At 38.8% G+C, this 230,686-nt stretch carries 204 protein-coding genes and 1 tRNA gene (1 of these 205 cut by a window edge); 131 read left to right on the top strand and 74 right to left on the bottom strand.

What is annotated here, in order from left to right; all coding sequences use genetic code 11:
* The 11 genes from fabD to H5089_RS02270 form a co-directional block, all read left to right on the top strand.
* Window positions 1-467: the 3' portion of an ACP S-malonyltransferase gene (gene fabD, locus H5089_RS02320; protein WP_182711384.1), read on the top strand. The gene continues 460 nt to the left of window position 1, outside the view; the window shows 467 of its 927 coding nt (coding positions 461-927); the start codon falls outside the window, past its left edge; its stop codon occupies window positions 465-467.
* 11 nt (window positions 468-478) lie between these two features.
* On the top strand, window positions 479-1,225 hold the full coding sequence (gene fabG / locus H5089_RS02315; protein WP_002962378.1) for a 3-oxoacyl-ACP reductase FabG: 747 nt from the start codon (window positions 479-481) through the stop codon (window positions 1,223-1,225).
* Between the two features lie 250 nt (window positions 1,226-1,475).
* The gene (acpP, locus tag H5089_RS02310) at window positions 1,476-1,712 is read left to right on the top strand and encodes an acyl carrier protein (protein WP_002962377.1); all 237 of its coding nucleotides are present in this window, start codon (window positions 1,476-1,478) and stop codon (window positions 1,710-1,712) included.
* Window positions 1,713-1,927: 215 nt separating this feature from the next.
* On the top strand, window positions 1,928-3,166 hold the full coding sequence (fabF, locus tag H5089_RS02305) for a beta-ketoacyl-ACP synthase II (protein ID WP_002962376.1): 1,239 nt from the start codon (window positions 1,928-1,930) through the stop codon (window positions 3,164-3,166).
* A 59-nt stretch (window positions 3,167-3,225) separates the two neighbouring features.
* Window positions 3,226-4,041 (top strand): aminodeoxychorismate lyase, encoded by an 816-nt coding sequence (gene pabC, locus H5089_RS02300; protein WP_182672284.1) that lies wholly within the window; start codon window positions 3,226-3,228, stop codon window positions 4,039-4,041.
* Entirely contained in the window at window positions 4,035-5,021 is a 987-nt protein-coding gene (gene mltG / locus H5089_RS02295) for an endolytic transglycosylase MltG (protein ID WP_182711383.1), read from the top strand. The genes pabC and mltG overlap by 7 nt, the downstream gene beginning before the upstream one ends.
* A 6-nt stretch (window positions 5,022-5,027) precedes the next feature.
* Window positions 5,028-5,654, top strand: a complete 627-nt coding sequence (gene tmk, locus H5089_RS02290; protein ID WP_007585737.1) for a dTMP kinase — start codon at window positions 5,028-5,030, stop codon at window positions 5,652-5,654.
* 1 nt (window position 5,655) lies between these two features.
* Complete coding sequence (locus H5089_RS02285; protein WP_182711382.1) at window positions 5,656-6,570, top strand: DNA polymerase III subunit delta'; 915 nt, start codon at window positions 5,656-5,658, stop codon at window positions 6,568-6,570.
* Between the two features lie 11 nt (window positions 6,571-6,581).
* The gene (locus tag H5089_RS02280) at window positions 6,582-6,908 is read left to right on the top strand and encodes a PilZ domain-containing protein (protein ID WP_002962367.1); all 327 of its coding nucleotides are present in this window, start codon (window positions 6,582-6,584) and stop codon (window positions 6,906-6,908) included.
* Window positions 6,909-7,023: 115 nt separating this feature from the next.
* A complete protein-coding gene (locus H5089_RS02275; RefSeq protein ID WP_024594691.1) occupies window positions 7,024-7,803 on the top strand; it encodes a TatD family hydrolase in 780 nt (259 codons plus the stop codon).
* A gap of 4 nt (window positions 7,804-7,807) precedes the next feature.
* Window positions 7,808-9,667: an alkaline phosphatase D family protein gene (locus tag H5089_RS02270; RefSeq protein ID WP_182711381.1), complete on the top strand. Its 1,860-nt coding sequence runs from the start codon at window positions 7,808-7,810 to the stop codon at window positions 9,665-9,667.
* A 652-nt stretch (window positions 9,668-10,319) separates the two neighbouring features.
* Here the strand turns inward: H5089_RS02270 and H5089_RS02265 are convergent.
* The 4 genes from H5089_RS02265 to H5089_RS02250 all read right to left on the bottom strand — a co-directional run bounded on the left by H5089_RS02265 (window position 10,320) and on the right by H5089_RS02250 (window position 14,950).
* Window positions 10,320-11,636 carry an O-antigen ligase gene (locus H5089_RS02265; RefSeq protein ID WP_182711380.1) on the bottom strand — a complete coding sequence of 439 codons (1,317 nt, stop codon included), beginning with the start codon at window positions 11,634-11,636 and terminating at the stop codon, window positions 10,320-10,322.
* A gap of 100 nt (window positions 11,637-11,736) precedes the next feature.
* Window positions 11,737-12,246, bottom strand: a complete 510-nt coding sequence (locus H5089_RS02260; RefSeq protein ID WP_182711379.1) for a hypothetical protein — start codon at window positions 12,244-12,246, stop codon at window positions 11,737-11,739.
* Between the two features lie 21 nt (window positions 12,247-12,267).
* Entirely contained in the window at window positions 12,268-14,271 is a 2,004-nt protein-coding gene (locus H5089_RS02255; protein ID WP_182711378.1) for an EAL domain-containing protein, read from the bottom strand.
* Window positions 14,255-14,950: a transglutaminase-like cysteine peptidase gene (locus H5089_RS02250; protein ID WP_182711377.1), complete on the bottom strand. Its 696-nt coding sequence runs from the start codon at window positions 14,948-14,950 to the stop codon at window positions 14,255-14,257. Before H5089_RS02250 ends, H5089_RS02255 begins: the two co-directional genes overlap by 17 nt.
* A gap of 295 nt (window positions 14,951-15,245) precedes the next feature.
* Between H5089_RS02250 and galU the strand changes: the two genes are divergently transcribed.
* The 19 genes from galU to H5089_RS02155 all read left to right on the top strand — a co-directional run bounded on the left by galU (window position 15,246) and on the right by H5089_RS02155 (window position 35,719).
* The gene (gene galU / locus H5089_RS02245) at window positions 15,246-16,136 is read left to right on the top strand and encodes a UTP--glucose-1-phosphate uridylyltransferase GalU (protein ID WP_182711376.1); all 891 of its coding nucleotides are present in this window, start codon (window positions 15,246-15,248) and stop codon (window positions 16,134-16,136) included.
* 49 nt (window positions 16,137-16,185) lie between these two features.
* On the top strand, window positions 16,186-17,208 hold the full coding sequence (locus H5089_RS02240; protein WP_182711375.1) for an acyltransferase: 1,023 nt from the start codon (window positions 16,186-16,188) through the stop codon (window positions 17,206-17,208).
* Window positions 17,209-17,320: 112 nt separating this feature from the next.
* Window positions 17,321-18,547: an O-antigen ligase gene (locus H5089_RS02235; RefSeq protein WP_182711374.1), complete on the top strand. Its 1,227-nt coding sequence runs from the start codon at window positions 17,321-17,323 to the stop codon at window positions 18,545-18,547.
* The gene (locus tag H5089_RS02230) at window positions 18,487-19,506 is read left to right on the top strand and encodes an NAD(P)-dependent oxidoreductase (protein WP_259396027.1); all 1,020 of its coding nucleotides are present in this window, start codon (window positions 18,487-18,489) and stop codon (window positions 19,504-19,506) included. The genes H5089_RS02235 and H5089_RS02230 overlap by 61 nt, the downstream gene beginning before the upstream one ends.
* A complete protein-coding gene (locus H5089_RS02225; protein ID WP_182711373.1) occupies window positions 19,503-20,483 on the top strand; it encodes a glycosyltransferase family 2 protein in 981 nt (326 codons plus the stop codon). The genes H5089_RS02230 and H5089_RS02225 overlap by 4 nt, the downstream gene beginning before the upstream one ends.
* A complete protein-coding gene (locus H5089_RS02220; protein ID WP_182711372.1) occupies window positions 20,483-21,379 on the top strand; it encodes a glycosyltransferase in 897 nt (298 codons plus the stop codon). Before H5089_RS02225 ends, H5089_RS02220 begins: the two co-directional genes overlap by 1 nt.
* Window positions 21,380-21,424: 45 nt before the next feature.
* Entirely contained in the window at window positions 21,425-22,207 is a 783-nt protein-coding gene (locus H5089_RS02215; RefSeq protein WP_182711371.1) for a family 16 glycosylhydrolase, read from the top strand.
* A 351-nt stretch (window positions 22,208-22,558) separates the two neighbouring features.
* On the top strand, window positions 22,559-23,470 hold the full coding sequence (locus tag H5089_RS02210) for a glycosyltransferase family 2 protein (protein ID WP_182711370.1): 912 nt from the start codon (window positions 22,559-22,561) through the stop codon (window positions 23,468-23,470).
* Between the two features lie 328 nt (window positions 23,471-23,798).
* The gene (locus H5089_RS02205) at window positions 23,799-25,097 is read left to right on the top strand and encodes a lipopolysaccharide biosynthesis protein (protein ID WP_182711369.1); all 1,299 of its coding nucleotides are present in this window, start codon (window positions 23,799-23,801) and stop codon (window positions 25,095-25,097) included.
* On the top strand, window positions 25,090-26,226 hold the full coding sequence (locus tag H5089_RS02200; RefSeq protein WP_182711368.1) for a CapA family protein: 1,137 nt from the start codon (window positions 25,090-25,092) through the stop codon (window positions 26,224-26,226). Before H5089_RS02205 ends, H5089_RS02200 begins: the two co-directional genes overlap by 8 nt.
* Entirely contained in the window at window positions 26,223-27,092 is an 870-nt protein-coding gene (locus H5089_RS02195) for an ATP-grasp fold amidoligase family protein (RefSeq protein ID WP_182711367.1), read from the top strand. The genes H5089_RS02200 and H5089_RS02195 overlap by 4 nt, the downstream gene beginning before the upstream one ends.
* A 137-nt stretch (window positions 27,093-27,229) precedes the next feature.
* Entirely contained in the window at window positions 27,230-28,189 is a 960-nt protein-coding gene (locus H5089_RS02190; protein WP_182711366.1) for a glycosyltransferase family 2 protein, read from the top strand.
* A 116-nt stretch (window positions 28,190-28,305) separates the two neighbouring features.
* Entirely contained in the window at window positions 28,306-28,704 is a 399-nt protein-coding gene (locus tag H5089_RS02185) for a 3-phosphoshikimate 1-carboxyvinyltransferase (protein ID WP_182711365.1), read from the top strand.
* Window positions 28,705-28,932: 228 nt separating this feature from the next.
* Window positions 28,933-30,336 carry an undecaprenyl-phosphate glucose phosphotransferase gene (locus H5089_RS02180; RefSeq protein WP_182711364.1) on the top strand — a complete coding sequence of 468 codons (1,404 nt, stop codon included), beginning with the start codon at window positions 28,933-28,935 and terminating at the stop codon, window positions 30,334-30,336.
* The gene (locus tag H5089_RS02175; protein WP_182711363.1) at window positions 30,320-31,534 is read left to right on the top strand and encodes an outer membrane beta-barrel protein; all 1,215 of its coding nucleotides are present in this window, start codon (window positions 30,320-30,322) and stop codon (window positions 31,532-31,534) included. Before H5089_RS02180 ends, H5089_RS02175 begins: the two co-directional genes overlap by 17 nt.
* Window positions 31,534-32,052 (top strand): polysaccharide biosynthesis/export family protein, encoded by a 519-nt coding sequence (locus tag H5089_RS02170; RefSeq protein WP_182711362.1) that lies wholly within the window; start codon window positions 31,534-31,536, stop codon window positions 32,050-32,052. Before H5089_RS02175 ends, H5089_RS02170 begins: the two co-directional genes overlap by 1 nt.
* Window positions 32,053-32,074: 22 nt before the next feature.
* Entirely contained in the window at window positions 32,075-34,282 is a 2,208-nt protein-coding gene (locus tag H5089_RS02165) for a polysaccharide biosynthesis tyrosine autokinase (RefSeq protein ID WP_182711361.1), read from the top strand.
* Between the two features lie 14 nt (window positions 34,283-34,296).
* A complete protein-coding gene (locus H5089_RS02160) occupies window positions 34,297-35,025 on the top strand; it encodes a tyrosine-protein phosphatase (protein WP_182711360.1) in 729 nt (242 codons plus the stop codon).
* Entirely contained in the window at window positions 35,018-35,719 is a 702-nt protein-coding gene (locus H5089_RS02155) for a VpsP family polysaccharide biosynthesis protein (RefSeq protein ID WP_182711359.1), read from the top strand. The genes H5089_RS02160 and H5089_RS02155 overlap by 8 nt, the downstream gene beginning before the upstream one ends.
* A gap of 415 nt (window positions 35,720-36,134) precedes the next feature.
* Here H5089_RS02155 and H5089_RS02150 read toward each other — a convergent pair whose 3' ends face one another.
* Together H5089_RS02150 and rsmF are read right to left on the bottom strand one after the other, a co-directional pair.
* On the bottom strand, window positions 36,135-37,232 hold the full coding sequence (locus H5089_RS02150; RefSeq protein ID WP_182711358.1) for an acyltransferase: 1,098 nt from the start codon (window positions 37,230-37,232) through the stop codon (window positions 36,135-36,137).
* Window positions 37,233-37,301: 69 nt separating this feature from the next.
* Window positions 37,302-38,753 (bottom strand): 16S rRNA (cytosine(1407)-C(5))-methyltransferase RsmF, encoded by a 1,452-nt coding sequence (rsmF, locus tag H5089_RS02145; protein ID WP_182711357.1) that lies wholly within the window; start codon window positions 38,751-38,753, stop codon window positions 37,302-37,304.
* Between the two features lie 265 nt (window positions 38,754-39,018).
* Here rsmF and H5089_RS02140 point away from each other — a divergent pair, with 265 nt between their 5' ends.
* The 8 genes from H5089_RS02140 (at window position 39,019) to H5089_RS02105 (ending at window position 52,519) form a co-directional block, all read left to right on the top strand.
* Window positions 39,019-39,705 (top strand): GntR family transcriptional regulator, encoded by a 687-nt coding sequence (locus H5089_RS02140; RefSeq protein WP_007582477.1) that lies wholly within the window; start codon window positions 39,019-39,021, stop codon window positions 39,703-39,705.
* A 274-nt stretch (window positions 39,706-39,979) separates the two neighbouring features.
* A complete protein-coding gene (prpB, locus tag H5089_RS02135; RefSeq protein WP_002962361.1) occupies window positions 39,980-40,858 on the top strand; it encodes a methylisocitrate lyase in 879 nt (292 codons plus the stop codon).
* 35 nt (window positions 40,859-40,893) lie between these two features.
* Entirely contained in the window at window positions 40,894-42,018 is a 1,125-nt protein-coding gene (prpC, locus tag H5089_RS02130) for a 2-methylcitrate synthase (RefSeq protein ID WP_002961600.1), read from the top strand.
* Between the two features lie 129 nt (window positions 42,019-42,147).
* Window positions 42,148-44,757: a Fe/S-dependent 2-methylisocitrate dehydratase AcnD gene (acnD, locus tag H5089_RS02125; protein ID WP_182711356.1), complete on the top strand. Its 2,610-nt coding sequence runs from the start codon at window positions 42,148-42,150 to the stop codon at window positions 44,755-44,757.
* An 11-nt stretch (window positions 44,758-44,768) separates the two neighbouring features.
* Complete coding sequence (gene prpF / locus H5089_RS02120; RefSeq protein WP_182711355.1) at window positions 44,769-45,935, top strand: 2-methylaconitate cis-trans isomerase PrpF; 1,167 nt, start codon at window positions 44,769-44,771, stop codon at window positions 45,933-45,935.
* A gap of 501 nt (window positions 45,936-46,436) precedes the next feature.
* A complete protein-coding gene (locus H5089_RS02115) occupies window positions 46,437-49,475 on the top strand; it encodes a hypothetical protein (protein WP_182711354.1) in 3,039 nt (1,012 codons plus the stop codon).
* Window positions 49,476-49,537: 62 nt separating this feature from the next.
* Window positions 49,538-50,629 (top strand): hypothetical protein, encoded by a 1,092-nt coding sequence (locus H5089_RS02110; RefSeq protein WP_039489982.1) that lies wholly within the window; start codon window positions 49,538-49,540, stop codon window positions 50,627-50,629.
* 9 nt (window positions 50,630-50,638) lie between these two features.
* The gene (locus H5089_RS02105) at window positions 50,639-52,519 is read left to right on the top strand and encodes a hypothetical protein (RefSeq protein ID WP_182711353.1); all 1,881 of its coding nucleotides are present in this window, start codon (window positions 50,639-50,641) and stop codon (window positions 52,517-52,519) included.
* Window positions 52,520-52,653: 134 nt separating this feature from the next.
* Here the strand turns inward: H5089_RS02105 and H5089_RS02100 are convergent, their stop codons facing one another.
* Together H5089_RS02100 and H5089_RS02095 are read right to left on the bottom strand one after the other, a co-directional pair.
* On the bottom strand, window positions 52,654-53,295 hold the full coding sequence (locus H5089_RS02100; protein ID WP_182711352.1) for a CPBP family intramembrane glutamic endopeptidase: 642 nt from the start codon (window positions 53,293-53,295) through the stop codon (window positions 52,654-52,656).
* A 66-nt stretch (window positions 53,296-53,361) separates the two neighbouring features.
* Entirely contained in the window at window positions 53,362-53,937 is a 576-nt protein-coding gene (locus H5089_RS02095; protein ID WP_033028426.1) for an inner membrane-spanning protein YciB, read from the bottom strand.
* Window positions 53,938-54,128: 191 nt separating this feature from the next.
* Here H5089_RS02095 and H5089_RS02090 point away from each other — a divergent pair, with 191 nt between their 5' ends.
* Both H5089_RS02090 and H5089_RS02085 read left to right on the top strand, forming a co-directional pair.
* Entirely contained in the window at window positions 54,129-54,398 is a 270-nt protein-coding gene (locus H5089_RS02090) for an HU family DNA-binding protein (RefSeq protein ID WP_007375441.1), read from the top strand.
* A gap of 358 nt (window positions 54,399-54,756) precedes the next feature.
* Window positions 54,757-55,335 carry a type 1 glutamine amidotransferase domain-containing protein gene (locus H5089_RS02085; RefSeq protein WP_024595007.1) on the top strand — a complete coding sequence of 193 codons (579 nt, stop codon included), beginning with the start codon at window positions 54,757-54,759 and terminating at the stop codon, window positions 55,333-55,335.
* Window positions 55,336-55,399: 64 nt separating this feature from the next.
* Here the strand turns inward: H5089_RS02085 and trpA are convergent, their stop codons facing one another.
* From trpA to H5089_RS02055, 6 genes are read right to left on the bottom strand one after another with little or no spacing between them, the layout of a single operon-like run.
* The gene (gene trpA / locus H5089_RS02080; RefSeq protein WP_024595006.1) at window positions 55,400-56,221 is read right to left on the bottom strand and encodes a tryptophan synthase subunit alpha; all 822 of its coding nucleotides are present in this window, start codon (window positions 56,219-56,221) and stop codon (window positions 55,400-55,402) included.
* On the bottom strand, window positions 56,218-57,402 hold the full coding sequence (gene trpB, locus H5089_RS02075) for a tryptophan synthase subunit beta (RefSeq protein ID WP_182711351.1): 1,185 nt from the start codon (window positions 57,400-57,402) through the stop codon (window positions 56,218-56,220). Before trpB ends, trpA begins: the two co-directional genes overlap by 4 nt.
* A gap of 7 nt (window positions 57,403-57,409) precedes the next feature.
* Window positions 57,410-58,774 carry a bifunctional indole-3-glycerol-phosphate synthase TrpC/phosphoribosylanthranilate isomerase TrpF gene (trpCF, locus tag H5089_RS02070; protein ID WP_002961581.1) on the bottom strand — a complete coding sequence of 455 codons (1,365 nt, stop codon included), beginning with the start codon at window positions 58,772-58,774 and terminating at the stop codon, window positions 57,410-57,412.
* Window positions 58,767-59,804 (bottom strand): anthranilate phosphoribosyltransferase, encoded by a 1,038-nt coding sequence (gene trpD, locus H5089_RS02065; protein ID WP_182711350.1) that lies wholly within the window; start codon window positions 59,802-59,804, stop codon window positions 58,767-58,769. Before trpD ends, trpCF begins: the two co-directional genes overlap by 8 nt.
* Before the next feature lie 11 nt (window positions 59,805-59,815).
* Window positions 59,816-60,418, bottom strand: coding sequence for an aminodeoxychorismate/anthranilate synthase component II (locus H5089_RS02060; RefSeq protein WP_149592564.1), 603 nt, complete (start codon window positions 60,416-60,418; stop codon window positions 59,816-59,818).
* Between the two features lies 1 nt (window position 60,419).
* Window positions 60,420-61,988 (bottom strand): anthranilate synthase component 1, encoded by a 1,569-nt coding sequence (locus H5089_RS02055; protein WP_165724016.1) that lies wholly within the window; start codon window positions 61,986-61,988, stop codon window positions 60,420-60,422.
* Window positions 61,989-62,452: 464 nt separating this feature from the next.
* On the opposite strand from H5089_RS02055, the gene H5089_RS02050 reads away from it, so the two are divergent.
* The 5 genes from H5089_RS02050 (at window position 62,453) to H5089_RS02030 (ending at window position 66,048) form a co-directional block, all read left to right on the top strand.
* Window positions 62,453-63,307 (top strand): RNase RNM, encoded by an 855-nt coding sequence (locus tag H5089_RS02050; protein WP_002961577.1) that lies wholly within the window; start codon window positions 62,453-62,455, stop codon window positions 63,305-63,307.
* Window positions 63,304-63,924 (top strand): L-threonylcarbamoyladenylate synthase, encoded by a 621-nt coding sequence (locus H5089_RS02045; protein ID WP_096792935.1) that lies wholly within the window; start codon window positions 63,304-63,306, stop codon window positions 63,922-63,924. The genes H5089_RS02050 and H5089_RS02045 overlap by 4 nt, the downstream gene beginning before the upstream one ends.
* 6 nt (window positions 63,925-63,930) lie before the next feature.
* Complete coding sequence (locus H5089_RS02040) at window positions 63,931-64,767, top strand: ScpA family protein (protein ID WP_182711349.1); 837 nt, start codon at window positions 63,931-63,933, stop codon at window positions 64,765-64,767.
* A 146-nt stretch (window positions 64,768-64,913) separates the two neighbouring features.
* Window positions 64,914-65,465 carry a cytochrome b gene (locus tag H5089_RS02035; protein ID WP_002961572.1) on the top strand — a complete coding sequence of 184 codons (552 nt, stop codon included), beginning with the start codon at window positions 64,914-64,916 and terminating at the stop codon, window positions 65,463-65,465.
* A 1-nt stretch (window position 65,466) separates the two neighbouring features.
* Window positions 65,467-66,048: a YceI family protein gene (locus H5089_RS02030; protein WP_039489966.1), complete on the top strand. Its 582-nt coding sequence runs from the start codon at window positions 65,467-65,469 to the stop codon at window positions 66,046-66,048.
* Between the two features lie 84 nt (window positions 66,049-66,132).
* Here H5089_RS02030 and H5089_RS02025 read toward each other — a convergent pair whose 3' ends face one another.
* Both H5089_RS02025 and H5089_RS02020 read right to left on the bottom strand, forming a co-directional pair.
* Window positions 66,133-66,975, bottom strand: a complete 843-nt coding sequence (locus tag H5089_RS02025) for a transporter substrate-binding domain-containing protein (RefSeq protein WP_182674237.1) — start codon at window positions 66,973-66,975, stop codon at window positions 66,133-66,135.
* A gap of 139 nt (window positions 66,976-67,114) precedes the next feature.
* Window positions 67,115-67,282 carry a hypothetical protein gene (locus H5089_RS02020; RefSeq protein ID WP_002961566.1) on the bottom strand — a complete coding sequence of 56 codons (168 nt, stop codon included), beginning with the start codon at window positions 67,280-67,282 and terminating at the stop codon, window positions 67,115-67,117.
* 371 nt (window positions 67,283-67,653) lie between these two features.
* Here H5089_RS02020 and H5089_RS02015 point away from each other — a divergent pair, with 371 nt between their 5' ends.
* Window positions 67,654-68,205, top strand: coding sequence for a hypothetical protein (locus H5089_RS02015; RefSeq protein WP_182711348.1), 552 nt, complete (start codon window positions 67,654-67,656; stop codon window positions 68,203-68,205).
* Here H5089_RS02015 and H5089_RS02010 read toward each other — a convergent pair.
* Complete coding sequence (locus H5089_RS02010; protein ID WP_039490175.1) at window positions 68,202-69,005, bottom strand: hypothetical protein; 804 nt, start codon at window positions 69,003-69,005, stop codon at window positions 68,202-68,204. The two genes, H5089_RS02015 and H5089_RS02010, sit on opposite strands and share 4 nt — an antisense overlap.
* Window positions 69,006-69,193: 188 nt before the next feature.
* Here H5089_RS02010 and icd point away from each other — a divergent pair, with 188 nt between their 5' ends.
* Window positions 69,194-70,462 carry an NADP-dependent isocitrate dehydrogenase gene (gene icd / locus H5089_RS02005; protein WP_138488944.1) on the top strand — a complete coding sequence of 423 codons (1,269 nt, stop codon included), beginning with the start codon at window positions 69,194-69,196 and terminating at the stop codon, window positions 70,460-70,462.
* 12 nt (window positions 70,463-70,474) lie between these two features.
* Here the strand turns inward: icd and H5089_RS02000 are convergent, their stop codons facing one another.
* The 4 genes from H5089_RS02000 to H5089_RS01985 all read right to left on the bottom strand — a co-directional run bounded on the left by H5089_RS02000 (window position 70,475) and on the right by H5089_RS01985 (window position 73,033).
* Complete coding sequence (locus H5089_RS02000) at window positions 70,475-70,906, bottom strand: hypothetical protein (RefSeq protein ID WP_182711347.1); 432 nt, start codon at window positions 70,904-70,906, stop codon at window positions 70,475-70,477.
* 411 nt (window positions 70,907-71,317) lie between these two features.
* Window positions 71,318-71,524 carry a hypothetical protein gene (locus tag H5089_RS01995; protein WP_007375422.1) on the bottom strand — a complete coding sequence of 69 codons (207 nt, stop codon included), beginning with the start codon at window positions 71,522-71,524 and terminating at the stop codon, window positions 71,318-71,320.
* 29 nt (window positions 71,525-71,553) lie between these two features.
* Entirely contained in the window at window positions 71,554-72,003 is a 450-nt protein-coding gene (locus tag H5089_RS01990) for an N-acetyltransferase (protein WP_182711346.1), read from the bottom strand.
* A gap of 82 nt (window positions 72,004-72,085) precedes the next feature.
* Window positions 72,086-73,033 (bottom strand): LysR family transcriptional regulator, encoded by a 948-nt coding sequence (locus tag H5089_RS01985; protein ID WP_182711345.1) that lies wholly within the window; start codon window positions 73,031-73,033, stop codon window positions 72,086-72,088.
* A 380-nt stretch (window positions 73,034-73,413) separates the two neighbouring features.
* Between H5089_RS01985 and aceK the strand changes: the two genes are divergently transcribed.
* From aceK to H5089_RS01970, 3 genes are all read left to right on the top strand, one after another.
* Complete coding sequence (gene aceK / locus H5089_RS01980; protein ID WP_182711344.1) at window positions 73,414-75,186, top strand: bifunctional isocitrate dehydrogenase kinase/phosphatase; 1,773 nt, start codon at window positions 73,414-73,416, stop codon at window positions 75,184-75,186.
* 64 nt (window positions 75,187-75,250) lie between these two features.
* Window positions 75,251-76,213, top strand: a complete 963-nt coding sequence (locus H5089_RS01975; RefSeq protein ID WP_024595341.1) for a zinc-binding dehydrogenase — start codon at window positions 75,251-75,253, stop codon at window positions 76,211-76,213.
* Window positions 76,214-76,274: 61 nt separating this feature from the next.
* Window positions 76,275-76,526 (top strand): DUF2999 family protein, encoded by a 252-nt coding sequence (locus tag H5089_RS01970; RefSeq protein WP_007582532.1) that lies wholly within the window; start codon window positions 76,275-76,277, stop codon window positions 76,524-76,526.
* An 81-nt stretch (window positions 76,527-76,607) separates the two neighbouring features.
* Here H5089_RS01970 and H5089_RS01965 read toward each other — a convergent pair whose 3' ends face one another.
* Complete coding sequence (locus H5089_RS01965; RefSeq protein WP_007582534.1) at window positions 76,608-77,108, bottom strand: fasciclin domain-containing protein; 501 nt, start codon at window positions 77,106-77,108, stop codon at window positions 76,608-76,610.
* A gap of 184 nt (window positions 77,109-77,292) precedes the next feature.
* On the opposite strand from H5089_RS01965, the gene lepB reads away from it, so the two are divergent.
* Entirely contained in the window at window positions 77,293-77,943 is a 651-nt protein-coding gene (lepB, locus tag H5089_RS01960) for a signal peptidase I (protein ID WP_182711343.1), read from the top strand.
* A 146-nt stretch (window positions 77,944-78,089) separates the two neighbouring features.
* Here the strand turns inward: lepB and metG are convergent, their stop codons facing one another.
* Window positions 78,090-80,111, bottom strand: a complete 2,022-nt coding sequence (gene metG, locus H5089_RS01955; protein WP_024597613.1) for a methionine--tRNA ligase — start codon at window positions 80,109-80,111, stop codon at window positions 78,090-78,092.
* A 187-nt stretch (window positions 80,112-80,298) separates the two neighbouring features.
* On the opposite strand from metG, the gene apbC reads away from it, so the two are divergent.
* Together apbC and dcd are read left to right on the top strand one after the other, a co-directional pair.
* Window positions 80,299-81,375 (top strand): iron-sulfur cluster carrier protein ApbC, encoded by a 1,077-nt coding sequence (gene apbC / locus H5089_RS01950; RefSeq protein ID WP_182711342.1) that lies wholly within the window; start codon window positions 80,299-80,301, stop codon window positions 81,373-81,375.
* Window positions 81,376-81,381: 6 nt separating this feature from the next.
* Window positions 81,382-81,966 carry a dCTP deaminase gene (gene dcd, locus H5089_RS01945; protein ID WP_002959670.1) on the top strand — a complete coding sequence of 195 codons (585 nt, stop codon included), beginning with the start codon at window positions 81,382-81,384 and terminating at the stop codon, window positions 81,964-81,966.
* 16 nt (window positions 81,967-81,982) lie between these two features.
* On the opposite strand, the gene H5089_RS01940 is transcribed toward dcd, so the two are convergent.
* Both H5089_RS01940 and H5089_RS01935 read right to left on the bottom strand, forming a co-directional pair.
* Window positions 81,983-82,768, bottom strand: coding sequence for a CLCA_X family protein (locus tag H5089_RS01940; protein WP_182711393.1), 786 nt, complete (start codon window positions 82,766-82,768; stop codon window positions 81,983-81,985).
* A 24-nt stretch (window positions 82,769-82,792) separates the two neighbouring features.
* Entirely contained in the window at window positions 82,793-83,389 is a 597-nt protein-coding gene (locus H5089_RS01935) for a tRNA-uridine aminocarboxypropyltransferase (protein ID WP_182711341.1), read from the bottom strand.
* 137 nt (window positions 83,390-83,526) lie between these two features.
* Between H5089_RS01935 and H5089_RS01930 the strand changes: the two genes are divergently transcribed.
* Window positions 83,527-83,871: an Hpt domain-containing protein gene (locus H5089_RS01930; protein WP_002959674.1), complete on the top strand. Its 345-nt coding sequence runs from the start codon at window positions 83,527-83,529 to the stop codon at window positions 83,869-83,871.
* 367 nt (window positions 83,872-84,238) lie between these two features.
* Window positions 84,239-85,456 carry a pyridoxal phosphate-dependent aminotransferase gene (locus H5089_RS01925; protein WP_024597609.1) on the top strand — a complete coding sequence of 406 codons (1,218 nt, stop codon included), beginning with the start codon at window positions 84,239-84,241 and terminating at the stop codon, window positions 85,454-85,456.
* A gap of 67 nt (window positions 85,457-85,523) precedes the next feature.
* On the opposite strand, the gene H5089_RS01920 is transcribed toward H5089_RS01925, so the two are convergent.
* From H5089_RS01920 to H5089_RS01905, 4 genes are read right to left on the bottom strand one after another with little or no spacing between them, the layout of a single operon-like run.
* On the bottom strand, window positions 85,524-85,991 hold the full coding sequence (locus tag H5089_RS01920) for a glycine zipper 2TM domain-containing protein (protein ID WP_002959676.1): 468 nt from the start codon (window positions 85,989-85,991) through the stop codon (window positions 85,524-85,526).
* Window positions 85,992-86,046: 55 nt separating this feature from the next.
* The gene (lpoB, locus tag H5089_RS01915) at window positions 86,047-86,667 is read right to left on the bottom strand and encodes a penicillin-binding protein activator LpoB (RefSeq protein ID WP_007375407.1); all 621 of its coding nucleotides are present in this window, start codon (window positions 86,665-86,667) and stop codon (window positions 86,047-86,049) included.
* Window positions 86,668-86,678: 11 nt separating this feature from the next.
* The gene (locus H5089_RS01910; RefSeq protein WP_182711340.1) at window positions 86,679-87,104 is read right to left on the bottom strand and encodes a YcfL family protein; all 426 of its coding nucleotides are present in this window, start codon (window positions 87,102-87,104) and stop codon (window positions 86,679-86,681) included.
* An 8-nt stretch (window positions 87,105-87,112) separates the two neighbouring features.
* Entirely contained in the window at window positions 87,113-88,477 is a 1,365-nt protein-coding gene (locus H5089_RS01905) for a COG3014 family protein (RefSeq protein WP_024595111.1), read from the bottom strand.
* Window positions 88,478-88,701: 224 nt separating this feature from the next.
* Between H5089_RS01905 and H5089_RS01900 the strand changes: the two genes are divergently transcribed.
* The 4 genes from H5089_RS01900 (at window position 88,702) to H5089_RS01885 (ending at window position 91,742) form a co-directional block, all read left to right on the top strand.
* Window positions 88,702-89,160 carry a hypothetical protein gene (locus H5089_RS01900; protein ID WP_024595110.1) on the top strand — a complete coding sequence of 153 codons (459 nt, stop codon included), beginning with the start codon at window positions 88,702-88,704 and terminating at the stop codon, window positions 89,158-89,160.
* A 70-nt stretch (window positions 89,161-89,230) separates the two neighbouring features.
* Window positions 89,231-90,061 carry a DUF692 domain-containing protein gene (locus tag H5089_RS01895; protein WP_182711339.1) on the top strand — a complete coding sequence of 277 codons (831 nt, stop codon included), beginning with the start codon at window positions 89,231-89,233 and terminating at the stop codon, window positions 90,059-90,061.
* On the top strand, window positions 90,058-90,831 hold the full coding sequence (locus H5089_RS01890; protein WP_002959685.1) for a putative DNA-binding domain-containing protein: 774 nt from the start codon (window positions 90,058-90,060) through the stop codon (window positions 90,829-90,831). Before H5089_RS01895 ends, H5089_RS01890 begins: the two co-directional genes overlap by 4 nt.
* A gap of 41 nt (window positions 90,832-90,872) precedes the next feature.
* Window positions 90,873-91,742, top strand: a complete 870-nt coding sequence (locus tag H5089_RS01885) for a DMT family transporter (RefSeq protein ID WP_182711338.1) — start codon at window positions 90,873-90,875, stop codon at window positions 91,740-91,742.
* A gap of 6 nt (window positions 91,743-91,748) precedes the next feature.
* Here the strand turns inward: H5089_RS01885 and H5089_RS01880 are convergent, their stop codons facing one another.
* The 7 genes from H5089_RS01880 to H5089_RS01850 form a co-directional block, all read right to left on the bottom strand.
* Window positions 91,749-92,447, bottom strand: a complete 699-nt coding sequence (locus H5089_RS01880; RefSeq protein WP_182711337.1) for a M15 family metallopeptidase — start codon at window positions 92,445-92,447, stop codon at window positions 91,749-91,751.
* The gene (gene dapE / locus H5089_RS01875; RefSeq protein ID WP_154903259.1) at window positions 92,447-93,577 is read right to left on the bottom strand and encodes a succinyl-diaminopimelate desuccinylase; all 1,131 of its coding nucleotides are present in this window, start codon (window positions 93,575-93,577) and stop codon (window positions 92,447-92,449) included. Before dapE ends, H5089_RS01880 begins: the two co-directional genes overlap by 1 nt.
* The gene (locus H5089_RS01870) at window positions 93,574-93,921 is read right to left on the bottom strand and encodes an ArsC family reductase (RefSeq protein WP_002959693.1); all 348 of its coding nucleotides are present in this window, start codon (window positions 93,919-93,921) and stop codon (window positions 93,574-93,576) included. The genes dapE and H5089_RS01870 overlap by 4 nt, the downstream gene beginning before the upstream one ends.
* Before the next feature lie 4 nt (window positions 93,922-93,925).
* Window positions 93,926-94,423, bottom strand: a complete 498-nt coding sequence (locus H5089_RS01865; protein ID WP_002959694.1) for a PTS glucose transporter subunit IIA — start codon at window positions 94,421-94,423, stop codon at window positions 93,926-93,928.
* A gap of 3 nt (window positions 94,424-94,426) precedes the next feature.
* A complete protein-coding gene (locus H5089_RS01860; RefSeq protein ID WP_002959696.1) occupies window positions 94,427-94,813 on the bottom strand; it encodes an ACT domain-containing protein in 387 nt (128 codons plus the stop codon).
* 228 nt (window positions 94,814-95,041) lie between these two features.
* Entirely contained in the window at window positions 95,042-97,201 is a 2,160-nt protein-coding gene (pta, locus tag H5089_RS01855; RefSeq protein ID WP_002959697.1) for a phosphate acetyltransferase, read from the bottom strand.
* Between the two features lies 1 nt (window position 97,202).
* On the bottom strand, window positions 97,203-98,417 hold the full coding sequence (locus tag H5089_RS01850; protein ID WP_024596542.1) for an acetate kinase: 1,215 nt from the start codon (window positions 98,415-98,417) through the stop codon (window positions 97,203-97,205).
* Between the two features lie 282 nt (window positions 98,418-98,699).
* Here H5089_RS01850 and yfbV point away from each other — a divergent pair, with 282 nt between their 5' ends.
* Window positions 98,700-99,146 carry a terminus macrodomain insulation protein YfbV gene (yfbV, locus tag H5089_RS01845; protein ID WP_024596543.1) on the top strand — a complete coding sequence of 149 codons (447 nt, stop codon included), beginning with the start codon at window positions 98,700-98,702 and terminating at the stop codon, window positions 99,144-99,146.
* Here the strand turns inward: yfbV and H5089_RS01840 are convergent.
* From H5089_RS01840 to xthA, 3 genes are read right to left on the bottom strand one after another with little or no spacing between them, the layout of a single operon-like run.
* The gene (locus H5089_RS01840) at window positions 99,143-99,958 is read right to left on the bottom strand and encodes a putative RNA methyltransferase (RefSeq protein ID WP_182711336.1); all 816 of its coding nucleotides are present in this window, start codon (window positions 99,956-99,958) and stop codon (window positions 99,143-99,145) included. The genes yfbV and H5089_RS01840 overlap by 4 nt on opposite strands.
* Window positions 99,955-100,602 carry an energy-coupling factor ABC transporter permease gene (locus H5089_RS01835; protein ID WP_182711335.1) on the bottom strand — a complete coding sequence of 216 codons (648 nt, stop codon included), beginning with the start codon at window positions 100,600-100,602 and terminating at the stop codon, window positions 99,955-99,957. Before H5089_RS01835 ends, H5089_RS01840 begins: the two co-directional genes overlap by 4 nt.
* A gap of 5 nt (window positions 100,603-100,607) precedes the next feature.
* Window positions 100,608-101,414: an exodeoxyribonuclease III gene (xthA, locus tag H5089_RS01830; RefSeq protein ID WP_182711334.1), complete on the bottom strand. Its 807-nt coding sequence runs from the start codon at window positions 101,412-101,414 to the stop codon at window positions 100,608-100,610.
* A 240-nt stretch (window positions 101,415-101,654) separates the two neighbouring features.
* Between xthA and H5089_RS01825 the strand changes: the two genes are divergently transcribed.
* From H5089_RS01825 to rluB, 4 genes are all read left to right on the top strand, one after another.
* Window positions 101,655-102,086, top strand: a complete 432-nt coding sequence (locus H5089_RS01825) for an exonuclease III (RefSeq protein WP_182711333.1) — start codon at window positions 101,655-101,657, stop codon at window positions 102,084-102,086.
* Between the two features lie 227 nt (window positions 102,087-102,313).
* Complete coding sequence (locus H5089_RS01820; RefSeq protein WP_002959711.1) at window positions 102,314-102,835, top strand: EF-hand domain-containing protein; 522 nt, start codon at window positions 102,314-102,316, stop codon at window positions 102,833-102,835.
* Window positions 102,836-102,986: 151 nt separating this feature from the next.
* Window positions 102,987-103,577: an SMC-Scp complex subunit ScpB gene (scpB, locus tag H5089_RS01815; protein ID WP_182672229.1), complete on the top strand. Its 591-nt coding sequence runs from the start codon at window positions 102,987-102,989 to the stop codon at window positions 103,575-103,577.
* Entirely contained in the window at window positions 103,574-104,446 is an 873-nt protein-coding gene (gene rluB / locus H5089_RS01810; RefSeq protein ID WP_024595359.1) for a 23S rRNA pseudouridine(2605) synthase RluB, read from the top strand. The genes scpB and rluB overlap by 4 nt, the downstream gene beginning before the upstream one ends.
* Window positions 104,447-104,529: 83 nt before the next feature.
* Here rluB and H5089_RS01805 read toward each other — a convergent pair whose 3' ends face one another.
* Complete coding sequence (locus H5089_RS01805; protein ID WP_182711332.1) at window positions 104,530-105,276, bottom strand: YciK family oxidoreductase; 747 nt, start codon at window positions 105,274-105,276, stop codon at window positions 104,530-104,532.
* Window positions 105,277-105,482: 206 nt separating this feature from the next.
* Here H5089_RS01805 and H5089_RS01800 point away from each other — a divergent pair, with 206 nt between their 5' ends.
* Both H5089_RS01800 and sohB read left to right on the top strand, forming a co-directional pair.
* Complete coding sequence (locus tag H5089_RS01800) at window positions 105,483-107,912, top strand: VolA/Pla-1 family phospholipase (protein ID WP_182711331.1); 2,430 nt, start codon at window positions 105,483-105,485, stop codon at window positions 107,910-107,912.
* 100 nt (window positions 107,913-108,012) lie between these two features.
* A complete protein-coding gene (gene sohB / locus H5089_RS01795; protein WP_182681383.1) occupies window positions 108,013-109,029 on the top strand; it encodes a protease SohB in 1,017 nt (338 codons plus the stop codon).
* Between the two features lie 96 nt (window positions 109,030-109,125).
* Here the strand turns inward: sohB and H5089_RS01790 are convergent, their stop codons facing one another.
* Complete coding sequence (locus H5089_RS01790; RefSeq protein WP_024606768.1) at window positions 109,126-110,460, bottom strand: dicarboxylate/amino acid:cation symporter; 1,335 nt, start codon at window positions 110,458-110,460, stop codon at window positions 109,126-109,128.
* A gap of 193 nt (window positions 110,461-110,653) precedes the next feature.
* Here H5089_RS01790 and H5089_RS01785 point away from each other — a divergent pair, with 193 nt between their 5' ends.
* Both H5089_RS01785 and topA read left to right on the top strand, forming a co-directional pair.
* Window positions 110,654-113,956 (top strand): Ig-like domain-containing protein, encoded by a 3,303-nt coding sequence (locus H5089_RS01785; RefSeq protein WP_182711330.1) that lies wholly within the window; start codon window positions 110,654-110,656, stop codon window positions 113,954-113,956.
* A gap of 249 nt (window positions 113,957-114,205) precedes the next feature.
* Window positions 114,206-116,914: a type I DNA topoisomerase gene (gene topA, locus H5089_RS01780; protein ID WP_149602799.1), complete on the top strand. Its 2,709-nt coding sequence runs from the start codon at window positions 114,206-114,208 to the stop codon at window positions 116,912-116,914.
* Between the two features lie 357 nt (window positions 116,915-117,271).
* Here topA and H5089_RS01775 read toward each other — a convergent pair whose 3' ends face one another.
* Window positions 117,272-117,514 (bottom strand): hypothetical protein, encoded by a 243-nt coding sequence (locus H5089_RS01775; RefSeq protein WP_002959734.1) that lies wholly within the window; start codon window positions 117,512-117,514, stop codon window positions 117,272-117,274.
* Between the two features lie 510 nt (window positions 117,515-118,024).
* Window positions 118,025-119,647, bottom strand: coding sequence for an alpha-glucosidase family protein (locus H5089_RS01770; protein ID WP_182711329.1), 1,623 nt, complete (start codon window positions 119,645-119,647; stop codon window positions 118,025-118,027).
* Window positions 119,648-120,310: 663 nt separating this feature from the next.
* Here H5089_RS01770 and H5089_RS01765 point away from each other — a divergent pair.
* From H5089_RS01765 to H5089_RS01740, 6 genes are all read left to right on the top strand, one after another.
* Window positions 120,311-123,103 carry a TonB-dependent receptor gene (locus tag H5089_RS01765; RefSeq protein WP_182711328.1) on the top strand — a complete coding sequence of 931 codons (2,793 nt, stop codon included), beginning with the start codon at window positions 120,311-120,313 and terminating at the stop codon, window positions 123,101-123,103.
* 131 nt (window positions 123,104-123,234) lie between these two features.
* Entirely contained in the window at window positions 123,235-124,725 is a 1,491-nt protein-coding gene (locus H5089_RS01760; RefSeq protein WP_182711327.1) for a tryptophan halogenase family protein, read from the top strand.
* Window positions 124,726-124,727: 2 nt separating this feature from the next.
* Window positions 124,728-126,578 (top strand): glycoside hydrolase family 13 protein, encoded by a 1,851-nt coding sequence (locus H5089_RS01755; protein ID WP_182711326.1) that lies wholly within the window; start codon window positions 124,728-124,730, stop codon window positions 126,576-126,578.
* 90 nt (window positions 126,579-126,668) lie between these two features.
* The gene (locus H5089_RS01750) at window positions 126,669-128,528 is read left to right on the top strand and encodes an alpha-amylase family glycosyl hydrolase (protein WP_182711325.1); all 1,860 of its coding nucleotides are present in this window, start codon (window positions 126,669-126,671) and stop codon (window positions 128,526-128,528) included.
* Window positions 128,521-130,026, top strand: coding sequence for an MFS transporter (locus tag H5089_RS01745; RefSeq protein WP_182711324.1), 1,506 nt, complete (start codon window positions 128,521-128,523; stop codon window positions 130,024-130,026). The genes H5089_RS01750 and H5089_RS01745 overlap by 8 nt, the downstream gene beginning before the upstream one ends.
* A 10-nt stretch (window positions 130,027-130,036) precedes the next feature.
* The gene (locus tag H5089_RS01740) at window positions 130,037-132,445 is read left to right on the top strand and encodes a glycoside hydrolase family 15 protein (RefSeq protein WP_182711323.1); all 2,409 of its coding nucleotides are present in this window, start codon (window positions 130,037-130,039) and stop codon (window positions 132,443-132,445) included.
* 250 nt (window positions 132,446-132,695) lie between these two features.
* Here the strand turns inward: H5089_RS01740 and H5089_RS01735 are convergent, their stop codons facing one another.
* The 3 genes from H5089_RS01735 to H5089_RS01725 all read right to left on the bottom strand — a co-directional run bounded on the left by H5089_RS01735 (window position 132,696) and on the right by H5089_RS01725 (window position 139,152).
* Window positions 132,696-134,603, bottom strand: coding sequence for a S9 family peptidase (locus tag H5089_RS01735; protein WP_182711322.1), 1,908 nt, complete (start codon window positions 134,601-134,603; stop codon window positions 132,696-132,698).
* A gap of 72 nt (window positions 134,604-134,675) precedes the next feature.
* Window positions 134,676-137,861, bottom strand: coding sequence for a TonB-dependent receptor (locus tag H5089_RS01730; RefSeq protein ID WP_024596124.1), 3,186 nt, complete (start codon window positions 137,859-137,861; stop codon window positions 134,676-134,678).
* Window positions 137,862-138,135: 274 nt separating this feature from the next.
* On the bottom strand, window positions 138,136-139,152 hold the full coding sequence (locus H5089_RS01725; protein ID WP_182711321.1) for a LacI family DNA-binding transcriptional regulator: 1,017 nt from the start codon (window positions 139,150-139,152) through the stop codon (window positions 138,136-138,138).
* Window positions 139,153-139,442: 290 nt separating this feature from the next.
* Here H5089_RS01725 and glk point away from each other — a divergent pair, with 290 nt between their 5' ends.
* From glk to H5089_RS01695, 6 genes are all read left to right on the top strand, one after another.
* Window positions 139,443-140,435 carry a glucokinase gene (gene glk / locus H5089_RS01720; RefSeq protein ID WP_002959751.1) on the top strand — a complete coding sequence of 331 codons (993 nt, stop codon included), beginning with the start codon at window positions 139,443-139,445 and terminating at the stop codon, window positions 140,433-140,435.
* 38 nt (window positions 140,436-140,473) lie between these two features.
* A complete protein-coding gene (locus H5089_RS01715) occupies window positions 140,474-141,487 on the top strand; it encodes a LacI family DNA-binding transcriptional regulator (protein ID WP_002959752.1) in 1,014 nt (337 codons plus the stop codon).
* A gap of 335 nt (window positions 141,488-141,822) precedes the next feature.
* A complete protein-coding gene (gene edd / locus H5089_RS01710; RefSeq protein ID WP_182692865.1) occupies window positions 141,823-143,673 on the top strand; it encodes a phosphogluconate dehydratase in 1,851 nt (616 codons plus the stop codon).
* A gap of 33 nt (window positions 143,674-143,706) precedes the next feature.
* The gene (eda, locus tag H5089_RS01705; protein ID WP_002959756.1) at window positions 143,707-144,327 is read left to right on the top strand and encodes a bifunctional 4-hydroxy-2-oxoglutarate aldolase/2-dehydro-3-deoxy-phosphogluconate aldolase; all 621 of its coding nucleotides are present in this window, start codon (window positions 143,707-143,709) and stop codon (window positions 144,325-144,327) included.
* A 9-nt stretch (window positions 144,328-144,336) separates the two neighbouring features.
* On the top strand, window positions 144,337-145,341 hold the full coding sequence (gene gap / locus H5089_RS01700; RefSeq protein ID WP_002959757.1) for a type I glyceraldehyde-3-phosphate dehydrogenase: 1,005 nt from the start codon (window positions 144,337-144,339) through the stop codon (window positions 145,339-145,341).
* Between the two features lie 205 nt (window positions 145,342-145,546).
* Window positions 145,547-146,671 (top strand): sterol desaturase family protein, encoded by a 1,125-nt coding sequence (locus H5089_RS01695; RefSeq protein ID WP_024597617.1) that lies wholly within the window; start codon window positions 145,547-145,549, stop codon window positions 146,669-146,671.
* 79 nt (window positions 146,672-146,750) lie between these two features.
* On the opposite strand, the gene H5089_RS01690 is transcribed toward H5089_RS01695, so the two are convergent.
* From H5089_RS01690 to H5089_RS01675, 4 genes are all read right to left on the bottom strand, one after another.
* The gene (locus H5089_RS01690; protein WP_259395892.1) at window positions 146,751-148,073 is read right to left on the bottom strand and encodes a leucine-rich repeat-containing protein kinase family protein; all 1,323 of its coding nucleotides are present in this window, start codon (window positions 148,071-148,073) and stop codon (window positions 146,751-146,753) included.
* 41 nt (window positions 148,074-148,114) lie between these two features.
* Window positions 148,115-148,828: a YebC/PmpR family DNA-binding transcriptional regulator gene (locus H5089_RS01685; protein WP_002959761.1), complete on the bottom strand. Its 714-nt coding sequence runs from the start codon at window positions 148,826-148,828 to the stop codon at window positions 148,115-148,117.
* 258 nt (window positions 148,829-149,086) lie between these two features.
* Window positions 149,087-151,165 carry a M13 family metallopeptidase gene (locus tag H5089_RS01680; protein ID WP_182711320.1) on the bottom strand — a complete coding sequence of 693 codons (2,079 nt, stop codon included), beginning with the start codon at window positions 151,163-151,165 and terminating at the stop codon, window positions 149,087-149,089.
* Window positions 151,166-151,405: 240 nt separating this feature from the next.
* The gene (locus tag H5089_RS01675; RefSeq protein WP_182711319.1) at window positions 151,406-153,184 is read right to left on the bottom strand and encodes an ABC transporter ATP-binding protein/permease; all 1,779 of its coding nucleotides are present in this window, start codon (window positions 153,182-153,184) and stop codon (window positions 151,406-151,408) included.
* Window positions 153,185-153,285: 101 nt separating this feature from the next.
* Here H5089_RS01675 and H5089_RS01670 point away from each other — a divergent pair, with 101 nt between their 5' ends.
* The 7 genes from H5089_RS01670 (at window position 153,286) to H5089_RS01640 (ending at window position 158,576) form a co-directional block, all read left to right on the top strand.
* Window positions 153,286-153,747: a hypothetical protein gene (locus tag H5089_RS01670; protein WP_182694981.1), complete on the top strand. Its 462-nt coding sequence runs from the start codon at window positions 153,286-153,288 to the stop codon at window positions 153,745-153,747.
* 108 nt (window positions 153,748-153,855) lie between these two features.
* Window positions 153,856-155,694, top strand: a complete 1,839-nt coding sequence (gene secD / locus H5089_RS01665) for a protein translocase subunit SecD (RefSeq protein WP_182711318.1) — start codon at window positions 153,856-153,858, stop codon at window positions 155,692-155,694.
* Complete coding sequence (gene secF / locus H5089_RS01660) at window positions 155,687-156,622, top strand: protein translocase subunit SecF (protein WP_182711317.1); 936 nt, start codon at window positions 155,687-155,689, stop codon at window positions 156,620-156,622. The genes secD and secF overlap by 8 nt, the downstream gene beginning before the upstream one ends.
* A gap of 182 nt (window positions 156,623-156,804) precedes the next feature.
* Window positions 156,805-157,281: a GreA/GreB family elongation factor gene (locus tag H5089_RS01655; protein ID WP_182711316.1), complete on the top strand. Its 477-nt coding sequence runs from the start codon at window positions 156,805-156,807 to the stop codon at window positions 157,279-157,281.
* Between the two features lie 323 nt (window positions 157,282-157,604).
* Window positions 157,605-157,862, top strand: coding sequence for a type II toxin-antitoxin system Phd/YefM family antitoxin (locus tag H5089_RS01650; protein WP_010555056.1), 258 nt, complete (start codon window positions 157,605-157,607; stop codon window positions 157,860-157,862).
* A complete protein-coding gene (locus H5089_RS01645; RefSeq protein WP_165742964.1) occupies window positions 157,850-158,167 on the top strand; it encodes a type II toxin-antitoxin system RelE/ParE family toxin in 318 nt (105 codons plus the stop codon). Before H5089_RS01650 ends, H5089_RS01645 begins: the two co-directional genes overlap by 13 nt.
* Before the next feature lie 199 nt (window positions 158,168-158,366).
* The gene (locus tag H5089_RS01640) at window positions 158,367-158,576 is read left to right on the top strand and encodes a zinc ribbon domain-containing protein (RefSeq protein WP_007582647.1); all 210 of its coding nucleotides are present in this window, start codon (window positions 158,367-158,369) and stop codon (window positions 158,574-158,576) included.
* A 272-nt stretch (window positions 158,577-158,848) separates the two neighbouring features.
* Here H5089_RS01640 and H5089_RS01635 read toward each other — a convergent pair whose 3' ends face one another.
* On the bottom strand, window positions 158,849-159,187 hold the full coding sequence (locus H5089_RS01635; protein WP_024605991.1) for a zinc ribbon domain-containing protein YjdM: 339 nt from the start codon (window positions 159,185-159,187) through the stop codon (window positions 158,849-158,851).
* Window positions 159,188-159,480: 293 nt separating this feature from the next.
* Here H5089_RS01635 and H5089_RS01630 point away from each other — a divergent pair, with 293 nt between their 5' ends.
* Genes H5089_RS01630 through H5089_RS01620 form a run of 3 tightly spaced genes read left to right on the top strand, consistent with a single transcriptional unit; the run spans window position 159,481 to window position 162,513 of the window.
* A complete protein-coding gene (locus H5089_RS01630; protein WP_182711315.1) occupies window positions 159,481-160,875 on the top strand; it encodes a RimK family protein in 1,395 nt (464 codons plus the stop codon).
* Between the two features lie 4 nt (window positions 160,876-160,879).
* Window positions 160,880-161,992: a GNAT family N-acetyltransferase/peptidase C39 family protein gene (locus H5089_RS01625; protein WP_182711314.1), complete on the top strand. Its 1,113-nt coding sequence runs from the start codon at window positions 160,880-160,882 to the stop codon at window positions 161,990-161,992.
* Window positions 161,993-162,000: 8 nt separating this feature from the next.
* A complete protein-coding gene (locus tag H5089_RS01620) occupies window positions 162,001-162,513 on the top strand; it encodes an MgtC/SapB family protein (protein ID WP_002960746.1) in 513 nt (170 codons plus the stop codon).
* Between the two features lie 16 nt (window positions 162,514-162,529).
* Here H5089_RS01620 and H5089_RS01615 read toward each other — a convergent pair whose 3' ends face one another.
* The 3 genes from H5089_RS01615 to H5089_RS01610 all read right to left on the bottom strand — a co-directional run bounded on the left by H5089_RS01615 (window position 162,530) and on the right by H5089_RS01610 (window position 164,854).
* Window positions 162,530-163,333, bottom strand: a complete 804-nt coding sequence (locus H5089_RS01615; RefSeq protein WP_259396026.1) for an EAL domain-containing protein — start codon at window positions 163,331-163,333, stop codon at window positions 162,530-162,532.
* Window positions 163,334-163,356: 23 nt separating this feature from the next.
* Complete coding sequence (locus tag H5089_RS20215) at window positions 163,357-163,755, bottom strand: hypothetical protein (RefSeq protein ID WP_259396025.1); 399 nt, start codon at window positions 163,753-163,755, stop codon at window positions 163,357-163,359.
* Window positions 163,756-163,843: 88 nt separating this feature from the next.
* A complete protein-coding gene (locus H5089_RS01610) occupies window positions 163,844-164,854 on the bottom strand; it encodes a GlxA family transcriptional regulator (protein ID WP_138488986.1) in 1,011 nt (336 codons plus the stop codon).
* A 126-nt stretch (window positions 164,855-164,980) separates the two neighbouring features.
* On the opposite strand from H5089_RS01610, the gene H5089_RS01605 reads away from it, so the two are divergent.
* Both H5089_RS01605 and H5089_RS01600 read left to right on the top strand, forming a co-directional pair.
* Window positions 164,981-166,888: a beta-ketoacyl synthase gene (locus H5089_RS01605; protein WP_182711313.1), complete on the top strand. Its 1,908-nt coding sequence runs from the start codon at window positions 164,981-164,983 to the stop codon at window positions 166,886-166,888.
* A gap of 181 nt (window positions 166,889-167,069) precedes the next feature.
* Entirely contained in the window at window positions 167,070-168,095 is a 1,026-nt protein-coding gene (locus H5089_RS01600; protein ID WP_182711312.1) for an energy transducer TonB, read from the top strand.
* Between the two features lie 62 nt (window positions 168,096-168,157).
* On the opposite strand, the gene H5089_RS01595 is transcribed toward H5089_RS01600, so the two are convergent.
* Both H5089_RS01595 and H5089_RS01590 read right to left on the bottom strand, forming a co-directional pair.
* Entirely contained in the window at window positions 168,158-169,342 is a 1,185-nt protein-coding gene (locus H5089_RS01595) for a DUF1624 domain-containing protein (RefSeq protein ID WP_182711311.1), read from the bottom strand.
* Window positions 169,343-169,491: 149 nt separating this feature from the next.
* Complete coding sequence (locus H5089_RS01590) at window positions 169,492-169,908, bottom strand: MgtC/SapB family protein (RefSeq protein WP_002960738.1); 417 nt, start codon at window positions 169,906-169,908, stop codon at window positions 169,492-169,494.
* A 513-nt stretch (window positions 169,909-170,421) separates the two neighbouring features.
* On the opposite strand from H5089_RS01590, the gene H5089_RS01585 reads away from it, so the two are divergent.
* Window positions 170,422-170,796: a hypothetical protein gene (locus H5089_RS01585; RefSeq protein ID WP_096792994.1), complete on the top strand. Its 375-nt coding sequence runs from the start codon at window positions 170,422-170,424 to the stop codon at window positions 170,794-170,796.
* Here H5089_RS01585 and fghA read toward each other — a convergent pair.
* Window positions 170,750-171,592: an S-formylglutathione hydrolase gene (gene fghA, locus H5089_RS01580; protein ID WP_096792995.1), complete on the bottom strand. Its 843-nt coding sequence runs from the start codon at window positions 171,590-171,592 to the stop codon at window positions 170,750-170,752. The genes H5089_RS01585 and fghA overlap by 47 nt on opposite strands.
* Window positions 171,593-171,664: 72 nt before the next feature.
* Window positions 171,665-172,786: an S-(hydroxymethyl)glutathione dehydrogenase/class III alcohol dehydrogenase gene (locus H5089_RS01575; protein WP_002960732.1), complete on the bottom strand. Its 1,122-nt coding sequence runs from the start codon at window positions 172,784-172,786 to the stop codon at window positions 171,665-171,667.
* Between the two features lie 134 nt (window positions 172,787-172,920).
* Here H5089_RS01575 and H5089_RS01570 point away from each other — a divergent pair, with 134 nt between their 5' ends.
* The 6 genes from H5089_RS01570 (at window position 172,921) to hflX (ending at window position 179,348) form a co-directional block, all read left to right on the top strand.
* Window positions 172,921-173,793 (top strand): LysR family transcriptional regulator, encoded by an 873-nt coding sequence (locus tag H5089_RS01570; RefSeq protein WP_182694990.1) that lies wholly within the window; start codon window positions 172,921-172,923, stop codon window positions 173,791-173,793.
* A gap of 147 nt (window positions 173,794-173,940) precedes the next feature.
* The gene (locus H5089_RS01565; RefSeq protein ID WP_024595632.1) at window positions 173,941-175,158 is read left to right on the top strand and encodes a lipoprotein-releasing ABC transporter permease subunit; all 1,218 of its coding nucleotides are present in this window, start codon (window positions 173,941-173,943) and stop codon (window positions 175,156-175,158) included.
* Window positions 175,151-175,849: a lipoprotein-releasing ABC transporter ATP-binding protein LolD gene (gene lolD / locus H5089_RS01560; RefSeq protein ID WP_007375330.1), complete on the top strand. Its 699-nt coding sequence runs from the start codon at window positions 175,151-175,153 to the stop codon at window positions 175,847-175,849. Before H5089_RS01565 ends, lolD begins: the two co-directional genes overlap by 8 nt.
* A complete protein-coding gene (locus tag H5089_RS01555) occupies window positions 175,839-177,083 on the top strand; it encodes a lipoprotein-releasing ABC transporter permease subunit (RefSeq protein WP_182692978.1) in 1,245 nt (414 codons plus the stop codon). Before lolD ends, H5089_RS01555 begins: the two co-directional genes overlap by 11 nt.
* A 117-nt stretch (window positions 177,084-177,200) precedes the next feature.
* A complete protein-coding gene (locus H5089_RS01550) occupies window positions 177,201-177,671 on the top strand; it encodes a DUF1456 family protein (protein WP_182694991.1) in 471 nt (156 codons plus the stop codon).
* Between the two features lie 327 nt (window positions 177,672-177,998).
* Entirely contained in the window at window positions 177,999-179,348 is a 1,350-nt protein-coding gene (hflX, locus tag H5089_RS01545) for a GTPase HflX (protein ID WP_182711310.1), read from the top strand.
* Window positions 179,349-179,490: 142 nt separating this feature from the next.
* Here the strand turns inward: hflX and H5089_RS01540 are convergent, their stop codons facing one another.
* Both H5089_RS01540 and H5089_RS01535 read right to left on the bottom strand, forming a co-directional pair.
* Window positions 179,491-181,224 (bottom strand): AMP-binding protein, encoded by a 1,734-nt coding sequence (locus tag H5089_RS01540; protein WP_182711309.1) that lies wholly within the window; start codon window positions 181,222-181,224, stop codon window positions 179,491-179,493.
* 185 nt (window positions 181,225-181,409) lie between these two features.
* Window positions 181,410-181,856: a DUF3010 family protein gene (locus tag H5089_RS01535; protein WP_002960715.1), complete on the bottom strand. Its 447-nt coding sequence runs from the start codon at window positions 181,854-181,856 to the stop codon at window positions 181,410-181,412.
* Window positions 181,857-182,210: 354 nt separating this feature from the next.
* Between H5089_RS01535 and thrS the strand changes: the two genes are divergently transcribed.
* From thrS to H5089_RS01485, 10 genes are all read left to right on the top strand, one after another.
* A complete protein-coding gene (thrS, locus tag H5089_RS01530) occupies window positions 182,211-184,121 on the top strand; it encodes a threonine--tRNA ligase (RefSeq protein WP_024595638.1) in 1,911 nt (636 codons plus the stop codon).
* 59 nt (window positions 184,122-184,180) lie between these two features.
* The gene (infC, locus tag H5089_RS01525) at window positions 184,181-184,741 is read left to right on the top strand and encodes a translation initiation factor IF-3 (RefSeq protein WP_002960714.1); all 561 of its coding nucleotides are present in this window, start codon (window positions 184,181-184,183) and stop codon (window positions 184,739-184,741) included.
* A 211-nt stretch (window positions 184,742-184,952) separates the two neighbouring features.
* Window positions 184,953-185,153: a 50S ribosomal protein L35 gene (rpmI, locus tag H5089_RS01520; protein ID WP_002960713.1), complete on the top strand. Its 201-nt coding sequence runs from the start codon at window positions 184,953-184,955 to the stop codon at window positions 185,151-185,153.
* 15 nt (window positions 185,154-185,168) lie between these two features.
* Window positions 185,169-185,528, top strand: coding sequence for a 50S ribosomal protein L20 (gene rplT / locus H5089_RS01515; RefSeq protein WP_002960711.1), 360 nt, complete (start codon window positions 185,169-185,171; stop codon window positions 185,526-185,528).
* A gap of 441 nt (window positions 185,529-185,969) precedes the next feature.
* Complete coding sequence (locus H5089_RS01510; protein ID WP_182711308.1) at window positions 185,970-187,787, top strand: M14 family metallopeptidase; 1,818 nt, start codon at window positions 185,970-185,972, stop codon at window positions 187,785-187,787.
* 1 nt (window position 187,788) lies between these two features.
* Entirely contained in the window at window positions 187,789-188,430 is a 642-nt protein-coding gene (locus H5089_RS01505; protein ID WP_182694046.1) for an MBL fold metallo-hydrolase, read from the top strand.
* Between the two features lie 106 nt (window positions 188,431-188,536).
* Entirely contained in the window at window positions 188,537-188,995 is a 459-nt protein-coding gene (locus H5089_RS01500) for an Lrp/AsnC family transcriptional regulator (RefSeq protein ID WP_002960703.1), read from the top strand.
* 129 nt (window positions 188,996-189,124) lie between these two features.
* A complete protein-coding gene (locus H5089_RS01495) occupies window positions 189,125-190,681 on the top strand; it encodes a SulP family inorganic anion transporter (RefSeq protein ID WP_024596640.1) in 1,557 nt (518 codons plus the stop codon).
* A 249-nt stretch (window positions 190,682-190,930) separates the two neighbouring features.
* The gene (locus H5089_RS01490) at window positions 190,931-192,007 is read left to right on the top strand and encodes a sensor histidine kinase (protein ID WP_024596641.1); all 1,077 of its coding nucleotides are present in this window, start codon (window positions 190,931-190,933) and stop codon (window positions 192,005-192,007) included.
* Window positions 192,000-192,824, top strand: coding sequence for a LytTR family DNA-binding domain-containing protein (locus H5089_RS01485; protein ID WP_024596642.1), 825 nt, complete (start codon window positions 192,000-192,002; stop codon window positions 192,822-192,824). The genes H5089_RS01490 and H5089_RS01485 overlap by 8 nt, the downstream gene beginning before the upstream one ends.
* A 230-nt stretch (window positions 192,825-193,054) precedes the next feature.
* Here H5089_RS01485 and pyk read toward each other — a convergent pair whose 3' ends face one another.
* Complete coding sequence (gene pyk, locus H5089_RS01480; RefSeq protein WP_007582689.1) at window positions 193,055-194,491, bottom strand: pyruvate kinase; 1,437 nt, start codon at window positions 194,489-194,491, stop codon at window positions 193,055-193,057.
* Window positions 194,492-194,868: 377 nt separating this feature from the next.
* Here pyk and gndA point away from each other — a divergent pair, with 377 nt between their 5' ends.
* Window positions 194,869-196,242 carry an NADP-dependent phosphogluconate dehydrogenase gene (gene gndA, locus H5089_RS01475; protein ID WP_024596644.1) on the top strand — a complete coding sequence of 458 codons (1,374 nt, stop codon included), beginning with the start codon at window positions 194,869-194,871 and terminating at the stop codon, window positions 196,240-196,242.
* Between the two features lie 68 nt (window positions 196,243-196,310).
* Here the strand turns inward: gndA and ansA are convergent, their stop codons facing one another.
* Together ansA and sppA are read right to left on the bottom strand one after the other, a co-directional pair.
* Window positions 196,311-197,321, bottom strand: a complete 1,011-nt coding sequence (ansA, locus tag H5089_RS01470; protein WP_002962901.1) for an asparaginase — start codon at window positions 197,319-197,321, stop codon at window positions 196,311-196,313.
* A gap of 82 nt (window positions 197,322-197,403) precedes the next feature.
* Window positions 197,404-199,269 carry a signal peptide peptidase SppA gene (sppA, locus tag H5089_RS01465; RefSeq protein WP_182711307.1) on the bottom strand — a complete coding sequence of 622 codons (1,866 nt, stop codon included), beginning with the start codon at window positions 199,267-199,269 and terminating at the stop codon, window positions 197,404-197,406.
* Between the two features lie 219 nt (window positions 199,270-199,488).
* Between sppA and H5089_RS01460 the strand changes: the two genes are divergently transcribed.
* The 7 genes from H5089_RS01460 (at window position 199,489) to H5089_RS01430 (ending at window position 204,851) form a co-directional block, all read left to right on the top strand.
* Window positions 199,489-201,450 (top strand): FAD-dependent oxidoreductase, encoded by a 1,962-nt coding sequence (locus H5089_RS01460; RefSeq protein ID WP_182711306.1) that lies wholly within the window; start codon window positions 199,489-199,491, stop codon window positions 201,448-201,450.
* A 93-nt stretch (window positions 201,451-201,543) separates the two neighbouring features.
* Window positions 201,544-202,227 carry a DoxX family protein gene (locus tag H5089_RS01455; protein WP_024596647.1) on the top strand — a complete coding sequence of 228 codons (684 nt, stop codon included), beginning with the start codon at window positions 201,544-201,546 and terminating at the stop codon, window positions 202,225-202,227.
* Window positions 202,228-202,356: 129 nt separating this feature from the next.
* Window positions 202,357-202,905, top strand: coding sequence for an NAD(P)H nitroreductase (locus H5089_RS01450; RefSeq protein WP_138489000.1), 549 nt, complete (start codon window positions 202,357-202,359; stop codon window positions 202,903-202,905).
* A 203-nt stretch (window positions 202,906-203,108) separates the two neighbouring features.
* Complete coding sequence (locus H5089_RS01445; RefSeq protein ID WP_024596649.1) at window positions 203,109-203,486, top strand: hypothetical protein; 378 nt, start codon at window positions 203,109-203,111, stop codon at window positions 203,484-203,486.
* A 144-nt stretch (window positions 203,487-203,630) separates the two neighbouring features.
* Window positions 203,631-203,721 (top strand) — tRNA-Ser (locus H5089_RS01440).
* A 53-nt stretch (window positions 203,722-203,774) separates the two neighbouring features.
* Window positions 203,775-204,161 carry a hypothetical protein gene (locus H5089_RS01435; protein WP_024597253.1) on the top strand — a complete coding sequence of 129 codons (387 nt, stop codon included), beginning with the start codon at window positions 203,775-203,777 and terminating at the stop codon, window positions 204,159-204,161.
* Window positions 204,162-204,230: 69 nt separating this feature from the next.
* Window positions 204,231-204,851 (top strand): FKBP-type peptidyl-prolyl cis-trans isomerase, encoded by a 621-nt coding sequence (locus tag H5089_RS01430; RefSeq protein WP_002962890.1) that lies wholly within the window; start codon window positions 204,231-204,233, stop codon window positions 204,849-204,851.
* Window positions 204,852-205,210: 359 nt separating this feature from the next.
* On the opposite strand, the gene H5089_RS01425 is transcribed toward H5089_RS01430, so the two are convergent.
* Together H5089_RS01425 and H5089_RS01420 are read right to left on the bottom strand one after the other, a co-directional pair.
* On the bottom strand, window positions 205,211-207,580 hold the full coding sequence (locus tag H5089_RS01425; RefSeq protein ID WP_182711305.1) for a TonB-dependent receptor: 2,370 nt from the start codon (window positions 207,578-207,580) through the stop codon (window positions 205,211-205,213).
* A gap of 215 nt (window positions 207,581-207,795) precedes the next feature.
* A complete protein-coding gene (locus H5089_RS01420; protein ID WP_024597255.1) occupies window positions 207,796-208,185 on the bottom strand; it encodes a YkgJ family cysteine cluster protein in 390 nt (129 codons plus the stop codon).
* Window positions 208,186-208,465: 280 nt separating this feature from the next.
* Between H5089_RS01420 and H5089_RS01415 the strand changes: the two genes are divergently transcribed.
* Together H5089_RS01415 and H5089_RS01410 are read left to right on the top strand one after the other, a co-directional pair.
* Window positions 208,466-208,645, top strand: a complete 180-nt coding sequence (locus H5089_RS01415) for a hypothetical protein (protein ID WP_002961145.1) — start codon at window positions 208,466-208,468, stop codon at window positions 208,643-208,645.
* 199 nt (window positions 208,646-208,844) lie between these two features.
* Window positions 208,845-209,273 (top strand): hypothetical protein, encoded by a 429-nt coding sequence (locus tag H5089_RS01410; RefSeq protein WP_002961147.1) that lies wholly within the window; start codon window positions 208,845-208,847, stop codon window positions 209,271-209,273.
* A 271-nt stretch (window positions 209,274-209,544) separates the two neighbouring features.
* On the opposite strand, the gene H5089_RS20210 is transcribed toward H5089_RS01410, so the two are convergent.
* Window positions 209,545-209,943, bottom strand: coding sequence for a hypothetical protein (locus tag H5089_RS20210; protein WP_259396024.1), 399 nt, complete (start codon window positions 209,941-209,943; stop codon window positions 209,545-209,547).
* Between the two features lie 96 nt (window positions 209,944-210,039).
* Entirely contained in the window at window positions 210,040-210,399 is a 360-nt protein-coding gene (locus tag H5089_RS20205; protein WP_259396023.1) for an alpha/beta fold hydrolase, read from the bottom strand.
* A gap of 285 nt (window positions 210,400-210,684) precedes the next feature.
* Between H5089_RS20205 and H5089_RS20200 the strand changes: the two genes are divergently transcribed.
* Together H5089_RS20200 and H5089_RS01395 are read left to right on the top strand one after the other, a co-directional pair.
* Window positions 210,685-211,155 (top strand): hypothetical protein, encoded by a 471-nt coding sequence (locus tag H5089_RS20200; protein ID WP_182711304.1) that lies wholly within the window; start codon window positions 210,685-210,687, stop codon window positions 211,153-211,155.
* A 27-nt stretch (window positions 211,156-211,182) separates the two neighbouring features.
* Window positions 211,183-211,770 carry a DUF1287 domain-containing protein gene (locus H5089_RS01395; protein ID WP_182711303.1) on the top strand — a complete coding sequence of 196 codons (588 nt, stop codon included), beginning with the start codon at window positions 211,183-211,185 and terminating at the stop codon, window positions 211,768-211,770.
* A gap of 35 nt (window positions 211,771-211,805) precedes the next feature.
* Here H5089_RS01395 and yfaE read toward each other — a convergent pair whose 3' ends face one another.
* From yfaE to ubiG, 5 genes are all read right to left on the bottom strand, one after another.
* Window positions 211,806-212,078 (bottom strand): class I ribonucleotide reductase maintenance protein YfaE, encoded by a 273-nt coding sequence (gene yfaE, locus H5089_RS01390; protein WP_182711302.1) that lies wholly within the window; start codon window positions 212,076-212,078, stop codon window positions 211,806-211,808.
* Window positions 212,078-213,208 carry a class Ia ribonucleoside-diphosphate reductase subunit beta gene (gene nrdB, locus H5089_RS01385; protein WP_002961159.1) on the bottom strand — a complete coding sequence of 377 codons (1,131 nt, stop codon included), beginning with the start codon at window positions 213,206-213,208 and terminating at the stop codon, window positions 212,078-212,080. Before nrdB ends, yfaE begins: the two co-directional genes overlap by 1 nt.
* Window positions 213,209-213,273: 65 nt before the next feature.
* Window positions 213,274-215,556, bottom strand: coding sequence for a class 1a ribonucleoside-diphosphate reductase subunit alpha (nrdA, locus tag H5089_RS01380; RefSeq protein ID WP_182711301.1), 2,283 nt, complete (start codon window positions 215,554-215,556; stop codon window positions 213,274-213,276).
* A gap of 408 nt (window positions 215,557-215,964) precedes the next feature.
* Window positions 215,965-216,645 (bottom strand): HAD family hydrolase, encoded by a 681-nt coding sequence (locus tag H5089_RS01375; protein WP_182711300.1) that lies wholly within the window; start codon window positions 216,643-216,645, stop codon window positions 215,965-215,967.
* A complete protein-coding gene (ubiG, locus tag H5089_RS01370; protein ID WP_182711299.1) occupies window positions 216,645-217,355 on the bottom strand; it encodes a bifunctional 2-polyprenyl-6-hydroxyphenol methylase/3-demethylubiquinol 3-O-methyltransferase UbiG in 711 nt (236 codons plus the stop codon). Before ubiG ends, H5089_RS01375 begins: the two co-directional genes overlap by 1 nt.
* A 176-nt stretch (window positions 217,356-217,531) precedes the next feature.
* On the opposite strand from ubiG, the gene gyrA reads away from it, so the two are divergent.
* The 10 genes from gyrA (at window position 217,532) to H5089_RS01320 (ending at window position 228,343) form a co-directional block, all read left to right on the top strand.
* Window positions 217,532-220,231, top strand: a complete 2,700-nt coding sequence (gene gyrA, locus H5089_RS01365) for a DNA topoisomerase (ATP-hydrolyzing) subunit A (RefSeq protein ID WP_002961163.1) — start codon at window positions 217,532-217,534, stop codon at window positions 220,229-220,231.
* Between the two features lie 158 nt (window positions 220,232-220,389).
* Window positions 220,390-221,472 carry a 3-phosphoserine/phosphohydroxythreonine transaminase gene (gene serC, locus H5089_RS01360; RefSeq protein ID WP_024595544.1) on the top strand — a complete coding sequence of 361 codons (1,083 nt, stop codon included), beginning with the start codon at window positions 220,390-220,392 and terminating at the stop codon, window positions 221,470-221,472.
* Window positions 221,472-222,749, top strand: coding sequence for a 3-phosphoshikimate 1-carboxyvinyltransferase (aroA, locus tag H5089_RS01355; protein ID WP_182711298.1), 1,278 nt, complete (start codon window positions 221,472-221,474; stop codon window positions 222,747-222,749). The genes serC and aroA overlap by 1 nt, the downstream gene beginning before the upstream one ends.
* Window positions 222,750-222,855: 106 nt before the next feature.
* Entirely contained in the window at window positions 222,856-223,566 is a 711-nt protein-coding gene (gene cmk, locus H5089_RS01350) for a (d)CMP kinase (protein WP_002961166.1), read from the top strand.
* 95 nt (window positions 223,567-223,661) lie between these two features.
* The gene (gene rpsA, locus H5089_RS01345) at window positions 223,662-225,329 is read left to right on the top strand and encodes a 30S ribosomal protein S1 (protein WP_002961176.1); all 1,668 of its coding nucleotides are present in this window, start codon (window positions 223,662-223,664) and stop codon (window positions 225,327-225,329) included.
* 67 nt (window positions 225,330-225,396) lie between these two features.
* Window positions 225,397-225,684, top strand: a complete 288-nt coding sequence (gene ihfB, locus H5089_RS01340; protein WP_002961178.1) for an integration host factor subunit beta — start codon at window positions 225,397-225,399, stop codon at window positions 225,682-225,684.
* Window positions 225,685-225,705: 21 nt separating this feature from the next.
* Window positions 225,706-225,987, top strand: a complete 282-nt coding sequence (locus tag H5089_RS01335) for a lipopolysaccharide assembly protein LapA domain-containing protein (protein ID WP_039489780.1) — start codon at window positions 225,706-225,708, stop codon at window positions 225,985-225,987.
* Window positions 225,988-225,989: 2 nt separating this feature from the next.
* Window positions 225,990-227,126: a lipopolysaccharide assembly protein LapB gene (gene lapB, locus H5089_RS01330; protein WP_002961182.1), complete on the top strand. Its 1,137-nt coding sequence runs from the start codon at window positions 225,990-225,992 to the stop codon at window positions 227,124-227,126.
* Between the two features lie 44 nt (window positions 227,127-227,170).
* A complete protein-coding gene (gene pyrF / locus H5089_RS01325) occupies window positions 227,171-227,875 on the top strand; it encodes an orotidine-5'-phosphate decarboxylase (protein WP_149602755.1) in 705 nt (234 codons plus the stop codon).
* Window positions 227,876-227,968: 93 nt separating this feature from the next.
* A complete protein-coding gene (locus H5089_RS01320; protein WP_024595713.1) occupies window positions 227,969-228,343 on the top strand; it encodes a hypothetical protein in 375 nt (124 codons plus the stop codon).
* A 39-nt stretch (window positions 228,344-228,382) separates the two neighbouring features.
* Here the strand turns inward: H5089_RS01320 and H5089_RS01315 are convergent, their stop codons facing one another.
* Window positions 228,383-229,216 (bottom strand): S1 RNA-binding domain-containing protein, encoded by an 834-nt coding sequence (locus H5089_RS01315; protein WP_002961188.1) that lies wholly within the window; start codon window positions 229,214-229,216, stop codon window positions 228,383-228,385.
* 2 nt (window positions 229,217-229,218) lie between these two features.
* Complete coding sequence (locus H5089_RS01310) at window positions 229,219-230,547, bottom strand: DEAD/DEAH box helicase (protein ID WP_002961190.1); 1,329 nt, start codon at window positions 230,545-230,547, stop codon at window positions 229,219-229,221.
* Between the last annotated feature and the right edge of the window lie 139 nt (window positions 230,548-230,686).

Below are 230,686 nucleotides of genomic sequence, written 5' to 3'. Positions count from 1 at the left end.
GTGAGGTTGTATCTCCAGTTAACTACAATTCTCCTGGTCAAGTTGTTATTGCAGGGCATAAAGCGGCAGTAGATAGAGCATCACAAGCATGTAAAGATGCTGGTGCTAAACGCGCATTACCACTTTCGGTTAGCGTACCTTCACATTGTGAACTAATGAAGCCAGCTGCTGATAAGCTAGCGGTAGACTTGGCCGCTTTAACATTTAATACACCTAAGTGTGATGTAATTAATAATGTTGATGTAAAAGCTGAATCGACCGCTGATGCAATTAAAGATGCACTAGTACGTCAACTATACAGCCCAGTTCGCTGGACAGAAACAGTACAAGCCTTGGTTGCACAAGATGTAACGCAAAGCTACGAATTTGGTCCTGGTAAAGTATTAACAGGACTTGCTAAACGAATTGATAAAGCAATGGTTTGTGGCTCAGTAAACGATGCCGCTTCAATCGCTGCTGCTAAATAAGAGTATATAAAATGTCTAATTTATTTTCTTTAGAGGGCAAAATTGTCCTAATTACTGGCGCTAGCCGTGGTATTGGTAAAGCAATTGCAACAACATTAGTTGCGCAAGGTGCAAAAGTAGCAGGCACTGCTACAAGCGAGTCAGGCGCTGCTAAAATCAGCGAGTACTTAGGTGACAATGGTAAAGGTTATGCATTAAACGTAACGGATCCTGCATCTATTGAAGCGACACTTGCCGCAATAAAAGCTGATTTTGGCGATATTGACGTACTTGTTAATAACGCAGGTATCACACGTGACAACCTATTAATGCGTATGAAAGAGACTGAATGGGACGATATAATCGACACTAACTTAAGCTCGATTTTCCGTTTATCTAAAGCGGTACTTCGTCCAATGATGAAGAAAAAGAAAGGTCGTATTATCAATATTGGCTCAGTAGTGGGCACTATGGGTAATGCAGGACAAGCTAACTATGCAGCGGCTAAAGCAGGCGTCATTGGTTTTTCTAAGTCACTTGCACGCGAAGTGGCATCACGTGGTATTACAGTAAACGTAGTGGCACCTGGTTTTATTCAAACTGATATGACTGATGATTTAACTGATGAGCAAAAAGCAGCAACACTTGCAAATGTTCCAGCAGGGCGTTTAGGCCAACCAGACGAAATTGCAGCTGCGGTATGTTATTTAGCATCTGACGCTGCTGCGTACGTATCAGGTGAAACTTTGCATGTAAATGGCGCGATGTACATGGTTTAATAACCATTGTACCCACATTGTTACCTAATAAAGTTAAGTAAGTTACCTCAAAAACATTGAATTATTTGTGAACTTGCTTTAAACATACTTGAAATCGCTGCGAAAATAAGCGATAAAAGACAAAACACACACTCAGAGGTTTGACCAGACAATTATTTATGGTCAAATCATTGAATCAGAGAATTATGCCGCGTAAACTACGCGGCAATCTGAAAATAACGCATCGGCGTTTTTAATAAAGGAAAGAAGAATGAGCGATATCCAAGAACGCGTAAAGAAAATTATCATTGAACAACTAGGTGTTAAAGAAGAAGAAGTTAAAAATGAATCTTCTTTCGTAGATGACCTAGGTGCAGATTCTCTTGATACTGTTGAACTAGTAATGGCTCTTGAAGAAGAGTTTGATACTGAGATCCCAGATGAAGAAGCTGAGAAGATCACTACAGTACAAACTGCTATCGATTACGTAACAGCACACGCTGAGTAATTAATCGCACGTTAAAGGCAGCATCCGCTGCCTTTAATTTTTTATATCCAAACCACCTCAAAGTTCGTGATTCAAAACTTAAGCCTCAATGCTCAATTTTAGCTAAAAATTAATTTTGATTGTGTTATGCGTTTTTAATCTATTTTGGGACTAGCACTTTGAGGTAGCTTGGGTATGATCATCCCCTTGTAAATATCCCTTATTGGAGGCAAACCGTGGCTAAACGTCGAGTCGTCGTAACTGGCTTAGGAATGTTGACGCCGCTAGGTAATGATGTTCAATCAACCTGGCAAGGCTTATTAGATGGCAAAAGTGGCATTCAAACAATAACCCACTTTGATACATCAAAATTTGGTACTAAATTCGCTGGTTTAATAAATGACTTTGATGCAACTGCATACATGTCAGCGAAAGATACTAAAAAAATGGACTTGTTTATTCAGTACGGCATTGCAGCGGGTGTTCAAGCCTTTAAAGATTCAGGCCTTGAAATTACTGAGCAAAACGCAACACGTATAGGTGTAGCTGTGGGCTCTGGTATTGGTGGCTTAACGCTTATCGAAGAAAACCACATTAAGTTATTAAATAGTGGTCCGCGCAAGTTATCGCCATTTTATGTGCCGTCTACCATTATTAATATGATCTCAGGTCACTTATCAATGATGCATGGACTTCGTGGTCCAAATATTTCAATTGTAACTGCCTGTACTACTGGTTTGCATAATATTGGCCATGCCGCGCGCATGATTGCCTACGGTGATGCAGATGCAATGGTTGCTGGCGGTGCAGAAAAAGCCTGTACCCCAATTGGTATGGGTGGCTTTAATGCTGCACGTGCACTTTCAACCCGCAATGACGACCCACAAGCGGCTTCTCGCCCTTGGGATAAAGACCGCGATGGCTTTGTGCTTTCTGACGGTGCAGGTGTTGTTGTAGTTGAAGAGTACGAACATGCAAAAGCGCGTGGCGCTAAAATTTATGCTGAGCTAGTAGGCTTTGGTATGAGCGGCGATGCGTACCACATGACATCACCACCAGAAGATGGAGCCGGTGCTGCCCTTGCAATGCAAAACGCACTAAATGATGCGCAAGTAAACGCTGAGCAAATTGGTTACATTAACGCACACGGTACATCTACAAATGCAGGCGACAAAGCAGAAACTGCCGCTGTTAAATCTATTTTTGGTAATGCAGCTAAAGATGTAATGGTAGGCTCGTCTAAATCGATGATGGGTCACTTGTTAGGTGCTGCAGGCTCGGTTGAATCGATTATTTCGATTTTATCACTGACAGATCAAAAAGTGTCGCCAACTATCAACCTTGATAACCCAGACGAAGGGTGTGACTTAGATTATATTGCTCACACTGCACGTGATGCAAAGTTAGACTTTGCACTGTGTAACTCGTTCGGTTTTGGTGGTACTAATGGCTCGTTGCTATTTAAAAAGGTATAATCTTTTTTAACAACGAATCAAATTATAAGAGCTCAGTTGTTTAACTGGGCTTTTTTTATATGCCAAATAAAATGCAAACAATAATAGCAGTAGATCAAAACAGCACTTTAAGCACGCGTGACAGAGGCTTAAATTACGGTGACGGCTTTTTTACAACGGCTAAAGTTGTTAATGGGCAAGTACAGTATTGGGCTCATCATAAAGCGCGTTTGATTGAATGCGGACAGCGTTTGGGTTTTCCTGAGCTAGATTTTAATCGCCTTGAAAACCAAATTGCTTTGCATATAAAAGCTGCACCACTCAACGTGCTTAAAATACTTGTAACGCGAGGCGAAGGCGGACGTGGTTATGGGCTGCCAAGTGAGTGTAATATTACTATTTTATTGAGCATATTAGATTACCCTAGTAATTACGAAGCGCTTGTTAAAAAGGGTGTAAATCTCGAAATAAGCCCAATTAAATTAGCAGCACAGCCTTATTTAGCGGGTCTTAAAACACTAAACCGGCTAGAGCAAGTACTAGTTAAAAAAGCAATGCAAACGCAAAACTGCGACGATGTGTTAGTGCTTGATTACAATAACAATGTAATTGAAGCTTCTGCAGCTAATATTTTTGCGATTGAAAATAAGCGTGTGTTTACGCCATTGCTTGATGAGTGCGGAATAAAGGGCGTTTATCTGCAATCGTTATGTGATAAATTGCCTGTTGAATTTAAACGCGTGAAAGTAGAAGACTTAACCCAAGCAGACGCCGTATTTGTGTGTAATAGCTTAATGGGAGCAGTACCTGTAAAACGTATTGAGCAACAGGTATTTAATACAGACGACAGCCACGCATTACTAACTAAATTATTAGCCAAGGAGGCTGAGTGTTAAAAGTTATTTTATCGGTACTTTTTTTAGCTGTTATAACCACTGCTGTTGGTTACCAGCAATTACAAGCAACAATAAATAGCTCGTTAAAGGTAGCACAAAACACACAATTTGAAGTTAAGCATGGCACTGGCTTTAATAAGTTATGCCAACAATGGCAAGCTAAAAACTGGGTAGAAAGTTGTTGGCGTTATCAGGTAATTGCCAAATTAGATCCCACACTTACCGACTTAAAAGCGGGGCTTTACGAGCTAACAGCCGATAGCGTTATTAACAACGTAAAAAAAATTAACCAAGGTCAGCAAATTAGTTTTAGTTTTACCATAATTGAAGGTCAAAACTTACGTGAAGTACTAAGTGCTATTAAAAAAGCTGATAATTTACAAAACGATTTAAAAATTGACGAACTAAGTACTCAAATACTGGGTAATGACACGCACTTAGAAGGCTGGTTATTCCCCGACACTTACCATTATCATAATAACGATACTGCAAGCAGTGTATTAAAACGTGCAGCACAAAAAATGCAGCAAACATTAGATGATGCTTGGCAGCAGCGCGCCGCTAATTTACCCTATAAAACAGCATACGAAGCACTAATAATGGCTTCAATCATTGAAAAAGAAACAGGCCTTGCCAGCGAGCGTCCGTTAATTGCATCAGCGTTTGTTAACCGATTAAACACTAATATGCGCCTACAAACCGATCCTACCGTAATATACGGGCTAGGCGCTGACTTTGATGGTGATATTAAACGTAAAGATTTGCGCGATTATACGCCTTACAATACGTATCGTATTAATGGCTTACCGCCAACACCGATTGCTATGCCATCTAAAGCCGCTATTTTAGCTGCAGTTAATCCGCCGCAAAGTGAATACGTTTACTTTGTATCAAAAGGCGATGGTAGCCACCAATTTTCAACCACGTTAAAGCAGCATAACGCGGCAGTTAAAACGTATATATTAAATAAAAAGAATTAAGTTTTTATGAAATCAAAATTTATAGTAATAGAAGGGCTAGAAGGCGCGGGTAAATCAACCGCTATTTCGTTATGCCAAGACTTTTTAAACAAACAAAAAATAGACTTTATTAATGTCCGCGAACCTGGCGGCACGCCACTGGCTGAATCGCTTCGTACGCTTGTAAAAGCAGAGCATGAAGAAGAAATCGCCTTTGAAACCGAGTTGCTTATTATGTACGCAGCACGCTCGCAGCTAATGCACAATGTTATTACTCCAGCGCTTGATAAAGGCCAATGGGTACTTGCCGATCGTCATGATTTATCGTCACAGGCGTATCAAGGTGGTGGGCGTGGTATTAGCTCAAATACATTAGCTTCGCTTTCTTCAATGGTATTAAAGGGCTTAAAGCCTGATTTAACTATTTACCTTGATATTGACCCAGTGATAGGCCTTGAACGTGCAAAAGGACGTGGCGAGCTAGACCGAATTGAACAAGAAGCCATTGAGTTTTTTCAGCGTACACGTATGCGTTATGTTGAACTTGCTAACGACGACAACACCATTAAAACGGTCGATGCAAACCAAAGTATTGATAAAGTACATCGCGATATAACCAATGTACTGCATTCATTTTTTGAAGGCCTAAAATAATATGCCATTGCCTTGGCTACATGATACTCAAGCACGTTTAGCGAAAAGTTATCGCGCAGAGCGTTTTCATCATGCGCAATTATTTTGTGGGCCTGTTGGCGTAGGTAAGTTTGAGTTAAGTGATGAGCTTGGGAATGCTTTGCTATGCCAAAATATAGCTACGCAGGTAGCTGCGCAAAACAGTATGCTAAAACCTTGCGGACAGTGTAAAAGTTGTTTACTTAACCTGGCTGGCACTCACCCCGACAAGCGTTTAACGCAAGTTGATGGGCAAAGTATTGGTGTAGATGATATTCGTGGTATTAGTGATTTTATGAATCACTCTGCAGCGCAAAATGGCAATAAAGTCGCGATAATCGAAAATTGCGAAAAAATGACCACAGCAGCAGCTAACGCATTATTAAAAACACTTGAAGAGCCAACTAATAGCCGCTTTTTAATATTAACCACAAGCCAACCAGAACAGCTCCCTGCAACTATTTTAAGTCGATGCGCTAAAAGTGACGTAAAAATAACTAATACAGCACTTGCTCAGCAATGGCTAGAGACATTAGATATTCCTAACTATAGTTGGTTAGCACTTTTTTATAACCAACCGCTGCAAGTAAAGCATTGGCAACAGCAAGACCAGCTAAAAAATATTGATACACTGTATAAGTTTGCAACTGAGTTTAAACAAAGTCATAATTTTAAAGCGTTAGTCGATATAATAAATAAACAGCCTGAACTTGTTCGTATATTTACTTTGTTTTTAAGCGTGCAACTAAAGCAGCAATTACTGCAAGGCATGAGTTTTGACGCTTATCAAAGTGCGCAAAATGCATTAGGCGAGTTTTTACAAAATAACACACAAGTACTTGGCCTTAATTTACCGCTTGCTGTATCACGATTAGCATACACATTGCGAAATTCTTAAAAGGATTAATCATGCAAGAACTACTAGTAGACATAGACGATTTAGACGAGTTATACCGTTGTTATATGCCTTACTTAAAAAAAGGTGGCTTATTTGTACGTACTAATATGCGTTACGAAGCAGGGCATTCATTAGCGCTTAGAGTCACTTTGCCCGATGCCTTAGAAGATGACGTAGTGACAGGTAAAGTGTCGTGGATCACGCCACAAGGTGCACAAAGCTCTAATCCTCCAGGTATTGGTATTAGTTTTTTAGATGATAAAACAAACCTAAACGCTAAAATCGAAAAGCTGCTTGGGACTATGTTAAACTCAGGCGATCAAACATATACCATGTAGTTATAGGGTCGTTTTTTCATTGAGATTAACGCCGCCCTATATTGGGTTCTTTTAATTGTTAACATAATAAATTAAACGAACAAATTTAAACCCTGAACATAATACAGGCCTTATAGTGATTGTAGATTCTCATTGCCATTTAGACCGTCTTGATTTTGATAAACTAGACTTAAACCTTGACCAAGTTCTTGATAAAGCGCGTGCAAAGCAAATAGAGCACTTTTTATGTGTAAGCGTAACGCTTGATCAGTTTCCAAGCATGCTTGATAAAATTAAGCATTACGACGATGTTTCAGCCTCATGTGGTGTACATCCACTTGATCAAAAAGACGCCCTTAATAAACAGCAACTAATCGACTTAGCTTCACACGACAAAGTCGTTGCTATTGGTGAAACGGGTCTTGATTACTACTATTCAAAAGATACCCACGCAGTGCAGCAAGCAAGCTTTGTTGGGCATATTGAAGTGGCTAACGAATTACAAAAGCCGTTAATTATTCATACTCGTGATGCCCGCAGCGATACCATTAATTTAATGCGTGAGCACAAGGCCGAAAACTGCGGTGGTGTATTACATTGCTTTACCGAAGATTGGGATATGGCAAAAAAAGCCATAGATATGGGTTTTTATATTTCTATTTCGGGCATTGTTACCTTTAAAAATGCTATTGAGCTAAAAGAAGTAGTAAAGCAAATACCGCTAGATAGATTACTAATAGAAACCGACTCGCCTTATTTAGCACCGGTACCGTATCGTGGGCAAACAAATCAGCCAGCGTACGTAGAAGATGTTGCTTATTACATTAGCGAACTTAAAGGCATTAGCTTTAATGAACTTGCTAAAGCGACTACCGAAAACTTTTATTCTTTATTTAAATTAGCAGCTAAAGGCTAAATACATGATTACTCACACGGCAAACCTTCCTATTTTACTAATGGGGCCAATGGTGCGCCGTGCAGAGCAAACTGGAGTTTGTATTCAGTTTGCTACCTCCAAGCCTGCAAACTGTCAAATAAACTTATTAAATGTTGAGTGTTATAGCGATCAACATACTGTTTCTTTGGGCGAACATTTATACCTGCATTTCGTTATTATAAAGCCAATAGACAACAAACTCCCTCTAGATAGCTTATTAAGCTATGAGCTTGTAATTGACGACACAGCAATCGATTTATCGCCTTGGTGCTATAGCAATCAAACAACGCCTGCATTTGTAATCCCCGATAAACTGAGTGATATTTTGCATGGCTCATGCCGTAATGCACATCACCCAGCAAAAGACAGCTTAGTGTCTGCAAGTCACTGGCAAAATACTCAGCGCGGTAATAATAATCAAGGCGCACAATTGCTATTACTGAGCGGTGACCAAGTTTATGCCGATGACGTAGCAGGCCCCATGTTATTAGCTATTCATCAGTTAATTAAAGCGTTAGGTATCTATAAAGAGCAACCACTTGCCATTGAGCTACCGGATGATATAAATGAGCAACTTTATAATCGCCATTTGTTTTTACCAAAAACGCCTTGGCAAAAACGCTCAAAGTTAGGTGTTGGTTACTGGCTAAAAAAAGACGAACCTCACTTTTCAAGTGTAAAAGCCTACAATCACCTTATCCATTTTGAAGAATACATTGCACTTTATTTATTAAATTTTAGTGCTGCTGCTTGGCAATGCGTTGATATACAAAACACAACGTATTCAGGTCAAAACAAGCAAAACAAAACTATTTTTGACGCTGAAAAAACAGCACTGATTGATTATGCAAAAGGATTAAGTGAAGTAGAGCGTTTGTTTGCCAATGTATCGACATTAATGATGTTTGACGATCACGATGTAACCGATGATTGGAATCTCACCGCTGGGTGGGAGCAAGCTATAAATGAAAACCCAAGTAGTAAGCGAATCATTAATAACGGCTTAATTAGTTATTGGCTTTTTCAGGGAATGGGGAACGATGCACTAAATAAAACAGGCGAGTTACTTACACCTTTTAAGCAAAGCCGTACTTCTAATAATTTATGGCAGTTTAAAGCATTTGATAAGCCACTAAACGATTTTAGTTTTTGGCATTACGAATTAACTACAACCCCAAAAGTAGTGGTGCTAGATACACGTACGCACCGTTGGCGAAATGAGCAAAACTTTAACGAGCCTTCAGGCCTACTTGATTGGGAGCGTTTAACAGAGCTTGAAGAAAGCCTACTAAGCCACGATCAGGTTATTATTGTATCGCCAGCCCCTGTATTTGGTGTTAAATCAATAGAAGCCATTCAAGCCATGTTTAACATATGCGGCCAACCGCTCATGGTTGACGTAGAAAACTGGATGGCGCACGAAGGCTCAGCCAAAAAGCTACTCGATACCTTTAGACGTACTGACACCCCAAACGAAACCCTTATTTTATCGGGAGACGTACATTACTCATTTTGCTTTTCGGTGCAAAAGCGTTTTGGCGATCATCCCAATCGAATTTGGCAACTTACCGCCAGCGGTATTAAAAACGAGTTCCCGCGTAAATTAATAAACATACTCGATAAACTAGATTCAATTCTATACGGCCCAAAAAGCCCTTTAAACTTTTTTACCAAACGCTGGCACATGGAAGTAGATAAACACCAAACCATAGGTAAAGGGCAAAAATACTTAGTAAGCGACTCCGCTATTAGTTTAATAACACTAGAGCAGGGGAATTTAGCCCGATATCAACTTATACACGGTGAAGGACATTTAACTGAGTTTGATTTAGAAGAACAGTAATTCTTAATCAATAATTAAATAAATTAAAGATCTATTTGCACAAAGAGAAACGAAAGAGGAGTAAATGAGAAAACATAATGCTATTCAGGATATATTTTCGGTTTTATTACTTCCTCCAAAAGCGCAGCGCCTCATACCCTCTTAGTGAAAAAGTTACTAATTAAATGCGCTGCTGTTACAGTAAAAACCAGCTAAAGATCTATTTTCACAAAGAGAAGCGAAAGAGGAGTAAATGAGAAAGCAGAATGCCATTCAGGGTATATTTTTGGTTTTATTACTTCCTCTAAAAGCGTAGCGCCTCTTAACCTCTTAGTGAAAAAATCACTAATTACAGGCGCTGCTGTTACAAAGCAATGCTTAAAATTATTCAATTTATTTAAAAACCAGCTAAAGATCTATTTGCACAAAGAGAAGCGAAAGAGGAGTAAATGAGAAAAAATAATGCTATTCAGAGTATAGTTTCTGCTTTATTACTTCCTCTAAAAGCGTAGCGCCTCTTAACCTCTTAGTGAATAAATCTCTTATTAAAGGCTTTGCTTGTCACGCTAACAAGTTAACCGTAAATTTAACCTTGACGGTAGAGGCTGAACTTGCTCGCGTGAGAAGCGCAGCTTCTAACCACTCTATATTAGGTAATTACTTGGCTTTGTATTTAACCATGCTCTTTTCGGCTTCGTTTAGACGCAGGTAACTTACTACTCAATATTGCCAAGCATAAAATAGTCATAAACAACATTGAGTTTGCACCAGCTTGTAAAGAGTAATCTACCAACGAATGCAGCAGCATATCTATAATTGCAATGGCACAGCCAAAAGCAACGCCCTGAAACAGCGCTGTTTTACGCTTTCGCATAGTCGCTATACATAGCCATAAACAATAAAGTATAAGTGAGCCCAGTGCGGCTGTAGTGGGTATACCCAGCTCTACTGCAAACTGTACGTAATCGTTATGGGCATTATCGTAATAACCAGAATAAGGCTCAGACTGATACGCCGGAAACGCAGTATAAAATGTACCACCACCAGAGCCCAATAAAGGTTTATCTAAAATGAGCGGTATTGAATCACGTACAACTTCGTCGCGGGTTTCTGATGAAATACTGGTTTCGCTTATACGCTGTTTAACTTTTTCTACATCGAATATAGCGCCGATAATAATTAAATCGATTATAAAAAAACTAACTATAAGTAGTTTAAACGCTTTAGGTTTTTGCCTGTAAATAAAAAACGCGAGTAAGCTAACAACCATTAATGCAATAAAAAATGCCGAGTTACCCATACGGCTACGCGTTAAAATTAACGCAACAATAATAATAATTAACGAAATACGTAAAATTATTTTCGAGCTTAGAAGTATTTCGGCCCAAGCCCTAAACGTTTGTTTTAATGTTTGTTTGTAATCGCTATTAGAGCGTTTTAATTCGCTAACTAAAACACCAATACCCAAACATAAGCATAAAGCTAAAAAGTTAGCCAAAAAATTAGAGTAAGTAAATGTACCAATAGCACGGTCGGTATGCTTATAACCAAATAGTGGGCTAATAATATCAGGCGATAAATTTAAATAAGTAGCATATAAAGCCTGAAACACACCAGCACTTATAATTGCATATATTAAATTTTTAATACGCTTTTCAGTATTACAATAAATAAATAATAGCCAACAAAATAAAATCATAAAACTTGTTTTAATAAGCATTTGTTTAGTTTGAAACGGGTCAACACTTACGGTAAATATTTGTACTGCGCATACGCCCGCAACTATACCGAGTACAGTAAATAAGGGCCAAGAATATAACGGAGGGTATAAATGGTGCTTGTTATTAATACTGCTGAAAACTAAATGGATGAAAAAGGTAGCACTAATTAATATCCCCATTGCTAAAATTGCCCAAGGGCGGTAACTACCTAATGGTAAGGGCAGCAAAAATAAAATTGCACAGAGTAAAAAAAATATAAAACGATTCACAGGGTTCTCTAAACTAAGAGCCTAAAAGAAGGACTAAAAAAATAAGCCATATAAAGTAAAACGCAGCCAAAAGGCTGCGTTTTAATTATTTTATTAACGGTTAGTTACCGACTTCAGATATACCTGCATCACCACCTGTGCCGCCTGCACCTTGCGGTACTGCAGTTGTTGGTAAAGTAACAATTACCGGAGCAGCAGGAGCTGGTGCGCCACCTGGGCCAGCTGCTGTTGCTTCAGAGGCAACAGTGGCATCAACGCCAGCTGTAATAGCAGCAAGTGTAACAGTATCGCTGTCAACGCCAGCAGCTACAAGTGCAGCTAAAAAATCAGCAATAAGTGGGCTATCGGCTCCAATTGCGTCTACAACTACAGTCATCATAGAATCAACTTGAGCAGCAGTACAATTTGTACAAACGCCGTTAATAGCAGCTACTAAGTCGGCCTTTAGCTGATCTGGAGCTGTTTCAGCAGTTGCGCTATTTAAAACGTTGACTAAATTAGTCATGCCTTCAGTTTGTACTACTGCATCAGTATCCGTTTGTGCATAACTTGGTAAAACTGTAAGTGAAGATGCACCTGCTATTAAGCCGGCTAATATAAATGATTTCATCTCTTGTCCCTTGGTAGAGTATTAATTACAAAATTTTAGCGCATCGGTGCAAAAAGTAAACTCTTTATTTACGCCATTATCACTAGTTTTTATTATTTTGGTTGGCGGCATTATTAAATTACCCTGCACGCCATCGCAACCTAAACTTTCAAGTACCTTTAAAGTTTCAGGTTTTTCAATCAAACAAGCTAAAACTTTAATACCAAAGCCATGACAAATATTATTAACTGTTTGAATAAAAAATTGGCTTTGAGTGTTATCTAATAAGTCTTGAATATAGCTACCATCTATTTTTATATATTCAATGTCTAACCCTTGTAAGTATCTAAACGAGGTTAAACTAGTACCAAAGTGTTCAACACACACATTTATGCCAATATCTTTTATTGTATCTATATGTAAAGAGGCAACATGTACGTTGTAAAGTAAGCTAATTTCATGCAATTCAAAAATCAAGTTTGTTTTAATAATTGGTTTAGTGTGTGCATAAAGAGTAAGCCATTCAATAAAGTCAGTTGAATACAACGAAGCCTTACTAATATTTAACGCAAATGTATCGTCTGGGTGTTGCTCTTTAACGTTTACAAAGTTGCGAATTATTTTTTTGTCTAACTCTTCGGTTAAGTTAAGCTTTTCGGCCATAGCAAACAAATGGCCATTATTAACCTTTTCGCCTTCATGCGTAAAATGAGCAAACACTTCAAAGTAGCACTGCTTGTTTTGTGAGTTAGTGCGTTTAACTGGCTGCACCGAAAAACTAACTTCACCAGTAGCAATAATTGACTGAATAAGCGAACGCCACTCTTTAACACTAAACAAAGTATCTTTATCTACTTTATTTACAGCCGAATCGCCAATGGTGCAGCCGGTATCAAGGGCTGAAAGTACACCCCCGATAGATGAGCCTTTATCAACATTTACTAATGCTAAGTTAGCAAAACCATTCACGTGTAAGCTGTTTTTCTTTTTACTAAAAGCATCATTTATATCGAGGCGCGTTCTATTTAAAAATTGCATATCTAATGGGACTAAAGCAATAAAAGTACTACCGTTAAGTCTAAATATTTTAGAATTAGTTAAAGCACCAAACACATTTTGCAAAGTAACGCTTACATCATGTACGTGCTCGTCACCATCTTGGTAACTTACAGTTTGGTTAATATTAGCAAGTGAGGGGAGAGTAACCATCATGGCAGTGATTGGAGTGTCGCTAGTAATGGTGTCAACCACTGAGTTAAAGTGGTTCTCAAACGAACGGCGGTTACCCAGCCCTGTAAGTGAGTCTACATATACTTCATCGGTAAGTGTTTGTGTTTGCTTTGTTAAAGAGTCAAAGGTGCTTTGAAGGTTCATTACCATATTATTAATGGCTGTAGTTACAGTACGTAGCTCGCGTGCAACTGGTATTTCGTCGTTTAATGTAAAGCGTTTACGTGTAACCAAGTGTGCTTGGTTTTCTACTGCTTTTAAAGGTTTAAACACCGCACGTAGTATTAAATATGCTACTGCAAGCGACGCTACCAATAATAATAAAGAACCATAAAAGCTGCGTTTAGTATGTTCCCATAGCGTTAAATACGATTGCCCAACATGGCTTGTTACTTCAAGCACTCCAGCCATAATCCAGCCATTGTTTAATTCTGATTGCATAGTAGGGGCTTCAAGCATTACTGCTGTAATAAACCAATTAGGTACAGATTCAACGCGTTTTGGGCTTGTTAGGTCAAAAACTATTTTATTCTCGGCGTTAGTAAATTTTATTTGTTTGTAATAGCCGGAGTCGAAAATAGCGGTTGCCATGGTTTGGGCAATCATTAAACTGTCTTCTTCAAGGTAAGGCGATATAGAAAGCCCTAAGCTTGTTGCTGTATCTTGCGCGTGGCTACCCATTTGCGTTTGTAAGTATTGGCGAGTGGTATCAACGTCAGTAATTACGCGTACAAAAAAAGAAAGTACCGAAATCAATATAATAAGGCCATATACTTGGGTTTTTAAACTTAATCCATTTTTAAAAAGTCGAGACATAACTCGGTGTTCCTTTATCACTTTTGGCGGGCGCAAGCTCACCTTGTTCAATTCGCTCTAACATGGTGTTCCAGGCAGAAACACCACGGCTATTTTTTACTTTATTACCTAACCCTTTTGATTTGGCTAACCATAAACCTTGGCCATTAAAACTATAGATAGGTGTTAAGTCAGGGCGCTTATTAGCGGGTAGTAGTTTAGTGTTAAAATTGCCTAAAACAAAGGGGATTTGATCAGGAGTTTCAATATAAATAAGTACCATATGAGGTTGATTAACTGTTTTTTGACGTACATACATTAAACGTACTTTATCTTCGGGTACGCCCAGTGCTATTAACGTAAAGTATTTGGCAATTACGTAGTCTTCACAATCACCCATACCAACGCCTAAACTCTCAAGTGGGGTGGCCCAATAATCTTTTTGGTGCCAAAGCTCATCATCGGTTTTGTATTTAATGTGTTTATTAAAAAAGTCATTCACTAAATGGATTTTTTGCCATTCACTTTTATCAGTTGACTCATCTATAAAACTTAGCCAATTTTTTATACGTTTATGCCCTTCATCACCATACTGTTTTTGAGCGCGCGCAATTATATCGCTATTGCGTAAATACAAAAGCGTATTTTGTGCGCATACAAAAAAAGACACTAATAATAAAATGTAAAACCCTAAACGCACAAATGTTCCTTAAGTCTGTGTCCCCTGATAACAAAACAAGCCTAGTATAGTATTGGTAGCTTTAAAAGGGTAGGCCATCAAAAAGTATTAGGCACTATGTTAGTGCAATGCAGTTTACTTTTGGTGCAACATAAAATTAACAAAAAAACAATCAAAAAGTACTCTTTAATTATTGAGTGCATTATTGTGTTGTGTATAATAGCAAGCTCACACGGCATGTGAAACGCTCGAAAAGGAATTTTAGCTTTGCAGTTCCTTTTTTTGTTGTTTAACAAAAATAATGAAAGGAATTAAAGTGAAAGTTTTAAAAGCAGTATTACCTGTAGCTGGCCTTGGTACGCGTATGTTGCCAGCCACAAAAGCCATCCCTAAAGAAATGCTTCCTCTGGTAGATAAACCTTTAATTCAATACGTAGTTAACGAAGCTGTAGCAGCTGGCATTAAAGAAATCGTGCTTGTTACACATGCTTCAAAAAACTCAATTGAAAACCACTTTGATACAAGCTTTGAGCTAGAAGCCACACTAGAGGCACGCGTAAAACGTAGCCTGCTAGAAGAGGTTCGCTCAATAGTGCCAAAAGATGTAACCGTAATTTCGGTTCGCCAATCGGCACCACTAGGCTTAGGCCATGCTGTTTTAGCAGCGCGCCCAATTGTTGGTAATAACCCATTTGCAGTAATGTTACCTGACGTAATTATTGATAAATATAAATCAAATTCAAAAACTGACAATTTAAGCCAAATGATCGACCGATTCGACAAAACGGGCTACAACCAAGTTATGGTAGAGCCCGTACCGCAAGACCAAGTGCATCAGTATGGTGTGGTTGATTTAGCCGGTAAAAAAATAAATGCCGGCGAAAATGCTGCAATTAAAAACATGGTCGAAAAACCAAATAACGATGAAGCACCGAGTAATTTAGCTATTACAGGGCGTTATGTTGTATCTACAGCAATTTGGGATTTACTTGAATACACACCACCTGGGGCAGGCGGTGAAATACAACTTACTGATGCCTTATTACAATTGCGCCACCTAGAAACGCTTGAAGCCTACCACCTAAAAGGGAAGTCGCATGATTGTGGTTCTAAATTAGGTTATATGCTTGCCAATGTTGAATATGCTATGCAGTCAAGTCATATGGGTGAAGAATTTACAAGGTTAGCTAAGAACTTAATGTTATAAAATAGCCTAGTTAATGTATTTTTTTGAATAAAAGTATTTAGGGATGAAAGTGCAGGGAAACAAAGTTCAAAGTCTGGAGACGTTGAGAGGATTGGCATGTTTTTTACTTGTGCTTAACCACTTAGTAGGTATGCCTGTTGTTGCAGGCTTAAGACTTCCTGAAGGAAATATCTATTTTTTGTTTAATACAATGCTTGAGAATTTCAGGATGCCTTTATTTGCTTTTTTAAGCGGTATAATATTTTCCTTTAGGGGGATTAAACCAAGTCAATTTAATATACTTATGAAGGGTAAGTTTTTTCGCCTTTTAGTTCCATTAATTATACTCGGACCTCTTTATTTAATTATTCAAGCTAATGCATCTGTGGCAAATCAAACAGTAGAGGTTAATAGTTATTTATATTACATCTCTGTTTTCTGGGAGTCTAAATTTCACTTTTGGTTTCTACAAGCAATGTTTTTAATATTTTTTCTGTATGGGGCAATATCATTTTTGCAGCTAACATTAAAAACAACGTATTTATTACTATTTGTAATAGGAACTGTGTTGTCTATGTTTTTGCCGGAAGACATTACTTTTTTCTCTTTATCAGGCTTCTTCTTTCTACTTCCATATTTCGCCCTGGGTACATTATTAGCTTCGCACGAAACACACAACGAGAAAGTTAACCTAGCTTTAATCGGAGGGTTAACTTTTGTATTTATTTGCTTATTAGTATTTAAGTATTTACGTATTCAAGAAGGTAATAACTTCGGTAGGATCAGTATATTTGGTTTACTTGTTGGTTTTTTTGGGTGTTCATTATTTTACTTCAGTAAGATTAAAGTTAAAGCTCTTGCTTTTATAGGTGGTTTTTCATTCACTATATATTTGTACCACCTATATTTTCTAGTTTTGTCACGCGTCATTCTAAATTACATTGGGGTAGATAATACTTTATTTAATGTTTTAACCGGCTTAGTATTTGGTTTGGTTGGACCTATGCTGCTGAACTCCATTCTGAAAAAGCATTCTTTGATGTCCATGCTCTTTTTAGGTGAAAAGAGAAGGCGTAATACTATACCTGGTTAATTTTACATTAATTTAATTTCAAGTTTTAGATATGAAGCGATTATACTTCTTATTTTTATGGTTGATTAATATATAAAGGTTAATTACATGACTCAAAATGCGGTGAAATTAAATGCTTAAAATAAGTAAGCAAAAGGTAGTTAATATTTTATTGTTAGTATCTTTTATGGGTATATTATTTAATGTTTTACTAGGAACTATTGCTGCATTGAGCTTTTTGATTAGTGGCGTATTAATCTGTTTTCTTTATCAAAATAAATTATTAGATTTATTTAAAAAAAATAAGCTTCTTTTAGCAATACCTTTATTAGCTATTGTATCAAGCATTTGGTCAGATATCCCACTTTTAACGTTGAGAGGCGGGATTCAATTATTATTGACCACAGTGTTTGCAATGATTACCGCTGCAGTGGTGCGCTTTGATTTTTTCATCAAAACAGCCGGTTTTTGCTTCTTTATAATCATGTTTTTATGCTTCACTTCAGATAGATACGCTTTAAATGGATTGACTGGAGAGTACAGTTTAATAGGTATATTTGATAGTAAAAACTACTTATCGATGAATGCTGCTTTTAGTGTTTTTGTCGGGGTTACTATTTATAGAAATTACAACCTCAATAAAAAAATCAAACTTTGTGGATTAGCGCTGGTTATTTTATCGTTTTCAGTTTTATTAAAAAGTAAGAGCCTAGGATCAATAGTAACTACAATGTTAGTTTTGGTTTTAGCTGTACTTTATATTTATTATCAAAAAATAAACTTACCGAAGTTAGTAAAATGTCAGTTTAATTGGCTTATAGTAATAAGCTTTTTGATATTAATTTTTGGGTTGATAGTTATAGGGAATACTAGCACATTTGATAATGTTATGTATGATCTTGGTAAAGATCCTACGTTGACAGGGCGTACATATATATGGTCCAGAGGAGTGGAGAGCATTATAGAGCGGCCGATATTGGGTTTGGGGTATAAAAGTGTCTTTTATATTGGTAATCCAATGGCTGAGGACATCTGGGAGTATGTTCATGTAAAGTCTGGTGGTGGTTTTCATTTCCATAATATGTACATTGATATATCAGTTGAGTTAGGTTTGTTAGGAGGTTTTGTTTTTCTTTTAGTACTAGGGAAGTTCATTCGTTTGTTGGCCAACAAAAAGTTAGAGCTTGGGAATAAAGAAGGATTTTCACTTATGGTGTTTATATATATGTTTTTACAAACATTTTTAGAAGCAACTTGGTTTTCACAATTTACAATTTCACAATTTTTAATATGTGCAGCTTGGATTTACCTAAATCAAATAAATCAATTAAAGTCTATAAAATTAAGGTTGAAAGTATGAGCGGAGTTATAGTGTTTGGTGGTTCTGGCTTTATTGGCTCGCACCTTATTAATAAACTAGTTGCAAGTAATATATCGCCAATAATATCAGTCGATATAAAACCACCACGAGTAAATGTTGATGGGGTTAATTATGTAACTGCAGATGTTAGAAATTTAAGTACGCTCGCACTTAATAATAGCAGTATTAGCACTATTTATAATTTTGCAGCGATACATACTACGCCTGGTCATGAACATCATGAATACTACGAAACTAATATTTTAGGTGCTAATGAGGTTACAAAGTTCGCCGAGGCTAATGAGATAAAAGAAATTATATTTACGAGCTCTATATCTGTATATGGTCCAAGCGAGCAAAGAAAAACTGAAGCATCATTACCAACACCAGTCTCTTCGTACGGTTTTTCTAAAATGATGGCAGAGCAAATTCACCGAGCATGGCACCAGCGTAATAAAAGTTCAAAATTGATAGTCGTTAGGCCAGCAGTTGTTTTTGGACCAGGGGAGGGGGGGAATTTTACTCGCTTAGCAGGTTTATTAAATAAGGGCTTCTTTATTTACCCAGGAAGAAAAGACACAATTAAGTCATGTATTTATGTTAATGATTTACTATATTCAATAGAGCATGCGCGTAATAAAGGTGCTAGTTATATTTTATTTAATGGCGCTTATGCGAATCGCTATACTTTAGAGGATATAGTATGTGCCTTTCAACAGGAACACTTCCCTAAAGCGAAAACAATGTTATTTCCAAAGAGTGTTATGCTGGCTGGAGCGTCATTATTAAAAGCTATTAACTTTTTAGACATTGGAATTCACCCAGAACGAATTCTAAAGTTAATCAATTCAACAGATGTATATCCTCAATGGCTTGAAGATGAAGGATTGCTATTCGATAAAGGCCTTCAAAATGCTCTCTCACTATGGAACAAAGAAACTAACGGGAGCTTTAAGTGAGTAAGCTAAATATCCTAGTGGTGATACCCTGTTTAAATGAAGCAGCACACATAGGTAAATTGTTAGATCAGTTAACCAGCGAGTCACCAAAACTTATAGTTGTAGCTGACGGTGGTAGTACTGATAAAACAATAGAGATTGTTAAGCAATACAGTAAGAACTATCCAAATATAAAACTAATTAATAATCATAAAAAAATTCAAAGTGCAGGCATTAACCTAGCTGTAAAAGAATATGGCTACGGATTTAAATATTTTATAAGAGTAGATGCACATGGTGAATATCCGGATGACTTTTTAAAAACGCTTTATCAAGAAGTATTAAATTTAAAGGCTGACTCAATAGTCATAAGCATGGATACATTTGGTGAAAATGGATTTCAAAAAGCAGCTGCATGTGCTCAAAACTCTAAACTAGGGAATGGTGGATCCGCCCATCGAAATAACAGTGATGGCGAATGGGTTATACATGGGCATCATGCGTTAATGAGTATAGAGGCTTTTGAAAAAGTGGGTGGCTATGATGAATCATTTGTAGCTAACGAAGATGCAGAGCTTGATTTTAGGCTAACTGCTGCAGGGTACAAAATTTGGTTAACTGGCAAAACAAAAATGAAATATTACCCTCGCAGCACTCTTAAGGCTCTTTTCGTTCAATACTACCGCTATGGTGTAGGGCGGGCGAGTAATGCACTTAAACACAAGCAAATTCCCAAAATACGACAATTAATACCATTATCAGTATTTCCATGCTTGTTAATGTGTTTACTAGCTTCAATTAGCTGGGTGTTTACTTTTCCTTTTATCGGTTGGCTAAGTATATGCTTAGGTTATGGAACATTACTTGCTTTAAAGAGCCGTTCATTAACTAATCTACTATCAGGACTTATTGCTGCAACTATGCATTATGGTTGGTCTATGGGGTTTTGTAATAAATTGCTAAAAAGTGCTCTTAATTCAGCGATGGGTAAATCATAATGGTTGAAATTACTATTGCTATTTGTACATACAAAAGGCTAGAGATAAAGCAAACGCTAATTTCTATTGCTGAACAAATACTACCAGAGGATATGCAAATAAGAGTAGTTGTTGCAGATAACGATGTTGAGCCAACTGCTCGACCAAATATAGAAAAAACAGCAAGCGATTTAGGTTTAATGCTGACATATGTTCATGCACCCTCACGTAATATATCAATAGCAAGAAATGCGTGTTTAGCTAATTGTAAAACAAAATGGCTCGCTTTTATTGATGATGATGAAACAGTATCTAATAAATGGCTTTATGAATTATATTTGACAGCTGTTAATGAGAATGCAGAAGTAGTGTTAGGGCCTGTAGAGTCAATCTACCCAATTGATGCGCCTAAATGGATAGTGCAATGCGATCTTCATTCTACTAAACCCGTATTTGTAAATGGCGTAATCGAGACGGGTTATACATGTAACACATTACTAAATTTAGAATCTGATCACCTTAAAAATGAAACATTTGATATAGCACTTGGCAAAAGTGGTGGTGAAGATACAGACTACTTCTCACGAGTTTTCAAAAAGGGGGCTAAGTTAAAGTATGCAGAAAACGCTATTGTGTGTGAGCCAGTTACAAATGGTAGAGCGAGTTTAAATTGGTTAGCAAAGCGCAGATTTAGGATGGGGCAAACATATGCACCTACTAAATTTACACCTACTACGGGGCGCTTGTCTGTAGTAAAGCTAATGTGTAAGTCATTAGCAAAGGTTATGTTTTGTTCTTTAATGTCTTTATTATTTTGTTTACACGCCAGTAGAAGGTATAGCTGGTTTTTAAGAGCGTGTTTTCACTTTGGTGTTATGACTAAATTAACTGGCGTTAAAAATATTGAGTTGTATTAATACATGTATAATATTTTTCGTTTAAATAATATTTTCATAATATCCATGTTTGTTTTACACAGCGTAAATGCAGGAGCGAGAGAGTTAATTTGGAGTGATGAGTTTGATATTGACGGATTACCCAACCCAAACAAGTGGCATTACGAAAAGGGATATGTACGAAATGGTGAATCGCAGCACTATCAGGTAGGAAATAGCGAAAATAGCCGAATAGAAAATGGATTTTTAATTATAGAGTCGCATTATCAACCTTCTAAAAAACCAGAAAATCTATGGCAATACTTATTTGATGAGCAACCTAAAGATAGTTACACATCAGCAAGTTTAACCACAGAGCACATACTAGGGTTTGGAAATGGCCGTATTGAAGTTAGGGCAAAACTGCCACAAGGGCGAGGAGTATGGCCTGCTATTTGGCTGTTAGGCAGTAACATTAAAGAAGTAGGTTGGCCTATGTCAGGTGAAATTGATATTATGGAATATGTTGGTTTTGACCCAAATAAAGTCCATTCAGCTATTCATACTAATGCACGTAATCACAATAAAGGCAATGCGCTTAATGCTTCTTTAGTAGTTGATGACCTCTCAAATGAGTTTCATATATATAGTGTCGAACGGACTAACAAACGTATCGATTTCTATGTCGACAATACACTACACTTTAGCTATCAAAAAGAAGATAATTCAGTTTCTTCTTGGCCCTTTAATCAACCAATGTATCTTATTGTTAACTTAGCTATAGGTGGGGGCTGGGGAGGAAAAGAAGGAATTGATAACACGCTTTTTCCGCAACAGTTTTTGATTGATTATGTGAGGGTATATGAGTAGTAAATTAGTTTAGGTGTTTAAGGAACAGTAGAACAGAGTAACTATTTTGTCTTTATTATAAGTCTACATTGCGGATAGTAGATAAAGTTAATAGTCAAATTGATTGTTTGATAAGTTAATGGATATAAGTTATTTGGTTAATGTGAAAATTTAAATACTAGGATAGTTTAATAATTTTCATAAAGAATTTATTTTGCTTGATAATGTAGTTATATAACGAATTTGATCCTCGCTACTTTTTGAGTTTAATATTTGTTACGAGTAATTAATATTAATAGTTTTAGATAAAAGGTCCTGAAGTTTTTAAACTTATATCAATAATTACTTAAAAATATAGAAGAGTAAATACCCATGAATAAAATTATTGTTACAACTTTAACAACTGGTACTCGGAATAATACGTTTAGCAAGTGTTTAGAAAGCTTGCAGGCGTTAACTAATATAAATGGCTATCAAATAGAAATATTAGTTGTAGAGAATAACCAACAACCTGATGGGCAAGTTCAGAAAATAATCAGCAGCTATTACAATGGTGATAAAAGAGTAAATCATTTGTTAGAGCCACTGCAGGGTATTCCAAGTGCAAGAAATGCAGCTCTAAAATATGCAATACAGGGAGGCTATACCTATTTGGCTTTTATTGACGATGATGCCTTTGCTTCCCAAAGCTGGATAGAAACACTGGTTAATGCTAATAAATATTATAATGTTGCCTCTGGCCCTCAGTTAGCAATATTTCCTGAGGGGACAAATTCATTTTATTGTAACGCTACTGTATACCAAGAGCGAAAATTAGCTGATGGGGCAGAAATAAAATGGTCAGCTACTAACAATGTACTAATAGATGTAGATTTTATGAATGTTAATAACTTGAGATTTAATCCGGAACTTATCAATGGCGGAGAGGATAAAGAGCTGTTTTTAAGGGTTAATAAATTAGGTGGCAAGATTATATGGAGTGAAAGTTCTGTTGTAAGCGAATATATTGCAAGTAGTCGTTTGTCAGTTTCGTGGGCCATGCGGAGAACTTTTAGAATTGGCGCAACAGGTTTTATGATTGAGTCTGCAGTCAGGACCCCTTTTGGAAACCACATAGCTTGTATAATAAAAGGTTTACTATATTTGACTAAAGGATTGTGTTTATTGCCTTACCATTTAATCTCGTCTAAGAGCTCGTTATTGAACTCCTTATGTGATTTATCTCACGGAGTTGGTTTTTTTTATGGTCTGTTCAGTAAAGGCCGGGTTAGTAAATACACATAGTAGTTTTTTTATTAATAATATATTTGCGGATTTAATTTAGAATATAATTTTCATTTAATTGATTGTGGTTGAAGTTAATATCTTAAATTGATTGAGTTACTGATTTTTAGGTGTAACGTCTATTAATAAAATATTTAGAATGATTTATAGCTATGTTCTACAGCCTAAATAATAAAGATTAAAATAATTATGTAAGTTAGCTAGTTGTATTTTTATAGTTTAATGCATAGTGAGTTATTTTATTTTAAACTCACTCACTAATAAATACATAAAGTAAATTTATTAATTCAAATAAAAGGAATCACTTTGAAGATTGAAGGAATACATAATGTATAAGAAGTTTGCGACAAATTCTTTTGTTCGTAGCGTAATAATGGTTGTTTCTGGGGCAGCTGGTGCTCAGTTACTCACTATGCTTTTTGCTCCTATTATAACTCGATTTTATGGTGCTGAAGCATTTGGACTATTAGGAACATTTACTGCAGTTCTTGCTATTCTTGTACCAATTGCAGCACTTGCTTATCCAATAGCTATAGTTTTACCAAAAAATGATGATGACGCCAGAGCAATAGCAAAGTTGAGTATCTATATATCAATGCTTGTGTCTACAATAATCTTAGTAAGCATAATTTTATTTAGTAATGATATAGCAGATTTATTAAATGTTGGGGCTATAGAAAACTATCTTATATTGGTCCCATTTGCTTTATTTTTTGCAGCTGCGGAGCAAGTTATGCAGCAATGGCTAATTAGGAAAAAGCAGTTTAAAGTATTGGCAAGAGTAGCTGTAAGTCAATCGCTAATTTTAAATAGCAGTAAAGTCGGAATTGGATACTTTTCCCCACTAGGATTAATTCTAGTGATACTTGCTACTTTAGGAAATGCTCTTTATGCGTTTCAATTATGGATTTGTTCCTATAAAACAACAGTTCCTAATGATAGGATTGCATACAAAAAAATATACTTTAAGCGCGTAAAAGAAGTTGCGTTAATTTATAGGGATTTTCCACTTTATAGAGCCCCGCAACAGTTTATAAATGCACTTTCACAAAGTTTACCGATACTTATGTTAGCTAGTTTTTTTGGTCCTGCATCTGCTGGGTTTTATACATTGGCTAAAACAGTAATGGCTATACCGTCAACGTTAGTGGGTAAAGCCGTTGGCGATGTGTTTTATCCTCGAATAACTGAAGCTGCTCACAATAACGAAAATCTTTATCAATTGATAAAGAAAGCAACTTTCGCTTTGGCTGCTCTAGGGTTCTTACCATTTATGTCGGTTATACTATTTGGTCCTTGGTTATTTGGATTTGTTTTTGGAGAAGAGTGGGTATTGGCTGGTGAATATGCAAGGTGGTTATCTGTGTGGATTTACTTCATGTTTATGAATCCACCTAGTAATAAAGCTATTCCAATATTAGAAATCCAAGGGTTTTATTTGTTTTTTACTTTTTTTACAGTATTTCTTCGTATAATTGCCCTATTAGTAGGTTATTTTGTTTTTAAAAGTGATGTAATTTCTGTAATGCTTTTTAGTATAGCAGGAGCAGTAATCAATATAGCAATTATTACTATTGTTTTATGTAAAAGCCGTAAATTTAATATAGGGAGATATTTAAATGATTAAAATTTTCGCTTGCGGAGATATTGTTAATTACAATAATGTTAATTGCTCTTTACTTTCACCTGAGCTGGAAGAAATAGTAAAGGCTGCAGATTACTCGGTTTTTAATTTTGAAGCTCCTATCCAGGGGGTTGGTACTCCTCAACTAAAAAGTGGCCCTCATCATGCTCAAAGACCAAAAACTTTAGAGGGGTTGAAGGGGCAGGGGTTTGATTTAGCTCTCCTAGCAAATAACCATATTTTTGATTATGGCTATGAAGGTTTAGATGCAACAATCAACTTAGCCCATAAATGTGGCCTTGAAACCATTGGAGCTGGTCTCGATAAAGAGTCAGCCTATGCTCCATTAATAAAAAAGTTAGGCGGGATGAAAATTGGGATAATCAATGCTTGTGAGGCTCAGTTTGGTGTAATTAACGATTTTGATAGAGTTACAGAAGCTGGTTTTGCGTGGGTTAATAGTCCAGTAATAGACCAAACTATTTTAGACTTGAAAGTTATGTGTGACTTTGTTTTAGTTTTTGCTCATGCTGGCTTAGAGAATTATTCAATTCCTTTGCAGGAATGGAGAACGCGCTATAGGCATTTTTGTGATTTAGGGGCGGATGCTATCATATGTTCTCATCCTCATGTTCCTCAAGGAATAGAAGAGTATGGGTCTAGCTTGATTTTTTATAGCTTAGGGAATTTCTATTTTGATGGTGGCCGTTCTGCCAACTCGGAGAATCAATCGTTTGCCGTACTATTAAAGATTGAGAAGAATGTACCTATAAGTTTTGAACCAGTTTACCACTATACTTCAAATGGCTTAGTTGATGTAGCAAGAGAAAATCAAAAAATCGATCTGGCTTATCTTTGCAAACTATTAAATGAGAACTACTTCCAAGAACACGAGATGATGGTCATAGAAGCTTACAATAAATTTAAAAAGCAATTGGTCTGTGCTGTAACCGACTTTCCAATAGATACAACAGTTAAAGGGACTATCAGGGAGCTTTTGAATAAAATATTAGGCCGTCCTAAAGCTTTTAGCAGAGAGCTTGCAGCTATGCATCTTATTAGAAATGAGGCTTACTATTATGTTACGAAGAATGCATTAGAAATTAAGGTGCGAGGGGGAAGCTTAAAATGAGAAATTTAACAGATTATTATGAGTTTATTAAATCATCTATTAGGCCGCTGTTACCAACTTCACTCTACATTAGATATGAATATTATAAATATACTGGTCGAGTATTTTCAAAAAATAGGATTGAAACATTTAGCGATAGAATATTTTCTTGGAAAATGGATAAAAAGCTCTCTGATTATTCTGTATATGTAGATAAGTACAAAGTTAGAGACTTTGTAAATCGAAAAGCTGGTGCTGATTACCTACCTAAATTGATTAAAGTGTGCAAGACGACCGACGATTTTGATATAGCGGAGATGCCTGTAAAGTTTGTTATTAAATTAAATAATGGTTGTGGCTTTAATTTGGTCGTCACAGATAAAAGCCAATATTCTAACAATGAAATTAGGGAATTAATGGCTCATTGGCTTCAGTCCGATTTCTATTCAACTAGCAGAGAAAGACAGTATAAAGGTGTAGAGCAGGTCGTCTTATGCGAGGAATATATTGAGTCTAAAGGCGATTTAAAAGATTATAAGTTTTACTGTATAGACGGTGTTATTGAGTTCGTGCAAGTAATAGGTGAAAGGCATAATGGTGCGACAAAGCATAATTACTACTCAAAAGACTGGAAGCCGTTAAATATATCAAGAGAAGAATACGCTGTAGGCGAAGTTGCACCTAAACCCTCTAAATTTGAAGAGGCTGTTGAATTGGTTGAGCTTTTGTCTAAAGATTTTTCTTTTGTCAGGGTGGATCTGTATATACAAGATAAAGTATATTTTGGAGAATTAACTTTTACGCCAGGGAATGGTTATATAAAGTTCCTTCCTGTTAGTTATGATAAAGATCTAGCCAGTAGAATGAACCTAGTAATTAAAGCATAATAAATTCAGAATAATGATATGGTAGAGTAAACCAGCTTTACCAGCTTAAGGTTTAATTATACATTTTAATTTGTTTCTTGCTTAGTAATAAAGTGATTAATGTAGTATGTTTTATAAAGTTAAGGATTTTGATTAGCATGACAAGTCTACCATTGGTATCAGTTATTATACCTGTCTACAATTCCGATAAATATCTACCAATAACGTTAGAGTCTTGCATTAACCAAGAATATAAAAACATTGAAATAATTGTTGTAGATGATGGCTCTTCCGACAAAAGTTTTGAAATAGCTTTAGAGTATTCAAAAAAACACTCTAATATATTTGCCTTCACTAGAGAAAATGCAGGTGCGCCTAGCGCTAGGAATTATGGTTTTTCAAAGTCCAAAGGACTTTATATTCAGTTTCTTGATGCGGACGATTGTTTATCATCTAATAAAATTTCTGCACAATTAAAATCATTAAATTTGAATAATTATTATGAAGTTGCTTCATGTAGCCTTTATCGTTTTAAGGACAAAATAAGTAATGCAAGAAAGGTAAACTTAGCTACAGATAGAGGGTTCGAGAGTGGAATCGACTGGCTGAAGTGTTCATGGAATAATAACTCAATGGGGCAAACATCAACTTGGTTAGTTCATCGTAACGTTGTTGAGGAAGCTGGTCCTTGGGACGAAAGGGTCTTGAAAAACCAAGATGGTGAGTTTTTTTGTCGTTGTATGACGATTGCTAATAAAATAGTCTTCACTGAAGAAAGTTCAGTATATTATAGAGTCACAGGAGAAGGTTCAATCTCATACTCTCGAAAAGAAGAAGCTTTGAAGTCAATATTGCTAACATATGATTTATACCATAAGCATGTTAAGGCTAACTTAGACTTAAATTTAAAACAGGGACTCGCGCAGTGCTATGTTGACTTTATAGATGCTTATTATCCCAGTTTATTCAACGAAGCAAAAGATGCGATAACTAGACTTGAAGTTCCTATATCAAATTTAAAAAAGAAAAAATCTATAGCATTATTAACTAGTTTCACTGGTTTCTATAATGCTATAAAATTTCGCTATATGTTAAAAAGATTTTTAAAAATTATATAAACTAAAAACTTAAAAATGTCAAAAACAAATTTAATAATGAGGTTAATAAATATTGAATGTACTTATTAACCTTTACCCTAACTATTCATGACTCTTTTTTAATTTAAGGTTGCCATTTGTCTAAATTAAAAGTAGACCCTGCTATCCGTAGTTTACTAAATCGTATGCCTAGTGATGTGCAAGCTAGCTTTACTGAAGAGCAGCTAGTTCATCTAAAAGTTGCTATAGGCGCAAGGCAATGGGGTAAGCATACAGTAGATTGCAGAAGTGTAATTAAATTTTTTAAATACAGGTATTACTTTGTTTTACTGGCTGGACGTAACAGACGAGAACTTAGTAAAAAAGAGCAAAAAATAGCGGCTATATCGCAGGCAATCACTATATCTATGTTTAGTTTTTTTGTTATTACAATTTTACTGCTTATTAGTTATTTAGTTAAGTCGGCTCTAGGTATTGATATATTTAGTAATTACTCTTTTGGGGTATGGACTTGGTTTAAAGATTTGTTTAAATAAAAATAAGATACGTCTGTTTGGGAATGGTTTGTAAGTGTTTGTTAAAGTTTATGTAAATTTATATTTGTTTGTTTTGAGTAAACTCCTCGCTACTTAAAGACATTTTGCATAATATTACTTTATATAACCCCATCCTTAATGTTGAATACTTTAGTATGATGTTGTAAAATTACCGCACAGTTTTGTGGAGCTTATTTCACTTTTAAGATATCTATAGGGATACATAGTATGACATCTTCAAGGACCTTCAAGCCAAATTGCTCGTCTGATGCAAATTTTTATCGATTATTCGATATTTTTGCATTGTTTTTAGCTTTTCAATGCTCAGCGTTGTTCTATAGTTTTGACCTCACTCCTATTTATATGGTTTCGGTTTTAACCGTTTCTTTAAGCTTTTTATATTGCGCTGAAATATTCTCGGCTTATCGCTCTTGGCGCGCAGGTAAGTTTAGAACCATGGTTCTATGTGCATGGGGAGCCTTATTTTCTGCATTTTCTGTTTTATTTGTTATATCGTTTGCGTTTAAGTTTACCGAGTCGCTTTCGCGTATTGGCTTAGGCCTATGGTTTTTATTGAGTATTACCTTTTTGTATATGTGGCGCCTAGGTGTATATGTATTTAAAAGAAATAGAAGGAAGCTTGGTTTAAATTTACGTAATGTTGCAATAGTTGGTGCTACAGAGTCAGCGGTAAATTTATATGATGAAATTACTAAAAATGATGAACTTGGTTTTAATTTTTTAGGCTTTTTTGATGACAGGCAACCAGAGAGACTCTTTGAAAACTCGACTAAGCACGATGTTGCAGGGCGTATTCAAGATGCTGTTAATGCAGCTCGCAATGGTGAAATCGGTGTGTTGTATATTGCATTGCCAATGAAGGCAGATAAACGTATTGCCGATATTTTATTGCAGTTAGGCGATACAACGGTTGATGTGCATATAATTCCTGACTTTTTAATATCTAACTTAATACATGCTCGTATTGAGCATGTTGGTGATGTTGATACATTAAGTGTATTTGAATCGCCATTTATAGGCGCACGAGAATTTATAAAGCGCACTGAAGATATAATAGTAGCATCTATTATTTTAATGCTTATATCGCCTATTTTAATTGCCATTGCCTTTGCTGTTAAATTTACCTCAAAAGGACCTGTGATTTTTAAGCAGGATCGATACGGGCTTGATGGGCGTAAAATTAAGGTATGGAAGTTTCGTTCAATGAGCGTTACAGAAAACAGTGCTGTAGTTACACAAGCTACAAAAAATGATGTGCGCATTACACCTTTAGGTGGTTTTTTACGCCGTACAAGCCTTGATGAGTTACCTCAATTTATAAATGTTTTAAAAGGCGATATGTCTATTGTAGGGCCAAGGCCTCATGCTGTTGCCCATAATGAGGAATACCGTAAAAAGGTAGAGTTTTATATGTTACGCCACAAAGCTAAACCAGGTATTACCGGTTGGGCACAAATTAATGGTTGGCGCGGCGAAACCGACACCTTAGACAAAATGGAAAAACGTGTAGAGTTTGACTTACATTATATTAAGCACTGGTCGCTGTGGTTTGATATAAAAATTATTTTTATGACAATTTTTAAAGGATTTAAGAATGCAAATGCATACTAAAACACTAGCCCCTATTTTTGCTATGTTAAGTGTTGGAATTGCAGCACCTGCTGCTGCTAATTTAAAACCAGGTAGTTTTATAACTAAAGACGGCGCCGAAATTACGCCAACGTTACAAACGGGTATAAGCAGTAACAATAACTTTTTTAGTACGCCAGAAAATGAAGAGTCACGATTAATTTGGACTATAACTCCTAACGTTAAAGCGGCTATTGATGATGGCCCTGATAGTTATAGCTTAGACTTAGGAACTAGCAGTTCTTTACACAATAAAGATACAGCCGATAACTTTACCCAAATAAATATTGGTGCTGGTGTACATAAAGAATTTACCAGTCAACATCGTTTAGATATTAACGGTGATGCAGATTGGCTATACGAGCCGCGTGGTAGTGGCTTAACCGAAGGCTTGGGTGATGCGGTTAATGAGCTTGTAAAATACCAGAAGCAAAATGTTATAGCGCGCTACGAATACGGTGCACAAAGCTCAAAAGCGCAAGTTGCTTTAAGCGGCGGTTTTTTTAGTAAAAAATACCAAAATTTTAGAGAAGTATCGCAATATCGTGATTATGACAAATCGTTAATTGGTGTAACTGGTTACTATAATACCCAAGCATCTACACGTACATTTTTAGAAGTTAAGCAAGAAAGTTACCATTATGATTTTTTACAAGCTAATGGTATTTCACGCGATAGTGATGATTTAAAAATACTACTTGGTATGGAGTGGGAAGCAACTGCACTTACTTCAGGCTCATTTAAACTAGGTTACCAAAATAAAGACTTTGACTCGAGTGAACGTGAAAACTTTAGCGGTTTAAGTTGGGAGGCGGGTATAAGCTGGCAGCCACTTAGTTATTCTACAGTGCAATTAACAACAAGTCGCTCGGCTAAAGATCCGTTAGTACAAGGCGATTACATTAAAGAAAGTTTTTACGGTGTTAATTGGACTCATAACTGGAATGATTATTTGAGCTCACTTGCTGGTGTTAATTATACTGACGAGCAATACACTGGAGATGTAGGTCGTAAAGATAAATCGAAAAGTGCGCGTTTAGGTTTAAACTACGTTGCTAGTAAGTTTGGTATGGTATCTACTTACGTCGATTTTATTGATAAAGATTCTACTCAAAGCGCAATAGAGTTTGATCGTGTTATTGTTGGTGTTAATTTTACATTTGCTTTAAAGGCTAATTAATGAAGTTTATTTTTAGTTTAGCGCTGCTAGTTTTAAGCAGCGTTTGTTTTGCGCAAACTGCACAAAGTTATATTTTAGGTGCAGGCGATAAGGTTGAAATAAAAGTGTTTGGTCAACCCGACTTAGAGGTTACTGCACTTTTAGGGAATAGTGGGGAAGTTAATTACCCATTTTTAGGTAAAGTAAAACTTGCCGGCCTTAATACCTCTGAGATTGAACAAGTTATAACACAAGGTTTAAAACCTGATTATTTAGTAAATCCTAATGTATATGTCCAGGTTGTTGAGTACCGTCCTTTTTATATACATGGTGAAGTTAAAGACCCCGGTGCTTACCCTTACCAACCTGCTATGACAGTCAACCAAGCTATTGCACTAGCGGGGGGATTAACTGAGCGTGCCTCTATTGATAAAATATACATATTTAAAGAACAAACCAAACAGCAGCAACAAAAAGGTAATTTAAATAGCCAAATTGCAGCGGGCGATACCATAAAAATAGAACAACGCTTGTTTTAAGCAGTTTACAAGGCAGTAACTAATGAACCAAATAAATGAAACTCTAACCAATAATGAAGAAATTATTGATTTAGGTGCGTACCTTAATGTAATTAAACGCGCCAAATGGCGTATTTTGGGTTTTTCGATCGTTGTTACATTACTAACTATTATGGTTGCTTTAACCTTAGTACCTAAATATATAGCTACTTCTACTTTACTTATTGAGGCTGAGCAGGCTAAGGCAGTTAGTTTTCAAGAAATATATGGTTTAGATTCTAATCAGAAAGAATACTACCTTACTCAGTTTGAGGTTATTAAGTCTGATAGTATTGCTCGCGAGGTAATTACTAAGCTTAATTTAAAAGAACATACAGATTTTATTGCAAAGCCTTCTGTTTTAGGCGAGCTTAAAACGACTATAAAAGAACAACTCCCTTTTCTAAATAAAAAAGAAGAAAAAGTTTCCTCAGCCCAAGAGGAGGCTGATTTTGAAATGCTAGGCTTGTTAGCTGCATTTAAATCACGCCTTACAGTTTCACCTATTCGTAAAACACAGTTAGTTAGAGTTAGTTTTGAGTCGAGCGATCCTAAATTAGCAGCGCTTGTAGCGAACACCGTTGGTGAAGTTTATATAGATAGCCAAATGCGTGCAAAAATGGGGATTACTCAACAAGCTTCCAGTTGGTTAAATACACGCTTATCGCAATTGCGAATTCAGCTAGATGACTCAGAAGTTCGCTTACAAGCTTACCGAGAACAGCAAAAATTAGTTGATATTGAAGGTATAGCAGGGCTTGCCACGCAAGAGCTTGAACAGATATCGCAGCAGTTAATTGTTGCACGCAATGAAAAAAACAACCTTGAAAGTATTAACCGTGTGATAAGTGAGTACGGAAATAATAACTTAGAGCTTTTAGGCAGCATGCCGGAAATTACTTCGCATAAAGTAATACAGGATGTTAAGCGTGAGGTGATACTAGTTGAGCGTAAATTGAGTGACTTAGGTGAAGTGTATGGGCCTAAACATCCTAAAATCATCTCAGCTAAAGCTGAGCTTGCTACTGTAAAAAATAATTTAAATAAGCAAATTAAGGGTCTTATTACTGGCATTGAAAAAGAGCTGAACCGTATAACACGCACAGTAAGTGCGCTTGAGCGTGACCTAGTTAAAATTCGTGCTGAATACCAAGATATTACTCGTAAAGAGACCCAATATAATCAATTAAAGCGTGAAGTAGAGACCAATCGAAATATATTTAATACGTTTTTATCTCGCTCAAAAGAGACCGAAGTAACGAGTGATTTTAGCTCTGCAACTGCACGTTTTACCGACCGTGCCTATGCCCCAAACAAACCAGCAAAACCAAATAAAAAGCTTATTGTTATTTTAGCTTTTGTGGCAAGTTTTGGTTTAGCAGTAGTAATGAGCTTTATATTTGACGCCCTTAACGACACTGTTAAAACTAAAAATGACGTTGAAAGCAAGCTTGCTCAACGTATGATTGGCTTATTACCGCATGTTAAAATACCTAAAAATAGTGTTTTTCCGATTCACGCCTATCTTGATGACAATTACAGGCGTTTTGCTGAATCAGTACGTACGTTCAGAACTAGCTTGTTATTAACTCAGTTAGATCGTAATCATAAAGTAATAGCTGTAACATCAAGTGTTCCAGGTGAAGGTAAAACAACGACCTCAGCTAATTTGGCTATGTCGCTTGCACAAATGGGAAAAGTATTATTAATTGATGCTGACCTACGCAAGCCAAGTATTGCAAAGCGCTTTGATATACCAGTATTTCATCCAGGGTTAAGTAATTTAATTGTTGGCACGGAGCAGCTAAGTGAATGTGTACACGTTGATGTGCAGTCAGGCGTAACTATTATGCCTAGCGGCCAAATTCCAAGTAACCCGTTAGAGCTGTTGTCTAACGCGCGCTTTAGTGAAGTAATTGAGGGCTTGAAAGCTGAATACGATCATATAATTATAGATACGCCACCTACACAAGCTGTGAGTGATGCGTTAGTTGTTGCGCAAAGTACAGACTCGGTAATTTATGTTGTTAAGTCGGATATTACGCGCATAAAACCTATTAAAGCAGGTATTGAGCGTTTATTTGAAGCCAAAGCCCATGTTGCAGGTATTGTGCTTAACCAAGTAGATATGAGTAAAAGTAAAGACGAGCATAGCCATGGTTATTACGATTATTACGATTACTCGCAAAAACCTGAACAACCTAATGCATAGTTAAATACAAATCCATGATTGATATTCATTCCCATATTTTGCCAGGCATTGATGATGGTGCTAAAGATTTAAAAGAATCTTTAGCACTATTAACTATTGCACAAAATGATGGAATAACTCATATGGTTGCCACGCCACATATACATATTGGGCGATTTAATAACTTTGCCTCGCAATTGTATAGCGAGCTTGCTAGTTTAAAAGCACAGGCATTAGTAAATAATATTGGTATTAAACTAGCTGTGGCCGCTGAAGTTAGGCTTGATGTAGAGCTAATGAGCTTAGTGCTTGGTAATAAACTCCCGTTTATTGGTGCGCTTAATTCAGTAAATTATTTATTATTAGAACTCCCGCATTCGCATGTACCCCAAGGCTACGATAAATTTATAAATTGGCTTGCTAAACAAAATATAAAGGTGATTATTCCTCATCCTGAGCGTAATCGCGATATTCAAGCTAATTCTTTTTATATTGAGCGTTTAAAGCAATTAGGGTGTGAGTTTCAATTAACGGCTTCAAGCATTGAAGGTGCATGGGGCGAAACTGCAAAAAATATTAGTATAGATATGCTAAAAAAGGGTTTAGTAACTTATATTGCATCTGACGCCCATTCAGTTAAGCGTAGGCCGCCTATTTTAAGTCAAGCTAAGCAAATAGTGAGCGAGCTAATCGGTCAAAATGATGGACATGATTTATTTTTTACTAACCCTAAGCGTTTAACAGAGTCGTTGTTTAATGAGTAATTTAAATGCAAACCGCCTCACACAAATTACCATACTTGCAGTTATTACATTAGTTATAGGTTATCACAGCTTACAAAGTATGCGTGCAAATACATGGTATTTTAATGCACTTAATATTTTAAAGCAGCCTGAAAGTACAATTACTCCTGAAGAGCTAGAGCTTGCAGATAGGGCAATTACATATGCAACAAGCCAAGACCCTTCACAGCCTCATTACTGGCAGTTAAGTGCTTATGTAAAAATGCTCAATTTAGCCCTAACTAGTGACCAAAATACGAATAAGCGTTTGGTTTACCAACAAGCAGAAAAAGATTTATTAAAGTCATTAGAGTTAAGGCAAACATGGTCAGAAACGTGGATTGCACTGGCACAAGTAGTTAGTTATCAAGAAGGGCCGACAGAGCGCGTATACGAGTATATTCAGCAGGCTAAAAAATTCGGGCCGTACAAGCTTGATGTGCAGCTTGGTATTATTCAAATAGCGCTAATGAACTGGCAGCAACTCCCTCCAAAGTATAAAGCATTGTATGTTGCTGAATTAAATTTAGCCGTTAAATATGGTTATAAATTTTATCAAGTTTTTGATGTTGCTAAGCAAGTTGATGCTTTGCCTATTTTATGTCTATCGCTTAAGTTTGGCTCTCACTTTGAACCGCTTAGAACTAGCTGGATGTTTAAAAAACACTGTAACTAGGTAGGTTTTGAAAGTGTTTAGCCTGTTTACGTTAAAGTGAAAACCAATTGCACAAAGAGAAGTGAATGAGGAGTAAATGAGTAGTAAACGAGCAGAGACCAAGTGATCTATTCAATTAACTGATTTATCACTTCTCTAAAAGCGTAGCGTCTCATAACTTCTTTATGAATACTTGTTTTTTGGTAAAGCTAAATTGTTATTATACTGCGCAAAAAATTGCCCAGAGGTTTATAAAAAACCTCTGGGCAATAAAATGACTCTAAATTGAGTCTAGCGTTAACTAAAACACTTTCTTGGTTCTACAAGGGAGAAGAAAGTTCTTAAAGTATAGCCAAGTAGTTTAGTTATGCTCACTATAAAAAACATTTATTTATTATTAATGATAAATGGCTGAATCATAATGTTTATTATGTAATCATTGCCATCGTTTTTTGTTTAAAGACAAGCCTTTAAGTTCAATATAGTTATATGTGATGTGTGATATAAAAATGATTGTAATTAATGTTATAAATATAGAGATATTATTAACTATAGCTCCCCCAAAATTTAAGTATCTTTGTGTTTCAATCATTGGTGCTATCTCTTGACTAAGTATCTTTTCAAGTATTACTCCAAGAGAAGTCACGCAAAATAATATTGCAGCATGGGTCATATATATAGAATAAGAAAGCTTGCCAGTGAACTGAAAAAGCCTTAGTTTTAGAATTTTTGAACAAAGCCCAACTTCAAATGCAAAAAATAAAACGGTTGCGAAGAACAGCAGTGGAGCGGCCAGAGGTTTATATTCGAATTTATTGTTCACCACCAGCACGATTAAAATTAATAATGAAGTTTCTATGAGAGTCGCAATTAAAAATGATGGTTTTAAATGAGATAGTTTTTTATAAATCACGTAAGTGAATGCACCACCAAAAAAGCAAGAAAGGCCTTTTAATACGCTTTCTACTAAAATGTCGGATTTGAAATATAAAAGAATAAAAGCAATTGTTGAAACTAAAAGCCATACAGGTTTTTTTTGTTTCTTAAAGAAAACAATTGAACAAAATAATAATGAATACATATAAAATTCGATGCTAATACTCCATGAGGGGTAGTTAAAGCTCAGTGGATTAGTGTATGAGGACCATGATTGGATTAATAATAAGTTAGGTATTATTTCATTTGGTGCAAAGTCATTAGTGAACGGTAAGCTGTTAAATGAAAGCCCACCAAACTCATAAGCCAATAATTTTACTCCTTCCAAAGCTAAGAACACTATTAGCATAAATAGGTGAAGGGGGTAAATGCGAAAGAAGCGTGCTCTTATGAATGTTTTAAATTTAACTCCTTCGCGAGAGCCATATCCATGGGCTAGAACAAATCCACTCAATACAAAGAAAAACTCTACAAATATAGCACTGCCTCTAAAAAAACTTAACTCAGTTATAGAGTCAATAAAATGCATATGAAATATAACAACAGATATTGCACATATACCTCTAAACGCATCTAAAGCTTCAAATCTTTTATTCATGTTTATCCTTAAAATCCTTTTGAATATGTATTATATAACCAATGCATAAGAAGCAAAGATAAAATTGGTCTAAACCCAGCTTATTAACTGCGTATTTTGCACTAGATCTCGTGGTAGTGAATTTTTAATCTTATTTTTTTGCCATTTCCCGAGCCCAATAGGGCAGCCACACAGGGTTAATACCACCTCACCTATTGTCTGAGTGGCTTCAGCTAAGCGTATATCTTTACCTTGAAAATAATCATTTGCTTGCTCGTTATTTAACGCGTAAATATTAGTTTTACACTCATTGCCAAATACGGTTGCAAATTCGTGCGTTAGTCTCACGCCATTTTTATGAATAATGCCAATTTGAATACCTAAACGTGCGTACTTAATTTTATTTTGCACGGCTTCAAACCCCTCAGGAAATAACCACAGTTCTTTGTCACGCTGCATTAGGCTGCCAGGCAGGTTAGTTAACCCAAAATGCTTTTTAAGTGATTGCATAAACGCGGCACTTTGTTTTTTATCAAACTCGTTAAACGGAAACGCGCCTTTTTTAACAGTTTGATTTGGGTTATTACAGCTTGTGTGCTTTTTAAATTTAGCAATAAAAAAGCCTTCGCTATCGAAGGTTTGCGGCCATACATGTAAATAGCCTTCACTTGTGGTGGCTTTACTTGCACCTTGAAATAAATCACTTAGGGATTGTGGCTCTATATAGTCGCCAAATTCACTGAGTAAATAATCGCATACTTGCTGGTTTTCGAGCGGAGTAAGTGTACAGGTTGAATACACTAACGTGCCACCTGGCTTTAATGCGTAAAATGCGCTTTTAATTAAGTCTTTTTGTACCTGGGCTATTTGTATGTTTGATTCTATGGACCAATTTTTTAGTGCGTCGGCGTCTTTACGTACCGTGCCTTCGCCAGAGCATGGCGCGTCTAGCAGTATGCTATCAAAGCATTCAAACATGTAGTTGCCAAATATAACGCCATCAAAGTGCGAGAGCGCACAGTTACCAACCCCCATACGTTTGAGTGTTGCGCTAAGCACTTTTAAACGAGATGACGATAGCTCGTTTGCAACAAGCACGCCTTGGTTACCCATAAGTGCTGCCAGTTGTGATGTTTTAGAGCCTGGTGCTGATGCCATATCAAGCACGGTGTTACTTTGAGTGCCTGCGAGTTCAATGCTTTGCTTTAATGCCATAGGGGGCAGCATTGAACTTGCTTCTTGTACGTACATAGCACCGCTTAGATGTAAGTCGGTATTACCAAGGGCTAGGTTTTGCTCTTCATCTTCGGGGCGTTCTAACCAAAAGCCTTCACTGCACCATGGGATTGGGGTTAGCAGCCAATTTTTTTCAGTGGCACGTTTTACAAATTCTTCAATGCTAATTTTTAATGTATTAACGCGGATAGATTTTCTGAGCGGCCTGCGACACGCACTTAAAAAGTCATCTAAGTTTAGATGCGCTGGTAAATAGGTTTTTACGTCGTCAATAAAGTGCTCAGGAATAAAAGTGTTGGCGTTCACGCGTTAGCTCATACTATAAAAATAAAGCGCGATAATAGCATTTATATAATGCATTTTCAGCGCTTAAAGACGTAACATCTGATTTATTGCCCTGTCGACACTTCGTTGTTTTGGTCCATTTTAAAACCATTTTTATGCGACTTTAGGTTAATAGTGTCGACAATGAGCGTGTTTTTTAGCCATTTTGATAGGTTTAAGGGTTGACATGATTTTTTAATAAGCCCATAGTAACCATATTAATTGTCGACAATCTAAAAAATAACTTATGACACACACATTTTTAAACGAAGCGCCTATAACTACCGCATCAGATCAAGTATTTGTAGATATGCGCCGTGAGATTGTTGAAGGCAGTATAGTTCAAGGCAGTAAAATATCAGAGCCTGAGCTTGCCAAGCGTTATGGTGTAAGCCGCGCAACGCTTAGAGAGGCGTTAAATCGCCTAGAAAGTTGCTACCTTGTTGAGCGTAAAGCTAACGTAGGTTGCCGAGTAGTTGCCCTTACCGCTGAGCGTTTGATTGAAGTTTATCAAGTTCGCAGCTCACTTGAAGGCTTGGCATGTAGGCTTGCTGCCGACAATATGGAACCCGAAGAAGTAAAAGGCTTAAAGCAATTACTTAATCAGCACCTACAAACACAGCGTGTTAAAGAGGGCGAATCTTATTATCAAGAAGCCGGCGATTTAGATTTTCATTACCGTATTATTCAAGGCAGTAAAAACGCGCATTTAATTCATTTACTGTGTAATGAGCTCTATCAATTAATACGCATGTACCGTGTACAAATGGGCATGGTGGGGCCGCGTGTATCAAAAGCGTTTGATGAGCATTTAGCGATTATTAACGCCATTGAAAACCACGACGGTGAACTGGCCGAAATGCTCATGAAGCGCCATATCAGTGCATCGCAAGCAAATATTCAAACCAAATTTGATGTATACCAATCAATATGAGTATTCGAACAATTTAACGGATTAAATCGCTCCGTAACGTCGTTAAAAATTTTTTATTTAGAACCACGAAACATAAAAATTATTGCCTAGTTACAGAACGATTTTCTTATCGTTAAATAGACCTCATACGCATACAGATTGATATTAGTCGCAAAAAACAGAAGCTGCTAAAAGCTAAAAGTTAAAAGCTAGCAAGAGCAGTTAAACAGTCACAATTACAGATTAAAACTACAAGTTACTCCACGTAGCAACCGTTCAAAGTGAGGAGAAAGTAATGTCAGCAGGATTAAAATTTAAACACGCTATTGCCAATAACCGTCCGTTACAAGTAGTAGGTACTATTAACGCCTACACAGCGATGATGGCTGAAAAAATGGGTCACCAAGCTATTTACCTCTCAGGTGCCGGTGTTGCAAACGCTTCGTTTGGTATGCCTGATTTGGGTATGACAAGCCTTGATAACGTGCTTGAAGATATTCGTCGTATTACGGGTGCGAGCGATTTACCACTACTTGTTGATGCCGATACCGGTTGGGGTGGGGCGTTTAACATTGCACGCACAGTAAAAGAAATGACTAAAGCCGGTGCGGCGGGTTTTCATATAGAAGACCAAGTAGCGCAAAAGCGCTGTGGTCATCGCCCTAATAAAGAAATTGTAAGCCAAGGTGAAATGGTTGACCGCATTAAAGCGGCGGTTGATGCAAAAACCGATAGCGATTTTTATATTATGGCGCGTACCGATGCATTTCAAAAAGAAGGTTTAAACGCCGCGATAGACCGTGCAGCTGCCTGTGTTGAAGCTGGTGCAGACGCTATTTTTGCAGAAGCCGTACACGACCTTGCTGATTACCAAGCATTTGCAAAAGCGATTAACGTTCCAATTTTGGCAAACATTACTGAGTTTGGCCAAACACCTATTTACACAAAAGAGCAGCTAAGTGATGTAGGTGTTGAAATGGTGCTTTACCCACTAAGTGCATTTAGAGCCATGAACAAAGCAGCACTAAACGTGTATTCAGCAATTTTAAATGAAGGCTCGCAACAAAGCCAAATCGAAAATATGCAAACGCGTTCTGAGCTTTACGACTTTTTAGATTACCACACGTACGAGAACACACTCGACACACTTTTTTCATCAAAATCTGACAAATAATAAAATGACACACAAATTTAAGATAGGAGAAGATCATGGTAGATAAAGCATTAGGCGGCGCGGGTTTACGCGGACAAGTGGCTGGTCAAACAGCATTGTGTACTGTTGGACAAAGTGGTTCTGGTTTAACGTATTGTGGTTACGATATTAGCGAACTTGCCGAAAAAGCGCAGTTTGAAGAAGTGTCTTTTTTACTTTCACGTGGTGAGTTACCAACCACAAGCGAATTGGCAGAATATAAAGCAAAACTAAAAAGTTTACGCGGCTTACCTGATGCGCTTAAAACTGTGCTTGAAAATATTCCTAAAGACGCGCACCCAATGGATGTAATGCGCACGGGTTGCTCAATGTTGGGTAACCTTGAAATGGAACTTGATTTTAGCCAAGCTAATGATGCAATTGATCGTATGGTTGCTGTGTTCCCAAGTATTATTTGTTACTGGTACCGCTTTACACACGATGGCGTACGCATTGAAACACAAACTGATGACGACTCAGTTGGCGCACATTTTTTAAATTTATTACACGACAAAGCACCTAGTGAATTGTTTGCACAGGTAATGAATGTATCACTAATTTTGTACGCAGAGCACGAGTTTAACGCCTCTACTTTTACAGGGCGTGTGTGTGCATCAACGCTTTCTGATATTCATTCTTGCGTAACTGGTGCGATTGGTACGCTGCGTGGTCCATTACATGGTGGTGCTAACGAAGCGGCAATGGATATGATTCAAGGTTTTACAAGCGCTGAACATGCTGAGAAAGAAATTATGGGCATGCTTGAACGTAAAGACAAAATAATGGGCTTTGGTCATGCTATTTATCGCGAGTCTGATCCGCGTAATGTAATTATTAAAAAGTGGTCTGAAAAACTAGCGGCAGAGGTGGGCGATACCGTGCTTTACCCTGTGTCTGTTCGTTGTGAAGAAATTATGTGGCGCGAGAAAAAACTGTTTTGTAATGCCGATTTTTTCCATGCATCTGCTTATCACTTTATGGATATTCCAACTAAATTATTTACGCCAATATTTGTCATGAGCCGTGTTACGGGCTGGACTGCCCATGTAAAAGAGCAGCGCGCTAACAACCGTATTATTCGCCCAAGTGCCGATTACACAGGCCCTGATGCACGCAGTTACACACCAATAGAGTCACGTTAAAAAATGGGTGAGCACGCATGTGCTCACTTTTTTATTGCACATAGCCACTAGCGAGTCGTTTTTCTCAAACTTTTTATTAAACACGCTAGCTGTGAGCAAACACCGTCACCAAATTAGCGAACCCTTACCATGACCATAATTAATAATACCCAATACCGTAAACCTTTACCTGGCTCAAACGTCGACTATTACGATACGCAAGAAGCCGTAGATGCAATTAAGCCAGGTGCATACGCCACACTACCTTATACATCGCGTGTATTTGCCGAAAACCTAGTACGCCGATGCGACCCTGCTATGTTAACCGATGCACTTAATCAGCTAATTGAGCGAAAGCAAGACTTGGATTTTCCGTGGTATCCGGCGCGCGTAGTGTGCCACGATATTTTAGGCCAAACAGCACTTGTTGATTTAGCTGGGCTTCGTGATGCAATTGCAGCTAAAGGCGGCGACCCCGCAAAAGTGAATCCGGTAGTACCCACGCAGTTAATAGTGGATCATTCGTTAGCGGTAGAGCATGCCGGTTTTGATCCTGACGCATTTGAAAAAAACCGCGCCATCGAAGACAGACGAAATGACGACCGTTTTCATTTTATAAACTGGACTAAAACTGCGTTTAAAAATATTGATGTTATTCCACCGGGTAACGGCATTATGCATCAAATTAACCTTGAAAAAATGTCGCCGGTTATTCAAAACCGAGATGGCATTGCATTCCCAGATACACTAGTTGGCACCGACAGCCACACGCCACATGTTGATGCGCTGGGCGTTATTGCTGTGGGCGTAGGTGGTCTTGAAGCTGAAAGCGTAATGCTTGGCCGTGCTTCTTATATTCGCTTGCCTGATATTGTTGGTGTTGAGCTAACAGGTAAGCGCCAACCAGGTATTACCGCTACCGATATTGTGTTGGCCATTACTGAATTTTTACGTAAGCAACGTGTTGTATCTACTTATTTAGAGTTTTACGGTGAAGGTGCCGACGCGCTTACACTTGGCGACAGAGCAACCATTTCAAACATGACGCCTGAATTTGGCGCAACTGCCGCCATGTTTTATATCGATGATAAAACAATAGATTATTTGCGTTTAACAGGGCGTGAAGAAGAACAAATTGCCCTTGTAGAAAACTACGCAAAAACAGCAGGCCTTTGGAGCGATAGCTTAAAAACCGCAAAATACGAACGTGTACTTAAGTTTGATTTATCAAGCGTGGGGCGCAATATTGCGGGTCCATCTAATCCACACCGCCGTGTATCGACAAGCGATTTAGCTAAAGAAGGTATTTCGGGTGTTGTTGAAAATGAAGAAGGCTTAATGCCAGACGGCGCATGTATTATTGCGGCTATTACTAGTTGTACTAATACCAGTAATCCACGCAATGTAATTGCTGCAGCACTCCTTGCCCGTAATGCAAATGCTAAGGGTTTAATGCGCAAACCTTGGGTTAAAACTTCATTAGCACCAGGCTCAAAAGCAGTGCAATCATACCTTGAAGATGCAAACCTACTAACAGAGCTTGAGCAACTTGGCTTTGGCATTGTTGGTTTTGCGTGTACAACATGTAACGGTATGAGCGGAGCGCTTGACCCTGTGATTCAAAAAGAAGTAATTGAACGTGATTTATACGCAACGGCTGTACTTTCAGGTAATCGTAACTTTGATGGGCGCATTCATCCTTATGCTAAGCAAGCATTTTTAGCGTCACCTCCTTTGGTTGTTGCATACGCTATTGCAGGTACTATTCGCTTTGATATTGAAAAAGGGATACTTGGACAAGATCAACAAGGCAACGATATTACGCTTAAAGATTTATGGCCATCAGATGAAGAGATTGACGCAGTAATTAAGCAAAGCGTTAAGCCAGAGCAATTTAGAAAAGTATACGAGCCTATGTTTAATTTAACCGTAGATTACGGTGAAGATAACGATCCACTTTACGATTGGCGCCCAGAAAGCACCTACATTCGTCGCCCTCCTTATTGGGAAGGTGCACTTGCGGGTGAGCGCACTATGACCAGTATGCGCGCGCTTGCAGTACTTGGCGATAACATTACAACGGATCATTTATCGCCATCAAATGCAATTATGGCAAGTAGTGCTGCTGGCGAATACCTGACCAAAATGAACGTCCCAGAGGAAGACTATAACTCGTACGCAACGCACCGGGGCGATCATTTAACAGCGCAGCGCGCAACCTTTGCAAACCCAAAGCTGCTAAACGAAATGGTGTTAGATGAAAACGGCGACGTTAAACAAGGTTCTTACGCACGCCTAGAGCCACAAGGGACTAATACCCGTATGTGGGAAGCAATCGAAGCCTACATGGAGCGTAAACAGCCGCTTATTATTGTAGCCGGTGCCGATTACGGGCAAGGTTCGTCGCGCGATTGGGCTGCAAAAGGCGTAAGACTTGCAGGCGTTGAAGTAATAGCAGCAGAGGGCTTTGAGCGTATTCACCGTACTAACTTAATTGGTATGGGGGTTTTACCGCTTGAATTTAAAGCAGGCACAACGCGTAAAACCCTAAAGCTGGATGGCAGTGAAACGTACGATGTAACGGGCGATGTAAAACCAGGCGCCACCGTTAATTTAAGCATTACCCGTAAAGATGGTGAAGTGCTTACTGTGCCTATGAAGTGTCGTATAGATACCCAAGAAGAGCTTTCTATTTACGCAGCTGGTGGTGTGTTACAACGCTTTGCTCAAGACTTTTTAGAAGCAACGCAATCTGCATAAGGGCAAACACTATGTTTAAACCGCAAATTAAAGTGCCTGCAACCTATATGCGTGGCGGCACCAGTAAAGGTGTGTTTTTTAATTTAACTGATTTGCCAAAGCCTGCTCAAGTAGCAGGCGAGGCGCGCGATAATTTATTACTGCGTGTTATTGGCAGCCCCGATCCGTATGCCAAACAAACGGATGGAATGGGCGGCGCTACATCAAGCACCAGTAAAACCGTAATCCTAAGTAAAAGTGAGCAAGCAGACCACGATGTTGATTACTTGTTTGGTCAAGTGGCTATAGATAAACCTTTTGTAGATTGGAGCGGTAACTGCGGCAACTTAACGTCAGCAGTGGGGGCTTTTGCTATTAGTAATGGTTTGGTCGATAAAAGCAGAGTACCTAATAACGGTGTTGCTATTGTGCGTGTGTGGCAGGCTAATATTAATAAAAGCATATTAGTGCATGTCCCTATGACCAATGGCGAAGTACAAGAAACCGGCGACTTTGAGCTCGATGGCGTTACATTTGCTGCAGCTGAAGTAAAACTTGAATTTATGGACCCCGCTGATGGCGATGGCGCGTTATTTCCAACAGGTAACGTAGTTGATGACTTAGAGGTTCCAGGTGTTGGTACTCTAAAAGCAACCATGATAAATGCAGGTATTCCTACTGTATTTATTAACGCCGCTGATATTAATTATACCGGCACAGAGCTGCAAGACGATATAAATAACGATGTTGCAGCGCTTAAAAAGCTTGAAACCATTCGCGCTTATGGCGCCGTTAAAATGGGCTTAATCACTAATATTAGTGAAGCGCAAGCTCGCCAACATACACCAAAGGTTGCGTTTGTTGCAGCGCCTTTAGATTACGCTGCATCTAGCGGTAAATTTATTGAGGCTGCCAACATTAACTTACTCGTGCGCGCAATGTCGATGGGTAAACTGCATCATGCCATGATGGGCACAGCCGCTGTAGCTATTGGCACTGCCGCAGCAATTGAAGGCACACTCGTAAATATAGCCGCTGGTGGCGGTGCATTGAGTGAAGTTAACTTTGGTCACCCGTCGGGCACGCTAAAAGTAGGTGCTGAGGCTAAAAATAATGCTGGCAACTGGCTAGTTACCAAAGCAAGTATGAGCCGAAGTGCACGTGTATTAATGGAAGGGGTTGTAAGAGTCCCTTACTAATCACTGGTGAAGTTAAGCGCAACTAAACATTTATTTTAGTTAAGCAAACAAATTTTATAAACGTTTGCTTAGCTAAAGTAAAACCTACTCACACTCGTTAGAAATAATCCTTTTTCATTAATTTTTCGAATTATCGTCTTTTTTCGCTCTCATCCACCGCATTTACTTGAAGAATATAATTAACAAACTAGATTATATGTAATATTCATTTAATAAAGTGAATATATTGTATCAATATGTGCTGGTTCTTTATGAGTGTCTATAGGTTATTGAATAATAGAGATGCTGATAAAGAAGTAGCTCATAGAATAAAGATAAATACTTCTATAAAACGTATAAATATGTAGCATAACTATATAGCTTAATGGTATTTTTAATGTTCTAGTAACAAAAGTTATGATTGTGTACTTTTTTGATGCTTTTTGAATATAAAAGCTTACATAAATCACTATCAACTAAACTAATTTCTGATACTCATTCCAGGCTATCAAGGAGAAATAAATGGTAAAGCGTACGATCAAATTTACACCTATTGCAGCTTCAGTTGCACTTACATTAGGCTTAACAGCATGTGGTTCTGATAACGACAGAAATATTCCTGTTACACCTGTAGAATCTTTCACTGCAACGGGCGATGCACAATTTAACATTGAAGTAACAGGTAAAGCAGTTAAAGGTTCAATGAAAAGTGCAGTAGTAACTGTAATGACTTTAGATGCATCTGGTCAAAGCGTTCCTGTTGCATTTCGCTCAGCTGCTTCAGCAGAGGCTGAGTCTTTTTCTGAAGAAGCACTATCACAAGATGCTGCAGATGCAGCGGTAGAAGCAAGTAAAATTGCCTCTAACCCTGAAGTGCTAACTGATGAAAACGGTCGTTACAGCATCTACCTAGATGATGATTTTACTGGACCTGTTTACATTACTGTTAAAACGTCTGAAGAAGGCGATGATAGCTTTTTACGTTGTGATGCTTACGTAGGTTGTGGCACTTACGATGAAGCGCCAGAAGTTGACGACGAAAATGATGGCGATACTGATATTGAGTTTGGCGAATGGTACAAAACTGACCTAGAGCTTTCTGTTGTTAAGTTTATTCCAGCTGTTGAAGCAGATACATCTGGAGCGAGCGGTGCAGCTGGCGACGATAATGTTATAGGTTCTTATAAAGCTAATGTTACTTTTTTAACATCGTTAGTGGCAGGTCTTCTTCTTGACTCAGGTTCAAGTGTAGATGAAGACGCTATTGCTACAGCTAGCTTAAACACTGTTGTACAAGTAATGGGTCAAGACGCAGCACTTTTACTTTCTGCTATTATTGGCGATTTATCTAACGGCGGCGCTGTAGATTTAAGCAATGTTGATGGCGAAGAAGAACTTACTGACGGTATTTTAGCAATTGCACAGCTTTCATCTTCAATTCAAGGTTTACCTTCAATTGGTGATGTAATGAGCAGCATTAAAGCTGGTATTAAATCAGGCCAGTTTAAAGGTAATACTGACGCTGGCATTGCTGCAATAGCTACAATGTTACAAACAGCAATTACAAATACTGCAAACATTTTTGTTGCTGTAGCAACGGGTGATGAAACTGCAATTGAAAACGCTTTAAAAGCGGCATTCTCTATTAACAACCCTAATGCAACACAAGCACAAATTGATGCGTTTGCCGCTAATTCAGTAGGTATTGCTAAAAAAGCAAAAGCAGCTAAAGACAAAGCTGTTAAAAATGGTGCAGCAACTGATGCCGGCCTTGCAGCCGCTGCAGTAAAAGTTAAAAAAGCACTAGAAGTAATTGGTTGTACTGGTGCAGAGTGTACAGTTGGAGATGATTTTTATACAGCTCTAGCAGCTGCTTTAACAGTAGAAGTTACAGCTTCACAAACTGCACTTACTGCATTAGAAATGGATATTGAAACAGCTCAAAGTTCACTTGCTGATGTTCAAGCAATTGGTGGCGATGCTCTTACAGCTGATAACGCAGCTGCATTTGTAAGCGCTGTAACATTACTGAAAAATGAAGCTGCTACTGCTGGTTTAACAGCTAAAGCGGGTTCTATTTTTGTTAAATCACAAGGTTATGTAACTGCTGCAAAAGCGTTAGTTACTCAAAGCTCTGATTACCAACAGATTCTTGATTCTGCAACGTCTTTACAAACAGATGCAGGTGTTGCTGTAACTGACACCGTTGCATACGACGCTGCATTAGCTGCACTAGTAGCGGAAGCAGAAGCAGCGATTGAAACGTTTGATATTGCTCTTGCTGCAGCAAAACTAGTTGCTGAAGACACTGCAGACGTTGCTGATGAGAAAAAATCAGCAGCAGACACAGCTGAAGCAGCTTCTACAAGCGCACTTGCTAACGCAGAAGGTGCAATGGTAGATACAGCCGCAAACGCAACTGAAGCTCTTGAGCTTGCTATGACTGCTGTTACTGCTGCGTCTGATTTTGCTGCTGCTGTTGATGCACTTGAAATTGCTATTGAGCAAGCACTTGTTGCTGCTAATGCTTACCTAGACCTTGAAGGCGAAGGCGCACAAGCAATGATTGATGCGCTTACAGCTATGCAAACAGCTGCTGTAGCTCAAGGTGACCTAGCTAGCGAGCAATTTGTAACAGCTTATAACCTACAACTTGTTGCTGAAGCGGCGGTTGCTAAACTTGAAGTACTAACTTCTGTTAAAGCTACATCAGAGTCATTATCGACTATGACTGTGCTTACTAACACTGGCGGTCAAGCGGTTATCGATGCAGCAGACGTTCTTGCTGACGTAATTGATGAACTAGCTGAAATGGGTAACTCAGGTGAAGGTACTTCTACTCGTCAACCTGATTGGTCATATAACTATGACTTAGATGCGTTAGTTTTAGAATTAGAGAACGAAACTACCGGTGAAATGATCAGTGCTTCAGCTTCATACCAAGGCGAGCAATTAGTTGTTGCTTGGGGCGCTACATTAATGGGTGAAAATGACGCTACTGTTTCACTTGTTACGGGTGAAAGTCGTACTGCAGCTCTAGAAGAGTGTGAACTGTTTGCTGACGGTACGATTATTGATCCTACGCAAATTGATTCATGTTTAATATTCACATTTGATGGTGCAGTAAATGCTGACACAGTTGATGACGCTGAAATTGTTAACACTGAAGCTTGGAACCACGTTGAAATTATGGACGGTGATTCTGGTTTCACTGGTATGCTAAACATTACTGCAACTGAAGAATCAGATTCTTCAAGTATTACACTTGAAGGTATGTCTGGCGACTTAGACTTTAAAGTAATGGGTATGGTTGACAGTAGTGGTGATGAAGATGAAAGTACATTAGAAGTTATGGTTAAAGGTGACGCAGCAATGGGTTACACATTATCTCTAACTGGTATGGAATCTACAGGTTACACTGGTGATGTTAAAGCTATGTACAATGGCGAAATGATGTCATTTGGTACTGCTTCTAAAGTTACTAACGGTGTATCTATCACTTACATCGATGGTGATGTAGTGCCTTACACTGATGTTGATTTAATTGATTCATCTAAGTAATATTTAAACTATAAAAGGGGAAAGCAGCGCTTTTCCCTTTTTTTATAGAAAGCGATTAAATTATGAAAAAAAAAATTCTCTTGTTAGGATTTTCAACAGCTTTTATTTCTCCTCTTGCTTCCGCAGATAACCAATTTCAAATATTTACTCATTTTGACGCAGAAATTTATACTGAAGCACAACCAGTACAAGCCTTTGTAGATGATTTTGATGCACCATTAAAATCGGGTGACAGTGCATTTACCTATAATATTTTTGAAGTGGGTGTTGGCTACGGTAATTTTAAAGTGGGTTTACAAAGTCGTTATGACTATGTTCTTAACTTTGATCCTGATACAGCTAAATATACTCATACCGAAAAGAATGATTTAGAGTTTGAAGATAGATTTTATACCTATTACCTCGATGCTAAACAAGCAACGTCTAATGGTGTATTCGTATCTTATGATTTTAAATTTTTAGATAAAAATGCATTAACAATAACACCTAAGCTTTCTGTTTTTGCCAGCTCACACTATCAAGATGCCACTGTAAATGGTGAGATTTTTAGTGATGAAGTTGAAGGTGCTGTAACTGTCGATTACAACTTTTCAAAAGATATTTTATTTAAAGAATTTACACCTTCACAAAAGCCTGAAGGGCTAGGCTATAGCCTAGATATTTTTGCCGATTGGCAAGTAAATGATGAGCTTAAAGTTGGTTTTAGCGTAAAAGATTTGCTCTATAAAACTCAGTACGAAGACAGCGGCTCTGTAAAGGGTCAAACGACTGAAATTCCATTTAGCGAAGATGATAACGGCGATATTATTACTCAGCCAACAGTTTCATTAAAAACATCTGCATTTGGAAATACGGTATCTCATGATTTCGAAATGGAAATGCGACTACAAGCATTTGCCGATTACAGAATAAACGACCGATTTTCGACTCAGTTAACTTTAAAACGTTACGATAAAGACACGTTTAGCCAATTAAAAGGCCGTATTCACTTTTGGGATCATTGGCGAGTACAAGCAGGCTACGAAACAAAAAGCGAAGCATTTTTAGTTGGTATAGAAAACGAATATTTTGGTCTTAATTTACAAACTGATAGCCTAGATTTAGATAAAGCCTATTATGCGAATGTGAATTGGTACGTGAACATTAAGTTTTAAGGAATGAAGATGTTAAAACAAATTATACCTTTAGGGGTCGCTATTGCATTGGCAGGTTGTGGTTCTTCATCAGACAGTGACAGTTCAGAATCTGTTGCAGTGAGTGAAATTGCTACATCTTCTTCTGTGAGTTTTTATGTATCTAATTGGCAATCACCACAGGGCACGCTTAATGTTTTAGATAGCGATGGGGTGGTGCAAGAATCAATTGAAGTCGAAAACATCAATACTGCGAGTGTAAGTGTAACTCCACTTACTTTTAATAGTTTTGAGTTTATACCTAGCGATACAGCTCTACCTTGTCCGCGATTTACAGGGTGTGGCAGAACTGTGCGTGGTGATGTAAATGACTTAAACGCAAACCGGTTAATCGACTACCAAGAATTGACAACCGTTACCCTTAATTACAAAGCGGATGCATTTAGTGCACCGGGTGTAAATAAGGTTTATTTATCGCCATTGAGTAAAGCAATTACAGAAGAAGGCTTTAGTGCTACACAGGCGAGTTTATCAGCCACGCCTTTTTATCATTTAACGCACAGTAATTTAAATGCAAGTGTTGAAGCAGAAATGGTGACAAATGCCTTCACCTACGCGGCAATTTTAGCTGGTGTTGCTGATAGTTCGTTTAGTGTTGAAAGTGCTTTTAATGCATTTACTAACTTGGAGACTGACCAGCAAGCATGGCAAGATTACAGCGACTTAGCAGCGCAGTATGTTACAGACAACTTATTTAGCGACCAAGGTAATGCTTTGCTGAAAAATGTAGCTGGTCAAGTTAAGCAAACGATTGCAAGTGTAACTACATTTGCAAATTGGCAGGCTCGCTCAGCAGAAGTGCAAAGCTTAGACTCAAGAGGGTTACTTGTTGATACGCGAAATATAATTGGTGTTGCAAGACTTCAAGAAAAAAGCTATACAGATGAATTAGACGCAAAATTTACTGAGCTTGAAGGTGCGTTTGATGAAGATACACAAAGAACCCTTGATGCACTTAGTAATGCTTTAAACGAAGTTATCACAAATTATTCACCACTAGCTGATGGCTCTACACCATCAGGGCAATATAAGCTTCGTGATTTAGATATTGATTACAACCAATCACCTTATACTTGGGCTATTACTGGCACATATGATGAGTTACCTATAACCATTGATTTATCAATTCCAACTTTCAGAGTAAGTGGTGTATTAGGTAATAAAATCGAAGGTGTAATGAGCGCAACGGTCACAAATGGTACTACTGTATTAAGTGTGGATGTAAGTGAGTTGCTGATTGAGTTTGATGGCATAGATGCTCAAAGTGAATTAAACCCAGAAGCCGATACGGGTATTACACAGGTAACCACCAACGTAATTATCAATAAAGCCGCGGGTAAACTCGAAGGTGATTTATCAGTAAACCTAAATCGTTTTGTTAATTCACTAGGTGAGGAGTCAACCACGTTATCTACTTTTGATTTTAATGGTGGTTACGTAAGCGACATTCAAAACACTGCATTTCATATCACAGCAGTAGAGGCTTCGCCTTTTGTTGGTGAAGATAATGACGATTTAGCATTTACTTTTGAATTAGATTTTCCATTGAGTGGTGCAAGCGATTTTAAATTTGCGTACGTAGGCGATGTGGAAAACTTATCAGAACTTACTTCTACAGATATATTTGTTAGCATACAAAATCGCGCGTTAGATTTACGTATTCGTGATGTTAGTGGCAACATTAATCTAATAGCGAAAGGCGAAAATGGACGTTGGTTAGATGTAAAGCAAAAGGGCCGTAATTACAGTGGCGGTTTATATTTTGGTGATACTAAACTAGCTGATGTTACTGCGGTACGTGGTATTCCTGGTGTTTTATTTCCAAATGGTGAGTTTGAGTCGTTATTTTAACCATTATATTAAATAATTAAAAACTCAGCATATGCCTTACAGCTCAGCGCTTTTTACGATGAGTGAAGTGTTTTTATAACTATTCGAAATCCGGTATTAGTTTTCTAGTATCGGATTTTTTAATGTTTGTTATATTAGTTAAATGCGCCTGAATCGAGGTAGCTGCCAATCCCGAGTGTAAACATCCATAGCCCCCATAAGCTGTGTTCAATAACACACACGACCGTTGAGCGGCTTTGTGCGTAGGTATACGCAAACAGTATACCGCCCAAAAAGGCTAAGGCTACTGCAATCCAATTTGCATACACAATATGCGCCAGCGCAAATACACTCGCACTGACTACAATACGCACTGCTTTTTTTGGCATGATGCGTTTATAACGATGAAAAAAATACGTTCGGAATATTAATTCTTGAGGAATAACCGACAGTATTGGATACAGCACCAACAGTAAAAGCCAATCATTAAACGAGTTACGGGGAAGGGTAAACCAGTTGCCTTGATGAATAATCCCGTAGAACATGCCTGAGAACAGCGCACCTAAAAAAAAGAAGCTAAACACACGCCTTTTAACAGCAGAAAATTGCCCAAGGCTTGTGAGTCTAAACCGTTTAAAATGGGGATCGCCTAGTAGCAACATACAACACACACTCATAAGTATAATAAGCGCAGGGATAAGCCAATTAGCTAAATGCTCGCGTAATCCAAAACCCAACAAGGGCAGCAATATAAAAATGAGGGTAAATTCAAACCAGCGGTATTGGTTAGCGTTCAAGGTCGTCTCAACTTGCTTTTTTTAATAAGCTAACAAGCTAAGACGACACTTTTATGACGAGGGGGCTTACTTTGCTGTTTCCTCTTCATCAGGGAGGTATTTGTACAAGGCAATAATGGTGGCAAAAATGCTTACAAAAGTAATACCCATTAAACCAAACACTTTAAAGTTAACCCAAAAATCGAGCGAAAAATTGTATGCAATATAAATGTTTAGTGCCGCTATACCAGCAGTTATAACAACCCACATTAGGTTAAGCTTATCCCATAATGGTTCTGGGACAACAATGGCTTGTTTTGTATCATTAGCGTTTTCGAGGATTGAGCTAAGCGCTTTTTTAACGAGATTTTTATTAAGTACATAACGGCTAACAAGTAACGTTAAACTTAAACCTGCATATATCAGTGTTGCTTTCCATTTAATATATTGCTCATCATGAAGTACCAGCGTTAGCGTACCAAACACGGCAGCAATGCCAAAAAATATCCAATGACGAGTAGGTACATTGCCATGTTTAAAGTAGCTATAAGCAACTTGAATAAGCGTAGTGGCCATCAATAAACCGGTAGCCCAATAAATATCGACGAGTTTAAACACTGCAAAAAACAGTATGAGTGGAATGTATTCAATTAATGCGTGCATATACTACCTAAATTATACAAAAAAGAGTCAAAGGCTTTTTACCACATAAAGCTTAGCAACTACAAGGTTGACTTGTTGCCCTGTAACCCTTAGCCTGCGTGGCTTTATTACCAATTTGGTTTGGTATTTTTCATATCATCATATTCCCACGCTTAACCAACACTGATTTGGCGTGTATTTAGGAGCCTAAAATGAATAAAGCAGAACTCGTTGCTGCCATTGCACACAAAAGTGAATTAACAAAAAAAGATTCTCAAGCGGCACTTTCAAGCTTGCAAAAAGTCATTACTAAATCGCTTTCTGAGGGCGATCAAGTTCAAATTAATGGCTTTGGTACCTTTGCGCTAAGTTATTACCCAGCGCGTACTGGGCGTAACCCACAAACAGGGGCTGCAATTGAAATAGAAGGCGCAAATAAAGCGGTTTTTAAACCAGCTAAGGCGTTAAAAGATCTGCTTTAAATAGCATTACTTAGCTTGGTCGTTGACTGAGCTTTGCTAGGAGTTATTAAACATAAAATTATGGGCTTTGCCCATCAAGCCAACAAGTTGTGCGTCTACAAAATAAACATAATGCCGAGCGTTAGTTGTAGGCGTTGAGCTTGCTCACGCGAGAAGCGAAGCTTCTGTATTTAAATCACCAAGTAGCAAAGCTATGTCTGATCTATGTAGTTTTTTCATCCCTTCTAAATGATTTACATGGCATTATAAATCCTACTTAAATTAACTCCTTTATTTTCAATTGCTTGTTATCGGCACGCATCGTGCTTTTTTGATTGTGTATTTTAAATATACCTTTTAAGAAAATAAGGAGATCTCAATGAGTACATTACAAACAAGCACGCGTTTACAAGGCAAAAAAATCGCAATTTTAGCCACTGATGGATTTGAGCAAAGTGAGCTTTTATCTCCACGCAGCGCATTACTTGATGCTGGTGCAAACATCGAAATAGTATCAATTAAAGAAGGCCAAATTACTGGCTGGGATGAAGACAAGTGGGGCGATAAAGTAACAGTAGATAAACTAGTTACAAACGCGGATCCTGCTGATTATGACGCGCTTATGCTTCCTGGTGGTTTATTTAATCCAGACAGTTTACGCCAAGATAAAGATGCTAAAGCATTTATTGATGGATTTTTTGGTGCAGAAAAAAACAAACCCGTTGCTGCTATTTGCCACGCACCGTGGTTGTTAGCTGAAATTAATAAATTGCGCGACCGCACTATTACTTCTTTTCCTAGTATTAAAAGCGATTTAATTAATGCAGGTGCTAATTGGGTTGATCAAGAAGTATGTGTAGACCAAGGTTTAGTAACAAGCCGAAGCCCAGCTGATTTAGAAGCATTTAATGCTAAGTTTATTGAAGAGATTTTAGAGGGTAAACACCAAGCTCACTAATTTGTTTTTCAAAAACAAAAAAGGGCATTTAAATGCCCTTTTTTAATGCCTAAATTTACACTTTTTATAATGCGGTTGCCGCTTTCATTTCACTAACAAATGCTTTTAACTGCGTTGTCATTGCGTCTAAATCGTTAAGGTTAGCTTCAATAATTTTAACTACAGCAGAGCCTGAAATAGCACCTGCTGCGCCTGCATTAAGTGCCGCTTTTACATCATCTGGTGTTGAAATACCAAATCCTAAAAGAGCAGGAGCTGCATGGTATTCTTTTAATTTAGTAACAATATTACCCGCTGGCATTTGTGCTTTTGTATCGGTACCGGTAACACCAGCGCGCGATAGTAAATACGTATAACCACGACCGTAAGAGGCGCATTGGCGAAGAGTGTCGTCATCTGCATTAGGTGTGGCAATAAAAATTGGGTCTACACCGTTATCCATTGCTGACTTTCTAAATATTTTAGATTCATGCAGAGGCACGTCAGCCACTAAAATAGAGTCTACACCTACCGCTTTTGCATCTTTATAAAATGCTTCTATGCCGCGCTTAAAAACAAGGTTTGAGTAAAGCAATAATCCAATTGGAATATCGGCGTTATACTCGCGTATCTCTTTAATAACATCAAAGCAATCTTGCGTGTTAATGTGCACATCAAGTGCGCGAATATTAGCTTTTTGAATTACAGGGCCATCCGCAATCGGGTCAGAAAACGGAATACCAAGCTCAAGTGCATCAGCGCCGCCGTCAATTAGGCTTTTAATAATCGCAACACTTTGCTCTTTACCTGGGTCGCCAATTGTTACAAATGGTACAAACGCACCTTGTTTTTTCTCGTTAAGCGCTGCAAACATTTTGCCGTAACGATCCGTTTTTACTTGGCTCATAGCTGACCTCTTTCAGATAGTACATTGTGAACGTGTGCTAAATCTTTATCGCCACGACCACTTAAATTAATAACTAAAATGCTTTCCTCGGTTTGCTCTTCTGCATACTTAAGTGCATAAGCAAGCGCATGGCTTGATTCAAGCGCCGGAATGATCCCTTCGTTTTTAGCAAGTGATTGAAACGCATCAAGCGCTTCTGTATCTGTGATACCCACGTATTGCGCTCGACCGGTTTCGTGTAAAAATGCGTGCTGAGGACCAACCGCAGGGTAATCAAGACCCGCTGATACAGAGTAAGACTCTTCAATTTGGCCATCGTCGTTTTGCATAATGTACGTGTAAGTACCGTGTAATATACCTTTAGTGCCTTTACAAATTGTTGCACCGTGCTCATTTGTATCAAGCCCTTTCCCAGCAGGCTCAACACCAATTAATTTAACGCCTGGCTCGTCAATAAAGTCGGTGAACATACCAATTGCGTTTGAACCACCACCAACACAGGCAATTACAGCGTCAGGTAAACGACCTTCTGCTTTAAGTACTTGTTGCTTAGCTTCTTCACCAATAACTTTTTGATACTCACGTACAATTGTTGGGAATGGGTGAGGACCAGCAGCTGTGCCTAGTAGGTAGTGCGCGTCTTGATAATTAGCTGACCAGTCACGCAGAGCTTCATTTACTGCATCTTTTAATGTGCCAGAACCCGCTGTTACCGGAATAACCTCTGCGCCCATTAACTTCATTCTAAATACGTTAGGTTGCTGACGTTCAACGTCTTTTGCGCCCATATAAATTCGACATTTTAAACCCAGTAATGCACATGCAAGCGCGGTTGCAACGCCGTGTTGGCCTGCGCCTGTTTCAGCAATTACTTGTTTTTTACCCATGCGCTTAGTAAGTAACGCTTGGCCAAGTACTTGGTTGGTTTTATGTGCGCCGCCGTGTAATAAGTCTTCACGCTTTAGATACAGTTTTACTTTTGGGTTTTTAACTAAATTGCGCGTTAAAGTAAGTGGGGTAGGACGACCCGCATACTCGTTTAATAATTTACTTAGCTCAGCCTGAAACTCAGGATCTTTTTGTGCTTTGTTAAATTCGTTTTCTAACTGCTTAAGCGCAGGGACAAGTAACTCGGGTACAAACATACCGCCAAACTCGCCAAAATAAGCTGGATTTTGCATTTTAACCTCAATAATTTCTGATGCTTGTAAAAGCATTATGTAATTTGTTAGGGCACTTTTTACCCGCAGATTCTTCAACGCCTGAGTTTAAATCAAGGCCTAAGGCACCTTTAAAAAGCGCATCTTTAATATTGTCTGGATTTAAGCCTCCAGCGAGCATAAACGGAGTGGTTGCATCATGAAGCACCGACCAATCAAATGCTTTACCAGTACCGCCAGCTTGTGTATCGCTGTGTGTATCGTAAAGGTGTCGGTCAACGCCATTTACAGGCGTTGGCAATGCATCTTTTATTGCTTGGGCTTTCCAAATCTCGCAGCCGGTAGGTAACTGTGTACGCAACTGAGCGATGTAATCGTCACTTTCTTGACCATGTAATTGAACTGCCGCCAATTTTAGCACACTTGCGTATTGAGCAACTTGATCAATTGGGGCATCTACAAACACACCCACAAAATTAAGCGGGGCACTTTGGCTAAGCTCTTTTGCGCAATCTAAATCAACATAGCGTGGCGATTTAGGATGAAAAATTAAACCCCCGTAAATAGCACCGTTTTGATATGCCGCTTGTGCATCTTTGGTACGTGTTAAACCACATACTTTATTGTCACCTAAAATAACACGGCGACATGCTTGCTCTAAATCACGCTCGCCCATAAGTGAGCTGCCAATTAAAAAACCATCGCATAATGGAGCTAAACGTTTTACGTCTTGATGGGTGTAAATACCCGATTCCGAAATAACCACTTTATCAGCCGGAATAAGTTTGCGTAGCTTTTCGGTAGTGGCTAAATCGGTGCTTAAATCGCGTAAATCACGGTTATTAATACCAATAATTTGTGCATCAAGCGCAAGTGCACGGTGTACTTCTTCTTCATTACTTACTTCGGTTAATACCGACATATTCAGAGAATCGGCAACTGCGTGCAGTGCTTTATAGCTTTCGTCATCGAGTACTGAAAGCATCAGTAATATAGCGTCACCGCCATAAATACGCGCCATATATACTTGGTACTCATCTATAAAAAAGTCTTTACAGATAAGCGGTTGTTCTACTTGGCTGCGCACAAATTCAAGATAGTCAAAACTGCCTTGAAAATATTTAGCATCAGTTAACACGCTCATGCAGGTAGCGTATTTTTTATAAACCGATGTGATTTCGGTTAAATCAAATGGCTCTCTAATTAGCCCTTTTGAAGGCGATGCTTTTTTACACTCTAAAATAAACTGTGTGCCTGGGGCGGCTAATGCTTTGTAAAAACTACGGCTTGTAGGCACTGCAAGGTGTTTAAAGCTTTCAAGCGGGCGTGCGGCTTTACGCTCAATTAGTTCTAATTTTTTATCAGCAACAATTTTGTCTAATACATTAGCCATTACTTACCTCAATAATTGCATTTAGTGTGTTCATGGCTTGCCCTGAACTTAATAATGTTTGTACTTGCTTTGCCCCTTCTTTTAACGTTTCTGCTTTACCTGTTAGGTATAAAAGGGCAGTTACGTTAACCACAATGGCAGCATTATGTGCATCTGTGCCTTTGCCTTGTAAGATGGCAAGGCTAGCATTTGCGTTGTATTGTGGGCCTTCACCAGCGAGTTGTTCAAGTGAATAGTTTGCAAGGTCAAAGTCGCTTGGGTTTAGTGTGTACTGTGTAAGCTCGCCATTATTCAGCTCAACTACCGTTGTTGGACCGTGTAGAGCTATTTCGTCAGTGCCCGAGCCGTGAACAATCATAGCGCGCTTTGTGCCAAGGGTTTTAAGTGTTTGTGCCATTGGCATACATAACGCTTCATTGTACACACCTAACAATTGCACATCAGGTGCTGCTGGGTTAGCAAGCGGGCCTAAAATATTAAAAATAGTGCGTGTTTTAAGCGCTGTACGCACGCCCATCGCATGGCGTACGCCACTGTGATAGTGCGGTGCAAACAAAAAGGTAAAATTGGTTTGCTCAAGGCATTTTGCTGCCTGCTCTGGGCTCATATCTATATTAATGCCCAACGCTTTTAGTAAGTCGGCAGAGCCTGAATTACTCGATACACTGCGATTACCATGTTTTACCATGTTGATGCCGGCAGCAGCGGCAACTATGGCTGCTGTTGTGCTTATATTAATTGTGTTTGAGCCATCGCCGCCAGTGCCACAGCTATCAGCAAGTTGTGTACTGCTGGTAGTAAAAGCAACAGCGTTTTCGCGCATTGAGGCTGCAGCACCTGCTATTTCATCGCTTACTTCGCCTTTAATTTTAAGGCTTATTAGTAGGGCGGTTAGCTCAATCTCGCTCATGTTACCTTGCATTATTTCATCAAACAGTGCTTTGGCGTCTGCGTAGCTTAATGATTGCCCTGTAATTAGTTGTTCAATAGCGTGTTGAACATTTATGGGTTGTTCTGGTTGTGTACTCATAATGTCCTCTATTATTTGGCACGTGTTAAGTAAGCGACACTTTGCTGAAGTAGCATTGCGCCGTTTGGCGTCAGTATTGATTCTGGATGAAATTGATAGCCCAATGCGTTGTCATCATGATGATAAATAGCCATTGGGATATCTTCGTACTGGGCAATAACCTTTATATTATCAGGCACTTTTGTTGCCATTAATGAATGGTAACGTGCTACAGGCATTGTATTGCCCATACCATCAAATACAGGATGTTCGCCTAAATTAATAATTGAAGACTTACCATGTACGGTTTCACCCGCGTGACCGATTACTCCGCCATAGCTTTGTGTTAATGCTTGTTGGCCTAAACAAATGCCTAGCATTGGGAAGTGGCCTTTAGAGAGCTCAATAAGCTCCATTAAACAGCCTGCATCGCTTGGTGTGCCAGGACCTGGGGAAAGTACTAAGAGTACTTGGCCTTGCTCTTGGCGCATTTTATTAAAAATAACCTCAGCGCTAATGTTGTTTCTGTAAACAACAAGTTCGCAGCCAAGCATCGTAAGCTCATCAACTAAGTTATATGTAAATGAGTCAAAGTTATCTAAAAAATAGATTTTAATAGGATTCGCTTTACTCATTTTATACCGCCTTATACGTAGATTTTATGGCGGTGATAACCGCTTGTGCTTTAGCGCGAGTTTCGTTTGCTTCTGAAATAGGATCTGAGTCAAACACTACACCTGCACCTGCTTGCACGTAGGCTATGTTATTTTTAACAAAAGCAGAGCGAATAACAATACAGCTATCCATTGCGCCATCACCGGTTAAGTAACCTACAGCGCCGCCATAACTGCCACGGCGCTTACCTTCAGTTTGACGAACAAGCTCAGCAGCACGTACTTTTGGTGCACCAACAAGGGTGCCCATGTTCATACACGCTTGGTAAGCATGCAGTGCATCAAGTTCTGGTTTTAGTGTGCCAACAACGCGTGAAACTAAATGCATTACCTGTGAATAGCGGTCTACTTTTAATAACTCTTTGGCAAAACGAGTACCTGCAACACTAATGCGGGCTACGTCGTTACGGGCTAAATCGACAAGCATTAAATGCTCGGCGCGCTCTTTTTGATCGTTTCTTAGTTCCAGCTCAATGCGGCTGTCTAAGTCGGGGTTTATTTGCCCATTAGCAAATTTGCCACGTGGGCGAGTGCCAGCAATTGGGTAGACTTCTACTTGCTGATTACTTACGTCGTACTTAAGGGCCGACTCAGGAGACGCGCCAAATAATGCAAAGTCTTCATCGCGCATATAAAACATGTAAGGGCTTGGGTTTTGCTTTTTAAGCTGGCTATACGCATGTAAAGAATCAGGGCAAGGTAGTGAAAATGTACGCGACGGCACTACCTGAAAAATATCACCATCAACAATATTCTTTTTAAGCTTAACAACTTGCTCGCAATACGTTTCGTCGCTTATATCAACGCTTACTTCACATTCGCCACTTTGCATATCCGCACTAAATTCTGCTGCGTTATCGCAAAGCGTATTTAAGCGCTCAAGCTCTTTACCTACTTCAAAGCAGTTAGCGTGTACGTCTGGGCCATTAAATACATTACCAATGAGTTCGGTTGTTTGCTTTTGATGATCAATAACAACTAACGTTTCAGCTAAATAAAATACGTAATCTGGGCAGGTGTTTTCGCCATCAGGTACATCACTTAATTGCTCAAAGTTTGCCACCATGTCGTAGGCAAACACACCGCCTAAAAATACCGAAAACGGATTTTCGGTAGTGCTTTGAATACTGTTAATACAGGTACGAAGAGCGCTGAAAGCGTTATCGGCAACAAGCTTACTTGCTTCGTCTATATCGCTGCTGGTGTCTTGGTAATTAAGTGTAAGCGTTGTGTCGTTTAATTGTGAATCACAGCTCTTAACATTTGCTTGTAAGTAGCTTAATAATTGCTTGCCGTTATTAGATTGTGCGCTAACAGTTACCGTTTTACCCTTACATACAATGCGCAGGGCGCTATCAACTAAAATTAAGCTTTTTACACTGTCTTTAGAATCAATCTCAGCCGATTCAAGCAGTAGTGAGTTAGGCTTATCAAGTGCCGCGTATAATGCAAGAGGGCTACTAATATAGTCGCGTACTTGCGTAATGCTTGTTACTTCGCCTGGTGTGGTAGTTATATGACTAAAAATCAAACCTCATTCCCTCAAAAAATTAAACCCCGCAGTGCTTTTGCAATGCGGGGTTTGAATAACGATATCTAAATTACAAACAGATCATTACCGTCCCGCTATATCAGGCGCCACCACCAACGATGTGTAAGAGTAAGACCGTTATTCATGTTTTTCTGCCTCAAAATTTATTAAATATTTTTAACGTATATGTTTCGTAAAATTTAGTTATAAAAAAACCCGCATAGTTGCGGGTTTTGAATTTTTGCTAGACACGACAATTCATCACCCGAAAATTACGAGTGCCACCACCAAATAGTGTTTAAGTTTGAATTGATCATTATTGTTAATTCTTAATGTGTCTGAAAGTGGCTACAGTAAAACGTATCTTATGCTTTTGTGTCAAGTGTTTATTTAAAACAATTTAGTCAAAAAAGTTGTTATACTTACATAAACACCAGTAACCCTTAATTTTAAGCAGTTTTCTTTTGATAAAATACGATTTACATAGCCATACTACACATTCAGACGGGCGTTTAACGGTTGAAGAATTATTGCATCGCGCTGTTGATAAAAATATTGATGTGTTTGCTATTACCGATCATGACACTGTGGCGGCTATTAAGCCTGCTCAGCAATTTATTGAAGCAGAAAACTTGCCGCTTTCATTAATAACGGGTACCGAAGTGTCTACCAAATGGGAAAGCTTCGAAATTCATATTGTAGGTTTAAATATTGATATTAATAATATTGACCTTACTTCTTTATTATCGGCTCAGCAGCAAAAGCGAGAAGAGCGTGCACTAGAAATTGGCGCACGCCTTGCAAAAAATGGCTTTGATGGCATTTACGAGCAAGCTAAAGAGCTGGCAAAGGATGCGCAAATTACGCGCGCACATTTTGCACGCGCTCTTATTGAGCGCGGTGTAGCTAAAAATTTCCCAGGTGTATTTAAAAAGTACTTAGGGCGTGGCAAAACAGGCTATGTACCTAGTTGCTGGTGCACCATGCAAACCGCTGTAGAGGCAATACATGCTGCTGGTGGTGTTGCTGTACTTGCGCACCCAAGTAGCTATCAAATGTCAAACAAGTGGCTACGCAAATTATTAGTAGAATTTAAAAGTGTAGGAGGAGACGCAATGGAAGTTGCACAACCTCAACAGGCGCCAAGCGAACGTCAATTTTTAGGTGAACTCAGCCGTGAGTACGAACTACTTTGCTCGCAAGGGTCTGATTTTCATTTTCCGACAAGCTATTTAGAGCTTGGCAAAAATTTATACTTACCGAAAGACTGCCAAGGTGTTTGGCAAGTTTGGGAAGGACAAGAAGGGGCATTAACATGAGTCAATTATTCCATATTCATCCTGATAACCCGCAACCAAGATTGATTAGTCAAGCCGTTGATATTATTAAACAAGGCGGTGTTGTTGTTTACCCAACAGATTCGGGCTATGCCATTGGCTGTAACATTGGTAATAAGCAAGCCAAAGAGCGCATAGAGCGTATTCGTGGTATTGAAAAAAACGATAATTTCACGCTAGTTTGCCGTGATTTATCGGAGTTATCTACTTACGCACGTGTAGATAACCAATTATTTAGACTTATTAAAAATAATACGCCAGGGCCTTATACCTTTATTTTTAAAGGAACAAAAGAAGTTCCTAAGCGTTTATTAAACGACAAGAAAAAAACCATTGGCATGCGTGTAATTGAACACCCAATAGCCTGTGCGTTACTTGCCGAACTTGGCGAGCCGTTAATGTCGTGTTCTTTAATTTTACCCGGGCAGCAGTTTACTGAATCTGATCCTGATGAAATTTTAGAGCGATTAGATAAGCATGTTGATTTAATTATTCACGGTGGTTATTTGCCAGAGCAAGCAACAACAGTAATCGATCTGTCGGAAGATGACGTTAAAATATTGCGTGTTGGCTGTGGTGATACAAGCCCGTTTGAGTAATAAAGCGTGAGCGAAAGTACCGCTGATATTAAACATATCGAAAAGCCAGTGCAGCAAAAGCTGCCACTGGCTTTTTTGCATGGTAAAGCGGTTGTAGACAAACTCGAAGACTTATACATTCCGCCCGATGCGCTCGAAATAATATTAGAAACCTTTGAAGGTCCGCTCGATTTACTGCTGTACTTAAGTAAAAAGCATAAGCTTGATGTGCTCGAACTTTCTATTTTTAGTATTACAGAGCAGTATGTAAGTTACGTTGAAATGATGACCGAGTTTCAACTCGAACTTGCCGGTGAATATTTAGTAATGGCTGCGTTACTTGCACAAATTAAGTCGCGCTTATTACTCCCTGTTCACGAAGAGCTTGAAGAGGAAGAAGACCCTCGCGCTGAGCTTATTAAACGCCTGCAAGAATATGAGTTATTTAAAAAAGCCGCCGAAAACCTCGATGATATCCCCCGTGTTGGGCGTGATATTTTTATAGCGCATGCCGCTATGCCAATAAATGAAGACACAAGTCATAACCTCCCTGATATTGAACTTAAAGACTTAATGCTGGCGTTGAGTGATGTTATGGCGCGAGCAAAAACGTTTGAACATCATCAAATTACTGCTGAAGTACTCTCAACCCGAGAGAGAATGAGCCAAATATTACAACAGCTATCGAAAGCAAATTCAGCAGTGGTATTTAATGCGCTTTTTACGCCTGATGAAGGGCGTAGTGGTGTTGTGGTTAGTTTTATAGCCATGCTAGAGCTCATTAAAGAAGGACTTGTTACCTGTTTGCAAGTAAGCCCAGAGAGCTTAATTTATGTCAGCTTGAGCGAGCAATCCACCCTATAAACTTATCTGTTTAATCCTCAACTTTTAAAAACTGACTTTAATTATCAAAGTTCTGTGCGTATATGCACGTAAAGTGTTTGTAAATGTTATTTTCATTTAGGGCTATGCACTATATTGTAACGTCATAGCATTATAGGACTTTACACATGTTTAAAAATACACCTTCATCTTACGGACTTGTCGCCATTATTTTACATTGGCTCATGGCGTTGACTATTTTTGGCCTGTTTGGTTTAGGTTTATATATGGTTGAGCTTACTTATTACGATAGCTGGTATAAAGGCTCGCTCGATTTACATAAAAGTATTGGTATTACGCTTGTGGCCGTATTTTTATTTAGAATTTTATGGCGTGCTTTATCTACACAACCTAAACCATTAGGTGAAAGTAAAGGCATGAACCAATTAGCACATACTGCGCATATTGCTATGTATATTATTTTGGCCGTTATAGTTGTTGCAGGGTATTTAATATCAACCGCAGACGGACGTCCAATAGAAGTGTTTACCTTATTTAACGTATCAGCGCTTGATTTTGCATTTGATGACCAAGCCGATATTGCAGGAAAAGTACATTATTATGGCGCGTGCACATTAATCGGGTTTGCAGTATTGCATGCACTAGGGGCGTTAAAACATCACTTTATCGATAAAGATAAAACCTTAATCAGAATGATCAAACCATTAAAGGATGATTAAAATGAAAAAATTATTAGTAAGCACAGCCGTTTCGGCTGCAATGATGTTATCGGCAACAGCCGCTAATGCAGCTGATTATGTAATTGATACGAAAGGCGGGCACGCATCTGTTAACTTTAAAATTAAACACTTAGGTTACAGCTGGTTATATGGTCGTTTTAATACTTTTGACGGCACATTTAGTTACGATGCTAAAAATCCTGATGCATCAAAAATTATGGTAAATATTGACACCACAAGCCTTGATTCTAACCATGCAGAGCGTGATAAGCACCTACATGGTAAAGATTTTTTAAATGTGGATAAATACCCAAAAGCGACATTTAAAAGCACCAGCATTAAATTTGATGAAGATGGTGAAGAGGCTGACGTAACCGGCGAATTTACGCTGCATGGCGTAACTAAAACTATTACCTTTGAAATAGATAAAGTGGGTGAAGGGAAAGATCCGTGGGGTGGATACCGCGTAGGTTTTGAAGGCGAAACCAGCCTTAAACTTACCGACTACGGTATTGATTACAACTTAGGGCCTGCATCTACTCATGTTGATATTATTTTATCAATAGAAGGCGTTCGTAAGTAATACAGTTATTGAATATAAAAACGCCACTTACTGTGGCGTTTTTTTTGCTTAACAGAAACTCAAATTAAGCGACTTTGAATTTGCTTATTTTGCGCTATTAATGCGCGATTTTAATAGAGGCCTTAAATCCTCAGGCAACCAGCGCATAAGTAAATCGTTATAAGCCTGCGTTTTTTTAATAACTTTAAGCTGCTCATTAAGAATAGCGATGTCTTTTGCGCCTTGCTCGTTTTTAGTACAACCAATAAAGCCATAGCTGAGCGCTGGAGATTCGGTTAATGGACGCTGCGTTAAGTTTTCTTCAAAGTGCATTGATTTAGCTAAATAGTAATGCTCGCTTGGGTAACCCAACAAAATATCAATTCGTTTTAGGTTAAGCATATATGTAAGGCTCGCTAGGCTATCGCGAGTGGGTCTAATTACTAAATCAATGTTGGGTGTACTGTTTATTAAAGTATCTATCTCTTGGCCGTAAGAGCGGCTCATAGAAACTCCAAGAGTTAGTTTTTTATCTTGTATTAAATTGAGTAGTGATACTTCTTTTGATTCCGCTATATTTAGCGCTTTGGCCAGCTTTTTATGCATTGCTATTGAAGGCGAGAGGCCCGTTGTTGAGCTTTCGTCTGTGAAATAAATATGCTCTTTTCTGTAATCATTTTTATAAAGCGATAACGCACAAACATTATTTGAAGTATTGGACAGCTCTTGAATTACTTTACCTGAGGGGATAAGCATGCGGTTAAAGGTAATATTAGGAAGTTGTTTTTCAAGTAAAGAAATTATGCTTTCGTCACGGCCTTGGTGTTGATATTGACCATTTAAAATATAATAGGGTGCAAAATCGTGCGCTAGCCAGTTTATGGTTCTAGCATTGCTTATTGAGCTCAGACAGAAAAAAAGTAAGAAAGTTAAAAATATACGGAGCATTACAACAGCTACCAGTAATTATTATTGTAAAACTATTGTAACCAATAAAGGGCTAAAAAGTAAAATGCCAGCAACAAGGCTGGCATAATATCTTATCAATAATTGCAATAATAGAATGGCAATTAAAGTTATATGTTGCTTAGTTAGCTTTTAGCCACTTAACAAACTGGCGTGCATCACTCGCTTTTTGAAATAATGCATTTTTTAAACCTTGTGTATCACTGAAGATTACACGATGTTTGTTTACTGAAATTGATTGCACTGGATGTGCTATTTGGATCATAGACCCGTTATATTTATAAGACATAATAAAACTCACTTTATTCTTGTTATTTATTCTGCGCTATATTTGTATAGCAAATTGCAGTCAATAAATTAACGATGTTGTGTTTAGCTTCATTACAGTGTTGACGATCTTTATGACACTTTTGCGATGATAGTAAAAAATCATCTCGGTATTATTCAAGGGGTTCTCGCCGTACAATAACTTAGCTTTCAAATATACGTTTTGCGGGGCTTACTGGATCAGGGTAAATGGTTAACCGCGGCGGTTTCTTTAAACCAGAGAGGGAAGGTAACTTATATATAAATTGTGTGCAAGCTATTTATTATAAAAATATTTATAATAAATCTTATCAACTGCTTACAAAGCCCATTTTTAGTTACCAAAGGATAAGTATGAATTACCTAATAGTGAGTGATATTTATGGTTTAACCCCTGCTTTAAGTAAGTTATCACAGGCAATTAGTTCAAATTTAGTGATTGTTGACCCATACAATAACAAGATTCAAGCTATTGAAAGTGAAAAAGATAGTTATAATAATTTTATACAGCAGTGTGGCCATGACAAATACACGGACAAACTTCTAGAATGCTTTGAGAGTTTAAAAGTGCCGACCACATGTATTGCGTTTAGCGCAGGGGCAAGTGCAGCATGGCGGGCACAGTTATTAACAGGCAATACACACCTTAAAAAGTTAATTGGCTTTTATCCGTCGCAAATTCGTAATCATTTAGCGTTAGATGCAAATGTACCCTGTGAATTCATATTCCCAGCAAGTGAGAGTCACTTTAATGTTGATGAAGTTATTAAAGCTTTAAGCACCAAAGCAGGTGTTAAGTGCTATAAAACCAATTTTTTGCATGGTTTTATGAACGAGTACTCAACCAATTTTAATGCGCAAGGGCTGGTTGAATATAGTAGCTATATAAAACAGAGCAGCCGTTAAAGCGTGTTTAGCTGCTTTTTATTAATATCAGGAAAATCAGTACGGGTATTATATTTTGCATACAGCGTTGTAAAAATGCTGCTGCCGGATAACTTATCTAACTCTTTTATAAAGGTTTTAGCGCTAGAACGAGCGGGTCTACAGCATGTTTGATACTGTTTTATTATACCCGCGACAGATAAACCTTGTTTTTGTAGCTTAAGGTCGGCCTGTGCAAAAAAAGCCGCACCCGTCCAATAAACACGTTGCTGGGCGCGTTGTTTCCACATATCGGCAGAGAGCTTATTAAGTGGCTGTGTTTTAGTTTTGGTTTGCAGGCGGGCACGATCAAATCCTGCATTTAAACGTTGTACAAACTGTGGCTGGGTGATTATACCGCTGTCACGCATTATTACGTTTTGCATATAACTGGCAAAACCCTCGCTTAGCCAAAAACCGGAGTAGGGAAGTAGCGGCAAATATAAATGCGAAAGTTCATGGTATAGCGTCCAATCTTTAGTGAATGCATTTAAACTGGCGTAGCGATCTATATGTAGTTCAATCCCATCGGGGTTATTGCGCTTAACTGTAGCCCAAGGTACAGGCTCAAAAGCAAAGTATTGCGGTTTTAAATAAATAGGCAAAGTGGTTTGCTTTAAAGGCCCCAGTGTATTTTGTGTTTTTTCAACACTTTGATTAACCCATGTAGACACCGTATTTTGAGCATTACTTGAGAGCGAGCTAAGGTTATGTATGACTACTTCAGCGGCTAATACGTTAAAAGAGCTGATTGATAGTAGCAGTACAAAAAAGTATTTCATTAAAATGCTCCACTGTAATTTAATAACTGGTACGCCAGGCTTAATATACAAGACCAACTAAATGGATAAATAATCACGCCTAATTCTTTATTTTTTAAAATGATAGTAACTATAAAAGTACAAATACAGACACCTCTAGCTAAGCATGGTTTAATCAATTAATCGTTATTTTAAGTTAGGTTTTAGCCATGACGTATCAGCATATTCAAGTTCCTGAGCACGGCCAAAATATCACTATTGATGCACAAGGACATTGGCAAATACCGTTAGAACCTATCATTGCTTTTATTGATGGCGATGGCGTGGGGCTGGATGTTATGCCGGTGATGCGCCACGTTGTTGATAGTGCAATTGAGCATTGTTATAAAAGTGCACGGAAAATTCATTGGATGCAAGTTTATAATGGCGAGCAGGCCGCAAAGCTGTATGACGGTGACTGGTTTCCACAAGAAACAATTAACGCGGTACGTGCCTGCAAAATTGCCATAAAAGGGCCGTTAACCACACCACTGGGTGGTGGCTTTAGATCGCTTAATGTTGCACTCAGGCAAGAAATGGATTTGTTTGTAAATATGCGCACTATAAAAGGCTTTAGCGCACTTCCTTCTCCTTTAAAAAATCCTTTTTTAACAAACATAACAGTGCTTCGTGATAGCAGCGAAGACGTGTACTCAGGTATTGAGTGGCAAGCAGGGAGTGTAGAAAGTGAAAAAATGCTCGATTTTTTATGTGAGGAAATGGGCGTAACCCGCTTAAGGTTTTCACAAGAATGCGGTATTGGTATTAAAAATATATCTAAAGAAGGCTCTGAGCGACTAATGCGCTTTGCCATTAACTATGCACTTAAAAACGATAGTGAATCATTAACGCTAGTGCATAAAGGCAATGTACTTAAATTTACCGATGGGGCATTTAAGCGTTGGGGGTATGCACTTGCACAAAGCGAATTTAATGCCACTGCACATGAAAATGGGCGTTGGCTGCAAATAGAGCGAGTAAATCAAGCACCTCTAATTATTAAAGAAGTTATAGCCGACAACATGCTGCAGCAATGTTTAATGCACCCAGAGCAATTTGATGTAGTGGTGACGACTAATCAAAATGGTGACTTTTTAGCGGATATGCTGAGCGCACAAGTTGGCGGTGTTGGCATAATGCCTGCTGCAAATTTAAATAACGATGTCGCATTTTTTGAGCCTACACACGGCACGTTTGAACGTATAGCAGGGCAAAATAAAGCAAACCCCAGCAGTAGTATTTTAAGTGCGGTATTAATGCTTAAATTTATGGGATGGGACGAGGCCGCATTACTAATAGAAAATGCGTTAGAGCAAACATTTAAAAGCGGTGAAGTAACCTTTGATTTAGCGCAAGAGCAGAGCGATAACTCAAGTATTCATAACTCGACAACCTTAACTTGTACTGGCTTTGCAAAGAAGGTTATCGAGCACTTTTAAACACATTCATTATTAAGCTGCTGAGGCAGTTTTTACTCTGTGCATGCAAGGGCGGTTGGTTAACTGCGCTGCACGATGGTAAATCTCATGTGCTTGAGGTTCATCGCACTGCGTACCACTAAGCGTATCCATTAACGCAACAACAATAATTGCAGGAACCTGGCAGCAATATTCGTCTAAAACGGCTTCTGTCGTTTGTGCATCAACATGGCAAAGTGGGTGGTTTTTAAGTTGGTATGCGTTTAGCAATGTATCCACTTTTAATACATCATTTGGTTGGTGCTTTGTTTTACGGCATTTACAACCAAACTCATCAACTAAAGTAGCTAATGCTTGGTAAGTTTCAGTGGTGTTAGTTTTTGTGCATAACTGCTCTTCAATAAACTGATGTAAGTTAGCATCAATAAATAACCCGTCTTGTTGTGTGAAGCTTGATGTTGTCATAATTATTACTCTTAGTTTGTTGGCTTAACTTCACTCTAGCGCTAAGTGTATTATTAATGAAATTGTTGTTTTCAATAACTGACATTGATTTCATCAATAGTAAGTTTTAAAACTAAATAAAAAATAGAAAACATACCTAAATTATACTAATTAATTTGGTGCAGAGCGGTAAAAACGTGCACAAAACTGGAACAAGGGGATTAGTTGATGAGTTAAGGTGGATGCTTAGTTAATTGTTTTTATTGAATTTTAATTGTTTTATGAAGTTGGTACTAAGCTTGCTAATCTTACACTGTAGGTAGACTCCTATATCGACGATTTCCAAAAGCGCCATGGTATTTTCCCAAAGTTGAATACCACGGCGCTTTTTTATTTTCTCGTGTATTTTATTTAGCCGTAACAATAGTAATATTAAATTTTAATAAAGTAGGGAATAGCCACTAAAATAGCGCCTACAATCAACAGCATGCTAACACTGCTCATAAAATACGGAAATACCAATAGCGACAAACCAATACAAAGCGGTACTACGGCTTTTTTTCTTCGCCCGTAAGTAAGGTAGCCAATACCTATGCCTCCAAACAAAACACTCCACGCAATTATTGATGCACTATCCATTTGTAAATTACCTATTTTGAAATACTGATTTAAATTACGACCGACATAGCCAGCTTTTCAATACCATGTGAAGGAGTCCATCTTTTAAATTCCACGAAGCCATGCTTTTTATATAAATTTATTGCAGGAGTATTAGCAACCGCAGTCTCCACTATTGCATGAGAAAAATCATCCATCGCTAAAACATAACTTATTAGCTTACTTGCGATACCTTTTTTAAAATGACTAGGATCAACGGTTAAACTACAAATATCTAAACACTCGTTGTTTGTATCTACTTCAATAACGGCTGCTAAACATTCATTTTCGCTGTAGCCATAAAAGGTTGTTTCTGATTTTTTTATACCTTTAATATTACGCGCTAAAGGAGGAAAGTTATGCGCGCCAATCAGTTTAGCCTCTATAGCATAGGACTTTTGAAAGACAGCAAAAATTATATTTGCAGTATCGTTATTCTTATTATTAAGTTTGTTTATCATTATATTCTTCTAATGAAAGTAAAGCTTGGACAGTATGCGCGATAGTAAAATACCTAGTGTTTGATGTGATGAAAATAATAATTTATCTATCTGCGATCGTTTTAGCAAACGCTAATAACTCACGCCTTAACCATTGGTGCGCTGGCGCATGGTGCAGCAGTGGGCTCCATATCATTTTTACTTCAATAGGCACTATTTGGAATGGCACCGGGCTGATTACCAAATCAGTATGAGAGGTTAATAATTTAGCTTGCCTGCGCGGTAGGGTGGCAATAAGTTGCTCTGATTGGCAAAGCAGGCTTGCGACCATGTAGTGGCGAGTAAAAACACGTATTTTACGGGTTTGTTCTAGTTGCCAAAGCGCTTCATCTACCCAGCCTAATTTTTGCTTTCCTGATTTATTAGTAACAGCGGCTTCAGGCCCCCAGCCGGCACGATTTACCCAAATATGCTCTTTTTTTAAGTAGTCGTCTAACCCTGATTGTTGTAAAAATGTATTTTTAGGATGCGTTAAACAACAGTAATTATCGCGCCATACACTGGCTTGATGAAACGAGCGTGGCAAACCATTAAAGCGATTTATTGCTAAATCTATAGTGCCTTTTTCCATGTCTTGCAGGTTTATGTCGCTTGGACTTAATACATCAAAATTAATACCGGGATTTTTACTAAGCTGCGCAGTTATAAAAGGGGCTATTAAGGTCGACTCTATGTAGTCATTTGCCATTATTCTAAAGGTAACTTCAGCGGTTGCAGGGTTAAATTGCTCACTAGGCTGCGTAATAGCTTCGGCCATTTTTAAGAGCGCCTCAACTTCAGGCTTTAACGCAAGTGCCTTTGCCGTTGGCGTCATAGAGCCTGCGGCACGCACAAGTAGCGGGTCGTCAAATAAATCGCGCAAACGTTTTAATGCGTTACTCATAGCCGGTTGCGTAAGCGCGAGTTTATTTGCAGCTTTCGACACACTTTTTTCATCTATTAACACATTTAAATAAACGAGAAGGTTAAGATCGACATTTCTTATATTCATATGGGCGTGTTGGCCTTTCAGGGTTGAAATTTGTTCAATCTAGGGGCGATTTAATCGCGGCGCGAGGTTTGCCACCTAGTGGGCTAAGTAAAAATCGAGCAACAAAGAGTTAATCGTCCCTAGAAAGAACCCTATGGGCAGTGTGTATTTGGCCTTTATGCAGCGTTAAAGTACATTTATGGGGAGCCACCACACTACATGTACTTTGCCTTGCTTATAAACCAAATACACGGCTGCAAAATTAACCTCGAAAGGTCAATACGCCCAATAAATTCTATTTATATGGTTTATTAATTATCTAAATTAAAGCCTGCTTGCTAAGGTGTAAACAATTAATAAAAATAACCGCCATAACTGGCATCAATATAAGTGCTGTATTTATGCAAAATAGGCTAACACATCAATCTAATAATACGCTGCAAAACGTTATTGCCAGTAAGCTTGCACGATCTGTTTTTGCTGGATTTGAGGCGATGTTTTCGCAATTTTTAAATATTACACTGGGTGCACAAAGCCGTTTTGAACAACGACAGTACCATAGTGTGCAAAGTGCTATGCGTGAACGTTTACAAGTGTATGAGCGCGAAGTGAAAAACGTGAGTGAAGCCGTGAGAGTTATTGCTTATGCTGAGCTTACTTGCCCGCAAACGTGGCAGTTAGCTAAAAATATTTACGGCGATATGGTACAAAATCACGAAAACAAACCTATTGCGCATACTTTTTTTAATTCAACGTTTGGCGCAATTTGGGACGATAAAAAAATTCGTACTGTGCATTTGTTTGTATTAAAAGCAAAGTATCGTAGTGAGCCGCGCTCTTATGAAAGCTTAGTGAGCAGGGTATCGCTACATAATGGGTTTAATAACGCCGTTAAAACGCTTATCACTAATCAAGTATTTAGAGTGCCGTTTAGTCATTTAGAACTTGATGTAGCCACATTACAAAGTACGTTAATGCAAGGCGCTAAGCAGCAATGCAAACAGGTGTACGAACTTATAAATTTAAACGACGGTTATATTGAATACGCCAACTCATTATTTTTTAGAAACAAAGCCTGTTATTTAATTGGGCGCTGCATTGCTAAAAATGGCGACAATATGCCTTTTGCTATCGCTATTTTAAATACCGATGAGGGACTAAAGCTTGATGCTGTAATGATGGGCGCCGATCAATTAAGTTTATTATTTGGCTTTGCACGCACCTATTTTATGGTTGATACCGATAAGCCCGCTCGTTATGTAGATTACTTAAGTGTGTTAATGCCACACAAACAACGCTTTGAGTTATTTAACGCCATTGGTTTTATAAAGCACGCCAAAACTGAGTTTTATCGGTATAAGGTCGATACGACTAAAAATAGCCCAGCCAACTTCAAGTATGTTAAAGCGCCAGGGACGCCAGGTATGGTAATGCTGGTATTTACTATTGAAGGGCTAGATTACGTTTATAAAGTAATTAAAGACAAATTTAGTGCGCCAAAAACAGCCACCAAAGCACAAGTGATAGACAAGTATAACTTTGTAAAACAAGCCGATAGGGTTGGGCGTTTGGTAGACACACACGAGTTTAGATATTTAGCGTTTGATTTAAGCCGTTTTAGCGACGAACTGCTTGAGCAGATGAAAAACCAAATTGGTAGCAGTATGGTTATATCGGGTAAGGCACTCATTTTAAAGCACGTTTATGTTGAGCGTAAAATGACCCCGCTTAATTTATATATTAACCAATGCGATAACAAAACCCTAGAACGAGTAATGCATGACTACGGTAAAGCAATTAAAGAGTTAGCGGGCGCTAATATATTTCCGGGCGACATGCTAATGAAAAACTTTGGCGTAACGCGATGGGGGCGAGTGGTGTTTTACGACTTTGACGAAATTTGCCCGCTTACCGATTGCAACTTTAGAGAGGTTCCACAAACCCAAAATGCACTTGAAGAGCTAAGTAGTAACTCGTATTTTGATATAGCTGAAAACGATATATTTCCGAGCCAATTTAAGGTGTTTTTTAGTGCCAACGAGGTTGCGTTTAATTATTTTAATAATGAGCACAGTAACTTGTTTTTAGCGACGTTCTGGCAGGATTGTCAGCAACAAGTACATAATGGTTATCTACCCGATGTTTATCCTTATAAACAAAGTTGGCGCTTTTGAGGTTGTTTGAATCTGTGTTCATCCCCATCTATATGTTATTACAGTTTTTAAACTTGGAGCAACAATGAAATATATTTCTCATGAAGATGGCAATCTTGCATTTAGTGAAACCGAAAAGCCGGTTTTAAAGAGCCATGAAGTACTTGTTAAAGTTGCAGCAATAGGTGTAAACCGTGCAGACAGTATGCAGCGCCAAGGTAAATACCCGGCCCCTGCGGGAGATAGCCCGATTTTAGGTTTAGAATGTGCGGGTACAGTTACTGAGCTTGGAAAAGATGTAGATAAAAGCTGGCTAAACAAGCGTATTTTTACGTTGTGCTCAGGTGGTGCTTATAGCGAATATGTAGCAGTTGATGCAAAACAGCTTATGGAATTACCCGATGATGTAACAATGGCTGAAGGCGCTGCAATAAGCGAAGTGTATTTAACGGCATTTGGCGCGTTATTTGAGCTTGGTAAATTACAAAAAGGGCAAACAGCGCTTATTCATGCAGGTGCTAGTGGTGTGGGCGGTGCAGCAATTCAAATGGCTAAAAGCGCAGGTGCTACCGTAGTTATTACCGCTGGTACGGATGATAAATGCCAACACGCAAAAGAACTCGGTGCCGATCATGCAATTAACTACAAAACCACTGACTTTGTAGAATATATGAAAGCAAATGAGTTAACAGCAAATGCAATTGTAGATCCTGTTTCGGGTAGTTACTTAAATAAAAATGCCGCTATTGCAGCCATGGATTGCCAAATTGTGATGCTTGCATTTTTAGATGGACGTTTTGCAGAGGTTGATTTTGCGGCGCTTTTACAAAAGCGTATTTCGTTTCATGCCTCAACGCTTAGAAATCGTAGTATTGAGTTTAAACGTCAGGTGCGCGACGACTTTGTAGCGCGTTTTTACAATGATATTGCCACTAAAAAGTACGACTTTAACTTGTATAAAACATTGCCTTGGAGCGACGCAAACGAAGCCCATGCTATTTTAGAGCGTAATGAAAACGCAGGAAAAGTGGTTTTACTTGTAGAGTAACTCTTTAATTTTAGGGTTTAGCCCATATACTAAGCCCTATAAAAACACTTAAGGTTTAATAATGAATCCAATACTAGCAATACTTAAAGAGCACAATGTAAGCGACGAAAAAGTAAAAGCATTGTTTGAAGCGTTTACTCAAAACCCAATGATGGCAATGGCGCTTGTTCAAGAGCTTGGTATTCCGCCAGAAAAGCTACAGCAACTAATGGCAGTCGTGATGACTCAACCGCATCTTATTAAAGAAGCGACTGACGAACTTGGTTTAGATTTTGAAAAAGTAAAAGAAGCGAAAGAAAAACTAAATCAATAATTTGTTATGTCATGAAACAAAAATAAATAAAAAAGCATAAGTATTTACTTATGCTTTTTTAGTTGGCTTATTCTTTTATGACTACTCTTTTGGAAGTAGTACGGTGTCGATAACATGAATTACGCCGTTGCTTGCTTTTACATCAGCTTTTACAACTTTAGCGTCATTTATCATTACGCCCATGCTGTCGGCTTTAACCATAACTGATTGGCCTTGTAGTGTTTTCGCACTATCTACCTTCATTACATCGGCTGCCATCACTTTTCCAGACACTACGTGATAAGTTAATACCGCCGTTAGCTTATCTTTGTTTTCAGGCTTGAGTAACATTTCTACAGTGCCTTCAGGTAATTTAGAAAATGCAGCATCTGTTGGTGCAAAAATAGTAAAGGGTCCTTTACCTTGCAGTGTTTCAACTAAACCTGCGGCTTTAACAGCAGCAACAAGAGTAGTGAATGAACCATTTTCAACGGCTACTTCAACAACGTCTTTTTTCATACCATGATGATCAGCATAAGCCATTGTAGTAAATCCAAGGCTTGCAGTTGTAAACAATAATGCAGTAGTAATTTTCTTAAACATTTTATTTTTCCTTTAAGTTAATACCCGTTGGTTTCGTTAAATGTTACGACGCTCTAAATTTAATCGATCAATTAAAATTAGTAGTCAACATGTTTTGTTACATCATTGATTGAACTGCAGCTAAATAGCAAAGTCATATAAACAGTTACTTAATTAAAGACTTGTTCAATTGAAGGGAATAGGCATGAAATTAGTTTATAAGTTTTGGAAAAACAACCGCTCTCTTATCGTATTTATTGCACTAATGAGCGTATTTAGAAGCGCTGTAGCCGATTGGTACGAAGTGCCAACAGGCTCTATGAAGCCAACAATTCAAGAAGGTGACAGAATACTTACCGATAAAATGGCCTACGATATTCGTGTCCCATTTACGCATATAAAACTACTTAAACTAGCGGACCCACAAACCGGTGATATTATTGTTTTTGACTCACAAGCTGCCGATAACCGTTTAATTAAACGTGTAATTGGTGTGCCAGGAGACACCGTTGCGCTTGAAAATAATGAGCTCATTATTAATGGTAAAAAACTTAATTATGCAGATCAGCAAAGCAACATAGACTCGCTTGATAAAATCGAAGATTTAAACGGGTTAGCGCATTCGATAAGAGTGGCAAATATTCCTTCACGTTTATCGGGCTTTGACGCAATTACAATTCCTGATGATTATTATTTAGCAATGGGCGATAACCGCGACAATAGCGCTGACTCGCGTGTAATAGGTTTAATTCCGCGTAATGAGTTATTAGGAAAAGCAGAGCGCGTTATAATCTCACTTGATTACGATAACTATTACTTACCAAGAAAAGACCGCGTATTGAAAAAGCTCAATTAAATAAGATAATTAATTTTATAGTTAAAATATATAAGCTTGGTAAGAACACTACGCTCTTGTTCGGTATTTAATATACGACTAAACATTACTTTAGCCCATAAAAAAACCGCTGACATATCAGCGGTTTTTTTATTGTATGAGTAATATTACATTACGCGCATACCAGGCTCTGAGCCGTCATCTGGGTTAAGAATATAAATTTCTTTTCCGCCAGGGCCTGCTGCTAATACCATGCCTTCAGACATACCAAAGCGCATTTTACGAGGCTTAAGGTTAGCAACCATAACGGTTAGCTTGCCTTCGATATCCTCAGGTGCGTAAGCTGATTTAATACCCGCAAACACTTGGCGAGTTTCGCCGCCTAAATCAAGTGTTAGCTTAAGTAGTTTATCTGCGCCTTCTACGTGCTCTGCTTTAGCAATTTTAGCTACGCGTAGGTCTACTTTTGCAAAATCATCGAACTCAATCTCGTCGCTAATTGGCTCTTTTGCAAGCGGGCTGTTAGGGTCAATTGTTACTTTTGGTGCTAAGCTTTCTTTAGATTCTTCAACCATTTTGTTCACTTTATCCATTTCAACACGTTGCATTAACGGTTTAAATTTATTGATAGGGTGGCTTACTAGTGCATTTTGAACGCCGTCCCATGCAAGGTCGTCATTTAAAAACGCTTGTACGTTGTCTGCCATTCCTGGTAGCACGGGTTTTAAGTAAGTAATTAAAACGCGGAACAAGTTAAGACCAAGAGAACACACTTCGTGTGCTTCTTGTTGCTTAGTTTCGTCTTTAATTAATACCCAAGGTGCTGCGCCATCAATAAATTGGTTTGCTTTGTCGGCAAGCGCCATTATTTCGCGAATTGCGCGGCTGTAATCGCGGTTCTCGTAGTGTGTTGTAATGCTCGGTGCAGCAGCTTGAAACTCTGCTAACAGCTCTGGTTGCATAATAGTGTTGCTTAGCTTGCCATCAAACTTTTTAGTAATAAAGCCAGCACAACGGCTCGCTATGTTGACTACTTTACCTACTAGGTCTGAATTTACGCGCTGTGCAAAGTCTTCTAGGTTTAAATCCAGATCAACAATACCGCTGCTTAATTTTGCTGCGTAGTAGTAACGTAAGTATTCTGGGTTTAAGTTATCTAAATAAGTACGCGCTTTAATAAACGTACCCTTTGATTTAGACATTTTTTCGCCATTCACAGTTACAAAACCATGAGCGAATACGTTAGTTGGCTTTCTAAAATTAGCGCCTTCTAGCATTGCTGGCCAAAATAAGCTGTGGAAGTAGATAATGTCTTTACCAATAAAGTGATAAAGCTCTGCGTCTGAACCTTCAGCCCAAAACGCATCAAAGTCGAGGCCTTTTTCGTCACATAGGTTTTTAAAACTCGCCATGTAACCAATAGGTGCATCTAACCAAACGTAAAAATATTTGCCTGGTGCATTTGGGATTTCAAAACCAAAATAAGGTGCGTCACGGCTAATATCCCACTGTTGCAAGCCATCGGTAAACCATTCGTCTAGCTTGTTAGCCATTTCTTGTTGAATAGTTCCCGAGTGTAACCACTCTTTTAGCATGCCTTCAAATGCTGGCAGGTCAAAAAAGTAATGCTCAGAATCTTTAAGTACAGGCTCAGCACCTGACATTACAGAACGCGGGTTAATAAGTTCGGTAGGGCTGTATGTAGCACCACACGAATCACAGCTATCGCCGTTTTGGTTTTCAGACTTACACGTCGGGCAAGTACCTGTTACAAAGCGGTCTGGTAAGAAAATACCTTTTTCTGGATCGAATAATTGCGAAATAGTGTGCTTTTTAATATGACCGGCATCGTTTAGGCGGTTATAAATAAGTTCGCTTAATTCTTTGTTTTCTTGGCTGTGGGTGCTGTGGTAGTTATCAAATTTGATATTAAAGTCAGCAAAGTCGCGTTGGCGCTCTATGCTCACTTGTTTTACCATTTCTTCAGGCGTGATCCCTTGCTTTTGCGCATTAAGCATAATTGGCGTGCCGTGGGCATCGTCTGCGCAAACATAATAAGCTTCGTGGCCTTGTAGTTTTTGAAAACGTGACCAAATATCAGTTTGAATATATTCCAATAAATGACCTAGGTGAGTAGGGCCATTTGCATAAGGTAATGCGCTGGTAATCAGGATCTTTCGCTGCGTCATAATCATTCCGAATTGAGGATAAAACGCCGTTTTTATTATACAAACGGCAATTATCATTAATTTATCTACAAGCTATCTGCTTAGAGTGCGCACAGCTTATGGATTTTTATTAATTGACTGGTGTTAATGCCCTGAATGTTACATAATTCCGTGGCACTTTTCATCAAAGAAACGCTATTTAATTGCTATGTTTGGACTGTCGAAACTATTCTCTTCTAAATCGGTGCAAAAACAACCGATTATAACTGCCTTAGCGGCATATCGTAGTGCGGCTTTTGCCGTCGGTATTGACGAAAGCTTCATTGATACTATTACTCAAAATGACGATAAATCACTACAAATCAAATTAACTCTGCCATTTGCTGGGCAATCAGAAATGCCTTTAGTTGAGCAACACGTAAGTGAAAGCTTAAATGTGCCTGTAACAATTAGCGCCAAGGTTATCATTAAAGAGGCGGCTAAGTTTAAGACGATTAAACATATTGTACTTATTGCCTCAGGCAAAGGTGGGGTAGGTAAGTCGACTACTGCTGTTAACTTGGCAGGCGCGCTTAAAAATGAAGGCGCAAAGGTGGGTATTTTAGATGCTGACATTTATGGCCCATCTATCCCAATGCTTTTAGGATTAGTGGGTGCAGAGCCCGTCACTAAAGATAACAAACAGCTACAGCCTTTTGATGCCAATGGCATTAAAGCGCAGTCAATTGGCTTTTTAGTTCCAAGCGATGATGCCACGGTATGGCGCGGGCCAATGGCGTCAGGCGCGCTGAGCCAGTTACTTAACGAAACCGATTGGGGCGAGCTTGACTACTTAATTGTTGATATGCCACCGGGCACCGGTGATATTCAGCTTACAATGAGCCAAAAAGTACCCGCTAGCGGCACTGTTATTGTCACTACACCGCAAGATTTAGCGCTAGCCGATGCGCAAAAAGGCATTGCTATGTTTAATAAAGTAAACGTACCGGTGCTTGGCTTAATAGAAAATATGAGCCACTACATTTGCACTCACTGTGGTGAAGCTAACCACGTTTTTGGTAAAGACGGTGCACAAAAACTGGCGCATAAGCACGGCGTGCCTGTACTTAGCCATATTCCACTTGCAATAGATATACGCGAGTATTCTGAGCAAGGTAAACTTATTGCAAGCGATAACGATGCCGCAATAAGCAAAACATACAGCGCAGCAGCAAGGTTAATAGCCAGCACGCTTTATTATCAACAGCATCACAATGCAATTGAAATTGTGATTACGGAAGATTAATAAATAATGAGACTTTCAGACACACATATTAAAGAATACTTAAGCGATGGCCGCATAGTTATTGAGCCTGCACCAACGAGCGAGATGATTTCAGGTGTAACGGCCGATTTACGCTTGGGTAATAAATTTAGAACTTTTAATGCGCATAACGCGGCATACGTCGATTTAAGTGGTCCAAAAGATCAGTTAAATAAGGCCATGGAATCGATCATGAGTGAAGAAATAGTGCTTGATGAAGGTGAAGCATTCTTTTTACACCCAGGTGAACTTGCACTAGCTATTACCCATGAAAAAGTAACTCTACCAGCAGATATAGTAGGTTGGTTAGATGGACGCTCATCGCTTGCGCGTTTGGGTTTAATGGTGCATGTAACCGCGCATCGAATAGACCCAGGCTGGAGCGGCAATATTGTTTTAGAGTTTTACAACTCAGGTAAATTACCACTGGCACTACGCCCACTGATGAAAATTGGTGCTATGAGCTTTGAAATGTTATCGGGCCCGTGTGAAAACCCATACAATATTCGTAAAGATGCAAAATATAAAGATCAAAGCAGCGCAGTAGCAAGTCGTATTAGTGACGATAAATAATCACCAAATATAGACATTACTCGTCTATTTTATGAAGCGCATAACCCAGTAGTTCAAAATAGTGGTTAAGTGCTTCATTTGCTCTATTGATATGCTCACTATTTGGGTATATTAAATTACTACTTTTTAAGCCTCCCACCAAAAAGCTATTTTTTATATATGTGTGGCCTTCAATACAGGCTTCAAAACACCGTGCTGCAAGCTCTTCTGGCATGCTCATATAATTTATATTGTGGGCTTTATCGTGTTCTATACACGCTTGTACAAAGTTATTTGCATCAATACCATCTTCATCTAAAAATACATGTTTATAAAAACTGTTCAAAGCATTATTAAGTGGATGCGATAAATTAGGCGTGTTTGAAAGCCACAATTTTGAGGCAAAACCAAAGCGGGGTTTTGCTGCAAATAAGTGCTCGCTTATATGATGGTCAAACGCATGGAACCATTCATGAGCAAGTGCACCACCGCCTGCATTTTTTGCAAGAGCAAGTGTTTGAGAGGCTGCATTATAATGCGCTTGCACGCCTTTTTGACCACCATGGCCAAATGCAAAGTTAAGCTTCCCGCGCAGGCCAATTGCTTTAGGTGGTAAATGCAGTATTTGCGCAAGGTCGGCCAGTGCATCGTAAATTAAATTGGCGCTAATGTAGCGCTCTTCTTTAGTTACCCATTTACCAACGACCATTGACCTAAAGCCGAAGGTATCTCTTATATCGCTAAAGTCGACTTGGTCGTCAAAGCGATAGTCGGGTCCTTGGCGAGTAAAGCCACGTTTTAGTCTGTTAGGGTAGCTACGCATTGCAAGTTTCATATAGTAACGAATTTAATCTAAGTAACGTGCTTTTACGTGCTCAGGCATGTGTTGGGTTTGTTTTTGTATTAATTCATTTAGCGCATTATAAAGTGGTGCGGGATTTAGCTGCTCTATTAAAAACAAACTATGCGCTACAGCTTCAAGTGTGGATAGGCTGTCGGCCCGAGGAGCTTTACGAATAGCATAACGATTTTTAGGTAGCTGTTTAAAACTGATCGTTTTAAATTGATTTAGTAATGTGGTGAGCTGCAAAATTTTGTAGACTTTTTTCCATGTACCATCAACCACGATTAAATGGGTGATGTTTTTTACATTTGGCTGCTCAGTGTTATCGTCTAAATTTACAGCGTGTTCGTTAGGGTAGAGTAAAACAGTTGAGCTTACTGGCAGTGTTTTTAGTATGGAAAAGTCATCATTATTTTCGCCTTTGATTATTTGGCAATCAGTTAGGCATAAATTGAGTAGTTTAGCGGTATTTTTTGCTATTTTTTCTTCACTCGGGTGCTGTAGAATAATAACCGTAACTTTGTTGTTTATATTTGTAATTGCGTTGCAAATACAGGTGTTTATTGAAAAGTTACAATGATTACAAAGTGTGCGTGCCATTTAATAAACTTTTTGTTGCCAGTATGTTCCTCGCAATTATACATTTATAAGGTAATTAAGTTGGTTTTTTTTACGCATCAATATAAAGTAGTACTATTAAACTGTAACTTACATGGATTGTTTTAAGGGCTTAAAATATGACAGAAATAAATATTGATACATCAGCATTAGAGAGTATGGAATCGTTATTGGGTGAGCAGTTTGCTGATACACTTGATTTTTGCTGCTCAGAGTTTGAACGTTTGGGCTCAGAAGTTTTAGCAACCATTGGTAAAGATAAAGAAGCAGCTATTCGCCACTCCCATAGCTTAAAATCGAATGCTGCGCAGTTTGGTGCTTCAAGCCTTGCTGAGGTTTCTCGTGTTATTGAACAAAATTTAAACCTAGATAACTTAGCTGAAGCTATCGACGCATCTAATAGCTTAATGGCTCAAGTAACAGGCTCTCAAGCTAAGCTAAATGAATGGTTAGCATCTCGTTAATTATTGAAGCCGAAACGTGAATTTATTTCAGTATTAAGCACCTAAATTGACTGGCATTTTACGCCTTTACTAGGTTAGTCTAAAGACTCACTAGGGCGTGTTGATCTTTCGGGATTGAATTTGCAACGAGTGTCTGGTTTTTAGGTTAGGCAGAGCCTATGCAGTGTGGTTTTTCCACATAAATAGGCGATAACAACACATAAAATCCAAACACGCATTGCCCAGAGGGTTCTTCCTAGGGGCTATTTTCTCTTTGTTACTCAATTTTTACTTAGCCCACTAGGTTACAAATCTCGCGCCGCGATTAAATCGCCCCTAGGTTGAACAAATTTAATCCATAAAGTCAATACGCCCTAAAGAGGTAAAAATGTCTGATATTAAAAAGAGTCACAAATTAGAAGGTGTATGTTATGACATTCGTGGGCCGGTTTTAGCACAAGCTAAAAAAATGGAAGACGAAGGTCAAAAAGTATTAAAATTGAATATAGGTAATCCAGCTGCTTTTGGTTTTGATATGCCAGAAGATATGCACCGCGATATTATCCGCAACTTATATTCAGCCCAAGGTTACTGTGACTCTAAAGGCCTCTATTCAGCCCGCGTGGCTATTTATCAGCACTACCAACAACGTGGATTACATAATTTAGATGTAGATAGTATCTATATTGGTAATGGCGTAAGCGAACTTATTCAGATGATCACCCAAGCGCTATTAAATAATGGCGATGAAGTGCTTATTCCAGCTCCAGATTATCCACTTTGGACTGCTTCTGTCACATTATCGGGTGGTAATCCGGTGCATTATTTATGTGATGAAGAGCAAGATTGGTTTCCGGATATTGCAGATATAAAAAGCAAAATAACGTCTAAAACTAAAGCTTTGGTATTAATTAATCCTAATAATCCGACAGGTGCGGTTTACAGTGATGATTTGTTAATGCAATTAATTGATATAGCGCGTGAACATAAACTGCTGTTATTGAGCGATGAGATTTACGAAAAGATTTTATACGATGGTATAACGCATACTTCAATCGGCTCACTGTGTGATGATGTACCAATCATTACTTTTAATGGTTTAGCAAAAACCTACCGTGCAGCGGGGCTAAGAATGGGGTGGATGGTTCTAAGCGGTCGTACCTCGGTAATGGATGATTTACGCAAAGGTCTTGAAATACTTTCATCTATGCGTTTGTGCGCCAATGTACCTGCGCAATATGCAATTCAACAAGCGTTGGGCGGCGTGCAATCAATTGATAATTTAATTAACCCAGGCGGGCGCTTATACGAGCAGCGCGATATAGCATGGCGCGGGTTAAACGCTATTGAAGGTATTAGTTGTAAAAAACCTAAAGGCGCGCTTTATGCGTTTGCCAAAGTAGATACAGCACTTTTTAACGTTAAAGATGATGAAAAGATGATGTACGATTTGCTAAAAGCCGAAAAAATATTACTTGTACATGGCAGGGCGTTTAATTGGCCCGAGCCGGATCATTTTAGATTGGTATTTTTACCAAGCAAAGATGATTTATCGGATGCGATGTTAAAAATGAAGCGTTTTTTTAAAGACTATCGCCAAGTATAGTTATTTAAAAAGTAAAAAAACGAGCCAAATTTGGCTCGTTTTTTTACTTTAGTCATGAATATATTGGCTAGTACGCTTTATCTACACGCACCGTGTTGTCGTTCAAGTACACTAATCTTACATTATCGCCTTTGCTAAAGCGCATTGATTGGTCTTGATCTTGAACAACCATAAACTGGTCGCCGTTTTCAACTTGTATTAATAACTCTACAAAATGATTTTGCTGATAATGACTTTGCTGCTGCCTATTGTGTGCAACACTGCCGCCAATTACCGAGCCTAATATTGTTGCTACTGTGCGGCCGCTACCGCCACCAAACTGGTTGCCTACAACACCACCGAGTAATGCACCGCCGAAGGTTTTCCAGCCGTTGTTTTTGTCTTGAATGATTTCTTGTTCGGTAATATTGCGTACCGATTTTACGTCACCAAATAAAACTTGCTGCACAGGGACTGCTTTATTGCGCTCGTATTGAGCAAAAGTTGGCGCGCTCACACTAAGTAGGGCACACATTATTAATATTATAGCTTTCATAATAATCTCCTATTGGTAGCCTTTATGGGCTTATTAGCCCGTAAAGGCTTAGTAACTACCAACCAAATGTCGATTTTTCTTTAGTTTTACGAATTTCAGTTTCGTCAGCCCATTCTACAAGGCCGCTTTCCATATCCATTAAGCGCATTGTAAATTTGTAATAAACATCTGATTTATCAGCGTTTGATTTAACTATGCTCGATAAATTTCCGTATAACATATATTGCGCGCCAATTTGTTTACCAAATGCAACGGCTGTTGCAGGGTTAACAAGGGCATCTTCGTTTTGAAACGTTAATTGCTCACGTACTGACTCAACACGCGTCATATCTACAAAACGGAATTTACCACTGCGTAGCATTTGCGTTGAGATTGAATCGGTGATTGATTCAGTATCAATGTGCTCACTAGTTTTGTTTTTAATACGCTCAACAAATACTACAGGGCGTTTATTAGCTGTCATTGTGCCAACAACGGGTGAGCTGAGTAATGAATCGGTCATTTGGCTAGCTACTTTTTGTAAATCGGTAGAGCCAAAATTAATATCGGTTGTTTCTACTGCTTGTGCGTCGCCATAACTTACTACGGCTTTATTAGCACAGCCACTTAATACTAAAGCGCTCAGGCCAACTAAAGCGTAAGTTGATGCTGTTTTAAATTTGTTACTGATGATCATGGTTGTTTCCTTTAATCTTTAAATTCTTGTGATTCGGTAGACACTTCTCTTACTGCTAAAGAAAAGGTAACCGCATCAGAGCTCGGTGCTAAGCCCGGTAATTGTGTTTTTGCAAAACCAAATAAGGTGAGTGCTTGCCAAGGTGAGTGGTTGCCTTTAATAACAAAGCCGTCTTTATCAAACCAATTAAATTGATACTGTAAATACTGTGATTTTTTATACTGGCTCGAAAGTGTCACTACCACATCGGTTAACTGGTTAGTTTGACGTGTTTTCACATCAGTAATGGTCAGCTTTTTACCAAGCTCTGGGTTATCTACACGTAATTGCTCATTAAACTGGTTTTTATTTTGTTCAACAGAAATACCCGATGTAACCGGTTGGCTGGAACATGCACTGAGCATTAAGGCTGCTAATAATGGCGCTATGTATTTCATGATGGCTCCTAAAGTTGAACTACGTGGTAATTAAAGTAGTTATTAATAGAGGTTAAGTAAATTAACGTTAACCCTTGCTTACTAATGGTAAAATTTATGGGTGCTTGTGTGCCTATATGCACAGAATGCTCACCTGTATTTAGGCTTTGCCTTGCGACACTTATTTGATTTGGAAGTGTAAGCCAGCTGCGTGTATCAGCTTGCTCAGACGCCAAATTATAAATATTAGCAAGTATGTTACCTACATCACCGGCACTGCGAGCAAGTTCTGCCCGTACTTTCTCTTTGGCTACTAATCTGAGTACTTGGCGAGCGACTTTTGCAGGTATTTGATCTTCTAGAGTTTTAGCTGCAAGTGCCTCAATGTGTACCAGTGGGCTAAGCGCCAAGCTTTGTGCATCTATATTTATATTGTTAAGGCGGCGCACATAGGCATTATCTTTATATACCGGCATCGCCAAGCTGTAAAAGCGTGCATCGCCACGTGATGAATAAATTGGCAAGCGCAGTTTAAATTCATCTTGTTTTGGTACTAATCCTTGTTCAAATAAAACAATTACTTCGCCTTGTGATGAAGAAATAGTGGGCGTATCGCCAAAGCGTTTTTTAAATTCATTTAGATCTTGGTCAAACCCTTGTTTTTTAGCAAGGCGCATCACATCTTGCTGTAAATAAATATTGTTAGGTTGTATAGCCAATGCTTTTTTATAATCGATATAGGCGTCGTCGTATTGTTTAGCACTTTGGTAAAGCAAAGCAGATAAGTAAAATGTGTAGGCATTTTGAAAGCCATTTTTTATGTTTCTGGTTACATTGCTCATGCTTGGGTAGTGTTGCTGAGCTTCTTTAACGGTTGAGTCTACTTCTGCTTCATTCTCGCTAAGCGCATCAACTTGTACTTTATTAGCTCGGCGAATTTCGACCAATGCGCCTTCAACATCATTTTTATACACGTAGTTAAGTGCTTTATAACTATGAAGCATGCTCATTTCGTAAGCGGGTGGCACATAAGTTATTGCTGAGTCGTTGGTAAATAAAGCGTTACTTTGTTCAAGGCCCGCACTAACTTGTATTTTGGCGGCTTCACGCTTTTTTTGCATTTGCGTATACACGTTCTCAAATTTACTTTGTGCATCATCTGGTGTATTTGCTAAGTCGTTTAAACGAGCTTGCTCAAGTTGGTTGAGTAAGTAGCTGCTGTGCAGGGTGCTATTATTAGCAATAAGGGATTGCGCTTCTTCGATGTTGTTTTTCTCGATCGCATTTCTTATTGGTGTCATTTGTGTGGCATAGTCATTAAATAGGTCATTAAAACCCATTGTGCTACACCCACTTAAAATAAAACAAAAGCTTAAAATTATACTGCGGCGCACTGAGCACTCCTCTTAATTTACCTGTATACATTAACATACTATTTTTAGCTAAATGTGTGAAATATTGTAAAAAATCGTAGAGTAAAACTGCCTGCTAATAAAGAAATATAAAGTGACATTAGTGAACAAAGTGTGAATTTTTTTGGTTTATTATCACTCCACTGAAATAGTATTTTCGCTTTAGCGGTCTTGCTAAGAGTTATATCACTTAGAGGAATTAAAAAATGAAAAAGTTTACAGGTGCAGCAATGGCTGTAATGGTAGCAGGTTTAGTTGGTTGTAATGCAACAGAGGCAGAAACGGCAACATCAAGTGCAGTTGCTAGTAATGGCGCAACAACTGATTTAGTTCATTGTTATGATGCGAATGTATGTGGTGGCCATAACGATTGTAAAACAGCTGAGAATGCATGTGCAGGTCAAGCGTCATGTAAAGGGACTGGTTTTGTAGCAATGCCTGCAAAATCATGTGCTGACGTTGGCGGTACAGTAAAAGATAAATGGGTTGGCAGTGTAGCTAAAGCAGATTTAGTACATTGTAACGATGTAAATGTGTGTGGCGGTCATAACGATTGTAAGACTGCTAATAATGCTTGTGCTGGACATGCATCATGTAAAGGCACCGGTTTTGTATCAATGCCTGCAAAAGCATGTGGTGATATTGGTGGTTCTGTAGGTAGCTAATACCAATTTATCGAACGCATAAAGTAAGCTTGAACGATGTGTTTATTATTCAGGCTTATTAAGGAAGTTTATGACAAATCGTTTTTTAGGTTTTGGTTTAGGACTAAGAGCCCCGCATTTTGAGCAAATTATTGCAGATAAACCAGCTGTAGATTGGTTTGAAATTATTTCAGAAAACTATTTTGTAGCCGGTGGAAAACCTTGGCATTATTTAAATAAAATAAGAGCAGATTATCCGATTGTTATGCATGGGGTATCAATGTCGATTGGTAGTATTGACCCTATTGATAAGGACTACTTAAATCAGTTAAAAAACACAATTGCGAGGGTTGAGCCGCATTGGGTGTCTGATCATTTATGTTTTACCCAAGTGGGCGGTATTAATAGCCACGATTTACTACCAATGCCTTACACCTCAGAGGCGCTTGATCATTTAGCAAATAAAATTTCGCAAGTTCAGGACTACCTAGGGCGCGAAATGATTTTTGAAAATGTATCGAGCTATTTAACCTATAACGATTCACAAATGAGTGAGTGGGAATTCTTAGCGCAATTACATAAGCAAACAGGCTGTAAGTTTTTAATGGATGTAAATAATGTTTATGTAAGTGCGCGTAATCACGACTTTAATGCAATGGATTATTTATCAGCTATTCCGAGTACAGCTATTGCACAAATTCACTTAGCAGGACATCAAGACTTTGGTACGCATATTATAGATACTCACGATGAAGATGTTCCCGATGCGGTATGGGACTTATATGCTCAGTATGCAAAAACATTAAATCCGGTAAGTACCATGATTGAACGCGATGATAATATTGGCTCCCTTGATGATTTAATTACTGAGCTTGAGCATGCTAAAGCGCTAGTGAAACCGTTTTGGGATATAAGTTCATGAGTGATTTAGCAAAGCTGCAAAAACAGTTTATGAATTTACTGCAAGGTGAAAGCTCGGATATTAGCGAGCAAATTGCGCAGCAAGGGCAGTTAAATACACAACAGCGACTCTCTATTTATCAAAGCGCTTATAAAATTCGCTTAAGAGCCGTGATTGAGCAAGATCACGAACAGCTGGGCATTTACTTAGGTGATGATTTATTTGAGATGATGGTTGATGGTTATTTAGCTTTATATCCTTCAACTCATACGTCACTACGAATTTTTGCAGAGCAACTACCAGATTATTTAGCCGCTAATACTCCTTTTAGTGATTACCCCATACTTGCAGATATAGCCAAATTTGAACGACTATTACTAAGTACTTTTGATGCAAGCGATAAAACATTACTTAATGTATCAGAGCTTGAAAGTATTGAACCTCAACAATGGCCAAATTTACTATTAAAATTACATCCAAGTGTACAGTTAGTTGCGTTTAATACGTTGGCGGTTGAAAGTTGGCAGGCAATAAAACAAAAGCAAACACCGCCAGAGCCAAGAGTCTCAGAACCTCGCTTTTGGGTTGTAGCACGTGATACTGAAAGACGTACACAGTATTTAAGCGTTAATGCACAAGAATATCGCTTACTGAGTTTATTAAAACAAAACACACCCTTTGCACAGTTATGTCAATCCTGTTTAAATGAACTCCCTGGTGAGCAAATCGCTGGATTTTTAATTACTAAAATTAATCAATGGCTTGAACGTGGTTGGTTAATTAGCGAGTGAGTTAAAACAATATAGTTATTTTTCGTTGCGAAGGAATTTTTTTGAAAGCCACCATATACACATTAATTGCTTTAATTGCGTTTGCCGCAAATTCTCTTTTTTGCAGAATGGCCTTAGCAGAAGGTTATATAGATGCTTGGAACTTTACTGTTATTCGCTTACTTAGTGGGGCTGCATGTTTGGGCATTATAATGGCTATTTATACCCATAATTTAAAACGTAAAGGCACATTCAATCCCGCTATTTTAAGTGACAGAGGAAGCTGGCGAAGCAGTATTAGCCTGCTTGTTTACGCGCTTTGTTTTTCGATTGCCTACGTAGAGTTAGATACCGGTACCGGTGCACTAATTTTATTTTCCGCTGTGCAACTTACTATGATTGGCTGGGGTATTTATCAAAAAGAGCAATTAAGCGTACTTCAGTGGTGTGCATTTATAGTGGCGTTATCTGGTTTTGTATATTTAATGCTGCCATCTGCAGCTGTGCCTTCATTATTAGGTGCATCACTTATGGCACTCAGTGGTGTGGCATGGGGTATATACAGTATTCGCGGTAAAGTGTGCGTATCGCCACTGCGTACTACTGGGTTTAACTTTATAAGAAGCTTAGTTGCAATCCCTGTTTTATTACTTGTAGGTATGAGTTATTTAAAAAATATGAGTATTGAAGGGGTGTTACTTGCGTGTGCCTCGGGGGCAATAGCGTCTGGAGTTGGTTATAGTGTTTGGTATGTAGCAATGCCACTACTTAAAAGTACCCAAGCTGCGGTTGTGCAACTTTGTGTGCCGGTACTTGCTGCCATTGCTGGTGTTTTGTTTTTATCAGAGCAGGTAACAATGGAGTTTATAGTCGCAAGCTCGTTAATATTAGGCGCTGTGCTGGTGTTTATTTTAAATAAAAAGAAGGCTTAATATAACCTAACCTTCTTTTAGGTGTGGGCTTACGTTTGTTACAAAGCGTTTATAAATAGCTGGTAAGTTATCAAGTATTGCCCGCTTACCCTGTAGTTCACTGTTTTTTATGCATTCAAAAAGTACTTGCTCGCTAAGTTTATTCACTAATAATTGTGATTGCTTAATATGGCTTATATGCCAAAGCTCAGGTGCTACGCCACCTAAATCATGCTGGTAAGGGCGATAAAAACCAAATTTAACTAAGTTAGTATCAAGCCAATTACTTAAAGGTGCAAACGGCCCACCTTGCAGGTATTCATCAGGTGTTAGCTGTAGCTTATAATCATCACTCACCGCAGCTTTATCAAACACATCTAAGTCAGTCCCTAAATGATGTCTGCTTGCGCCAGGTAGTGCAGAGTAGAGCATTATTGCTATGCATTTATCTACATCATTTAATTTAGTTAAATCTACAACCTTTTGCTGTTTATTATAAACAGGTCGAATACCTAAAAACTTATTATTCCAAATAATTGACTGGCGTTCAAAGTCGCGAAAACTTGAGGCAATAGTAAGATCAAATCCCGCTTTTTGAGCTGCACTTTGCAGCGCTAAAAAGTCGCTAATAATAGCGCTGTGCAAGCGATGATTTTGTATGTCAGTTAAATGTGTATCACTTTGCCCTGTGATACACATTATCGATGTTGGTTTAGTTACATCCATTATGCTAAAAGTTGCTCTAGTATTTGCTCGTAAATGTCGGTAAGGGCTATTAAATCATCGGTACTTACGCATTCATCTACTTTATGAATAGTTTCGTTACGTGGGCCAAGTTCAATTACTTTAGCACCTGTTTGTGCAATAAAGCGACCATCTGATGTGCCGCCGGTAGTTTCTAGGTTTGTGGTTAAACCGGTTACTGATTTAATCGCTTTTACTGTGGCATCAACAAGTGGGCCGTGCTCGGTAATAAAAGGTAAGCCATTTACTATCCAGCTTAATTCATAATTTAAGTTATGCTTTTGTAGTATGTCATTTACACGTTGTTGTAATTGCTCATGTGTTACTTGCGTGCTAAATCTAAAGTTAAACTGTACTTCTAGCTCACCCGGGATCACGTTGCCTGCACCTGTGCCGCCATTAATATTTGAAATTTGAAAGCTGGTAGCAGGGAAGTATTCATTTCCGTTATCCCACACCGTTTGGCTAAGCTCAGTAAGGGCAGGGGTTGCTAGGTGAATTGGGTTTTGTGCTAAATGTGGATAGGCGACATGCCCTTGTACTCCCTTAACGGTTAAAAAAGCGGTAAGTGAACCTCTGCGGCCATTTTTAACAACATCACCTAATACATCTCGTGATGAAGGCTCGCCTACTAGGCACATATCAATTTTTTCACCGCGCGCCTCTAGCGTATCAATTACACGGGTAGTCCCGTTTATAAACGGGCCTTCTTCGTCGGAGGTTATTAAAAAAGAAATTGAGCCTTTATGATCTGGATGTTTAGTAACAAAACGCTCGGTTGCAACAAGCATTGCAGCTAACGAGCCTTTCATATCGGCAGCGCCGCGCCCATGTAATAAACCGTCTTTTATTAATCCTGAAAACGGCGGGTGTTGCCAATTTTTTTCTGGGCCTGTTGGCACAACATCAGTGTGGCCTGCAAAACAAAAATGCGGTGATTGTGTGCCTTTTCGAGCCCATGTATTTAATGTGTCGGTAAAAAATAATGACTCAATATTAAAACCAACCGCAGCAAGGCGGTCGTTCATCATCTGTTGGCAGCCAGCATCCTCGGGCGTTACTGACTCACGTTGTATTAGTGCTTGAGCGAGTGCAATTACATCATCTTTCATGATTTAAATATCTCATCGTATTGGGCTGCTTTAAAACCTAAGTGGTAACTGCCATTGTTAATAAGTACTGGGCGTTTGATCATGGCAGGTTGTTCAACTAACAATGGGATAGCACTTTCTTTAGTCAAACTCTGTTTTTGCTCATCAGTTAGTGCGCGATAAGTTGTGCCACGTTTATTAACAAGCTGTTCCCAATCGAGTTTATCTGCAAAATCACTTACCATTTGCTCATTTACGCCATCTTTGCGGTAATCATGAAACGTAAATTCGATGTTGTTGTCGGCTAAGTATTTTTTTGCTTTTTTTATCGTGTCGCAATTGCTAATACCGTATAGAGTGATCATAAATTTAGTTCTTCTTAATAATAGTTAATAAGGTATCTACATCCGCATTTACATGCGAATGTGAGTAATGAAATGTGCCGAGATTATGGCCGTTAAGTAAGATTAAACTGGCCAGCATAGGCGTTTCTAGTTCGCGTAAATCAAAATAAGCGAGGCGCTGGCCTTTACTTATTTCACTACCATTTAATTGTGCAATATGAGTATGTGTAATTGATTGCGAACCGGTAATAGTTAAGTTGATTAAAACTTTTAAACCATTTTTAGCCTGTAAAATAAACTCAGTACCTGCGTTTTTTACTTGTAATAACGTGCCATCAAACGGCGCTAAAATTTTGTGGCTACTGAGCTTTACAGTAATACCAGGACCGAGAATACCAAACCTAAAAATAGGCTCGGGGTGTTCTTGAAGCGGTATTACTTTACCTGTAAATGGGCTTGTAATAAGGATGGCACTGCGGGGCGTTTTATTGAGTGCTAGATATTCAATTGTTTGTGCTTTCATATACTATTGGGCCACCACGTTGTAACCATCTTTTTTTAAGGCATTAAGTGCTAGTGAGGCCGTTTGCTTTTTTACTAAAATATAATCGGTATCGTAGGTTGAGATTGAAAAAATAGAAATTTTAGCGCGTGCTAATACACCCGATATATTAGCCATTATTCCGGTCAGCGAAAAACCAAGTGGGCCAACCACCTCAAGTGCTTGCCAATCAGATTCGGTATCTAAACTCTCTATTTCAAAGCTACTAGGGCAAACAATAGATAGTTCATCCTGGGTTTTAGATATAAAAAATAAAGGAAGCTTTAGTAGCGCCGCAGGTATATCGGCGTCAACATCTAAACTGTGAATAGATAAAACCGTGCTGTGTAATTGTAATGTTTGTTTTGACATTAAACGCCTGCGATACAGCATTATTGATAGCTTTATAGTATAGATTATTGCCTTCAAGTTAAAGGTGTAAGCGTGACTAAAATGAGCATTTGGAAGTGGGTTTTAATAGAGATTAAAAAACTTACCCACAATTTCTGTGGATAAGTATGGGGGTTGCAGGGTATAAATAGCCTAACTAGTTAATTATTAAATAAATAATAGCTAGGCTATAAAAAGCACACGTTGTGTTTAATGTGCTATTAGCGCTTCTGCTTGGGCTGCCTGAATTGCAGTTAAGGCGATTGTATACACAATATCATCGACTAATGCACCACGGCTCAAGTCGTTTACGGGTTTGCGCATACCTTGAAGCATAGGGCCGATACTTATTAAGTCGGCACTGCGTTGTACTGCTTTATATGTTGTATTACCTGTATTTAAATCTGGGAATATAAATACAGTCGCTTTACCAGCTACAGGGCTGTTAGGTGCTTTTTTAAGTGCTACATTTTCCATTATAGCGGCATCGTATTGTAGTGGGCCGTCGATAATTAAATCAGGACGTTTTTGTTTTGCTATTTTTGTGGCTTCACGTACTTTTTCAACATCGGCACCCGTACCTGACGTACCCGTGCTGTAGCTTATCATGGCTACACGTGGCTCTATACCAAATGCAGCTGCAGAGTCGGCAGATTGAATCGCTATATCTGCAAGCTGTTCAGCATTAGGGTCTGGGTTAATCGCACAGTCACCGTAAACTAACACTTGGTCAGGTAGCAGCATAAAAAATACAGATGATACTAGCGATGACCCTGGTGCTGTCTTGATTAATTGTAATGGTGGGCGAATTGTATTTGCCGTAGTGTTTACCGCGCCCGATACTAAACCGTCCACTTTACCTTGCTCAAGCATCATTGTACCCAGTACGACGTTATCTTGTAGTTGCTCTTGTGCTACTACGGCTGTTAGGCCTTTGCTTTTACGAATTTCGACCATAGGCGCAATATAATCATTTATAATACTTTTTGGCTCGATGATACTTACATGTTCGTTTAGCTCAATACCTTGCTGCTGTGCAATACGCATTATTTCTTCGCGATCGCCAAGCAATATAGTTTTAGCAATGCCACGTTGACCACAAATAGCAGCCGCTTTAATTGTACGAGGTTCATTCCCTTCTGGTAATACTACGGTTTTATCTGCTTTACGTGCTTTATCGGTTAATAAATAACGAAATGCAGGTGGTGATAACTTACGCGTTTTGCCTACACTTTGAGCTAGAGTATCGAGCCAGCTTGAATTGATATGTTCTGCGTTGTGATCTTTTACTTTTTCAATGCGTTGGTCATCATCATTTGGTACTTCCATATTAAAGTTATGCAGTAATAGTGATGTGCGCCATGTGTCGGCATCGGTTGCGAGTATTGGTAAACCGGTTTGCATGGCTTGTTCACACAAAGCCATAATACGTGGCTCTGGCTCAAAGCCACCGGTGAGTAATATAGCGCCAAGTTTAGTGCCGTTCATAGCAGATAAACACGCAGCAACAAGTATGTCTGAACGATCGCCTGGTGTTACTAATAACGCCCCTGGCGTAAAATAATTTAAAATATTAGAAACCGTACGAGCACAAAAAGTAATACGACGCAGGCGACGATGAAGCATATCGCCTTCGTTAATTATTGTTGCTTTTAAATACGCGCTTAAGTCTTTTACGCGTGGCGCTACTAAGTCAAAATCCCACGGGATTGCGCCAAGCAACATAAACGGATTTTTTTTAAAAATAGGTAAAGACGCTAAACGATTTAACTCGTTTTCAAGCTCTTCGGGTTTGTAAGCGTCGACTAAATCGGCGCGTGCACGGCCTTCTTCATCAAGTGGCGCATTTACTTTATTAAAAATACAGCCCAGTACACGAGGATGATCGATTCCACCGTAATTACCTGCTGCAATTTCTAGGCGGTCTTCTATTTGAGTAATGGTGTAATTACCAGGGGTAAGTACAAATACAATTTCAGCGCCGAGTGTTTGCGCAATTTCGCGGTTTACACGCCCAGCATAAGGTTGGCGACGAGTAGGCACCATACCTTCAATAATAGCTACTTCATCGTCGTTTATTTTACTTTCAAAGCGTTCAACAATTTCCTCTAGTAGATCATCACCTTTACCGTCGCCAATCATTTGCTCAGCATAATCAAGAGCAAAAGGGGTGGGTGGGTTAATAGGTGAACCTTGAGTGACTATTTGTGTTGATTTTTCAGGACCTGTTTCGCCTGAACGAGGCTGAGCGATGGGTTTAAAAAAGTTAACTTTAACTGTTTTTTGCTCAAGAGCGCGAACTAAACCAACTGATACCGACGTTAAACCCACACCGGTAGACACAGGAATTAACATAATACGACGTGCCATATTAAAGCTCCTTTACGATGTTAGCGGCATCAAGTGCAATAACCCACTCTTCGTTGGTCGGCATTACTACCACTTTGGATGAAGTATTGGCTGAACTAATAATACCTTGATTACCAAAACGTGCATCAAGATTGCTCTTCTGGTCACAACTGAACCCTAAAAAAGCTAATTGATTAATGACATTTTCACGTATGATATCGGAGTTTTCGCCAATGCCGCCAGTAAATATAAGTGCATCTAAACGTTGTAATGGTACCATGTAGGCTGCAATTTGTTTGGCTAGTCGGTAGCAAAAAATATCCAGCGCTAAACGTGCTTGTTTATGTCCGGCAACAGCGGCTTCTTCAATCGTTCGACAATCGTTAGAGAGTTCGCTAATACCTAGTAGGCCGCTTTCTTGGTTTAATAAATTATCTATTTGCTGAGCGTTGTAACTAAGCTGTGTAGTTAAAAAATTAAATAAACCGGGGTCAATATCTCCACTGCGAGTACCCATAACAATACCAGCCAATGGCGTTAAACCCATACTGGTATCAACACTTTTACCATTTTTTATTGCAGTAACAGAGCAGCCATTACCTAAATGAGCACTAATGAAATTACTCTTCTCTATAGGCTGATTTAATAATTTAGCAGTTTGTCCTGCTACATAGTAATGACTTGTGCCGTGCATACCATAGCGTCTTACACCGTAGCCTGTATAAAGCTTATAGGGTAGGGCGTAAAGGTAGGCAACTTCATCCATAGTTTGATGAAATGCTGTGTCAAATACTGCTACTTGGGGTAAACCTATAAATGAAGCTTGTGCAGATGAAATACCTAACAAGTTCGCATGACCATGTAGCGGCGCTAAAGAAGACGCTTTAGTAATACCGTTAATTACGTCTTCATCAATTAAGACTGACTTTGTGAAATGCTCTCCGCCATGAACAACACGGTGCCCAACAGCAATAAGGTGCTCATCAAGGTTATGATCCTTTATTAAGCTTACAAGCGTATTTATAGCCTCAGCATGCGCTTGATTAGCCGCTAAGTCGATAACCGTCTTAGTTCCATTAAATTTGTATTTAATGGAGGGGGCTTTGGCGCCCAAGCGTTCAGCAAGGCCTGATATAATTTCGTGACCGTCGTTTGCATCAATAATGGCAAACTTTAAACTAGAGCTACCACAGTTTAAAACTAAAACATGTTGTGATTCAGGGGAGGTTGTTGGCATAGATTCAATTTCCATAAACAAATTTAGTAAGTGAACGTTAATACGTGATAGTTACACTTACGGTATTAAATAAAGCTAAAACAATTAAATGTTCAACTGCAAAGTGGTTAACTCAATGTTAAATATTTTACCTTATTTATGATGTTTCAGTTAGGATTGTTCGCCATTAAAGGGGAAATTTAAGCTCTTTTACTGAGAAAGTGTAACTCCCTCATTTTGTGTTACACTTTGGTATAGCTCGTTTTCTATTGTATTTAAAAGCAGTATCTGTGAGGAGTCATGATGCAAAAAAGTGTGATGTCACAACTACAAACAGGCCGTTTGTATGGTAAAAAATGGCCAATGCGTAAAGAGCTTGCGCCTTTGTTTTTAGAGTTTAGAGTGATTAGAGCGACTGAGCTTGCCATTACAGTAATGCCAATCTTGGCTATGCTAACGTTGTTTTTTCAGCTTAATTACTTAGGTTCTGATTTTTTACCGCAAGCTATTGCGAGTGCATTATTTTTTATATCGTTACCTTTACAAGGTTTATTTTGGTTAGGTAAACGAGCGCAAACGCCTTTAGATCCTGCGATGCAAAAATGGTACAACGAGCTGTACACTAAAATGGCGGCTAATGGATATCAAACGCAGTTAAGTGAGAACAAGCCCCGTTATATGGAGCTTGCTAACTTACTTAAAGATATGTTTGAAAAAATGGATAGAGCATTTACTAAAGAGCAGTTTTAGCGGGTTATACCATCATCTATTTTGGTAAACTGAGTAATATAAAATGATAAGGTGACATTGTGTTCACCTTTTTCTTCGAGTGCTGTCCAGTGCTCGGGTCTAAATTTCCATGCAAATGGCGTCATCATTATTAAGTTTTTAATATCAGTAAAGCTAAGCGCTACATGCTCTGTTAAAAGAGTCTGTTCTGCTTTTTGAAACCCTTTTGGCGTGGCTATTTCAGTATGTTCGTTTACTTCTGAATATATATACGATTTTAGCTCTTTTAAATGATAAGGGCCTGGGCTTGCTACCACTAATGTTGCGTTTTTATTAGCTAGACGTTCAAGTTCATCCTCAAACAAAGGTGCAAATACGCTAATAAGTATATCAGCAAATTGACTTTTAAAAGGTGCTTGGCTAATTGATGCAACACTAAAATGGCAATTAGGGTAGCGCTTTGCCGCATATTTAACGGCAGATTTTGAAATATCGACGCCGTACACTATAGCGTCTGTTTTACTTGCTATAGCTTGGGTATAAAACCCTTCACCGCATCCTAAATCTATAACCGTATTCGCACTTATTCGACCGACTAGATCGCTAAGATTTTGTTGTAAAAAGCGGTAGTATCCACGCTCTAAAAATGCGCGTCTAGCTTGTACCATTTCAAGGGAGTCGCCTGGTTGTTTTGAATTTTTTTGTTGCACAGGCAGTAAATTAATATACCCTTCTTTGGCAAAATCAAAGCTGTGGTTATTAGCACAACGAAGTGTTGAATCAGCTTTCAAAAGTGCGAGATTACATAGCGGGCATTGATAATGTAGACTCATGAGTCTAGGTAGTCCTTATCGTAAAAAGTTTTTACCCAATGCGGGCGATAGGTGATCATAATTGTTATAGCCATGCCGTTGAGCATTGCTTCAGGAAACCAAATTATGGCACTTAAATAAACGTAGTTATCTGCAAGTTCTTGCCAATTGTATTGCCCTATAGCTAAGTAAAATAAAGCACCTAGGCCTATTTTTATACAGGCTATAAACCCTGCAGTTATAAACGCACAAACAAATATATAAACAAAAAAATGACGAGGTAAATACTGGTAACTAATTATAAAGCCAAGGTAGCTTAGTAAAATAGGAATAAACGCACCAATAAGCAGTTGTACTGGTAACAGTTCAAGTTCAATTTGACCAAATGCAGTTAGTAGCGCTGTGGCAAGTAGGCTACTTAAAATCGTTAATCGCCAACCTAAAATTAATGTAGCGGCGGTAACACCTAGTATGTGTAAATCAAGGCCCGTTAAAATTCCTGCTTTTATTCGCCAAAGCACTGCAAACACTAACGCACATGCAAGAACTCCAGTTTGACGGGCTGGCGTATTAAGCAATGTTTTATATGTTTTTTTATCAAAGCTTAGTAGGGCAATAATAATTACAAGGGCCCAAAGTAGCCCTTGTATTGTTATGCTGAGCATAGTAATTACTTAAATGTTGACCATATAGGGGCATGATCTGAGGGTTTTTCAATACCGCGCAGTTCGTAGTCAATACCAGTATCTATACAGCGTGCTGCAAGCTCATTAGTTGCAAGTACTACATCTATTCGAAGTCCTCGGTTATCTACAAACCCTTTTGAGCGATAGTCAAACCACGAATATTGATCGTCTGTTTCTGGGTTTTGTTCTCTAAAGGTGTCTTTAAAGCCCCAATTAAGTAATGTTGCAAGCCATTCACGCTCTACCGGTTGGAAAGAACATTTACCCGTTTTTAACCAACGCTTTGCATTAACTTCGCCAATACCAATATCTAAATCGGTGGGTGATATGTTGATATCGCCCATAACAATGACGTCTTGATCGGGGGTGTGGTTGGTTTCAAGGTGTGTCATCAAATCTTTATAAAATTGTCGTTTATAAGGAAATTTAGTTTCGTGATTAATATTTTCACCTTGTGGGAAATAGCCATTCATGACGGTAAGGTCGCGACCGTTATCTTGTTCAACAGTGACGCTTATCATGCGTTTTTGCGATTCCTCTGTATCGGTAGCAAAGCCTTTTAAGACCGATTTAGGCTCTTTTTTGCATAACATAGCTACGCCATAATGGGCTTTTTGGCCATGAAAGTAGACGTGATATCCCATTTTTTGTACATCTTCTAGTGGGAATGCTTCGTCATGAACTTTAATCTCTTGCAAACCAATAACGTCTGGTTGATGTTTGTCGATAATTGCTTGTAATTGGTGAAGACGAGCACGCAGACCATTGATATTGAAAGAAATCACTTTCATAAAATTTACCTTAAAATTGGATCTATTTAATGAATTAAATTGTATCAGTAAATACGCGTACATAACATGACTGAAATGAGAAAATAGCTGCACAAATGTTGATCAATTGGTGAGTAAAGTTTAAACATTGTAAATGCAGTATTAATTTTTTTAATAAATAAAAAATTCAATTGAACTTAACTTTATTGAATATATAATGCGCGAAATTCACTTGTTTAGCTCGTTCAAATAGGATCTCTCATGAAAACACAACTACTTTTAGCTTCTGCTTTATTAGCATCTGCAACTGCTTCAGCACAAAGCAATACTTACTTCAGTCAAGATAATAAAATTGAGTCTAAGTTATGTGTACTAAGCGCAAACGAAGGCTTTAGTGTTGCTCGTAAAGAAGCTGCTCAGCACGGTGTTTACTTATCTCGTTTTTCTAAAAGCATTTTATGTAATGGTGAAGATATTCGCGATATTGCTAAAAAAACGACATTAATCAACGCATCAGTTGAGAAAGTAGAAGTATTTGCAAAAGACGCTCAACAAGAAACTCAATTATGTATGACGGCTTTAAAACAAGGTTTAGCACCTGTTCGTCAAAAAATTGGTAACTTAAACTCATTAAAATGTAATGGTCAAAACGTTACTGAGTTTGTTAAACGCTACCAAAACGCAGCAATCTAATTATTAGCTGAACTATATAACTAAAATTGAGATACCTGGTTTTTTACCGGGTATTTTTTTGCAAAAATTACAAGGTTGTTTGCAAAGCTTGCAAGCTTAACTTGTTGAAACTGTTCAATAAATGCACCAACCAAGATTAAGTTATTGATTCTTATAAGTTAACTATTATTGGCATTGGATTTGTATTAGTTAAAGTGACATTTAATTAATTACGAAGGATACGTCTTATGAAAAAGTTAACATTAGCAGCCACTATTTTAGCATCATTAAGCCTAGCGGCTTGTTCATCTAATCAGGGTCTTGAAAGAATAGACAGTGACTTTGCAAGTTTAGATAATGACAGCGATGGCTACATCTCAAAAGTTGAAGCTGATGACGATAGCATTTGGGGCCATTTTTCAAATATTGATACCAATATGGATAACGAAATTAGCCGCAAAGAATTCAACACTTACATGAAGTTAAACAATGGTAAAGTAGCCACTGACTCTGAAGTAAGTGAGTCGGCATTTAAAGCTGAAATCGCTAAATTCGATAAAATTGAAAGCAGCTTTTCAAGCTTAGATAACGACAGTAATGGCTATATTTCGGTAGTTGAAGGTAACGATGATGATATTTCAAATCACTTTGGTTACATGGATAAAAACCAAGATAAGCGCATCAGTAAAAGCGAGTTTATGGGTTACATTAAAAAATACGGTAACGCAGTAGCTGAAGATGATGCATTAGAAGCCATTAAACACAGCTAATATTTGTTGTTTTAAAAAGTAAATTAGAAGCCAGTGATAATCACTGGCTTTTTTGTATTTAAAATCTAGTTATTTAGTAGATATATTTTCCTAGTTTGGTGTTGTTCTGTCATAATAGATGGCTGTGTATTTTTATTTGTTAAGAGTGTGTATGGCGGGTCGGCGAATTAGTGATGAACAACTAGTTGAGATCATTGAAGCAGCTATTTTTGTTGCAGATAAGCCTGTTAGTAAACGCCACCTTAAAGATACTGTATTAATAGATTTAGCTATTTCTATGGCGCGAATAAACGACGCAATAGATACAATACAAGAACATTTTCAAACTCGTGGTATTCGCTTAGTTGAAGTTGGTAGTGGGTATCGTTTTCAGGCATGTAGTAGTTTAAGCCCTTGGTTAAATAACTTGTGGCAAGAACGCGCACCAAAATACTCACGTGCTTTACTGGAAACATTATCACTTATTGCATATAGGCAGCCCATTACGCGCGGTGAAATTGAGCAAGTAAGGGGTGTTACTACGGGTTCGAATATTATTAAAACCCTACTCGAAAGAGATTGGGTTAAAGTGGTAGGGCATAAAGAGGTTCCGGGTAAGCCGGCTTTATATGCAACTACTAAACAATTTTTAGATTATTTTTCGTTAACTGGACTTGAAAACTTACCTGCGCTGCCAACAGAGCAGCAAAGTAAAATTAACCAGTTATTGAGCGATCCTTCTGTGAGAGAACCATCCGAATGAGTATTATACAAGGTGAAAAGTTACAAAAAGTCTTAGCCCGTGCAGGCGTAGGCTCACGCCGTGAAATGGAAAAATACATTGATGCAAACCGCGTTAGTGTAAACGGTAAAGTGGCAAAGTTAGGAGACCGTGTTGAAGAAACCGATTTGATTCGTGTTGACGGGCACACTGTAAAGATTGAAGAAAAAGCAGATAGAATCTGTCGTGTGATTATGTATAACAAACCCGAAGGTGAGTTAAGCACACGTAAAGATCCAGAAGGGCGTCGTACAGTATTTGACCGACTTCCTCGTATTGATGGTGAGCGTTGGATTGCGGTTGGCCGATTAGACGTTAATACTTCGGGTTTGATGCTCTTTACTAATGATGGTGAATTAGCTAACCGCTTGATGCACCCAAGCTATGAAGTAGAGCGTGAATACTCTGCGCGTGTATTTGGTGAAGTAACCAATGAAACGGTTAAAAACTTACTACGTGGTGTTGAGCTTGAAGATGGTCCAGCCAAATTCACGACTGTAACCCCTATGGGTGGCGAAGGCGTTAACCGCTGGTTTAACGTAACGTTAAATGAAGGACGTAACCGTGAAGTACGTCGTTTATGGCAGTCTCAAGATGCGGAAGTATCTCGTCTTATTCGTATTCGTTACGGTAAACTAGAGCTTGATAAGCGCGTGCCACAAGGTGGTTGGATGGAGTATGATTTAGAAACAGTAAACTACTTACGCAAAACCGTTAAATTAGGGCGCGAGACACAAACTAAGCTTTCTGTTATGCCTGAAAAACGCAAAGATAAACGCGCTAAAATCAACCAGATCCGCAAAGCAGTTAAAAAACACAATCAACGTGTTAAGCCTACCAAACGTAAATAATAAATTAGTTATTTATTGCACACAAAAAAGCCGCTAATTGCGGCTTTTTTAATGTGTGTTGTATAAATTTTTTAAACTCTAAATTACTTTTTTACTTGAGCATCTAACGATTCGCCATTCACTTCACTAGAATCATCGCTCATCAAGTATAAGTAGGTTGGCATTAAATCTTCTGGTGTAGCAAGCGCGTCTCTATCTTCTCCTGGGTATGCAGCAGCACGCATAGAAGTGCGAGTAGCGCCTGGATTAATACAGTTTATACGAATATTCGTTTTGCCTACTTCACATGCCCATGTTTGCATCATGCCTTCAACTGCAAATTTTGAGATGGCATATGGCCCCCAAAACTCACGGCCTTTGCGGCCTACACCTGATGACGTAAATACTATCGATGCATTATCAGACTTACGAAGAACAGGAAAAAGCGCTTTAGTGATCATCGCTTGCGCGGTCACGTTTACTTTCATTATGTTTTCGAACGTAGATGAGCAAAAATGTTCAAGTGGACCAAGTGACCCTAAAATACCTGCATTATTAAGCAAGCCATCAAGGCGGCCAAATTGATATTCAATTGTTGCAGCAAGGTCACGGTAGTTTTGTTTAGTTGCGCCTTTTAAGTCCATGGGCACAATTGCAGGTTTAGGGTAACCTGCATTAACAATTTCATCGTAAACACATTCAAGTTTATTAGTTGTTTTTCCTAATAAGATAACTGTAGCGCCGTATTTTGCATACGTAATTGCTGCTACTCGGCCAATACCATCACCGGCGCCTGTTATTAAAATAATTTTATCTTTAAGTGCGTTTTCAGCCGCTTGATATGTGTGCATAAAAGTACCCATTCATCTATTTTTTTTGATTTTAACATAGCGAAACGTGAAGTAATCGAATTTATTGTAAAATTAGGTGGCGAAAATAGAAACTTTACGTTAAGTTTAACTGGTCTAATGTCTCATTAATAACCTGATTACATTGTTTTAACTTAATACACTGATTAAACACACTATAAAAATAAAATATGTGCGGAGCCAACAATATGAAAAAAATGCTACTTTCACTCTCTGTTACAGCTGCCTTGGCAGGTTGTGGCGGCGGAGAAACGTTAGAAGATGTTAAGAACGACACAGCAACCGTTATTCCAACAGCAACGGTTACTTTTGACCCTGCTGCAGGTATCTTATCGGTACCTAATGATTTATTAATGAGTGGAACCCAAGACGGTACACTTAATATTCCTGGAGAATTAGATGACAACAATGTGTCTATTTCTCGAGCAGCTTATGCAGATCCTCAGCTTGCTCTAGGCGCACTTGACGGTTGGTCTTCTCAGGTTCCTTATAAAATCGATTTAACATTCCCACCAAATGTTAGCTTAGATGAAACGTCTGCTGGGACACCAGGTACAGTTCGCATTTTTGAAGTAGTAATGGGTGCAAGTTTAACTGACGCAGAATGTTCAGTTGTTGCTGCCGGTACAGCTTGTAAATTAGTCGGTGAGCTTACTTTTGGTGTTGATTTTGTTACTCAAGCTTCTGGTGATGCCGTTGCAATTATTCCTTTAAAACCATTTACGGCAGGTAGCTCATACATCAATGTACTAACTACTGGTCTTAAAGATTCATTAGGACGCTCTATCGAGCCTTCTTCTACTTATGGTCTGGTTAAGCAAGAAGCGCCATTAATTACAGAAGCCCAACTTGGTTTGCAGGGCGCTGTTAACAGTTACGAAAATGTAGTTGTAAGTTCAGGAAATATAACAAAAGAAGATATTATTTTTTCTAGCGCAATGACTATTCAGTCTGCGGGGCCAGTACTTGGGACAATTAAAAAATTGCTAGCTGCAAGTTTGCAACAGCCTGCGATGCCAACGCCTGCGCTTCAAGTTCCTGAACAACCTATGGTAAATGTGCAACAGGTATTTGCTTCTCAGGGTGTAGAAGTGTCTGCTGCTTTCTCTGGTGTGCAATATCAAAAAGGTAGCATTATGCTACCGATGTATCTAGGTACACCAACGGGTACTGATATTAGTGATTTAAGTGATACATATTGGCAAGGTATGTGTGATAACGCGGTGGCAATAATCGGTTACAAGGCCGTTGCTGGTGATGCATTTCCGACAGATCCTATTAGTGAAAATGATGGTTTATGTTCTGCATTAAGTGACGGGCAATTACGTGACTTAGGACTAGATAGCACACGTCATTTAACAAAATATAACTCCATTCCAAAAGTACAAAGCATGGCAAATGTGCCAGTGCAAGTTACTAAGCCTATTTTACCAATAATTAATGGTGTACGTGCGCAGTTACAATTAGATCCTATCGCAATGCCTGATAGCGGATGGCCAGTTGTTATTATGCAACACGGTATTACAACACAAAAAGAAAGTATGCTTGCTTTAACGGCGCAGCTTTCTATTCAAGGCTTTGCAACAGTTGCTATTGACCATCCAAGACATGGTGAGCGTGGAATAGATGTTGATGGTGATGGAACAGACGACTTTAATGCAACAACGGGTTCTGTGCTTAGTTACATGAACTTAAGTTCATTACTTGTTGCGCGTGATAGCTTACGTCAATCAGCGGCTGATTTATTAGGTTTACGTTTAGGTCTAAACTTTATTAATGATGCAACGATTAATGCGCAAGATGTAACTTACATTGGTCATTCATTGGGCTCTATTGTAGCCCCTGCATTTATTGCACAAGCTAATAACCCATTAGCGCCAACCGTTGACCCATTATTTAATGTAAACACAGTAGCACTTGCAAGTGGCGGCGGCGGTATAGCTAGCTTCTTACTAGAATCAGCTGCATTTGGTCCATTTATTCAAGGTTCAGTACTTTCACAAGCAGGTACAACAGAAGCTGATGAGTTTAACGCGTATTTACAAGTTGATGCAGTGTCTAACTGTGGTGCAGTATTACCAGATATGGAAGCATATTTAACTTGTGGTTATAACGAGTATGTAGCTTCGTTAACTACAGCTGGTGAAACAAGTAAGCTTACTAATATTCAAGGAGTGTTTACTCAATTTGCATTTGCGGCGCAAACAGCGCTAGATAGCGGCGATCCAACTAATTACGCAGCCACTGTAAAAGCATTAGGTACTCCTGTTTATACTAATGTTGTTGTGGGCGATGGTGTTGATAACAAGCCTGACCAAGTGATACCACCAATGGCAGCAAATAATCCTATTTCAGGCACAATTCCATTAGCTAACTTGATGGGTCTTGAAACAGTAAGTACTTCGCAAGCATTGAGTGAAACACCAACAAGCTACTTAGTTAAATTTACTAAAGGGCATCATGGTTCTATATTAACGCCAGCTCAAGATGATGCACAAGCTGCAACTGTTGAAGGCAGTGCTGCCGCTAATACAGAAATGCAGTTGCAAGTAGCTACTTACTTAGCTGCTCGCGGTCGAATGTTATTAGTTTCCAACCCTGAGGTTGTGACTGATTAATAGCCAATAAAATAATTAACCTTTAAAAGCCACTGAAAAGTGGCTTTTTTTTGCTTTAAAGCATGCTAAATTAGCTGAAATTTATAAATGGAGAAACCAGTTGGAATTTTTATACGAATACGGTTTGTTTTTTGCTAAAACAATTACTTTTGTTATCGCTATAGCAGTTATTCTAATGCTAATAGTTGGCGCTGCAGTTAAGCCTAAAGCCAAAAAAGGTGAAATACAAATTGACGACATATCAGAGCAATTAGTAGATCTTAAAGAAAGTTTTCTACAAAATACGCTGGGTAAAAAAGAGCTTAAAGCACACCAAAAACAGCTTAAATCGCAAAGTAAAAAAGCAGATAAAGATGAGCCTAAACCTCGTTTATATGTAATTGACTTTGTAGGTAGTATGGACGCTCACGAAGTAGAAAGCTTACGAGAAGAAATAACAGCCATTATCTCTATTGCTAACCCAAGTAAAGACAAAGTACTTATTCGTTTAGAAAGTGGCGGCGGAGTAGTGCATGGCTATGGACTTGCTGCATCTCAGCTACAGCGTATTAAAAATGCCGGTATTCCTTTGAGTGTTGCAATTGATAAAGTAGCAGCGAGCGGTGGTTACATGATGGCGTGTGTAGCCGATGAGATACTAGCAGCCCCTTTTGCCATAGTTGGATCTATTGGTGTGATAGCTCAAATACCAAACTTTAATAAAATATTAAAGAAAAATGATGTGGAATTTGAGCAAATAACTGCAGGTGAGTTTAAACGTACGCTTACTTTATTTGGTGAAAACACAGATAAGGCCCGTGAAAAATTTCGTGAAGAAATTGAACAAACACATGATTTATTTAAAACGTTTGTAAGCACTCAACGCCCAAGCTTAGATATAAACTTAGTTGCGACAGGCGAGCATTGGTTTGCAACTCAAGCGATTGATAAAGGTTTGGTAGATGTTATAAAGACAAGTGATGATGCATTACTGGAGCAGCAACATGAGCGCCAAATTTATAAGATTAAATACAAAATTAAAAAGGGATTAAGCGATAAGCTAGCTCTTGGCCTGAGTAGTGGTGTAAATAAAGTGGGAATAAACTTACTCTCTAAATTTAAATCCCTAAATCCTTAGATTAGAATTTTTTTACGATTCAGTTTAATTCTTTCTACTCGAAAAAAAACCTTGATGTATTGCATCAAGGTTTTTTTATAGCTGTATAAATGTAGCTTATGAGTCAATAGACTTATGATAATCTTCTAAGTCTTTAGCTGCATTAGGGTCGTTAAAGATGCTCTCATCAAGTTCACCTTCAGACTTGGCAACAACACAGGTAACCATACAATCGCCAGTTACATTAACTGCTGTACGTGTCATATCAAGTAATCTATCTACACCGATAATAATTGCAATCCCTTCTACAGGTAAGCCAACTTGGTTAAGTACCATCGCGAGCATTATTAAACCAACACCTGGTACGCCTGCTGTACCTACAGAGGCAAGTGTTGCTGTTAGTATAACCATTAGATAATCAGAAATTGTTAAATCTACACTAAACACTTGTGCAATGAATACGGTAGCCACACCTTGCATGATGGCAGTGCCATCCATGTTAATGGTAGCACCCAGTGGGATAGTAAATGAGGCAACCGAGTTATTAGCACCTAGTTTTTTAGTAGCAGTTTCAAGTGTAATAGGCATAGTTGCGCTTGAGCTCGAGGTACTAAATGCAAATAAGCATGTGTGCTTCATTTTTGCTAAGAAAATAAGCGGGTTTAAGCCCGTTAATATTTTTAAAAGCAATGTGTAGTTTACGAAAGCATGTAATAACAGTGCAAGCACTACAACACCAAAGTATTTGGCTAGGCTAACAATTAAGTTAAGCTCAATTGTTGTAAATAGTTTTGCCATTAAAAAGAACACGCCATAAGGTGCAATGTTCATTAACAGCGTAACTAGTTTTAAGATTACTGTGTTTAAATCTTCAAAAACACTTGCTACGCGTTTGCCTGTTTTACCACTTAATGCCATTGCTACACCAAATAATAGTGCAAACACTATAACTTGAAGCATATTACCCTTGGCCATGGCTTCAAATGGGTTAGTAGGAAACATATCTATAATTACACGTGCAAGGGTAGGCGCTTCTTTAGCATCATAAGTTGCATTAGATGGCAAGCTTATACCTTCACCAGGGCTAAATAATAAGGCAAGTGTAATAGCCACCGTTATAGCAATAGCCGTAGTTAATAAATATAAACCAATAGATTTACCACCTAGGCGGCCTAGTTTTTTAGGGTCACTTAAGCTACAGGTACCACAAACGAGCGATACAAAAACAAGAGGCACAACTAACATTTTTAAGCTGGCAATAAATATTTGGCCACCAACATGGAAAATACCATCAACAAAAAAGGCTTTAATTGGCAAAGAGAATAACCCAAGTGGTATTAGATAATCGTCTTCACCAGCTAATATAGCCTGAAATATAAAACCTACTGCAACCCCAAGCGCCATACCAATCATGATGCGAGTGGTTAAACTCATTGAACGGATTTTTGACATATTCCCTGATCTACATTTTATAAATTTGCCATAGACTACCAGCAAGGAAATATTTACTACAGAAAAAATTGGTATTTATTTAAAATTATTTTGCGCAAAAAAGTAATAAAAAACTGAGATTTTAGACTAAGTTATAGGTTAATATTAAGTGAAAATTAATTTTGATTATAATAACAACGCTAGGGAGAGGTTCATGCCTTTAATGCGACTGCTCGGCATTTCATTGCTAAGTTTTTTACTCACAGCCTGTGGTGGCGGTGGGTCACTTGAAAAAGACGGCTCTATTAGTGATGGTGATTCCACGACGGAAACATCAACCTATACAATAAGTTTGAAAGGTTATTTGAAAGCGAGTGATACTGAGTCGAATAGTGTTACTGCTGATGCTCCTTTAGAATTAAGAGCTAGTTTAGTTAATGAAGATGGTGATGCAGTGTCTGGCGAGCGTATTACATTCACGTTAGCGGATTCTATTGGTGAGCTAGACCCAGTAGCAGGTACCGCTCTTACTCAATCAGATGGCGTAGCGACTATTGAACTAATAGCAGGTTCAAGTGCAGGTGCAGGTGAAGTTACAGCCACTTTTACGATTGATAGTGTCAGTTACACGGATACATTTGCTTTTGAATCTGATGGTACCGCGTCAACAGAACCTCAGTTAAATATCACAGCTGTAAACAGTTCAGGTGAGAATACTCGTAATGTTGATTATTCAAACCCTCTTACTGTTCAAGTTGAGCTAGAGATTGATGGAGAGCCTGCTGCATTTAAGCTTGTTGAATTCGTACTCACTGGTTTAGGAACAATCAATCCAACTAACGGCACAGCACTAACAAATGCTCAAGGCATTGCAACAATAAGCCTTCTAGCTGGTACAGAAGTTGGTGCAGGTTCTATAGTTGCAACCTACACTGATAATGAAAACATTGTTTACAGCTCTGATGGTTATACATTTACTACCGAAGGTGATGCACCCGTTCAGGGTGAGTCGTTAGACTTTTCTATAGGATTGAGTCTTACATCTTCGACTTCATTGACCGAAATTAGTACCATTAGTGCAGCCGATAGTGGTGTGGTTAAAGCAACTGTTCTTGATGGTGATGGTATTAAAGTAGAGGGGGCCGTTGTTAATTTTTCTTCTACCCTAGGTAATCTTATCCCAAGCATTGGAACAGCATTAACAAACGAAAATGGTATAGCTTCACTTAATTTAACTTCAGGTACTGTCGAAGGTGCTGGTTTAATAACCGCACAGTATGAAGGTGTGGAGAAAACGTTGGGCTTTTACACCCGAGGCGATGCTGTAAACCCAGATCAAAGCACTGCGGATATCAATTTTAAAATTTTGCAAAACTGTCCGGTTGATTTTAAAACAACTAGAGATGCAAGTTTATGTGAAGAGGTAACAAGTATTTCAGGTGATTCTTCAGCTATTTTATTTATTGAAGTGACTAATGAAGACTCTACAACACCACTTACTCAAGCTTTAGTAACCGCTACTACTACTATTGGATCTATTACTCCTTCAACAGGCACTGCAATTACAGATGCAAATGGTATCGCACTACTCGATATTGTTCCTGGGCAAGATGTAGGGGCAGGTGAAATCACCGTGTCTGTACTTGATAGTAACTTGACTAAAGCGTTTCAGATTGCTGCGGTAGATATCGAAATTTCTATTTCGAGCTCTATTGCTGATGATGAGCTATTAGCGGCAGGGGCTACGGCTCTAATTTCTATTGAAATTTCTAAAGATGGTGAGTTATATACAACTCCATTAACGGTTGAATTCTCATCGGGCTGTGTAAGTTCGGGGCAGGCATCAATTGATGAAACAGTGACTAGTATTGGTGGATTTGCACGTTCTACATATCGCCCTTTAACTTGTGTGGGTGGTGATATTATTACAGCAACGGTTATTACTGGTGGAGATACCGTTTCTGCAAATACTACAATTAATGTATCACCTGCAAATATTGGTTTTTTACAGTTTATAGATGTTACAGAGCCTGTAATTGCATTAAAAGGTACTGGTGGTGCTGACCGTACTGAAATTTCAGAAGTGACTTTCAAACTTGTCGATTCAAACGGGAACGATTTAGCGTCAAGAACGGTTAACTTTGAACTTTCAACTGCTGTAGGTGGCATTACATTAGGCACTGCCAGCGCTATTACTAATGCCAGTGGCGAAGTGAAGACATCAGTACTATCGGGTTCGATTGCAACACCTGTACGTGTTATTGCATCAAGTGAAGAAGAGGTAGAAGGTAATACAGTTGTTGTAACAGCCCCTTCAGATATTCTTGTTGTTAGTACAGGTATAGCTGATCAAAATAGTTTTTCGCTATCGCGTTCTATTTTCAATCCCCATGCATTAAATGTTGATGGTAATACAGTAGCGGTTAACGCACGTTTAGCCGATCACTTTAATAATCCTGTTCCAGATGGTACGGCCGTTACTTTTATTACAGAAGGTGGAGTTATTGAGCCAAGTTGTACTACAACGAATGGAGCATGTAGCGTTACTTGGACAAGTAGCAACCCGCGTCCTTTTACTGATTCAATGTACGAAAATACAATTGCTCAAAAATGTGATGGTGGATTACCGTGCCCATTAGGTATTTTAAATAATGATCTTACAATAGATTTACCACTTGGTGGACGAGCAACCGTTCATGCATATGCTATTGGTGAAGAGACTTTTTCAGACTTAAATGGTAATGGTTACTTTGATAGCGAAGACTTCTTTGATGATTTATTTGATATCCCAGAAGCTTTTATTGATAACAATGAAGATGGTACTTTTGGCGGCAAAGATTGTAGTGATGGAACAGACCCATGTTCTCGTGACAATTCAACAGGTGATGAGTTTGAAGAGTTCGTAGATTTTGATGGTAATGGTTCTTGGACTACCCAAAACGGTTTATACAATGGTTTACTATGTCGTGAAGAAGACGAAACCGCAGGCCTATGTAGCCGTCAATTGGTTAATGTATTTCAAAACCAAGAGATTGTTATGTCGGGTGATGCGGCATTCTTTAGATTAGTAACCTATGCTGATGATTGCTCTGCTATTGCAGGCGTAACAGCATCTGAGGTGCATATAAACAGTGATCCAGCGAGCCCATTAGTACGTCGCTCACAAGCTGATCCAACAAGCCAACAGATGTGTCAAGTCAGTGAAATAGATTTAACCCAGACTCCAACAGGGACTAGTAGTGTCAGTCTGATTATGTATATTGCAGATATGTATAATAATCCTATGCCTGCAGGTACTGAGGTATCTATTAGTACTGATAACGGTGAAATTACTGGCGAAACTAGTTATGTATTTCCTAATACTACGAGCTTTGTTCCAGTAGGTGTTTCTTTTGGTATTAAACGGGAACCTTTGACAGGTGGTAACGATAGTCCATCGGGTAGCTTAAATATATCAGTTGAAGCTCCTTCAGGTTTAGTTTCACCATTTTCAGTTTCAGTAGTCGACGATTTATAATCGTTTAAAATAAAAAATGCCAACCTTTAGGTTGGCATTTTTGTTTCTGTTCTATATATTCCACATCAATTAATCTAAAAACACCTGTTTGTTTAATTTAACGACAAAAATTGTTCGTTTATTCAGTAAATACTGAAAAGTTTGTATTAAAAGCTTGTAACAACTAGTGTTTGTAGATATACCTATAAATATTCGCGCCGCTTATGTCGGCAAAACACATTTTTAATATTTGGTTAGAAATAGGCAACTATGGGCAAATCGCTAGTAATTGTAGAGTCACCTGCTAAGGCTAAAACAATTAATAAATATTTAGGTAATGACTTCATCGTAAAGTCCAGTATTGGGCATGTACGTGATTTACCTACTTCAGGTTCGAGCAAAGCTAAAGTGCCGGCAACTAAAACGCCAGCAGAAGTTCGCAAAATGGAACCTGAAGAGAAAGCAGCGTATAAAAAGCAACGAGATTATACTAACCTGGTCGCGCGTATGGGTATTGATCCTGAGCAAGGTTGGGAGCCGCATTATGAAATCCTGCCAGGTAAAGAGAAGGTTGTTCAAGAATTACAAAAGCTGGCTGAAAATGCAGATCAAATATACCTCGCAACGGATTTGGATAGAGAAGGGGAAGCAATTGCTTGGCACCTTCAAGAAATCATTGGCGGCGAACCTGAAAAGTATAAGCGCGTAGTTTTTAACGAGATTACCAAAAACGCAATACAGCAAGCTTTCGAAACACCTGGCGAGCTTAATACTGACATGGTTTACGCTCAGCAAACACGACGCTTTTTAGACCGTGTTGTAGGCTTTATGGTTTCTCCTTTGTTGTGGGCAAAAGTTGCACGTGGTCTATCTGCAGGACGAGTTCAGTCTGTTGCGGTACGCTTATTAGTTGAGCGTGAACGTGAAATTAAGGCATTTATCCCTGAAGAGTTTTGGGATATTCACGCTGATGTTAAGAATACTGAGTCTGAGTTACGCTTAGAAGTAACCAAACAAGCAGGAAAGGCATTTAAGCCTGTAAATGAAGCTCAGGCTAGCGCAGCTGTTAAAAGCCTTGAGAATGCAGAATACAAAGTAATTAGCGTTGAAGAAAAACCAAGTAAAAGTCGCCCAAGTGCGCCATTAATTACTTCAACCATGCAACAAGCGGCAAGTACACGCCTAGGTTATGGCGTTAAAAAGACTATGATGCTCGCTCAGCGTTTGTATGAAGGCGGTTATATTACTTATATGCGTACCGATTCAACCAATCTTTCAAAAGATGCGGTTGAAATGTGTCGTGAGTATGTAACGAACGAGTTTGGTGCTAAATATTTACCAAAAGATCCAATTAACTATAGCTCTAAAGGCAATGCACAAGAAGCGCATGAGGCAATTCGTCCTTCAAGCGTTACAGTGTTGTCTGGTCATATCGAAGGCGTAGATGCCGATGCTAAAAAGCTGTATGAGCTAATTTGGCGTCAGTTTGTAGCGTGTCAAATGGTACCTGCTGAATACGACTTAACAACACTGACTGTTGCAGCTAACGATTTCCAGCTCAAAGCAAAAGGCCGCGTGCTTCGCTTTGATGGTTGGACAAAAGTACAACCTGCGGTGCGTAAAAAGAACGAAGAAGATCAATCACTGCCAGCTGTTAAAGAAGGTGAAATACTTACTTTAATAGAACTTGATCCTAAGCAGCATTTTACTAAGCCGCCAGCTCGCTTTAGTGAAGCTAGTTTAGTAAAAGAGCTTGAAAAGCGTGGTATTGGTCGTCCATCTACTTATGCGTCGATTATATCAACAATTCAAGATCGTGGTTATGTACGTGTAGAAAATCGCCGTTTCTTTGCTGAAAAAATGGGTGAAATTGTTACTGACCGCTTAGTTGAAAACTTCACTGATTTAATGAACTTTGATTTTACAGCTAAAATGGAAGGTCGTTTAGATGACATTGCTGAAGGCGAGCGTGTATGGACTCAGGTTTTAGATAAGTTTTATGCTGATTTTTCAACGCAACTAACTGTCGCTAAAGACGAGCCAGAGAATGGTGGCATGCGTCTTAATGAGATGGTTGAAACCGATATAGAATGTCCTACATGTAGCCGCAAAATGGGCATACGTACGGCTTCAACCGGTGTTTTCTTAGGGTGTACTGGTTACAGCCTTCCGCCAAAAGAGCGTTGTACTACAACAATGAACTTAGTGTCTGGCGATGAAGCGGTTGCTGCTGATGTCGAAGACGTAGAAACCGAAAAATTAATGCAGATGAAGCGTTGTCCTATTTGTGAAACTGCAATGGACTCATACCTAATTGACGAAACCCGTAAACTACATGTGTGTGGTAATAACCCAGCATGTAAAGGGCATATAGTTGAAGAAGGTACCTTTAAAATTAAAGGCTACGACGGACCAATTATCGAATGTGATAAGTGCGGTTCTGACATGGAGCTTAAATCGGGTCGCTTTGGTAAGTACTTTGGTTGCAATAACGACGAGTGTAAGAACACACGTAAGTTACTTAAAAATGGTGAGGCTGCTCCACCAAAAGAAGATCCTGTTCACATTACTGAATTAGAGTGTGAGAAGTCAGATGCGTATTTTGTTTTACGTGATGGCGCTGCGGGTATATTTTTAGCCGCAAATACTTTTCCTAAGTCACGTGAAACACGTGCACCTAAGGTTGAAGAACTAAAACGCTTTAGAGACCGCATTTCGCCTAAGTTTTATTATTTAGCAGATGCACCAGCTAAAGATCCTGATGGTAATCTTGCTGTTGTACGCTATAGCCGTAAAAATAAATCTCAGTATGTTATGACTGAAGTTGACGGTAAAGCTACCGGCTGGACTGCTCATTATGAGGCAGGTAAATGGACAGAAGAAGCGAAGAAAAAAGCAGCGCCTAAAAAGAAAGCAGCTGCAAAAAAGGCACCAGCTAAAGCTAAGCCTAAAGCGAAAGCTAAAAAAGAAGATGAATAAGCTCGTTATTGCTTATTCATAGCTTTTGTAGATTTAAAAAGTCATAAAAAAACCGGAATGCACAGCTTGTGTCTATTCCGGTTTTTTTGTGCCTAGTTGAATGCTTTCGCAACGGCTTTATTAGCAGTACATTCACCTAAGCGTGTTACCAATTTGATTAAAAACATGGTCATTTTAGCGTATTAAATAACTCAGTTACTGCGTTAAACACTATTCATATATGACTGCGTAGATGCAGAAAGTAGGCATTGCAGGGAGCAGCTGCCGAGAACAAATATATGTCATGCTTTTTCGCTTAGCTATTGAGCTATATTCTTATAGCTTTAACAGATCACTAATTAAATGTAATTGGTATAATTAAATCTTAACAGAAGATACTTTTTTATAGCCTTCAGATTCAAGCTCATCATTTACGCATTTTAATACGTAGGCATTTAGCTCTTCATTGCTTACGTCATCATCTTTAGCCCAGTTAACACACATTTCTGTGTATTCTTTTATCATTTCGGCTGAAGCTGTTGGCGCATCGTCTGCAACCGCGTAAGTCGCAGATACTGCAAATAGTGGTGCTACGATTAATGCTAGCAATGCTTTTTTCATTCGTTTATTCCTAAAAAAATGGTGTGATGACTGATTTATCCAGTTTAAAGTTAGGTATAAATCAGTAGTGCCCAATTCAGAACAACTCTGTTGGTATGCTGATTTTTAATCGAAATTGAAATAAAAGATAACGAAATTTTTTTATCGTGAGGATGAGTAATTTACTTGTCAGTTTTTTAACTTTAGTAAGTACAGCATTATCAGCTGGAGTAATATATTTAGTAGCTAAGAAAACTTGATTCTGCGCTTTATATTAATAACCTTTAGATTGTTTTAGGAAAAGTGATTTTTTAGGTTCAAAAATGAAATGGATAAGCGCCATTGTATATTTCTGCTATGAGGATATTTTAAGTTTGTAATATCAGCCGTATTATTTGCTTTAACTGAATGTCTAAATGTTGAAACTAAAAGTCACTAGAATGCGTTAAATACAAAAAAGCCCAAGTGAATAGCTTGGGCTTTTTCGTGTGTAACGCGCTTACGTATACACTAAACGTAACTTTTGAGTCATTAACACTGAGCGTAAAAACATGCGTAAGGCTCAAGTATTGTGGTGCCTCGGTCTAACTTTGCGCTGTGGTGGCTAAGCTCGGTGTATTCTTTAACGATTGATGTTGGCATATCAATACTTGTTTGCTTAGCGCTGAGATTGAACATACAAAGCATTCTTTGCTTTCCAAGCGTTCTATAAAAAGCAAGCACAGGCTCTGGCGTTTCTATAAATTCAATATCACCTTCAAGTAAAACTGTTTGGCTTTTTCGCCATGCCATAAACTCACGGTAGGCATTTAAAATTGAGTTGTTATCATCTGTTTGTATAGCTACTGATTGCTGCTTATGTGCATTATCAACGGGTAGCCAAGGTTTTACTTCACTAAAACCTGCATGAGATGAATCAGCTAGATCCCAAGGCATTGGTGTTCTACAGCCATCACGTCCTTTAAAGTTAGGCCAAAACGTAATGCCGTAAGGGTCTTGTAAATCTTCAAAGGCAACACTTGCTTCACCTAAACCAAGCTCTTCACCTTGGTACATACATACGCTGCCACGAAGGGAAGCAAGTAGGGCGGTTAGCATTTTACATTGCTGAGGGTTTATTTCGCCATTTTCGCTCCAGCGACTCGCTACGCGCTCTACATCATGGTTGCTAAATGCCCAACACGGCCAACCCTCAGTCATACGTTGTTCAAGAGTTTGAACCGTGGTTCTAATATATTCACTTGAATAATCATTTGTTAAGAGCTCAAAGCTATATCCCATGTGCAGCTTATCGCCACCTTGGGTGTACTGCGCCATTGTCGCTAATGAATCCTCTGATGAGATTTCGCCAAGCGATACAGTACCTGGGTATTTATTAAGTAATGTGCGAATGTCTTGCATAAACTCAATATTTTCTGGTTGAGTGTTGTTGTAGTAATGATACTGAAATGCGTATGGGTTATCCTCACTAAAACCACGACCCTGGCGCTTATCTTTTGGTTTAGCTGGGTTATCGCGAAGTTGTGCATCGTGATAGCAAAAGTTAATAGCATCTAATCTAAAGCCATCTACGCCTTTTTTAAGCCAAAACTCTACGTTATCAAGTACAGCTTGTCTTACGTCAGGGTTATGAAAGTTTAAATCGGGTTGCTCGGTTAAGAAGTTATGCAAATAATATTGCCCACGGCGAGGTTCCCACTGCCACGCGCCACCACCAAAAATAGACAGCCAATTATTAGGTGCTGTGCCGTCATCTTTAGCTTCAGCCCAAACATACCAATCCGCTTTATCGTTATTTTGATTTTCGCGGCTATCTGTAAACCATTGGTGTTGATCTGATGTATGGCTTAGTACTTGGTCAATTATAATTTTGATATTGCGATCATGGGCTTGGCTAATAAGTTCATCAAAATCGTTTAAATCACCAAAAAGCGGGTCAATGTCACGGTAGTCACTAATATCGTAGCCAAAGTCTTTCATTGGCGATTTGAAAAAAGGTGAAATCCAAATTGCATCAACGCCTAAGCTTTTAATGTAATCAATACGATTAATAATCCCTTTTAAATCACCAATACCATCGTTGTTGCTATCTTGAAAGCTACGCGGATAAACTTGATAAATAACCGCACCTTTATACCACTGCTTTTGGGTCATGCTTTTCTCCGTCATTCCACACAGTATTTAGACTATTCTTTATTGTGATTACGATTAATCACGTTATTTGCAAAAAGCATACGTGAAGCCTTTAATCCTGTAAAAAGTCTGCATACGTATGCACTAAAAATAATGCAATAAATTTATTAAAAATAAGTGCTTAGAACAGCTTTAGTAGCGTTCATTTTGCGTATCTACTGTTTACCAATTACGTCAGTCATTGATTTATTAGTTAAATTGAATCTAACAGATTGTACTGTAAGGGAAATATATCCCAGGCTCCCTATGAAATGGTCTGACCAATTTAACGTTTAGTAAATGTGGAATAATTTAAACGTTATATGACAGCGATAATTAATTTCACCTTGTTTACATTTAAGTAAAAGTGCCATTAAGTTTCAATAGAATTGATTTGACTATTGATGTTTGTCTTGTGTTTTTTTTTCTGCCTTATTTCATTTAAAATCAATGGGTTAAAAATTCACGTGTGTAATGTGTGTTAATGTTAGGCTACATTGAAATTGTTGAATACGTATGCATAAAGTTGTTAATAAAATAAATCTGGCGTTAATATTCATCCTGACAACAAAATTAGCTCGCCTTGTTTAACTATCACTTAAACATTGAACGCGGGTATCACAATATGGGTAACGGGAAAACATTATGTCTATGTTCAAACCAAGTATATTAACTTTGGCATTAACAGCTGCAGGCTTATCAAGCTTTGCTACACAGGCTGCTCAAGAAAATACAATAAAAAAAGATGATGTAGAAGTTATCGAAGTTAAAGGCTTTCGTGGAAGTGTTGTAGAATCAATCAACACAAAACGTTTTTCTACACAGGTTGTAGAATCTATTTCTGCAGAAGATATAGGTAAGCTACCTGATTCGTCTATTGCTGAGTCTATTGCACGCTTACCCGGTTTAACCGCCCAGCGCTTAGATGGTCGAGCAAGTCGTGTCTCTATTCGTGGTTTTGGCGAGAATGAAAGTGGCACAACGTTTAATGGTCGTGAACAAGTATCTATTAGTGATAACCGCGGCGTAGAATTTGACCTTTACCCATCAGAAATAATGAGCGGTGTAACTGTTTATAAAACACCAAGTGCAAATTTAGATGCAGAGGGTATTGCGGGCATAATTAACATGCAAACAGTTCGCCCACTAAGTAAAGGTGAACGTGTTGTTCAAGTAAATGGACAGTATGAACAAACAAGCTTTGATAAATTAAACCCTGACGGCAACGACGACGGTTACCGTGGCACTTTCTCATACATCGACCAGTTTGCTGATGATACCATTGGTATTGCATTTGCACTAAACACCATGAGCTCGCCAAATCAAGAAAAACGTTGGAATTCATGGGGCTACCCTGAGTTCACTGCTGAAGATGGTAACTCGTATTCAATTTTAGGCGGTGCTAAACCATATGTTCGTTCATCAACGCTTGAACGTGATTCAGCAATGCTTGTTCTAGAAGCAGCGCCTACAGATAAACTAAATATGACGTTTGATGCGTTGTATGTAGATTTTACAGATGAACAAATTTTACGCGGCATTGAAGTTCCTTTCGCTTGGGGTCAAGGTAGTATTGATGCAAGCAGTGCTATTGTAGATGCAGAAAGTGGATTTATAACAAGTGCTGTAACACAAGGCCAACGTGTTGTTGTACGTAACGATTACCAAGAGCGTGATGCTGAACTAACTGCATTTGGCTTTAATACAAAATACGATATTGATGATTCATGGTCAGTAGAATTTGATGCAAGTTACTCGCAAGTTGACCGTAAAATTTGGAGTATAGAAAGCTACTCAGGTACAGGACGTGGTGATTCTCGGGGTGTTGCAGATAACTTAGGTTATGCTTTTAATGGTGGCAATACTGGCGCTACTTTTTCACATGACTTAGATTACAGCGATTATGATTTAATCCAATTAGGTGGACCGCTTTCGTGGGGCGCAAGCTCTGCACTAAATGATGCATATGGATTAACTGGCACAGAGTATGAAAACCAAGCTCAAGATGGTTTTATTAATGCTCCAACTATTGAAGATGAATTAGTTACATTAAAACTTGCAGCGTCTAAAGTACTAGAAAACGAATACATTAGCTCAATTGAATTTGGCTTAGGTTATAAAGAGCGTGAAAAGTCTAAATCTTCGCAAGGTTACTTTTTAACTTTAACTGATTTTTCTCTTGAAAATCCAGGAATACTTAGTGTACCTGAGCAATATCGTTTAGGCAGTGTTGGCCTAGACTTTATTGGGCTAGGCGACATGATAGCCTACGATGTAAATGGTTTAGTTAATGATGGTTACTATGAAACCCTTGACGAAAGTTTAACTAGCTCAACTCATGCAACTAAGTCGTGGACAGTAAAAGAAGAAATCACCTCAGCATTTGCACAAGCTAATATTAATGCAGAAGTAAGTGGTCTTCCATTAACGGGTAATGTGGGGGTGCGCTATGTTCACACAGATCAATCCTCTCAAGGTAATGCTTTTGGTGTAGATGGGAATACTGGTCTCGTTATTACTTCACCTACAGATATTGGTCACGATTATTCTCACGTTTTACCAAGCTTAAATTTATCACTTGCGATTGATGAGCAGCAAACAATACGTTTTGGCGCAGCTAAAACAATCTCACGTGCGCGTATAGATGAAATGAACGCCTCTGTTAATGCATCATATAATGATACACCGGATGAAAACGGTAACTTTTGGTCTGTATCGGGTGGTAACCCTAATTTAGAACCTAAAGAAGCAACAGGCTACGATTTATCATATGAAAACTACTTTAGTGATGAAGGTTACTTCTCTGCTGCATTTTTCTATAAAGACTTAACCCAGTGGATTTTTGACGGTACTTACGCGATTGATATGTCGGGTGTTGCGGACCCATCAACAGGTGAAGTCCCAGCTACGTCAGAAGGTACTGGCAGTGGTAAAGTAAATGGCGGCGGCGGTGACCTATACGGTTACGAGCTATCTCTAGCGTTACCATTTAAAATTTTCCACCCGTCTCTTGAAGGCTTTGGCTTAATTGCTAGTCATACAGGTATTGAATCTGATATTGAAGATGGAAATGGCAATGAGTACGAACTACCGGGTCTATCAGATAAAATTCAAAGCTTAACGGTTTACTACGAAATGAATGGCATGCAATTACGGACCAGCATGCGTAAGCGGAGTGACTTCAAAGGTGATGTTTACGGATTAGGCTTTAATACAGATCAAGTAAATATTATCGGCGAAACAATTTGGGATATTCAGGCCGGTTATGACTTCTCTGAAGCAGGGGTTGAGAGCCTTGAAGGTTTATCAATTCAGTTCCAAGTTCAAAACTTAACAGAAGAGCCGTTCACATCGCTTTCTGGCGATAACGCGCTACAAGTTCGCGACTACCAAGATTACGGTCGTACTTACTTGTTAGGCTTTAGCTACCAGCTATAATAAAGGTTGTGTGTAGGAGCCCTTGTAATTTTTTTACAAGGGCTTTTTTATAGCTAGTTTATCAAACACTGATTAATACCAATTAGCTTAATTAAGTTTATTGAGCGCTGTATTAAAGCGTGGGCAATAATATGAAACCAATAAAACACGTGGTAATTGCAGGCGGTGGTACCGCAGGCTGGATAACAGCAGCACTGCTTAATAAAGTGTTAGGTAAAGTAATTAATATCACACTAATAGAGTCATCAGCTATTGGTACGGTAGGAGTGGGTGAAGCAACAATACCGCCCATTATTCAACTTAATAACGCGCTGGGTATAAACGAGCAAGATTTTATTAATGCCACTAATGCTTCAATAAAATTAGGTATAGAGTTCGAAAATTGGAAAACGCCAGGGCATAGCTATATGCATGCGTTTGGCTCGTTCGGAAAGGACTTTCCCTTTTGCGATTTTTATAACTTTTGGTTAAAAGGCCAAGTTACGGGTTGCGAAGACGAACTATGGGATTTTTCACTCAATTACCAAGCGGCTAAACAGCATAAATTCACGCCCCTCAATACAATTCCTAATACCCAACTACCTGGGCTGAGTTACGCATATCATTTTGATGCAACGCTTTACGCTGAATACTTAAAAGAGTTGGCTATATCGCGCGGTGTTAAACACATAGATGCAAAAATAGACCATGCTGAACAATGCTATACAGGCAATATTAAAAGCCTAACACTTAATAACGACAGTCAAATTAGTGGTGATTTATTTATAGATTGCACCGGGCTGCGTGCCTTGTTAATTGAGCAAACACTTAATACAGGGTTTATTGATTGGTCTCATTACTTACCATGCGATAGTGCAGTGGCTGTTCAAACAAAAAGTACTCATGAGCTTAAGCCCTATACGCGATCTATTGCACATAGTGCTGGTTGGCAATGGCAAATACCACTGCAAAATCGTATTGGCAATGGCCTTGTTTATTGCAGTAGATACTTGTCAGATGATGATGCTAAGCAGTTACTGCTAAAAAGCTTACCCGCTGAGCCAATTACAGAGCCCCGTATTATAAAATTCAAAACAGGTCGGCGCTTAAAGCAGTGGCATAAAAACGTGGTCGCGGTTGGTTTATCAAGTGGATTTTTAGAGCCGCTTGAGTCAACCAGTATTCATTTAATTCAAACTGCGGTTACACGCTTAATTAAACTATTTCCACATAATGGCATTAGCGATGCGTTACTAACGCAGTTTAATAAACAAAGTGTTATTGAATTAGAGCATATACGCGATTTTATTATTTTGCATTATAAACTCACCGAGCGAGAAGATACCCCGTTTTGGCGTCAATGCATGCAAATGGATATACCAAATTCCCTTACCCATAAACTGAGTTTATTTAAACAAACAGGCAAAGTAGTGCGGGAAGATGATGAACTATTCGCCGAAGTTGCTTGGCAGCAAGTCATGATAGGGCAAGGGCTTATCCCTGATGACTATAACAGTATTGTTGATTCACTAAGTGATGATCAACTGAGCGATTTATTCTCTACTTTAAAAACATTGATAAACTCAACAGTTGCGCAGCTACCAACTCACCAGAATTTTTTAGCCAGCATTAAAAAGGTATAACAATGCGATTTTTAAACACACTTTTACTAGTAAGCGCATGTAGCTTACCAAGCTTTAGTTATGCACTTAATGTAGAGCCTGCCAATTGGTGGGTAGGCATGAATAAAAATAACATTACAGTACTCGTGCATGAGCAAAATATAGCGAACGAAGAATTTAAATTAGATAAGTATAAAGGGGTTGAACTTAATAACGTAACACGCACTGACAACCCTAATTATGCTTTTCTACATTTAAATATTAGCGATAACGCCAAAGCAGGAACGCTTCAATTTAAGAGTAGCGATCCAGTACATAGCTTTGAATTTCCTTTACTTACCCGAGATAAACATAGCGCGCAACGCCAAGGTTTCACAAATGCAGATGCTTTATATTTAATTAACCCAGATCGCTTTGTAAATGGTGATGAAAAAAACGATACAGTTAGAGGTATGTTAGAGAGTGCAAATGCAAGCTTTAAAGGCGGGCGACATGGTGGTGATATTCAAGGTGTAATTAATGCGCTACCGTATTTAAATAATCTAGGCGTGACACAGCTTTGGCTAACACCTGTGCTTGAAAACAACATGCCTGATTACTCTTATCATGGTTACGCGATCACAGACTTTTACAACGTTGATCCACGTATGGGTTCAAACCAGTTGTATAAAACGTTGTCAACAAAGGCTAAAGAGCAGGGCATTGGGCTTGTTATGGACATGGTGCTTAATCATTTTGGTTCTGAGCACCTGTGGATGAGGGATAAACCAACTCAAGATTGGATTAACTTTAATGGGCAGTTTGAAAATGGCAAAAATGCCACAAGCCATGCGCGCCAAACAATTCAAGATCCACACGCAAGTAATTACGATAAACGCCAATTTAGCGATGGTTGGTTTGTCGCTAGCATGCCCGATTTAAATCAGCGCCAACCATTATTAAATGAGTATTTGATTCAAAATGCAATTTGGTGGATTGAATACGCAGATTTAAGCGGTATTCGTGTAGATACCTATTCTTATTCAGATAAAGCGTTTTTAAGTGATTGGACCAAGGCCATTATGGATGAATACCCACACTTTAATATTGTTGGCGAAGAGTGGACTTCAAACTCTGCAATAGCGTCGTATTGGCAGCGCGGCAAAGTTAATCAAGATGGGTATGTGTCAAGCTTACCCAGTGTGATGGACTTTTCGTTGCAAGAGGCGGTAATTCGAGCTTTAAATGAAGATGAAAGTTGGAGCACAGGCTGGGTTAAAGTATATCAGTCATTAGCTAACGATTTTTTATACCCAGACACCAATAACATTATGGTGTTTGCTGATAACCACGATATGAGCCGTGTATATACGGAGCTTGGGCAAGACTTAGCTAAAACTAAAATGGCGATGACTTTGTTTTTAACAACGCGTGGCATTGCACAAATATATTATGGAACCGAAATATTATTGGATAACACGCCGAGTAAAGATCATGGTGATATACGTATTGATTTTCCAGGTGGGTTTAAAAATCAAAACGCCAATGGGTTTACTGGAATAGGTTTAAGTAAAGAGCAGCGCGATATGCACAAGACTATAAGCACGCTTCTTAACTTTAGAAAGCAAAGCCCGGCACTTACAAAGGGTAAGCTCGTTCATTTCAGCCCGAACAATGGTGTGTATAGTTATGCTCGCGTTAGTGATACGCAAACAGTATTAGTTTTTATGAATAAAAACAAAGTAACACAAAAGCATAATCTTGATTACATGCAAGAAGTTATACCAAAAAATGCCAATGCGCAGGCATTATTCAAACAACACACTTTTAAACTAACTAACAGTATTAACTTAAAGCCAATGGCTGCTACGGTATTAGTGATTAATACGCCGTGAATGTTTAAGTGAATACGTATGCAGCAACTGTATGCTTGCTGCAGATATCTTTAGTATAAAACTATAACACTACTGACAAAAAGACACACAATGAAAAAATCAGTTTATGTACCTGCATTACTGTGTAGCGCACTTATAACAAGTGCGTGCTCAGACAATAATGAAACCGAACAACAGCAAGCCCCTAAACAGGTGCAAAATGAGTTAACAAAGCCTGTTGTATACCAAGTATTTACACGCTTATTTGGTAACACACAGACCGCGAATGTGCCCTGGGGTACAAAAGAGCAAAATGGCGTAGGTAAATTTGCCGACTTTAACGATGCTGCACTTAAAGGTATTAAAGAATTGGGTACGACCCATGTTTGGTATACCGGTGTTTTACATCATGCGCTAGTGGGCGATTATACCGAGTATGGGATTACGCAAGACGACCCTGATGTAGTTAAAGGCCGTGCAGGTTCACCTTATGCAATAAAAGATTACTACGACGTAAACCCAGATTTAGCTATAAATGTGACTAATAGAATGAGTGAGTTTAGTGATCTGATTGAGCGCACTCATGAGCATGGCATGAAAGTGGTTATAGATATTGTACCTAACCATGTGGCTCGTAATTATAAATCAGTAGCAAAACCCAAAGGAATAAAAGACTTTGGTGAACAAGACGACACCAGCAAAGAGTACGATAAAAATAATAACTTTTATTATGTACCAGGCCAGTCTTTTCAGGTTCCAACATCACAAAGCTATACAGTTTTAGGGGGTAATACTCACCCTTTAGCTGACGGTTTTTTTGATGAAACGCCAGCAAAATGGACGGGTAATGGTGCGCGTGCACCCAAGCCAGATATTAACGATTGGTACGAAACCGTAAGAGTGAATTATGGCGTTAAGCCTGATGGTAGCTATGACTTTCCTGTATTACCTAAAGAGTTAGAAAACCAAGATTATCGCGCTCATTATGCGTTTTGGCAAAATAAAGAGCTTCCTAATAGTTGGTATAAATTTAGAGACATCACTTTGTACTGGCTTGATAAAGGCGTAGATGGCTTTAGGTACGATATGGCCGAAATGGTGCCGGTTGAATTTTGGAGCTTTTTAAATTCATCAATAAAAATGCAAAAGCCCGATGCGTTTTTATTGGCTGAAGTTTACAACCCACAAATGTACAGAGCGTATATTCAGCAAGGAAAAATGGATTACTTGTATGACAAAGTCGGCTTTTACGACACATTAAAAGCCATTATGCAGGGTAAGCAAGCTGCTAATACTATTTTTGCAGCCCAAAGCCAAGTGGCTGATATTGAAGCGCACATGCTGCACTTTTTAGAAAATCACGACGAACAACGCATTGCGAGCCCCGATTTTGCAGGTGATGCACGCTGGGGGAAACCAGCAATGGTCGTTTCTAGCTTAATGAGTCGCGCACCCACTTTATTATACTTTGCCCAAGATGTGGGGGAGGACGGATCTGAAAACGCAGGTTTTGGTACATCTACCCGCACCAGTATTTTTGACTACATTGGTGTACCAGCGCATCAAGCATGGATGAATAAAGGCAAATTCGACGGCGCTAACTTATCGAGCGAGCAAGCATTACTTCGTGATTATTATAAATCAATAATGGCTCTTAATCGTTTACCCGCTGTTGTAGGTGGAACCATGTCAGAGCTTTCACTTAGCAATAGCGAACGCGTTGTTGGTTTTGTACGCTCGCTGGGACAGCAATCTGTTTATGTTTTTAGTAATTTTAGTGAGGAGCCACAAACGGTATTAATTAATTTAACACCAGAGCAAGCAAATACCTTTGAGCGAAATAAACCGCTACACGACTTACTTGAACAAAACACGGTAAAGATCATCACTGACAAAGAAGTTACAAAGCTTATGCTTTCGCTAGATGCATTTAGTAGCGCAGTATTAACTAATAAGGCTAATCATGAATAATCAAAATAATAATTATGACAGCAACAAACCAAATCTAAGTTTTTGGCAAATATGGAATATGTGCTTTGGCTTTTTAGGTATTCAATTTGGTTTTGCACTACAAAACGGCAATGTGAGCCGTATTTTTCAAACCTTAGGCGCACAAGTTGATGATATTCCTATTTTATGGGTTGCAGCACCGCTAACGGGTTTAATAGTGCAACCAATAATTGGTTATTGGAGTGATAAAACATGGGGGCGTTTTGGTCGTCGTCGTCCGTTCTTTTTCATAGGGGCGGTACTTACTACTATCTCACTCTTTATCATGCCGCATTCACCAACCCTTTGGATTGCTGCAGGTATGTTGTGGATTATGGATGCATCAATCAACGTCACTATGGAACCTTTTAGAGCACTTGTAGGCGATAACCTGCCAGAAAAACAACGTGCTACGGGCTATGGCTTGCAAAGCTTTTTTATTGGTATTGGTGCGGTATTAGCCTCAGCACTACCATGGATGATGACCAATTGGTTTGACGTAAGTAATACCGCTGCGCCAGGGCAAATCCCTGAATCTGTTAAATATTCATTTTATTGGGGTGGGGTTGTGTTACTTGTTGCCGTGCTTTGGACCGTAGCACGCACTAAAGAATACAGCCCTGAGCAATTAGCTGCTTTTGAAAACCACACTGCCAAACCAACGAACACAGTATTAGTAGATATCAATTTCAATAAAGGTGCCATTACTTTTGTGGTGCTAGGTTTAGCAACACTTGCTTTAGTAATGGGTTTATCGCTTGAAAAAGAGTTATACCTACTTGCTGGTGGCTTACTAGCGTTTGGTATTGTGCAGTGGATAGCAAGCGCATTAAAGGCTGCTAACAAAATACAAGGCGGTTTTTACCAAGTAGTACAAGATGTATTTACCATGCCAGAGGCAATGAAGCAGCTTGCTTGGGTGCAGTTTTTTAGCTGGTTTACGTTATTTGCTATGTGGATATACACCACAGCCGCAGTAACAAGCTTTCATTACGGCAGCAGTGATGCAACAAGTAAAGCCTTTAACGATGGGGCTGATTGGGTCGGTATTTTATTTGCAGCTTACAATGGCTTTGCGGCTATTGCTGCTATGTGTATTCCGTTTTTAGTTAAAAAAATGGGATTAAAAGGCGCGCATTGCTTTAACTTATTACTAGGCGCATTGGGCCTTGCGAGCTTTATGTTTATAACAGATCCAAAAATACTCCTTATTCCAATGATAGGCGTTGGCTTTGCATGGGCTTCTATTTTATCGCTTCCTTATGCAATGTTAAGCAATGCACTACCGAGTAACAAAATGGGCGTGTATATGGGTATTTTTAACTTCTTTATTGTTATACCGCAATTGCTTGCCGCTAGTATTTTAGGGCTTATTTTACGCCACGTATTTTCTAATCAGCCTATTTACGCATTATTAATTGGTGCTGCATCATTCGTTGTTGCTGCAATTGCTGTAATGCGCGTTAAAAATTCAAACTAAGGGTCACACAATGAAAAAATATAACCTGATTACCACCGCTCTTTTAACTTTGGGTTTAACAGCCTGTGGTGCACAAAATACGAATAACGAAAATATTGACGCTACAGTTTCAGCCGCTCCTGGCGCACCAGGTGCTGAACCATTTTGGGCTTACGCGGGTAAAACCGGAATTGGTACTTCTTTTGAGCAATATCAAAACGGCCAATATAATAACAACGCTGCGACAGGTGAAGTATCAAAAGTATGGTTTTCAATTGCTAAAGGTATGATCACCGAAACTATGTTTGGACTCATTCACCAAGCACAAATAAAAGATATGCAGTTTGTAGTAACCGGTAAAGACTTTACAGTCACTGAAGCTGACGACTTAGACGTTACAATTGATTACTTACATAAAGACGATAAAGGTAGACCACTATCGCTTGCTTACAAAGTAACAAGCACAGATAAGCAAGGGCGTTTTACCCTCGAAAAACACATATTCACCGATCCAGGCGGACAAACATTGTTTGTACGCAGTATTTTTAATACATCACTTAAAGGCGTGAGAGCGTATGTTGCTGTTAACCCCTATATAAACAACAACGCCTTAGGTGATTTTGCAAAAACCACTGAGCAAGGCTTAGTTGCCTGGGAAGACGATAACTTTTTAACGTTGCAATCATCTACGCCATTCAAAATGCAAAGTGTAGGCTTTACAGGTGTGAGCGATGGCATCACCTCACTTAAAAAACAACACACACTAAGCAAACAATATTCAAACACTGGCGATAAGGCAGGTAACGTCACTCTGCTGGCAGAGCTTGGCAGTATAAGTCGTAATACCACATTTGATTTAGCACTAAGCTTTGGTAAAACCCAGCAGCAAAGCCATCAACAAGGTGCACAGAGCTTATCTAAAGGTTATCAAAATGTGCTTGATGCCTACAACGGTAAAGGTGAAGCGCTAGGCTGGGAAGATTATTTACAAAGCCTTGAGCCATTAAACGCCATGGTTAATCAAACAGCCGATGACGGTAAGCTACTTTATACCAGTGCAATGGTGCTAAAGGCGCAAGAGGACAAAACCAATGCGGGTGCGCTCATTGCCTCACTTTCTAATCCTTGGGGTGAAACTGTTTCAGCCAAAGAGGGTTCTACAGGTTACAAAGCGGTATGGGTTCGTGACTTTTATCAAGTAGCTATGGCGTTTATGGCCTTAGGCGATACAGCCACTGCAAAAACGGCCTTCGAATACCTTGAAAAAGTACAAGTTACTAGCAAAACTCCCGGTAACAATGGCGACACTGGCTGGTTTTTACAAAAAACACATGTTGACGGTGAACTTGAATGGGTAGGGGTACAGCTAGATCAAACGGCTATGCCAATTATGCTCGCGTGGAAGTTACATCAAGCAAACGTACTAAGTGATAACGAACTTAAAGATTGGTACGCACGCATGCTAAAACCGGCAGCTGACTTTTTAGTTAATGGCGGAAGAGCTAAAATTTTATGGAACGACATGCAAATTACTCCACCTGCAACACAGCAAGAGCGCTGGGAAGAGCAAAGTGGTTATTCTCCTTCTACAACGGCTGCCGTTGTTGCTGGCCTTATAACAGCCAGTGACATAGCAACACTCAGTGGTGATACTCAAAATGCTGATCGTTATTTAGCAACGGCTAAAAAGTACAACAGTAATATAGAATCGCAAATGTTTACCACCGAAGGTAATTTAAAGGGTGATAGCACCGATGGCGAGTATTTTATTCGTATAGGTCAAGACACCGACGCTAACTCTAATACTAAAATTAACGCCAACAATGGCCGTGAAGGTTTTAACAAAAAGCAGATTTTAGACGGTGGGTTTTTAGAGCTAGTACGCTATGGCGTACGCGGTGCAAATGATGAAAGCATCGTTAAAACACTACCTGAGTACGATGACGAAACGCTTGAAGATAACTTACAAGTTAAATACAGCTTTAACTTTACCGATGGTAGCGGCACATTTGCAGGCTATCGCCGTTATGGTAACGACGGTTACGGCGAAGATGAAACCACAGGTACTAATTACGCCGAAAGTGGGAGCAACACGCCAGGCCAACGTGGTCGTGTATGGCCATTTTTTACAGGCGAACGCGGACACTATGAAATAGCGGCTGCAAATGCAAATAATGCGCTTGATGATGCAAAACAAGCGGACATTAAAAATAGTTACGTAAAAGGTTTAGAGCAGTTTGCTAATAGCGGCATGATGCTACCGGAGCAAGTATGGGATGGCGTAGGCGTAAATAAAGCAGGTTATGAGTTAGGCGAGGGTACAAACTCAGCAACACCTCTAGCTTGGACACACGCAGAATACATTAAGCTTGTACGCTCACTCAGTGATAAACAAGTTTGGGATTATTATCCTGTGGTTGGCGAGTCACTTAAAGACTAATATAAAGCAAGCTGCAGTTATTAAAAAGGCTTCTAAATAAATTTAGAAGCCTTTTTTACTATTCAGTTATTCTGTATTTAAACTAATATGAATCAGCAATAATACTTAATTATTTGTTGGTAATAACTAGATAACGAAATTTTTATCTTGTTATCAGTACGATTTTCTTACCTCAAAATAGATCACCTAATTAGGCGATTTGATATGAAGGGTGCTCTTCATATGAAATGAATGCCACCCTTTTATTACATTATTTGAGGCCACATTTATTATCAAACCAAGATAACAACTCTGTATAAAACTCTTTTTTATGATCGTAGAAAAGCGTATCAGAAAAGTGATCAGCATCTTCTAGCTCAATATATTTAAAGTCTTTTTTGTACTTTTCAAGCTCAGATACAAAGTCTCTACTGTGTTTTACTGGAACACGACTGTCGATATCGCCATGTACAACCAGTATAGGAATATTTACTTTATTTACTTGCTCTACAGGAGAGACACCAGTAATAGTAGGGCGTTGTAAGATACTTAAAAAGCGATTTTCGTTAAGAGTTGCATTGATACGACTTAAATCACTTACACCCGCACCGGCAACAACACATTTATATATGTTGTTTTCACGCATAGATGCAGCAAATGCAGCATAACCACCATAACTCCAACCAAATAAAGCAAGCTTATCTTTTGTTGCTAAACCTTTATCTATTAAATATTGTGCGGCGTCATCTAAATCATCTTGTTTTTTCAAGCCCCAGTTATTATCACCGGCTATCCAATGCTCCAAACCGTAACCTGTAGAACCTCGGTAGTTTGGTTGAATAACTACGTAACCATGATAGGCGAGTAACTGTGCCCAGTCATCAAATACAACAGAGTCACGAACCCAAGGACCACCGTGAGGGAGTACTATTGCGGGGTAAGGACCTTTAGTTGCAGGAATAGTTACGTATGCTTTTATTTTACGTCCATCTCTTGCTTTATAAGAGATATATTTAACGGTTCCTAATTTACTTTTATCAATAAACGGAAGGCGATCACCAATCTTAGTTAACTTCTGTTTATTAGTAACAATGTAATAGCTGCCAGGGTTATCGTCAGCAGATACTCTCACTACTAATACATTATCGTTATCAGAGCTACTGATGATTTGTACAAATTTACCTTCAAATAAAGACGCAACAGATTCGTTAAGTGTTTGTAGGGTAGGATCTGTGAAATAAAACTTAGGTTGCTTAGTTGTATAGCGAAAGCCTTGTAAGGTGCCGTCGGTATCAAGTATTACACCATCAGTATCTACAGACTTAAGACCAAATTGACGTTCAGAATACTGACCTGTTTTAATATTATAAATATAAATGCCAGTCGTATTTTCGCCTAAGTTGGCATTAACATAAACTTCGTTAGGGTTACCTTTCGCAAACCCTAAAATCTCAAAGTTTTCACGCTTTTTAGGACTAACTTGCTTAATTACTTTCCAATCATCATTACCTTTATCTCGGGCATAATAATCGATTGCGTTATCAGACTTATTCCAACCTTGGGCTATTCTTATTTCACCGTCGTAGTCAGAAACGAATGAGCCTGATACTTTTTCATTTCCGCGCATTACAGTAACGCTTCGTCCAGTATTAATATTAAAGCGCACTACATCTGGAATGTAGTTATTATTAATATCAACCTCTACTAATACTTCATCTTTTTTGTCAGGAAGTATATTTATTATATTAAATTGAACATTTCGTTTTTTCTTAAATGGTAATAGCCAGTCGCCTTTACCATCTGCATCGGTTATTGCAAACTTATTAACCCAGTATTTGCGACTTCCATCTTCTAATATTTGCCTAAACATAACGCCAAGTTTTTCATCGTTTAACCATACGATTGAAGATATTAGCATTTTATCAGCGCCTAATCTTACAGGCTCTGCATCTAGGTTATTTGGATCTCTTATCTCAATTATATAGTCACCATTTTTAGTAGTCGCTCTTAAAATAGCAAGCTTCTTACCATCAGGTGATGCTACAACACTGCGTATAGCAGATGACATTGAGAAAGCATCAATACTGCTTACTTGTGCCGCATCTCCAGTTTCGCTATTAGCAAAAGAAGATAGGCCTAGTAGGGTTAATCCTACTAATATTCTTTTTTTAAATTTCATTTTTATTCCCTCAAAAAAAATGGCCTAAAATTTTAGGCCATCTGGATTGAATATTTACTCAGCCAATTCTAATTAAAAAGAAGCTGTAAAACTGATGTATGGGCTACGACCTGAAGTGTCATAACCAACACCTAGAGGGATATTAGTGTTTGAAAAAGAACCACTTGGATCTACTTTAGGAGGTGCTTCATTAAACACGTTACGAACACCAAAGTTCACTTTATAAGCATCGTTAGACCAAGTCATACCAATGTTATGTACAAAGTAGTCATCGGTGAAGCCAACTGGGCGACATTTAAGTGCTTCACCGTTAGCGTCAGTTAAACCACGACAACCTGCAGTGCCTTCTTCAAATTCACCTAAATCATCCTCATCTTCACGACCTTTACCGATGAAACGCGTTTCCCAGTTAAATCTAAAATCAGAGTATTTAAGTTGTAAGCGAGCGGTACCACGCCATTCTGGAGAATCTGGCTCGCCCATATTGTCATCAATAGTACCAAGCACGTCAAAAACTTGCTCTGTCATGCGAGTAGCTTGAAGATCAAGTGTAATACCTAGGTTTTCTTCTGCAATTACTGTATCTGTTTCAAAGTAGATATTGTAATCAAAACCTTTAGATGAGATTAAACCAATATTGATAAAGCTAGCATCAACTAAATCAATTTGACCATTTTCATCACGCCCGATACGGCTACAGAAAGCATCATTACCATCAGCAGAATAACACTGACCAATACTGTAACCAGCGCTTGGCTCTGCAATACTATTCGTTACTTCAATATCAAAACGAGTTAATGACATTGTTAAATCAAATGCATCAGTGAACGGTTGTTCAAAGATAAAACCATATGTTTTAGCCACTGATGTTTCAGCACTAAGCTCAGTTGTACCGCCAGTTTCAATCTCAGCGCTGTAAGCAGCAGTGTATGAGTCAGTTCCATTTTGACCTAAACCAAGAGTAGTTGGATCAATACCTGATGCTTGACAAGCGTTTAGTACAGCTGTATCACGTGTTTCTTCAGCTGCATTATATGTAGCTGCTGAACCTGGGTTCAATGGGTCGATATTACGAGCATCTTCCGGAACAACACATGGATCGGCAACTGTATTAAAACCAGACGTACCGTTTAAGAAACGCTCGCGTAGGTTAGGTGCTCTGTACGAAGTACCTTTTGTTGCACGTAGAGTAAACCACTCAACAGGACGGTAAATTGTTTTAAGACTATAAGTTGATTCTGCATCGTAGAAAGATTCTTCAGAAACACGGCCAGAAGCTGTAAATGTAAGTTCTTCAGCGCCTTTAACACCTTTAAGTAGAGGGAATTCAACTTCTGTGAATATTTCCTTTAAGTTACGTGAGCCATCAGCGCCTTGGTCAGCAAAATAGCCCCATAGTAAGCCTTGAGATGCAGCAGCATTTGGATTTGATTCAATTTCATCACGACGATATTCAACCCCAACGATACCTGCAACAGTTTCGTTGTTCCATGGTAATGCGAAGAAATCACCACCCATGAATGCATTGAAAACAAACTGGTTTACTTTAGTTTCGATATCGCGGTCGATAAATAAGTAAGCAGCTTCTTCAGGTGAAAGCGTACCGCCACCTTCTTGATAAATACTATCTGCAAATAAATTAACAGGAACACATCCATCAGAACCGGTACCACAGGTAACAGTACCATCATCATTAAGAACAGCGGTTTCTAATGAGTTAATTAAGCGCTCTTCATCAATACCAACACGGTGGTCAGTACCTTTTGATGCGCTGTACGATACAGACGCGTCGTAGTACCAATTGTCTAAACCGATGTTTTCAAACATACCAAGATTACCAGTAACACCAGTAACTAAACGATATTGTGAAACTTCAACCTCAGTTTGATCACGGTCACCACGAATATTGATGATTGGCTGAACGGCTTCTGGTCCACCAGGGCCCACACCTAACACGCCAAAACAGTCAATACCGTTTGTTCCACAAGGGTTATATGGGTTTGATGCCGCTACTTGTTGGAATATCTGTGCACCTGGGCTAAAAATTGGTGATTTACGACTAGCGTATAAACCTTCGTAGTAGAAAGTTGTATCGTTATCATCTTGGAAGTTATATTCACCATTAAGCATTAGTGAAATACGTTCATTTTTACTTCTGTAATCACCACTTTTGTAGTAATCAGATTGTTGGAAAGCATATAGAGGGTCTTGGAAATCAACGTCACGGAAACCATCGCCGTTACCATCTACAAATACACCATCATTGATACCATCGCCATCAAAATCGCCCGCTACCCATGAAGGTAAAAACCCTTCAAGACTTGATGGTACAGTTGATTCGCTGAAGTTTGGAATACCAGTGTTTGTAAAGTCAGGTGTATAATAAACACTACCAAAGAAAGATGGTACGCTAATACGGTTTGTTAGAGGGAAAATGTCACATGAATCTTCACCGCTTGCTACAGGACCATAGCCACTGTTTCGGGTTACGATACTGCCATCTTCAGCTTCCCAAATACGCTCTTCACACCCTTTAACAAAAGGGTTGCCAGCTAAAGATTGAGATTTCTGTTCTGAATATTCAACACCAACGGTGATAAAACCATTATCCATGGTTTTGCCCCACATACCCGAAAGTACAGTTTCTTCACCGCCTTCACCTTTAGGTTGACGGTAAGATGCATCAAAAATAAAGCCTTCAACATCTTTTTTTAATATTACGTTAGCTACACCCGCTACTGCATCAGAACCATAAACGGTTGATGCGCCATCAAATAAATTCTCTACACGCTCAATCATTACACCTGGTATTAAGTTCAAATCAGGTGAAGTTGGCGCACCACCTACACCTGCGGGAGCCATTCTTCGACCGTTGATAAGTACAAGAGTACGCTCAGCACCTAAACCACGAAATCCGATTGTTGCAGCGCCTGGACCGTTATCTAGTACAAAACCACCAAATGTATTATCTATTTGAGCACCAGCCGCTTGGCTGGTTGACTGGAGCATTGAACCTGCATCAAATAAACCCATTTCACGAGATAAGTCACCGTTGATAATTTGAATTGGCGATGCATTTGAAAATTCAGCTTTTCTTATACGCGAACCTGTTACAACAATTCGCTCTGGCGCTTCTTCTTCTAGCTCAACGTCTGAGTTTAAGTCATTTTCCTGGGCTAGCGCGTTAGGCGCTAAGGCTACAGATCCTAGCAATAAAGAATATCTTATTGCATTTGATAGTGCTTTAGTTTTAAACATATGTAAATCCCTGAGATATTATTGTTATTTAAGCTATAAATCATAAATTAAACAAAGTGAAATATAGCATCACAATAAATTTACATTATTGAAACTAAATAGTAAATGCGGTTAATGGTGAGTAACTACGCAATAGGTGCTGAAACAGTCAGTTTTGGGCCTTAAAAGTGATTTTTTTCGCTAATTTTTTTTTAATTGTCTGTTTTTAAATGGTTTTCTTGTTTGTAAACGAATGTGAATGGATGTAATCGGCATATACATGGAAAGAGAAGGCTCAGCTTGACTTTCTAGGAATGAGAATAGGAGGCAACAGGGTGCTTTGAACTTCTTCACCACGTATCAGTTTTAATAGGTTCTCTACTAACATTTGCCCAGCAATAGTGGTGTTTTGCTCTATTGTAGTTAGTGGTGGGTTTACATAACTTGCAATGGCTATATTATCAAAGCCGACTACCGCAACATCTTTCGGCACGTTAATATTTGCTTCTTTAAGTGCGCGTATAGCCCCTATAGCAATTAAGTCACTTGCAGCAAATAAGGCGTTAAATTTAATATTATTAGCAATTAGTGAGCGTGTGGCGTGATAACCTGATTCTTCAGTAGATATAGCATTAGCCATTTTACGTTCATTTATTTTAACGTTGTTAGCCAATAGCTCATCTTTAAAACCCTGAAAACGACTAAAAAATTCGGGGCTGTGATCAGAAGCATCACCAATAAAAGCGCAATCAGTTCTGCTATGCGCAATAAAGTGCTCAGCGGCGAGCTTACCGCCACCGTAGTTATCACAACAAACAGTTAAATCGGGACGGTTATCTACCGTTGCACCCCAGCAAACAAACTTAGTGTTTTGTTCAAGTAAGGTGTTAAATTTTGGTTGGTAATCAATGTAATCGCCATACCCGAGTAAAATAATGCCATCAGCTCTGTGGCTGTCTTCGTAGTCTGCTTGCCAATCAGCACTGGCCGATTGAAATGAAACTAATAAATCGTAACCTTCTTTAGCGCAAGCACGGGTAATACTGCCAAGCATGGCTAAAAAGAAAGGATTTATTTGGGACTCGTCAGAAGTGGGATCTTCAAACAACAATAATGCAAGCGTACTACTTTGTTGAGTGCGAAGGTTACTCGCATTTTTATCAACTTTATAATTAAGCTTTTTGGCTATCTCGAAAACACGCTTGCGTGTTTCTTCATTAACAAGGTGGCTGTTACGTAAAGCGCGAGATACAGTCGATTGAGATACCCCTGCATAGTGGGCAATATCAAATGAGGTAGCTTTACCTTTCATTGTTACAACTTAATTAAATTGATAAATAATTGTGTCATTTTCGTTTATTGATGAGTAATTTCAAGCTTTTTGTGAATTAACGTATATTTTTATTGATAAATTCCTGACACCGGTGTCATAATGTCAGTGTTTTATCATTTTGTTGTCAAAACGTATTCGCTGTCTATATCTTTATAGGCAGCATTTTTTACTGTGATAGCTACTTTGAGGTGATAGCTCAAAGTATAAATAACAATGGTACACCATTGTAAAATAATAAGCATGAGTCGCTTAACAAAAGAGATAATACTATGAGCCCAAACGCTTCTGCCCAATTTGATCCCATCTTAGTTGCTGATGTCGGCGGCACTAATGCCCGCTTTGCTTTAATAACTGCTTTTAATGAACAGACTAACCAATTTATAATAGAGCACATTAATATTTTTCCTAGTGCCAATTTTGGTTCTCTTGAAAGTGCGCTCGAGCAATATTTACAAACAGTCCCACATATTGCACCCAAACGCGCATGTTTAGCCGTTGCAGGGCCAATAAAAGCCGGGCAAGTGCATTTAACCAATTTAGGTTGGCATTTTAGCGTCAGTGAATTTAAAACTCATTTTGATTTACAACAACTTGAAGTCATTAATGATTTTGCTGCCTTTGCTTACGCTGCCCCTTACTTAGATCCTAAACAAAATGTCATTGTTAAATCAGGTCAAGCTGATGATAACGCAAACATTGGTGTTATAGGTCCAGGTACTGGTTTTGGTGCCGCGTGCTTAGTTAGAACGTCTCAATCTACCGCAGTGCTAAGTTCAGAAGGGGGGCATATATCACTTGCACCTGTTAATGAACTCGATACTTTATTATTAAATGAGTTACGTAAAGATCATCCCCATGTTTCTATCGAAACAGTTTTTTCAGGTCCTGGCATAACGCATTTATACAAAGCAATGTCTGCGGTTAAGGGTGTAACAGCTAAAAATTTAGATGCCGCACAAATTAGCAGCCTTGCAAATAGTGGTGAATGTGATGTGTGTGATGCAACCTTAAACCAGTTTTGTGATTGGATTGGCAGTGTTGCCGGTGATTTAGCGGTTGTTTATGGCGCGTTAGGTGGATTATTTATTGGCGGTGGAATACTACCTCGTATGCAAGCGAGACTTCTTGAGAGTCGTTTTGTTGAACGATTTTCGCAAAAGGGTATTATGTCGCAGTATGCAGGACAAATCCCTGTAACACTCGTAACACAAGACAACATACCGCTTATTGGCGCTGCTGCGTGTTTACACAATAGCAAATAGGGCTTTGGTCTTACAGGTTGTATTTGGATAATGGACAGATGAAAAAAGTAACCATAAATAGTGTAGCAAGCCATGCAGGGGTTTCTAAAAAAACCGTCTCACGCGTGTTAAACAATGAGCCTAATGTAAGTGCCGCCACCCGAGAAAAGGTGCTTGCGGTATTTAAAGAGCTTGATTACACCCCAAATCCAATTGCACGAGGTCTTGCTCAAAATCGTAGCTTTATTATTGGCTGTTTATACGATAACCCAAGTAAAAGTTATATTACCCGAGTGCAAACGGGCGCCTTAGAAGCGTGTAAAGAAAACAACTATAATTTATTGATACACCCTTGTGAGTTTCGTGGTGAAGCACTTATAAATAATATTGAGCAATTACTACAAACTTCTCGATTAGATGGCATTGTGCTAACACCTCCTTTTGGTGATTTTGCTGAGCTTGCTTCTTTTTTAAAATCTAAAAAAATTCCTTATGCAAGAGTTGCTTCAGCTTTACTACAAGATGATTCAATTTCAGTGCGTAGTAACGACGAGCAAGGCGCATTTGAAATTACCGAGCATTTAATTAACCTCGGTCATAAATCTATAGCCTTTATTAAAGGGCACCCGGATCACAGTGCCACGCAACAACGTTTTAAAGGTTACAGGCGTTCACTTGCAAGCCATGGTATAGAATTTGATGAGCGCTTAGTCGAGGAGGGTAACTTTAGTTATCACTCAGGTGTAGATAGTGCACGCAGCATATTAGATTTATCCCCTAGGCCAACCGCTGTATTTGCATCAAACGATTACATGGCGGCTGCCGTACTTAAATTAGCAACTCAGCGCCAATTAAAAGTGCCTGATGACATTTCAATAGCTGGGTTTGATAATGCGCCCATTGCACGTCATATTTGGCCTGGGTTAACAACGATTGCACAGCCCGTTGAAGAAATGACTAAACAAGCCGTAACGCAACTTATTTCACACATAGCTCAACCACAAGAGCAGCCGTATCAGGTAACGCTTGAGTCGCGCTTGATTACACGCGAGTCTACCTCAGCAATAAAATAGTGAGTTTAAAACACTTTCACAGTAGCCCGAATATGAGTGACGCTTATTCGGGCTTTTTTTACTCTGAACTTGCTAAAACATGGTTTGTGCCTAAAAATCAATTAGGTCATTATTCGGTCATGTTAAAATATTAAACTATTTTTGTTACCCGGGGTTGACACCGGTGTCATTGCTATGCGTTAATACAGTGACACCGGTGTCAGGGTTGTTGTGAGAGGCTCCCTGGTAGCGTACCTTTGAACGGGTAAATCAAAGATGCTCAGTACAGTTATTTACGTGGAGTCTGTAGTTGCTACTGAGCCTTTATCCTCTAACTAATAGAGATGAGTTAAATTATGTTACATCCTCGTATTCAAGAAGTTACCCAGCGCGTTATCGAACGCAGTAAAAATACCCGTCAAGATTATTTAGATCGCATTTCGCACGCAAAAAAACAAACAAGAGTTCGTGCCGGTTTAGGTTGCGGAAATATAGCCCATGTTATGGCTGCATGTAGCAGTGATGACAAAGCGCGCTTAAAGGCTGATGAGCAACCAAATCTTGCTATTATCAACTCATACAACGACATGTTATCGGCTCATGTGCCATACAAAGACTACCCAGATTTAATTAAAGACATTGCAACAAAATACGATGCTACAGCTCAAGTTGCTGGTGGCGTGCCTGCAATGTGTGATGGTGTTACGCAAGGGCGTGACGGCATGGAACTTTCACTTTTTTCTCGCGATGTAATTGCTATGTCTACGGCAATTTCCCTTTCGCACGATGTGTTTGATGGCGTTTTTTGTTTAGGCGTTTGCGACAAAATCGTCCCGGGTTTATTAATTGGTGCATTGTCGTTTGGTCATTTACCTGTGTTCTTTTTACCAGCAGGTCCAATGCAATCAGGTATTCCGAATAAAGAAAAAGCACGTATTCGCCAAAAGTTTGCACAAGGTCTAGTGAGCCGCGAAGACTTACTTGAAGCTGAAAGTGCGTCTTATCACAGCGCTGGTACGTGTACGTTCTACGGTACTGCCAATTCAAACCAAATGTTGATGGAAATAATGGGCTTACACCTTCCAGGTAGCTCGTTTATTAACCCTTACACTGAGCTTCGCGATGGCCTTACAGGTAATGCTGTAGAGACAATGCTTAAGCAGCTTACGGATGATAAAGAAAGCCCGTGTTTAGCCGATGTGATCAGCGAAAAAACGATTATAAATGGTTTAGTGGGTCTGCTTTCTACAGGTGGTTCTACTAACCATGCAATCCATATTGTTGCGATAGCAAAAGCTGCCGGCATTCAGGTTACGTGGAAAGATATGTCTGACTTATCAGAAGTTGTACCACTTCTTACACGTATTTACCCTAACGGCTCAGCTGATGTAAACCACTTTCAAGCAGCAGGCGGTATGGGTTTCTTAATGCGAGAACTAGCAAGCGCTGGTTACTTACATACAGACGTTAAAACAATGCTTGGCGATGGTTTAGCACCATACATGACAGAGCCTCGTTTGGATAAAGACGATAGCTTGATCATGAGCGACTCAACTGGCCCAACTAAAGTTAAATGGGTAGATTGCCCAGCAAACTCGCACGATGAAGAAGTACTTCGCCCAGTGAGTAACCCATTTAGTAAGCAAGGTGGTCTGCAACTTCTAACTGGCAACTTAGGTAAAGCTGTTATCAAAGTGTCAGCTGTTGCTGAAGAACATCAAACCGTTACTGCTCCTGCAAAAGTATTTAGTTCACAAAGTGCTCTGCAAGATGCATACACTCGTGGCGAATTAAACCAAGACTTTATTGCCGTGCTAAAAGAGCAAGGCCCTAAAGCGAAAGGTATGCCAGAGCTACACAAGTTAACGCCAGTAATGGCAACGCTTCAAGATGAAGGCTTTAAAGTAGCCATTGTTACTGACGGTCGGATGTCGGGTGCATCAGGTAAAGTACCTGCTGCTATTCACTTAGCACCAGAGGCAGTAGAAGGCGGCGTTATTGCTAAAATCCGAGAAGGCGATTTAGTGACGCTTGATGCGCCAAACGGAATATTAAAAGTACACGTTAGCGACGAAGAACTTGCTAAGCGTGAAGCAGAGCTTAGCCTGCCAAGTGCAACATTTGGTACAGGTCGTGAATTATTTACTGGATTTAGAAATATCGTAAGCAGTGCCGATTTAGGCGCGAGTGCTTTTGGACTTGAATAAATATTAGCCATACTGGGTAATGAGGAACAAGTAATGAGTATTGAAAAAATCTTAGCATCGGCACCCGTAGTGCCAGTGGTTGTAATCGAAAAATTAGAAGATGCAGCACCACTTGCAAGAGCTTTATACAACGGTGGCTTAAAAGCCTTAGAAATAACACTACGTACACCCATTGCTGCAGAAGCTGTAAAGCTAATGAAAGCAGAAGTACCTGAAGCCTATGTAGGTACTGGTACGGTAGTAGATAAGGCAAGTTTTGATCTTTCGGTTGCCGCTGGTGCTGATTTTATGGTGAGTCCAGGTGTTAGTGATGAGCTTATTGCTTTAGCTAAAACATCAGATATACCATTTTTACCAGGCGCTGCAACTGCAAGTGAAGTTATGCAACTTGCGTCGCATGGTTTTAAGTATTTAAAATTCTTCCCAGCAGAAGCTGCAGGCGGAACAGCTATGCTTAAATCAATCGGTGGCCCATTACCACATATTACTTTTTGCCCAACTGGCGGCATTAGCCTAGCAACTGCTCCTAATTATTTAGCGCTTAACAACGTTATTTGTGTTGGTGGTACGTGGATGCTAGATAAACAACTAATTGAAAATAAAGACTGGCAAGCAATTGAAGCGCTTGCTCGCCAAGCAAGTGAACTTAAATAGGAGTCTAAAATGATTAATGTAGCAATTAACGGTTACGGCCGTATCGGTAGAAATGTTTTACGTGCACTTTATGAGTCAGCTCAAAACAGCGAAATTAAAATTGTAGCAATTAACGATTTAGCACCAGCTAACGTAAATGCACATTTAACGCAATATGACTCAGTTCATGGTCAATTTTCAAAAAAAGTAACACTTGAAAACAACACTATGCTAATTGGGGATGACGTAATTACGTTAACGCAAGAGCGTGACCCTGCAAACTTACCGTGGAAAGAGCTAAACGTAGATATCGTTTTAGAATGTACTGGTTTTTTCACTAAACGTGATGACGCTGCTAAGCACATTACTGCAGGCGCGAAAAAAGTAATCGTATCTGCTCCAGGTACTGGTTTAGATGCAACAGTAGTGCATGGTGTAAACAGCGACGTAATTAATGCTGATAGCAATATCATTTCTAACGCTTCTTGTACTACTAACTGTTTAGCGCCAATTGCAAAAGCAATTAACGATACAGTAGGTATTGAGCAAGGTAGCATGACGACTATTCACGCTTACACCAACGATCAAAACTTATCTGACGTTTACCACCCAGATTTATACCGTGCGCGTAGTGCAACTCAATCTATGATCCCAACTAAAACAGGAGCTGCGGCAGCTGTTGGTTTAGTATTACCAGAACTTGCTGGTAAATTAGATGGTATGTCGGTACGTGTACCTACAATCAATGTTTCTTTAGTTGATTTTACGTTTATCACTAAGCGTGATACGACTGCAGAAGAAATCAATGCAATCATGAAAGAAGCATCAACGGGTTCAATGAAGAGTATTTTAGAATATAACGAGCTTCCGCTTGTTTCTATCGACTTTAACCATAACCCAGCGTCGTCTATCTTTGATGCAACGCAAACTAAAGCCAATGGCAAACTAGTTAAAGTAATGGCTTGGTACGACAATGAGTGGGGTTTCTCAAACCGCATGTTAGACCAAGTTAAAGCATTAGGTCAGTACTTATAATTGACCTTGTAAAAGTTTAGCTTTATCCAACCAAGCCACGCATTGCGTGGCTTTTTTGCGTTTAGTTTATCTGTATATTTGCAATTCAAAATTAGAAGGGAACTATTTGTATTTTTTATACCCTAAATTTTGTTAATATGTGGGTGTGTAAATCAATGGAATTTCGTTGTATTTAATCAACTCAACGACGCAAGGAATAATAAAAATGATCAGAGCTCTATCGCGAAAAGTATTTCGCACAAATCATCTTCAGATAGGTGAGGGCAACATAAGTGGCTACATAGCCTGCTTTTTAGCAATACTGAGTTGCTTAGGCGTATTAGCGTTTCACTTTCCTGAATATTTAACCACACCAGAGCTGAGAAAAAGCTACAGCGTCGACTTTTTACGTCAGCTTATGTTTGCATCATTATTGGTCTCGGGCAGTTTAGGATTACTTAACTTTGTACGTAATACCAATAAGCGTTTAGGGGCTACAGCGTGGTTTTTTATTTTACTCGCTATTATGTTTGGCGGACCAAACGTTGAAGTAAACGAATTTGCTTCTGATACACCTTATATAGGGCTTGATTGGTTTATTTTAGATTTACTCGGCTCAACACTTATATTTATTGTGATTGAAAAGTTATTACCTCATCGTAAAGATCAAAAAATATTACGTAGCGAATGGCGAGGCGATTTAAACCACTTTTTTGTAAATCATTTAATTATTGGTTTTGTATTACTCGTTACTAACCACTTTGTGCATTATGGCTTTGGCTGGGCTGTATCATCTACAGTACAAGGTTATATAGAGCAAACACCCTTTATAGTGCAGTTGTTTTTAATAATACTCGTGGCTGATTTAATGCAGTATTGGGTGCATCGTGCCTATCACGAAGTCCCTTTATTATGGCGCTTTCATGGCGTACATCACAGTGCTAAAGAAATGGATTGGTTAGCGGGCTCTCGCCAGCATATTCTTGAAATACTCGTAACGCGCAGCTTAGTGCTCACGCCTATATTTGTACTTGGTTTTTCACAGCAAATAATTAGTTTGTACGTAATAATTGTGGGTTTGCAGGCTGTGTTTAACCATGCAAATGTGCGTGTGAAATTTGGTTGGCTAAAATATTTTATGGTTACACCGCAGTTTCACCATTGGCATCATGCGTCAGATAAAGCCGCGATTGACCGAAATTACGCTGCACATTTTTCGTTTTTAGATTATGTGTTTGGTACTGCTGTTAAAGGCCAAAAAGAGTGGCCACAAGCGTATGGTGTAGTCGGGGATTACATGCCCGTAGGTATGCTTAAACAACAGGTTTACCCGTTTAAGCGCACTAAATAAGTACGGAAAATCCGAATAAACATAAAATAAAAGCGAGTAAGATGTTACATTTTGCTCGCTTATATTATTAATATTAAATTTATTTTAGCTCTGCTAATAACTCAGTAAATGTAGGTCTTTGATTTAATGTAGGTTGCATGGCACATTTTGCCATATCGGACATTTTAACAAAGAGCTCACTTTGTTTATCATCGCCAGTTACCGTGCCTATTAAGTCTTCAATTAAACACCCTAATGCACGTACTTCAATTAACTCGATTTGCTTTTGTTGATAATCACTTAACATGGCTAAGTTTGTGGCTGCACCAAAATCACCAAATAATACATCAGCATCTTTGTTTATCATGGTGTTATGCGCATACACGTCGCCATGGCTTACTTTACAAATATGCAAGTGATGTAAGGTACTTACCATTTGCTGTGCAATTTTTAAAATAGCGTGAGTTGAGTAATGGCAATCATCATTAAAGGTATCACGAGTACAGGTTTCAAGGCTTGGAGGCAGGCCTAAATTAGCAAAGCTTTTATCTATTAGCTCCATTACTAAACCTAGCTGATCACTTTGCTCAATGTAGGCAAGTACTTGAATTAAATTAGCGTGATCGCCTGCTTGTAAGCAGCAATTTACTTCATCAAGCGGGTAGCCGTCGCTGGTAATTGCGCCTTTAAATAATTTAATCGCTACAGCACTTTCAATAGCTTGTGCTAAATGAATAACGCCCGATGCACCTTGGCCAATAACATGACTAAGTGTGTAATCGTTAAGAGACTTATTTTCTAAGCAGCTTTTTGTAAGGCACTGGGCTTTATTAAAATCGTTACCGGCAAACGCAAGCCAAGCAAGTTTAGGCAATTCAAACAGCCAGTCGTCTACGTGTGTTAAGTTATTAGCAGAGAGCCTAACAAGCTCAAGGTTTTTACACTGCGCCATGCTACTTGGCAGTTGCTTAAGTTGATTGCCTGCAAGCGCAAGCTTTTTAAGCTGGGTATAATTACCGAAATCTTCAGGCAATTCGCTTAACGTATTATCGGTGAGTATTAGCCACTCAATATTTTTTGGCAGGCTGTTTAAAGCAAATTCAGAAATTTGGTTACCTTTAAACGCGACCATAATTAAAGCAGGGCATTTAGCGAGCACTTTAGGAATATGCTTAAACTGATTAAACGATAAAAACACACGCTTCAGGTTTGTTAAACAGGCAAATTCATCAGGTAGTGTTGATAAGTTATTATTTGATAAATCGAGAACTTCAAGCGTGTCAGCTAAGCTAAAGATTTCTTCAGGAAATGTCGTTAGCTCTTCTACCAATTGCAGGCGAGTAGCACCAACAAGTTTGCCACTTTTAAGCTCTTTAAGGGAGTTCATATTAATACCATGTTCTAAAAATGAAAAAGCCAACATAGCTGTTGGCTTAAAGTCGTTCTAACTTACTAAATCGCTCTTTAGAATTGCGCGTTATGGTAAACGTTTTGCACGTCGTCGCAATCTTCTAACATTGCTAAAAAGCGTTCCATAACTTCAACGTCTTCGCCTTCAATCGGCGTTTCAATTTGTGGCACAAAGCTAATTAGGTCTTCGTCAAATTCAGTCACGCCCATTTCTTCAAGCGCTGTACGTGTATTGTTGTACTCTGTGTGAGGAGCAAAAACAGTAACTTTACCGTCATCTACTTCTACGTCAGTTACATCAACATCAGCCATCATAAGAGCTTCAAGTACTGCTTCGTCGTCATCACCGTCAAATACAAAAATAGCAAGGTGATCAAATAAATGTGAAACAGAGTTTTGAGCGCCAATTTTAGCATTCGCTTTGGTAAAACAAACACGTACATCAGCAAAGGTACGCTTGTTGTTGTCTGTTAAACAGTCAACAATAATCATACAGTTACCAGGGCCGTAACCTTCGTAACGTGTTGCTGCGTAGTCTTCACCGCCGCCGCCTTTTGCTTTGTCTATTGCGCGGTCAATAACGTGTGCTGGTACTTGGTCTTTTTTAGCGCGTTCAATTAAACGACGTAATGATAAGTTACCATCTGGATCTACACCGCCGTTTTTTGCACAAATATAAATTTCTTTGCCGTACTTAGAATAAACTTTAGTTTTAGCACCCGCAGTCTTAGCCATTGAATCTTTTTTGTTTTGGTAAGCTCTTCCCATCTGCGTTTCGCCTTAATATATGTAAATAATAGAATAAAATTATAATGCGTATTCTAAAGGTAAATGCATTCAAGGGCTAGTAAGTATTAAAACAGATTAAATCGGTAACGTTTAAAAGCCATGTAAACTGTATTTTATTAATGGGATCATCGAGGGTTCTAGACGTTGGAATTATATCTATTATGTGTAAATTTAATTCAATAAAAAAGCAACCTGTATAACAGGTTGCCTTACTAAGTAATAAAAAGTAAGTGTTACTTACCAAATACGTACACGCTCATCTTCAGGAAGGTATAACGCATCGCCTGGTTTTACATCAAACGCTTTGTACCATGCATCATGGTTACGCGGCGCTTGTGCTCTAAAGCGACCTGGGGCATGTGTGCCACCACGCAGTTGGTTAAGCATGCTTTGCTCAGTACGTTTTTCTTTCCATACTTGTGCCCACGCAAGGAAGAAACGCTGATCGCCAGTAACGCCGTCAATAACAGGCGCTTCTTTACCATTTAAACTGAGCTTGTACGCGTGATAAGCCATTGATAGCCCACCTACATCACCAATGTTTTCGCCAAGGCTATTTCGACCATTAACAAAATTACCTTCGATTGGCTCGTATTTACTGTACTGCGCAGCCAGTTGATCGGCTTTTTTGTCAAATGCAGCGCGGTCAGCATCAGTCCACCAGTTACGTTGCACACCGTTTTCGTCAGATTTTGAACCTTGATCGTCAAACCCATGACCCATTTCATGACCAATTACAGCGCCAATACCGCCATAGTTTACAGCCGGATCGGCATTTGGATCGAAAAACGGCGGTTGTAATATCGCAGCCGGAAATACAATTTCATTAAACGAGCTATTGTAGTAAGCGTTTACGCGTTGTGGCGTCATGCCCCAGCGGTTACGGTCTGTTTTTTGTAGCTCTTTTTCAACACTTTCTGCATGAAAAAATTCACGCATGTTTTTCACATTACCGATTAAATCGTTTTTAGTAATGCTTAAACCTTCATAAGACTGCCATACATTGGGGTAACCAATTTTTGGTACAAATGCAGCCAGTTTAGCGCGCGCATTTACTTTAGTTTCATCGCCCATCCATTCTAGGTTATCAATACGTTCACCAAGGGCTGTACGAAGGTTTTCAACTAGCTCTGACATTTGTTGTTTTGATGACTCAGGAAAGTAACGTGCTACGTATATTTTACCAATAGCAAAACCAAGCGAATTTGTACCCGACATTTCACTGATTGCACGCTTCCAACGAGGGCGAGGCTCTTGTTGTCCGCTTAGTTCTTTACCAAAAAAAGCAAAGTTAGTATTAAATACGTCTTCTGATAGTAAACCTGCGTTACCGCTAATAGCGTGATACGTTAGGTAGTCTTTCCATACTGCAATATCTTCTTGATTGATTAGCTCAATCATCGCTTTTATTGGCTCAGGCTGAGATACATTTAACTGAGGTACTTTATAACCTGTTTGCGCAAAGTATAAATCCCAGTTAAAACCAGGATAAGCAGTGCTTAAATCGGCGCGTTCAATTTGGTTTAGCGTTAAATCGCGATTACGGCGCTTTTCACGAGGCCAATGACCTTGTGCAATTTTGGTTTCAAGATCAACAATTGCTTGAGCGCGCTCAGCGGTATTTTCTACTCCTGCAAACTCAAGCATGTCAGCAATGTGGGCAACATAAGCTGTACGGGTTTTAACAAAGCGCTCAGCGTCCTCAAGGTAGTAAGAGCGATCTGGTAAGCCTAACCCACCCGCACCTAGTGACATTTCATATTTGTTAGGGTCTAATCGATTAAACCACATGCCGCCGCCAAAAGGGGCTTTATTACCGGTTAACCAAGATTTACCAAACATTTCAGCTAAATCGTCGGTTGACGCTATATCACTAATTTCACTTAACAATGGCTTGATTGGCGCTACACCTAGTTTATTAAGTGTTTCGGTATCCATATAGGCATTGTAAAAATCAGCAACGAGTTTTTCTTCTGCGTTTAAATCTTTACGTGCGGCTATTTCTTCAATAATAGCTTTAACATCGCCTTCGCTGCGCTCTGCTAATCCAGAAAATGCACCATAGCGGGTTTTATCTGCAGGCATTTCGTAGTTGTCATACCACGTGCCGCTGGAATACATAAAAAAGTCATCGCCTGGTTTCACGGCTTCGTTACGAGCTGTTAGATCAACACCAAAACTACCTAACTCTGCTTTTTCTGTCACTGTTGCTGTAGTTACTTTAGGTTGTTGCTCGTCTATTTTTGTTGTTTGCGGCTCTGAACAACCTGTAATAAATGTGGCAGCTAATGCTGCGGCAATTAAACTCTTTTTCATTACTTACTCCTGAGTATCACTGATTGAATTAAAGCAGCAGTGAATCATTTTTATTGTTACGAATATTTAACTTATCGATTGTTATTGATATTAATCAGACAAACAAATCTTTTGAGGTGAATCACCACAGTGCTCGATAAAGCTAATATAGGAGAAAAGAGAAAGGCTAATAGGTTCTATAAACGCTTTATTTAGCTCGAATACTTGAAAGTATCCGAGCTAAGAGGGGTTACACTCTATTTACTTTTTATGCTGAAGCTCCCACATACGGGCATATTCTCCGGCGAGTGTAAGTAACTCATCGTGCTTACCTTGCTCAATAATTTGTCCGGCTTTGAGCACAATAATGGTGTCTGCATCGGTAATAGTAGATAACCGATGAGCAATAACAATACTCGTATGGTTACTGGCAACTTCACGCATTGCTGCGAGAATTGCTTGCTCAGAATGAGAGTCGAGTGCAGATGTTGCTTCATCAAAAATTAAAATAGGGGATTTTTTCAAAATAGCGCGGGCAATGGCAATACGCTGTTTTTCGCCGCCTGATACTTTTAAACCGCGCTCGCCAACCAGTGTTTTATCGCCTTTATCAAGTGTGCCTATAAAGTCTTTTAAATGCGCCATAGCAATGGCTTCGTCAATTTCAGCATCGCTTGCTGATGGTCTACCGTAAGCGATATTTTCACGAATGGTGGTGTTAAACAGCACGGTGTCTTGCGGCACTATTGCAATGGCTTTTCGTAAACTATTAAGTGTTACTGAGTTTATTGCTTGATTATCAATACTAATTTCACCGGCGCTTACATCATAAAAACGATATAGCAGTCGCGCCAATGAGCTTTTACCAGCCCCACTGGCACCAACAATAGCTACTTTGCTGCCTGCTTTAACACTAAAGCTAAGATTATTAAGAATAGGGCGATGCGCATCGTAACTAAAACTTACATTATTAAATGTTATTTCACCTTGGCTAATATTGAGCTCTTTAGCATTAAGTGCATCGGTTATTTGTGGTTTTTTGTTAAGTAGCCCAAGCATGTTTTCAAGGTCGGTTAGCGCGCGTCTTATTTCGCGGTACACAAAGCCTAAAAAGTTAAGCGGTAAAAACAATTGAATCATATACGCGTTGATCATCACTAGTTCACCAATAGAAAGCGTACCTGCAACTACCTCGGTTGAGCCCAACCACATTAACGCGGTAATAGCACAGGCAATAATAAGTGCTTGGCCTGAGTTGAGGGCGAGCAACGACATTCTATTTTTTAAACGGGCTTTTTCCCAGTTTGCTAAAAAGGTGTCGTACGTTTTGGCTTCAAACTGCTCATTATTAAAATATTTTACAGTTTCATAATTAAGCAGGCTGTCTATTGCGCGGGTATTACTTTTATTGTCGGCAGCATTTGCTTCTCTAATAAAGCGGTTTCGCCACTGAGTAACCACCACAGTAAAGGTAATATAAATAGCAACTGCCAGTAATGTAATCAGCGCAAACCAAACAGAAAACAACGTGCCAAAAATAATCGCAACGGTCAGTATTTCAAACAAAGTAGGCACAATGTTAAACATTAAAAAACGCATTAAAAAGCTTAACCCACTTGTACCGCGTTCTATATCGCGGCTAATGCCACCGGTTTGCCTATCTAAATGAAAAGCCAGTTCAAGCGAGTGTAAATGCTTAAATACTTTTAAACCAATATCACGCATGGCGTGCTCGGTTACGCGAGAAAATACAGCATCTCTTATTTCACCTAAAAATACGCTAGCAAAACGCAGTGCACCGTACATCAATAACAATAAAGCGGGAATAACTATCAGTGGGTTAATCGACTTATCTACAGAGTCTATTATTTCTTTAAGCGCCCAAGGCATTAAAAGCGTAGCACCTTTTGCGCCTATAAGCGCCATAAGTGCAATAAAAACACGGCCTTTAAATTTTGTAAGGTAGGGCCAAAGCGTTTTTACACTTTGGCGTAGGTTCATGGCGTCTGGTCGTTTTTCACTGCTTTGTCTGGGGCGCATTAGTGATCTCTGTTAAAACTAAATACTTAATTAATAAGCATTGTATTTTAAACGCTTGCCCTTATATACTACGCATCCCTTATTTTAGTTTTAAAACGTGAATGTTTAAATTTAGAGTGTTTTTAACTGCCTTTTTGCTACTTGCTGCACTTTTTAGTGTGCAGAGCAATGCTATGGGCGCCTCACAAAATTTAAATATTACTGTTAGTACGCAGGTTTCGCTTACTGATATTGCCGATTTAACTAAAATACAGCCTATTAGTAAGTCTGTAGATACTGCGCAGCATAAAAAAACGCATCAAACCGATTTTGACGCGCACCAACCAAGGTTAACTGCCAATAATTCATCATTGTTTTTGCACACTGTTCAAAGTGAGCCAGAATACGATGTGGTTTTTGAATTTTTTGCTCAAAATCTTGTTAGGCATATATTCTTACGACCAAGAGCGATTAATCCTATACAGCCTTGGTATACGCTTGTAACTAATAGTAAAAAGTCGCGCTTGAGTGGCTGGAAAGACGTTAATTTACTCTACAGAGCTGTAACTACCTACCACGCTTAATTTTCCTTATTTAATTTTATTAGGTTTTAACTTTTAAAGTTTTAGCCTGCAGATTAATTGTGCTTTTAAAAAGTACGTTGCTAGCTTTGCTGGCAATAAGGATTCAACATGTTAAGTTTTAAAAAAGACAAAAAACCGTCTACGGCTAAGTTCAAATTAAGCTATATAGCCATGCTAATAGTATTGGTTATATTAGCTATCAGCGCATTACCAAATTTATACCCAAATAAATCGTGGTTGCACATCAGTGCTGCTCCGCACAGTGAAACGCAATCTTTACCGAGCACTAAAACGCTAGTTACTTTTTTAAATAACCAAGGGTTAGAGGTTGAGCAGGGTTTAGATAAGCAATCAACTATTAATGTACTTTTAAACGAGCCAACTAAAAGCGCTCAGGCACAAGCGGCTATAAAAGCGCAATACCCAAACACGCAAGTTAAAATTGTTGAGCATGCAACCAGCCCTACATGGTTACAAAATTTTGGTTTATCACCAATAAAGCTGGGCCTTGATTTAAATGGCGGTGTGCTATTTGTATTAGACGTAGATTTAGATAAAGCCGTTGATGAGCAGTTAGTCAGTGCGTATCAACAAGCTAAATCAATCATTATTAAGCAAAAAGCACATGGCGTAAAAGCGCAGCAAACTCAGCACGGGTTTGAAATAAACGCATTGCCTAATGCAACAGACAAGTTAACCCCCGTTATTGAAGAGCTACAAAGCCGGTTTGCTAATTTAGCCGTTGTAACAAGCAATAACGGCAGCGTTGAAACTGCTAAATTTAGTTATTCGGAGCAAGGCCGCAGCAGCTTTGATAAAGAAGTAATGGGGCAAACACTCACAACCCTTCGTTCACGTATTGAAGAGTTAGGCATTACCGAAGCGGTAACACAGCGCCAAGGAAAGCACCGTATTCGTATAGAGCTACCAGGCGTGCAAGATCCAACCGAAGCAAAACGTATTATTGGTGCAACAGCATCGCTTGGTTTTTATCAATTAAAAGAAATTGGCGGGCAAACATTTAATATGCAATCGGGCGGAAAGATAAAGCTCGATCCTGTGCCAATTTTTACAGGCGATCATATTAATAATGCAAACATAGGCCGCGACGATTGGGGTAAACCATTGGTACAACTAAGCCTAGACGGCCAAGGCGGGGATGCAATGTCGGCGTTTTCAAAAGCCAATATTGGTAAGCCAATGGCGACGGTTTACTCTGAGTACTCTCAAAATGCTAAAGGCGAAGTAGTTAAAAAAAGCGAAGTTATTAACGTTGCCAATATTGCTCAGCATTTAAGTTCGCGTTTTAGTATTACCAATATGAAAAGCCAACAAGCGGCAGCCGATCTGGCATTATTACTACGTGCAGGCTCGCTTACAGCACCCGTTACAATTGTGCACGAACAAACAATAGGGCCAAGCCTCGGCAGCGAAAATATTAGTAATGGCTTAGCCGCGCTTATGTTAGGTATGGGTATTACCCTTGCATTTATGGCGCTTTGGTATCGTCGTTTAGGCCTTATTGCAAACGTGGCACTTATATTAAATTTAACGTCGCTTGTGGGCTTAATGTCATTATTACCAGGGGTTGTGTTAACGCTTCCGGGTATCGCTGGCCTAGTGCTAACCATAGGTATGGCGGTAGACACTAACGTAATAATATTTGAACGCATTAAAGAAGAACGCCGCCAAGGCCGTGCACCATATCAAGCTATTCAAGAGGGTTATAAACAAGCCGCAAATACAATATTTGATGCCAATATAACCACCATGATCACCGCACTTATCTTATACGGCATAGGCTATGGGCCCGTTAAAGGTTTTGCCATTACACTCGCACTGGGGCTTTTAACGTCTGTATTTACGGGTGTGTACGTATCAAAAATATTAAGCCAAACGTTGTATTTAAAAATGGGTAAAAAAGTAGGAGAAAAAGCACATGCTTAACACTTTTTTGAAAGGCGAGGCGGGCACACGTTTACGCTTTATGGGCATGCTTTTAAGCGCCATGTTAGTGCTGCTATCCGTATTTACGCTTACGCAAAAAGGTCTAAATTTTGGCCTAGATTTTACCGGCGGTTATTTAACTGAGTTTACAACCAGCCAAAGTGTTGAGCTAAAAGAGCTTCAATCGTTTATTGCTAAAAATCATAACGGTGAGTTTGAGCTAACCGCGCAAGGTAATAGCCATTTTCAATTAAGAGAAGCGCCAAGTGCATCAACAACAGGTAATAGCCTTGATTGGCAAAGCGCTGTTACACAAAACGATGATATAAACGCACAGGTATTATCGTCAGCTTATATTGGCTCACAAGTGGGCGATGAGTTATTTGATCAAGGCTGTTTAGCCATGTTTGCTGCAATGATTGCGGTAATGATTTACCTTGCAGTGCGTTTTGAATGGCGATTAGCGGTAGGCTCTGTGGTTGCGCTAGTGCACGATTTAATACTCGTTCTTGGGTTATTTTCACTATTACAAATTGAGTTTAACCTGACCGTGCTGGCCAGCTTACTGGCTATTATTGGTTACTCACTTAACGACTCAATAATAGTGGGGGATAGAGTGCGTGAGCTTTTACGTGTTCAATCAAATAATGTACTTAGCCCAGCGACTATTATTAATAATGCGATTAAAAGCACACTAACGCGCACCTTAATAACGTCGGGTACCACACTTGCGACGGTTGCGAGCGTTTGGTTACTTGCAGGCGCACCACTGCAAGGCTTTGCTATAGCATTATTTACCGGCATTGTAGTGGGTACGTTCTCGTCTATTTGTATAGCGGCAACCTTGCCAGAGCTATTGGGCTTAAGCGCTAAAAACTACGAAGTTAAAGTAGATGCCCACACGCAAACATTATTAGATATGCCATAAGGTTTTTAATAAAGCACAAGCAAAGAGCTGCACCAACCAACAGCTCTTTACTTGTTTAATGCTAATTTAAGCCCCGCTAGTATTCCCACCAAACTTGCGGGGGTTTAAAACAATGGTTTTAAGCCTAGCAAAAATGTTAAACTAACTGCCTTATTTTTACTGCCAGTATTGTATTAATCCCCATGAATAAAACCCACGTTATCGAACATCTTCGTTTTGCGCTAGAAGCGCAGCTTACAACAGCAAAAGTAGCGGCAAAAACTGCGCACGACACCGCCACACATGAAGAAAACATAGCCGAAAATAAATACGATACTCTAGGCCTCGAAGCCGCTTATTTAGCACAAGGCCAAGCCCAGCGCGTAAACGATTGCTATAAAAGCATAGAATTGTTCGAACCTGCCTTTAATGAAAAACCAACCGACAAAATAGCTATCGGTTCGCTGGTATGTTTAGAAGATGATAACGCAGCCCAAAAATGGTTTTATTTAGGCCCTGCAGCTGGTGGTTTAACAGTAAACGTTAAAAAGCACGCAATTGCTGTTGTAACACCCGGCGCACCAATGGGTAAGCAGTTACTAAATAAACAGATTGATGATGAAATTACGTTAACAATTGCAGGTAAAGCCCACGAATATGCAGTGGTAGAGATTTTATAAAGCTTTGGTTTTTTAAGAGAACACCATCTGACAAAGCTATGCCAACGTAATAAGCGCTTATTTATATTCATAAATTAATTGTCGGATGGCATGGCTCCGCCATTTATCCAACCTACAGCTATGTTTTTATAGCGTAACGTGGTGTGTATTTCAATTTCTACAAAGGCATATAATGAGAAGTACCTAATAGTTTAAAAGTGAGCAGGGTTGACGTTAGGTGCTCCCTTTTTAATTGATTTTAGTGGTTTTACAGCCTCGTTAGTTGTATTTCCCAAGTTGGCTACTCGGTGCTACTATAGTGATACATTTGTTTGGGGATTATTATGAGAGTAGAACTAGTAACAACATTGAAGCGTCAAGCAACGAAGATATTATCTGAACTTCATTCCTCTAAAGAACCTGTGTTGATAACTGAACATGGACAACCATCTGCATACTTAGTAGATGTTGATGATTATGAATTTATGCAAAAGCGTATGCAAATTCTTGAGTCTCTTGCAAAAGGAGAGCAGGCAATAAGTCGTGGTGAAACCATGTCGAATGTTGAAGCTAAAGATAAAATGAATAAATGGCTGAAATAATTTGGACTAATCCAGCTTTGGATGATCTTAACGATATCGCTGAATATATCGCATTAAGCAATTTGCAGTCAGCGAAAAAATTGGTTTCCAAAATATTTGAAAAAGTTGAACGTCTCGAACCCTTTCCTGAATCAGGTAAAAAACCAATTGAGTTAGCTAACCTAAATTATCTTGAACTGGTCGTGAATCCTTGTCGTATATTTTACAAGAAAGATAACAATAAAGTATATATTTTGCACGTAATGAGACAAGAACGAGACTTACGAAAATTTTTGTTGCTAACGCAATATACAGCTAACAAGTAGGTAATCCCTGAGTGAAATTAGTATGACCCTCATACTAATTATTATAAGAAGCAATTATTAAAAAGCTATCCAAACATCTATCAAAATTCCAACTTAACAAATATAAGAACTAAATTTTGGTTTGTTTATTAAAAAAAATTGCTACACACGTTCCTTAAGTGTTTAATATACCGTATATAAATAATATGGAGGTTGAAATATGAGACATAACAATTGGTCTTGCTCTAAGTGTAATAATAACGAATTTGATACCGGTGAAATAAGAGTTTCGGGTGGCTTTTGGTCAAGAATTTTTGATGTTCAAAATAAAAAGTACACCGCTGTGACATGCAGTCGATGTAGTTTTACTGAATTTTATAAAGGTTCATCATCAACACTTGGTAACGTATTTGATTTCTTTACTGGGTAATCAAAGCTTAAAAAGCACTTTAACTGAAATGTAAACAGATCAGTTCAAGAGATACCTCCTCATTAAGCTGAGGAGGTTAAATGCTTAAATATACCTAAGCGATAATTCGCCTTATTAAATGTAGGTGGACCTTTAGAAATATACCAACTAATAGCAGTTAAACAAAATCTATTATATGCACTAATAATAGGCTTCAATAACAGGCCATAAGGCTTGGATGAATTTATTTTTATGATTTTTCATCTAACATCCTATATTTTAAATATCCAATTTTAGGTAGCTTTTTTCACAAATTTCGCTGTTACCATCATTTCGCCAATGCCTTCTACTTTACAATCAAGTTCGTGATCTTTTTTATCAAGCACTCTTCTAACGACCGCTTTGGTGCCAATTTTAATTACTTGCGAGCTGCCTTTAATTTTTAAATCTTTGGCTACGGTCACTTTATCGCCATCATTAAGTAAAGTGCCGTTGGCATCTTTTACTAAAATTGCGTCTTCATCATTTGTAGTATTTGGGTTCCACTCATGGGCGCACTCGGGGCAAATAAGCAGTTGTTGGTCTTCGTAAACATATTCACATTGGCATTTTGGGCAAGCAGGCAGCGACATTTTTAACTCTCATAAGGTGTTGTTTTGCGTATTTTAATCTGCATTATTAGTTAATCAATATTTTTCATCTTCACGCTAAAAATATCTCGTTTGTGCGTTTTTAAAAAAGGGCATATAAAGCACATGTCGCTTAAGCAATTTAAGCGCTAACTCGTACAGTAGGTACCTGTTAAAGCACCCATCATATTAAGTGATTCGCGCAATGCCCACTTAGTACGATGGGTGTTTCTATTTATAATGCTTAGTATTTTACTAAGCATGCTTTTTATATTTTGACTTAACTAGGAAAAGTCGTGTTTAAAACCTTAATTGTGGTTGATAACAACGAGCAAACGCTTGCTCAATCGTTCGAAAATGTAATTACGTTTAATACCTACTTACGTGATTACCCAAAACATAACGAACCAAAAACACGCATTATTAATCTGTGCGACTCAAGCCAATACTTGAGCAAAGGTTACTATTGCTCATTACTTGCAGAGGCGCGCAAGCACCAAGTTTTACCCAGTGTAAAAACCATTAATGCTCTTCGTAGTGGCCAAGCTCCTATGTTAAATGTGGGCCAAATAGATGGCACACTTTACTTTGGTAATGCCCAAAACGATTTACAATCAAAAGCGGCAAAGTCGGTATTTAAACAATACCCAGCGCCTATTTTATTTGTTGATGAACAAGGATTATTGCAACAAGGCTCGATGTCGTCTTTAAGCGAGCAGCAGTACAGCGAATTTGTAGCCAAGCTAGATAACTTTACTAAAACGCAGTGGCGTATTAGTTCTGTGCAACGTCGTTTTAGATGGGACATGGCAATACTTGTTGATCATAACGAAAAAGTACCACCGAGTGAGAAAGACGCCATTGCACGTTTTATTAAAGCAGCTGCTAAACACGGTATTTATGCACAAGCATTAAGCTTTGACGAAATTGATAACATTGCCCAGTTTGATGCGTTATTTATTCGCCAAACTACAGCGATTGACCACCTAACGTATCGCCTTGCAAGCAAAGCGCAAAGCCTGGGTTTAGTGGTTATTGACGATGCTGAGTCTATTTTACGTTGTTGTAATAAAGTGTATTTACACGATGCATTTAATTATCAAAAAGTGCCAAGTTTAAAAACGGTTGTAGTGGCTGATCAAGCAAATGAAACGCTTGAGCAATTAGAAGAAGCGTTTACGTATCCGCTTGTTTTAAAAATGCCTGAAGGGTCGTTCTCAAAAGGTGTGTTTAAAGTTTCAAACCGTGATGAGCTTGCCGCTAAGCTTACAGAGCTGTTTGAATATAGCGCATTAGTGCTTGCACAAGAGTACATGTATACCGAATATGATTGGCGAGTGGGTGTGTTAAATGGCCGTGCAATTTATGCATGCCGCTATTTAATGGCGCGTAACCATTGGCAAATTTATAACCACGACGCTAAACGGTTTTTCTCTGGCGGCTTTGAAACTCTACCAACCTTTGAGTTACCAAAAGCGGTGTTAGATGCAGCATTAAAAGCATGTAAAACAGTGGGTAGGGGTTTATATGGCGTAGATGTTAAAGAGCATCAAGGCAAAGCATATGTACTTGAAGTAAACGACAACCCAAGTATTGATCACAAGGTAGAAGACGGCTATTTAGGCGACGAGCTATACATGATCATTATGGATGAGTTTAAACAACGCTTAGAAGCACGAGGCCGTGGGTAATAACATGAGCAACCTTGTTATTCGAAAGGCGCTTAGTAGTGATTTAAATGCACTGATTGACGTTGAAAACGCTTGCTTTAATAACGATAAATTAAGTCCGCGTAGTTTAAAACGCTGGCTTAGTGCAAAACACGGTATTTTACTCGTTGCCCAAAATGGCGAGCAAGTATGTGGATATGGATTAGTGTGGTGCCATAAAGGGACTCGTTTAGCGCGTTTATATTCGCTTGCTGTAAAACCCACAATGCAAGGTAAGGGCGTTGCAAAGACATTGCTTACTAGCCTTGAAAAAGAAACGTATGAGCGAGGGCGTATTTACCTTCGTTTAGAAGTGGCTGTAAATAACGAAGGTGCGATAGGGCTTTATAAAAGCTTAGGTTACAGAGTGTTTGGTCAATATAGCGATTATTACGATGACCACAGTGACGCACTACGAATGCAAAAAAACATTCGACAAACGAGTGAGTTAAAAGTGGCGCGTTTAACGCCGTGGTATCAGCAAACTACTGAGTTTACGTGCGGACCTGCTGCACTATTAATGGCAATGGGCGCACTTGAGCCAACAACTGAGCTTACCCAATCGCATGAGCTGGCACTTTGGCGTGAAGGTACCACCATTTTTATGACATCGGGTCATGGTGGTTGCCATCCGTTTGGTTTGGCACTTGGGGCTAATAAGCGTGGTTTTATAAGCGAAGTAATGGTTAATACCACAGAGCCTTTGTTTTTAGATGGCGTACGCAACGAAAACAAAAAAGTGGTACTTGCCACAGTGCATCAGCAATTTGTAGATGGTATTGCACAGGCAAATATACCGCTTACGTATAAAGATGTAGAGCTTGAGCATATTGAGCAGTGGTTAAGTAAAGGCTTTAGTGTGCTGTTATTAATTAGTACATACAGTTTTGATGGTAAAAAATCGCCACATTGGGTGTGTGTTACGCACCTTGATGAGCACTGCGTGTATGTTCACGACCCGTTTTGTGAGCCCGGTAACGATAAACAGCTCGCAATAGATTGCCAATATGTACCTATTGCACGAAGTGATTTTAGTAAAATGTCAGCGTTTGGTAGCCAACGTTTAAGAACGGCGGTGGCTATAGCTAATAAAATATAAGGTTAACAGTGACTTTTTTAGATTTAATTGATGTAGCCCCGTATTCTTGGGCAGCTATTGGTACTGCGGCTTTTTGTGGTGCTATTATTGGAATAGAGCGCCAATTGCGCGGCAAGCCTGTAGGTATTCGTACATCAGCCCTAATAACGCTGGGCACGTATTTGTTTTTATCCACTGCGTTTAATTTACAGGGGGATGTAATAGATCATTCTCGTGTAGTTGGGCAAATAATTACAGGTATTGGCTTTTTAGGGGCAGGCGTTATGCTCGCAAAAGATGGTGCGGTAGTTGGCGTAACCTCTGCTGCAACCATTTGGGTGCTTGCATCAATAGGCGTGATGATAGCGACCGAAAACCTTGGGGCTGCAATAAAACTCTCGGTGCTGGTGGTCGGTATTTTATACGGTGTAGACGTACTTGAGGCTAAATTTAAAAGCTTAAGCAAAGGCGTACACACTAAAGTAAAAAACTATCAAAAGCGCTATTATCGAAAAGAATTTAACGAATCAGAACGCCACTAAAAGTGGCGTTTATTAATTATAGCGTAATTGTTTGATATTGGATGGCATCTTCAATAGGAGCTGGGCGCCCAATAAAATAGCCTTGTACGTTATCAACGCCTAGTTTTCTTAGTGTGTTTAATTCATCTTGATTTTCTATACCCTCAGCTACAATTGAGCAATTAATAGCTTTGGCAAATCCGCATAGTGCTTTAGCTAATAAAAACTTTCTACTGTCTTTATTTATATTTTGAGTGAGGCTTATATCTAACTTAATGATATCTGCCTCTAATTCTAAAATATGTTGAAAAGACGAATAGCCAGCTCCAACATCATCTATAGCTAATCTTACGCCTTTGCTTCTTAATGGTTGAAGTGCAGTTCGCATCGCTTGGTAGTCTAAAATAGGTGAATGTTCAGTCACTTCTAAAATTATTCTATTACAATCGATGCTTTGTAATACTTTGTCTATTGAGCCTGATAAAATATGCTGAGGTGAAGTATTTATAGTGATATAAGCTTTTTCATCAAATTGATCTAAGCAATGTAATGTATTTTGTATAGCAAGTATTTCTAATGCTTCTCCTAAACCCAGTTTTTCAGCATCTTTAAACCAAATATCAGGTGTTTTATAGGGTTCAATAAAAAAGCGTGACAGAGATTCATAACCCGAAAGTTGGTTGGTTGATAAATTAAATATGGGCTGAAAATAAATCGTAATATCGTTTGTTTTTATAATATTTTCAATAAGCGACTTTGACTCATTATTTAAAATGTCAGACTGAACTTTTTTTTCGATTAACTCAGTAGCTATTTCAGAAATGAGCCTAAGAAATGACAAATCTTTGTCGTTCAGGGCATTGTCTAATACGGTTTTATAACAGCAAAAAGTTCCATAAACTTTTCCGGTGGATAAATAATGGGTACACCAATATAAGAGCCAATATTTAGCTTTTCTGTGACTGGCATGTTGCGGGTTATTGGGTGCTCAAGAGTATTAGGGATTATTTGTTCTAGCTCGTTATCAGATATTTTTTTACAGTAAGTTTCGCAAATTGGATCTGAATTACCTACTGATACGCATGTATTTGTAGTTTGGTTATCTACCACTTTAAAAACGCGCTCAGTATTGGTGAATTTTGAAATAAACGCGACTTCCATACTTAAATGTTTTCGTACAAGTGAAAGTAACTTTAATAACTTTGATTCAATAGAAGCATCGCTTTGTGGATCAAAAAGGTGCTTACTAAGTTTATCTCTCATGCAGTTACCTTGGTATGGCGTAAATTATATTATTGATAAGAGTATAATTTATGTATAAAAAAATGCCAATTTAGAGTGTCGTCGCTGGTTAGCCAAATAACTTTCTCCTAACTACTTTTCTGTAGCCACTGGGTGTTTGGCTTAATACTTTTTTGAACACGCGGGTTAAATGCCCTTGGTCGTTATATCCAACTTCTAAAGCCACTTCTTGAATTGATAAATTTGATGATGCTAATAACTCTTTTGCGCCTTCTACACGTAGTTGTTGCCAATACTCAATTGGGCTTTGGTTAGTGGCGGCTCTAAAACGGCGGGTAAAAGTACGATAGCTTAAGCTAAATTGGGCAGCAACTTCTTGCAAGTTTAGCTCGGTGGCTAAATTAGTTTTTAGCCAAAATTGAATTTGCGCAATTAGCTCATCGGGGTGGCGGTCTACTGCACCTTCTAAATAGCGTTGATCTTCGTAGGGTTTGCGTATTTCGTGCGAAAAATTACGCTCTACATGCTGCGCGGCGGCTTTTGTGTAGTACTGGCTGATAATATGTACGATAACATCTGCAAGGGCATTAAGGCTTGCTACGGTATACATGCGCTCTGATTGGGTTATAAAAAAGTCGGGCTTTAAGCGCACCTGCGGGTAGTCATGGCTAAATTGTTTGGCGTAATGCCAATGGGTGGTAGCAGGGTGGCCATCAAGTAAGCCAGCCTCAGCTAATAAACAGTTGCCAGTACCTACACCAATTATATGGCTGCCTGCGCTAAAGCTTTCACTTAGCCAATCAACTATTTCTTGATTTGTTCGCACCACTGGGCGCGGATTTCGCCAAATACCCGGCACTATAATTAAATCGCTGTAGGGCGCGTTAGTTGTTATGCAATCAGGATTTATAGCAAGGCCTGCGCGGGTGGGTATAGATTCAGCACTTTTAGCCACTAAATTTATAGCAAGTGGCCTAAAGCTTTGCTTATCAAGATGCCCTTTAGCAAAGGCCTCGCCGGCTCTTAGCATTTCTATAGGCAGCGTTAAACTAGTCACTAATAAATGCGGATATACCGCTATAGCAATGTTTAGTGGTGGATTAGTGTGTTTATCAGTCATATAAATGCTCCGACCAGTACATTTTGGCCTTTTGTGCTGAATATTTGGCTATTAAAGCACAATGCGTGGTGCATAATCCATTTAAACTGCCTCTTCTCCTTATAACACGTTTCTAAAAGGTAAATTATGACAGCATTACCCGTTATAGTAGGCATGGGTGGCATTAACGCCGCTGGCCGTACTTCTTTTCATCAAGGTTATCGCCGTATCGTGTTAGATAGTTTAAATGCTCAAGATCGCAGTGAAACATTTTTAGGCCTCGCCACACTGATGAATCTAGTAAGCGTTGTAAACGGCCAATTACAAGATACACAAGGTAATAATGTTGAGCAAAGCGACATAGAAGCACGCTTTGGTGAGCAAATTATTGCTGGTACACTTATTCGTAAAATTGAAAAAGAACACTTTGATGCCGACGCAACACCGTGGCAGCAAAAAATGACACTAACCGCATCAAGCGATAACGCAATTGTGTTTGAAACGCGCGCTCGCGACTTACCTGCACCAGTTCCTGCTAGCTGGCAAGTTGAAGAGCTTGAAGGCAAAAAAGTTAAAGTAACTATTGCAGCCGACTTAGACGTAAAGCACGACTCAACACGCGATAACCCAATTAAATCTGCTGGGCAATTTCCGACTGGGTTTGATCCATCAGTTATGTATAACAGCCGCTATCAGCCTCGTGGTTTGCAAGCCACTATTTTTGCAGCTACAGATGCGATTAAATCAACAGGGCTTGATTGGCAGCATATTATGAATAGCGTAGAGCCAGATAAAATTGGTACCTATTCAGCATCGGTAATTGGCCAAATGGACGACAAAGGCCTAGGCGGTTTAGTAAAGGCGCGCCAACAAGGCGACCGTGTTAGCACTAAGCAGTTAGCACTGGGCTTAAATACAATGTCGACCGATTTTATAAACGCCTATGTTACGGGCAATGTAGGTACTACATTTTCGACCTCGGGCGCATGTGCAACGTTTTTATATAATTTACGTGCAGCGGTTAATGACATACAAGCAGGGCGTACACGCGTTGCGGTTGTCGCAAGTGTTGAGTGTGCTATTACACCAGAAGTTGTAGAAGGCTTTGGTAACATGAGCGCACTTGCAAACGTTGAAGGGCTGCGTCGTTTAGATAACTTATCAAATGATGAAGAACCAGACTACCGTAATAGCAGCCGCCCATTTGGCGATAACTGTGGCTTTACATTAGGTGAAGGCGCGCAAGTTGCTATTTTAATGGATGATGCTTTAGCCCTTGAGTTGGGCGCTGATATTATGGGCAGCGTACCGGATGTGTTTGTCAATGCAGATGGCGTTAAAAAGTCGATTACGTCACCTGGCCCAGGTAATTATATTACCATGGCAAAATCAGCCGCACTTGCTAGCAGCTTATTAGGTAAAGAAGCACTGCAAGAACGTAGCTTTATTTTAGCCCATGGTTCTAGTACACCGCAAAACCGTGTAACAGAGTCTTTGATTTATCATAAAGTAGCGCAAACGTTTGCTATTGATAACTGGAAAGTAACAGCGCCAAAAGCGTATGTTGGCCATACTATTGCACCTGCAAGCGGTGACCAGTTAGCGATTGCGTTAGGCATATTTAGTCATAATATTATGCTGGGTATTACCACAATTGATAAAGTGGCTGATGATGTTTACACCGATCATCTTGATATTCGTAATAGCCATTACGAATGCGCCGATATGGATATTGCTTTTATAAATTCAAAAGGCTTTGGCGGTAATAATGCAACAGCTACCGTACTTTCACCAAAAGTAACAATGCAAATGCTCGCTAAGCGCCATGGCGATGATGTTATGACTAGTTACACACAGAAAAATAGTGTGGTTAGCGCTTCGCAGAAAACGTATCAAACGCAAGCTGATTTAGGCCAGTACGAGCTTATTTATCGTTTTGGCGACGGACTTATTGACGACAACGACATTGTAATAGACGAGCAAAGTATTCAGTTACCAGGCTTTGAAAAAGCAATTACGTTTAGCACAACAAACTCCTATCAAGATATGTTTTAAGCACACATACTTGTTAGCAAGGCGCTTTTTAAGCGCCTTTTTTAATGTCTCAAATATATTTATCTATTAAGTTTTTTCTAAGTTAAGCTCATTAAATGAACTAATTTTTTGTATTTACACTTGCTTTTATATGGATCGTTTGTTTCTATTATATAAACACTATCTAGGATGGATAAAATCGATGAAAAAACTCATATTAGCGCTTTCTTTAACTTCTGCTTTTACTCAACTCCCTGTGTTTGCTGACGACTTTGTCCCTGCAGAGGTGATTAATAAAAATTACGATCAACTTACTAATACCTCACCGCGTGCGTCTCGATTAGAAGGAATTAATTTAAGTAGTTATCTTGTTGATGAAAACGGCCAAGTGAGCGATATCGAAATTGTAGCTACAGCTGGTCAAAAAAAGTATCAAAGAGAAGTAATGGACTACGTGTCTAAGCTCAACTACAAAAGTGCAAAATTAAATGGCGAGACTATACCTGTAGCAAAAACTATTACTGTAAGTTCGCAAAATTTACATGCTGGTTTTTCAAATGATAAAGCGTCTCGCGGCTTTTTTAATGATTATGAACAAGCTAGTAAGTTAATCGATGAAAAGAAATACGATGAAGCGAAAAGCCGTATTGATGAGTTAGAAAACGAACATACGAAAAATACGGTTGAGATTGTTTTGCTTGCATGGCTTAAAAGCCAGCACAGTTATTTTGTACAAGACTGGAAGAGCTTTGATCAGCACATCAACGAAGCATTTTTATTTCGAGGTAACCTACCAGATCAAATTCAAAAGCGTGTGATAAAAAATGCATTACAATGGTTTATATCAAAACAAGATTATGTACGTGCCTATGACGCAATAGATGCGTTAGGCAATATTGAATCCATCACTTTTACACAGCAAAATAAGGAGCAGTTATTAGCTCAAGTTAATGACATTTATAAAAGTTCTGGCGATATAAAACAACAAATAGAGCTATTGCCTAAGCAGGCGGTATTACCTTTATTGTCAAAAAGTGAAGTAGCGCTTGAAGCGCAAATGCCGCTAACTAAAGTCCAGTTACGCTGCGAGAACAAAGTAATAAATTACGATACAAGCACAATTGATAAAATTGTAATTTCACAAAACGATGTGCGTTGTGGATTATTAATTAAAAGCGCTCAAGCACAAACTGTTACGCTAAAGCAAAGTGGTGATAGCTTTTTATAAGTTTTACGTATTGGTTAATGACATAAAACCCCGCAAATATTATGCGGGGTTTGTGTTTTTACTTATATATATTTAGCAATTAAGCTATGTTTGTGGCTTCGCTTCCAAACAATGTATCGCTTAGCGAGTAGGGTTGTTAGTCCTATTACAACGGCTATAAATAAAAGTGTTGCTGTGTAACTCATGCCATAACCTTCAGGCAAACCAACGAGAGTATCTGCGTAGGTCATATCGCTAAAATTGAAGCCAAGAATAGGTATAAGTAACCAAGCAATAGCATGTAATAAATACAAATGCACAAGGTATGAAAACATACTTGTTTTACCCAGTACTTGTAAAAAGTTATGCGAAAACTCGGTTTTTAAACCACTTAATGCCTTTAAAGAAATAAGCCCAAGGCCAACAGTAAGTAACATAAACTGCAGCGAAAGCGGATACTTTGTTGGGTTTAGAAACGACATAACAGTGAGTAATGAGCTTGTATGTATAGCAAACTGTGACATATCACCGTATAAGTTAAATCCACGTAAAACGCCATAAAGCGCAAGGCAAGTAACGCCTAATAATAATGCGTGATTCATCACTTTTTTACTGTATTGTTGCGCTTTGTAATAAACACCAGCGCAATATGCCAATGCCATTAAGCCAACAATGGGGGCAACTGGGTAGGTTGTTCTAATTTGAAAATCAAAAGGGAGATCAAGTACATTTTTTTGATGCGCAATGGACCAAGCAGTATGTGCAAATGTATTAGGCTCAAAGCTTGTTCCATCAAATAAATTATGCCCAAACACGAGTAATAAGCCTGCTACAAAAATGGCATAAATGCCCAGGAAACGCAGCAGTCCTAAAATAACAAAGCCCCAGCCGATAGCCCAAATAACTTGTGCGTATAGCATTGGGTATAATGGGTTAAAGCTCCAAGACCACGAAACAATAGTAAATTCAAACAAAATTAGCACTAAACCACGAATAATCAAGCTTTGTGAAAATGCTTTAGTGGATACATATTTATGCTCTGTTATAGCCGCAGATAGACCTGCTAAGAATACGAAGAGTGGTGCGCAAAAGTGAGAAACAAAACGCGTAAAAAAGGTAACGGGATCAGTCCCTGGAATGGTCATCGGATCGGTAACTGAGTAATTAAGGCAATAATACATACCATGGTCAATAACCATAAATATAATTATAATGCCCCGTAATATATCAATATGATGTAAGCGGTTATCGGTTGAAGGTAGCGACATAAGAGAGCTATATAGAGTGATTTAAAACTGCATTTATTATATGTTATATTGTATCAAATTGAAATCGTGTATTTATATTTTGCCAGTGATTATACACATGTAATACGACCAATATCTGCTCGCATTACTTGTAATAATACAGCTAATTATCACTTAAACTTTTTTACATACCTTAGCGTTATAAAATTAATAATGGCAAGCAAAATGGCTATTTCGTAACGGCTATAGGCTACAGCTATACCAATTAAGCCCATATTCCAAATACTGGCTGCGGTTGCTGTACCGGAGGTTGATTTGTTATTTTTCAAAATTGCACCACCGCCAATAAAACCAATGCCAGTAATGATGCCTTGCAACATTTTAGATTGAGCTTCTGCGCCATCTAAAACCGACATCGCTATTAATGCATACCCACACGATGCAACAGCAACAAGAGGAAAGGTACGAAGGCCTGCACCATCATGGCTACGCTCTCTGTCGTAAGCCATAGGTAGCGCAAGTAGGTATGCAATACCTAAATGTATTAAGTTATCGATGATTTCATTCCACTGTAAATCAATTTCCATTATTGAGCCTATGCGGGTTAATTTTGTTAATAATAAGCAAACAGTGGGCCATTGCATAAATAACTAATAATCAATGGTTTATTGTAGGAAGCTGAGTTTAATAAAAATTATTGAGGAAACTTTTACATGTTTTTATTACTATTTTACGCGATAGTTAATTTGATCTGAGTTTTAAAGCCCCGTATTCTTTTATCATACCTAAAAGACACCTATGTGAACCTTTTGCCTTTAAATAAAACATTAATCACACCCACTAAACTTGAAAAAACAGCGTTACTATTTTGCGCTGGGTTATCTGTTTTTGCTTTTTTATTTCTTGAACTTCTCACAGAACACTTACAACCTACCATTAATAAAATTTTAGGTTATTTAGGGTCGCCATTTTTTATATTGCAGCTGGTGGGTGTTACAAGAAAGTTTATAAATGATTTTAGGTAGTAATACTTACATTTTTTTCCAGAGTTACAATAAAAAACGTATACAATTTAGATAATATTTTGTTAAGGATGAATGATGAAAACAATTATTGTACTTTTGTTTTTTTATTGCCTTTCTGGCTGTACAGTTGCGGGCGCTATTATTGATGGGCAAGCACAATCTCAGGCGCGTAATGATAAAAATAGTATTAGCCCGGCACAGTCAACACCTTATAAAAACCCACTAGAGCCAGTACCTACAGATAAAAACGGATTTAACTTTACTGATATGGGATTAAAGATAGATTCGGCTCTTGTTAGCCTAGTTAAAGGGGAAAGCACTACTACGCAAGTATGTAGGCAGGTCACTAAAAGTCTAAAAGAGTGTGTAGAGGTAGAAAAGTCATCTCTACACACTAATGAGGCTAAGCAGTTAAAAACTGATGATGAAATAATAAGTGTTGGTCAATAAAGCTGCTTATAAAAAAGTAGCTATGATCGTAGCCTGCTTGCATTTCAAGTGTAAGCGGGTAGCTTTTTTTATCAGCAATAGCGACCAAGTTTTCTGGCTTAAGTTGTTCTTGTAAAAAACCATCGGCATCACCTTGACTCACTAACATGGGTAAGTAATGAGCTTGCTCTGCGTTTTTCATCAGCTCGCAGCTGTCGTATTGCTTCCAAAGCGCTTTATCATTTCCTAAATAACCAGTAAATGCTTTTACACCCCAAGGGCATTCAATCGGATTTACAATAGGGCTAAAAGCCGAGGCACTTACAAAAGCAGTCGGGTTTTTAAGTGCGACCATTAATGCACCGTGCCCGCCCATAGAGTGACCACTAATTGCTTTTGTGCTTGTTACCGGAAAATGTTGCTCTATCAATGCTGGTAATTCACTAACAACATAATCGTACATATTAAAATGGGTGTTGTAAGGAGCTTGCGTGGCATTTACGTAAAAGCCTGCGCCTTGTGCAAAGTCGTAGCTGTCTTCATTGGGTACGTTTTCGCCACGCGGGCTAGTGTCAGGCGCTACAATAGCAATACCCAGCTCTGCTGCTTTTTTAAATGCACCGGCTTTTTGCATAAAATTTTCGTCGGTACAGGTTAATCCCGATAACCAATAAAGTACCGGTACTTTATTTGCTTCACTTGCGCCAGGTGGTAAAAATACGGCAAAGCGCATAGTGCAATGTGTACTTTGCGAGCTGTGAGTATATTGCTTATGCCAACCGCCAGACACTTTTACACTTGAGATATTTTCTAACATACTTAATCCTTAAAAGCCGTAAACTTAAAAGTATTACGGCTTATTAATAAGCTATTTTACGAATGCAGTTTATTAGTAATGAATGACTGTACGAATACTTTTGCCTTCGTGCATTAAATCAAACGCTTCGTTAATATCTTCAAGGCTCATTGTGTGAGTAATAAAGTCGCTAAGAGCAAATTCACCTGCCATGTAACGCTCAACAATTTCAGGGAGTTGTGAACGGCCTTTAACGCCACCAAATGCACTACCACGCCATACACGCCCAGTTACCAGCTGAAACGGACGGGTTGATATTTCTTGGCCTGCACCTGCCACACCAATAATGACCGACTCACCCCAACCTTTGTGGCAACACTCAAGCGCTGAGCGCATTACGTCAACATTACCGATACATTCAAACGAGTAGTCAACGCCGCCATCTGTCATTTCAACAATAACTTCTTGAATTGGCTTGTCGAAATCTTTTGGGTTAATTAAATCAGTAGCACCTAGTTTTGTAGCTAAATCGAATTTAGTGGTGTTTATATCAACACCGATAATACGACCTGCACCAGCCATTTTTGCGCCAATAATCGCAGACAAACCAATACCGCCTAAGCCAAATATAGCAACAGTGTCGCCAGGCTTTACTTTAGCTGTGTTGGTAACTGCGCCCATGCCCGTTGTTACACCACAGCCTAGTAAGCAAATCTCTTCTAGTGATGCTTCTTTATTTACTTTAGCAAGTGAGATTTCTGGCAATACAGTGTACTCAGAGAACGTTGATGTACCCATGTAGTGATAAATTGGTTGGCCATCTTTAAAAAAGCGTGTAGTGCCGTCTGGCATTAGGCCTTTACCTTGTGTTTCGCGCACGGCTGAACACAGGTTAGTTTTACCTGAAGTACACATTTTACATACGCCACATTCTGCAGTGTATAAAGGAATAACATGATCCCCCACTTCAACACTCGTTACGCCTTCGCCAACTGCATAGACAACACCAGCGCCTTCGTGACCTAAAATAGCAGGAAATATGCCTTCAGGATCTTGTCCTGATAATGTAAATGCATCAGTATGACACACACCTGTAGCGGTAATTTTTACCATAACTTCGCCTTTTTTAGGCATCATCACATCAACTTCTTCAACACTAAGTGGTTGATTAGGACCCCAAGCAATGGCAGCTTTTGATTTAATAAATTCAGACATGTGTTTTATTTCCTTTAACTGGCTATTAAAAAATAATTGTAGACCCAATTTGCTTGGGTGATGGGCTTATTGTATTTGTTTCTCAAATAATGATAATCTCAATTTTATTAAAACACTTTTACAGTATGGTAATAATGGCACGTTGGGATGGAATTGATGAGTTTATAGCGGTTGGTGAAGAGGGCAGCTTTACTGCGGCTGCAAAAATGCTTGGGCTTTCGGTTGCGCATATTAGCCGCCATGTTACGGCGCTTGAGCAACGTTTAAATACCCAGCTTTTAACTCGTACTACTCGTAAAGTGGTTTTAACTAAAGAAGGTGAAGTGTACTTACATCAAATAAAGCACTTACAACACGCTATGGACGAGGCAACTCAAGGCCTTGCTCAGCAACAAAGTACGCCTAAAGGTAAAATAAAGCTCACAGCACCAGTTATGTACGGAGAGAGCTTTATTATGCCCATAGTGCATAATTTTATGAAGGAGCATCCCGAGGTAGAAGTTGTTGCCACACTAAGTAACGAGCAAGAAAACTTATTAGAGGGCGGATTTGATTTAGCCATAAGGTTAGGGCATTTAAAAGATTCGAGCTTAAAAGCGCGTAGGTTAAGTGCGCGGCGTTTTATTATGTGCGCTGCACCGCAGTATTTAACGCGATTTGGTGAGCCGCATACTTTAGGCGAGCTAAACAGCCATGAATGTTTAATTGGGAATAGTAGCTACTGGCGCGTAAACGAAAATGGGCGCGATAAACACATTAAAATAGCAGGGCGGCTACAGTGTAATAGTGGTTGGGCGCTGGTGGATGGCGCAAAAAAGGGGCTCGGTATTGTACAACTCCCAGACTACTACATTGAAAACGAAATTAACTCAGGGCAATTGGTGCCTATTTTAACACCCTATCAACCACAGCAAGAAGGGGTATGGGGCGTATATCCACCAAGGCAGTTTGTGGCGACTAATGTACGGGTATTGCTCGATTATTTAGTTAAAGGGCTGAAAGCTTAATCGCGAATTAATGGTTAAGCATGTATTGCTGTAAATATAGCCAAGTATCAGATTTTTAAATTATTTCTTACATTTTACGCCATACCCAAAGGCACTTTTTTCGTGCTACTATTGCTCAATACTTTTACGATAAGTGTTAAAAATAATATGTTTCAACCGGTTAGCTTATTTATAGGGCTTAGATATAGTCGCTCCTCTAAAGGAAATGCGTTTATATCGTTTATTTCGTTTTTTTCTATTGCCGGTATCGCTATTGGTTTAATGGCATTATTTACGGTAAGCAGTGTAATGAACGGGTTTGAAAATAGCCTAAAAACCAATATGCTTGGACTTATTCCGCATGTTGAAGTTAGCGCAGGTAAACACACTGCCACCCAAATGGGCACCCTTAAAACCGACCTCGAACAATCTCCTTATGTTGATCATGTAAGCTTATATCGCCACGGCGAAGCTATTTTGCAAACGAATAAAGACTTGCACGGCGTTTTACTACAAGGCCTTTATAACGACAGCGGGTCTTTGTATAAAATTACCGATAAAATAGTGCAAGGCGATTGGAAAACTGTATTAAACAAAAATTACAACATTGCTATAAGCCGTTATTTGAGTCGTAAATTAGGCGTTAGCGTGGGTGATAAGCTTCGCGTTATTATGCCTAATGCTTCAACATATACACCTCTTGGACGAGTACCCAGCCAGCGTTTATTTAAAGTGGCCGCAATATACGAAACCGGATCTGAGATAGATATGGCACTTGCGTTTACAAGTGGCGCTTCACTACAACGGGTATTAAAGCTGGATAAAAACACTGCCCCAAATTTAAGTGTTTCATTGCACGAACCTTTCGAACTAGATGAATTTATTGAAGCAAGCCAACGTATTTTACAAGATCATAATTATAGTGATTGGCGCAGTACCCAAGGTACTCTATTTGCAGCCGTTGCTATGGAAAAGCGCATTATGTCTATGTTGCTTGCCCTCATTGTATTGGTGGCTGTATTTAATATTGTATCGGCATTAACCATGATGGTAAGCGAAAAACAAGGTGAAGTGGCCATACTACAAACGTTAGGTTTAACGCCTTCGCAAGTGCAAAAAGTGTTTATGGTGCAAGGCTTATATAACGGCGTAATTGGTACAGCAATAGGCGCATTTTTAGGTGTAATATTTAGTTTATATATAAATGAGCTACTTGCATTAGTGGGCTTAAACTTATTGGCAGGTATAGAGCTTCCGGTAAAATTTGATATTTTGAGTTTAGTAATAATAGCGTTTGCCAGTATTGCTATGAGCTTTTTAGCTACCTTATATCCTGCGCGTAAAGCCGCAAAAGTAAAACCAGCAGAGGTATTACGTTATGAATGATTTAGTAATTAGTTGTGAAAATTTAAGTAAAGTTTATCAAGATGGCAGCAACCAAGTTGAAGTATTAAAAGGTGTTGATTTAGCGCTGCAGCAAGGTGAAATGCTCGCTATTGTAGGGAGTTCTGGCTCTGGTAAAAGTACGCTTTTACACATACTTGGCACATTAGATACCGCAAGCTCAGGTAGCGCTAAAATTAAAAACCAAGAAGTTGCAAAACTTTCGCGAACAGAGCAAGCCGCATTTAGAAACCAAAACTTGGGCTTTATCTATCAATTTCATCACTTATTAATGGAGTTTAGCGCAGTCGAAAACGTGGCTATGCCATTATTAATTAAAGGCTTGAGTGCAAAAGAAGCCAAAGCTCAAGCGCTCGATATGCTCGAAAAAGTAGGCCTTGCACATCGCAGCTCGCATAAACCGTCTGCGCTTTCTGGTGGAGAGCGCCAACGCGTAGCTATTGCCCGTGCACTGGTTACAAAACCTGCGCTTGTGCTTGCTGATGAACCAACCGGTAATTTAGATAAACAAAATGCGATTAAAATTTACGATTTAATTAATGAGCTTAACCAAAGCTTAAACACCAGTTTTGTGGTAGTTACACACGATTTAGAACTTGCCGATAAGCTGGGCAAAATAGCTTATTTAGACGATGGAAAACTAGCTATTAAAGAGTCGCAGCATGTTGCTTAGTGCATTTTTAAGTAAACGTTTTAGAGCCTATTCAGGCCACAAAGATGAAAAAAACGGCTTTGTTAGTTTTATCGCTAAAGCGTCGACTATTGGTATTTTATTAGGTGTCGCGGTTTTAATTGTGGCGCTGTCGGTAATTAATGGTTTTGAGCAGCAACTAGTACATAGATTACTAAGTGTTGTGCCACAGGTTGAATATGTAGCACCAAGTAGACCCATCGCGAATTGGTCGCAAAAAATTGAGGATTTACAAACACAACCGCATGTAACAGGGGCTGCGCCATTTATTGCAGTGAATGGGATGGCGCAATATAAAAGCCAGCTAAAAGCGATAGAAATTCGAGGTGTTGAGCCATCACTAGAGAGTAATGTATCGGCGGTAAATCAGTTTACCAGTGGTAAATTAGTCAGCCAGCTAGGCCTGGATGACGTTATTTTAGGCAAGCAAATAGTAAAACAGTTAGATGCCAAAGTAGGCGATAACATTACATTACTTATTCCGCAAATTAGTCAAAAAGGTCAATCATTATTAGCGCCTAAACGCGTAACACTTAACCTTGCAGGTGTTATAGAAATGGGCGGACCGATTGATAGTACCGCTGCTTTTATACATCTTAACAAAGCACAGCAAACATTGGGTTACGATGAAACCCAAGTAACAGGGCTGCGTTTAAGTGTTGATGATGTGTTTTCGGCGCATCAAATAGCGCTAAGAGTGGGCCAAACTATTGACGACTACGTGTATATTTCTAGTTGGTTTAGAACCCAAGGCAGCCTTTATCAAGATATTCAAATGGTGCGTACCATTGTTTATATTGTGGTGTTTTTAATTATAGCGGTAGCCAGTTTTAATATTGTCTCCTCCTTGGTGATGGAGGTACGCGAAAAACAAGGCAATATCGCAATTTTAAAAACCATGGGCGCGAAAGACAGTACTATTTTAGCCACCTTTGTAATGCAGGGCTTAATGCAAGCATTTGTAGGCGTGGCACTAGGAACACTAATTGGTGTGGTATTAGCGCTTAATATAAGTGAGCTTTTTACGTGGATAAGCCAATTATTTGGAGCCAATCCACTTGAGGGCGTTTATTTTATAGAGTTTTTACCAAGTAAATTAGTACTTGAAGACATTGGTATTACAGTGATTGTTACGTTTGTGCTTGCGATACTTGCCACTATTTATCCTGCATGGCAAGCAACGCGCGTAGATCCTGCCAAGGTGCTTGGTAACTAGGTATAAGAAGCTCAGATAAAAATTAATAGGGTGGTATTAGTAAACCTGTTAAACTAGGTGCTTATATAAAATTAAGCAATAACTGCTTGGTTGCTATACCTCACTTTGGGATTTACTTTGACTAATAACGATATTTTACGCCGCATTCGCTACACTTTTAACTTAACTGATACTGCTATGGTCAATGTTTTTGCATCAGCAGAGCATACGGTCACCAAAGAGCAAGTAATTGCATGGTTAACTAAAGAAGGTGAAGAGGCTTTTACCCCAATAAGTGATACTGAGTTTGCAAGCTTTTTAAATGGGTTTATTAATACCCAACGTGGCAAACGCGAAGGTGAGCAACCAGAGCCAGAGAAAAAGCTAAACAACAATATTATCTTTATGAAGCTACGTATTGCTTTAAATATGAAAGCAGAAGATGTTATAGCAACACTTGCACTTGTTGATTTTGATTTAAGTAAGCATGAGTTAAGCGCATTTTCTCGTAAAGTAGATAACAAACATTACCGTGTTTGTAACGATCAAATATTACGTTTGTTTTTAACCGGCGTACAAAAGCAGCATCGTCCAGAAGAGTCTGCTTAGTAACTGGTTTTAGCTAATTAGCTTTTAGTTAATGGGCTTGTGTATGTGCAATGCTACATAAAGCCTATTATCAATGGTAAACCCCAACACTTAATAATTAAATACATTTATAACAACACCAAGTTACTTATTGGTTTACTTGCGTGTAAAAATTATATTGCCCCCGCACAAATAGTTCACAGATTAACGCTAATTTTGGCAAAATAAAGATAATAATTGCATTCGTAAGCTATAACGCTGTAAAGCTCGGTCATAACAGCGTAGGATCAAGTTACTTTCGAATGAAAATTAGGTTTGCACTTTAGGTGCATTAACATATAAAAAATTATGCAACTAACTGCAAAACCATTACTTCCTAATGCGTTACTTATTTCTATTAGCACACCACAATTTAAAGGCGACGAAGCAACAGAATCGCTTGCAGAGCTTGCTCGTTTGGTAACTACGTTAGGCTTTAAAGTAGTAGGTACACAATCGCAAAAGCAAAGCTCAACTCAAAAAGTTAATGTACTGGGCTCAGGAAAACTAGCTGAAATAGCACACCTTACCGGCAATAAAGGGATGGTTGAAAACGAGCAAGAAGATGATTTACTCGATGAAGACCCTTTAACCGAAATATCCTCAGAATTTCCATCAAACGATTTAGAGTTTGCATGTGCCGATGTAGTGGTATTTGACTGCGATTTAACGCCTTCTCAACTGCGTAATGTTGAGAACCAATTAGGTGTAGAAGTATTTGATCGCACTGGTATTATCATTGAAATATTTAGCCGTCATGCGCGTACTAAAACAGCAAAATTACAAGTTGAAATTGCTCGCCTTAATTATGTCGCGCCACGGCTTCGTGAAACATCAACAGGTGATAAAGAACGCCAAATGGGTAAAGGTGCGGGTGAAACCACACTTGAGCTAAATCGCCGTAAGGTGCGCGATCAGTTAGCAGAATTAAAGCGCGAACTTGTTAGTGTTCAAGATGTAATGATGGACAGACGTACGCAGCGCTCTGAGCTATTCTCAGTGGCTTTAATTGGTTATACCAATGCGGGCAAGTCATCAATGATGCGCGCAATTACAGGTAGTGATGTAGAAGGTGAAAACAAACTTTTTGCAACGCTAGATACCACTGTTCGCGCGCTGTATCCGATTACCCAGCCTCGTATATTGGTTTCAGATACGGTTGGTTTTATTAAAAAATTACCTCATGATTTGGTTGCTTCATTTCATTCAACGCTCGCTGAGGCACATGATGCGTCGTTACTGTTATATGTTGTAGATGCTTCAGATCCTTCTTTTCGCTCACAACTTGAAGTAGTACATAAAGTACTGGCAGAAGTTGGGGTAGAAGGTAGCAAAAAATTATTAGTACTGAATAAGTCAGACCAATTAAGTACTGATCAACAGCAGTCGCTAATGGATGAGTTTCCTGATGCGATGATGACTTCTACACGTAATCCAGATGATATTAGTAAACTGCACAAATACATTATTGGCATTGCTCAAGAGGACATGATTGAAGAAGAGATTGTTATACCGTACACAGCTAAAGGTATTGTGGGCGAAATTCGATCGAGTATGAGTGTTGTTAAAGAAGAATATGAATACAGCCATATTAAATTAACAGTGCGTTCGAGTGCGATTGATTTAGAACGTTTAAAAAAGAGAATGTTGAATTTATAATAAATTCAGTACATAAAAAGCACAGCCAATTGGCTGTGCTTTTTAGTATTAGTCCTAACATACGTAAATTTAACGCTGCTAGCTCTGAACATAGCTCTGAGATAAATTCCCTACCCAGAGCCTCAGTTACTTAAAGACGAAACTAGGAAAAAGCGTTGTCGCTTAGCTCTTCTTGCATTTGCTCGCGCATTTTAAATTTTTGCAGTTTACCCGTTACTGTCATTGGGTAGTTTTCTACGAAACGGATATGTCGTGGCATTTTAAAGTAGGCTAGTTTGTCTTTTAAAAACTCACGAATTGCTTGCTCATCAAGTACAGCATCTTCTTTTGGTTGGATCCAAGCGCACACTTCTTCGCCATACTTTTCATCGGTTATACCAAATATGGCAGCATCTTGAATGCCAGGGTAAGTGTAAAGTACTTCTTCTATTTCTCGAGGGTAAATGTTTTCGCCGCCGCGAATAATCATATCTTTTATACGCCCAACAATCGTAACAAACCCTTCTGTATCCATGACACCTAAATCGCCAGAGTGCAGCCAACCTTCGTCATCTATTGTGGCTTTTGTTTTAGCTTCGTCATTCCAATAGCAGCGCATTATGCCTGCACCTTTACTACACACTTCGCCAGGTTGACCAATTTTTTGAATGTTACCCAGCTCGTCAATTATTTTAACCTCGGTATGGGCAAGTGCGCGGCCAACCGTTGTTACTTGCCGCTCTATTGAAGAGTCTGTTTCGGTAATGTTGTTTATGGGGCTGCACTCCGTTTGCCCGTAAGCAATCAGTATTTGATGCATGTTCATTTGTGTTTGTACTTTGCGCATTACTTGCTCTGGGCATGTAGAGCCTGCCATTACACCCGTGCGTAAAGTACTTAGGTCATAATCGTTAAAGTTACTCAGCTCAAGCTCACTAATAAACATAGTAGGTACACCGTGCAGCGCTGTACATCCTTCTTGTTGAACTACATCAAGCGTGGTTTTTGCATCGAACGAATCACTAGGGTAAATGGCTGCTGCACCTTTACTAACACACAATAAGCTACCCAATACCATTGCAAAGCAATGATATAACGGGATAGGGATACATAACTTGTCATCGCTCGTAAAGTGCATAGATTCGGCGACGAATAGCGCATTATTTAAAATATTTTTATGAGTGAGCGTTGCGCCTTTTGGGTTGCCTGTTGTACCTGATGTAAATTGTATATTGATGTCTTGATCAGCATTTAAGTTTTCACCTATTGCTTTTAATTCAAGCTCATGAGCTGCTGTTGGCAAGTTAATAACATCATTAAAAGAGTGCATACCAGGAGATGCTTCATCGCCAATGCGGATTATATTTTTAAGAGTGGGTAGTGCTTTTAAATTAAGTGTGTACTTATCGCAAGTTGCAAGTTCTGGCGCTAAACTATTAAGCATTTCTAAGTAATCACTGCCTTTAAAATTTGATGCTGTGATTAGAGTTGAGCATTCAACACTATTTAAAGCATATTGTAATTCGTTAGGACGATATGCCGGGTTGATGCACACCATTATTGCGCCAATTTTTGCCGTTGCAAATTGGGTTAAGCACCACTCAATATTATTAGGAGACCAAATACCAACGCGCTCACCTGGTTTTACGCCAAGGGCAAGTAACCCCTTCGCAAGCTGATTAACTTCTTTTTGAAATTCTTTATACGTTAATCTAATACCTTGGTGATGAACTACAACAGCTAACGCCTCCGGCCTTTTGTCGACAATAAAGTCAAAGTACTCGCCTATAGTTGAATTTGTTAAAGGTGTGCTTTGTATACCTTTAAAGTAGCTTTGGGATAACGGCAAGTGATTTGTTTGCTCTACTTCTTTTACCGGGGTAGTGTGTGTGTGCATTGCTCTCTCCATGAAAATGTGTGTGAGTTATGTAAACTACAAAGTTAAAATAAACACATATTGTCGACAAAGAGAAGTGCAGTTAGACTAATGTATTATTAGATTAATAAAAGCTAATACTACTTTTTAGACACAAAAAAACGCGTCTTACAATGTAAGTACGCGTTTTTAAACGAGTAATGAGTTTACATTTCGTCGCTGCGGTATGTTTTTTTCATGATATAAACGTAAGCGTTTACAAAAGCATTTTCTTGGTACTTTTTAAGGCCTGTTTCTTCAAAATCAATAGGGATGGGGTTGCGTTTTAACTGCTCTTTAACTTCAGTTGTAGTAAATAAACGTACATCTAAGTTGTCAATTAATTGAATTGCAGTTTCCATTTTAAAGCCTTTTGCACTGCCAGCAAATTTACCTTTAGGCTGACGCTCACGAATTGCAACAGAATCAATTTGGTAATCTTGCATTAGTTTTGCAAAATCGAATTGAAATTTACGCATTACTTCAGTGTCGTTACCGTTACCTAAGGTAAAGCGTGTTTGGCGCACATCGCGAATATCAAATACGTCATTATCTTTACTTAAAATACAAAGTAGTACATCACTACCGGTAATTTCTACACCACATGTTCTCATGTCTATTCTCTAAAATAACTTAATTACGCAGTATTATACGCAACGCACATTAAAATGCGAGTGTGGGTATAGCTGTAGGCGCGTAATTAATGCATTGATGCTTTTATATTTTAATAAAATGATTTTTTTGCTTTAAAAGCTACATTTTGTGGATAAAACGGGTCGATTTCACCCCTTTAAACTTGTAATTAAATGCGCGGCACGCGACAATATATCTTTGTAGTTGAATAGACTCCTCATCTACATATATTAGTCAATGCTTATTCGTAAAAGCGTTGTCGAGTCATTCTCATTTAATTTATTAAAAATACACGTGATACATTGTAGGTGTCACCACTGTAGCAAGGATTTATAATGCCAGTTATTACTCTTCCAGACGGAAGTCAACGTAGTTTTGAAAACCCTGTAAGCACGCTTGATGTTGCAAACGACATTGGTCCTGGTTTAGCTAAAGCGACCATTGCGGGCCGTGTAAATGGCGACCGTGTTGATGCATGTGATTTAATTAGTGATGACTCTCGTCTTGAGATCATTACCGCTAAAGACGATGACGGCCTTGAAATCATTCGTCACTCTTGTGCTCACTTAATCGGTCATGCAGTTAAGCAACTTTTCCCAGACGCAAAAATGGCAATTGGTCCTACCATTGATAACGGTTTTTACTACGATATCGATATGGAACACTCACTATCACAAGATGATCTTGAAGCAATTGAAAAGCGTATGCTGCAACTTGCAAAAACCAACTACGACGTAGTGAAAAAAACAGTAAGCTGGCAAGAAGCACGCGATACATTTGAAGCGCGTGGCGAAACATACAAAATAGAAATTTTGGACGAAAACATCGCTAAAGATGACCGTCCTGGGTTATATCATCACGAAGAATATGTAGACATGTGTCGTGGACCTCACGTTCCTAACATGAAATTTTGCCAAAACTTTAAAATAATGAAAGTGGCGGGTGCATATTGGCGTGGTGATTCAGAAAACAAAATGCTACAACGCATTTACGGCACCGCGTGGGGCGATAAAAAGCAACTTAAAGCGTATTTAAAGCGCCTTGAAGAAGCTGAAAAACGCGATCACCGTCGTATTGGTAAAGCGCTTGATTTATGGCATTGGCAAGAAGAAGCGCCAGGCATGGTATTTTGGCACAACGATGGTTGGAGCATTTACCGCGAGCTTGAAGAATTTGTACGTGAAAAATTACGCGAATATGAGTACGAAGAAGTAAAAGGTCCAATGATGATGGACCGTTCACTTTGGGAAAAATCAGGTCACTGGGAAAAATATTCAGAAGCAATGTTTACCACTGAGTCTGAAAAACGTGAATACGCAATTAAACCAATGAACTGCCCTGGTCACGTGCAAATCTTTAACCAAGGTTTAAAATCGTACCGTGATTTACCACTTCGTATGGCTGAATTTGGTTGTTGTCACCGTAATGAACCATCAGGTGCACTACACGGTTTAATGCGTGTACGTGGCTTTACACAAGATGACGCTCACATTTTCTGTACTGAAGAGCAGATAATGGACGAAGTGTCAGCGTGTATTAAGATGGTTTATGATACATATGAAACATTCGGATTTGAGAAGATTGTAGTTAAGCTATCTACTCGCCCAGAACAACGCATTGGTGAAGACCATATGTGGGATAAAGCAGAGCTTGCTTTAGCTGATGCACTTAAGCTAAACGATATTGAATTTGATTATCTTCCGGGCGAAGGCGCGTTTTACGGTCCTAAGATTGAATTTACTTTGTACGATTGTTTAGACAGAGCGTGGCAGTGTGGTACAGTGCAATTAGACTTTGCATTACCGGGTCGTTTAGGTGCTACTTATGTAGCAGAAAATAACGAGCGTCGTACACCTGTAATGATACATCGTGCTATTTTAGGTTCTATTGAACGCTTTATTGGCATTTTAACTGAAGAGTACGCTGGTTTATTCCCGACGTGGCTTGCACCAAAGCAAGTGGTAATTATGAATATTACCGATAAACAGGCTCCTTATGTTAAAGAAGTTGTACAAAAATTAAATAAACTTGGAATTAGAGCCGCTGCTGACTTGAGAAATGAGAAGATTGGCTTTAAAATCCGTGAGCATACACTGAAGCGTATTCCATATTTACTTGTTGTTGGCGATAAAGAAGTTGAACAGCAAGAAGTAGCAGTGCGTACTCGCACAGGTGAAGACCTTGGCAAATTTAATGTTGATGATTTTGTAGCTAAAATTAGTGAAGAAATTAAAAATCGACAGTAAAAATCGAGCGTGTAAGGCATTAACAAACAGCCATTTACACGCTTATATTATTGATATTCTTGGAGGAACGTACTATTAGAGGCGGCAAGAAAGGGCAACAAACAGCTCAAAAAAATCGTATTAACGAAGAAATTACAGCGCAAGAAGTTCGTTTAATTGACATTGAAGGCGAACAAGCTGGAATTCAGTCATTACAAGACGCGCAAACTATGGCCGATGCAGCGGGTGTTGATCTTGTTGAGATCAGTCCAAACGCTGAGCCGCCTGTTTGTAGAATCATGGACTACGGTAAGTTCATCTTTGAAAAAAGCAAAGAACTAAAAGAGCAGAAGAAGAAGCAAAAGCAAATCCAGATAAAAGAAATCAAATTCCGTCCTGGTACGGATGAAGGTGATTATCAGGTTAAGCTTCGCAACTTACGTAAGTTCTTAGAAGCTGGTGATAAAGCTAAGATTACTATCCGCTTCCGTGGTCGTGAAATGGCTCACCAAGAAATTGGTATAGAATTATTAAACCGTATCAAAGCCGATTTAGAAGAGCTTGCAGTAGTTGAGTCTTTCCCAAATCGTGTTGAAGGCCGCCAAATGGTTATGATGATGGCGCCTGTTGCTAAAAAATAATTTTTAAGCGATAATACGCACCGAAATTAGCTCAGGTCTGCAAGCAATATGCGAATATTCACCTGAGTTAACCGGTCTTAAAGCAAGATTGCGGCATTTATGTTGGGTCTTCACCGGAACATGGCAGTAAGTTAGGCCTAAAAGTGGAGCTATAGAAATATATCTCACGCCTGCTTACTAATTTAAAAGCAATACAATTGGAGTTATTGCAATGGCTTATAAGCTAAAAAGTCACAGTGGCGCTGCTAAGCGTTTCAAAAAGACTGCTTCTGGCGGTTTCAAGCGTAAACAAGCGCATCTTCGTCATATTCTGACTAAGAAAACTTCTAAGCGTAAGTTACACCTACGTCCTAAGATGATGGTTCATAAAAATGACCATGGTCTAGTTTCACGTATGTTACCGTTCGCTTAATAGGGGTTTTTAGAAATGGCAAGAGTTAAACGCGGCGTTGTCGCACGTGCACGTCACAAAAAAGTTTTAAAACAAGCAAAAGGTTACTACGGAGCACGTTCACGTGTTTACCGCGTAGCTTTCCAGGCTGTTACTAAAGCGGGTCAATACGCTTACCGTGACCGTCGTGCGAAGAAACGTACTTTCCGTCAATTATGGATTGCACGTATCAATGCTGCTTCACGTCAAAATGGTCTGTCTTACAGCCGTTTTATCAATGGTCTTAAAAAGACTTCTGTAGAAATCGATCGTAAGATCCTTGCAGATATCGCTGTTTATGACCAAGTTGCATTCGCAGCGCTTGTAGAAAAAGCAAAAGAAGGCCTAGCCGCTTAAGCTTTTTTATATAAGTATTAAAAAGGAGCCTATGGCTCCTTTTTTTGTGCTTGTAATTTAGTAACTTAACCCAATGAGTAATACTAATTCGCTTAATTAAATGATCTATTTTGAGGGCGGAAAAACGTGTTGATAGCTAGGCAAAAAATTCGCTATTTAGTTGTTCTCGGCAATTGCTCCTGCATTGCTCTACCTTCTGCATCCATGCAGTCATAAATGAGAGTTTTTTAACGCAGGTAGCGACATGTTTAGCCCCGCAAAATGATTAAGTATTATTGCACATTGGTATAATACTTAATAAGGTTATAAAGCCTAAAAACACAGGTGTGAATGAGTGAAATGTATTTGGCTGCATTTTTTTGTTGAATCACCGCAGTTTCCTCATTATAAAAAATTTAGTTGATATAATTTATATAATTAAGGCGTTTGTTAGAGAATTTTATGTTTGCAAGTTTACTCATTTTATCTGCAAGTGTGGCGTATGACGCACACTTACCTCCACTCATTGAGTGGCAGGGGAAAAGCGTAGAGCTTTTACAAAAACAAGGGCCGTTAACTACTGACTTTGAGTTATCTGCAGGTGAAGCGTCGCCCGATTATGCAAATACAATGGCATTTGTAGATAGGTTAGTTGCTGCAAACCCTACTCAGTTTCAATCTCAAACCATTGGCTATAGTAATAGTAAGCGTGCAATAAAAATGTTGATTGCCAGTGAGCAAGGTTTTTTTAAAGCAAGGCAAATGGCTAATAGCACTAAGCCAACTATTTTTATCCAGGCAGGAATACATTCTGGGGAAATAGACGGTAAAGATGCCATGTTCATGTTACTCAGAGATATAGCGACGGGTAAGCGCCGTGACATTTTAAAAAAGGTAAACATATTATTTATTCCTATTTTAAATGTAGATGGCCACGAACGTAGCAGTGCATTCAATCGTATTAATCAAAGGGGCCCTGCAAAAATGGGCTTTAGAACAAATGCTAATAACCTTAATTTAAATCGTGATTTTACTAAATTAGATACCCCAGAAGTTAGAAGTGTTTTAAAGGTTATTAACGACTACAACCCAAATTTATACATTGATGTACACGTTACCGACGGCGCAGATTACCAATACGATGTGACTTATGGTTACAATCCGGTATTTTCGAGCGAATCGCCTGCGGTATCAGATACATTAAACCAGTTTTTTAAACCTCTCATTGACGATACGCTAGCGAAGCAAGGACACATCCCAGGACCACTTGTTTTTGTTATGGACAAGCGCGACTTTAAAAAAGGGTTAGCGGGCTGGGTTGCTACGCCACGTTTTTCAAATGGTTGGGGGGATTTAAAGTCATTGCCGACTATTTTAGTCGAAAATCATTCATTGAAGCCTTACAAGCAACGTGTATTGGGAACTTATGTATTTTTAGATGGTGCTATTACTGCGCTATCAAAGCACAGTCATGAATTAGCTAATGCAGTAAAAAAAGAACAAGAATTTGTTCCTAAACAGTTAATAGTAAAGCGTGGCTATGCCAAGCAAGCTGATACGATTGCGCAGTTTAAAGGTATTGAATATTCATCAAGCATGAATTCACTTTCGGGTCAAAATGAAGTGAAGTATTTGGGTAAAGCACATACATATACTGACTTACCTATTTATTGGCAAAAAGATGTACAACATACAGTTGAAGTACCTAAAGCTTTTTTTATTCCGCCTGTATATAGCAACATTATTGAGAAACTAAAGTTACATGGTGTCTCTATTAATAAACTTGAAGGGGCAAACACACAGCCTTTGAAAGTTGCAAAGGTGGCTGACTACACGTTTGATAAAGCACCATTTGAAGGGCGTTTTAGAGTATCAGCAACTTTTGATTACGTCCCTGCTATAAATGTTGATTTAGATGGTTGGTATCAAGTCAATACTCAACAAAAAGCAGGTGAGCTTGCTGTGCATTTATTGCACCCAGAAGCTCCTGATTCATTTTTTGCGTGGGGTGAGTTTAATACTATTTTTCAGCGTACCGAGTACATGGAAAACTATGCGCTAATTCCGTATGCACGCCAAATGCTAAAAGATAACCCAAAGCTTGCGCTTAAGTTTGATGAAAAACTTAAAGATAAATCATTCGCGAGTGACGCAGAAGCTCGATTAAACTGGTTATATGAACAAAGTCCATTTTATGATCAAGCGTACTTAAAGTATCCAATACTTATGTCATTCGAAGAAGAAGTTGTTATTCCAGATCAAAAAAGTAAAGAAATTTAATATGGAAATCATAACTATACCTGTCACTGCCTTTGCACAAAACAGCCGTATTATTTGGTGTAGCGAAACTAAACACGCTGTGGTTATCGACCCAGGTGGCGACACTGATAAAATAATAACGGTCCTTAATGAGCATAAACTAGCATTAAGTGCTATTTGGTTAACGCACGGGCATTTAGATCATGTGGGTGGGGCTGATATTTTACGAAATCAATTTAACGTACAAATTATTGGTCCACAAAAAGATGAGTACTTTTGGTTTGAAAACTTACCTATGCAAGCACAGATGTTTGGATTTAAACCCATTGAACCGTTTTATCCGGATATTTGGCTAAACCATAATGACACCGTGAGCGTAGGTAAACTTAGCTTTTTAGTGAAACATTGCCCGGGGCATACACCCGGTCATATAGTGTTTTACCAACCAGACTATGAGTGCGTTATTGTCGGTGACGTTATTTTTAAAGGCTCAGTAGGGCGCACTGACTTTCCTAAGGGGAACAGTGAACAACTTATAGAGTCGATTAAGACGCATATTTTAACCTTACCTGATAATACTAAAATATTGGCAGGACATGGTAGCGACACTACGGTGGGGTTTGAAAAGAAAACAAATCCTTTTGTAAGTGGTAAGTTTGGTTAAGTTGCTTATTTTAAGTTTACAAACTGCATAAACATTAAAAATAAGCAGACTGAGTTTTAAAATGGTTGTATAATTTAACCAGTTTATTTGATAAATAAGAAATAAAATGTCTCTAAATCACGTAGATCGCCAAATATTGGCACTTTTACAACAAGATGCTAGTTTATCAACCGCAGAAATTGCAGATAAAGTAGGCTTGTCTCAATCTCCATGCTGGCGTCGAATCGCTAAGCTAGAGCAAGATGGTTATATAAAAAGCAAAGTGGCTCTTTTAGATGAGAAAAAACTTGGCTTTGATATGCTTGTATATGCACATGTGCGTTTATCAAATCACGGTAAAAAGAATCTTGCTGAGTTTGAAAAGCTGATCATGAGCTACGACGAGGTAACAGAGTGTTACACTATGGCTGGTACCATGGACTTTATGCTACGCATAATTTCACAAGGCATAGAAGGGTATGAGCATTTTGTGCGCGATAATTTACTAAGCTTAGAATACGTCCAAGAAGTACATTCTAATGTAACAATGACATGTGTAAAACGCAGTACTTCCCTTCCTTTGTAAAAGCACTTCTTTTAAAAGCTAAACCATTTTTAGTTTAGCTTAACCACATAATGATAATTGTTAACTGAGCGCTAATTTGGTAGAATTTAGCGCTTTTTTTGATACCCATTACACCATTTGAGGACCTCAATGTTTAACTTACTCAGTAGGGCGCCTAGCTCTGCTAAAAACGATATTCTATCTGGATTAACTGTGGCGTTAGCCTTAGTCCCAGAAGCAGTTGCGTTTGCCTTTGTTGCAAATGTAGAACCTTTGGTTGGTCTATATGCCGCGTTTATCGTTGGTTTAATTACGGCTATTTTTGGTGGTCGCCCTGGTATGATTTCAGGTGCAACCGGTGCACTAGCTGTTGTTATGGTAAGTTTAGTGCTTGATCACGGTGTTGAGTATCTATTTGCAACTGTGTTGCTGATGGGAATACTGCAAATTCTCGCGGGTGTATTTAAGCTCGGTAAGTTTATCCGTATGGTTCCTCATCCGGTAATGCTTGGTTTTGTAAACGGGTTAGCAATTGTTATATTTTTAGCTCAGCTAGGGCAGTTTAAAGTGCCAGATGGTATGGGCGGACAAGAATGGATGACAGGTAATCCATTATTTATCATGCTTGGCTTAGTTGCATTAACCATGGCAATAATCCACTTTTTGCCAAAATTGACTACAGCAGTGCCTTCATCTCTAGTTGCTATTGTAACTGTAACTGGATTAGTGATTGGATTTGATTTAGAAGCGCATACAGTATTAGATTTCTTAAAAGGAATGACTGGAGACGAAGCTGCAACAATCGCTGGCGGCTTGCCTGAATTTCATATTCCTATGGTGCCGTTTACTTTCGAAACGCTACAAATTATTTTTCCTTATGCACTTATTTTAGCGGCTATTGGTTTAATTGAATCATTATTAACGCTTAGCTTAATTGATGAGATTACAGAAACCCGTGGTCATAGTAATAAAGAATGTATTGGTCAAGGTGCTGCAAATATTACCTGCGGTATGTTTGGTGCAATGGGTGGTTGTGCAATGATTGGTCAATCAATGATCAATATAAATTCAGGTGGTCGCTCTCGTTTATCAGGTATAAGCGCTGCACTTATGCTACTTGGTTTTATTATTTTTGCCTCTAGCTTAATTGAAATGATCCCATTAGCTGCACTTGTTGGTGTTATGTTTATGGTAGTACTTGGTACATTTGAATGGGCAAGCTTTAAAATGATGAAGCGCGTACCATTATCTGATGCATTTGTAATTGTTCTTGTGTCGGGCGTGACGGTTATTACAGATTTAGCGATTGCTGTATGTGTGGGTGTTATTGTATCGGCTCTAGTATTTGCTTGGCAGCATGCGAAGCAGATATATACAACTAACTACATTGATCAGGAAGGCGCTAAGGTGTACGAACTACATGGTCCGTTATTCTTTGGCTCTGTTAAAAACTTTTCTGAGTTATTCGATGTGAAAAATGATCCTAAAAATGTGATTGTTGAATTTAAACACAGCCGCGTATCTGACCACAGTGCAATAGAAGCAATTGATACACTTGCTGACAAATACACAAAAGCAGGTAAACAACTTCATTTACGTCACTTAAGTAAAGACTGTACGCAGTTGCTTCATAAAGCACGAGATTTAGTTGAAGTGAATGTGATTGAAGATCCAACCTACAAAGTAGCATCAGATAAACTAGCTTAATTTACACAAGGCTATTGATATTTAAAAAGCGGAAGGCGGATAACCTTTCGCTTTTTTAGTGTCTCGACTATTTGTTTGCGGTAAGACTCTTAAAAAGCAAGGCAAGCTGTAGTGCTATGCAAACTCATAAATCTATATAATAAGACTACCTAATTTTGTGAAAATTAGCCCTACATAGGTAAAAATAATAAAAATAACAAACGCCTATTTTATGGAATTAGCTTTAACCATACGGAGTAAACATCTATTTTGAACTGGCAATCTTTAGTCGATAACAGGCAACGTTTTTTTTGGCTTTTGCAAATCGCGGGCTGGATTGGTTACGCGTTAGTAAATTATATCGGCTCTAAAGTATTTGAAATGCGTGATATATATGTATTTGTTATTTTATTGAATGCTTACGCTGGTTGTTTGATGACAGTGCCGCTTAGGTATATTTACCGTAAAATTTGGAATGCCTCGCCCTGGGTGTTAATGATTGTAGTATTTGGTGCCTCTTATATAACGGGCACTCTATGGGCTGTCGTTCAAAAATTCAATCTATGGGAAATATACCGCCATGGTTATAGACCAGAGGAGTGGTTTTATTACCTGCAGCAAGGTTTAGATTCGGTTTATATTATTTTATGTTGGAGTGGTTTGTACTTTGGCGTTAAATATTATCAGTTATTACAAAGTGAGCGACAAAAAGCGTTAAAGGCCACAACGATGGCACACGAAGCGCAACTAAAAATGCTCAGGTATCAGCTCAACCCCCATTTTCTATTCAATACACTTAACGCTATTTCTACTTTAATTTTGGTTAAAGAAAACAAAGATGCTAACTTAATGGTAGCAAGGTTAAGTGACTTTTTACGTTACACACTTAATACCGATCCAATTAAAAAAGTACCGCTTGAGCAAGAGCTACATGCTCTCATGCTTTATTTAGAAATAGAGCGCGTCCGTTTTGATGAGCGATTGAAAGTAAATGTAGATATTAGCGAGCAAGCAAAAGAGGCTTTAGTACCGAGCTTAATTTTGCAACCAATTATAGAAAACGCGATTAAATATGCCATTGCCCATCTGACAGAAGGTGGTGTAATTGATATTAAAGCACAAGTATTTGCGAATGAATTATTACTAGAAGTGGGTGACAACGGCCCAGGCACTGAAATACTTGATGGCCAATTAGTTAACGCCCAAGGTGTAGGTGTTGCTAACACCAAAGATAGATTAAAAACGTTGTATGAAAATAATTATTCGTTTGTATTATCACATAATACGCCAAGTGGATTAAAAGTTAATCTGCGAGTACCTTTTGAGAAGGCTGTGAAAAATGACTAAAATAAAAACACTCATTGTTGATGATGAACCGTTAGCGCGAAAAGGTTTAGCGGTAAGACTTGAAGAATATTCTGATATTGAAGTAATTAAATTGTGTAGTTCAGGCGCTGATGCAATTGAAATGTGCCAAAGCGAGAAAATCGATTTGGTTTTTTTAGATATTCAGATGCCAGGTATGAATGGCTTTGAGGTGGCAAGAGCGCTTAGCGAAAGTACAAAAGTACTACCTGCTATTGTATTTGTAACTGCTTTTGATCAGTTTGCTGTAAAAGCATTTGAAATTCATGCTCTCGATTACATTTTAAAACCCGTTGATGATAACAGATTAAAACAGGCGGTAGAAAAAGTGCATACTTATTTAAAAACGCAGCAAGACAACGCCCATAAGAAAAAACTAGCGAGTTTTGTAGCCGGTATTACTGGTAATAATTGCGAAGAAATATTAAAAAAATTAGCCACTGGCGATACCTTAACAGATAGACGTTACCCAGAATCGCTTGCAGTAAAAGAGCAGGGTGAAATTATACGGGTACCTGTAGCGACTATCCAATGGGTTGATGCTGCAGGTGACTATATGTGTTTACACTGTGAAGATGGACAAACGCATATACTTCGTAAAACAATGAAAGAGCTTGAGCAAGAGCTAGACCCTCAGTTATTTGTGCGTGTACACCGCAGTGCGATAGTAAACACAAAACAAATTAGTAAGCTGGTTACACAAGTAAGTGGCGAGTATTTATTAGTACTTGAAAACGGACAAGAATTAAAAGTGAGCCGTAGCTATCGAGATAAGGTTAAAGCGGCATTAGCAAGTTAAAGCCAACGCTTTTATTACAGGCACAAAAAATGCGAGCTAAGCTCGCATTTTTTATATTTGTAATTAATTATACCAATTGCGTTAAATAAGTAATCTATTATAGCGCTAAGTAAATAGCGCTATAATAAGGCGAAAATTATGACATATAGTTGTTCTATATGAATAATTTTCAACGCAGTGAGAGCGCTATTTAATGCGATAGAATAATCATGTTTTTAATAAAATTGGTATTATGCAACGGTTACAATTTTCATTGTGTTAGTTGCACCCACAGTTTCCATTGAGTCACCGTGAGTAATAATTACTGTATCGCCAGACTGTAAAGAACCTTGAGAAACTAAAGTATCAAGCGCTGCTTTTACCATACCGTCTTTTTCAGTTTTTGTAGAATCAAAAAATACTGGGTAAACACCACGATAAAGTGCAGTTTGACCTAAGGTACTCGCATGACGTGAAAGCGAGTAGATTGGTAAGCCTGAGCTGATACGCGACATTAATTTAGCCGTACTACCAGATTCAGTAAGTGTGATGATTGCTTTAACCGAATCTAAGTGGTTAGCTGCATACATAGCAGAAAGCGCAATTGATTCAGCATTGTTAGAAAAGCGACTATCTAAACGGTGCTTAGAAACGTGCGTTTCTTTTTGAGATTCAGCACCTAAACAAACACGTGCCATAGTTGCAACTGTTTCTTCAGGGTAATCACCGGCAGCTGTTTCAGCTGAAAGCATAACTGCATCCGTTCCATCAAGAACAGCATTTGCAACATCCATTACTTCTGCACGTGTAGGCATAGGGTTATCGATCATCGATTCCATCATTTGCGTTGCTGTTACTACAGTACGGTTTAATGAACGAGCACGACGAATAATTAGTTTTTGTTTGCCCATAAGAGCAGCATCACCAATTTCAACACCTAAATCACCACGAGCAACCATTACAGCGTCAGACGCTAAAATGATGTCATCAACAGCTTCTTGCGTTTCAACGGCTTCAGCACGTTCAATTTTAGCAAGTAACTGTGCTTTTGAACCAGCAGCTTCAGCAAGCGAGCGCACGTAGCGCATATCGTCGCCACTACGTGGGAATGATACGGCAATGTAATCTACGTCAATTTCAGCGGCAGTTATTAAATCTTCTTTGTCTTTTTCAGTAAATGCTGGAGCAGTTAAACCACCACCTAAACGGTTAATACCTTTATTGTTAGATAAAACACCGCCAACAGTCACTGTACAATGCACTAAATGCCCAGCTACTTCATCAACACTTAATTGAATAAGGCCATCGTTTAGAAGTAGTAAATCGTTAGGGCTTACATCGTTAGGTAATTCTTTATAATCAATACCTACAGAGTTTATGTCGCCTTCGCCTTTTTCCATTTTTGCATCAAGGGTAAATTTTGCACCCACAGCAAGCGTTACTTTACCTTCTTTAAAAGTAGAAACGCGGATTTTAGGACCTTGAAGGTCAGCAAGGATAGCAATATGCTTGCCTAATCTTTTTGCAATATCGCGTACAGCTTGTGCACGGTCTTTATGATCTTGGGCAACACCATGTGAGAAGTTTAAACGTACTACATTAGCCCCAGCGATAATAATTTTTTCTAAGTTGTTATCTCTATCGGTAGCAGGTCCAAGGGTAGCGACTATTTTCGTGCGTCTTAGCATCAATTTCTCCTGTTTGCTTGGTGAAAGCATGTTGACGTTATTTTGTTGACTTAAAATATCTATATTAGAATAAAATATTTTAGTTATGTGCAAACTTCAAAGGTTTGCCACTATTTTATACAAAACTATTGTGTCATCATTATGACACCGGTGTCAGAATGCGTCAATGATCTTAATTTCAATTAGCGTTGCTTTTAGTCACCCCGAGAGCATTGATGTTTGATATAATTACGTAGCTTATTTATCTGTAATAAAAAAGCATGTTGTATGGGCTCATAGTTAGTATTTTATGACTGTATGAGTATAATGCACGCGGTATTATTTAATTTATACACTGAATTTTCTAACCAAATAGTTGTTACCGAGGAGGACACTAGATGCAAGTTGCATTAGTAGGGTTAGGCGTTATGGGAAAAAATCTTGCCCTAAACTTGATTGAAAAAGGGATAACGCTAGTCGCTTATGATAAAAACCCACATGCGGGTGAAGAGTTACTAAGTTGTGCCAAATCACAAGGCATGGCTGATAGGCTTCACATTGTCTCTGATTTAAGTGACATGGTAAGGCGTTTAGAGGCACCTCGTTCTATTTTATTACTTGTTCCAGCTGGTGAGTTAGTTGATACAGTTTGTAATGAACTTGTAGAGGCCGGCGTTAATTGTAACGATATGATAGTCGATTGCGGCAATAGTAATTATAAAGACGGTATAACGCGTAAACTCAAATACCAAAATAAATTTGAATTTGCCACTATGGGAATTTCTGGCGGTGCAGAAGGCGCTCGCCATGGTCCTGCAATGATGGCAAGTGGTTCTGAAGGTGGTTGGGAACGTATTGAGCCATGGTTTGAAAAAGTAGCTGCTAGCTATAATGGCGATTCATGTTTTGCACGTGTTGGCCAATCAGCAAGTGGTCATTTTGTAAAAATGGTTCACAACGGTATTGAATACGCACTGATGCAACTTATTGCAGAAGTGTACCAATTACTTCGTTTAGGTACTAATCGTTCTCCAAAAGAAGTAGCTGAGATATTTAATGACTGGTCAGAAGGTCAATTAAATAGTTACTTACTGTCTATTTCTAGCCATATATTGTCACTTGAAAATCATAATAATGTACCGCTTGCGGACTTAATTGATAATAAAGTTGGCGCTAAAGGCACTGGTCTTTGGACTGCGCAAAATGCACTCGAACTTGGTATTGCTGTCCCTTCACTTGTTGCTGCTGTTCAAGCTCGTCATTTAACTAATGCATGCAACACAACGGCTGCACAAGAGATGACATATGCATCTAAATCAACGAACAATGTTGAAATTGATTTAGAAGAGCTAAAAGACGCGTTCTTACTTGCAAGCTTACTTGCGTATCGTCAAGGTCTAGCGCTAATTAAAGGTGCATCACGTACTCATCAGTGGAAAGTAGATTTATCTAAAACGCTTCAAACGTGGCGCGCTGGTTGTATAATTCGTGCTGACTACCTTGATAGCGTTGCACAAGGTGTTGAATTTATTGACACTCTTGAAAAAGAGTCTAACTCTTTGCGAAAAATTACCGGTCAAGCAATAATGACTGGTTTAGCATTCCCTGTATTGGGAGCTACACAAACGTATTTAGCAACATTAACTACACCGAGTAATGGGCATTTAGTTCAAGCCCAGCGTGATTACTTTGGTGAGCACGGCATAAAAACCCACAGTGGTGAAATGTGTCATTTAACTGATTTAGTAGATATAGACGCTAAAGTTAGATAAAAAACAGTTGTTTAAAACGATAAAGGCACGCTATTTAGCGTGCCTTTTGTATTTTTACAGGCTAAAAATTAACGGCTCAACTCACCACGTAAGTTATCTTGCATTAAATGACGAATCGTTTCGACTTCAAGCTTTTGGCTAAATAAATAATGTAACTTAGTTAAACATGCTTCAAGAGTCATATCGTACCCACTTATTACACCAATATTTAATAGCGCATTACCTGTTGCATAGCCACCCATGTTTACATGACCTTTTAAACACTGAGTTAAGTTAACAATTACGACGCCACGTTTACTTGCTTCTTCGAGTATTGACAAAAAGCTCGGATCTTGTGGTGCATTACCTACACCAAAACTCAGTAGCACCAGTGATTTAATATTGCCATTGACCAAGCTTTTAACTACCTCTTGGCTAATGCCAGGATACAAATAAAGCACCCCGATAGGTTGAGGTGTAATAGGTGTAACTTGCAGCTCATTTTCAACATATGGGCTAAGCTGACCCTTAATAAGTTGAATATTAATACCCGATAACGCGAGAGGGTCTAGATTCGGCGAGGCAAAAGCATTAAACCCATCCGCGTGTGCTTTAGTTGCTCTATTACCTCTAAACAGTTGGTTATTAAAAAAGAGACTTACTTCAGCAATAGGATAATTTGCAGCTAAATACATGGCATTAAGTAAGTTTACTTGGCCATCAGAACGTAATTGTGAGAGCGGAATTTGTGAGCCGGTTACAATCACAGGTTTAGTCAAATTTTCGAACATAAATGACAGCGCTGAGGCTGTATACGCCATAGTATCAGTGCCATGGAGCACCACAAAACCATCATAATCTTGGTATTTATCTTTGATATCATTAGCAATGAGTTGCCAATGCTCTGGAGACATGTCTGAAGAATCTATAAGAGGGCAGTATTCGTGAATATCAAACAAAGGCATTTCATCACGATTAAATTCTGCGTTATTCACTACGGTTTCTGTTAAAAAACCTTCAGCTGGAATATAGCCTCGACTCGATTTTTTCATACCTATAGTACCGCCAGTATAAGCGATATAAATGCGTTTACGTTTCATAAAAAAAGCCCAGTAAAAAAACTGGGCCTAGTATAACGTTAAGCAGCTTTAAATACAGCTGATTAGGTGAAGCTATGCACTTTTATTGTGCAACGTTACACACTAAACAGCGTGCGTATACACCTTGTGGATCGTTGTAATCTTTAAGGTTTTCAACTTCAGTACTTAATTGGTTAATAACACTTCGTAAATTAGCTTGTGTTGCTAACACAGATGTTTTTTGTGTTTGCAAACCAAGCATAGATTTAATAGACGCATTACCAAAAATGTTTTGAATCATTTTTTCTTGCGAGCTTAAATCTTGTTTAATAGTTTTAACTTCATAATGATTAAGCTTGGCAAGTGCAGCAGCGGCTTCAATCGCACCTTGTTTGTCGCCTAGCTTATCAACCAAACCTAGTTCAAGTGCTTGAGATGCAATCCATACGCGGCCTTGGGCAATTTTGTCAACCTGCTCAGGCGTCATATTACGCGCATCAGCAACAACATTTAAAAAGCGACCGTATGCTTCCTCAACGTTCATTTGAATTACTTGACCCATCTTTTCATTTAGTGGACGAGTGATAGAAAAGCCAGCCATTTCGGTTGTTGCAACGCCATCTGAATAAACACCAATTTTCGATAAGGTTTTCTCAAATGTCATAAACGTACCAAATACACCAATTGAGCCTGTAATTGTACTTGGTGCTGCCCAAATTTCGTTTGCAGCAGAGGCAATCCAATAACCACCTGATGCAGCCACAGAACTCATTGAAGCAATAACAGGTTTACCAGCAGCCTTAAGGGCTAATACTTCAGCACGAATAACTTCAGAGGCAAACATACTACCGCCACCAGAGTCTATACGTAGTACAACCGCTTTAACTTTATCATCTAGGCGTGCTTTACGAAGTAGGGCAGCTGTAGAGTCACCCCCAATTTCGCCTGCTTTACGCTCACCATCAACAATCGTACCTTTAGCAACAACTACCGCTACTTTTTCGGTAATAGGGTTATCAATTTCAATAGGCGGTTTAATTAAGCTTAAGTATTCACGAAATGAAACTTGCTTAAATGTCTTACCATCTTCTTGTGTGCCTACTAAATCAATTAATTGTTTACGAACTTGCTGATTTGTTTTTAAAGAGTCAACCCACTGGTGATCAAGTGCATATTTACCTGCATCGCCATCGGCAGCTTTCATTTTTTCTAGATATACGTCCATTGTTTCGTCAAAATTTGACTCATCAAACGGGCGAACAGCGGCAACATCTTGTTTGTATTCGCTCCAAAGAGCGCCTAACCAAACGCGGTTAGCTTCTTTAGCTGCATCGGACATGTCGTTACGAATAAAAGGTTCTACTGCTGACTTAAATGTACCAACACGGAAAATATGCTGCGTTACTTCAAGCTTTTCAAGTGCATCTTTAAAGTAAAGCGGGTACATGCCATAACCTTCAATACCTACGCTGCCGTATGGGTGCATAGCTATTTCGTCAGCATGCGATGCAATATAGTATTGTGCTTGAGTATAGTAATAACCCGATGCAATTACTTTTTTGCCAGCTTGCTTGAAGGCATCAATAGCCTTTGTAATTTGCTTAAGTTTATTTAAATGTGCTTTAGGCATCTCTTGTAAATCAAGCAATATCAACGAGATACGATCGTCTTTAGTCGCTTCGTTTATTACTTCAACAATATCGTCGAGTAATATTTCGCTTGGTGCTTCAGAACCAGAAGTTGCATCACTAATTGCGGCTTCAACTGGGTCTATATATGTTTTCTCTTCAACAATAGGGCCATTTAAGTTAAGCCTGAGTACAGAGCCATTTTCAACTATTATTTGATCATCGTCACTTGAGAGTGACACAAAGAATACAATTACCAGTAATAAAAACAAAATGTTTAGTATTAAGCGACGAGAAAAATTAATTCCAGCCCAAATACCTTTAAATACCTTTGCTATCAAAATAGCTCCTTAATTTGGTACAGTTAATACATTAGTTCCATCTTAGCCTAGAATAAAAATAAATTTAACTGCTAAATCGTAACGAAGTGTTTATGAACCTATATAAACGTAAGTTTTTACTGCTATTTTTAATTAAATGCATGCACATATTGCTTATTACTTGCCATTAAAGCAGAATTAGCTAATGTATACAGGTTAGACCAGTTAACGGGGCACAAGATGTTAGAACAACAATTACAACTAAAACACACACAATTACGTAACCGCTTGGTTATGGGCTCAATGCATACAGGCCTTGAAGAGGGCTGGCATAACCGCAAACGCTTACGTGCATTTTATGAAGCACGTGCAAAAGGTGGCACCGCGATGTTAATTACAGGCGGATACAGCCCTAATTTACGTGGCAAGCTAACACCTATTTCTTCCTCATTTAATAGTTATTACGATGTGTTTAAGCATCGCGCTTACACAGATGCTGTGCATAAACACGGTGGAAAAATTTGTTTGCAATTATTACATGCTGGACGTTATGCATACCATCCTTTCAATCAAGCACCAAGTGCAATAAAAGCACCTATTAATCCTTATAAACCTAAAGCGATGTCGCTTGGCTCGATTAAAAAAACAATTAAAGACTTTGCGCATTCTGCCTATATGGCTGAAAAAGCCGGCTACGATGGCGTAGAAGTCATGGGTTCTGAAGGGTATTTGATTAATGAGTTTATGGCGCCTCATACCAATAAACGCGATGATGAGTTTGGTGGCAGCTTAGAAAATAGAATGCGACTTGCGCTTGAAATAGTTAAAGCTGTAAGAGCAAAAGTATCTGAAAAATTCTTAATTATTTTTAGATTGTCGGTCATTGATTTGATTCCAAACGGTTCAACACCAGAGGAAGTTGTTATTCAGGCTACCGAACTTGAAAAAGCGGGTGTTGATATATTTAACACTGGTATTGGTTGGCACGAAGCGCGTGTACCGACTATTGCGAGTATGGTGCCACCGGGTGCATTTAAAGAAGCATCAAAGCGTTTAAAAGACGTAGTTAATGTCCCTGTGATTGCTGTTAACCGAATTAATACTCCAGAAATTGCTAACGATATTTTAAATGCAGGCGAGGCTGATTTAATTTCGATGGCACGTCCATTATTAGCTGATCCTGAGTTTTTTAATAAGTACGTAAACAATCAATCTAAACAAATCAATATTTGTATTGGCTGTAACCAGGGTTGTCTAGATCACGTATTTAAAAATAAACGTGCTACGTGTTTAGTTAATCCACAAGCTGCATTTGAGCTAGATTACCCGCTAGAGCAAGCAGCTAAAGCTAAAAATGTATTAGTTGTCGGTGCAGGTCCTGCTGGTTTATCAGTAAGTTGTTACTTGGCTCAAAAAGGGCATAACGTCACGTTAATTGATCAAAAATCGCAAATGGGCGGTCAATTTAATTTAGCCATGCAAATACCGGGTAAAGAAGACTTTAACCATACACTTACTTACTTCACCAATGAGCTCGAGCGATTAAAAGTAACTGTGGAGCTTAGTAAAGCTTACGACGATTCAATGCTTAAAGATTATGATGATATTGTTTTTGCAACAGGCGTTAGGCCGCGTGAAGCCTCTATTAAATGTAGTGATGATAAGCGTGTGTTTGCTTATGACGAAGTCATACGCGGCGAAGTAGAACTGGGCAAATCAATCGCTATTTTAGGTGCTGGCGGTATTGGTTTTGATATGGTTGCTTTTTTAAGTGAACATAAATCACAATCTATTAGCGAGTTTAAAACGCAATGGGGGATTGAGTGTGATGCACAACCTCATAAAGACGAGCGCCAATTGTATATGTTAAAACGCAGTTCGGGTCGTTTTGGTAGTGAGCTTGGTAAAACCACTGGTTGGATACATCGCCAAGTTGCTAAACAGCATGGTGTTAAACAAATTGCTGACTGCCAATATCAAAGTTTTGATAAGAATGGGTTAACAATTAATGTTGCTGGAGAAGTTCAAGTACTGCCGGTAGATACTGTTATTGCGTGTATTGGTCAGGTTTCTAATAGCGAAGTGCTAGAAGGTTACACAGATAACGCAAAAGTGCATGTGATAGGCGGAGCTAAATTGGCTGCTGCAATTGATGCTAAACGCGCTATTTTTGAAGCTCTACAAGTGGCGAGAAGTATTTAACCTTTGTAAATAAATTGAAATAGTTTATCAATCTATACGGTCTTTTTTGTTTATAGTCTATAACTTAATAAACATTGAACACACAGGATACGCATGAATAAACTAATCAGTTTTTATAACATAATATTGGGTAAACTATCGTTTTTAGATGGTTTACCTGCTTTACTATTTCGCTTAATTTTAGCTCCCGTTATGATCATCGCAGGTTATAACAAACTTGCTATAAGTACTGAAACAGAAGGCTTTCTAAATAACTTTTTAGCATCGCCTGATGTCGTTCAATGGTTTGGTAATAGTGAATGGGGTTTAGGCTTACCGTTTCCTGATTTACTAGCCTTCTTAGCTGGATGGAGTGAATTTTTAGGTGGTTGGTTGTTATTATTTGGCCTTTTAACTCGCTTAGTCAGTATCCCGCTTATGTTCACAATGGTTGTAGCGGCTACTTCAGTACATTGGCATAACGGGTGGTTTGCAATAGCGCCGACTAATCCAGAAACAAGTGCTGCGCAAGTACTTGATTGGTTATCTATCCCAGGTGCAAAAGAAAGCCTCGAAAACTCATTAGAAGTACAAGACAGGATAGGAAAAATTCGAGACTTAGTTGAAGAGCACGGCTTTCCTGATTACCTATACGAAAAAGGTAAACCATCTATTTTAAATAATGGCATAGAATTTTCGGCAATTTATTTTGCTATGCTCTTAAGTTTATTTTTTATGGGCGGTGGGCGTTTTGTTAGTTTTGATTACTGGTTAAAGCGAAACGTTATAAAAAAATAGCGCATTAAATGTATTTTATTAACGGCTGCATAGTTGACCCTTTGCGGCCGTTTTGCATTTTAATTTCTCGGTATTTATTATTTAAGGTTTTAAATGTTACTCTATCGTTTTGAATTTTGAGGAATCGTTATGAACGCTATCGAGCTTTTACTTACTCGCCAATCAGACTCTAAACTAACAGAGCCGGGCCCTACGCCTGAGCAGCTCGACATAATTAAGCAAGCAGCATTACGTGTTCCTGATCATGGCTGTATAGCACCGTGGCAGTTCATCATTGCTCAAGGTGATGCACGCAATAAACTGGGTGAAATTTACCATCAAAGTGCAGTGGCAGAGCAACAGACAGAAAAAGTAATTAACCGTGCTAAAGAGCTTCCCCTTCGTGCGCCTATGATTGTAATAGCAATTGCTAAATATCAAGAACACCCAAAAGTTCCTCGTATCGAGCAGGTACAAAGTGCAGGCTGCAGTGTATTAGCAATGCAACAAGCTGCATTTGCTCAAGGTTTAGGTGGTGTTTGGCGCACAGGTTACTTTGCACAAAGTAGAGCAGTCAAAAAAGCGCTTAACTTACATGAGCAAGATGAAATTGTAGGGTACTTATACATAGGTACTCCTCAAGTCGAGTGTAAAAAGTCACCTCGCCATAAACCAGAACATTATTTTAGTAATTTGTGAAATAGTATGAACTTTATGCAATTTGCATAGTCATAATTCATTAAGGTTACCAAGAGTAGTATAAAAGAGTTAGTGGTTTGGCTGTGAGAAGCGCTTGGAAGCACAAAAGTTAATAATTCTTCTTCAGTTTGTTTTTTAATCGGTTGTTTTTTGATACATTATGGAAAGTCTTAATAAAAATAACGATAAAGAAGACGAAAACAATGGGAAATTTATTTTTACAGGAAAAAGAAAACTGGCTTGCGTGGTCAATTTGGGGAATTGTTGGTGCTTTTGTAACCTTGTATGTTGCAATGAGTACAAATGCAGCGCATTTTATAGCAGGCTCTGCAATAGGTATGCTAATACTGTTAACTTTGTGGATGCAACAGTCTAAACGTTTTGACTTTGGACGGGCATTTAAAGTGTGTTGTTATGTTTTAGCGCTAAGTGTACTCCCCGCTTTTATGTTTGTAATAGTGCCAAGTGATGATTTAAATCGATTTGACTTAATTTTTCAAAGTGTAACATTCGCGGCATTGAGTTTATTGGCTTGTTTAATTTGTTCTTGGATTGCTCGCAGGCCTAAACAATATTACTGAGTATTGAATTAATAAGCGTGTTGAAGTAATTAGCTTAACAAAAGCGCAATGTGACTTGTTTTTAATCGTTTAATTATTATTTACGATTAATTTATATTTAGCTCTTTACAAGTAACACGTTTAACCATATTATTCGCGCCGTACGGAGAGATGGCAGAGTGGTCGAATGCACCGGTCTTGAAAACCGGCATGGGTTTATAGCCCATCTAGGGTTCAAATCCCTATCTCTCCACCATTATTTAAAAAAACCGCCTTATAGGCGGTTTTTTGCTTTGTGGAGTTTAATTAATGACTAAAGCAACGAACCTATCAACCTCACAGCTATTAATAAAACATCTTTTATTATGGGTGGTATTTGGTTACTGCTATCAAAGTGCTATTAGCTTGTTGGCAAAAATGGCGGTCGACGCACAGCCAGAATATCCATTAATTACCGCTTTTGCTTATGGTCTTGGTTTTAATATTTTGGCTGCCCATCTTATTACTAAATATGATAAACATTGGCCAGTAATTGGCTCTGCTTTTATTGGTTTAGTAGGCTTAGTTGCAGTGCCATTTTTATTGTCTGGTGAATCTGGATTATTAGCTATTCCTTTACTTGTTGGAATTTTATTCACTTTACCGCTTTGTAGTTATATTGTTGGCCTAATTAAGCTAAAACTCAGCAAAAACTAGCCCCAAACGGGGTTTATTTTGTGATAGCATATACGTGTCTTTTAACTAACAAAACGTGAAAAACACATTATGTCAGATAATTTTACTACAGATGCTGAAAAAGCAAGTTACGGTATTGGCTTACAAATGGGTGAGCAACTTAAGTCTAATCCTTTTGAAGGCTTAAACCTAAATTCAGTATTTGAAGGCATGAAAGATGCGTACGCTGGTAGCGCATTTCAAGTTGAGATCCCTGAGATTCAAGCTGCATTCGAAAAGATTAACGAAGAGATCCAAGCTCGTCGTGAAGAAGAATCTAAAGTACTTTCTGCCGAAGGTATTGCATTCTTAGAAGAAAACGCAAAACGTCCTGAAATCACAGTAACTGAGTCTGGTCTTCAATACGAAGTACTAGCGACTGGCGAAGGCGAAAAGCCAACAGCCGAGTCTACAGTACGTGTTGATTACCACGGTACACTAATTAACGGTACTGTGTTTGATAGCTCATACGAGCGCGGTCAACCAGCTGAATTTCCAGTTGGTGGCGTGATCAAAGGCTGGACTGAAGCATTACAAATGATGCCTGTAGGTACTAAATGGCGTATCTACGTTCCTCATGAGCTTGCTTATGGTGAACGTGGCGCAGGTGCTGCAATCGCACCTTTCTCAACGCTTGTATTTGACGTTGAACTACACGAAATCATTTCTTAATTTAAATAAATTTTAAAATTAAGAGTTTAAAAAGCCGTATTCAATCTGAATACGGCTTTTTTGTGTCTGTAATCTAAGTGTTTTATACCAATTCGATTAATTAAGTGATCTATTTTGCGCTAAGAAAATAGGGTTGATAACAAGGCAAAAACTTTTTTAACTAATTGTTATCACTAATTGCTCCTGCATTGCTCTACCTTTTGCATCCATGCAGTCGTATATCATAATTTTTACGCAGTTAGTGCAAAGTTTAATCCCTTGAATTGATCAAGTATTATTGCCGATCGATATTATCTATTCTAAAAATAAAAAACCGCATTAATAAAATGCGGTTTATAAACTAAAAGTACTTTTAATTATTAAAAATAGCCACGAACACCAAAGCGGAAGTTTCTGCCAGGTAGTGGGGCTTTATCTTTAATAAATGAGCTATGTACAAAACCTAACTCATCAGTAATGTTATCAACGTTTATATACAGCTGTGCATCGACACTGCCTAAACCTAATTGGTAATTAGCTTGTGCATCAAATAACGTATAGCCATCAGTTTGAGTTTCAAAGGCAGTTACATCGTTTTGATCAAAGTAATGAGTACCCGTTAATGTTAGTTGTAAGTCACCTAAATCGTACTGTAACTCAGAGCCTAATTTATTGGCAGGGATACGTGGTAAATTACCTTCGTCGTCTTTTAGTTTTGCACGAGTTGAGTCACCAAATACTTTAACCATAGCGCTTGGTGTTACTTGGTAATGCGCGTCAAACTCAATTCCATAAAGCTCTGCGTCTTTACTTGTAAACTGATAAACCGCAACAGCATCGTCATGTGCACCAATAGCTGATTCTAAACCATCTTCTTCATCGTAAACTAAACCCGTATTTTCTTGAAAATAAAAGTTTTTGATATCGTTATAGAAAAAGTTAACGGTGTAACCAAAATCACCGCTAAAGCGTCTAAAGCTTAAATCTAAGTTTGTTGAAGTTTCCTGCTTGATATTTTCTGGCTCAAAATGCGCTTCATTATCTTCAATATTGTAACCAAGGCCTAGCTCGTAAGTGCCAGTTGCAATGTGTAAGCCGTTAGATAAAAGTTCTGCCGAAAGCGGTGCTCGTTCTGAATGAGAAATACTTGTAGCGATACTATGACCCGGCTTGTATTGCCAAATGGCACCAGCAGAGGCACTTAAATTGGTAAAACTTTCGTTATACCCAATGGTTTCTTCGTCGCTGTGATCTATTTCTACTTCATCGTGGCTATGCTCGTGTGCCGTGATTTGGCTTTCAATTTTGTAATCTTCAACACGTGCGCCAAGTTCAATTGTAACGTCGCCAAATTCACGCTCTTCTAGTAAATATAATGCGTTAGTTGTAGTTACACTTGCGGGTGTAAAGGCTTCTTCACCAATTGCATCGTAGTCAGAATCGCTGTAGTGATAGCCCATCATTCCGTGCCAATCAGCAAACTTATGCTCTACATTTAAACGTGCTTCAGTCGTTTTATTTTTAAAAGTAGTACCAATTTCGCCATCTTCAATTTCGCTGTGCGAGTAATCTGTATAGCCAACACGTAGGTTGATGGTTTCAATCCAGTTATTATGAAGGGCGTAACTTACAAGCCCTTGCCAGCGATCTTGCTCTAAATGTGCATAAACCGGCTCTTCAGCTGCTTCATCTTCATGTTCTGCATGCTCTTCTTCAGTTTCACCTTCGTGATCGTGATGATGCTCATGCCCAGGAATACCGTAATCAGTATCAATACTACCGTAAGAAAAACCAATCGTTAAATGATCGCCAACATAGCTGGTACCAAAGTTGAGTGTTTCGCTATCAATAAAAGTATTTTCTACAGAATTCTCTGTTTCTACATCGCCATCATCGTCGGCAATAGTAAAGGTAGGTGTTTGGTAATCATCGCCACTGCGCTTAGTGCCATCAAAATGAAAGTTAAAGCCTTCATTACCTGTTTCAAGTTTTGCAGCTACTGTGTTTGAGTTTGACACTGTATCGTGGCTGTATTCAGCAGCACCCATAAGCTCGTCGATATTGTCTGTAGGAATGCGGTTATCAACCACGTTTACAACACCGCCAATTGCACCAGAGCCATAAAGTAGGGTACTTGGGCCACGTAATACTTCAATTTGTTCTGCTGCTAGGCTATCGCTTGATGTCGCATGGTCTGGGCCAATACGTGATGCATCGCTGGCATCTAATCCGTTTTGTGTGATTTTAACGCGAGGGCCATCTAAACCACGAATAATTGGGCTTGATGATACAGGGCCAAAGTAACTTGCATTTACGCCTGGTAAACCTTTTAGCGTTTCACCAAGAGTTGGTTTAGATTTATTTCTTAATTCATCACCTGAGAGCACGCTTACTGGCGATATCATCTCGAGGCTATTTTTATGAAGTGCAGAGGCATAAACAACCACTGTCTCAACTGATGTTGGTTTAAGCGATACAGACAGGTTATTTGAAGATTCGCTTACAGCAATACGAGAGTCTACGTAGTTGTCTTTACTAATATGTAATTGGCTATTTGCATCGATTTCTATAGCAAATTCGCCTAAATCATTACTTTTAACGCTTTGGTTTTTGCCATGCACATGAATTGAGGCATTTTTGATTGGTTGATTTTTATCATCCATTACTTTACCAGTAACAGTGGCAGCCAAAGCTGATTGAGAACATAAAACAGAAAAAATAGCAGAGGAGATTAATGTTAACTTTGTCATGGATATATTGGTTCGCGGTTATTATGTTGTGATATAATATAACACCGCAAAATCAGTGAATCAACAATGTTATAGTATAACTTTGTGTTTTGCGATGAATGATCTAAAAATGACGATTAAACCAATTTTATAAAAATTATAATAATAGGTATGTTAATAGAAATACTTATTTATTTAAGTGCGAGACTCATAGCGCTGCAGGTTTATCTGGGTATTTAAGAGCGGCTATCTATCATTATCAAATCTAGTTTATGCTGCGCTCTTGTCTGGTTTGTTATATCTATAGATTCAATCATTTCGCATTCGTCGCGGATCATCTCTGAAATAAGGCTAGGGTAGTGACGGCAGTCTTCTGGACGGTCAAGGTAAATACTGCAGGTATACATATTTTTAGCGAGAGGCTCCTTTTTAGGCGCAATTTCTAAAAATGGGCACACTTGAAGTCTTAAGCCTGTTTTTGGGTCAAACCAAATTTCGTTGTTTTTAACGTACTCATAAATTTCGGGGTTAAAGAGCTCCCATAAACCTATTTCTTCTTTCGTTGCGCTTAAGTCGCCGCCACCATATTTAATACAGCATTTACCACACTGGTTGCACTCTTTCATAATTTGCTAATTTAGTTGGCTGTTAACACATTTAAGTTAGGTATTAGTGTAGCACCAAATTTATTATTAACGCTCTACTGAATTGCCCCAGTGTTTGCTTTTTGGGTGTGTAAAAAAGTTAGATACAATAACTTAAGTTAAAACCCCTTGTTACATTTTATATAGTACAGGCTTTATTTAATGCTTTACTCTAAGGTGGCGAAAAATATTATGAAACCTGCTTGGGCAGCTTTGTAGTTATTAAATGTTGCTGAGCGGGATCCCTAAGTAGGATGTAATTATGAAAGAAGCTGTTACTAAGTTAAAAACAGAATTTAATGCAAAGTTATTATATTGGAACAACCTCAAAAGTAGTAAAGCCAAAGCGGCAATCATCTTATTATTTATAGTTGTCATTGCACTTAAAGTGTTTACGACCATCTTTACGTTGGATTGGGTTGCAAGTTTATTCAGTGTGTGAGGTTACTAAGAGTAATTGCGATAAAGTTTAATTACAGTGTGTTTAACGCCTACGCGATGTTCATTATTAATGTATTATTACGCTATACACCAAATTAAATAAATCAGTTGTTTAAATACATTTTATAATGACTGTAATGATACATTTTAGCTAAATTGAGTCAGTAAATTAGTTTAGTTGCACTAAAGGATAACCAGTGATGATGAATACAAAAATATATAAAGCGGTACATGATCTAGCAGAAGATTTAATGGCGGCGGCTAACAAAAATAATCGAGAAAAATTTGAATCTTTATTTGCTCAATTAAAAGCGATTTGTATAGAAAACGAAAATACCTCAAAAGATCACCCAGTACAATGGGAAACTTTGGCTGATTTTACCGAAGAGCTAGAAGAGGCAATCACGACTTATGAAAAAGCATTAGAAAAGTCTGTTGCGATTAATAACAAAGATCACATGTCATCAGTTTCTTTTTCAATGGCTACACTGCAGCTAGAACTTGGTCAAAAAGACGAGGCTATTAAAAATCTTCAAAATGCTAAGGTTAGTGCTAATAAAATTGAAGATAAAGAGCTTAAAGCTGAAATACACGATCTACTAGAGTCACTTATTGAAGAAGAAGGTTAAATACTTAAAATTTACTAGCTCAGACTTGATCTGACAGTTACCCATATTAAATACTATTTCTTTGGATTTAGCTTAAGTTAGTACAATTTAATGAAACGCTGATGGTTTATACCCTCAGCGTTTTTTATTTCCGCTATTTATAGCTTATCCATAAAGTTCACAATGTACTTTGCAATCTCAACTGGTTATTCTTCAACACTAAAGTGTCCTGAATCGAGTAAATGTATTTCAGCGTTCGGTACATCTTTTAAATATGCTTTAGCGCCTGCGGCTATAAACGCAGGGTCGTTTTTACCCATACAATTAATGTTACTGGTTGGTACTTGCGTAAATAAGCTTGCCATTTAGGGTAGTCGAGAAGGTTATTGTAGTAATCTTGTAGCAATTGTACTTGAATTACTCTATCGGATTTAGTTTGTAAAAAGTGAAGATCGTGCGTCCAGCTATCAGGGCTCATTACTTCTGGGTTACTTTGTACGTCTCGTAAATATTGCTTATTAATAATGGCTTTATTAGACGTGAACGAATAAATTTTATCACTCTGCGCTTGTGATTTGTCCTCATTCGCGGCTTTAAAAAAAGCTTGCCTCGGTAGGGTTAGCCCCTCTAAATACGCATTACCATTTTGTACAATAAGTGCATCAAGTTTATTTGGGTTATTTAACAACATTCTAAAGCCCACAGGAGCTCCAAAGTCCTGTATATAAAGGCTGTAGTGCTTTACTTTAAGTGTTGTTAGTAATCCTTCAACGTATTGAGCTAGAAATTAAAAAGTATATTTTTGAGTTTTTGGGTTTGGGCGTGCGCTATAACCAGAGCCTAAATAATCAGGTGCAATCACATGATAACGACCTGATAAGAGTGGGATGAATTCTCGGTAGCTGTGTGAAGACGACGGATACCCATGTAAAAGTACAATGGTTTGCTTATGCTGCGCGCCAGCTTCTCGGTAAAATATCTTTTTACCATTTACATTTGCATATTTGTAAGTGGTTTTTGAAGGCCATACAGCATCAGCGGCATATACTTGAGCGGTAAACGTAGATATTGAAACTAATAAAAACACAATAAATGAGACGATGTGAGCAGGTTTTACTTTAAGAATTTTTTGTATATCTGGGGGCATAGGTAAACTCGTTATTTTTGGTAATGACGTTTTATTAATTTACCAGACCCGTTATTTACACAATTGCATTCAGTTAATAATTACAAGTTATTACTAATAAGGACACAGTAACAATACCTGTGTTTTTAAAGCACATTACCAAATATATAGTTGATTAGAGGGTAAGTGGTTTTTTAGCAGCTTTTTGTAATTTAAAAAAGAGATTCGTTAATTTACTTTTGTTATTATTAATTTGTTAGCTTACAGAATGTGTACAGCGTTAAGCTAGTATTTTGGAGAAAGGACGTGCTCGAACAAATAGAACAATGGATTGATGCAACAAATATTAAATATAAAACCCAAAGAATTAGCTGTGAGAAATTTGCTAGTGAGTTTGCAGGGTTTTATCCTGTCGAATTTTTAAAAAATGCCTTTTACGTTGTTTATAAAATACCAAAACCTGACTTTGCGGGTCTGCGAGAAATGGGTCTAGGTGATTTTGTCGATATGGACGCGGCGGGTATAACGTATAAAAATACCTATTACCTACTTCCTGAGGTTGCAAAAGATTTGAGGGTTCATTTTCATGAGCTTGTGCATGTAGCGCAGTGGCTTAAACTTGGTCCTGACGCGTTTATGATGCGTTACATTAGCGAAATCCAACATGTAGGATATAACGACGCTCCGCTTGAAAAAATGGCATATGCGCTGGATACGCAATTTGCAAGTAAAGGCAATAAAATAGACGTGCTTAGGCACGTAGCCCAAACGCTGTAACTCAATTTTAGATTTAAAGGAGTTTATATGTACAGAATTATTGGGTGTTTACTTACTTTAGCGTGTATAAATAGTAATGCAGCATCGTTTGAAGAAGATATTGTTTCAGCTCTGCTTGAGCGTACAACTCATGATGTGACTTACGACGGCGCTTATCGCTCTATTGACTACCCTGGTGGGGATGTACCTAAAAATATAGGTGTGTGCACCGATGTAATAATTAGAAGTTACAGAAAGTTAGGTGTTGATTTACAGAAGCTCGTGCATGAAGACATGCAAAAAAACTTTGCGCTGTATCCATCTAAACGTATTTGGGGCTTAACTAAGCCTGATAAAAATATAGATCACCGACGTGTTCCAAATTTACAAGCTTACTTTGAGCGCCATGCAAACGTATTGAGTAAATCCAACAAAGTGAGTGATTATAAAACCGGCGATATAGTAACGTGGATGTTACCAGGTAATTTACCTCATATAGGTATGGTGATTAATGAGTTATCTCAAGATACGGGTAACCCACTTATTGTGCATAATATAGGGCGTGGTCCGCAAAAAAGCGATATGCTTTTTGATTATAAAATTACCGGACATTACCGGTTCGTTCCACACTATTGATAAGTTTAATAAACGATGGATGTAAGTATTGATTTTTATTTCAGAGCAATACTTACATTGCCATTGGGTTTACAGCAGCACAACAGTATTTCGCCTTCACGTACAAACGCAAGTGGCTCTTCGTTATACTCAACACTGCCTGATACTAAAGTTGCTCTACAAGCGCCGCAATAGCCTTCACGGCATTGGAATGCGACGTCTATTTTCATGGATTCTAAGCAGTGTAAAAGAGAAGGGCAGCCAGCGGTAAATTCTATACACTGGCTGTTTTCTGCAAGCGTTATGCTTGCAGTAGACTTGTCACTCATTATAAATCAAAATCACCAAATTCTGATGCATCAACTTGAGAGTCTATTTGACCAACAAGGTATGAGCTTATTTCTGCTTCTTGTGGTGCTACTTGCACGTTATCAGACACTAACCACGAGTTTATCCACGGGATAGGGTTACTGTTATTTTCAAACTGTGCTGGCAAACCAATCGCAGTCATACGTGCATTGGTAATGTATTCAACGTACTGACATAAAATATGTTTATTTAAGCCAATCATCGAACCATCTTTAAATAAGTATTCGGCCCACTCTTTTTCTTGCTCTGCAGCATCAACAAACATTTTAATTGCTTCGTCGCGGCACTGGGCAGCAACAATCGCCATTTCTGGATCGTCCTTACCGTCTTGCATAATGTTTAAAATATGCTGAGTACCAGAAAGGTGAAGTGCTTCATCGCGTGCAATTAGCTTGATGATTTTAGCGTTACCTTCCATTAGCTCGCGCTCAGCAAATGCAAACGAACATGCAAAGCTTACGTAAAAGCGAATCGCTTCAAGAATATTTACTGACATCATAGCCAGGTAAAGTTTCTTTTTAAGCTCAAATAAATTAATGATAACTGTTTTACCGTTAATCTCGTGTTTGCCTTCACCGTATAAGTTGTAAAGCGATACAGAGTTAATTAAGTCATCGTAGTATTTAGTTACGGCATCAGCACGTTCGCTAATTTTATCGTTGCTAACAATGTCATCAAAAATAAGCTCAGGTGCTTGTGTTACGTTACGGATAATATGCGTGTATGAGCGGCTGTGAATTGTTTCACTGAACGCCCACGTTTCTATCCATGTTTCAAGCTCTGGTAGCGATACAATTGGAAGTAGAGCCACGTTTGGCGAACGACCTTGTACACTATCAAGCAGTGTTTGGTATTTTAAGTTGCTTAAAAATATATGCTTTTCGTGATCTGGTAATGCTTGAAAGTCTAAACGGTCTTTACTTACATCTACTTCCTCAGGACGCCAAAAGAAAGACAGTTGCTTTTCAATTAACTTTTCAAAAATTGGGTATTTTTGTTGGTCGTAACGAGATACGTTTACAGTTTGGCCAAAAAACATTGGCTCTTGCATTTGGTTATTATGGTTTCGGCTAAAAGTAGTATAAGACATGTTTATCACTCAAAAAACTATCAGAAAAAGCGGGCTAAATGCCCGCTTAAAATAAAAATCAGCAGTTATATTTTACACGCGCCGCCTTCACAATCGTCATCTTCCACTTCTGGAGCATCTTCTTGTGAATCTGAGGCGCCGTCGCGAGTATTGTGGTAATACAAGGTTTTAACACCTAGTTTGTACGCGCTTAGTAAGTCTTTTAATAAGACTTGCATAGGTACTTTACCGCCTTCGAACTTGTTTGGATCATAATTTGTATTTGCAGAAATTGTTTGGTCAACAAATTTTTGCATTATGCCAACAAGCTGTAAATAACCATCGTTTGATGGAATGTCCCATAGTAGCTCGTACTGATCTTTTAAACGCTCATACTCAGGAACAACTTGTTTTAAAATACCGTCTTTACTTGCTTTAACGCTAATATGTCCACGTGGTGGCTCAATACCGTTAGTTGCGTTAGAGATTTGCGACGATGTTTCTGATGGCATTAATGCACTTAGTGTTGAGTTACGCATACCGTGCTCTTTAATACTTGCACGTAGTGTATCCCAATCAAGATGAAGTGGCTCATCACAAATTTTATCTAAATCACGTTTGTAAGTATCTGTTGGCATAATACCTTGTGAATACGTTGTTTCGTTAAACTTAGGACATGCGCCACGCTCTTTAGCAAGCTCGTTTGATGCTTTCATTAAGTAATATTGAATAGCTTCAAAGGTTTTATGTGTTAATGCATTAGCGCTGCCATCAGAATAACGTTTACCGTTTTTAGCTAGGTAGTATGCGTAGTTAATTACGCCTATTCCTAGTGTACGACGACCCATAGTTGCATTTTTAGCAGCCGGTACAGGGTAGTCTTGGAAATCAAGTAAGTTATCAAGTGCGCGTACTGCAAGTTCAGCTAGCTCTTCAAGCTCATCAAGTGACTCTATTGCACCTAGGTTAAACGCAGAAAGTGTACAAAGGGCAATTTCGCCTTCTTCGTCATTCACGTTATTAAGTGGCTTAGTTGGCAATGCAATTTCTAAACATAAGTTAGATTGGCGAATTGGCGCAACTTTAGAAATAAATGGGCTGTGTGTATTACAGTGATCCACATTTTGTAAATAAATACGACCAGTACTTGCACGCTCTTGCGCAAACATAGAGAAAAGCTCAATGGCTTTAATGCGTTTTTTACGAATAGACTCGTCTTGTTCGTATTTAACGTAAAGTGCGTCAAACTCAGCTTGGTCTTCAAAAAATGCATCATAAAGGCCAGGCACATCTGATGGGCTAAATAATGTAATGTAATCATCTTTAATTAAACGAGAGTACATTAATTTATTAAACTGTACGCCGTAATCAAGGTGGCGAACGCGGTTGTCATCTACACCACGGTTATTTTTAAGTACAAGTAGGTTCTCTACTTCTAAATGCCAAAGCGGGTAGAATAATGTTGCTGCGCCGCCACGTACACCACCTTGTGAACAACTTTTAACCGCTGTTTGAAAGTGCTTATAAAAAGGGATACAACCTGTGTGATACGCTTCGCCGTTACGAATATGGCTACCTAGCGCACGTATTCTACCTGCATTAATACCAATTCCCGCACGTTGTGAAACGTATTTAACAATAGCTGACGACGTTGCATTGATTGAATCAAGGCTGTCGCCACATTCAATTAATACACACGAGCTAAACTGGCGAGTAGGCGTACGTACACCCGACATAATTGGCGTTGGTAGAGATATTTTAAATAATGATACCGCGTCGTAAAAACGTTTGATGTAATCAGTACGTGTTTCACGTGGGTAATCTGAAAATAAGCTTGCCGCAACTAAAATATATAAAAACTGTGCACTTTCGTATATTTCACCCGATACACGGTTTTGAACGAGGTACTTACCTTCAAGTTGCTTTACAGCAGCGTAGCTAAAGTTAAGATCGCGAGAATGATCAAGGTATGCATCAAGCTCATCTAACTCTTGCTCTGTGTAATCTACTAGTAAATGAGCATCGTAGCGTTTATCGCCAACCATTTTTGTTACGTGGTTAAATAAACGTGGTGGCTCAAATTGACCGTATGCTTTTTTACGTAAATGGAATACAGCTAAACGTGCAGCTAAGTATTGGTAATCAGGCGATTCTTTTGAAATCTGATCCGCTGCTGCTTTAATGATGGTTTCGTGAATGTCTTTAGTACGAATACCGTCGTAAAACTGAATGTGCGACTTTAATTCAACTTGCGAAACCGAAACGTTGTTTAAACCTTCGGCGGCCCACTCAATAACGCGATGGATCTTATCCAGATCAAGAGGCTCTTTACGCCCGTCACGTTTGCTTACAGATAACTGTTGGTTCATTTGCCTGTATTCCTTGGGAATTATGTATTTTGACCAATGCTTTATACCTCGCCGAGGCAAGGTATATACTCATTTATTATAAGTTTCGCCATATTTGCGAATTTAATTGAATAACATTTGGCCACAATATCTGGTGTTGTTCAATTTAGAGATCACAAGATAGTGTGGTCTGAGTTGTTTTGCAAGGGACATAATTGCCCCTATTTGTGGATAACTTCGGGATAACGTATTTTTGTTAGTAGATACTCACCTTCGAACAATCATTTAAGTTGAAATATGCAAAAATCAACTAATGATCTGCTAAATTTACGCATTTTAAAAATAAATTTTGACTGCTTTTTTTATCAGCAAGCTTTGCGTAAAAACTAACACAATCACAATATATAGTGTTTATTAATTAACATGGCACTATATATGGTTAAAACCATCAATTGGGCTTTGCCAGTTAAAATCAGCATTCCAGCTGTTGGCTTCATCAATACTTGGTATGTAACCCCAAAGTGCCGTTGCTGTGCGCATACCTGCGGCTTTGCCTGCTTGTATGTCTCGCTGTGCATCACCAATGTACAAACAGCGTTTTGGTTGCACTCCCATAAGCTTTGCACAGTGTAGCAGCGGTAAAGGGGATGGCTTAGCTTCAGCTAAGGTGTCGCCACTTATTACTACACTAGCATTTTTCAATGCGGGAATTGCTGCCACTAAAGGATCAGTTAAAAACCCTGGTTTGTTAGTCATGATCCCCCATTTGATCTTTTTCTGATCAAGGGCAATAAGCAACGATTCAACACCGCTGAAGCAATGTGTGTGATTTGCTATGTTTGCAGCGTATTCGTCAACTAATTGCTTAATAAGCTCGCTTTGAGGTTGTGTGTCCCATAACTCTTTAAAACCAGCCTCTAATAATGCGCCTGCGCCGTTAGATGCCGCAGGACGGTATACATCACTACTAACAGGCTCTATTTTATTATTAATGAGAACTGCATTTAAAGCCGCACCTAAATCATCAGCGGTGTTGAGTAGAGTGCCGTCTAAATCAAATAAAAATGCATCGTACTCAATAAGGGGGAGGGGGGCTTGAGAGTTAGCCATTAAGCTAACTTCTCAAAGTACAGTATGTAATTTACGCTAACGTCACTATTGAGCGTATATTGCTTTGATAGTGGATTATAAGAAAGGCCTGTACTTGCACGAACTTTTAAACCCGCTTGCTCTGCCCATGCAATGAGCTGCGCAGGTTTTATAAACTTTTTATGGTCGTGTGTACCTTCAGGCACCATTTTTAAAAGCTTTTCAGCGCCAACAATGGCGTATAAATATGCCTTAGGTGTTTTGTTCAGGGTTGAAAAAAACACGTCTGCGCCTGGTTTGGCAAGTGCAGCTACTGCATGAATGATAGATGCTGGGTCGGGAACGTGCTCAAGCATTTCCATACAGGTTATTACATCAAAGCGCTCTGGGTGTTGCGATGCAAACTCTTCTGCTGGCACTTTTATGTAATCTACATTTATGCCAGTTTCTAAACTGTGCAACTTAGCAACAGTTAAAGGCTCTTGCCCCATGTCGATACCAGTTACCTTTGCGCCCATGCGCGCCATGCTTTGGCTTAAAATACCGCCACCACAGCCAACATCGAGTGTTTCTTTATCGAATAAGCCTTGCGTTTTGTTTGCTATAAAATCTAAACGTAACGGGTTAATTTCGTGAAGAGGTTTGAATTCTCCGTCTAGGTCCCACCAACGCTCGGCGATGGCTTCAAATTTTGCTATTTCTGCGTGATCTACATTTTGATGTTCGGTCATAAAATACTTCCTCGTCAATCTGAGGCCATTATATAGGGCTAAATTGATAAATCGCAAAGTTTTGCGCCTGTAAATTAAAATTAATTGTGATAGCATGGCTGTTAGAAATAATAACAATACTCTTAATACCCAATACCGGGTTGTTGAGAGCTGATACTGAAGGAATGTGATATCAAATGACTGATCTCGCCAATGAAATTCTGCCAGTCAATATTGAAGACGAGTTAAAAAACTCCTACTTAGATTACGCAATGAGCGTAATTGTAGGACGTGCATTACCAGACGTACGTGACGGCTTAAAACCTGTTCATCGCCGCGTTTTGTTTGCAATGAACGAGCTTAGTAATGACTGGAACAAGCCTTACAAAAAATCGGCCCGTGTGGTCGGTGACGTAATCGGTAAATACCACCCACACGGCGACAGTGCAGTTTATGACACGATAGTTCGTATGGCTCAGCCATTCTCACTGCGTTATATGCTAGTAGATGGCCAAGGTAACTTCGGTTCGGTTGATGGTGATTCAGCAGCGGCAATGCGTTATACAGAAGTACGTATGGCTAAAATGTCGCATGAGTTATTAGCCGATCTTGAAAAAGAAACGGTTGATTTCGTTCCTAACTACGATGGCACTGAGTTCATCCCTGATGTTTTACCAACGAAAGTTCCTAATTTATTAGTGAATGGTTCGTCAGGTATTGCAGTAGGTATGGCTACAAATATACCACCACATAACTTAACTGAAGTTGTAAATGGTTGTTTGGCACTTATTCAAAATCCAGATTTAACTATTTTAGAGTTAATGGATTATATTCCTGGTCCTGATTTCCCAACGGCTGCAATTATCAACGGTAAGAAGGGTATTGAACAAGCCTACTTAACTGGCCGTGGTAAAGTGTACATGCGTGCACGCGCCGACATCGAAACCGATGAAAAAACAGGCCGTGAAACAATCATCGTTCACGAAATTCCTTATCAAGTTAATAAAGCTCGTTTAATTGAAAAAATTGCTGAGCTGGTTAAAGATAAGAAAATTGAAGGTATTAGTGCGCTACGTGATGAATCAGATAAAGACGGTATGCGTATCGTTATTGAAATTAAACGTGGTGACGTAGGCGAAGTTATTTTAAACAACTTGTATTCACAAACTCAGTTACAAACTGTGTTTGGTATGAATATGGTTGCGCTAATTAATAACCAACCTAAATGTTTCAATTTAAAAGAAATGTTAGAAGAGTTTATTATTCACCGTCGTGAAGTAGTAACTCGTCGTACAGTATTTGATTTACGTAAAGCCCGTGACCGTGCACACACGCTTGAAGGCTTAGCGATTGCGCTTGCGAACATTGACCCAATTATCGAACTTATTCGTAAATCCCCTACACCTGCTGAAGCTAAAATTGCTTTAACAGCGCGTCCGTGGGAATTAGGTAATGTACAAGGTATGCTTGAAAAAGCAGGTGAAGACAATGTTGCTCGTCCAGATTGGTTAGCAAGCGAACTTGGTATTCGCGATGGTCAATATTATATCTCTGAGCAACAAGCTCAAGCAATTCTTGATTTGCGTTTACATAAGCTAACAGGTCTTGAACACGAAAAAATCTTGACCGAATACCAAGCGTTATTAGAACTAATTGCTGAACTACTTTATATTTTGGCAACTCCTGAGCGTTTAATGGAAGTTATACGTGACGAGCTAGTTGAAATTAAAGAGCAATATGGTGATGAGCGTCGCACTGAAATTAATGCAGCTGCTCACGATATCAGCCTTGAAGACTTAATTACCGAAGAAAACGTAGTAGTAACGCTTTCTCACGAAGGTTATGTGAAGTATCAAGCATTGTCTGATTACGAAGCACAGCGTCGTGGTGGTAAAGGTAAGTCAGCAACGAAGATGAAAGATGAAGATTTCATCGAACGTCTATTAGTTGCAAATACACACGATACTATATTGTGTTTCTCTACGGCCGGTCGTTTATATTGGCTTAAAGTATATCAGTTACCACTAGCGAGTCGTGCAGCGCGCGGTAAGCCAATTGTTAACTTGTTACCACTTGAAGCTGATGAACGTATTACTGCTATATTGCCAGTACGCGAGTACGCAGAAGATAAATACATCTTTATGGCAACAGCATTTGGTACAGTTAAGAAAACACCATTAACGGCTTACAGTCGTCAACGTGCAAGCGGTATTATTGCTGTTAACTTAAATGATGGCGATAGCCTGATTGGGGTTGATATTACCGATGGTAGCAACGAAATTATGTTGTTCACTGATGCAGGTAAAGTTGTACGCTTTAAAGAAGCTGAAGAAACAACCGTTGTTGATGAAAACGGTAACCCAGTATTAGACGAAGAAGGTAACCCTGAGATTCGTTTCAAAGGTGTTCGCCCAATGGGTCGTACTGCTACAGGTGTTCGTGGTATTAAAATGGCCGATGATCAACGCGTAGTATCGTTAATTGTACCAAAAACTGACGGTGCTATTTTAACGGTAACTGAAAATGGTTACGGTAAGCGTACACAACTAGAAGATTACCCATCTAAGAGCCGTGCAACACAGGGTGTTGTATCTATCAAGGTGAGTGAGCGTAACGGTGCTGTTGTTGGCGCTGTACAAGTTGATGATAACGACGAAATCATGATTATTTCAAATCGTGGTACCTTAGTACGTACTCGCGTTAATGAAGTTTCTACGGTTGGACGTAACACCCAAGGTGTTATTTTGATCAGAACTATTGACGAAGAGCAAGTAGTTGGTTTACAACGTATAGAAGAGATTGAAGTTACAGAAAGTGACTTGATTGATATTGAAGACGTTGAAACTGTAGATACGGTTATTGATGAAGTAGCGGATGATAATCCTCCTTCAGAATAATTGATATTGAAAAAGCGGCCTTGGCCGCTTTTTTTAATGTTGTTGAAAAAAATTAATAGGGTGTGAAGTTATATTCATTCACTAAAACTCAAAGGTTTAGTGGGCGGGTATTGAGCATTCATGCTTAGTAGTTAAATTACTGGAATGAGGCAAAGGTAATGAGTAAATATAATTTTTGTGCGGGGCCAGCTATGCTTCCGCAAGCGGTTATGAAAAAAGCACAAAAAGAGTTTCTAGATTGGCAAGATTTAGGTGTGTCTGTGATGGAAATAAGCCATCGTAGCAAAGAGTTTTTAGCCCTTACAGCTAAATGTGAAGCCAGCCTTCGTCGCCTAATGAATATCAGTGATGAATTTGAAGTGCTGTTTATGCATGGTGGTGGTCGTGGTCAGTTTAGTGCTGTGCCATTAAATTTACACCAAGAAGGCAAAGCTGCGGTTTATTGCGAAAACGGCGTGTGGTCAAAAAGTGCAACAGACGAGGCCAACAAGTTTACTCAAGCAACCTCTATTGATGTGCGTAATGATGCCAATGGCGAGTTTTCTATTAAACAGGTTGCTGATTGGGTGTTACCCGAAGATGCATCTTACATTCACTATTGCCCTAACGAAACGGTTGACGGCTTAGAAATTTTTGATGTACCAAGCCACCCAACTGCACCGATCGTTGCTGATATGTCGTCAACTATTTTATCACGCGAAATAGACGTTAATAAATTTGATTTAATTTACGCTGGTGCGCAAAAAAATATCGGCCCGTCGGGCATATCAATCGTTATTGTTCGTAAAACATTACTTGAGCGTGAAGGCTTACCTAAGCCAGGCATTTTAGATTACGCATTAGAAGCAAAACAAGGCAGCATGTTTAACACGCCTCCTACATTTGCTTGGTATTTAGCTGCTGAAGTATTTCAATGGCTTGAAAGTAATGGTGGCGTAAAAGCGATGGAAGTTCAAAATATTGCTAAAGCGCAGCTACTTTATGACTTTATTGATGAATCGAGCTTTTATACCAATAAAGTAGCTAAACATTGCCGTTCACGTATGAATGTTCCGTTTTGGCTTAATGATGAAAGCTTAAATGATAAGTTTGTTGCTCAGTCTAAAGATGCAGGGTTACTCGCTCTTGAAGGCCACAGAATTGTGGGCGGTATGCGCGCAAGTATTTATAACGCAATGCCTATTGAAGGTGTTCAAGCACTTGTAGACTTTATGGCTGCTTTTGCAAAGGAGCACAGCTAATGGAGCAGCTTCGTTTAGAACCTATTTCTAGAGTAAATGGCACAGTAACCCTACCAGGTTCAAAGAGTCTATCGAACAGAATTTTATTATTAGCAGCACTTGCAAGCGGTACTACCGTTGTAGAAAACTTACTTGATAGTGACGATATACGCCATATGCTGGGCGCCTTAAAGTTATTAGGTGTAAATGTAACTTTAAATGATGACCGCACTGTAGCCACCGTAGAGGGTGTTAGTGGTGTGTTTAATACACCGACTGAGCCATTGTTTTTAGGTAATGCGGGTACTGCTTATAGACCTTTAACGGCAGTACTTGCTGGCGTTGCTGGTAAGTACGAGCTAATTGGCGAGCCACGTATGGAAGAGCGCCCGATAGGGCACTTGGTTGACGCGCTGCAAGCATTGGGTGGTGATGTTACTTATACAAAGCACAAAGACTACCCACCACTTAAAATTGTGGGTGGCCAAATAAAAGGCGGTGAGGTTGAAATTGACGGCAGTATTTCAAGTCAATTTTTAACCGCTCTATTAATGGCAGCGCCATTATTTAACGGTGATACAACAATAACTATTAAAGGTACTTTAGTCTCTAAACCTTATATTGATATTACACTTGATGTAATGGCACGTTTTGGGGTTAATGTTGAGCACAGTGATTATGCAACCTTTAAAGTTAAAGGTGGTCAACAGTATCAATCATTAGAACGCATAATGGTTGAAGGCGATGCATCTTCTGCCTCTTACTTTGTTGCTGCGGCTGCAATTGCAGGCGGTGAGATTGAAATTAAGGGCGTGGGTGCCAAGTCGGTGCAAGGTGATATAGGCTTTGCCAAAGTAATGGAGCAAGTAGGCGCAAAAATTGATTGGTATGATGAGCGTTTAGTTGTTCGCAAAGGCGAACTAAAAGGTGTGGATATTGACGCCAATGCAATTCCTGATGCAGCTATGACTCTTGCAACTGTTGCTCTTTTTGCCAAAGGCCCAACAGCCATTCGTAACATTTATAACTGGCGAGTAAAAGAGACAGACCGTTTATATGCAATGGCAACTGAGCTTCGTAAAGTAGGCGCACAGGTTGTAGAAGGTGAAGACTTTATAGAGATCACCCCACCTGAAACATTTAATGATGTTGCTGTTGATACTTACGACGATCACCGTATAGCCATGTGTTTTGCAATGGTTGCCGTTGGTGGAAAGCCAATAACAATTAATGATCCAAAGTGTACCTATAAAACATTTCCTACATTTTTCAATGTTTTAGCGTCAGTCAGTGAATAAGCTAATTAGAAGTAATTACAAAAGTTACACACTAATAGCAGATATATTTTAATAACTGACGTATAATGTCGCGGTTTATTTAGGTGTGCATTGCAGGAGGTTTTAAATGCAGGCGTTATTAATGCCCGTGATCACCGTTGATGGCCCAAGTGGTTCAGGTAAAGGAACTGTTTGTCGCTTGTTAGCCGACAAGTTAGGGTGGGATGTATTAGATAGCGGTGCGATTTATCGTGTTTTATCTTTAGCTGCACTTCATCACCAAATTGCATTAGACAATGAAGAAGGGCTTGTCCCGCTTGCTGCAAATTTAGATGTGCAGTTTTTGGTAGATAGTCAAACTAATGCAGGAAAAGTTATTTTAGAAGGCGAAGATGTAACCACTACTATTCGTAATGAAGAAGTAGGCGCTGCGGCTTCAAAAGTTGCAGCATTACCTCGCGTTCGTGAAGCGTTATTACGTCGCCAGCGTGCATTTCGCACTGAAAATGGCTTAATTGCCGATGGCCGTGATATGGGCACTGTGGTTTTTCAAGATGCGCCGTTAAAAATATATTTAACAGCCAGTGCACAAGAGCGTGCTCGTAGACGCTTTGTTGAGTTGAATACGCGCGGCCTTGATGTTACACTAAGTGGTCTATTACAGGACATTCAAGCTCGTGACGAGCGCGATATGAATCGCACCGTTGCTCCGCTTGTACCTGCAGAGGATGCTATTGAGATCGATACTAGCGATCTTAATGCACAGCAAGTGTTTGATAAGGTAATAACTTTATTGGATATTGCTATCTCTGAAGGTAAGCTTCCTAAACGAAGCTAAACACATTTTATGCGCCAGCAGGATGCCAGTGCTATTTTAACAACCCCATGCAGCATGGTTGCTTATTGGTATTAATATATGAGACGTATATTCGTATGTCAGAAAATTTTGCGCAGTTATTTGAAGAAAGCTTAAAGGGTTTTGAAGCAGAGCAAGGCTCTATCGTTAAAGGTACAGTAATCTCTATCGAGAATAACATTGTACTTGTAGATGCTGGTCTTAAATCAGAAAGTGCTATCCCTGCAGAGCAGTTCAAAAATGCTGCTGGTGAACTAGAAGTTGCTGTAGGCGACGAAGTAGATGTTGCACTAGATGCAATTGAAGACGGTTTCGGTGAAACTATCCTTTCTCGTGAGAAAGCTAAGCGTCACGAAGCATGGATCCGTCTTGAGAAAGCATGTGAAGAGCAAGAGACTGTTACTGGTGTTATCAACGGTAAAGTTAAAGGCGGTTTCACAGTTGAAGTTGATTCAATCCGTGCTTTCCTACCTGGTTCACTTGTTGATGTTCGTCCAGTACGTGACACAACTCACCTTGAAGGCAAAGAGCTTGAATTTAAAGTAATCAAGCTTGACCAAAAACGTAACAACGTTGTTGTTTCACGTCGTGCAGTTATCGAATCTGAAAACTCACAAGAACGTGAAGAGCTTCTTGCTAACCTTGTTGAAGGCCAAGAAGTTAAAGGTATCGTTAAGAACCTTACTGACTACGGTGCATTCGTTGACCTTGGTGGTGTTGATGGTCTACTACACATTACTGATATGGCTTGGAAGCGTGTTAAGCACCCTTCAGAAATCGTTAATGTTGGCGACGAAATCGCAGTTAAAGTTCTAAAATTCGACAAAGATAAAACTCGTGTTTCTCTAGGCCTTAAACAGCTTGGTGAAGATCCATGGGCAGCTATCGCTGGTCGTTACCCAGAAGGTTCTAAACTTTCTGGTCGTGTTACTAACCTTACAGATTACGGCTGTTTCGTGGAAATCGAAGAAGGCGTTGAAGGTTTAGTACACGTTTCTGAAATGGATTGGACTAACAAGAACATCCATCCTTCAAAAGTTGTAAGCCTTGGCGACACTGTTGAAGTTATGGTTTTAGAAATTGACGAAGAACGTCGTCGTATTTCTCTTGGTCTTAAGCAATGTATTGCTAATCCTTGGCAGGAATTTGCTCGTCTACAAAACAAAGGCGATCAAGTTACTGGTAAGATCAAATCAATCACTGACTTCGGTATCTTTATCGGTCTTGACGGTGGTATTGACGGTCTTGTACACCTTTCAGACATTTCTTGGAATACACCTGGCGAAGAAGCTGTACGTGAATTCAAGAAAGGCGACGAAATCACTGCTATCGTATTGCAAGTTGACCCAGAGCGTGAACGTATCTCTCTAGGTGTTAAGCAAATCGAAGCTGACCCATTCAATAACTACCTTGATGCAAACAAAAAAGGTGCTATTGTTAAAGGTAAAGTGACTGAAGTTGATGCGAAAGGCGCAACTGTTGAACTTATCGAAGGCGTTGAAGGTTACATCCGTGTAGCTGATATCGCTCAAGAGCGCGTTGAAGATGCAACTACTGTTGTTTCTGTAGGCGACGAGATTGAAGTTAAATACGTTGGTGTTGATCGTAAGAACCGCACTTTAAGCTTATCTGTAAAAGCTCTTTTCGAAGCAGAAGAGAAAGAAGTACTAGAGAAGCTTAAGAAAGAAGAGCCAGTGTTTGAAAACGCAATGGCAGCTGCTTTCGCAAATGCACAAAAAGACTAATATATAATTAGTTTTTAGTTGGAAGGGCATTTTTTGCCCTTCCTATATCTCTTTTTAAGGAAACGCTATGACTAAGTCAGAATTGATAGAAATACTTGCGGAACAACACGCACACGTTCCAGTGAAAGATGTTGAGAATGCTGTAAAAGAAATTCTTGAACAAATGGCCGGCTCATTATCTACTTCAGATCGTATTGAGATCAGAGGTTTTGGTAGTTTCTCTTTGCATTTCCGCGCTCCTCGCACAGGTCGTAATCCTAAGACTGGCGATACAGTTGAGCTTGAAGGAAAGCATGTACCTCATTTTAAACCAGGCAAAGAATTACGCGACCGCGTGAATGAAAGCATTGCCTAGTTAACTTAGTGGAGTAGTTACTTGTTCAAGGTATTAAAAATTATTCTGGTTGCACTATGCCTTATCAGTGCGTTTGTATTAGGGTCACAAAACCCACAGTTAGTACAAGTAAATTACATTATAGCCAGTAATACGCTACCTTTAGCTGTAATAATAAGTATCTGCTTTTTATTAGGTGTTTTGATTGGTTGTTTTATTAGCTTTAAATTGTTTTCGCAATTAAAGTGGCAAAACTACCGCTTAAAAAAGCAATTAGCGCCTGAAAAAGATAAAAAAAAGCTTGCCGCGAATAAAGACACCTAACTATGATTGAGCTTTTGTTTTTACTATTACCTGTTGCCGCTGGTTACGGTTGGATTATGGGTAAAAACAGTGCTAAAAACCAAGCTCATCAACTTAATCGTCAGATCACTTCTGAATATAGCAAAGGCTTAAAATTTCTACTCGATAGAGAAGAAGATCAAGGCTTAGAGCATTTAATCAACTTACTTGAAGTTTCAGCCGACTCGGTTGAACACTATTCTACACTTGCCACCATGTTTCGCCGTAGAGGTGAATTAGACCGCGCAATAAAAATTCACGAACTTCTATTAAAACACCCAAGCTTAAATGAACAACAAGCTGCAACTAGCCGTTTAGAATTAGCCGAAGATTATATAATGGCCGGACTACTAGATAGTGCGGAAGAGCACTTAGTTTGGCTAGTTAAAGCAGGGCATGTAGAAGCGCTGGACCCTATTATCACTTTATATTCGCAAACCCGTGAGTGGGAAAAAGGCATCAACATGTTTGAAGCCCATAGCGAACTATTTTCAAAAGAACAGCAATTTAAAGCAATTGCTAATTTTTATTGTGAGTCAGCTTTAAGTGACAATACACCCCAACTAATGAGAAAAGCGATTAGCTTAAATTATAAAGCCGTGCGTCCGCTTTACGAGTTAGGGTTAGTTGCTTACGCAAAAGAAGATTACGTTAAAGCTATTTATTACTGGCGTGAACTTGTCTCTCAATTTACCTTGTTTGCTCCGTTGTTTATTGATGAGCTGGCACACAGTTATAAACAATTGAATTTGACGCATCAATTTCACGAGTTAGTCAGTGACTTGTTAGAGAAGGGCGGAGTATTAATTAAAATAAAGCATTGCCAAGCATTACTTGAGCAAGGTCACACCAAGCAAGCCTTTGAATTTTTAACTGATAGCTTAAAACGTCAACCTACTATTCGTGGTTTTAGTTTTTTACTGCAATTAATGGGTGACCAAAATAAAAATACTAAAGAAGTACTTAACGAAATTGATAAGCTTGTAACCTCTTATATTGCTACAAAACCAGATTTCCAATGCCAGCATTGTGGTTTTACAAGCTACACCATATATTGGAACTGCCCTTCTTGTAAGCATTGGGAAACCATTGTTCCAAGTCGAGGCTTAGACGGATTTTAATAACCCCATAATTTATAACTTTACTGCCATTCACTAGGATAGTTATGTCTTTCGAACACTCAAAAAAAATTCTTATTGCATTAGATTACGATGATCAAGAAGTTGCTTTAAACTTTGTTAAACAACTTTCTCCTGATACTTGCCGTCTCAAGGTCGGCAAAGAAATGTTTACCTATTTTGGACCTGCATTTGTTAAAGAGTTAATTGATTTAGGTTTTGATGTTTTCTTAGATTTAAAGTTTCATGATATTCCTAATACAGTAGCTAAAGCGGTTACTGCAGCTGCTAAAATGGGGGTGTGGATGGTAAACGTTCATGCATCTGGTGGCTTTGAAATGATGAGCAAAGCTAAATCGGCTCTAGAGAAATTTGGTGACAAAGCGCCATTACTTATCGCTGTTACTGTGTTAACAAGTATGGATGAAACAGAGCTTAAGCGTTTAGGTGTTGATAAATCAGCTCAAGAGCAAGTTATTTATTTAGCTAAGCTTGCAAAGGAAGCTGGGCTTGATGGTGTTGTGTGTTCTGCACAAGAAGCAAAAGCTTTAAAAACAGAGTTAGGTGATAGCTTTAAGCTTGTTACGCCTGGTATACGCCCTGAAGGGAGTGATGCGGGTGATCAAAAGCGTATAATGACACCTAAGCAAGCTATAGATTCAGGAAGTGACTATTTAGTTATAGGCAGACCGATTACTCAAGCAGATAATCCTGTAAAAGTGCTTAGTGATGTTAATAACTCTATAGCTTAATTTAACAATAAGCAGTCATATAGTGCTAAAACCCCTTACCTTATGTGAGTTTTATGTTACATTAATAAAATCAAAATGTAGTAGGGGTTTGTTTTGAAGTTATTTTTTGGTTCTATAGTAATTGTTATTGCGGGTTTTTCAGTAAATAAGTACGTTTTTTCTAATAAAGCATACGATGGTGTAACAACCGTTACAGATATAATTCCAACGTACCCAGTCGATATGTTTGATTTTAAAAAAACAATGCAAGATTATGCTCACCATCTGTGTTACAAAAATGAAGATACACTCATATCTCAGCATGTAAGCGTTAGTGAATGTATATCAAAGCTCGATGATAAAAAAACAGAATGTGAAAAAAAGGTTTTTCGTTTGGCGCCGCTCAATCTTGAGTCGGAAGTTGAAGTGCTTGATTATTCAAGGCAATATACGCAATGTACATTGCCTTATAAATATATTTTAGGTTAATTACAAACAGGTATTATTAGTAATTACAGCCAATTATAATTAAGATCTTAAGCGAATGGATTTCGCTTCAATATCTATTAACTCTTGTTTAAATAAGCCACCAATTGCTTTTTTATAATTAGCCTTACTTGTAGAAAACATCTTCTTTATTGCTTCAGGATCAGATTTATCACCAAGTGGAATAACACCGCCTTCGTTTTTAAGCTTTTGCATAATAGTTTCACCAAGGTCACTTACTTTTCCCATACCTGGCTTTTCTAGTACAACGTCAATTTTTCCGTCGTCACGTACTTTTTGAATATAGCCTTTAAGCTTTTGACCCACAAATAAGCTTTTAAATACCATATTGTAAAAAACAACACCGAAGTGCGACTCTTCAATTAATACTTTGTAGCCAATATCTGTTTTGCCAGCAACAATTAAATCCACTTCTTGTAAGTGAGTATATTGCGGCTCATCTTTTGATAGGAAACGATTAAAGTTGTTTGAGGCACAAATACGTTGGCTTGCATTATCAAGATACAGGCGTACTAAATAAGAATGGCCTTCTTGCATGCGTGGCTTTTGTTCATTAAAAGGTGCAAGCACATCTTTCTCAAGCCCCCAATCTAAAAATGCCCCAATACTATTTATTTCTTTAACGCGTAGTAGGGCATACTCGCCTACTTGAGCATGTGGTTTCTTTATTGTTGCTGTGGCTAAATTAGCATTGTCTAAAAAGATAAATACACTAATACTATCGCCTGCTTCAAGCTCATGTTTTATTTCTTGTTTTGGTAAAAATACTTCACCTAAATCATGGCCGTCTAAGTAAGCACCTTCGTTACTCACTTCTTTTACAAATAATGTTTGTGTGGTTCCTAGGTAACTCATAATTATTCCTGCTCAGGCTTTTTTTTACGGCGCATTGGTGTATCGCCATCAATGTTCATCGGTGCTTTAATTGGTGCTGTAGGCTTTTTAGGTTTAGCTTTGCGCTTAAATGCAGGCTTTTTAACAGCGGCGGCTTTTTCTTTAGATTTGTCCCACGCTGCCTCAGGTTTTTTCTCTTTTAAACCTTTAAACTTAGCTTTTAGGCTCTCTACGCTCGCAAATTTTAATTCGTCATTTAAAAATGCTTTAATAGCTAAATAACTTGCCCAATCTTTTGGGCCAACTAATGAAATTGCATTTCCTTTAAAGCCAGCACGTCCTGTACGACCTATGCGGTGTACATACTCTTCAGCGTGTTTTGGTAAATCAAAGTTAATAACGTGCGTTACGCTTAATAAATCTAAACCACGAGATGCAACGTCGGTGGTGATCAATATTTTAAAGTTTTCGCGACTAAACGAATCCATGATATCTAAACGTTTGTTTTGCGTTAAATCACCAGCAAGCGCTACAGATTTGAAGCCTTTAGCATTAAGGGCTTCACTCAAACGGCTCGTGTCAGAACGCGTTGCTGTGAAGATAATACATTGACCAACATCATCTTGGTTTAAAAAATGCTCTAATAACGCTTCTTTATGATCAAGGTGATCGGCAAGGTATAACGTTTGTTTAATATCACTATGTTGCTCATTTGCTGCACTTAGCGTAATTTGCTTTGGTTTTTTTAATAGGTTACGTGATAGTGCATCTACTTGTGCATGGTCAAGTGTTGCAGAAAACAATAACGTTTGGCGTAGACGGTGATTAGCTTGCTCGTTAATCATTTTTAACTGCTCGGTAAAGCCTAAATCTAAAATACGATCGGCTTCATCAAAAATAAGCAGTTCTAGTCCGCTCAATTGTAATGAACGTTTTGTAATGTGATCAGCTAAACGCCCTGGTGTAGCAACTACGAATTGTGGGTCGTTTCTAAGAGCTTTTATTTGGTCATTAAAGTTTTCGCCACCAAGTATTTTTACGGCCTTAATGGCTGTGCCTGCAATTAATAAACGTAGCTGAGTAAATACTTGCGTAGCAAGCTCACGCGTAGGAGCAACAATAAGTACACGAGGATCGCGTTTACTGAGTGCTTTTTGTTTCATAACCCTTTGTACAGCAGGTAATAAAAACGCCAAGGTTTTGCCCGACCCAGTTTTAGACTGAGCGAAAATGTCATGCCCTGCAAGTGCGGTAGGCACTGCATGCGCTTGAATATCGGTGGGCTGGGTGATCCCTTGATGTGCTAGTTGTGTTTCAAGGCGTGTATCAATCCCAAGATCAGTAAACTGCAATGTGTGTTTCTCCAAAATGAGCAAATTAACTCTATAAATTTATCAGCGCATTATAGCTTACACAGCTAGGTCGCTAACAGTAAAAACCAATCTATAGCGCTATTTTTTGCAATTAAACTAAAAAAGCGTAAAATACGCG

The sequence above is a fragment of the Pseudoalteromonas sp. SR45-1 genome, assembly GCF_014163655.1.
In the GTDB taxonomy this organism is placed as follows: domain Bacteria; phylum Pseudomonadota; class Gammaproteobacteria; order Enterobacterales; family Alteromonadaceae; genus Pseudoalteromonas; species Pseudoalteromonas distincta.
Note: the sequence above shows the minus strand (reverse complement) of the source record. Positions and strands in the feature narration are given on the sequence as shown.

Bases quoted from the DNA above. Each gene is read 5' to 3' on its own strand.
- fabG (WP_002962378.1), top strand. From the start codon at position 479: ATGTCTAATTTATTTTCTTTAGAGGGCAAAATTGTCCTAATTACTGGC.
- acpP (WP_002962377.1), top strand. From the start codon at position 1,476: ATGAGCGATATCCAAGAACGCGTAAAGAAAATTATCATTGAACAACTA.
- pabC (WP_182672284.1), top strand. From the start codon at position 3,226: ATGCCAAATAAAATGCAAACAATAATAGCAGTAGATCAAAACAGCACT.
- tmk (WP_007585737.1), top strand. From the start codon at position 5,028: ATGAAATCAAAATTTATAGTAATAGAAGGGCTAGAAGGCGCGGGTAAA.
- H5089_RS02285 (WP_182711382.1), top strand. From the start codon at position 5,656: ATGCCATTGCCTTGGCTACATGATACTCAAGCACGTTTAGCGAAAAGT.
- H5089_RS02280 (WP_002962367.1), top strand. From the start codon at position 6,582: ATGCAAGAACTACTAGTAGACATAGACGATTTAGACGAGTTATACCGT.
- H5089_RS02270 (WP_182711381.1), top strand. From the start codon at position 7,808: ATGATTACTCACACGGCAAACCTTCCTATTTTACTAATGGGGCCAATG.
- H5089_RS02260 (WP_182711379.1), bottom strand. From the start codon at position 12,246: ATGAAATCATTTATATTAGCCGGCTTAATAGCAGGTGCATCTTCACTT.
- H5089_RS02255 (WP_182711378.1), bottom strand. From the start codon at position 14,271: ATGTCTCGACTTTTTAAAAATGGATTAAGTTTAAAAACCCAAGTATAT.
- H5089_RS02235 (WP_182711374.1), top strand. From the start codon at position 17,321: ATGCTTAAAATAAGTAAGCAAAAGGTAGTTAATATTTTATTGTTAGTA.
- H5089_RS02220 (WP_182711372.1), top strand. From the start codon at position 20,483: ATGGTTGAAATTACTATTGCTATTTGTACATACAAAAGGCTAGAGATA.
- H5089_RS02215 (WP_182711371.1), top strand. From the start codon at position 21,425: ATGTTTGTTTTACACAGCGTAAATGCAGGAGCGAGAGAGTTAATTTGG.
- H5089_RS02210 (WP_182711370.1), top strand. From the start codon at position 22,559: ATGAATAAAATTATTGTTACAACTTTAACAACTGGTACTCGGAATAAT.
- H5089_RS02205 (WP_182711369.1), top strand. From the start codon at position 23,799: ATGTATAAGAAGTTTGCGACAAATTCTTTTGTTCGTAGCGTAATAATG.
- H5089_RS02200 (WP_182711368.1), top strand. From the start codon at position 25,090: ATGATTAAAATTTTCGCTTGCGGAGATATTGTTAATTACAATAATGTT.
- H5089_RS02195 (WP_182711367.1), top strand. From the start codon at position 26,223: ATGAGAAATTTAACAGATTATTATGAGTTTATTAAATCATCTATTAGG.
- H5089_RS02190 (WP_182711366.1), top strand. From the start codon at position 27,230: ATGACAAGTCTACCATTGGTATCAGTTATTATACCTGTCTACAATTCC.
- H5089_RS02180 (WP_182711364.1), top strand. From the start codon at position 28,933: ATGACATCTTCAAGGACCTTCAAGCCAAATTGCTCGTCTGATGCAAAT.
- H5089_RS02175 (WP_182711363.1), top strand. From the start codon at position 30,320: ATGCAAATGCATACTAAAACACTAGCCCCTATTTTTGCTATGTTAAGT.
- H5089_RS02170 (WP_182711362.1), top strand. From the start codon at position 31,534: ATGAAGTTTATTTTTAGTTTAGCGCTGCTAGTTTTAAGCAGCGTTTGT.
- H5089_RS02165 (WP_182711361.1), top strand. From the start codon at position 32,075: ATGAACCAAATAAATGAAACTCTAACCAATAATGAAGAAATTATTGAT.
- H5089_RS02160 (WP_182711360.1), top strand. From the start codon at position 34,297: ATGATTGATATTCATTCCCATATTTTGCCAGGCATTGATGATGGTGCT.
- H5089_RS02155 (WP_182711359.1), top strand. From the start codon at position 35,018: ATGAGTAATTTAAATGCAAACCGCCTCACACAAATTACCATACTTGCA.
- H5089_RS02150 (WP_182711358.1), bottom strand. From the start codon at position 37,232: ATGAATAAAAGATTTGAAGCTTTAGATGCGTTTAGAGGTATATGTGCA.
- H5089_RS02140 (WP_007582477.1), top strand. From the start codon at position 39,019: ATGACACACACATTTTTAAACGAAGCGCCTATAACTACCGCATCAGAT.
- prpB (WP_002962361.1), top strand. From the start codon at position 39,980: ATGTCAGCAGGATTAAAATTTAAACACGCTATTGCCAATAACCGTCCG.
- prpC (WP_002961600.1), top strand. From the start codon at position 40,894: ATGGTAGATAAAGCATTAGGCGGCGCGGGTTTACGCGGACAAGTGGCT.
- acnD (WP_182711356.1), top strand. From the start codon at position 42,148: ATGACCATAATTAATAATACCCAATACCGTAAACCTTTACCTGGCTCA.
- prpF (WP_182711355.1), top strand. From the start codon at position 44,769: ATGTTTAAACCGCAAATTAAAGTGCCTGCAACCTATATGCGTGGCGGC.
- H5089_RS02115 (WP_182711354.1), top strand. From the start codon at position 46,437: ATGGTAAAGCGTACGATCAAATTTACACCTATTGCAGCTTCAGTTGCA.
- H5089_RS02110 (WP_039489982.1), top strand. From the start codon at position 49,538: ATGAAAAAAAAAATTCTCTTGTTAGGATTTTCAACAGCTTTTATTTCT.
- H5089_RS02105 (WP_182711353.1), top strand. From the start codon at position 50,639: ATGTTAAAACAAATTATACCTTTAGGGGTCGCTATTGCATTGGCAGGT.
- H5089_RS02095 (WP_033028426.1), bottom strand. From the start codon at position 53,937: ATGCACGCATTAATTGAATACATTCCACTCATACTGTTTTTTGCAGTG.
- H5089_RS02090 (WP_007375441.1), top strand. From the start codon at position 54,129: ATGAATAAAGCAGAACTCGTTGCTGCCATTGCACACAAAAGTGAATTA.
- H5089_RS02085 (WP_024595007.1), top strand. From the start codon at position 54,757: ATGAGTACATTACAAACAAGCACGCGTTTACAAGGCAAAAAAATCGCA.
- trpA (WP_024595006.1), bottom strand. From the start codon at position 56,221: ATGAGCCAAGTAAAAACGGATCGTTACGGCAAAATGTTTGCAGCGCTT.
- trpB (WP_182711351.1), bottom strand. From the start codon at position 57,402: ATGCAAAATCCAGCTTATTTTGGCGAGTTTGGCGGTATGTTTGTACCC.
- trpCF (WP_002961581.1), bottom strand. From the start codon at position 58,774: ATGGCTAATGTATTAGACAAAATTGTTGCTGATAAAAAATTAGAACTA.
- trpD (WP_182711350.1), bottom strand. From the start codon at position 59,804: ATGAGTACACAACCAGAACAACCCATAAATGTTCAACACGCTATTGAA.
- H5089_RS02060 (WP_149592564.1), bottom strand. From the start codon at position 60,418: ATGAGTAAAGCGAATCCTATTAAAATCTATTTTTTAGATAACTTTGAC.
- H5089_RS02045 (WP_096792935.1), top strand. From the start codon at position 63,304: ATGAGTCAATTATTCCATATTCATCCTGATAACCCGCAACCAAGATTG.
- H5089_RS02035 (WP_002961572.1), top strand. From the start codon at position 64,914: ATGTTTAAAAATACACCTTCATCTTACGGACTTGTCGCCATTATTTTA.
- H5089_RS02030 (WP_039489966.1), top strand. From the start codon at position 65,467: ATGAAAAAATTATTAGTAAGCACAGCCGTTTCGGCTGCAATGATGTTA.
- H5089_RS02025 (WP_182674237.1), bottom strand. From the start codon at position 66,975: ATGCTCCGTATATTTTTAACTTTCTTACTTTTTTTCTGTCTGAGCTCA.
- H5089_RS02020 (WP_002961566.1), bottom strand. From the start codon at position 67,282: ATGTCTTATAAATATAACGGGTCTATGATCCAAATAGCACATCCAGTG.
- H5089_RS02015 (WP_182711348.1), top strand. From the start codon at position 67,654: ATGAATTACCTAATAGTGAGTGATATTTATGGTTTAACCCCTGCTTTA.
- H5089_RS02010 (WP_039490175.1), bottom strand. From the start codon at position 69,005: ATGAAATACTTTTTTGTACTGCTACTATCAATCAGCTCTTTTAACGTA.
- icd (WP_138488944.1), top strand. From the start codon at position 69,194: ATGACGTATCAGCATATTCAAGTTCCTGAGCACGGCCAAAATATCACT.
- H5089_RS02000 (WP_182711347.1), bottom strand. From the start codon at position 70,906: ATGACAACATCAAGCTTCACACAACAAGACGGGTTATTTATTGATGCT.
- H5089_RS01995 (WP_007375422.1), bottom strand. From the start codon at position 71,524: ATGGATAGTGCATCAATAATTGCGTGGAGTGTTTTGTTTGGAGGCATA.
- H5089_RS01990 (WP_182711346.1), bottom strand. From the start codon at position 72,003: ATGATAAACAAACTTAATAATAAGAATAACGATACTGCAAATATAATT.
- H5089_RS01985 (WP_182711345.1), bottom strand. From the start codon at position 73,033: ATGAATATAAGAAATGTCGATCTTAACCTTCTCGTTTATTTAAATGTG.
- aceK (WP_182711344.1), top strand. From the start codon at position 73,414: ATGCAAAATAGGCTAACACATCAATCTAATAATACGCTGCAAAACGTT.
- H5089_RS01975 (WP_024595341.1), top strand. From the start codon at position 75,251: ATGAAATATATTTCTCATGAAGATGGCAATCTTGCATTTAGTGAAACC.
- H5089_RS01970 (WP_007582532.1), top strand. From the start codon at position 76,275: ATGAATCCAATACTAGCAATACTTAAAGAGCACAATGTAAGCGACGAA.
- H5089_RS01965 (WP_007582534.1), bottom strand. From the start codon at position 77,108: ATGTTTAAGAAAATTACTACTGCATTATTGTTTACAACTGCAAGCCTT.
- lepB (WP_182711343.1), top strand. From the start codon at position 77,293: ATGAAATTAGTTTATAAGTTTTGGAAAAACAACCGCTCTCTTATCGTA.
- metG (WP_024597613.1), bottom strand. From the start codon at position 80,111: ATGACGCAGCGAAAGATCCTGATTACCAGCGCATTACCTTATGCAAAT.
- apbC (WP_182711342.1), top strand. From the start codon at position 80,299: ATGTTTGGACTGTCGAAACTATTCTCTTCTAAATCGGTGCAAAAACAA.
- dcd (WP_002959670.1), top strand. From the start codon at position 81,382: ATGAGACTTTCAGACACACATATTAAAGAATACTTAAGCGATGGCCGC.
- H5089_RS01940 (WP_182711393.1), bottom strand. From the start codon at position 82,768: ATGCGTAGCTACCCTAACAGACTAAAACGTGGCTTTACTCGCCAAGGA.
- H5089_RS01935 (WP_182711341.1), bottom strand. From the start codon at position 83,389: ATGGCACGCACACTTTGTAATCATTGTAACTTTTCAATAAACACCTGT.
- H5089_RS01930 (WP_002959674.1), top strand. From the start codon at position 83,527: ATGACAGAAATAAATATTGATACATCAGCATTAGAGAGTATGGAATCG.
- H5089_RS01925 (WP_024597609.1), top strand. From the start codon at position 84,239: ATGTCTGATATTAAAAAGAGTCACAAATTAGAAGGTGTATGTTATGAC.
- H5089_RS01920 (WP_002959676.1), bottom strand. From the start codon at position 85,991: ATGAAAGCTATAATATTAATAATGTGTGCCCTACTTAGTGTGAGCGCG.
- lpoB (WP_007375407.1), bottom strand. From the start codon at position 86,667: ATGATCATCAGTAACAAATTTAAAACAGCATCAACTTACGCTTTAGTT.
- H5089_RS01910 (WP_182711340.1), bottom strand. From the start codon at position 87,104: ATGAAATACATAGCGCCATTATTAGCAGCCTTAATGCTCAGTGCATGT.
- H5089_RS01900 (WP_024595110.1), top strand. From the start codon at position 88,702: ATGAAAAAGTTTACAGGTGCAGCAATGGCTGTAATGGTAGCAGGTTTA.
- H5089_RS01895 (WP_182711339.1), top strand. From the start codon at position 89,231: ATGACAAATCGTTTTTTAGGTTTTGGTTTAGGACTAAGAGCCCCGCAT.
- H5089_RS01890 (WP_002959685.1), top strand. From the start codon at position 90,058: ATGAGTGATTTAGCAAAGCTGCAAAAACAGTTTATGAATTTACTGCAA.
- H5089_RS01880 (WP_182711337.1), bottom strand. From the start codon at position 92,447: ATGGATGTAACTAAACCAACATCGATAATGTGTATCACAGGGCAAAGT.
- dapE (WP_154903259.1), bottom strand. From the start codon at position 93,577: ATGAAAGATGATGTAATTGCACTCGCTCAAGCACTAATACAACGTGAG.
- H5089_RS01870 (WP_002959693.1), bottom strand. From the start codon at position 93,921: ATGATCACTCTATACGGTATTAGCAATTGCGACACGATAAAAAAAGCA.
- H5089_RS01865 (WP_002959694.1), bottom strand. From the start codon at position 94,423: ATGAAAGCACAAACAATTGAATATCTAGCACTCAATAAAACGCCCCGC.
- H5089_RS01860 (WP_002959696.1), bottom strand. From the start codon at position 94,813: ATGTCAAAACAAACATTACAATTACACAGCACGGTTTTATCTATTCAC.
- pta (WP_002959697.1), bottom strand. From the start codon at position 97,201: ATGGCACGTCGTATTATGTTAATTCCTGTGTCTACCGGTGTGGGTTTA.
- H5089_RS01850 (WP_024596542.1), bottom strand. From the start codon at position 98,417: ATGCCAACAACCTCCCCTGAATCACAACATGTTTTAGTTTTAAACTGT.
- yfbV (WP_024596543.1), top strand. From the start codon at position 98,700: ATGCAAAAAAGTGTGATGTCACAACTACAAACAGGCCGTTTGTATGGT.
- H5089_RS01840 (WP_182711336.1), bottom strand. From the start codon at position 99,958: ATGAGTCTACATTATCAATGCCCGCTATGTAATCTCGCACTTTTGAAA.
- H5089_RS01835 (WP_182711335.1), bottom strand. From the start codon at position 100,602: ATGCTCAGCATAACAATACAAGGGCTACTTTGGGCCCTTGTAATTATT.
- xthA (WP_182711334.1), bottom strand. From the start codon at position 101,414: ATGAAAGTGATTTCTTTCAATATCAATGGTCTGCGTGCTCGTCTTCAC.
- H5089_RS01825 (WP_182711333.1), top strand. From the start codon at position 101,655: ATGAAAACACAACTACTTTTAGCTTCTGCTTTATTAGCATCTGCAACT.
- H5089_RS01820 (WP_002959711.1), top strand. From the start codon at position 102,314: ATGAAAAAGTTAACATTAGCAGCCACTATTTTAGCATCATTAAGCCTA.
- scpB (WP_182672229.1), top strand. From the start codon at position 102,987: ATGGCGGGTCGGCGAATTAGTGATGAACAACTAGTTGAGATCATTGAA.
- rluB (WP_024595359.1), top strand. From the start codon at position 103,574: ATGAGTATTATACAAGGTGAAAAGTTACAAAAAGTCTTAGCCCGTGCA.
- H5089_RS01805 (WP_182711332.1), bottom strand. From the start codon at position 105,276: ATGCACACATATCAAGCGGCTGAAAACGCACTTAAAGATAAAATTATT.
- H5089_RS01800 (WP_182711331.1), top strand. From the start codon at position 105,483: ATGAAAAAAATGCTACTTTCACTCTCTGTTACAGCTGCCTTGGCAGGT.
- H5089_RS01790 (WP_024606768.1), bottom strand. From the start codon at position 110,460: ATGTCAAAAATCCGTTCAATGAGTTTAACCACTCGCATCATGATTGGT.
- H5089_RS01785 (WP_182711330.1), top strand. From the start codon at position 110,654: ATGCCTTTAATGCGACTGCTCGGCATTTCATTGCTAAGTTTTTTACTC.
- topA (WP_149602799.1), top strand. From the start codon at position 114,206: ATGGGCAAATCGCTAGTAATTGTAGAGTCACCTGCTAAGGCTAAAACA.
- H5089_RS01775 (WP_002959734.1), bottom strand. From the start codon at position 117,514: ATGAAAAAAGCATTGCTAGCATTAATCGTAGCACCACTATTTGCAGTA.
- H5089_RS01770 (WP_182711329.1), bottom strand. From the start codon at position 119,647: ATGACCCAAAAGCAGTGGTATAAAGGTGCGGTTATTTATCAAGTTTAT.
- H5089_RS01765 (WP_182711328.1), top strand. From the start codon at position 120,311: ATGTCTATGTTCAAACCAAGTATATTAACTTTGGCATTAACAGCTGCA.
- H5089_RS01760 (WP_182711327.1), top strand. From the start codon at position 123,235: ATGAAACCAATAAAACACGTGGTAATTGCAGGCGGTGGTACCGCAGGC.
- H5089_RS01755 (WP_182711326.1), top strand. From the start codon at position 124,728: ATGCGATTTTTAAACACACTTTTACTAGTAAGCGCATGTAGCTTACCA.
- H5089_RS01750 (WP_182711325.1), top strand. From the start codon at position 126,669: ATGAAAAAATCAGTTTATGTACCTGCATTACTGTGTAGCGCACTTATA.
- H5089_RS01745 (WP_182711324.1), top strand. From the start codon at position 128,521: ATGAATAATCAAAATAATAATTATGACAGCAACAAACCAAATCTAAGT.
- H5089_RS01740 (WP_182711323.1), top strand. From the start codon at position 130,037: ATGAAAAAATATAACCTGATTACCACCGCTCTTTTAACTTTGGGTTTA.
- H5089_RS01735 (WP_182711322.1), bottom strand. From the start codon at position 134,603: ATGAAATTTAAAAAAAGAATATTAGTAGGATTAACCCTACTAGGCCTA.
- H5089_RS01730 (WP_024596124.1), bottom strand. From the start codon at position 137,861: ATGTTTAAAACTAAAGCACTATCAAATGCAATAAGATATTCTTTATTG.
- H5089_RS01725 (WP_182711321.1), bottom strand. From the start codon at position 139,152: ATGAAAGGTAAAGCTACCTCATTTGATATTGCCCACTATGCAGGGGTA.
- glk (WP_002959751.1), top strand. From the start codon at position 139,443: ATGAGCCCAAACGCTTCTGCCCAATTTGATCCCATCTTAGTTGCTGAT.
- H5089_RS01715 (WP_002959752.1), top strand. From the start codon at position 140,474: ATGAAAAAAGTAACCATAAATAGTGTAGCAAGCCATGCAGGGGTTTCT.
- edd (WP_182692865.1), top strand. From the start codon at position 141,823: ATGTTACATCCTCGTATTCAAGAAGTTACCCAGCGCGTTATCGAACGC.
- eda (WP_002959756.1), top strand. From the start codon at position 143,707: ATGAGTATTGAAAAAATCTTAGCATCGGCACCCGTAGTGCCAGTGGTT.
- gap (WP_002959757.1), top strand. From the start codon at position 144,337: ATGATTAATGTAGCAATTAACGGTTACGGCCGTATCGGTAGAAATGTT.
- H5089_RS01695 (WP_024597617.1), top strand. From the start codon at position 145,547: ATGATCAGAGCTCTATCGCGAAAAGTATTTCGCACAAATCATCTTCAG.
- H5089_RS01690 (WP_259395892.1), bottom strand. From the start codon at position 148,073: ATGTTGGCTTTTTCATTTTTAGAACATGGTATTAATATGAACTCCCTT.
- H5089_RS01685 (WP_002959761.1), bottom strand. From the start codon at position 148,828: ATGGGAAGAGCTTACCAAAACAAAAAAGATTCAATGGCTAAGACTGCG.
- H5089_RS01680 (WP_182711320.1), bottom strand. From the start codon at position 151,165: ATGAAAAAGAGTTTAATTGCCGCAGCATTAGCTGCCACATTTATTACA.
- H5089_RS01675 (WP_182711319.1), bottom strand. From the start codon at position 153,184: ATGCGCCCCAGACAAAGCAGTGAAAAACGACCAGACGCCATGAACCTA.
- H5089_RS01670 (WP_182694981.1), top strand. From the start codon at position 153,286: ATGTTTAAATTTAGAGTGTTTTTAACTGCCTTTTTGCTACTTGCTGCA.
- secD (WP_182711318.1), top strand. From the start codon at position 153,856: ATGTTAAGTTTTAAAAAAGACAAAAAACCGTCTACGGCTAAGTTCAAA.
- secF (WP_182711317.1), top strand. From the start codon at position 155,687: ATGCTTAACACTTTTTTGAAAGGCGAGGCGGGCACACGTTTACGCTTT.
- H5089_RS01655 (WP_182711316.1), top strand. From the start codon at position 156,805: ATGAATAAAACCCACGTTATCGAACATCTTCGTTTTGCGCTAGAAGCG.
- H5089_RS01650 (WP_010555056.1), top strand. From the start codon at position 157,605: ATGAGAGTAGAACTAGTAACAACATTGAAGCGTCAAGCAACGAAGATA.
- H5089_RS01645 (WP_165742964.1), top strand. From the start codon at position 157,850: ATGGCTGAAATAATTTGGACTAATCCAGCTTTGGATGATCTTAACGAT.
- H5089_RS01640 (WP_007582647.1), top strand. From the start codon at position 158,367: ATGAGACATAACAATTGGTCTTGCTCTAAGTGTAATAATAACGAATTT.
- H5089_RS01635 (WP_024605991.1), bottom strand. From the start codon at position 159,187: ATGTCGCTGCCTGCTTGCCCAAAATGCCAATGTGAATATGTTTACGAA.
- H5089_RS01625 (WP_182711314.1), top strand. From the start codon at position 160,880: ATGAGCAACCTTGTTATTCGAAAGGCGCTTAGTAGTGATTTAAATGCA.
- H5089_RS20215 (WP_259396025.1), bottom strand. From the start codon at position 163,755: ATGAGAGATAAACTTAGTAAGCACCTTTTTGATCCACAAAGCGATGCT.
- H5089_RS01610 (WP_138488986.1), bottom strand. From the start codon at position 164,854: ATGACTGATAAACACACTAATCCACCACTAAACATTGCTATAGCGGTA.
- H5089_RS01605 (WP_182711313.1), top strand. From the start codon at position 164,981: ATGACAGCATTACCCGTTATAGTAGGCATGGGTGGCATTAACGCCGCT.
- H5089_RS01600 (WP_182711312.1), top strand. From the start codon at position 167,070: ATGAAAAAACTCATATTAGCGCTTTCTTTAACTTCTGCTTTTACTCAA.
- H5089_RS01595 (WP_182711311.1), bottom strand. From the start codon at position 169,342: ATGTCGCTACCTTCAACCGATAACCGCTTACATCATATTGATATATTA.
- H5089_RS01590 (WP_002960738.1), bottom strand. From the start codon at position 169,908: ATGGAAATTGATTTACAGTGGAATGAAATCATCGATAACTTAATACAT.
- H5089_RS01585 (WP_096792994.1), top strand. From the start codon at position 170,422: ATGAAAACAATTATTGTACTTTTGTTTTTTTATTGCCTTTCTGGCTGT.
- fghA (WP_096792995.1), bottom strand. From the start codon at position 171,592: ATGTTAGAAAATATCTCAAGTGTAAAAGTGTCTGGCGGTTGGCATAAG.
- H5089_RS01575 (WP_002960732.1), bottom strand. From the start codon at position 172,786: ATGTCTGAATTTATTAAATCAAAAGCTGCCATTGCTTGGGGTCCTAAT.
- H5089_RS01570 (WP_182694990.1), top strand. From the start codon at position 172,921: ATGGCACGTTGGGATGGAATTGATGAGTTTATAGCGGTTGGTGAAGAG.
- H5089_RS01565 (WP_024595632.1), top strand. From the start codon at position 173,941: ATGTTTCAACCGGTTAGCTTATTTATAGGGCTTAGATATAGTCGCTCC.
- lolD (WP_007375330.1), top strand. From the start codon at position 175,151: ATGAATGATTTAGTAATTAGTTGTGAAAATTTAAGTAAAGTTTATCAA.
- H5089_RS01555 (WP_182692978.1), top strand. From the start codon at position 175,839: ATGTTGCTTAGTGCATTTTTAAGTAAACGTTTTAGAGCCTATTCAGGC.
- hflX (WP_182711310.1), top strand. From the start codon at position 177,999: ATGCAACTAACTGCAAAACCATTACTTCCTAATGCGTTACTTATTTCT.
- H5089_RS01540 (WP_182711309.1), bottom strand. From the start codon at position 181,224: ATGCACACACACACTACCCCGGTAAAAGAAGTAGAGCAAACAAATCAC.
- H5089_RS01535 (WP_002960715.1), bottom strand. From the start codon at position 181,856: ATGAGAACATGTGGTGTAGAAATTACCGGTAGTGATGTACTACTTTGT.
- thrS (WP_024595638.1), top strand. From the start codon at position 182,211: ATGCCAGTTATTACTCTTCCAGACGGAAGTCAACGTAGTTTTGAAAAC.
- rpmI (WP_002960713.1), top strand. From the start codon at position 184,953: ATGGCTTATAAGCTAAAAAGTCACAGTGGCGCTGCTAAGCGTTTCAAA.
- rplT (WP_002960711.1), top strand. From the start codon at position 185,169: ATGGCAAGAGTTAAACGCGGCGTTGTCGCACGTGCACGTCACAAAAAA.
- H5089_RS01510 (WP_182711308.1), top strand. From the start codon at position 185,970: ATGTTTGCAAGTTTACTCATTTTATCTGCAAGTGTGGCGTATGACGCA.
- H5089_RS01505 (WP_182694046.1), top strand. From the start codon at position 187,789: ATGGAAATCATAACTATACCTGTCACTGCCTTTGCACAAAACAGCCGT.
- H5089_RS01500 (WP_002960703.1), top strand. From the start codon at position 188,537: ATGTCTCTAAATCACGTAGATCGCCAAATATTGGCACTTTTACAACAA.
- H5089_RS01495 (WP_024596640.1), top strand. From the start codon at position 189,125: ATGTTTAACTTACTCAGTAGGGCGCCTAGCTCTGCTAAAAACGATATT.
- H5089_RS01485 (WP_024596642.1), top strand. From the start codon at position 192,000: ATGACTAAAATAAAAACACTCATTGTTGATGATGAACCGTTAGCGCGA.
- pyk (WP_007582689.1), bottom strand. From the start codon at position 194,491: ATGCTAAGACGCACGAAAATAGTCGCTACCCTTGGACCTGCTACCGAT.
- gndA (WP_024596644.1), top strand. From the start codon at position 194,869: ATGCAAGTTGCATTAGTAGGGTTAGGCGTTATGGGAAAAAATCTTGCC.
- ansA (WP_002962901.1), bottom strand. From the start codon at position 197,321: ATGAAACGTAAACGCATTTATATCGCTTATACTGGCGGTACTATAGGT.
- H5089_RS01460 (WP_182711306.1), top strand. From the start codon at position 199,489: ATGTTAGAACAACAATTACAACTAAAACACACACAATTACGTAACCGC.
- H5089_RS01455 (WP_024596647.1), top strand. From the start codon at position 201,544: ATGAATAAACTAATCAGTTTTTATAACATAATATTGGGTAAACTATCG.
- H5089_RS01450 (WP_138489000.1), top strand. From the start codon at position 202,357: ATGAACGCTATCGAGCTTTTACTTACTCGCCAATCAGACTCTAAACTA.
- H5089_RS01445 (WP_024596649.1), top strand. From the start codon at position 203,109: ATGGGAAATTTATTTTTACAGGAAAAAGAAAACTGGCTTGCGTGGTCA.
- H5089_RS01435 (WP_024597253.1), top strand. From the start codon at position 203,775: ATGACTAAAGCAACGAACCTATCAACCTCACAGCTATTAATAAAACAT.
- H5089_RS01430 (WP_002962890.1), top strand. From the start codon at position 204,231: ATGTCAGATAATTTTACTACAGATGCTGAAAAAGCAAGTTACGGTATT.
- H5089_RS01425 (WP_182711305.1), bottom strand. From the start codon at position 207,580: ATGACAAAGTTAACATTAATCTCCTCTGCTATTTTTTCTGTTTTATGT.
- H5089_RS01420 (WP_024597255.1), bottom strand. From the start codon at position 208,185: ATGAAAGAGTGCAACCAGTGTGGTAAATGCTGTATTAAATATGGTGGC.
- H5089_RS01415 (WP_002961145.1), top strand. From the start codon at position 208,466: ATGAAAGAAGCTGTTACTAAGTTAAAAACAGAATTTAATGCAAAGTTA.
- H5089_RS01410 (WP_002961147.1), top strand. From the start codon at position 208,845: ATGATGAATACAAAAATATATAAAGCGGTACATGATCTAGCAGAAGAT.
- H5089_RS20210 (WP_259396024.1), bottom strand. From the start codon at position 209,943: ATGTTGTTAAATAACCCAAATAAACTTGATGCACTTATTGTACAAAAT.
- H5089_RS20205 (WP_259396023.1), bottom strand. From the start codon at position 210,399: ATGCCCCCAGATATACAAAAAATTCTTAAAGTAAAACCTGCTCACATC.
- H5089_RS01395 (WP_182711303.1), top strand. From the start codon at position 211,183: ATGTACAGAATTATTGGGTGTTTACTTACTTTAGCGTGTATAAATAGT.
- yfaE (WP_182711302.1), bottom strand. From the start codon at position 212,078: ATGAGTGACAAGTCTACTGCAAGCATAACGCTTGCAGAAAACAGCCAG.
- nrdB (WP_002961159.1), bottom strand. From the start codon at position 213,208: ATGTCTTATACTACTTTTAGCCGAAACCATAATAACCAAATGCAAGAG.
- nrdA (WP_182711301.1), bottom strand. From the start codon at position 215,556: ATGAACCAACAGTTATCTGTAAGCAAACGTGACGGGCGTAAAGAGCCT.
- H5089_RS01375 (WP_182711300.1), bottom strand. From the start codon at position 216,645: ATGGCTAACTCTCAAGCCCCCCTCCCCCTTATTGAGTACGATGCATTT.
- ubiG (WP_182711299.1), bottom strand. From the start codon at position 217,355: ATGACCGAACATCAAAATGTAGATCACGCAGAAATAGCAAAATTTGAA.
- gyrA (WP_002961163.1), top strand. From the start codon at position 217,532: ATGACTGATCTCGCCAATGAAATTCTGCCAGTCAATATTGAAGACGAG.
- serC (WP_024595544.1), top strand. From the start codon at position 220,390: ATGAGTAAATATAATTTTTGTGCGGGGCCAGCTATGCTTCCGCAAGCG.
- aroA (WP_182711298.1), top strand. From the start codon at position 221,472: ATGGAGCAGCTTCGTTTAGAACCTATTTCTAGAGTAAATGGCACAGTA.
- cmk (WP_002961166.1), top strand. From the start codon at position 222,856: ATGCAGGCGTTATTAATGCCCGTGATCACCGTTGATGGCCCAAGTGGT.
- rpsA (WP_002961176.1), top strand. From the start codon at position 223,662: ATGTCAGAAAATTTTGCGCAGTTATTTGAAGAAAGCTTAAAGGGTTTT.
- ihfB (WP_002961178.1), top strand. From the start codon at position 225,397: ATGACTAAGTCAGAATTGATAGAAATACTTGCGGAACAACACGCACAC.
- lapB (WP_002961182.1), top strand. From the start codon at position 225,990: ATGATTGAGCTTTTGTTTTTACTATTACCTGTTGCCGCTGGTTACGGT.
- pyrF (WP_149602755.1), top strand. From the start codon at position 227,171: ATGTCTTTCGAACACTCAAAAAAAATTCTTATTGCATTAGATTACGAT.
- H5089_RS01315 (WP_002961188.1), bottom strand. From the start codon at position 229,216: ATGAGTTACCTAGGAACCACACAAACATTATTTGTAAAAGAAGTGAGT.